Source organism: Nonomuraea sp. NPDC049624 (assembly GCF_040675255.1).
Lineage (GTDB): Bacteria > Actinomycetota > Actinomycetes > Streptosporangiales > Streptosporangiaceae > Nonomuraea.
In genome coordinates, this window is the sequence record NZ_JBFAOR010000007.1 from 243232 (window position 1) to 470333 (window position 227102).

At 72.0% G+C, this 227102-nt stretch carries 209 protein-coding genes, 1 tRNA gene and 2 pseudogenes (1 of these 212 running past the window's edge); 110 read left to right on the forward strand and 102 right to left on the reverse strand.

Translation table 11 applies throughout. From position 1 onward, the window contains the following. Positions 1 to 115 precede the first annotated feature (115 nt). Together AB0J76_RS29035 and AB0J76_RS29040 are read right to left on the reverse strand one after the other, a co-directional pair. Positions 116 to 967 (reverse strand): glutamate ABC transporter substrate-binding protein, encoded by an 852-nt coding sequence (locus AB0J76_RS29035; protein WP_364391053.1) that lies wholly within the window; start codon positions 965 to 967, stop codon positions 116 to 118. 25 nt (positions 968 to 992) lie between these two features. Next, positions 993 to 1748 carry an amino acid ABC transporter ATP-binding protein gene (locus AB0J76_RS29040; protein ID WP_352327726.1) on the reverse strand — a complete coding sequence of 252 codons (756 nt, stop codon included), beginning with the start codon at positions 1746 to 1748 and terminating at the stop codon, positions 993 to 995. A 137-nt stretch (positions 1749 to 1885) separates the two neighbouring features. On the opposite strand from AB0J76_RS29040, the gene miaB reads away from it, so the two are divergent. Then, positions 1886 to 3379, forward strand: coding sequence for a tRNA (N6-isopentenyl adenosine(37)-C2)-methylthiotransferase MiaB (gene miaB, locus AB0J76_RS29045; protein WP_352327725.1), 1494 nt, complete (start codon positions 1886 to 1888; stop codon positions 3377 to 3379). A 68-nt stretch (positions 3380 to 3447) separates the two neighbouring features. On the opposite strand, the gene AB0J76_RS29050 is transcribed toward miaB, so the two are convergent. Beyond that, positions 3448 to 3816: a hypothetical protein gene (locus AB0J76_RS29050; RefSeq protein WP_352327724.1), complete on the reverse strand. Its 369-nt coding sequence runs from the start codon at positions 3814 to 3816 to the stop codon at positions 3448 to 3450. 409 nt (positions 3817 to 4225) lie between these two features. Between AB0J76_RS29050 and AB0J76_RS29055 the strand changes: the two genes are divergently transcribed. From AB0J76_RS29055 to AB0J76_RS29065, 3 genes are all read left to right on the forward strand, one after another. Further along, positions 4226 to 4774: a hypothetical protein gene (locus AB0J76_RS29055; protein ID WP_352327723.1), complete on the forward strand. Its 549-nt coding sequence runs from the start codon at positions 4226 to 4228 to the stop codon at positions 4772 to 4774. A gap of 159 nt (positions 4775 to 4933) precedes the next feature. After that, positions 4934 to 5680: an isocitrate lyase/phosphoenolpyruvate mutase family protein gene (locus tag AB0J76_RS29060; protein WP_352327722.1), complete on the forward strand. Its 747-nt coding sequence runs from the start codon at positions 4934 to 4936 to the stop codon at positions 5678 to 5680. Positions 5681 to 5718: 38 nt separating this feature from the next. Next, the gene (locus tag AB0J76_RS29065) at positions 5719 to 6390 is read left to right on the forward strand and encodes a hypothetical protein (RefSeq protein ID WP_352327721.1); all 672 of its coding nucleotides are present in this window, start codon (positions 5719 to 5721) and stop codon (positions 6388 to 6390) included. 51 nt (positions 6391 to 6441) lie between these two features. On the opposite strand, the gene AB0J76_RS29070 is transcribed toward AB0J76_RS29065, so the two are convergent. Beyond that, positions 6442 to 7347 (reverse strand): ribonuclease Z, encoded by a 906-nt coding sequence (locus AB0J76_RS29070; protein WP_352327720.1) that lies wholly within the window; start codon positions 7345 to 7347, stop codon positions 6442 to 6444. Between AB0J76_RS29070 and AB0J76_RS29075 the strand changes: the two genes are divergently transcribed. From AB0J76_RS29075 to AB0J76_RS29130, 12 genes are all read left to right on the forward strand, one after another. Then, entirely contained in the window at positions 7346 to 7894 is a 549-nt protein-coding gene (locus AB0J76_RS29075; protein ID WP_352327719.1) for a methylated-DNA--[protein]-cysteine S-methyltransferase, read from the forward strand. The two genes, AB0J76_RS29070 and AB0J76_RS29075, sit on opposite strands and share 2 nt — an antisense overlap. A 40-nt stretch (positions 7895 to 7934) precedes the next feature. Continuing rightward, on the forward strand, positions 7935 to 8840 hold the full coding sequence (miaA, locus tag AB0J76_RS29080; protein WP_352327718.1) for a tRNA (adenosine(37)-N6)-dimethylallyltransferase MiaA: 906 nt from the start codon (positions 7935 to 7937) through the stop codon (positions 8838 to 8840). Positions 8841 to 8849: 9 nt separating this feature from the next. Further along, complete coding sequence (gene dapF, locus AB0J76_RS29085; RefSeq protein ID WP_352327717.1) at positions 8850 to 9662, forward strand: diaminopimelate epimerase; 813 nt, start codon at positions 8850 to 8852, stop codon at positions 9660 to 9662. A 52-nt stretch (positions 9663 to 9714) separates the two neighbouring features. Further along, positions 9715 to 10470 (forward strand): hypothetical protein, encoded by a 756-nt coding sequence (locus tag AB0J76_RS29090; RefSeq protein ID WP_352327716.1) that lies wholly within the window; start codon positions 9715 to 9717, stop codon positions 10468 to 10470. A gap of 19 nt (positions 10471 to 10489) precedes the next feature. Then, positions 10490 to 12769 (forward strand): tetratricopeptide repeat protein, encoded by a 2280-nt coding sequence (locus AB0J76_RS29095; protein ID WP_364391062.1) that lies wholly within the window; start codon positions 10490 to 10492, stop codon positions 12767 to 12769. 1 nt (position 12770) lies between these two features. Then, a complete protein-coding gene (locus AB0J76_RS29100; protein ID WP_352322761.1) occupies positions 12771 to 13529 on the forward strand; it encodes a glucose 1-dehydrogenase in 759 nt (252 codons plus the stop codon). Between the two features lie 26 nt (positions 13530 to 13555). Continuing rightward, a complete protein-coding gene (locus AB0J76_RS29105) occupies positions 13556 to 14179 on the forward strand; it encodes a GNAT family N-acetyltransferase (RefSeq protein WP_352322762.1) in 624 nt (207 codons plus the stop codon). Between the two features lie 82 nt (positions 14180 to 14261). Beyond that, positions 14262 to 16655, forward strand: a complete 2394-nt coding sequence (locus AB0J76_RS29110) for an FAD-dependent oxidoreductase (protein WP_352322790.1) — start codon at positions 14262 to 14264, stop codon at positions 16653 to 16655. Next, on the forward strand, positions 16652 to 17854 hold the full coding sequence (locus AB0J76_RS29115; protein ID WP_352322763.1) for a sarcosine oxidase subunit beta family protein: 1203 nt from the start codon (positions 16652 to 16654) through the stop codon (positions 17852 to 17854). Before AB0J76_RS29110 ends, AB0J76_RS29115 begins: the two co-directional genes overlap by 4 nt. Further along, positions 17854 to 18102 (forward strand): sarcosine oxidase subunit delta, encoded by a 249-nt coding sequence (locus AB0J76_RS29120; protein WP_352322764.1) that lies wholly within the window; start codon positions 17854 to 17856, stop codon positions 18100 to 18102. Before AB0J76_RS29115 ends, AB0J76_RS29120 begins: the two co-directional genes overlap by 1 nt. Then, the gene (locus AB0J76_RS29125; RefSeq protein ID WP_352322765.1) at positions 18099 to 21200 is read left to right on the forward strand and encodes a 2Fe-2S iron-sulfur cluster-binding protein; all 3102 of its coding nucleotides are present in this window, start codon (positions 18099 to 18101) and stop codon (positions 21198 to 21200) included. Before AB0J76_RS29120 ends, AB0J76_RS29125 begins: the two co-directional genes overlap by 4 nt. 60 nt (positions 21201 to 21260) lie before the next feature. Beyond that, on the forward strand, positions 21261 to 21932 hold the full coding sequence (locus tag AB0J76_RS29130; RefSeq protein WP_352322766.1) for an HNH endonuclease family protein: 672 nt from the start codon (positions 21261 to 21263) through the stop codon (positions 21930 to 21932). Here AB0J76_RS29130 and AB0J76_RS29135 read toward each other — a convergent pair. Both AB0J76_RS29135 and AB0J76_RS29140 read right to left on the reverse strand, forming a co-directional pair. Beyond that, positions 21919 to 23178, reverse strand: coding sequence for a HAMP domain-containing sensor histidine kinase (locus AB0J76_RS29135; protein ID WP_352322767.1), 1260 nt, complete (start codon positions 23176 to 23178; stop codon positions 21919 to 21921). The genes AB0J76_RS29130 and AB0J76_RS29135 overlap by 14 nt on opposite strands. Then, positions 23175 to 23852 carry a response regulator transcription factor gene (locus AB0J76_RS29140; protein ID WP_352322768.1) on the reverse strand — a complete coding sequence of 226 codons (678 nt, stop codon included), beginning with the start codon at positions 23850 to 23852 and terminating at the stop codon, positions 23175 to 23177. Before AB0J76_RS29140 ends, AB0J76_RS29135 begins: the two co-directional genes overlap by 4 nt. Positions 23853 to 23945: 93 nt before the next feature. Here AB0J76_RS29140 and AB0J76_RS29145 point away from each other — a divergent pair, with 93 nt between their 5' ends. Further along, positions 23946 to 24356, forward strand: coding sequence for a hypothetical protein (locus tag AB0J76_RS29145; RefSeq protein ID WP_352322769.1), 411 nt, complete (start codon positions 23946 to 23948; stop codon positions 24354 to 24356). Positions 24357 to 24380: 24 nt separating this feature from the next. Here AB0J76_RS29145 and AB0J76_RS29150 read toward each other — a convergent pair whose 3' ends face one another. The 7 genes from AB0J76_RS29150 to aceB form a co-directional block, all read right to left on the reverse strand. Then, a complete protein-coding gene (locus AB0J76_RS29150) occupies positions 24381 to 24593 on the reverse strand; it encodes a DUF2277 domain-containing protein (RefSeq protein ID WP_352322770.1) in 213 nt (70 codons plus the stop codon). A gap of 4 nt (positions 24594 to 24597) precedes the next feature. After that, the gene (locus AB0J76_RS29155) at positions 24598 to 25338 is read right to left on the reverse strand and encodes an IclR family transcriptional regulator (RefSeq protein WP_352322771.1); all 741 of its coding nucleotides are present in this window, start codon (positions 25336 to 25338) and stop codon (positions 24598 to 24600) included. A gap of 38 nt (positions 25339 to 25376) precedes the next feature. After that, positions 25377 to 26126: an IclR family transcriptional regulator gene (locus AB0J76_RS29160; RefSeq protein ID WP_352322772.1), complete on the reverse strand. Its 750-nt coding sequence runs from the start codon at positions 26124 to 26126 to the stop codon at positions 25377 to 25379. Further along, entirely contained in the window at positions 26123 to 27325 is a 1203-nt protein-coding gene (locus AB0J76_RS29165) for a heterodisulfide reductase-related iron-sulfur binding cluster (RefSeq protein WP_352322791.1), read from the reverse strand. Before AB0J76_RS29165 ends, AB0J76_RS29160 begins: the two co-directional genes overlap by 4 nt. A gap of 2 nt (positions 27326 to 27327) precedes the next feature. Further along, entirely contained in the window at positions 27328 to 28521 is a 1194-nt protein-coding gene (locus tag AB0J76_RS29170) for an FAD-binding oxidoreductase (RefSeq protein ID WP_352322773.1), read from the reverse strand. After that, positions 28521 to 29960, reverse strand: coding sequence for an FAD-linked oxidase C-terminal domain-containing protein (locus tag AB0J76_RS29175; protein WP_352322774.1), 1440 nt, complete (start codon positions 29958 to 29960; stop codon positions 28521 to 28523). Before AB0J76_RS29175 ends, AB0J76_RS29170 begins: the two co-directional genes overlap by 1 nt. Before the next feature lie 141 nt (positions 29961 to 30101). Beyond that, positions 30102 to 31679 carry a malate synthase A gene (gene aceB, locus AB0J76_RS29180; RefSeq protein WP_352322775.1) on the reverse strand — a complete coding sequence of 526 codons (1578 nt, stop codon included), beginning with the start codon at positions 31677 to 31679 and terminating at the stop codon, positions 30102 to 30104. Between the two features lie 157 nt (positions 31680 to 31836). Here aceB and AB0J76_RS29185 point away from each other — a divergent pair, with 157 nt between their 5' ends. The 8 genes from AB0J76_RS29185 to AB0J76_RS29220 all read left to right on the forward strand — a co-directional run bounded on the left by AB0J76_RS29185 (position 31837) and on the right by AB0J76_RS29220 (position 42657). Next, positions 31837 to 32529 (forward strand): DUF4097 family beta strand repeat-containing protein, encoded by a 693-nt coding sequence (locus AB0J76_RS29185; protein WP_352322776.1) that lies wholly within the window; start codon positions 31837 to 31839, stop codon positions 32527 to 32529. Positions 32530 to 32613: 84 nt separating this feature from the next. Further along, positions 32614 to 34026, forward strand: a complete 1413-nt coding sequence (gene hflX, locus AB0J76_RS29190) for a GTPase HflX (RefSeq protein WP_352322792.1) — start codon at positions 32614 to 32616, stop codon at positions 34024 to 34026. Between the two features lie 427 nt (positions 34027 to 34453). Further along, positions 34454 to 35662 carry an imidazolonepropionase gene (hutI, locus tag AB0J76_RS29195; RefSeq protein ID WP_125633626.1) on the forward strand — a complete coding sequence of 403 codons (1209 nt, stop codon included), beginning with the start codon at positions 34454 to 34456 and terminating at the stop codon, positions 35660 to 35662. A gap of 35 nt (positions 35663 to 35697) precedes the next feature. Then, on the forward strand, positions 35698 to 36513 hold the full coding sequence (locus tag AB0J76_RS29200; RefSeq protein ID WP_352322777.1) for a DegV family protein: 816 nt from the start codon (positions 35698 to 35700) through the stop codon (positions 36511 to 36513). Positions 36514 to 37205: 692 nt separating this feature from the next. Further along, a complete protein-coding gene (locus AB0J76_RS29205) occupies positions 37206 to 37847 on the forward strand; it encodes a ComEA family DNA-binding protein (RefSeq protein ID WP_352322778.1) in 642 nt (213 codons plus the stop codon). A 1-nt stretch (position 37848) separates the two neighbouring features. Beyond that, positions 37849 to 40755: a ComEC/Rec2 family competence protein gene (locus tag AB0J76_RS29210; RefSeq protein ID WP_352322779.1), complete on the forward strand. Its 2907-nt coding sequence runs from the start codon at positions 37849 to 37851 to the stop codon at positions 40753 to 40755. Between the two features lie 478 nt (positions 40756 to 41233). Continuing rightward, complete coding sequence (locus AB0J76_RS29215; RefSeq protein ID WP_352322780.1) at positions 41234 to 41779, forward strand: isochorismatase family protein; 546 nt, start codon at positions 41234 to 41236, stop codon at positions 41777 to 41779. Positions 41780 to 42171: 392 nt separating this feature from the next. Then, a complete protein-coding gene (locus tag AB0J76_RS29220) occupies positions 42172 to 42657 on the forward strand; it encodes a hypothetical protein (RefSeq protein ID WP_352322781.1) in 486 nt (161 codons plus the stop codon). A gap of 98 nt (positions 42658 to 42755) precedes the next feature. On the opposite strand, the gene AB0J76_RS29225 is transcribed toward AB0J76_RS29220, so the two are convergent. Both AB0J76_RS29225 and AB0J76_RS29230 read right to left on the reverse strand, forming a co-directional pair. Beyond that, positions 42756 to 43661 carry an LLM class flavin-dependent oxidoreductase gene (locus AB0J76_RS29225; RefSeq protein ID WP_352322782.1) on the reverse strand — a complete coding sequence of 302 codons (906 nt, stop codon included), beginning with the start codon at positions 43659 to 43661 and terminating at the stop codon, positions 42756 to 42758. A gap of 41 nt (positions 43662 to 43702) precedes the next feature. Next, complete coding sequence (locus AB0J76_RS29230; RefSeq protein ID WP_352322783.1) at positions 43703 to 44467, reverse strand: aldo/keto reductase; 765 nt, start codon at positions 44465 to 44467, stop codon at positions 43703 to 43705. Between the two features lie 204 nt (positions 44468 to 44671). Here AB0J76_RS29230 and holA point away from each other — a divergent pair, with 204 nt between their 5' ends. Beyond that, positions 44672 to 45643 carry a DNA polymerase III subunit delta gene (gene holA / locus AB0J76_RS29235; protein ID WP_352322784.1) on the forward strand — a complete coding sequence of 324 codons (972 nt, stop codon included), beginning with the start codon at positions 44672 to 44674 and terminating at the stop codon, positions 45641 to 45643. 30 nt (positions 45644 to 45673) lie between these two features. On the opposite strand, the gene AB0J76_RS29240 is transcribed toward holA, so the two are convergent. Both AB0J76_RS29240 and AB0J76_RS29245 read right to left on the reverse strand, forming a co-directional pair. Continuing rightward, positions 45674 to 46840, reverse strand: a complete 1167-nt coding sequence (locus AB0J76_RS29240) for an epoxide hydrolase family protein (RefSeq protein WP_352322785.1) — start codon at positions 46838 to 46840, stop codon at positions 45674 to 45676. A gap of 33 nt (positions 46841 to 46873) precedes the next feature. Beyond that, positions 46874 to 47371: a MarR family transcriptional regulator gene (locus AB0J76_RS29245; RefSeq protein ID WP_352322786.1), complete on the reverse strand. Its 498-nt coding sequence runs from the start codon at positions 47369 to 47371 to the stop codon at positions 46874 to 46876. A gap of 68 nt (positions 47372 to 47439) precedes the next feature. Between AB0J76_RS29245 and AB0J76_RS29250 the strand changes: the two genes are divergently transcribed. Next, on the forward strand, positions 47440 to 48744 hold the full coding sequence (locus tag AB0J76_RS29250; protein ID WP_352322787.1) for an MFS transporter: 1305 nt from the start codon (positions 47440 to 47442) through the stop codon (positions 48742 to 48744). On the opposite strand, the gene AB0J76_RS29255 is transcribed toward AB0J76_RS29250, so the two are convergent. The 6 genes from AB0J76_RS29255 to AB0J76_RS29280 all read right to left on the reverse strand — a co-directional run bounded on the left by AB0J76_RS29255 (position 48737) and on the right by AB0J76_RS29280 (position 57588). Beyond that, positions 48737 to 49429, reverse strand: coding sequence for an ABC transporter ATP-binding protein (locus AB0J76_RS29255; RefSeq protein ID WP_352322788.1), 693 nt, complete (start codon positions 49427 to 49429; stop codon positions 48737 to 48739). The two genes, AB0J76_RS29250 and AB0J76_RS29255, sit on opposite strands and share 8 nt — an antisense overlap. Next, entirely contained in the window at positions 49419 to 50348 is a 930-nt protein-coding gene (locus AB0J76_RS29260; RefSeq protein WP_364391079.1) for an ABC transporter ATP-binding protein, read from the reverse strand. The genes AB0J76_RS29255 and AB0J76_RS29260 overlap by 11 nt, the downstream gene beginning before the upstream one ends. Then, entirely contained in the window at positions 50345 to 52936 is a 2592-nt protein-coding gene (locus AB0J76_RS29265) for an FtsX-like permease family protein (protein WP_352324063.1), read from the reverse strand. The genes AB0J76_RS29260 and AB0J76_RS29265 overlap by 4 nt, the downstream gene beginning before the upstream one ends. Continuing rightward, positions 52933 to 55992, reverse strand: coding sequence for an ABC transporter permease (locus AB0J76_RS29270; RefSeq protein ID WP_352324064.1), 3060 nt, complete (start codon positions 55990 to 55992; stop codon positions 52933 to 52935). Before AB0J76_RS29270 ends, AB0J76_RS29265 begins: the two co-directional genes overlap by 4 nt. Before the next feature lie 205 nt (positions 55993 to 56197). Then, complete coding sequence (gene rpsT / locus AB0J76_RS29275) at positions 56198 to 56467, reverse strand: 30S ribosomal protein S20 (protein WP_106235424.1); 270 nt, start codon at positions 56465 to 56467, stop codon at positions 56198 to 56200. Positions 56468 to 56598: 131 nt separating this feature from the next. Then, positions 56599 to 57588 (reverse strand): hypothetical protein, encoded by a 990-nt coding sequence (locus AB0J76_RS29280; protein ID WP_352324065.1) that lies wholly within the window; start codon positions 57586 to 57588, stop codon positions 56599 to 56601. Between the two features lie 55 nt (positions 57589 to 57643). Here AB0J76_RS29280 and lepA point away from each other — a divergent pair, with 55 nt between their 5' ends. Continuing rightward, positions 57644 to 59479, forward strand: a complete 1836-nt coding sequence (gene lepA, locus AB0J76_RS29285) for a translation elongation factor 4 (protein ID WP_352324066.1) — start codon at positions 57644 to 57646, stop codon at positions 59477 to 59479. A gap of 3 nt (positions 59480 to 59482) precedes the next feature. Here the strand turns inward: lepA and AB0J76_RS29290 are convergent, their stop codons facing one another. Further along, the gene (locus tag AB0J76_RS29290; RefSeq protein ID WP_352324067.1) at positions 59483 to 59899 is read right to left on the reverse strand and encodes an acyl-CoA thioesterase; all 417 of its coding nucleotides are present in this window, start codon (positions 59897 to 59899) and stop codon (positions 59483 to 59485) included. Next, positions 59896 to 60189 carry a hypothetical protein gene (locus AB0J76_RS29295; RefSeq protein WP_352324068.1) on the reverse strand — a complete coding sequence of 98 codons (294 nt, stop codon included), beginning with the start codon at positions 60187 to 60189 and terminating at the stop codon, positions 59896 to 59898. Before AB0J76_RS29295 ends, AB0J76_RS29290 begins: the two co-directional genes overlap by 4 nt. 76 nt (positions 60190 to 60265) lie before the next feature. Between AB0J76_RS29295 and AB0J76_RS29300 the strand changes: the two genes are divergently transcribed. Continuing rightward, the gene (locus tag AB0J76_RS29300) at positions 60266 to 60748 is read left to right on the forward strand and encodes a GNAT family N-acetyltransferase (protein WP_352324069.1); all 483 of its coding nucleotides are present in this window, start codon (positions 60266 to 60268) and stop codon (positions 60746 to 60748) included. A gap of 84 nt (positions 60749 to 60832) precedes the next feature. Here AB0J76_RS29300 and AB0J76_RS29305 read toward each other — a convergent pair whose 3' ends face one another. Further along, positions 60833 to 62377: a DUF6297 family protein gene (locus AB0J76_RS29305; protein ID WP_352324070.1), complete on the reverse strand. Its 1545-nt coding sequence runs from the start codon at positions 62375 to 62377 to the stop codon at positions 60833 to 60835. Between the two features lie 55 nt (positions 62378 to 62432). Continuing rightward, positions 62433 to 63056: a heme ABC exporter ATP-binding protein CcmA gene (gene ccmA, locus AB0J76_RS29310; RefSeq protein ID WP_352324071.1), complete on the reverse strand. Its 624-nt coding sequence runs from the start codon at positions 63054 to 63056 to the stop codon at positions 62433 to 62435. Positions 63057 to 63306: 250 nt separating this feature from the next. On the opposite strand from ccmA, the gene AB0J76_RS29315 reads away from it, so the two are divergent. Then, positions 63307 to 63648, forward strand: coding sequence for a hypothetical protein (locus AB0J76_RS29315; protein ID WP_352324072.1), 342 nt, complete (start codon positions 63307 to 63309; stop codon positions 63646 to 63648). Positions 63649 to 63735: 87 nt separating this feature from the next. Beyond that, positions 63736 to 64368, forward strand: a complete 633-nt coding sequence (locus tag AB0J76_RS29320) for an MOSC domain-containing protein (protein ID WP_352324073.1) — start codon at positions 63736 to 63738, stop codon at positions 64366 to 64368. A gap of 71 nt (positions 64369 to 64439) precedes the next feature. Here the strand turns inward: AB0J76_RS29320 and AB0J76_RS29325 are convergent, their stop codons facing one another. Both AB0J76_RS29325 and AB0J76_RS29330 read right to left on the reverse strand, forming a co-directional pair. Beyond that, positions 64440 to 65684, reverse strand: coding sequence for a glycoside hydrolase family 18 protein (locus AB0J76_RS29325; RefSeq protein ID WP_352324074.1), 1245 nt, complete (start codon positions 65682 to 65684; stop codon positions 64440 to 64442). Positions 65685 to 65747: 63 nt separating this feature from the next. Further along, positions 65748 to 66953, reverse strand: coding sequence for a styrene monooxygenase/indole monooxygenase family protein (locus tag AB0J76_RS29330; protein WP_352324075.1), 1206 nt, complete (start codon positions 66951 to 66953; stop codon positions 65748 to 65750). Between the two features lie 55 nt (positions 66954 to 67008). Here AB0J76_RS29330 and hemW point away from each other — a divergent pair, with 55 nt between their 5' ends. Continuing rightward, complete coding sequence (gene hemW, locus AB0J76_RS29335) at positions 67009 to 68226, forward strand: radical SAM family heme chaperone HemW (RefSeq protein ID WP_352324076.1); 1218 nt, start codon at positions 67009 to 67011, stop codon at positions 68224 to 68226. On the opposite strand, the gene AB0J76_RS29340 is transcribed toward hemW, so the two are convergent. The 3 genes from AB0J76_RS29340 to AB0J76_RS29350 are packed head-to-tail and all read right to left on the reverse strand — an operon-like array spanning position 68219 to position 70547. Then, positions 68219 to 68875, reverse strand: a complete 657-nt coding sequence (locus AB0J76_RS29340) for a DUF4870 domain-containing protein (protein ID WP_352324077.1) — start codon at positions 68873 to 68875, stop codon at positions 68219 to 68221. The genes hemW and AB0J76_RS29340 overlap by 8 nt on opposite strands. Further along, positions 68872 to 69684: a DUF3097 domain-containing protein gene (locus tag AB0J76_RS29345; RefSeq protein ID WP_352324078.1), complete on the reverse strand. Its 813-nt coding sequence runs from the start codon at positions 69682 to 69684 to the stop codon at positions 68872 to 68874. The genes AB0J76_RS29340 and AB0J76_RS29345 overlap by 4 nt, the downstream gene beginning before the upstream one ends. A 17-nt stretch (positions 69685 to 69701) precedes the next feature. After that, positions 69702 to 70547 carry a DUF456 domain-containing protein gene (locus AB0J76_RS29350; RefSeq protein WP_352324079.1) on the reverse strand — a complete coding sequence of 282 codons (846 nt, stop codon included), beginning with the start codon at positions 70545 to 70547 and terminating at the stop codon, positions 69702 to 69704. Between the two features lie 156 nt (positions 70548 to 70703). Between AB0J76_RS29350 and hrcA the strand changes: the two genes are divergently transcribed. From hrcA to AB0J76_RS29365, 3 genes are read left to right on the forward strand one after another with little or no spacing between them, the layout of a single operon-like run. Next, the gene (gene hrcA, locus AB0J76_RS29355; protein WP_352324080.1) at positions 70704 to 71717 is read left to right on the forward strand and encodes a heat-inducible transcriptional repressor HrcA; all 1014 of its coding nucleotides are present in this window, start codon (positions 70704 to 70706) and stop codon (positions 71715 to 71717) included. Between the two features lie 11 nt (positions 71718 to 71728). Further along, the gene (gene dnaJ, locus AB0J76_RS29360; protein WP_352324081.1) at positions 71729 to 72871 is read left to right on the forward strand and encodes a molecular chaperone DnaJ; all 1143 of its coding nucleotides are present in this window, start codon (positions 71729 to 71731) and stop codon (positions 72869 to 72871) included. A 9-nt stretch (positions 72872 to 72880) separates the two neighbouring features. Further along, entirely contained in the window at positions 72881 to 73606 is a 726-nt protein-coding gene (locus AB0J76_RS29365) for a 16S rRNA (uracil(1498)-N(3))-methyltransferase (protein ID WP_352324082.1), read from the forward strand. Between the two features lie 7 nt (positions 73607 to 73613). Here the strand turns inward: AB0J76_RS29365 and AB0J76_RS29370 are convergent, their stop codons facing one another. Further along, positions 73614 to 74240, reverse strand: a complete 627-nt coding sequence (locus AB0J76_RS29370; RefSeq protein ID WP_352324083.1) for a hypothetical protein — start codon at positions 74238 to 74240, stop codon at positions 73614 to 73616. Next, on the reverse strand, positions 74237 to 74749 hold the full coding sequence (locus AB0J76_RS29375) for a SigE family RNA polymerase sigma factor (protein ID WP_049573205.1): 513 nt from the start codon (positions 74747 to 74749) through the stop codon (positions 74237 to 74239). The genes AB0J76_RS29370 and AB0J76_RS29375 overlap by 4 nt, the downstream gene beginning before the upstream one ends. Before the next feature lie 279 nt (positions 74750 to 75028). Between AB0J76_RS29375 and AB0J76_RS29380 the strand changes: the two genes are divergently transcribed. From AB0J76_RS29380 to era, 8 genes are all read left to right on the forward strand, one after another. Then, positions 75029 to 75373, forward strand: coding sequence for a histidine triad nucleotide-binding protein (locus tag AB0J76_RS29380; protein WP_352324084.1), 345 nt, complete (start codon positions 75029 to 75031; stop codon positions 75371 to 75373). Between the two features lie 90 nt (positions 75374 to 75463). After that, entirely contained in the window at positions 75464 to 76501 is a 1038-nt protein-coding gene (locus tag AB0J76_RS29385; protein WP_352352470.1) for a PhoH family protein, read from the forward strand. Continuing rightward, the gene (gene ybeY / locus AB0J76_RS29390) at positions 76498 to 76974 is read left to right on the forward strand and encodes an rRNA maturation RNase YbeY (protein ID WP_352329052.1); all 477 of its coding nucleotides are present in this window, start codon (positions 76498 to 76500) and stop codon (positions 76972 to 76974) included. The genes AB0J76_RS29385 and ybeY overlap by 4 nt, the downstream gene beginning before the upstream one ends. Further along, on the forward strand, positions 76971 to 78266 hold the full coding sequence (locus AB0J76_RS29395) for a hemolysin family protein (protein WP_352329050.1): 1296 nt from the start codon (positions 76971 to 76973) through the stop codon (positions 78264 to 78266). Before ybeY ends, AB0J76_RS29395 begins: the two co-directional genes overlap by 4 nt. Before the next feature lie 307 nt (positions 78267 to 78573). Continuing rightward, positions 78574 to 79224 carry a hypothetical protein gene (locus AB0J76_RS29400; RefSeq protein WP_352329049.1) on the forward strand — a complete coding sequence of 217 codons (651 nt, stop codon included), beginning with the start codon at positions 78574 to 78576 and terminating at the stop codon, positions 79222 to 79224. Position 79225: 1 nt separating this feature from the next. Further along, positions 79226 to 79552 (forward strand): cytidine deaminase, encoded by a 327-nt coding sequence (locus AB0J76_RS29405; protein ID WP_352329057.1) that lies wholly within the window; start codon positions 79226 to 79228, stop codon positions 79550 to 79552. A 7-nt stretch (positions 79553 to 79559) separates the two neighbouring features. Then, positions 79560 to 80030 carry an NUDIX domain-containing protein gene (locus AB0J76_RS29410; RefSeq protein ID WP_352329056.1) on the forward strand — a complete coding sequence of 157 codons (471 nt, stop codon included), beginning with the start codon at positions 79560 to 79562 and terminating at the stop codon, positions 80028 to 80030. A 9-nt stretch (positions 80031 to 80039) separates the two neighbouring features. Next, positions 80040 to 80957, forward strand: coding sequence for a GTPase Era (gene era, locus AB0J76_RS29415; protein WP_352329048.1), 918 nt, complete (start codon positions 80040 to 80042; stop codon positions 80955 to 80957). A 42-nt stretch (positions 80958 to 80999) separates the two neighbouring features. Here the strand turns inward: era and AB0J76_RS29420 are convergent, their stop codons facing one another. Both AB0J76_RS29420 and AB0J76_RS29425 read right to left on the reverse strand, forming a co-directional pair. Continuing rightward, the gene (locus tag AB0J76_RS29420) at positions 81000 to 81473 is read right to left on the reverse strand and encodes a hypothetical protein (protein ID WP_352329047.1); all 474 of its coding nucleotides are present in this window, start codon (positions 81471 to 81473) and stop codon (positions 81000 to 81002) included. A 224-nt stretch (positions 81474 to 81697) separates the two neighbouring features. Continuing rightward, positions 81698 to 84265, reverse strand: a complete 2568-nt coding sequence (locus tag AB0J76_RS29425) for a BTAD domain-containing putative transcriptional regulator (RefSeq protein ID WP_364391098.1) — start codon at positions 84263 to 84265, stop codon at positions 81698 to 81700. Positions 84266 to 84311: 46 nt separating this feature from the next. Here AB0J76_RS29425 and AB0J76_RS29430 point away from each other — a divergent pair. The 3 genes and pseudogenes from AB0J76_RS29430 to AB0J76_RS29440 all read left to right on the forward strand — a co-directional run. Further along, positions 84312 to 84737, forward strand: a pseudogene (locus AB0J76_RS29430) (protein kinase); the annotation flags it as partial. Between the two features lie 220 nt (positions 84738 to 84957). Continuing rightward, entirely contained in the window at positions 84958 to 87042 is a 2085-nt protein-coding gene (locus AB0J76_RS29435; protein WP_364391101.1) for a hypothetical protein, read from the forward strand. A 14-nt stretch (positions 87043 to 87056) separates the two neighbouring features. Continuing rightward, positions 87057 to 87626, forward strand: coding sequence for a WD40 repeat domain-containing protein (locus tag AB0J76_RS29440; RefSeq protein ID WP_352328732.1), 570 nt, complete (start codon positions 87057 to 87059; stop codon positions 87624 to 87626). On the opposite strand, the gene AB0J76_RS29445 is transcribed toward AB0J76_RS29440, so the two are convergent. Further along, positions 87623 to 88063: an ATP-binding protein gene (locus AB0J76_RS29445; protein WP_352328734.1), complete on the reverse strand. Its 441-nt coding sequence runs from the start codon at positions 88061 to 88063 to the stop codon at positions 87623 to 87625. The genes AB0J76_RS29440 and AB0J76_RS29445 overlap by 4 nt on opposite strands. A gap of 149 nt (positions 88064 to 88212) precedes the next feature. Here AB0J76_RS29445 and AB0J76_RS29450 point away from each other — a divergent pair, with 149 nt between their 5' ends. Then, a complete protein-coding gene (locus tag AB0J76_RS29450) occupies positions 88213 to 88944 on the forward strand; it encodes a helix-turn-helix transcriptional regulator (RefSeq protein ID WP_352328736.1) in 732 nt (243 codons plus the stop codon). Further along, positions 88935 to 89174, forward strand: a complete 240-nt coding sequence (locus tag AB0J76_RS29455; RefSeq protein ID WP_352328738.1) for a DUF397 domain-containing protein — start codon at positions 88935 to 88937, stop codon at positions 89172 to 89174. The genes AB0J76_RS29450 and AB0J76_RS29455 overlap by 10 nt, the downstream gene beginning before the upstream one ends. Before the next feature lie 29 nt (positions 89175 to 89203). Here the strand turns inward: AB0J76_RS29455 and AB0J76_RS29460 are convergent, their stop codons facing one another. Beyond that, a complete protein-coding gene (locus AB0J76_RS29460) occupies positions 89204 to 89683 on the reverse strand; it encodes a hypothetical protein (RefSeq protein ID WP_352328739.1) in 480 nt (159 codons plus the stop codon). 325 nt (positions 89684 to 90008) lie between these two features. Further along, positions 90009 to 90740, reverse strand: coding sequence for a Mut7-C RNAse domain-containing protein (locus AB0J76_RS29465; protein ID WP_352328740.1), 732 nt, complete (start codon positions 90738 to 90740; stop codon positions 90009 to 90011). Between the two features lie 26 nt (positions 90741 to 90766). Between AB0J76_RS29465 and AB0J76_RS29470 the strand changes: the two genes are divergently transcribed. Beyond that, entirely contained in the window at positions 90767 to 91666 is a 900-nt protein-coding gene (locus AB0J76_RS29470) for a TAXI family TRAP transporter solute-binding subunit (protein WP_352328741.1), read from the forward strand. Here the strand turns inward: AB0J76_RS29470 and AB0J76_RS29475 are convergent. The 6 genes from AB0J76_RS29475 to AB0J76_RS29500 all read right to left on the reverse strand — a co-directional run bounded on the left by AB0J76_RS29475 (position 91657) and on the right by AB0J76_RS29500 (position 98507). Then, positions 91657 to 92982, reverse strand: coding sequence for a HAMP domain-containing sensor histidine kinase (locus AB0J76_RS29475; protein WP_352328743.1), 1326 nt, complete (start codon positions 92980 to 92982; stop codon positions 91657 to 91659). The two genes, AB0J76_RS29470 and AB0J76_RS29475, sit on opposite strands and share 10 nt — an antisense overlap. Next, positions 92979 to 93644 carry a response regulator transcription factor gene (locus tag AB0J76_RS29480; protein WP_364391108.1) on the reverse strand — a complete coding sequence of 222 codons (666 nt, stop codon included), beginning with the start codon at positions 93642 to 93644 and terminating at the stop codon, positions 92979 to 92981. The genes AB0J76_RS29475 and AB0J76_RS29480 overlap by 4 nt, the downstream gene beginning before the upstream one ends. Before the next feature lie 9 nt (positions 93645 to 93653). Further along, on the reverse strand, positions 93654 to 94964 hold the full coding sequence (locus AB0J76_RS29485; protein WP_352327985.1) for an MFS transporter: 1311 nt from the start codon (positions 94962 to 94964) through the stop codon (positions 93654 to 93656). A 129-nt stretch (positions 94965 to 95093) separates the two neighbouring features. Beyond that, positions 95094 to 97202, reverse strand: a complete 2109-nt coding sequence (locus AB0J76_RS29490) for a glycoside hydrolase family 6 protein (protein WP_352327986.1) — start codon at positions 97200 to 97202, stop codon at positions 95094 to 95096. A gap of 26 nt (positions 97203 to 97228) precedes the next feature. Then, complete coding sequence (locus AB0J76_RS29495; protein ID WP_352327987.1) at positions 97229 to 98203, reverse strand: GNAT family N-acetyltransferase; 975 nt, start codon at positions 98201 to 98203, stop codon at positions 97229 to 97231. Between the two features lie 58 nt (positions 98204 to 98261). Further along, positions 98262 to 98507, reverse strand: a complete 246-nt coding sequence (locus tag AB0J76_RS29500; RefSeq protein WP_352327988.1) for a DUF2630 family protein — start codon at positions 98505 to 98507, stop codon at positions 98262 to 98264. A 38-nt stretch (positions 98508 to 98545) separates the two neighbouring features. Here AB0J76_RS29500 and ddaH (AB0J76_RS29505) point away from each other — a divergent pair, with 38 nt between their 5' ends. Continuing rightward, positions 98546 to 99295: a dimethylargininase gene (ddaH, locus tag AB0J76_RS29505; protein ID WP_352327989.1), complete on the forward strand. Its 750-nt coding sequence runs from the start codon at positions 98546 to 98548 to the stop codon at positions 99293 to 99295. Between the two features lie 258 nt (positions 99296 to 99553). Beyond that, complete coding sequence (gene leuA, locus AB0J76_RS29510) at positions 99554 to 101260, forward strand: 2-isopropylmalate synthase (protein WP_352327990.1); 1707 nt, start codon at positions 99554 to 99556, stop codon at positions 101258 to 101260. Positions 101261 to 101327: 67 nt separating this feature from the next. On the opposite strand, the gene AB0J76_RS29515 is transcribed toward leuA, so the two are convergent. Then, complete coding sequence (locus AB0J76_RS29515; protein WP_352327991.1) at positions 101328 to 102023, reverse strand: TetR/AcrR family transcriptional regulator; 696 nt, start codon at positions 102021 to 102023, stop codon at positions 101328 to 101330. A 117-nt stretch (positions 102024 to 102140) separates the two neighbouring features. On the opposite strand from AB0J76_RS29515, the gene AB0J76_RS29520 reads away from it, so the two are divergent. The 3 genes from AB0J76_RS29520 to AB0J76_RS29530 are packed head-to-tail and all read left to right on the forward strand — an operon-like array spanning position 102141 to position 104289. Continuing rightward, positions 102141 to 102494: a YrdB family protein gene (locus AB0J76_RS29520; RefSeq protein ID WP_352327992.1), complete on the forward strand. Its 354-nt coding sequence runs from the start codon at positions 102141 to 102143 to the stop codon at positions 102492 to 102494. Between the two features lie 2 nt (positions 102495 to 102496). Continuing rightward, positions 102497 to 103408 (forward strand): NAD-dependent epimerase/dehydratase family protein, encoded by a 912-nt coding sequence (locus tag AB0J76_RS29525; protein WP_352327993.1) that lies wholly within the window; start codon positions 102497 to 102499, stop codon positions 103406 to 103408. Further along, positions 103405 to 104289, forward strand: a complete 885-nt coding sequence (locus AB0J76_RS29530; protein ID WP_364391113.1) for a Gfo/Idh/MocA family oxidoreductase — start codon at positions 103405 to 103407, stop codon at positions 104287 to 104289. The genes AB0J76_RS29525 and AB0J76_RS29530 overlap by 4 nt, the downstream gene beginning before the upstream one ends. On the opposite strand, the gene AB0J76_RS29535 is transcribed toward AB0J76_RS29530, so the two are convergent. The 4 genes from AB0J76_RS29535 to AB0J76_RS29550 all read right to left on the reverse strand — a co-directional run bounded on the left by AB0J76_RS29535 (position 104273) and on the right by AB0J76_RS29550 (position 108676). Then, positions 104273 to 105097 carry a hypothetical protein gene (locus AB0J76_RS29535; protein ID WP_364391121.1) on the reverse strand — a complete coding sequence of 275 codons (825 nt, stop codon included), beginning with the start codon at positions 105095 to 105097 and terminating at the stop codon, positions 104273 to 104275. The two genes, AB0J76_RS29530 and AB0J76_RS29535, sit on opposite strands and share 17 nt — an antisense overlap. A gap of 71 nt (positions 105098 to 105168) precedes the next feature. Next, a complete protein-coding gene (locus tag AB0J76_RS29540) occupies positions 105169 to 106173 on the reverse strand; it encodes an acetamidase/formamidase family protein (protein ID WP_352323426.1) in 1005 nt (334 codons plus the stop codon). Beyond that, positions 106170 to 107537, reverse strand: coding sequence for an APC family permease (locus AB0J76_RS29545; RefSeq protein WP_352323425.1), 1368 nt, complete (start codon positions 107535 to 107537; stop codon positions 106170 to 106172). Before AB0J76_RS29545 ends, AB0J76_RS29540 begins: the two co-directional genes overlap by 4 nt. 59 nt (positions 107538 to 107596) lie before the next feature. After that, complete coding sequence (locus tag AB0J76_RS29550; RefSeq protein WP_352323424.1) at positions 107597 to 108676, reverse strand: substrate-binding domain-containing protein; 1080 nt, start codon at positions 108674 to 108676, stop codon at positions 107597 to 107599. Positions 108677 to 108727: 51 nt separating this feature from the next. Here AB0J76_RS29550 and AB0J76_RS29555 point away from each other — a divergent pair, with 51 nt between their 5' ends. After that, positions 108728 to 109213, forward strand: coding sequence for a MarR family transcriptional regulator (locus AB0J76_RS29555; protein ID WP_352323423.1), 486 nt, complete (start codon positions 108728 to 108730; stop codon positions 109211 to 109213). Here the strand turns inward: AB0J76_RS29555 and AB0J76_RS29560 are convergent. The 3 genes from AB0J76_RS29560 to AB0J76_RS29570 form a co-directional block, all read right to left on the reverse strand. Then, positions 109182 to 109664 carry a cupin domain-containing protein gene (locus AB0J76_RS29560; RefSeq protein ID WP_352323422.1) on the reverse strand — a complete coding sequence of 161 codons (483 nt, stop codon included), beginning with the start codon at positions 109662 to 109664 and terminating at the stop codon, positions 109182 to 109184. The two genes, AB0J76_RS29555 and AB0J76_RS29560, sit on opposite strands and share 32 nt — an antisense overlap. Before the next feature lie 28 nt (positions 109665 to 109692). Next, a complete protein-coding gene (locus AB0J76_RS29565) occupies positions 109693 to 109887 on the reverse strand; it encodes a hypothetical protein (protein WP_352323421.1) in 195 nt (64 codons plus the stop codon). A gap of 72 nt (positions 109888 to 109959) precedes the next feature. Next, positions 109960 to 111237, reverse strand: a complete 1278-nt coding sequence (locus AB0J76_RS29570; RefSeq protein WP_352323420.1) for a Glu/Leu/Phe/Val dehydrogenase — start codon at positions 111235 to 111237, stop codon at positions 109960 to 109962. Between the two features lie 240 nt (positions 111238 to 111477). On the opposite strand from AB0J76_RS29570, the gene AB0J76_RS29575 reads away from it, so the two are divergent. The 4 genes from AB0J76_RS29575 to AB0J76_RS29590 all read left to right on the forward strand — a co-directional run bounded on the left by AB0J76_RS29575 (position 111478) and on the right by AB0J76_RS29590 (position 115625). Further along, a complete protein-coding gene (locus AB0J76_RS29575; protein WP_364391128.1) occupies positions 111478 to 113007 on the forward strand; it encodes an alkaline phosphatase D family protein in 1530 nt (509 codons plus the stop codon). A gap of 9 nt (positions 113008 to 113016) precedes the next feature. Then, entirely contained in the window at positions 113017 to 113742 is a 726-nt protein-coding gene (locus AB0J76_RS29580) for a class I SAM-dependent methyltransferase (RefSeq protein ID WP_352323418.1), read from the forward strand. A gap of 73 nt (positions 113743 to 113815) precedes the next feature. Then, positions 113816 to 114406: an RNA polymerase sigma factor gene (locus AB0J76_RS29585; protein WP_352323417.1), complete on the forward strand. Its 591-nt coding sequence runs from the start codon at positions 113816 to 113818 to the stop codon at positions 114404 to 114406. Then, positions 114399 to 115625, forward strand: coding sequence for a CU044_5270 family protein (locus tag AB0J76_RS29590; RefSeq protein ID WP_352323416.1), 1227 nt, complete (start codon positions 114399 to 114401; stop codon positions 115623 to 115625). The genes AB0J76_RS29585 and AB0J76_RS29590 overlap by 8 nt, the downstream gene beginning before the upstream one ends. 139 nt (positions 115626 to 115764) lie before the next feature. Here AB0J76_RS29590 and rocD read toward each other — a convergent pair whose 3' ends face one another. The 3 genes from rocD to AB0J76_RS29605 all read right to left on the reverse strand — a co-directional run bounded on the left by rocD (position 115765) and on the right by AB0J76_RS29605 (position 118380). Further along, positions 115765 to 116970, reverse strand: coding sequence for an ornithine--oxo-acid transaminase (gene rocD / locus AB0J76_RS29595; RefSeq protein WP_352323415.1), 1206 nt, complete (start codon positions 116968 to 116970; stop codon positions 115765 to 115767). A 1-nt stretch (position 116971) separates the two neighbouring features. Then, positions 116972 to 117769: a dimethylargininase gene (gene ddaH, locus AB0J76_RS29600; protein WP_352323414.1), complete on the reverse strand. Its 798-nt coding sequence runs from the start codon at positions 117767 to 117769 to the stop codon at positions 116972 to 116974. A gap of 122 nt (positions 117770 to 117891) precedes the next feature. Next, entirely contained in the window at positions 117892 to 118380 is a 489-nt protein-coding gene (locus tag AB0J76_RS29605) for an Lrp/AsnC family transcriptional regulator (protein WP_352323413.1), read from the reverse strand. 91 nt (positions 118381 to 118471) lie between these two features. Here AB0J76_RS29605 and AB0J76_RS29610 point away from each other — a divergent pair, with 91 nt between their 5' ends. Then, on the forward strand, positions 118472 to 120820 hold the full coding sequence (locus tag AB0J76_RS29610; protein ID WP_352323412.1) for a GH1 family beta-glucosidase: 2349 nt from the start codon (positions 118472 to 118474) through the stop codon (positions 120818 to 120820). On the opposite strand, the gene AB0J76_RS29615 is transcribed toward AB0J76_RS29610, so the two are convergent. From AB0J76_RS29615 to AB0J76_RS29635, 5 genes are all read right to left on the reverse strand, one after another. Then, on the reverse strand, positions 120817 to 121764 hold the full coding sequence (locus AB0J76_RS29615) for a 2-oxoglutarate and iron-dependent oxygenase domain-containing protein (RefSeq protein ID WP_352323411.1): 948 nt from the start codon (positions 121762 to 121764) through the stop codon (positions 120817 to 120819). The two genes, AB0J76_RS29610 and AB0J76_RS29615, sit on opposite strands and share 4 nt — an antisense overlap. Before the next feature lie 127 nt (positions 121765 to 121891). Then, a complete protein-coding gene (locus AB0J76_RS29620; protein ID WP_352323410.1) occupies positions 121892 to 123289 on the reverse strand; it encodes a glycoside hydrolase family 16 protein in 1398 nt (465 codons plus the stop codon). Between the two features lie 96 nt (positions 123290 to 123385). After that, positions 123386 to 124096: a hypothetical protein gene (locus AB0J76_RS29625; protein ID WP_352323409.1), complete on the reverse strand. Its 711-nt coding sequence runs from the start codon at positions 124094 to 124096 to the stop codon at positions 123386 to 123388. A gap of 255 nt (positions 124097 to 124351) precedes the next feature. Continuing rightward, on the reverse strand, positions 124352 to 125071 hold the full coding sequence (locus tag AB0J76_RS29630) for a DUF5941 domain-containing protein (RefSeq protein WP_352323408.1): 720 nt from the start codon (positions 125069 to 125071) through the stop codon (positions 124352 to 124354). Then, the gene (locus AB0J76_RS29635) at positions 125068 to 126576 is read right to left on the reverse strand and encodes a CDP-alcohol phosphatidyltransferase family protein (RefSeq protein ID WP_352323407.1); all 1509 of its coding nucleotides are present in this window, start codon (positions 126574 to 126576) and stop codon (positions 125068 to 125070) included. Before AB0J76_RS29635 ends, AB0J76_RS29630 begins: the two co-directional genes overlap by 4 nt. Positions 126577 to 126716: 140 nt before the next feature. On the opposite strand from AB0J76_RS29635, the gene recO reads away from it, so the two are divergent. The 3 genes and pseudogenes from recO to AB0J76_RS29650 form a co-directional block, all read left to right on the forward strand. Continuing rightward, positions 126717 to 127451 carry a DNA repair protein RecO gene (gene recO, locus AB0J76_RS29640; RefSeq protein ID WP_352323406.1) on the forward strand — a complete coding sequence of 245 codons (735 nt, stop codon included), beginning with the start codon at positions 126717 to 126719 and terminating at the stop codon, positions 127449 to 127451. After that, the gene (locus AB0J76_RS29645) at positions 127448 to 128230 is read left to right on the forward strand and encodes an isoprenyl transferase (protein ID WP_352323405.1); all 783 of its coding nucleotides are present in this window, start codon (positions 127448 to 127450) and stop codon (positions 128228 to 128230) included. The genes recO and AB0J76_RS29645 overlap by 4 nt, the downstream gene beginning before the upstream one ends. A 22-nt stretch (positions 128231 to 128252) precedes the next feature. Next, positions 128253 to 128501 (forward strand): annotated as a pseudogene (locus AB0J76_RS29650) (ATP-binding cassette domain-containing protein); the annotation flags it as partial. A gap of 312 nt (positions 128502 to 128813) precedes the next feature. On the opposite strand, the gene AB0J76_RS29655 reads toward AB0J76_RS29650, so the two are convergent. Then, on the reverse strand, positions 128814 to 129341 hold the full coding sequence (locus AB0J76_RS29655) for a CGNR zinc finger domain-containing protein (protein ID WP_352323427.1): 528 nt from the start codon (positions 129339 to 129341) through the stop codon (positions 128814 to 128816). 91 nt (positions 129342 to 129432) lie between these two features. Here AB0J76_RS29655 and AB0J76_RS29660 point away from each other — a divergent pair, with 91 nt between their 5' ends. Further along, positions 129433 to 130350 carry a DMT family transporter gene (locus AB0J76_RS29660; protein ID WP_352323404.1) on the forward strand — a complete coding sequence of 306 codons (918 nt, stop codon included), beginning with the start codon at positions 129433 to 129435 and terminating at the stop codon, positions 130348 to 130350. Here the strand turns inward: AB0J76_RS29660 and AB0J76_RS29665 are convergent. From AB0J76_RS29665 to AB0J76_RS29685, 5 genes are all read right to left on the reverse strand, one after another. After that, entirely contained in the window at positions 130290 to 130679 is a 390-nt protein-coding gene (locus AB0J76_RS29665; RefSeq protein ID WP_352323403.1) for a transcriptional repressor, read from the reverse strand. The two genes, AB0J76_RS29660 and AB0J76_RS29665, sit on opposite strands and share 61 nt — an antisense overlap. Next, positions 130676 to 131548 carry a metal ABC transporter permease gene (locus AB0J76_RS29670; protein ID WP_352323402.1) on the reverse strand — a complete coding sequence of 291 codons (873 nt, stop codon included), beginning with the start codon at positions 131546 to 131548 and terminating at the stop codon, positions 130676 to 130678. Before AB0J76_RS29670 ends, AB0J76_RS29665 begins: the two co-directional genes overlap by 4 nt. Further along, the gene (locus AB0J76_RS29675; protein ID WP_352323401.1) at positions 131545 to 132324 is read right to left on the reverse strand and encodes a metal ABC transporter ATP-binding protein; all 780 of its coding nucleotides are present in this window, start codon (positions 132322 to 132324) and stop codon (positions 131545 to 131547) included. The genes AB0J76_RS29670 and AB0J76_RS29675 overlap by 4 nt, the downstream gene beginning before the upstream one ends. Continuing rightward, positions 132321 to 133226 carry a zinc ABC transporter substrate-binding protein gene (locus AB0J76_RS29680; RefSeq protein ID WP_352323400.1) on the reverse strand — a complete coding sequence of 302 codons (906 nt, stop codon included), beginning with the start codon at positions 133224 to 133226 and terminating at the stop codon, positions 132321 to 132323. The genes AB0J76_RS29675 and AB0J76_RS29680 overlap by 4 nt, the downstream gene beginning before the upstream one ends. 75 nt (positions 133227 to 133301) lie before the next feature. Further along, on the reverse strand, positions 133302 to 133646 hold the full coding sequence (locus AB0J76_RS29685; protein ID WP_352323399.1) for a DUF6703 family protein: 345 nt from the start codon (positions 133644 to 133646) through the stop codon (positions 133302 to 133304). A 57-nt stretch (positions 133647 to 133703) separates the two neighbouring features. On the opposite strand from AB0J76_RS29685, the gene AB0J76_RS29690 reads away from it, so the two are divergent. Continuing rightward, positions 133704 to 133991, forward strand: coding sequence for an antibiotic biosynthesis monooxygenase (locus tag AB0J76_RS29690; RefSeq protein ID WP_352323398.1), 288 nt, complete (start codon positions 133704 to 133706; stop codon positions 133989 to 133991). Between the two features lie 94 nt (positions 133992 to 134085). Continuing rightward, on the forward strand, positions 134086 to 135471 hold the full coding sequence (locus AB0J76_RS29695) for a glycine--tRNA ligase (RefSeq protein WP_352323397.1): 1386 nt from the start codon (positions 134086 to 134088) through the stop codon (positions 135469 to 135471). A 90-nt stretch (positions 135472 to 135561) separates the two neighbouring features. On the opposite strand, the gene AB0J76_RS29700 is transcribed toward AB0J76_RS29695, so the two are convergent. Continuing rightward, positions 135562 to 136491 carry a dienelactone hydrolase family protein gene (locus AB0J76_RS29700; protein WP_352323396.1) on the reverse strand — a complete coding sequence of 310 codons (930 nt, stop codon included), beginning with the start codon at positions 136489 to 136491 and terminating at the stop codon, positions 135562 to 135564. A 150-nt stretch (positions 136492 to 136641) separates the two neighbouring features. Between AB0J76_RS29700 and AB0J76_RS29705 the strand changes: the two genes are divergently transcribed. Next, positions 136642 to 137304 carry a response regulator transcription factor gene (locus AB0J76_RS29705; protein ID WP_352323395.1) on the forward strand — a complete coding sequence of 221 codons (663 nt, stop codon included), beginning with the start codon at positions 136642 to 136644 and terminating at the stop codon, positions 137302 to 137304. Further along, positions 137301 to 138473 (forward strand): HAMP domain-containing sensor histidine kinase, encoded by a 1173-nt coding sequence (locus AB0J76_RS29710; protein ID WP_352323394.1) that lies wholly within the window; start codon positions 137301 to 137303, stop codon positions 138471 to 138473. Before AB0J76_RS29705 ends, AB0J76_RS29710 begins: the two co-directional genes overlap by 4 nt. A gap of 59 nt (positions 138474 to 138532) precedes the next feature. Here the strand turns inward: AB0J76_RS29710 and AB0J76_RS29715 are convergent, their stop codons facing one another. Beyond that, positions 138533 to 138976, reverse strand: a complete 444-nt coding sequence (locus AB0J76_RS29715) for a hypothetical protein (protein WP_352331184.1) — start codon at positions 138974 to 138976, stop codon at positions 138533 to 138535. Between the two features lie 420 nt (positions 138977 to 139396). On the opposite strand from AB0J76_RS29715, the gene ppdK reads away from it, so the two are divergent. Beyond that, positions 139397 to 142033 carry a pyruvate, phosphate dikinase gene (gene ppdK / locus AB0J76_RS29720; RefSeq protein ID WP_364391143.1) on the forward strand — a complete coding sequence of 879 codons (2637 nt, stop codon included), beginning with the start codon at positions 139397 to 139399 and terminating at the stop codon, positions 142031 to 142033. 286 nt (positions 142034 to 142319) lie between these two features. Further along, the gene (locus tag AB0J76_RS29725) at positions 142320 to 142790 is read left to right on the forward strand and encodes a GNAT family N-acetyltransferase (RefSeq protein WP_352318925.1); all 471 of its coding nucleotides are present in this window, start codon (positions 142320 to 142322) and stop codon (positions 142788 to 142790) included. Here AB0J76_RS29725 and AB0J76_RS29730 read toward each other — a convergent pair. Then, a complete protein-coding gene (locus AB0J76_RS29730) occupies positions 142787 to 144277 on the reverse strand; it encodes a M48 family metallopeptidase (protein ID WP_352318923.1) in 1491 nt (496 codons plus the stop codon). The two genes, AB0J76_RS29725 and AB0J76_RS29730, sit on opposite strands and share 4 nt — an antisense overlap. Before the next feature lie 80 nt (positions 144278 to 144357). On the opposite strand from AB0J76_RS29730, the gene AB0J76_RS29735 reads away from it, so the two are divergent. Further along, positions 144358 to 145578 (forward strand): deoxyguanosinetriphosphate triphosphohydrolase, encoded by a 1221-nt coding sequence (locus AB0J76_RS29735; protein WP_352318921.1) that lies wholly within the window; start codon positions 144358 to 144360, stop codon positions 145576 to 145578. 77 nt (positions 145579 to 145655) lie between these two features. Next, a complete protein-coding gene (locus tag AB0J76_RS29740) occupies positions 145656 to 146819 on the forward strand; it encodes an FAD-dependent oxidoreductase (protein ID WP_352318919.1) in 1164 nt (387 codons plus the stop codon). Here the strand turns inward: AB0J76_RS29740 and AB0J76_RS29745 are convergent. Further along, the gene (locus tag AB0J76_RS29745) at positions 146782 to 147699 is read right to left on the reverse strand and encodes a M23 family metallopeptidase (protein ID WP_352318917.1); all 918 of its coding nucleotides are present in this window, start codon (positions 147697 to 147699) and stop codon (positions 146782 to 146784) included. The genes AB0J76_RS29740 and AB0J76_RS29745 overlap by 38 nt on opposite strands. 209 nt (positions 147700 to 147908) lie before the next feature. Between AB0J76_RS29745 and dnaG the strand changes: the two genes are divergently transcribed. Further along, positions 147909 to 149750, forward strand: a complete 1842-nt coding sequence (gene dnaG / locus AB0J76_RS29750) for a DNA primase (RefSeq protein WP_352318915.1) — start codon at positions 147909 to 147911, stop codon at positions 149748 to 149750. A 315-nt stretch (positions 149751 to 150065) separates the two neighbouring features. Beyond that, positions 150066 to 151202: an RNA polymerase sigma factor RpoD gene (rpoD, locus tag AB0J76_RS29755; protein ID WP_043627522.1), complete on the forward strand. Its 1137-nt coding sequence runs from the start codon at positions 150066 to 150068 to the stop codon at positions 151200 to 151202. 63 nt (positions 151203 to 151265) lie between these two features. Here the strand turns inward: rpoD and AB0J76_RS29760 are convergent, their stop codons facing one another. From AB0J76_RS29760 to AB0J76_RS29790, 7 genes are read right to left on the reverse strand one after another with little or no spacing between them, the layout of a single operon-like run. Then, the gene (locus AB0J76_RS29760) at positions 151266 to 152072 is read right to left on the reverse strand and encodes a transporter substrate-binding domain-containing protein (RefSeq protein ID WP_352318913.1); all 807 of its coding nucleotides are present in this window, start codon (positions 152070 to 152072) and stop codon (positions 151266 to 151268) included. Next, positions 152069 to 153448 carry a hypothetical protein gene (locus AB0J76_RS29765; RefSeq protein WP_352318911.1) on the reverse strand — a complete coding sequence of 460 codons (1380 nt, stop codon included), beginning with the start codon at positions 153446 to 153448 and terminating at the stop codon, positions 152069 to 152071. The genes AB0J76_RS29760 and AB0J76_RS29765 overlap by 4 nt, the downstream gene beginning before the upstream one ends. Then, entirely contained in the window at positions 153445 to 154083 is a 639-nt protein-coding gene (locus AB0J76_RS29770; protein ID WP_352318909.1) for an FHA domain-containing protein, read from the reverse strand. Before AB0J76_RS29770 ends, AB0J76_RS29765 begins: the two co-directional genes overlap by 4 nt. Next, positions 154083 to 155369 (reverse strand): VWA domain-containing protein, encoded by a 1287-nt coding sequence (locus AB0J76_RS29775; RefSeq protein WP_352318907.1) that lies wholly within the window; start codon positions 155367 to 155369, stop codon positions 154083 to 154085. The genes AB0J76_RS29770 and AB0J76_RS29775 overlap by 1 nt, the downstream gene beginning before the upstream one ends. Next, positions 155362 to 156219 (reverse strand): protein phosphatase 2C domain-containing protein, encoded by an 858-nt coding sequence (locus AB0J76_RS29780; RefSeq protein ID WP_352318905.1) that lies wholly within the window; start codon positions 156217 to 156219, stop codon positions 155362 to 155364. Before AB0J76_RS29780 ends, AB0J76_RS29775 begins: the two co-directional genes overlap by 8 nt. Next, positions 156216 to 158402, reverse strand: a complete 2187-nt coding sequence (locus AB0J76_RS29785; RefSeq protein ID WP_352318904.1) for a tetratricopeptide repeat protein — start codon at positions 158400 to 158402, stop codon at positions 156216 to 156218. Before AB0J76_RS29785 ends, AB0J76_RS29780 begins: the two co-directional genes overlap by 4 nt. Continuing rightward, complete coding sequence (locus tag AB0J76_RS29790; RefSeq protein WP_352318902.1) at positions 158399 to 159565, reverse strand: hypothetical protein; 1167 nt, start codon at positions 159563 to 159565, stop codon at positions 158399 to 158401. The genes AB0J76_RS29785 and AB0J76_RS29790 overlap by 4 nt, the downstream gene beginning before the upstream one ends. A gap of 176 nt (positions 159566 to 159741) precedes the next feature. Between AB0J76_RS29790 and AB0J76_RS29795 the strand changes: the two genes are divergently transcribed. Genes AB0J76_RS29795 through AB0J76_RS29805 form a run of 3 tightly spaced genes read left to right on the forward strand, consistent with a single transcriptional unit; the run spans position 159742 to position 161677 of the window. Further along, positions 159742 to 159900, forward strand: a complete 159-nt coding sequence (locus tag AB0J76_RS29795) for a hypothetical protein (protein ID WP_352318900.1) — start codon at positions 159742 to 159744, stop codon at positions 159898 to 159900. A gap of 32 nt (positions 159901 to 159932) precedes the next feature. After that, entirely contained in the window at positions 159933 to 161207 is a 1275-nt protein-coding gene (locus AB0J76_RS29800) for a hypothetical protein (RefSeq protein ID WP_352318898.1), read from the forward strand. Beyond that, positions 161204 to 161677 carry a hypothetical protein gene (locus tag AB0J76_RS29805; RefSeq protein WP_352318896.1) on the forward strand — a complete coding sequence of 158 codons (474 nt, stop codon included), beginning with the start codon at positions 161204 to 161206 and terminating at the stop codon, positions 161675 to 161677. The genes AB0J76_RS29800 and AB0J76_RS29805 overlap by 4 nt, the downstream gene beginning before the upstream one ends. A 69-nt stretch (positions 161678 to 161746) precedes the next feature. Here the strand turns inward: AB0J76_RS29805 and AB0J76_RS29810 are convergent, their stop codons facing one another. Beyond that, entirely contained in the window at positions 161747 to 162064 is a 318-nt protein-coding gene (locus AB0J76_RS29810) for a YtxH domain-containing protein (RefSeq protein WP_352318894.1), read from the reverse strand. A 126-nt stretch (positions 162065 to 162190) separates the two neighbouring features. Between AB0J76_RS29810 and AB0J76_RS29815 the strand changes: the two genes are divergently transcribed. The 5 genes from AB0J76_RS29815 (at position 162191) to AB0J76_RS29835 (ending at position 167641) form a co-directional block, all read left to right on the forward strand. Next, positions 162191 to 162262 (forward strand) — tRNA-Asn (locus AB0J76_RS29815). 422 nt (positions 162263 to 162684) lie between these two features. Then, a complete protein-coding gene (locus AB0J76_RS29820) occupies positions 162685 to 163782 on the forward strand; it encodes a nitric oxide synthase oxygenase (RefSeq protein ID WP_352318892.1) in 1098 nt (365 codons plus the stop codon). A 41-nt stretch (positions 163783 to 163823) separates the two neighbouring features. After that, positions 163824 to 164597: an enoyl-CoA hydratase-related protein gene (locus tag AB0J76_RS29825; protein ID WP_352318890.1), complete on the forward strand. Its 774-nt coding sequence runs from the start codon at positions 163824 to 163826 to the stop codon at positions 164595 to 164597. Positions 164598 to 164751: 154 nt separating this feature from the next. After that, positions 164752 to 165789: a zinc-binding dehydrogenase gene (locus AB0J76_RS29830; RefSeq protein WP_352318889.1), complete on the forward strand. Its 1038-nt coding sequence runs from the start codon at positions 164752 to 164754 to the stop codon at positions 165787 to 165789. A 22-nt stretch (positions 165790 to 165811) separates the two neighbouring features. Beyond that, positions 165812 to 167641 carry a glycoside hydrolase family 15 protein gene (locus AB0J76_RS29835; protein ID WP_352318887.1) on the forward strand — a complete coding sequence of 610 codons (1830 nt, stop codon included), beginning with the start codon at positions 165812 to 165814 and terminating at the stop codon, positions 167639 to 167641. A gap of 6 nt (positions 167642 to 167647) precedes the next feature. On the opposite strand, the gene galK is transcribed toward AB0J76_RS29835, so the two are convergent. Continuing rightward, positions 167648 to 168760 (reverse strand): galactokinase, encoded by a 1113-nt coding sequence (galK, locus tag AB0J76_RS29840; RefSeq protein ID WP_352318885.1) that lies wholly within the window; start codon positions 168758 to 168760, stop codon positions 167648 to 167650. Between the two features lie 43 nt (positions 168761 to 168803). Between galK and AB0J76_RS29845 the strand changes: the two genes are divergently transcribed. Beyond that, the gene (locus tag AB0J76_RS29845; RefSeq protein ID WP_352318883.1) at positions 168804 to 169640 is read left to right on the forward strand and encodes a pyridoxal-phosphate dependent enzyme; all 837 of its coding nucleotides are present in this window, start codon (positions 168804 to 168806) and stop codon (positions 169638 to 169640) included. Here the strand turns inward: AB0J76_RS29845 and AB0J76_RS29850 are convergent. The 3 genes from AB0J76_RS29850 to AB0J76_RS29860 all read right to left on the reverse strand — a co-directional run bounded on the left by AB0J76_RS29850 (position 169574) and on the right by AB0J76_RS29860 (position 171301). After that, positions 169574 to 170245, reverse strand: coding sequence for a DUF6766 family protein (locus AB0J76_RS29850; protein ID WP_352318881.1), 672 nt, complete (start codon positions 170243 to 170245; stop codon positions 169574 to 169576). The genes AB0J76_RS29845 and AB0J76_RS29850 overlap by 67 nt on opposite strands. A gap of 79 nt (positions 170246 to 170324) precedes the next feature. Then, the gene (locus AB0J76_RS29855) at positions 170325 to 170705 is read right to left on the reverse strand and encodes a hypothetical protein (RefSeq protein ID WP_352318879.1); all 381 of its coding nucleotides are present in this window, start codon (positions 170703 to 170705) and stop codon (positions 170325 to 170327) included. A 50-nt stretch (positions 170706 to 170755) separates the two neighbouring features. Beyond that, positions 170756 to 171301, reverse strand: a complete 546-nt coding sequence (locus tag AB0J76_RS29860; RefSeq protein WP_352318877.1) for a hypothetical protein — start codon at positions 171299 to 171301, stop codon at positions 170756 to 170758. A 113-nt stretch (positions 171302 to 171414) separates the two neighbouring features. On the opposite strand from AB0J76_RS29860, the gene AB0J76_RS29865 reads away from it, so the two are divergent. Genes AB0J76_RS29865 through AB0J76_RS29880 form a run of 4 tightly spaced genes read left to right on the forward strand, consistent with a single transcriptional unit; the run spans position 171415 to position 175735 of the window. Continuing rightward, positions 171415 to 172146 carry a helix-turn-helix domain-containing protein gene (locus AB0J76_RS29865; protein WP_352318876.1) on the forward strand — a complete coding sequence of 244 codons (732 nt, stop codon included), beginning with the start codon at positions 171415 to 171417 and terminating at the stop codon, positions 172144 to 172146. After that, complete coding sequence (locus AB0J76_RS29870) at positions 172143 to 174620, forward strand: PEP/pyruvate-binding domain-containing protein (RefSeq protein WP_352318874.1); 2478 nt, start codon at positions 172143 to 172145, stop codon at positions 174618 to 174620. The genes AB0J76_RS29865 and AB0J76_RS29870 overlap by 4 nt, the downstream gene beginning before the upstream one ends. A gap of 49 nt (positions 174621 to 174669) precedes the next feature. Further along, positions 174670 to 174816 (forward strand): hypothetical protein, encoded by a 147-nt coding sequence (locus AB0J76_RS29875; protein ID WP_352318872.1) that lies wholly within the window; start codon positions 174670 to 174672, stop codon positions 174814 to 174816. Continuing rightward, on the forward strand, positions 174803 to 175735 hold the full coding sequence (locus tag AB0J76_RS29880; RefSeq protein WP_352318870.1) for a phosphotransferase: 933 nt from the start codon (positions 174803 to 174805) through the stop codon (positions 175733 to 175735). The genes AB0J76_RS29875 and AB0J76_RS29880 overlap by 14 nt, the downstream gene beginning before the upstream one ends. A gap of 26 nt (positions 175736 to 175761) precedes the next feature. Here the strand turns inward: AB0J76_RS29880 and AB0J76_RS29885 are convergent, their stop codons facing one another. Beyond that, entirely contained in the window at positions 175762 to 177744 is a 1983-nt protein-coding gene (locus AB0J76_RS29885) for an amino acid transporter (protein ID WP_352318868.1), read from the reverse strand. Between the two features lie 82 nt (positions 177745 to 177826). Beyond that, positions 177827 to 178798 carry a PP2C family protein-serine/threonine phosphatase gene (locus AB0J76_RS29890; protein WP_352318866.1) on the reverse strand — a complete coding sequence of 324 codons (972 nt, stop codon included), beginning with the start codon at positions 178796 to 178798 and terminating at the stop codon, positions 177827 to 177829. Positions 178799 to 178924: 126 nt separating this feature from the next. Here AB0J76_RS29890 and AB0J76_RS29895 point away from each other — a divergent pair, with 126 nt between their 5' ends. The 5 genes from AB0J76_RS29895 (at position 178925) to AB0J76_RS29915 (ending at position 185924) form a co-directional block, all read left to right on the forward strand. Then, positions 178925 to 181042, forward strand: a complete 2118-nt coding sequence (locus tag AB0J76_RS29895) for an ATPase (RefSeq protein WP_352318864.1) — start codon at positions 178925 to 178927, stop codon at positions 181040 to 181042. A 131-nt stretch (positions 181043 to 181173) separates the two neighbouring features. Continuing rightward, complete coding sequence (locus tag AB0J76_RS29900; protein WP_352318863.1) at positions 181174 to 182388, forward strand: cytochrome P450; 1215 nt, start codon at positions 181174 to 181176, stop codon at positions 182386 to 182388. A gap of 240 nt (positions 182389 to 182628) precedes the next feature. Continuing rightward, positions 182629 to 183573, forward strand: a complete 945-nt coding sequence (locus AB0J76_RS29905; RefSeq protein ID WP_352318861.1) for an alcohol dehydrogenase catalytic domain-containing protein — start codon at positions 182629 to 182631, stop codon at positions 183571 to 183573. Positions 183574 to 183576: 3 nt separating this feature from the next. Continuing rightward, entirely contained in the window at positions 183577 to 184869 is a 1293-nt protein-coding gene (gene melA, locus AB0J76_RS29910; RefSeq protein ID WP_352318859.1) for an alpha-galactosidase, read from the forward strand. Continuing rightward, complete coding sequence (locus AB0J76_RS29915) at positions 184866 to 185924, forward strand: amidohydrolase family protein (RefSeq protein ID WP_352318857.1); 1059 nt, start codon at positions 184866 to 184868, stop codon at positions 185922 to 185924. Before melA ends, AB0J76_RS29915 begins: the two co-directional genes overlap by 4 nt. Positions 185925 to 185928: 4 nt before the next feature. Here the strand turns inward: AB0J76_RS29915 and AB0J76_RS29920 are convergent, their stop codons facing one another. Next, positions 185929 to 186792 carry a sigma-70 family RNA polymerase sigma factor gene (locus tag AB0J76_RS29920; RefSeq protein WP_352318855.1) on the reverse strand — a complete coding sequence of 288 codons (864 nt, stop codon included), beginning with the start codon at positions 186790 to 186792 and terminating at the stop codon, positions 185929 to 185931. A 217-nt stretch (positions 186793 to 187009) separates the two neighbouring features. Between AB0J76_RS29920 and AB0J76_RS29925 the strand changes: the two genes are divergently transcribed. Then, complete coding sequence (locus AB0J76_RS29925; protein ID WP_352318853.1) at positions 187010 to 188317, forward strand: FAD-binding oxidoreductase; 1308 nt, start codon at positions 187010 to 187012, stop codon at positions 188315 to 188317. Here the strand turns inward: AB0J76_RS29925 and AB0J76_RS29930 are convergent, their stop codons facing one another. Further along, positions 188318 to 189589 (reverse strand): C39 family peptidase, encoded by a 1272-nt coding sequence (locus tag AB0J76_RS29930; RefSeq protein ID WP_352318851.1) that lies wholly within the window; start codon positions 189587 to 189589, stop codon positions 188318 to 188320. A gap of 253 nt (positions 189590 to 189842) precedes the next feature. On the opposite strand from AB0J76_RS29930, the gene AB0J76_RS29935 reads away from it, so the two are divergent. Beyond that, the gene (locus AB0J76_RS29935; protein ID WP_352318850.1) at positions 189843 to 190826 is read left to right on the forward strand and encodes a polysaccharide deacetylase family protein; all 984 of its coding nucleotides are present in this window, start codon (positions 189843 to 189845) and stop codon (positions 190824 to 190826) included. A gap of 72 nt (positions 190827 to 190898) precedes the next feature. Further along, positions 190899 to 191357 carry a GNAT family N-acetyltransferase gene (locus AB0J76_RS29940; RefSeq protein WP_352318849.1) on the forward strand — a complete coding sequence of 153 codons (459 nt, stop codon included), beginning with the start codon at positions 190899 to 190901 and terminating at the stop codon, positions 191355 to 191357. A 27-nt stretch (positions 191358 to 191384) separates the two neighbouring features. Here the strand turns inward: AB0J76_RS29940 and AB0J76_RS29945 are convergent, their stop codons facing one another. Then, complete coding sequence (locus AB0J76_RS29945) at positions 191385 to 191831, reverse strand: Lrp/AsnC family transcriptional regulator (protein WP_352318847.1); 447 nt, start codon at positions 191829 to 191831, stop codon at positions 191385 to 191387. Between the two features lie 141 nt (positions 191832 to 191972). Between AB0J76_RS29945 and AB0J76_RS29950 the strand changes: the two genes are divergently transcribed. Together AB0J76_RS29950 and AB0J76_RS29955 are read left to right on the forward strand one after the other, a co-directional pair. Beyond that, a complete protein-coding gene (locus AB0J76_RS29950) occupies positions 191973 to 195407 on the forward strand; it encodes an indolepyruvate ferredoxin oxidoreductase family protein (protein WP_364391356.1) in 3435 nt (1144 codons plus the stop codon). Next, complete coding sequence (locus AB0J76_RS29955) at positions 195404 to 196537, forward strand: acyl-CoA dehydrogenase family protein (RefSeq protein ID WP_352318844.1); 1134 nt, start codon at positions 195404 to 195406, stop codon at positions 196535 to 196537. Before AB0J76_RS29950 ends, AB0J76_RS29955 begins: the two co-directional genes overlap by 4 nt. 76 nt (positions 196538 to 196613) lie before the next feature. On the opposite strand, the gene AB0J76_RS29960 is transcribed toward AB0J76_RS29955, so the two are convergent. Further along, positions 196614 to 196796 carry a hypothetical protein gene (locus AB0J76_RS29960; protein ID WP_352318842.1) on the reverse strand — a complete coding sequence of 61 codons (183 nt, stop codon included), beginning with the start codon at positions 196794 to 196796 and terminating at the stop codon, positions 196614 to 196616. A 23-nt stretch (positions 196797 to 196819) separates the two neighbouring features. Between AB0J76_RS29960 and AB0J76_RS29965 the strand changes: the two genes are divergently transcribed. After that, positions 196820 to 197548 carry an XRE family transcriptional regulator gene (locus tag AB0J76_RS29965; protein WP_352318840.1) on the forward strand — a complete coding sequence of 243 codons (729 nt, stop codon included), beginning with the start codon at positions 196820 to 196822 and terminating at the stop codon, positions 197546 to 197548. Between the two features lie 935 nt (positions 197549 to 198483). Here the strand turns inward: AB0J76_RS29965 and AB0J76_RS29970 are convergent. The 3 genes from AB0J76_RS29970 to AB0J76_RS29980 all read right to left on the reverse strand — a co-directional run bounded on the left by AB0J76_RS29970 (position 198484) and on the right by AB0J76_RS29980 (position 202225). Continuing rightward, positions 198484 to 199041: a hypothetical protein gene (locus AB0J76_RS29970; RefSeq protein ID WP_352318838.1), complete on the reverse strand. Its 558-nt coding sequence runs from the start codon at positions 199039 to 199041 to the stop codon at positions 198484 to 198486. A gap of 315 nt (positions 199042 to 199356) precedes the next feature. Continuing rightward, positions 199357 to 201402: a hypothetical protein gene (locus AB0J76_RS29975; RefSeq protein ID WP_352318836.1), complete on the reverse strand. Its 2046-nt coding sequence runs from the start codon at positions 201400 to 201402 to the stop codon at positions 199357 to 199359. Between the two features lie 451 nt (positions 201403 to 201853). Further along, positions 201854 to 202225 carry a hypothetical protein gene (locus AB0J76_RS29980; RefSeq protein WP_352318834.1) on the reverse strand — a complete coding sequence of 124 codons (372 nt, stop codon included), beginning with the start codon at positions 202223 to 202225 and terminating at the stop codon, positions 201854 to 201856. Positions 202226 to 202729: 504 nt separating this feature from the next. Here AB0J76_RS29980 and AB0J76_RS29985 point away from each other — a divergent pair. Beyond that, positions 202730 to 202903, forward strand: coding sequence for a hypothetical protein (locus tag AB0J76_RS29985; RefSeq protein WP_352318832.1), 174 nt, complete (start codon positions 202730 to 202732; stop codon positions 202901 to 202903). Between the two features lie 692 nt (positions 202904 to 203595). Here the strand turns inward: AB0J76_RS29985 and AB0J76_RS29990 are convergent. Further along, entirely contained in the window at positions 203596 to 204774 is a 1179-nt protein-coding gene (locus AB0J76_RS29990) for a winged helix-turn-helix domain-containing protein (protein WP_352318830.1), read from the reverse strand. 314 nt (positions 204775 to 205088) lie between these two features. Continuing rightward, on the reverse strand, positions 205089 to 205463 hold the full coding sequence (locus AB0J76_RS29995; RefSeq protein WP_352318828.1) for a hypothetical protein: 375 nt from the start codon (positions 205461 to 205463) through the stop codon (positions 205089 to 205091). 925 nt (positions 205464 to 206388) lie between these two features. Between AB0J76_RS29995 and AB0J76_RS30000 the strand changes: the two genes are divergently transcribed. Continuing rightward, on the forward strand, positions 206389 to 210192 hold the full coding sequence (locus AB0J76_RS30000) for an NB-ARC domain-containing protein (protein WP_352318826.1): 3804 nt from the start codon (positions 206389 to 206391) through the stop codon (positions 210190 to 210192). Positions 210193 to 210255: 63 nt separating this feature from the next. Here the strand turns inward: AB0J76_RS30000 and AB0J76_RS30005 are convergent, their stop codons facing one another. After that, positions 210256 to 210816, reverse strand: a complete 561-nt coding sequence (locus AB0J76_RS30005; protein WP_352318824.1) for a GNAT family protein — start codon at positions 210814 to 210816, stop codon at positions 210256 to 210258. A 193-nt stretch (positions 210817 to 211009) separates the two neighbouring features. Between AB0J76_RS30005 and AB0J76_RS30010 the strand changes: the two genes are divergently transcribed. From AB0J76_RS30010 to AB0J76_RS30040, 7 genes are all read left to right on the forward strand, one after another. Continuing rightward, a complete protein-coding gene (locus tag AB0J76_RS30010; protein WP_352318823.1) occupies positions 211010 to 211330 on the forward strand; it encodes a hypothetical protein in 321 nt (106 codons plus the stop codon). 501 nt (positions 211331 to 211831) lie between these two features. After that, the gene (locus AB0J76_RS30015; protein WP_352318821.1) at positions 211832 to 212731 is read left to right on the forward strand and encodes a lipase family protein; all 900 of its coding nucleotides are present in this window, start codon (positions 211832 to 211834) and stop codon (positions 212729 to 212731) included. Between the two features lie 252 nt (positions 212732 to 212983). Next, the gene (locus tag AB0J76_RS30020) at positions 212984 to 214741 is read left to right on the forward strand and encodes a protein kinase (protein ID WP_352318819.1); all 1758 of its coding nucleotides are present in this window, start codon (positions 212984 to 212986) and stop codon (positions 214739 to 214741) included. A gap of 157 nt (positions 214742 to 214898) precedes the next feature. Beyond that, a complete protein-coding gene (locus tag AB0J76_RS30025) occupies positions 214899 to 215072 on the forward strand; it encodes a hypothetical protein (RefSeq protein WP_352318817.1) in 174 nt (57 codons plus the stop codon). Between the two features lie 19 nt (positions 215073 to 215091). Further along, entirely contained in the window at positions 215092 to 215625 is a 534-nt protein-coding gene (locus AB0J76_RS30030; RefSeq protein ID WP_364391177.1) for a MauE/DoxX family redox-associated membrane protein, read from the forward strand. 9 nt (positions 215626 to 215634) lie between these two features. After that, entirely contained in the window at positions 215635 to 216162 is a 528-nt protein-coding gene (locus AB0J76_RS30035) for a TlpA disulfide reductase family protein (protein ID WP_352318813.1), read from the forward strand. Continuing rightward, positions 216159 to 218051 (forward strand): ABC transporter ATP-binding protein, encoded by a 1893-nt coding sequence (locus AB0J76_RS30040; RefSeq protein WP_352318811.1) that lies wholly within the window; start codon positions 216159 to 216161, stop codon positions 218049 to 218051. The genes AB0J76_RS30035 and AB0J76_RS30040 overlap by 4 nt, the downstream gene beginning before the upstream one ends. Here AB0J76_RS30040 and AB0J76_RS30045 read toward each other — a convergent pair. From AB0J76_RS30045 to AB0J76_RS30055, 3 genes are all read right to left on the reverse strand, one after another. Further along, entirely contained in the window at positions 217967 to 218467 is a 501-nt protein-coding gene (locus tag AB0J76_RS30045; RefSeq protein ID WP_352318810.1) for a S26 family signal peptidase, read from the reverse strand. The genes AB0J76_RS30040 and AB0J76_RS30045 overlap by 85 nt on opposite strands. Before the next feature lie 99 nt (positions 218468 to 218566). Beyond that, a complete protein-coding gene (locus AB0J76_RS30050; RefSeq protein ID WP_352318808.1) occupies positions 218567 to 219241 on the reverse strand; it encodes a helix-turn-helix domain-containing protein in 675 nt (224 codons plus the stop codon). A gap of 138 nt (positions 219242 to 219379) precedes the next feature. Continuing rightward, positions 219380 to 220669, reverse strand: coding sequence for a cytochrome P450 (locus AB0J76_RS30055; RefSeq protein WP_352318806.1), 1290 nt, complete (start codon positions 220667 to 220669; stop codon positions 219380 to 219382). Between the two features lie 221 nt (positions 220670 to 220890). Here AB0J76_RS30055 and AB0J76_RS30060 point away from each other — a divergent pair, with 221 nt between their 5' ends. Then, a complete protein-coding gene (locus AB0J76_RS30060; protein ID WP_352318804.1) occupies positions 220891 to 221787 on the forward strand; it encodes a cation diffusion facilitator family transporter in 897 nt (298 codons plus the stop codon). Here AB0J76_RS30060 and AB0J76_RS30065 read toward each other — a convergent pair. Together AB0J76_RS30065 and AB0J76_RS30070 are read right to left on the reverse strand one after the other, a co-directional pair. After that, the gene (locus AB0J76_RS30065) at positions 221766 to 223022 is read right to left on the reverse strand and encodes a DUF3500 domain-containing protein (RefSeq protein ID WP_352318803.1); all 1257 of its coding nucleotides are present in this window, start codon (positions 223020 to 223022) and stop codon (positions 221766 to 221768) included. The two genes, AB0J76_RS30060 and AB0J76_RS30065, sit on opposite strands and share 22 nt — an antisense overlap. A gap of 20 nt (positions 223023 to 223042) precedes the next feature. Then, positions 223043 to 223750 (reverse strand): FCD domain-containing protein, encoded by a 708-nt coding sequence (locus AB0J76_RS30070; RefSeq protein WP_352318802.1) that lies wholly within the window; start codon positions 223748 to 223750, stop codon positions 223043 to 223045. Between the two features lie 67 nt (positions 223751 to 223817). Between AB0J76_RS30070 and AB0J76_RS30075 the strand changes: the two genes are divergently transcribed. Beyond that, the gene (locus AB0J76_RS30075; protein ID WP_352318801.1) at positions 223818 to 224684 is read left to right on the forward strand and encodes a fumarylacetoacetate hydrolase family protein; all 867 of its coding nucleotides are present in this window, start codon (positions 223818 to 223820) and stop codon (positions 224682 to 224684) included. Positions 224685 to 224713: 29 nt separating this feature from the next. Continuing rightward, positions 224714 to 225544, forward strand: coding sequence for an AraC family transcriptional regulator (locus AB0J76_RS30080; protein WP_352318799.1), 831 nt, complete (start codon positions 224714 to 224716; stop codon positions 225542 to 225544). On the opposite strand, the gene AB0J76_RS30085 is transcribed toward AB0J76_RS30080, so the two are convergent. Both AB0J76_RS30085 and AB0J76_RS30090 read right to left on the reverse strand, forming a co-directional pair. Continuing rightward, positions 225537 to 226451, reverse strand: coding sequence for an NAD(P)-dependent oxidoreductase (locus tag AB0J76_RS30085; protein ID WP_352318797.1), 915 nt, complete (start codon positions 226449 to 226451; stop codon positions 225537 to 225539). The two genes, AB0J76_RS30080 and AB0J76_RS30085, sit on opposite strands and share 8 nt — an antisense overlap. An 89-nt stretch (positions 226452 to 226540) precedes the next feature. Continuing rightward, a protein-coding gene (locus AB0J76_RS30090; RefSeq protein WP_352318795.1) for an MgtC/SapB family protein crosses the window boundary here: on the reverse strand, positions 226541 to 227102 show its 3' portion. It continues 164 nt past the right edge of the window; only the last 562 of its 726 coding nucleotides appear in the window; its start codon lies off the right edge, out of view; its stop codon occupies positions 226541 to 226543.

Below are 227102 nucleotides of genomic sequence, written 5' to 3' on the forward strand. Positions count from 1 at the left end.
GTTGTCCCCCCCGCCCCCCTCGGGTTGTGGGTCTTTTTTTTTTTTTTTATACCCCTTGGCGCCCCCCCTCTTGTGGGGGGGGGCGCCGGGACCCCGCCCCCCGCCGCTGGCGTGACTAGCTGCAACCCTCGGCCGGGGGCGCGGTCTCCGACAGCTTCAGGCCCTGGATGCCGCCGAACCACTTCTCCAGCAGCTGCTTCATGGTGCCGTTGTCCCAGATCTTCTTCACCGCGGTGTTGACGGCCTCACACGTCTTGGTGTCGCCCTTCTTCAGGCCGATGCCGTACTTCTCGTCGGTGAAGCCCTGGCCGAGCACCTTGAAGTTGCCGCCGGCCTGCTTGGCGAAGCCCGCCAGGATCAGGTCGTCGGTGGTGACGGCGTCGAGGTTGCTGCCCGACAGCTTCTGCACGCACTCGGAGTAGTTGGCCGCGTCGACGGTCGTGGCGTCGATGTCGAGCTTGCCGTCCGGGGGCGGGTCGGTGACGCGCTTGTAGGAGTTGGAGCCGGCCGCCTTGCAGATCTTCTTGCCCTTGAGGTCCTGCGGGGCGTTGATCGCGGCGTCGTCCTTGCGGACCATGATGTCCTGGTGCGCGATCACGTACGGGCCGCCGAAGGACACCTTGGCCTTGCGCTCCTCGGTGATGGAGTACGTGGCGAAGATGATGTCGACGGTGCCGTTCTGGAGGAAGGGCTCGCGGTTGGAGGAGGCCGACTCCTTCCACTCGATCTGGGCGTCCTTGCCGCCGTTCATCTCCTTCAGCACGGCCTTGGCGACGTCGACGTCGAAGCCCTCCGGCTCCGACCCCTTCTTCAAGCCCAGGCTCGGCTGGTCCCACTTGGTGCCCACCACGACCTTGCCGCCGTCCTGCACCTTCTCCAGGACGCTGGCGTAGGTCTTGTCACCGCCGCAGGCGGCCAGGGCGGCGAGCATGCCCACTCCCGTGACCACCGCTCCCAAACGACGCATGTGCATGTATACCTGCCTCAAAATCTCAGTGCGTGAGGATCTTCGAAAGGAAATCACGCGCGCGGTCGGTCTGCGCGTTGGTGAAGAACTCGTCGGGGGTGTTCTCCTCCACGATCTGTCCGTCCGCCATGAAGACCACCCGGTTGGCGGCCCGGCGGGCGAATCCCATCTCGTGCGTGACGACCATCATCGTCATGCCGTCGCGGGCCAGCCCGATCATCACGTCGAGCACCTCCTGGACCATCTCCGGGTCCAGGGCCGAGGTGGGCTCGTCGAAGAGGATCATCTTCGGGTCCATGGCCAGCGCACGAGCGATCGCGACCCGCTGCTGCTGGCCGCCGGAGAGCTGGGCCGGGTACTTGTCCGCCTGCGCGGCGATGCCCACCCGTTCCAGCAGCTCCATGGCCCGCGCGTCGGCCGCCCTGCGGTCCTTGCGGCGCACCTTGATCGGGCCGAGCGTGACGTTCTCGCGGATGGTCTTGTGCGCGAACAGGTTGAAGGACTGGAACACCATGCCGACCTCGGACCGCAGCCTGGCCAGCCCCCTGCCCTCCTCGGGCAGCACCTGGCCGTCGAACACGATCCTGCCGTCGTCGATCGTCTCCAGGCGGTTGATCGTCCGGCACAGCGTGGACTTCCCGCCGCCCGAAGGGCCGATGACCACCAGAACCTCGCCACGAGAGACGGTCAAGTTGATGTCCTTCAGGACGTGCAACGCCCCGAAGCGCTTGTTGACGCCCTCCAACTGAACGAGTGGAGTGGCGTCGCCGTTCTCCGTCATGGACCAAAACGGTAGAGGTCATTAAGACGCTGGTCACTAACCAGGTGGTACCGATCCGGTCACATCGAGCCGTCAAGCTGGTGTTTTAGACGGGGGCGGCTGCCGCGAGCCGGACAACGACTACCCTTGAACCTGCCATGACTGTGACCCAGGAGAGCGCCCGCACGTACGAAGTGCGCACATACGGGTGCCAGATGAACGTGCACGACTCCGAGCGCCTTTCCGGCCTGCTGGAAGACGCCGGCTACGTGCCGGCCCCCGACGGCCAGACGGCCGACGTCGTCGTGTTCAACACGTGCGCCGTGCGGGAGAACGCCGACAACCGCCTCTACGGAAACCTCGGCCATCTGCGGCCGGCCAAGATGGACAACCCGCGCATGCAGATCGCGGTGGGCGGCTGCCTGGCCCAGAAGGACCAGGGCGACATCGTCCGCAAGGCGCCCTGGGTCGACGTCGTCTTCGGCACCCACAACATCGGCTCCTTGCCGGTGCTGCTGGAGCGGGCCCGGGTGGCCGGCGAGGCGCAGGTCGAGCTGAAGGAGTCGCTGGAGGTCTTCCCCTCCACGCTGCCCACCAAGCGCGAGTCGGCCTACGCGGCGTGGGTCGCGATCTCGGTCGGCTGCAACAACACCTGCACGTTCTGCATCGTGCCGTCGCTGCGCGGCAAGGAGAAGGACCGCCGTCCCGGCGACGTCCTGTCCGAGGTGCGCACGCTGGTCGGCCAGGGCGTCCTGGAGGTGACCCTGCTCGGCCAGAACGTCAACACCTACGGCGTCGAGTTCGGCGACCGGCTGGCCTTCGGCAAGCTGCTGCGCGCCTGCGGCGACGTCGAGGGCCTGGAGCGGGTGCGCTTCACCTCGCCCCACCCGGCCGCCTTCACCGACGACGTCATCGCCGCCATGGCCGAGACGCCCAACGTCATGCACCAGCTGCACATGCCGCTGCAGTCGGGCTCCGACCGCGTGCTGCGGGCCATGCGCCGCTCCTACCGCGCCGAGCGTTACCTGGGCATCATCGAGCGGGTGCGGGCCGCCATGCCCGACGCGGCCATCTCGACCGACATCATCGTCGGCTTCCCCGGCGAGACCGAGGACGACTTCCAGGCCACCCTCGACGTCGTCCGGCAGAGCCGCTTCGCCAACGCCTTCACCTTCCAGTACTCCATCCGTCCGGGCACCCCGGCGGCCACGATGGAGGACCAGATCCCGAAGGAGGTCGTCCAGGAGCGTTACGAGCGCCTGGTGGCCCTTCAGGAGGAGATCTCCTGGGAGGAGAACAAGAAGCAGGTCGGCCGCACGCTGGAGGTGCTGGTCGCCGAGGGCGAGGGCCGCAAGGACGACGCCACGCGCCGCCTGTCCGGCCGCGCCGCCGACAACCGGCTCGTGCACTTCGCGGTGGGCGAGGAGACCCCGAGGCCCGGTGACATGGTCACCGTCGAGGTCACCTACGCCGCCCCCCACCACCTGGTCGCCGACGGCGCGGTCCGGGCGGTGCGGCGCACGCGGGCCGGCGACGCCTGGGAGGCGCGCCAGGGCGCCCCGGCCAAGGGGCCCGGCGTGCTGCTCGGCATGCCGTCCGTCGGCCGCCCGGCGGCCCCCGCTCCGGCCGCCGGAGCCTGCTCGGCCCACTGAGCCGCCGCATCGTCACCGCGTTCCCGCACCCCGCCGCTCCTTCGGGACGGCGGGGAGTTCCGCGTGGGTCAGCGCCTGAGGCGGTCGAGGAAGCTGTAGCACGGCTGCCGGCGGAAGTCGTCGAACGTGGCGCACGGGTCGGGCCCGCCGGGCCGTACGGAGGGAGGCGGCGGCGGGGGAGGCGCCTGACGGTTCGGTTCGGGCACGACCCGCTCCCTGGGCGGCGCCTGCGGGGACGCGTGCGGAGCCGGACGGCGTACGGCGGCCCGCCGGGACGGACGCGGCGGCGCCACCAGCGGCGGACGCGTGGGAAGCGCCCTGGGGGAGAGCGGCGACGACAGCTCGCCCTTCACCGGCCTGCCCTTGCCCGGAGGGAGCGAGGGCTCGCCCAGCTCCGGCTCCGGCTGCGTCGCCGTGGGCCGGTCGGGTGCCGGCACGGCCTCCATCCAGCCCGGCGACCATGGGCCGGGCGACCAGGGGCCCGCCGACGGGGTGGCCGGCGCCGGGGACGGCTCGGCCACCGGTGAGCCGGCGATCTGCGAAGGAAAATACGATCTTGGGATAAGCGGCGTTTCCTGATCGAATTCACGGCGGTTTTGCGGGCGCGATTCCGGAGAACTGGTGAATGCGAGGAAAATCCCGAGGCCGGCCGTGACGAGTACCCCGGCCGCTCCCACCGCGGCGCCCAGCCGGGGACGGCCACCTGGGCAAACAGATCTTTGGGGGGACAAGTCGTGATTCCTTTGTGATTGGTGTGCGAGCATTCCGCTGTTGCGGCTAGTGTGGTCCATCACCCGCGGAAGCCGGCGAGCTTTCCCCGATACGACCGCAGGGAGCTGCACCACCATGCATGATCCGACCGAGCCGGATCGTCAGGAGATCCTCTCCGGGCCGGGCCCGTCCCCGAGGCCCCCCGGCAAGAGCAGGAAGACCGCCGTCATCGCCGCGTTCGCCCTCGTCGGCGTGCTCGCCGCGGGCGGCGCCGGCTACCTGCTGGCGGCCAAGCCCGGCCAGAGCGCCCAGCAGGAGCAGGGCTCCGGCCGCCCGTCCCCGGCCACGAGCGTCGGCGACGAGGTGTTCGAGGCCGACGAGGACGCCACCATGGGCGACGCCACCACCGACGCCCCCACCGACGCCCCCACCGCCACCGACGACGGCCTGCCCGCCGACGGTTCCGACGACTCCGCCATGGGCGACGCCGTCACGGACACGGGCGGCGGCCCCGACCCCGCCGACAAGGGATCGACCGGTTCCGACCGCGCCGGCGACACGACCCGGACGGGCACCGGCAAGAAGCCCGGCACGCCCACCATGGCCCCGCAGCCGGAGGGCGACCTTCCCGCCGACGGCCCCGCGGGTGAGCTGAGCGGCCAGTGCGCCAAGAACGGCTGCTGAGCCACCGCCTGAGCCACCGCCTGAGCCACCGCCTGTGAGCCACCGCCTGTGAGCCACCGCCTGAGACATCGCCTGTGAGCCACCGCCCCCAAGTGGTTCGCCCTTTCCGGCCGGTAATGGATCTGCTGGAGAGCCGGCCGTCCTCGTAGGGTGCCGGGCATGACGACTGACAGAGCGGCCACGTTGCGACGGCTGCACGTGCCCGGCAGCCCGCTGATCCTGCCCAACGTCTGGGACGCCGCCTCGGCGCGCGCGGTCCAGGAGGCCGGGTTCCCGGTGGTGGCCACCGGCAGCGCGGCCGTCTCCCGCGTGCTGGGGTACGCCGACGGCGAGAGCACGCCGGTCGGCGAGATGATGGCCGCCGTCGCCCGCATCGCCAGGGCCGTGGACGTGCCCGTGACCGCCGACGTCGAACGCGGTTACGGGCTCGCGCCGGGCGAGCTGGCCGAGCGGCTGGCCGAGGCGGGGGCGGTGGGCTGCAACGTGGAGGACTCCGACCCGCGTACCGGCGAGCTGGTCGACGCAGGGGCGCAGGCGGACTTCCTGGCCGGGATGCGGGCGGCCGCGGGCGACGCCCTGGTGATCAACGCGCGGGTCGACACCTACGTGCGGGGCGTGCGCGACCGGGCGGCGGCGGTGTCGCGCGCGCGGCGCTACCTGGAGGCGGGGGCCGACTGCGTGTACCCGATCACGCTGGAGGACGAGGGCGAGATCGCGGCCCTCGTCGCCGAGGTGGGCGGGCCGGTGAACATCCTGTTCCGGCCGAAGGCGCCGTCGTACGCGCGGCTGGCGGAGCTGGGGGTGGCCAGGATCAGCTTCGGCGGCGGCCTCCACCAGGCGGCCCACGCCTACACCCAGGGCCTGCTCGCCGCCGTCGCCCAAGGCCGCGACCCCTACACGACCTGACCGCCGGGTCGTGGCGGGTGGCGCGTACGCTTGCGCTCGTGCTTGTCGCCGCGGCCGTCTGCCCGCAAACCCCGCTGATCGTGACCGGGCTGCCCGAGCTGCGCGCGGCCTGTCGCATCGCGGTCGCCGCGCTCCGGGCCGCCCGTCCTGACGTGCTGGTCGTGGTGGGCGGCGCGGAGACGACCCGCTCCTACGACGGCGCCGCCGCGGGCACCCTGCGGCCCTGGGGCTTCGACGTCACGGTGGGCGAGGGCGTGCCCGTGCTGCCGCTGTCCCTGACCGTCGGCCGCCGGCTCCTGAACGACCCCGAACAGCCCCCCACGGCCGACGCCGACGGGGTTGCCGCGCAGGCGGTCGCCTTCGCCGCCACTCCGGCCGAGTGCCGGGCGATCGGCGCCGGGCTGGCCGCACTCGGACGGGTCGCGCTGCTGGTCATGGCCGACGGCTCGGCCTGCCTGACCCCGCGGGCCCCCGGCCGGTACGACGAGGCGGCGCAGCCGTACGACGACCTGATCGCCGAGGCGGTCGGCACGGCCGACGCGGCGGCGCTGGCCGCGCTCGACCCCGTCGAGGCAGACCGGCTCTGGGTGACCGGCCGCGCGGCCCTCCAGGTGCTGGCCGGCGCCGCCGAGGGCACGCCGCTGACGGGCACGCTGCTCATGCGGTCCTCGCCCTACGGCGTCGGCTACTTCGCGGCCGTGTGGAGCTGACGAGACGGCACCGGGAGGCGCGTCAACCTGAGGCCGGCATCGGAAGGCGTGTCAGGCCAGAGGGCGGCGGCGGGGGACCGGGATGCGCATCAGGTCGCGGGCCGTGATCACTTCGCCGTCGAAGCTCCGCCGTACCTCCGCCACGAACGACGGCTCCTCGGCGAACCCGTACCGCTCGGAGAAGTGCGTGAGCACCAGCCTGCGCACGCCCGCGTCGGCCGCCACCACGCCCGCCTCGAACGCCGTCAGGTGCCCGTACTCCTTGGCCAGCGCGCCCTCGGCGGACAGGAACGTCGACTCGATCACCAGCAGGTCGGCCCCGGAGGCCAGCTCGAACACGGCGTCGCACAGGCGGGTGTCCATGACGAACGCGGCGCTCTGCCCCGGCCGGGGCTCGCTGCACTCGGCGAGCGTGACGCCCCGGACCGAGCCGGTGCGCTGGAGCTCGCCGACCTCCGGGCCGCGGATGCCGTGGCGGGCCAGCCGGTCGGGAAGCATGCGGCGGCCGGGCGGCTCCTGGATGCGGTAGCCGTACGACTCGACGGGGTGGGACAGGCGGCGGGCGATCAGCGGCCCCACCCCGGCCAGCGCGCCGGAGACCGGATGCTCCTCGATCACCTTCGTGTCGGCGAACGCGGCCGCGTGCCGCAGCCTGCGCCAGTACGTCTCGCCGGCGGCGGGGAAGACCGCGCGCACCGGATGGCGCACCCGGTCGCGGGCGATGCGCTGCACGACCCCGGGCACGCCCAGGCAGTGGTCGCCGTGGAAGTGGGTCACGCACAGCCAGTGGACGTCGTTCGCGCTCAGCCCGGCGTGCAGCATCTGGCGCTGCGTGCCCTCGCCGGGGTCGAAAAGATAGCCTTGCCCGTCCCAGCGCAGAAAATACCCGTTGTGGTTACGGTGTCGGGTGGGCACCGCGCTGGAGGTGCCCAGCACCACGAGTTCACGTGAGGACATGATGACCACGCAGCCCACGCAGTCCGCGCTGTCCACGCTGTCCACGGTCGCGTTCGCCGAGGTGCCGACGCCGGTCGGCCCGTTCGTCGTGGCCGTCACCGAGCGGGGGCTGGTCGCCTCGGGATGGGGGTCGCCCGCCGGACTGGCGGACCGGCTCGGCCTGGCTGAGGTTCATGATGCGGATCGTACGGCCTGCGCCGTCGCCGAGCTGAACGCTTATTTCGCCGGCGAGCTGCGCACGTTCAGCATCCCCGTGGACTGGCGGCTGATGACGGGCTCCCGGCTGCAGGTGCTCCAGGCCCTGCACCGCGTCCCGTACGGCACCGCCGTCACCTACGGCGAGCTGGCCCGGCGCGCCGGGTCGAGCGTGCCGGCCCGCGGCATCGGCTCGATCATGGGCTCCAACCCGATCCCCATCTTCGTGCCCTGCCACCGGGTGGTCGCGGGCAACGGGCTGGGCGGGTTCAGCGGCGGCGTGGGGGTGGAGACCAAGCGCTGGCTGCTGACCCACGAGGGATACCTCCAGCAGACGCTCCTCGACCTGTAGGTGGTCCGTCCACACCCGGACAGTTGACACACTGGTCGGTGTGCGCCAGCAGCCAGTCATCGCCGTCGTGGGCCCCACGGCGGCCGGGAAGTCCGATCTCGCCGTCGACCTCGCGCTCCGGCTCGGGGGCGAGTGCGTCAACGCCGACTCCATGCAGCTCTACCGCGGCATGGACATCGGCACGGCCAAGCTCACCCCCGCCGAGCAGCGCGGCGTCCCCCACCATCTGCTGGACATCTGGGACGTCACGGTCACGGCCAGCGTCGCCGAGTACCAGCGGCTGGCCAGGGAGCTGTTCGCGAAGATCGACGTCCCGGTGCTGGTGGGCGGCAGCGGCCTCTACGTCCGGGCGGCCCTCGACGACCTGGAGTTCCCCGGCACCGACCCGGTGATCCGGGCCCGGCTGGAGGAGGAGCTGGCCGAGCGCGGCCCGGCCCCCCTGTACGAGCGGCTGCGCGAGCTCGACCCGGCCGCCGCCGAGGCGATCCTGCCGAGCAACGGCCGCCGCATCGTGCGCGCGCTGGAGGTGATCGAGCACTCCGGCCGGCCGTTCTCGGCCACCATGCCGTCCTACGACGCCGTCTACCCCAGCGTGCAGCTCGGCCTGGAGGTGCCGCGGCCCGAGCTCGACGAGCGCATCGAGCTGCGGGTCGAGCGCATGTGGGCGGCGGGCCTGGTCGAGGAGGTCCGCGCGCTGCTCGGGCAGGGCCTGGCCGAGGGGCGCACGGCGGGCCGCGCGCTCGGCTACGCCCAGGTCATCCGGTTCCTGGAGGGCGAATGGACCGAGGAGCAGGCGTTCGCCGAGACGGTCAGGGCCACCAGGCGCTTCGCCCGCCGCCAGGAGTCGTGGTTCCGCCGCGACCCGCGGGTGCGCTGGCTCCCGTACGACGCCCCCGACCTGCTTGAACGATCCCTGGCGCACATCGCCGACCCGGGTGCGGCATAAACTCAGGCAATGCGGTTTCTCAAGGGGCACGGCACCGAGAACGATTTCGTCATCCTGCCCGATCCCGACGACGGCGTGGAAGTGACGGCCGCGCTCGTGGCCAAGATCTGTGACCGGCGGGCCGGGATCGGCGCCGACGGCGTGCTCCGGGTCGCCAGGACCAAGCAGCACGCCGAGGTGGCCGAGCAGGCCGCGGTGGCCGACTGGTTCATGGACTATCGCAACGCCGACGGCAGCGTCGCGGAGATGTGCGGCAACGGCGTCCGCGTCTTCGCCCGCTACCTGGTGGACGCGGGGCTGGTGGAGGGCACGGAGTTCTGCCTGGCCACCAGGGGCGGCCCGCGCCGGGTCCGGGTCGAGCCCAACGGCGACATCACGGTGGACATGGGCAAGCCGGCGGTGCTGGGCGAGAGCGTGGCGGGCGTCGGCGGCCACGAGTACTCCGGCCTCCACGTCGACATGGGCAACCCCCACCTGGCCTGCGCGATCGGCGACCCGGTCGTCCAGCTCGACCTCAGCCACCAGCCCGGCTTCGACACCGGGGTGTTCCCGGCGGGCGTCAACATCGAGCTGTTCAACCCGGTCGGCGTCAGCCGCGTGGTGATGCGGGTCTACGAGCGCGGCTCGGGCGAGACGCGCTCCTGCGGCACCGGCGCCGTGGCGACCGCCGTGGCCGCCGCGCACATGTCCGGCGACACCACCGGCACCTGGACCGTCGAGGTCACCGGCGGCTCGCTGACCGTCATCCTCGACGAGGACACGAGCTACCTGTCCGGCCCGGCGGTGATCCTGGCGAGCGGCGAGCTGATGCTTGCAGAATGATGTTCTCCTGAGGGATTCTGGGTCCACTTTCCGAACCGAGGAGGGGTTGAGGATGGCGGACCCGCGTACCACGGCGGTCCAGGTCAAGGCGCCGATCGGCCAGTACGGCGGCGGCTTCATGGTCTCGCGCGAGGCCAAGGCCGTCTGCGAGGAGCACGGGCTCGGCCCGCGCGAGCTGTACTTCCGCGGGCGCTGCGGGGTGCTCGGCGAGTGCCACGCCGACGTCGTCACCTCGGTGGCGGTCTTCTTCCCTGCCGCCCACGTCGAGGAGAGCTGGAACGGCGGCAGGAAGATGCCCGTCGAGCAGGCCGTCGAGCTCTACACCGAGGCGTGCAGGCAGTGGGGCCGGCGCAAGCTGGGCGGTTACGACGGCTGCGCCCGCATCGCCGAGCTGCTCGAACCGGTCGTCGCGCAGGCCTCGCCGGTGGGCGCGCCGCTGTTCGCCGGCTGGCGGGCGGTGCCGCTGCCGGACGACCCGCCCGCGCGCGCCGTCCAGCTCATGCACGTCCTGCGCGAGCTGCGCGGGGGCCTGCACGCCGACGCCGTGCTCGCGGCCGGCCTGCACCCCCTGGAGGCCACGCTCGCCGCCGTCCACGACACCACCCCCTTCGGCTACGCCGACGGCGTGACGATCGCCAGGTTCTTCACCTGGCCCGAGCCCTACGCCACCCCCGGCCCCGACGTCGTGGCGCGGCGGGCCCAGGTCGAGGAGACCACCGATGACCTGATGGCCCCGGTCTTCTCGGTCCTGCGCGACAACGAATCGGACGAGCTGATCGAGCTTCTGCGTTTTGGGCACGCTCGTTGACCTGGCAGACTGACTGCCCATGGACGTGGACATCTGGGCCTGGGTCGGCGAAACCCAGCAGCAGCTTTCCGAGGCGGGCAACGTTGGCCTCGCCATGGCGCTGGGAGACCTTCCCGCACAGGCCTACGAGGGCCGGTATCCGCAGCTCGACGTGATGGCCCCGGCCATCGCCCAGCAGGCCGAGACGCTGGAGCTGCCCTGGCTGGAGTTCTACGCCCGCTACTGGCACCTCATGGGCCGCATCGGCGACCGGGCTCAGGGCGCGGTGGCCATCGACGACGCACGGCAGCTGCTCACGTTCGCCCAGCGCGAAGACGTGCGCGACTGCCCGGCCACCCCGGCCGCCGTCGAGGCGATGGCCATCGTGTGGGCCAACACCGACGGCCCTGGCTACGCCGGCGACCGCCTGGAGACGGTGGGCGCCTTCCTGGAGGGCATGAGCCCGGAGCGGCCCGCTTTCAGCGGGCTGGCCACCCAGTACGTCGCGGCGCTCGTCGACGCGGGCAAGGCCGGTGAGGCCGTCGCCTACGCCGAGTCCGCGGTCGAGCGGCTGCGCACGGCCGGTCGCGCGGCGAGCTGGGAGCTCGGCGCCGAGGGCGCCCGTGCCCTGCTGGCCGCCGGCCGGGCCGACGACGCGCTGGCCGCCCTGCAGGCCGCCGCCGACCTCGCCCCCGACGACCCGCCCGCCAAGGCCCATCGCGAGGGCGTGCGCCGCGCGCTCATCCTGGCCGAGCTCGGCCGCACGGCCGAGGCCGTCGACGCGCTGCCCGACCTCGACGTGGTCGGTGAGCACCCGCGCGTCTTCGTCGAGTGGTCGCGCGCGGTCGCCAAGCTGGCCGGGTCCTCCCAGATCACCAACACCTGGCAGCTCGGCCGGGTGCTGCGCCAGTGGATCGACTACTTCGGCATGATGGGCGGCTACCGCGCCCGCGTCGAGCTCGCGCTGGTCGCGGGCGACCTGGCCGTCGCCAGGAGCGGCGTGTGGCAGGCCCGGCTGCTGGCCGACCTGGCCGAGTCCGGCGCGGCGGAGCTGCGCGGCGAGACCGGCGACCTGACCGAGCGCGTCGCCGCGCTGCGGGCCGCCGCCGACGCCGCCGCCGAGCCCGCGGCCCCCGGGCCGCTGGCCGAGCGGGTCGGCCTGTTCGACGCCGCCGACGGCTTCAACGCCGACCCCGAGAAGTGGGTGGGCTGGCTCGCGCCGCTGTCCGGCGAGGACCTGGAGGCCACCCGCCGCCACACCACCACGCTCGGCTTCCTCGGCTTCCCCGCGGCGGGCGCCGACATCTACTGGAAGCTGCTGGTCGACTCCGGCGACATCGCCTCGGCCGACCCCGACGACGTGGCCTACCTGACCACCCTGCTCATCGAGGCCCGCCAGGACGAGCGGCTGGAGCAGATGGCCGCGCTGCTGCCGCACGCCGCCCAGTACCTCGCGCTGGCCAGGCTCCACAGCGCCCGCGAGCGCTGGCCGGAGACGCTCGACGCCGCCGAGCACGCCGTCGCGGCCGGGGCCGGCATCGAGGCCAGGCGCCTGCTGTCCGGCGCCGCCCAGCAGCTCGACCACAACGACAGGGCCGCCGGCGTGCTGGCGGAGGTGCTCGACGAGCTGACCGACGAGGACACCTGGCGCATGGTCGTCATGGCCACCTCGGCGGAAGACTGGGACACCGTGCGCAAGGGCGCGGCCAAGATCGGCATGCCGATCAAGTCCAAGCAGGGCCCGATCGAGGAGGAGATGGGCCTGATCCGGCTCATCCTCCCGGCGCCCGACGGCGGCCAGCGCCAGGTGTTGTCCATCCGCACCGGTCCGGCCACCGCCCGGCTGGCGCTGCCGCAGCCGCGCGGCATGGACTACAACGCCGGCGACCTGGTCGTGTTCGACCCGCAGCTGCTGGAGCCCGTCCCGGAAGACCCGCAGGAGCAGCAGAACTTCGTGCCGCCGTTCGCGGCCGTGCGCATCCTGCGTCCCGGCGGTTACACCAGCTACTTCTTCGACGGCGCCGCGCCGAGCGAGGAGGACTGGGCGGAGTTCACCGAGGTCATGGCCGAGCGCGGCTGGCCGATGTGGGTCTACAGCGACGAGAACTACACCGTCACCCACCCGACCAGCGGCGAGTCGCTGCCGGGCGTGTTCGGCTGGGTCGCGGTGCCGCCGGACGTGTCGGCCGCCGAGGTCGACGCCCTGCTCGACGACGCCACCGAGCGCTGGGTGCACCCGCTGGCCTGGCTCGACCTGGCCCGCGAGATCGACGTCGAGGTCGAGCGGCACGAGCGCATCGTCAAGGAATACGGGCTCTGACGTGCTGGAGCGCTTCAGCCTCGACGGCAAGGTCGCCATCGTCACGGGCGCGTCGTCGGGGCTGGGCGTGGCCTTCGCCCGCGGGCTGGCCGAGGCGGGCGCCGACGTCGTGATCGGCGCCCGGCGCGCGGACCGGCTGGCGGAGACCGGTCGCCTGGTCGAGGAGGCCGGGCGCCGCTGTCTTGCGGTCCCGACCGACGTGGCGGCGCCGGAGGAGTGCGACGCGCTGGTGGCCGCGGCCGTGGCCGAGTTCGGCGCGGTCGACGTGCTGATCAACAACGCGGGCGTCGGCACCGCCGTGCCCGCGCTGCGCGAGCGGCCCGAGGAGTTCCGCCGGGTGGTGGAGATCAACCTGCACGGCACGTACTGGATGGCGCAGGCGTGCGCGCGGGTGATGCGGCCGGGCTCGTCGATCGTGAACATCGGCAGCATCCTCGGCGCGACCACCGCCGGGCTGCCGCAGGCCGCCTACAGCGCCTCGAAGGCGGCCGTAGCCGGGCTCACCCGCGACCTGGCCCAGCAGTGGACGGCCCGGCGCGGCATCCGGGTCAACTGCCTGGAGCCGGGGTTCTTCGCCTCGGAGATGACCGAGCAGTATCCGCCCGGCTACCTGGAACGCATGCTGGAGCTGCGGGTGCCGATGAAGCGGCCCGGCGACCCGGCCGAGCTGGTGGCGGCGGCGGTCTTCCTGGCCTCCGACGCCTCGTCGTACGTCACCGGTGTCACGCTGCCCGTGGACGGCGGCATCCTGATCACCTAGACGGTTCTTCTAGTACGTTGTCGGGAATGACCGCCCCCTTCGTACGTTCCTACCGTCCGGCCGATCTGGCCGCCGTCTACGACATCTGCGTGCGCACCGCCGACGCCGGTGGCGACGCCCGCGGCCAGTACGCCTCCGACCTGCTCATGGGCGACATCTTCGCCGTCCCCTACGTGACCCTGGAGCCCGAGCACGCCCACGTCGTGGACGACGGCACCGGCCAGGCCGTCGGCTACGTCGTGGGCACCGCGGACACGGCGGCGTTCGTCCGCCGCTACCGCGAGGAGTGGATCCCGGCGTCCGCGGCCCGCTGCCCCCTTCCCGCCGACCCGCCGGTCACCGCGGACGACGTGATGCTCGCCCTGCACCACCGGCCCGAGCGCATGCTGATCCCCGAGCTGGCCGGCCACCCCGCCCACCTGCACATCGACCTGCTGCCCGACTGGCAGGGCAAGGGCTGGGGACGCCGGCTCATGAGCGCCCTGGTCGACGGCCTGCGCGCCGCCGGGGTGCCGCGGTTGCACCTGGGGATGGTCAGCACGAACGCGCCCGCGCGGGCCTTCTACGACCGGCTCGGCTTCGTGGAGCTGGCGGTGGCCGACGCCGGCCCGGTGACGTACCTGGGACGGGACACCTCGCCGCTCGGCTAGCTCTTGTCCGCGGGGATCCAGGGCCTTATGTTCGTTGCGTAGTCCGGTGCGTGTTGCGTATTAAGGAACAACCGGAGGCGTGATGGGTCGGCCGCGCGTGGTGATCATCGGAGCCGGGATCGTGGGGTGCGCGGTGGCCGACGAGCTCACCGAACGCGGCTGGAACGACGTCACCGTGGTGGAGCAGGGCCCGCTCTTCGCCGCCGGCGGCTCCAGCTCGCACGCCCCCGGCCTGGTCTTCCAGACGAACCCGTCCAAGACCATGACCGAGTTCGCCGCCTACACCGTGCGCAAGTACAGCGCGCTCGGCGCGCACTGCTTCCGGCAGGTCGGCGGGCTGGAGGTGGCCACCACCCCCGAGCGCTGGACCGACCTGCACCGCAAGCTCGGCTGGGCGCAGTCCTGGGGCGTCGAAGGCCGCCTGCTGGACGCCGCGCAGTGCGCCGAGCTGTGGCCGATGCTGGACCGCGGCCGGGTGCTGGGCGGCTTCCACGTGCCGAGCGACGGCCTGGCCGCCGCCGTGGCCTGCGGCGAGACGCAGGCGGCGCGGGCCACCGAACGGGGAGCGCGCTTCCTCGGCGGGCACACCGTGACCGGCGTCGAGCGCAAGGGCGGCCGGGTCACCGGCGTGTCCTGCCTGGCCGCGGGGGAGTACCGGACGATCCCGGCCGACGTGGTCGTCTGCGCGGCCGGATTCTGGGGCCCGTCGATCGGCGAGATGGCCGGGCTGACCGTGCCGCTGCTGCCGCTGGCCCACCAGTACGCGAAGTCCGGCCCCCTGCCCCCGCAGCCCGAGGGCCCCATCCTGCGCCACCAGGACCGCGACCTGTACGCCCGGCAGCACGGCGACCGCATCGGCATCGGCTCCTACGCCCACCGCCCCATGCCGGTCGCCCAGCACGAGATCGGCCCCAAGGGCACCACCATGCCCTCGGTCCAGGCGTTCACCGAGGAGGACTTCGAACCCGCCTGGCGCGACGCCGCCGAGCTGCTGCCCGCCCTGGCCGGCTCCAAGTACGAGGACGGCATCAACGGCGTCTTCTCCTTCACCGCCGACGGCTTCCCGCTGATCGGCGAGGCGCCGCACCTGGACGGGTTCTGGCTGGCCGAGGCCGTCTGGGTGACGCACTCGGCCGGGGTGGCCAGGGCGGTCGCCGAGCTGCTGGTGACCGGCCGGTCGCAGGTGGACCTGCACGAGTGCGAGCTGGCCAGGTTCGAGCAGGCGCAGCTGTCGCCCGCCTACGTCGAGGAGCGCGGCAGGCAGAACTTCGTCGAGGTCTACGACGTCATCCACCCGTTGCAGCCCATGGAGTCGCCGCGGCCGATGCGGACCAGCCCGTTCTACCCGCGCCAGGTGGAGCTGGGCGGGTACTTCCTGGAGTCGGCCGGATGGGAGCGGCCGCACTGGTTCGAGGCGAACGAGCCGCTGCTCGCCGGCCTCGAAGAGCCGCGGATCGGCGCCGACCGGCGGGACGCGTGGGCCGGCCGCCACTGGTCGCCCGTCGCCGCCACCGAGGCGTGGGCCACCCGCGAGCGGGTCGCGCTCTACGACATGACCTCGCTCAAGCGCATCGAGGTCAGCGGTCCGGGCGCGGCGGCCTTCCTCCAGCACATGACCACCAACAACGTGGACAAGAAGCCCGGCACGGTCACCTACACCCTGCTGCTGGACGCCGGCGGCGGCATCCGCTCCGACCTCACGGCCGCGCGGCTGGCCGAGGACAGGTTCCAGCTCGGCGCGAACGGCAACCTCGACCTCGACTGGCTGACCCGGCACGCCCCCCGCGGGGTGCACATCAGGGACATCACGCCCGGCACCTGCTGCGTCGGCGTGTGGGGGCCGCAGGCCAGGGAGCTGGTGCAGGGGCTCACGGACATGGACCTGTCCAACGACGGCTTCCGCTACTTCACCTGCCGCTCCGGGTACGTCGGGCAGGTCCCGGTGCTCGCGATGCGCGTCTCGTACGTCGGCGAGCTGGGCTGGGAGCTCTACACCGGCGCCGACATGGGGCTCAAGCTGTGGGACACGCTGCGGGCCACCGGGATGCCGGTCGCGGGCGGGCGGGCCGCGTTCAACAGCCTCCGGCTGGAGAAGGGGTACCGGCTCTGGGGCGTGGACATGACCACCGAGCACGACCCGTACGAGGCCGGGCTGGGGTTCGCGGTCAAGCGGGACAAGGACTTCTACGGCCGCGACGCGCTGCGCGCCGAGCCGTCCCGCAGGCTCGTGCCGCTGCTCAGCGCCGAGGTGGTGATGGGCAAGGAACCGGTCCGGCACGACGGCCGCGTCGCCGGGTACGTCACCAGCGCCGCGTACGGGCACACCATCGGCCGTCCGATCGCCTACGCCTGGCTGCCGGCCGAGCTGGCCGGACCGGGGACGCGGGTGGACATCTCCTACTTCGGCCGCCGCGTGCCCGCGGAGGTCGCCGCCGAGCCGCTGTTCGACCCCCGGATGGAGAAGATCAGACGTTGACCCACCCCGGCTTCCTCTGGCGCAACCCCGATCCGCGGCCCTCCTACGACGTGGTCGTCGTGGGCGGCGGCGGGCACGGCCTGGCCACCGCCTACTACCTGGCCAGGAACCACGGCCTGACGAACGTCGCCGTCCTGGAGAAGGGCTGGCTGGCCGGCGGCAACATGGCCCGCAACACCACCATCATCCGCTCCAACTACCTGTGGGACGAGAGCGCCGCACTCTACGAGCACTCGCTGAAGCTGTGGGAGGGCCTGAGCGCGGAACTGGACTACGACCTGCAGTTCAGCCAGCGCGGCGTGCTCAACCTGGCGCACAACCTGCACGACGTGCGCGAGGGCAGGCGGCGGGTCAACGCCAACCGGCTCAACGGCGTGGACGCCGAATGGCTGGACGCCGACGAGGTCAGGAAGTTCTGCCCCGTCGTCAACGTCTCCGACCGGGCCCGCTACCCCGTCCTGGGGGCCACGTTGCAGCGGCGCGGCGGCATCGCCAAGCACGACCACGTCGCCTGGGCGCTGGCCCGCCGGGCCGACGCGTACGGCGTCGACCTGATCCAGGGCTGCGAGGTGACCGGGTTCGAGATCACCGGCAACCGGGTGACCGGCGTGCGCACCTCGCGCGGGCCCATCGCGGCCGGCACGGTCGCGCTCGCCTCGGCCGGGCACACCTCGGTCCTGGCCGAGCGGGCCGGCGTCCGGCTGCCGTTGCAGTCGCACCCGCTGCAGGCGCTGGTGTCGGAGCTGCTGGAGCCGGTGCTGGACTGCGTCGTCATGTCCAACGCCGTCCACGTGTACGTCAGCCAGGCGCACAAGGGCGAGCTGGTCATGGGGGCGGGCATCGACGCGTACAACTCCTACGGGCAGCGCGGCGGGTGCCACGTGATCGAGGCGCAGATGGCGGCGGCCCTGGAGCTGTTCCCGCTGTTCAGCCGGGTCCGCGTGCTGCGGACGTGGGCCGGGATCGTGGACGTCTCGCCGGACGCCTCCCCGATCATCGGCGCCACCCCCGTGGACGGCCTCTACGTCAACGCCGGGTGGGGCACCGGCGGCTTCAAGGCGACCCCCGGCTCCGGCTGGGTGTACGCCGACACGATCGCCAACGGCCGCCCGCACCCGCTCGCCGAGCCGTTCGCGCTGGAGCGGTTCACCACGGGCGCGCTCATCGACGAGCACGGCGCGGCGGCGGTGGCCCACTGATGCTGCTCCTCGACTGCCCCCACTGCGGCCCCCGCGACGAGACCGAGTTCCACTACGGCGGCCAGGCCGGGATCGCCTACCCGCAGGCCCCCGGCGAGCTGTCCGACCAGGAGTGGGCCGCCTACGTCTTCCTGCGCGACAACCCCAAGGGCTGGTTCGGCGAACGCTGGTTCCACACGCACGGCTGCCGGACCTGGTTCACCGTCGAACGGCACACGGTCACGCACGAGATCAGGAAGGCGCCATGAGGTTCACCTTCGACGGCCGTCCCCTCCAGGGGGAGCCGGGCGACACGCTGGCCGCCGCGCTGCTGCGCAACGGGGTGCGGGTGGTGGGCCGGGGCGTGGAGTCCGGCCGCCCGCGCGGCGTCTTCTCGGCCGGCCCCGAGGAGCCGAACGCCCTGGTCCGCGTCGGCGCCGACCCGATGCTGGCGGCCACGACCGTGGAGCTGTACGACGGGCTGGCGGCGTGGAGCCTGCGCGGCAAGGGCCGGGTGGACCTCGACGCGGCCGACGACCGGCGCTGCGACAAGGCGTACCTGCACTGCGACGTGCTGGTGGTCGGCGGCGGCCCGGCCGGGCTCGCGGCGGCCGCCGCGGCGCGCGCGGCCCGGGTGATCCTGCTCGACGACCAGCCCCGCCTCGGCGGCGACCTGCTGAACAGCCGGGTGCTGCTCGACGGCGCGCCCGCGCTCGACTGGGTGGACTCGCTCGACCTGTCGGGCGTGCGGGTGCTGACCAGGACCACGGCCGTCGGCTACCACGACCACAACTACGTGGTGGCCGTCGAGCGGCGGGCGCGCGGCGAGCGGCTGTGGCACATCAGGGCCCGCCGGGTGATCCTGGCGACCGGCGCCCACGAGCGTTCGCTCGCCTTCCCCGGCAACGACCGGCCCGGCGTCATGCTGGCCTCGGCCGCCCGCGCCTACGTCAACCGGTATGGCGTGCTCCCCGGCCGCCGGGCAGTCGTCCTCGCCTGCGCGGACTCCGGCTACGAGGCCGCCGCGGACCTGCGCGCGGCCGGCGTGGAGATCGCCGCGATCGTCGATCCGCGCCCCGAGGGGCTCACCCCCGGCGCCCTGGCCGGGCAGGTGATCACCGGCACCACGGCCGGCGCGGACGGCGTGCTGACCGGCGTGCGGGTGGGGGAGCGGCACATCGAGGCCGACCTGCTGGCCGTGGCGGGCGGCTGGAACCCCGCCGTGCACCTGTTCAGCCAGTCGCAGGGGCGGGTGCGCTTCGACGAGGGGTTGCAGGCGTTCGTGCCGGACGTCTCGGCGCAGGCCGAATGCTCCGCCGGCGCCTGCCGCGGCCGGTACGGCACCCGCGAGGCCATCGCCGACGGCCACGCCGCCGGCCGGGAGGCCGCCGGGTCCGCCGCCCGCGAGCTCCGCGTGCCCGACTGCGACGAACGGCCCTCGCGGCCACCCGCCGCGCTGTGGCTGGTCGAGGGGGACGGCGACGAGCCCGCCTTCGCCGACCTGCACCGGGACGTGACCGTGGCCGACCTGGCCAGGGCGACCGGCGCCGGGATGCGCTCGGTCGAGCACGTCAAGCGCTACACCACCGCGGGCACCGGCGCCGACCAGGGCAAGACGTCGGGCACGGTCGTCGTGGGCGTGATGTCGGCGCTGCTCGGGACCGCGCCGGGCCAGGTGGGCACGACCACGTTCCGGCCGCCGTACACGCCGGTGTCGTTCGCGACGCTGGCCGGGCGCGACCGGGGCGCGCTCTCCGACCCGGTCAGGACCACCTCCATGCACGCCGCGCACGTCGCGGCGGGCGCCGTGTTCGAGGACGTCGGCCAGTGGAAACGCCCCCGCTACTTCCCGCTGGACGGCGAGACCATGCAGGCCGCCGTGGCGCGCGAATGCCGGGCCGCCCGCACCTCGGTCGCCGCCATGGACGCCTCCACCCTGGGCAAGATCGACATCCGGGGCGCGGACGCGGGCGAATTCCTGGACCGGATCTACACCAACATGTACTCCACGCTCGCCGTCGGCGCCTGCCGCTACGGGCTCATGTGCCGGGCCGACGGCATGGTGTTCGACGACGGCACCACGACCAGGCTCGCCGCCGACCACTACCTGACGACCACGACCACCGGCAACGCCGCCGCGGTGCTCGACTGGCTGGAGGAGTGGCGGCAGACCGAGTGGCCGCGGCTCGACGTCTCCTTCACCTCGGTGACCGACCACTGGGCGACGGTCGCCGTGGCCGGCCCCAAGGCGCGGCGGGTGATCGCCGCCGTCGCGCCCGGCGCGCTCGGCCTGCCCTTCATGCGGTACGTGGAGACGGACGTGCTCGGCGTGCCCGGCCGGGTGTTCCGGATCAGCTTCTCCGGCGAGCTGGCCTACGAGGTCAACGTGCCCTGGCCGTACGGCAGGGCGTTGTGGGAGGCGGTGCTGGAGCTGGGCGCGGTGCCGTACGGGACCGAGGCGATGCACGTGCTGCGGGCCGAGAAGGGGTTCGCCATCGTCGGCCAGGAGACCGACGGCACGGTCACGCCGCAGGACCTCGGCATGTCGTGGATCGTCTCCCCGCGCAAGCCGGACTTCGTGGGCAAACGCTCGCACGCCCGCCCCGACACCGCCCGCGAGGGCCGCAAACGCCTGGTCGGCCTGCTCGCCGAGGACCCGGCGGCGCCGATCGAGGAGGGCGCCCAGCTGGTCAGGGGCGGGCCGGGCGCGCCCATGCTGGGGCACGTCACCTCCGGCTACGTCAGTGCGGCGCTCGGCCGGACGTTCGGGCTGGCCATGGTCAGGGACGTCGTGCCGGGGGACCGGCTCACGGCGGTGTCGGGCGCGGCGGCCACCGGCGTGACGGTCGTCGACCCGGTCCTGTACGACCCGGACAACGCCCGCCGCGACGGCGACCCTCTGGAGGAGGACGCGCCCGCGGCGCTCGAAGGCGTTCCGGCGCGGGAGAGCCCGGCGGCGGCGTTCGCCGGGCGGTTCGCGGCGGCGAGCGGGCCCGCGGTGCGGCTGCGCGAGCTGCCGTTCGAGCCGATGTGGGAGGTCAGGGGCGCCGATCCCGGCGTGGGCCTGCGGCTCGGCCCGTCGTGGTGGCTGGTGACCGGGGACGCCGCGCCGGGGCCCGGCTGGGTGGACGTCTCGGGACAGCGGACGATCCTGGAGCTGTCCGGGCCGGGGGCGGACGACGTCCTGATCACCGGCTGTCCCGTGGACCTGCACCCCGACGTGTTCCCCGGGCACGCGCAGACGCTGCTGGGCAGGGCCGCGGTGATCCTGGAACGGCGGGCGCCCGGCGAGTACCGGATCCACGTCAGGTCGTCGTTCACCACCTACCTGGCAGAGTGGCTCTTGGACGCTGTTTTAGCGTTATAAGACCATTTAGGGGTACTTGCTATACCTAGACTTTACGAAAACCGAAGTCTGGGGGATCACGTGCGCATACGGGCGTTCACGGCCGGTCTGGCCATGGTGACGATGCTGGCCGGCTGCGGCGGCCTGGAGGCGCAGTCGGGCGGCGGCCCGGACCCGGCCAAACCGGACTCCGCGTCGGTCTCGGACGCCCGCAAGAAGCTGGCCAAGCTCAAGGTCAAGGGACGGGCCCCGCGCACCGGCTTCGACCGCGACCAGTTCGGCCCCGCCTGGGCCGACGTCGACCACAACGGCTGCGACACCCGCAACGACATCCTCAAGCGCGACCTGAAGGACGAGACGTTCAAGTCGGGCACCCACGACTGCATCGTGCTCACCGGCACCCTGGACGACCCCTACAGCGGCAAGACCATCACGTTCAAGCGCGGCCAGGACACCAGCACGGCCGTCCAGATCGACCACCTGGTGCCGCTGTCGGACGCCTGGCAGAAGGGCGCGCAGCAGTGGTCGCCCACCAAGCGCAAGGAGTTCGCCAACGACCCGCTGAACCTGCTGGCGGTGGACGGCCCGCTGAACAACCAGAAGAGCGACTCCGACGCGGCCACCTGGCTGCCGCCGCGCAAGGCGTACCGGTGCGCCTACATCGCCCGCCAGATCGACGTGAAGAGCAAGTACGACGTCTGGATCACCGACGGTGAGAAGAGCGCGATGGAGGGCATACTCAAGGACTGCTGAGGGCCTCGCCGGGGGCGGTCAGCGTCAGCTCCACGCGGGCCCCGCCGCCCTCGGGCGCCGCGACGGCCAGCGTGCCGCCGCACGACTCGGCGGTGCGCCGCGCGATGTCCAGCCCGAGGCCGGTCGAGCCGCCCCCGCTGATCCCCCGCTCCAGCGCCCCCGGGGCGAACCCCGGCCCCGAGTCCTCGACGACCAGCAGCGTCCCGCCCGGCCGGGACGACAGCCGCACGGCCATGGCGGTCCCCTCCGGGGTGTGCGCGAAGACGTTGCCGAGCAGCGCGTCCACGCACGCGGCCAGCTCCTCGCCGCCGACGGCGACCGGCGCGGGCGCGTCGGGCAGCGACACCGACACCGGCCGCCCCTGGTCCTCGGCCAGCACCGACCAGAACCGCACCCGCTCGCGCACCACCTCGGCCGCGTCGCAGGAGCCGCGCCCGGCCGAGCGCCGCCGCGCCTCGGTGATGACCGCGCTGACCGCCCGCTCCAGTGCGTCCACCCTGTTCTGGACCCGGGCGGCCTCCTCCGGGTCGCGCAGCGACTCGGCCTCCAGCCGCAGGCCGGTCAGCGGCGTGCGCAGCCGGTGGGACAGGTCGGCGACCGACTCGCGCTCGGCGGCCAGCAGGTCGCCGATGCGCCCGGCCAGATGGTTGAGCGCCAGCGCCACCGACCGCACCTCCGGCGGCCCGCCCGGCTCGGCCCGCGCGCTCAGGTCGCCGCCGGCCAGCCGGTGCGACACGCGGGCCAGCCCGACCACGGGCCTGGTCACGGCCAGCGCCAGCCGGTCGGCCAGCACGATGCCGAGCACCATGAGCCCCAGCCCGAGCACGAGCAGCGCCAGCCAGGCGGCCCGCACGCCGTGCGTCAGCTCGTCGTCCGGCACGAACACCCTGATCACGGCCGTGCCGTCGGGGGACTGCGCCGACACCAGCACCTCCCGGCCGCCGGGGGCGACGGCGGTCACGCTGCGGCCCGTCGCGGCCAGCCGCACGGCGTCGGAGCGGGCGGCCGGCGCGCCCATCGTGCCCCCGCCGGGCAGGAACACCGTCACCCGCCGCGGCACCTGCTCGACGGCCAGCGGCAGGTCGGGCGTGCCGACCGCGACCGCGACGGACTCGGCGGCGGCGGTGGCCCGGCTCATCGCGCCGTTCTCGGCCACCGTGCCGATCAGCAGCGCCATCGGCACCAGCAGCGCGATCAGCACGAGCGACGTCGTCGCCGCCACCAGCAGCGCCAGCCAGCGCCTCACGACGGCCCGACCAGCTTGACCCCGACGCCTCTGACGGTGTGCAGGTAACGGGGCTCGGCCGCGGTCTCGCCGAGCTTCCTGCGCAGCCACGACAGGTGCACGTCCACGGTCTTGTCGGCGCCGCCGTACGGCAGCCGCCACACCTCCGTCAGCAGCTCGCGCTTGGTGACCACCTCGCCGGGCCGGGCCGCGAGGAAGTGCAGCACGTCGAACTCGCGCGGCGTGAGGTCGAGTGACACGCCGTCGAGCGTGGCCGTGCGCGCCCGGGGATCGACCCGCAGCCCGCCCACGGCCAGCGGCTCCGGCGCGGCCTCGCCCGCGCGCCGCAGCACCGCCCGCACCCGGGCGTCGAGCTGCCGGGCGCTGTACGGCTTGACCACGTAGTCGTCGGCCCCCGCGTCCAGGACGGGCACCATCTCGGCGTCGCCGTCGCGGGCGGTCGCCACGATGACCGGCACCCGGCTCACCGCCCGCAACATGCGCAGCAGCTCCACGCCGTCGAGGTCGGGCAGGCCCAGGTCGAGCACGATCAGGTCGGGACGGTCCTGCACGGCCAGCCGCAACCCCTCCAGCGCGGTCGGGGAGGAGGAGACCGCGTGGCCGAGATCGCGCAGGCCCCGGCTCAACGACGTCCGGATGGTCACGTCGTCCTCGATGAGCAGGATGTCAGCCATATACCCAAACCGTAGACGGTCCGTGGTGATGCGCCGAGCATCGTTAGCGTCGCCTTAACCTGCGCTTAGCCGTACGTGGGGGAGGGTGGGAGCGTGAAGCGTCTCGTGCTGGCCTGGGCCGTCACCGCGGCCGCCGCTACCGGGGCGGCGGTGGCCGTGCTCGGCCTGCTCGGAACCGGGGTGACCGGCACGTCCAGCCGCGTGCTCAGCGGGCCGGAGGTGCGCGCCGCGCTCTCCACCGCCACCGCGCGCGCCGCCACGCCCATGCCGCGGACGTCCGCCCGCGCCCAGGACCGGCTCATGCGCACCGAGGCCGGCACGGTGATCGCCTCCTGCTCCGGCGGCCTGGTCACCCTGCGCTCCTGGAGCCCCGCCCAGGGCTACTCGGTGGACGGCGTCCAGCCCGGCCCGGCCCGCGAGGCGAAGGTCGAGTTCGAGCCGGAGGACGGCGAGGAGGTCGAACTCAAGATCTTCTGCACTCCCGACGGCCCCGCCACCCGCTGACCGGCCCGCCGGGGCGCTGACGGGTCACCGGCCTCCGCGAACTTCCAGCGCCCCCAGCAACTCCTCGGACGCCCTGGTGATCGCCTCCACGGCCCGGTCGAACGCCTCGGCGTTGTGGGCGGCCGGGGCCCGGAATCCGGAGATCTTCCTGACGTACTGGAGCGCGGCGGCCCGCACGTCGTCCTCGGTCACGCTCTCGGCGTACGGCGGCCGCAGGGTCTTGATGCTTCTGCACATGCTCTCAACGGTAATAGCCGATGCGCTGGCTTATCTCCCTCGCGCCCGCGGCCAGCAACTCGCCGACCTCGGGCAGCCGCTCGGGCGTGAGCCGGTAGGACGGCCCCGACGCGCTGACCGCGGCCACCACCGAGCCGTCGGCCCCCCTGATCGGCGCCGCCACCGCGTTCAGCCCGACCTCCAGCTCCTCCACCGTGGCCGCCCAGCCGCGCCGCCTGATCTCCTCCAGGCCCAGGCCGGCGGCCGAGGTGACGGTGCGCGGCGTGTAGCGCTCCAGCTCGCCGGCCAGGCGCAGGGCGCCGAAGGCGAGCAGCACCTTGCCGCTGGAGGTGGCGTGCGACGGGGTGCGCTGGCCGACCCAGTTGTGGCCGCTGATCGCCGCCGGGCCGCGCACCTGGCTGATGTTGACGGTGTCGCCGTCCTGGGGGACCGCGATGTTGACGGTCTCGCCGATCTCCTCGGCCAGCCGCAGGCACACCTCGCGGCCCTCCCTGGACAGGTCGAGCTGGGCCGTGGCCGCGCCGGCCAGCCGTACGACGCCGAACCCCAGCCGGTAGCGCCCCCGGTCGCCGCTCTGCTCCACCAGCCCGCCCTGCTCCAGGGCGGCCAGCAGCCGGAACGCGGTGGACTTGTGCACGTCGAGCTCGACCGCGAGGTCCGTCACCCGGGTGGCGCCCTCGCGGGCCAGGATCTCCAGGATCGCGATGGCCCGGTCGACGGACTGAACCGTCGTGCTGTTGCTCACAGCGCAACAGAATAGCCGCCGGAGCCGGCCCGCAGGCGCTACTTCGACGAGGCCGGGGCCAGCTCGCGGCCGAAGTCGGCGGCGATCCTCCGCATGCCCTCGGCCAGCTCGTCGCGGTCGAGGGCGTCGATGCGCTCGGCCGGCCCCGACACCGACATCGCGGCCACCACCCGCTCGCCGTCGCGGACGGGCACCGCCAGGCAGTGGACGCCCAGCTCCTCCTCACCCAGGTCCGTCGCGTAGCCCCGCTCCTTGACCCGGCCGAGCTCGGCCAGCATGCCCGCCGCGTCGGTGATCGTGTTCGGGGTGCGCCGCGGCATGCCCGTACGCTCGAACACCGCCATCGCCTCGGCGGCCGCCCGCCCGGCCAGCAGCGCCTTGCCCACGGCCGTGCTATGCGGCAGCACCCGCCTGCCGACCTCGGCGAACATGCGCAGCCTGCGCGGCGAGGGCACCTGCGCCACGTAGACGACGAAGTCGCCCTCGAGCACCGCCAGGTTCGCCGTCTCGCCGGACAGCTCCACCATCCGCGTCAGGTACGGCTGCGCCCACCCGCCCACCATGCTCTCCGCGATGCCGCCCAGGCGGACCAGCCCGCCGCCCAGCGCGTACCGGCGGTCGGACTCCTGGCGCACGTAACCGCGGGCGAGCAGCGTCTGCAGCAGCCGGTGGATGGTCCCGTACGGCAGGCCCGTCCGCGCCGCGATCTCCGACAGCCCGGCCTCGCCGCCGTGCTCGGCCAGCGCCTCCAGCACGTCGAGCGCCCGCTCGACCGACTGCACGCTCACAGCGACACCCCGCGCAAGGACGCGTCCAGCACCTCGGCGGTGTGGGCCACCCTGATCTCCTTCCCGGCCCGGCGCATCGCCGCGGCGATCTGCATCGTGCATCCCGGATTGGCCGAGACCAGCAGCTCGGCCCCGGTCGAGGCGACCGCCCCGGCCTTCCGGTCGCCGAGGTCGCGGGCCGCCTCCGGTTGCAGGATGTTGTACGTCCCCGCCGACCCGCAGCAGATCGCCGAGTCGGGCACCTCCCGCAGCTCCAGCCCGGGGATGCCGCGCAGCAGCTCGCGCGGCTGCGCCCGGACGCCCTGGGCGTGGGCCAGGTGACAGGCGTCGTGGTAGGCGACGGTGAGCGGCAGCGGATGCCGCCTGGCCGCCGGGCCCAGCTCGGCCAGGAACTCCGACAGGTCCCGCACCCGGAACCCGGGATCGGCGCCGAACAGCTCGCCGTACTCCTTCATGACCGAGCCGCAGCCGGCCGCGTTCACCACGACCGTCTCGACCCCCGCGCGCCGGAACGCCCTGACCGTCCGGCGGGCCAGCCGCCGGGCCTGATCGGCGCGCCCGGCGTGCACGCTGAGCGCCCCGCAACAGCCCTGCCCGGCCGGGACGAGCACGTCGCAGCCCTCCAGCGCCAGCACCCGCGCGGTGGCCGCGTTCACCTGCGGAAAGAACTCGCCCTGCACGCACCCGGTGAGCATCCCGACCACGGCCCTGCGCCTGCCCCTGGCCCTGACCAGGCGCGGCAGGCGCTGCCGGTGCTCCACGCGCGGCGCGAGCGCGGCCATGGCGCCCAGGCTCGGATGGGCCCGCGTCAGGAACGGCGCCATCCGCCCGGCCAGCCACATCGTCGGCCGCAGCAGCCGCAGCCGGCGCGGGTAGGGGAACAGGCTGAACACGATCTCGCGCACCGCCCGATCCCGCGGCTCGCGCACGTGCGTGCGCTCGACCTCGGCCCGGGTCTGCTCGATCAGCCGGTCGTAGCGCACGCCCGACGGGCACGCCGTGACGCACGCCATGCAGCCCAGGCAGGCGTCGAAGTGCCCGGCCATCTCCGGGGTGACCGGAGTGCCCTCGACGTGCTGCTTCATCAGGTGGATGCGCCCGCGCGGCGAGTCCATCTCCTCGCCCCACAACGCGTACGTCGGGCACGTCGGCAGGCAGAACCCGCAGTGCACGCAGTCGCCGATCAGCTCCGGGTCCATGGTCACAGGCCTCCCGCCAGCCGTCCGGGCGACATCGTGCGCCCGGGGTCGAACCGTTCCTTGACCCGCCGCATCAACGGCAGCGCGCTCACCCGCCCCCACCTGTCGACCCCGGCGTACGGCGCGGCCAGCACGTTCACCCGGCCGCCCGCGGCCTCGACCCGCTCCCGCAGCCCGCTCACCAGGCCCGGCAGCGCGTCCCCGGCGACGGGCGCGCCCGGCTCCAGCAGCACCCGGCCGGCGACCACCGACCCGCGCAGCGACAGGCCGCACCCGGCCGCCGCCCGCAGCACGGCGCCGGCCGCCGCGGCCGGAAAACGCACCTCGGCCAGCACCTCACCCCGCGGCACGACCCCCCACCAGGACGGCGGCTCACCGGTCACCGCCCCGCCGCCGGCCAGGTCGCGCAGCGCCTCGGCGCGTGCCCGCGCGGCCGTGCCCTCCACCAGCACCGCCAGCGTCACCGGCCCGCCCGGCTCCGGACGGTCCACCTCCACCGCGCTCGGCTCGGCCTGCGCGGCCGCCAGCGCCGCCGCGACGCCCGGCACGTCGTCCGCGGGCATCACGGCGACCACCCAGCGCCGCTCGCCGGGCAGCGGATGCAGCCGGAACGTGGCCTCCGCGATCACCCCGAGGGTGCCGTACGAGCCGGTGAACAGCTTGCCGAGGTCGTAGCCCGCGACGTTCTTGACCACCTTGCCGCCCGACCGGGCGATCGTGCCGTCGGCCAGCACCACCGTGACGCCGATGAGCAGGTCGCGGGCGGTGCCGTAACGGAAGGCGCGCGGGCCGGGCAGTGCGGCGGCGAGGGTGCCCCCGACGGTCGCCTCCCCGGCGAACGGCACGTCGAGCGCCAGCTCCTGGCCGCGCGCCGCGAGCGCCGCCGCCAGCGCCGCCGTCCGCACGCCGGCCTGCGCGCGCACCACCAGGTCGCCCGCCGCGTGCTCCAGGACCGCGTCCAGGCGGCCCAGGCCGAGCAGCACGTCGCACCGCTCCGGCGGCGGACCCCAGTGCAGCTTCGTGCCGCCTCCGGCGGGCACCACCGCCAGGCCGGCCGCGGCGCACGCGCGCAGCACGGCGGCGACCTGCTCGACGGTCTCCGGCAGTGCCACCCACCGGGCACCCCACCGGTGCGCCGGGTCTTCGGGCCCGGCCGCCCTGACCGTCACGCCGGTGCCCGAGAACGGATCCGCCATCAGAACTGCTCCGCCTCACCCGACTCGACCAGCGGGTGCGCGCCCTTGCGCACGCCCGGCACCTCGCCGCACAACCGCGGCGTGGGGAACACCTTGCCCGGGTTGGACAGGCCGCCCGGGTCGAACGCGCACCGGACGAGCTGCATGGTGTCCAGATCGGCGCCGGTGAACATCTTCGGCATGTAGCGGGCCTTGTCCACCCCGACGCCGTGCTCGCCGGTGATCGAGCCGCCGTGCTGGACGCACAGGTCGAGGATCGCGCCCGAGACCGCCTCGGCCCGCTCGCCCGCGCCCGGCTCGGCGTCGTCGAACAGCACCAGCGGGTGCAGGTTGCCGTCGCCGGCGTGGAAGACGTTGGCCACCCTGATGCCGTGCTCGCGCGAGAGCCGGTCGATGGCCGCCAGCACGCCGGGCAGCGACGTGCGCGGCACGACGCCGTCCTGGACGATGTAGGCCGCGCTGATCCGGCCGACTGCCGCGAAAGCCGACTTGCGCCCCTTCCAGATGGCCGCGCGCTCCTCGGGACCGGCCGCCACGCGCAGCTCGAACGCGTCCGAGCAGATCTCCGTCAGCCGCGCGAACTCCCGATCGACCGACTCGCGCGGCCCGTCCAGCTCCACGATCAGCACCGCGCCCGCTCCCCGCGGGTAGGAGCAGGCGACCGCCGCCTCGGCGGCCTCGATGGCCAGCGCGTCCATCATCTCGATCGCGGCCGGCACGATGCCCGCCCCGATGATCGCCGACACCGCCCGGCCGCCCTGCTCGATGTCCTCGAACGCGGCCAGCACCGTGGTCACCGCCTCCGGCGCCCGGCTCAGCCGCACGGTGATCCTGGTGGCGACGCCCAGCGTGCCCTCCGAGCCGACGAACGCGCCGAGCAGGTCGTAGCCCGGGTCCATGCGGTCGAGGACGACCAGGTCGCCGTCGGGGGTGACGATCTCGCACGCCTCGACGTGGTTGACGGTGAAGCCGTACTTGAGGCAGTGGGCGCCGCCGGAGTTCTCCGCCACGTTGCCGCCGATCGAGCAGACCTGCTGGCTGGAGGGGTCGGGGGCGTAGTAGTAGCCCGCGTCGCGCACGGCCTCGGTGATCGCCAGGTTCGTCACGCCCGGCTCGACCACAGCCCTGCGGTTGGGCAGGTCGATCTCCAGGATCCGGCGCATCTTCGAGGTGACGATGAGCACGCCGTCCTCGCGGGGGAGCGCGCCGCCGGACAGGCCCGTGCCCGACCCCCTGGCCACGAACGGCACCCCGAAGTCGTTGCACGTCCGGACCACCCCGGCGACCTGCTCGGCCGTCGCGGGCAGCACGACCACGCCCGGCGTCGCCCGGTGGCTGGTCAGCCCGTCGCACTCGTAGGTGCGCAGGCGCACCGGATCGGTGATCACCGAGTCGGGAGGCAGCAGCGAGCGCAGCGCCGCCGTCAGCGTGTCGAGCACCAGTCACTCTCCAGATCCGTCACCTCTAGTGTGCGACTGTTTCCACCGGTCTGGCCAGTTTTCGGAGGCAGTTTGGGTGGGTTTCGGGGGGCCGCTTATGTCCGGCGCTGGCGCGCCGGACATAAGCGGAAATTTCAACATCTACGGCATTTGGGCGTACGCCGGCAGCGTCAGGAACTCGGCGAAGTCGTCGTCCAGCGCCACCTCCTTGAACAGCGCGGTCGCTTGCCCGAACAGCCGCTCGTCGTAGCCGGGCTCGGCCGAGATCCGGGCCAGCTCCTCGGCGATGATCCGCTCGACCAGCTCCTTGGTCACCTGCTCACCGGTGTCGGCCAGCGTGATGTCGTTGTGGATCCACTGCCAGATCTGCGAACGGGAGATCTCGGCCGTCGCGGCGTCCTCCATGAGGTTGTGGATCGCGACCGCGCCCAGCCCGCCCATCCAGGCGGCCAGGTAGCGCAGGGCCACGTCGACGTTGTTGCGCAGGCCCGTCTCGGTGATCTCGCCGGGCGTCTCGGAGACCGACAGCAGGTCGGCGGCCGAGACGCGGACGTCCTCGCGCAGCCGGTCGAGCTGGTTGGGCCGCGCCCCCAGGACGCCGTCGAACACCTCCCGGCACACCGGCACCAGGTCGGGATGGGCCACCCACGAGCCGTCGAACCCGTCGCCCGACTCGCGCGTCTTGTCGGCCCGGACCTTCTCCAGCGCCACCGCGTTGACCTCGGGGTCGCGCCGGGAGGGGATGAACGCCGCCATCCCGCCGATGGCGTGCGCGCCGCGCTTGTGGCACGTACGCACCAGCAGTTCGGTGTAGGCCCGCATGAACGGCGCGGTCATCGTCACCGCGTTCCGCTCGGGCAGCAGGAACTCCCGCCCCCGCGTGCGGAACTTCTTGATCACGCTGAACAGGTAGTCCCAGCGGCCCGCGTTGAGCCCGGCCGAGTGGTCGCGCAGCTCGTAGAGGATCTCCTCCATCTCGAACGCCGCCGGATAGGTCTCGATGAGCACGGTCGCCCTGATGGTCCCGTACGGGATGCCCAGCAGCTCCTGGGCCCGGGTGAACACGTCGTTCCAGAGCCGCGCCTCCAGGTGCGACTCCATCTTCGGCAGGTAGAAGTAGGGCCCCTTGCCCTTGTCGAGCTGACGCTGGGCGCAGTGGAAGAAGTAGAGCCCGAAGTCGAACAGCGACGCCGACACCGGCCGCCCGTCCACCTGGGCGTGCTTCTCGTCCAGGTGCCAGCCGCGCGGGCGCACCACGATCGTGGCCAGCTCGTCGTCGGGCCGCAGCGCGTACGTCTTGCCGCCGGTCTCGAAGTCGATCGCCCGGTCGAGCGCCTCGCGCAGGTTGAGCTGCCCGGACACGCAGTTCTCCCACAGGGGCGAGTTGGCGTCCTCGAAGTCGGCCAGCCACACCTTGGCGCCGGAGTTGAGCGCGTTGATGGTCATCTTCCTGTCGACCGGCCCGGTGATCTCGACACGGCGGTCCTCCAGGCCCGGGGCCGGCGGCGCGACCTGCCAGTCGCCCTCCCTGACCTCCTTGGTCTCCGGAAGGAAGTCGAGCGTCCCGCCGGCCGACAACTCCGCCTGACGCGCCTGGCGGGCTTCGAGCAGCTCCAGCCGCCTGGCGCCGAACTCCCGCTGGAGAGCGGCCACGAAGCCGAGCGCCTCCGGCGTGAGGATCTCGTCGAACCGTTCGAGCATCGGGCCGGTGATCTCCATGTACCCCTCTTTTCCGTAGAGTGGAAAACCGATTCTGGATTGTGGAAGTGAAGCTACTCCGCCCGGGGTTCCCCGGTCAAAGGCTGGGGTACCCCTGGGTCGTCTTCGGGGGCATCCCCGATGCGCAGGGCGTCATGCCCGCGAAAGGATCGGGGGCATGAAGACGATTGCTGTGGCGGGCGGGCTGCTGGCCGCCGCGCTGGTGCTGACGGGTTGCCGGATCGAGAGCTTCGGCGGTTCCACGAACCAGGACACCGTGTCCTACCAGGTGTCGGACAAGGTTTCCAAGCTGCAGGTCAAGAGTGACGCCGGCGACACGGTGATCACCGAGACCGACGGCACCGCCGTCCGGGTGGTCGAGACGTTGCGCTGGCGGGGCGACGACAAGCCCAAGCCGCAGCACAAGGTCGAGGGCCAGGCGCTTTTCGTGACGTACGACTGCCCGTCCAACTGGGGGAGCTGCAGTGTCGACTACAAGATCGAGGTGCCCAGGGGGCTGGCCGTCGACCTCGACAGCGACTCGGGTGACATCACCCTGCGGGCGCTGAGCGGTGAGCTCGACGCCAAGCTCGACTCCGGCGACCTCGAAGGCTCCGGCATGACCGGCAAGAAGGTGCACGTCCAGGCCGACTCGGGCAACGTCGAGCTCAAGTACGCCACCGCGCCGGACAACGCGGAGCTGCGGGCCGACTCGGGCGACGTCGTCCTCAGGGTGCCCATGGGGTCCTACGACGTGAAGACCGACGTGGATTCCGGCGACGCCAACGTCTCGATCAAGTCCGACCCGAGCTCCCCCCGCAAGATCTCGCTGACCGCCAGTTCCGGCGACGTGACGCTCTCGGCGGGATAACCAGGTGATGACGCCGGGGATGTCGTGCCACCATCGTGGGAAGACACCGAGGTGTCCAGACGTTCCCTCATAGAGATGACACGAATGCACGAATACACCGCGCTCGACGAGTTCGAGACCGGCGACATGGACCTCGAGGAGCGCCAAGCGCTGCGCCGCGTGGCGGGCCTCTCCACCGAACTCCAGGATGTCTCCGAGGTCGAGTACCGGCAGCTGCGGCTCGAGCGGGTCGTCCTCGTCGGCGTCTGGACCTCCGGAACCGCCGAAGACGCCGAGAACTCCCTGCTGGAGCTCAAGCTCCTGGCCGAGACGGCCGGGTCCGAGGTGCTCGAAGGGCTCATCCAGCGGCGCCAGAAGCCCGACCCGGCCACCTACATCGGCTCGGGCAAGGCCCTGGAGCTGCGCGACGTGGTCGAGTCGACCGGCGCCGACACCGTGATCTGCGACGGCGAGCTGACCCCCGGCCAGCTCCGCCAGCTGGAGGAGACGGTCAAGGTCAAGGTCATCGACCGTACGGCGCTGATCCTCGACATCTTCGCCCAGCACGCCAAGAGCCGCGAGGGCAAGGCCCAGGTCGAGCTGGCGCAGCTGCAGTACCTGCTGCCGCGCCTGCGAGGCTGGGGTGGCAACCTGTCCCGCCAGGTCGGCGGTCGCGCCGCGGGCGGCGTGGGCATCGGCGGCCGCGGCCCCGGTGAGACCAAGATCGAGCTTGACCGGCGCCGCATCCGCGACCGCATGTCCAAGCTGCGCCGCCAGATCAGTGGCATGTCCACCTCGCGCGAGACCATGCGCCACCGGCGCCAGCGGCGCGAGGTCCCGGCCGTGGCCATCGCGGGCTACACCAACGCGGGCAAGTCCTCGCTGCTCAACCGCATCACCGGTGCGGGCGTGCTGGTCGAGGACGCGTTGTTCGCCACGCTCGACCCGACCGTGCGCCGCGCCCGCACGCCGGAGGGCCGGCTGTTCACGATCGCCGACACCGTCGGCTTCGTGCGCCACCTGCCCCACCAGCTCGTCGAGGCGTTCCGGTCCACGCTGGAGGAGGTCGCCGACGCCGACCTGATCCTGCACGTCGTCGACGGCTCGCACCCCGACCCCGAGGGGCAGCTCGCGGCCGTCCGCGAGGTGTTCGCCGACATCGAGGGCGCCTCCGAGGTGCCCGAGGTCGTGGTGATCAACAAGGCCGACGCGGCCGACCAGGAGGTGCTCGACCGCATCGCCAGGCGCGAGCGCGACAGCATCGTGGTCTCCGCCCGCACCGGCAAGGGCGTCCCCGAGCTCATGCGGCTCATCGAGGAGCGGCTGCCGCGCCTCGACCACGAGGTCCACCTGCTGGTGCCCTACGACCGGGGCGACCTGGTCTCGCGGGCCCACAAGGAGGGCGAGGTGCTGTCCGTGGAACACGTGCAGGACGGCACCGTCCTGCACGCCCGCGTGCTGCCGAGCCTGTTCCAGGAACTGGAGCGGGTGGGCAAGCCGGTCGAACGCGTCTCTTAGCGGGACGGCTGGGCAGCTCTCGCTCAAAGTAGCGCAGAGCTGCCCAAATAGTGCAGTGGTCCCGGAACCCTGGGGTTGCTAGGATGGCCAGACCTAACGTTGGTCTGGTTTTTTGGTTTCGGTTCTGGGTTTCGGATGATGACGTTGAGTGCGGCAGTCGTCAGCGGGGGCCAGGGGGGCAAGGCGTGGCTGGGTGACGGATGGGATGAGTGGTCTTTCTTCCGAATAACCCTGTACACCAAGCCCGGCTGTGAAATAACGTAACTGAACTGAAATCGCCGGGTCATGTCTCCGGCGATACGGTCACCGCACAACATCACGCGGATGAGAGCAGGAGACCCCCCATGTCGTCCGGACCCGGAGCGGACTCAGTGGGCGCGGCACAGGCCGTGCGCTGGGTGTTGCGCCTGCAGGGGGCGGTGGTGCGATGACCGTTCGGCTCTTGACCAACATCGGCCGCCTGTGGACGGGTAACGAGGTCCTCAGCAACGCGGCCATCCTCGTGCACAACGACCGCATCGCCTGGGTCGGGCGGGCGCCCGACCTCCCGCAGAGCGTGCCCGGCGTCGTCGACGACATCGTCGACGTCGACCACGTGGAGAACCTCGGCGGCGCGCTCGTCACGCCCGGCCTCATCGACGCCCACACGCATCCGGTCTACGCCGGCAACCGCTACGCCGAGCTGGCCATCCGCACCGGCGGCTCCAGCGCGGCCTCGATCACCGCGGCGGGCGGCGGCGTCGGCTCCACCGTCACCGTGACACGCGGCACCGACCCCTGGACGTTGTGCAACGGCGTGCGCGAACGGCTGCGGAGCTGGCTGCTCAGCGGCACCACCACCGTCGAGGCCAAGACCGGCTACCACCTCACCCGCGACGGCGAGCTGGCCGACGTGCGGCTCCTGCGCGAGCTGGAGAAGGAGCCGATGATGCCGCGGGTGCACGTCACCTTCCTCGCGGCGCACGTCGTGCCTCCCGAGTACTTCGGCCGTCAGCGCGAATACGTCGAGGCCGTGGGCGCCTGGTGCGCCGACGCGGCGGCGGCCGGCGCCGACAGCGTCGACGTCTACTGCGACGAGGGCCACTTCACCACCGAGGAGTCCCGCTGGGTCCTCGCCTCGGGCCGCAACGTGGGGCTGCTCCCGCGCATCCACGCCGGCCTGTTCAGCCGTCGCGGCGCCGTGCAGCTGGCCGCCGAGCTCGGCTGCGCCTCCGCCGACGGCCTGCACCACATGTCCGACGAGGACATCGCGATCATGTCCCGCTACGGCGTGCCCGCGGTGGTCTGCCCCGCCACGGCGCTCCAGCGCGGCCACGTGCCGCCGGTCCGCCAGATGATCAAGCACGGCGTGCAGATCGCCCTCGGCAGCGACCACAACCCCGGCTACTGCGGCATCACCTCGATGTCGCTGGTCATCGCCATGGCGGTGTCGGCGTTCGGCATGAGCGTCAACGACGCGCTGCGCGCGGCCACGCTGGGCGGCGCGACCGTCCTCGGGGCGCCCGACCGCGGGGTGCTGGCTCCCGGCCGGCTGGCCGACATCGTCCAGTGGGACGCCGACCACGAGGGCGCCTTCGCCTGGTCCTTCGGCCTCAAGCCGCGCCGGGTCTGGCGGGGCGGCACGCCGGTCCAGTAACCCCGGACCCGGGAGCGGGTGGCTAATCTCGGGATATGCCGCCCTCTGTCGCCGTTGTCACCGATTCCACCGCTTACCTGCCCGACGTGCCCGGTGTGACGGTGGTGCCGGTACAAGTGGTCGCCCGCGGCATCCCGCACGACGAGGACACCTTCACCGGCGACCTGGCCACCGCCACCACCTCGCGTCCGTCGCCCGCGCGCTTCGCGACCTGCTACGACGAACTGGCCGCCGCCGGCGCCACCGGCGTGGTCTCCATCCACCTGTCCGGCGAACTGTCCGGCACCGTCGAGTCCGCCCTCGCGGCGGCCAAGGACGCGCCGGTGCCGGTGGAGGTGATCGACAGCCGGTCCATCGCGATGGGCCTGGGCTATCCCGTGCTGGCGGCCGCGCGCTCGGCCGCCGCCGGCGCCCCCCTGGCCGACGTGGCCGACGCCGCCCGCCGCACCGCCGCCGTCACCCGGACCTTCTTCTACGTGGACACCCTGGAGTACCTGCGCCGGAGCGGCCGCATCGGCGCCGCCACGTCGTTGTTCGGATCGGCCCTCATGATCAAACCACTGCTGCACATCGTGGACGGGCGCATCTCCCTGCTGGAGAAGGTACGGACGTCGGGGCGGGCCATCGCGCGGCTGGAGGACCTGGCGGTGAAGGCGGCCGTGGAGCTGGGCGGGGCCGGGGTGGCGGTGCAGCACATGGGGGCCCGGGGACGGGCCGAGGCGTTGGGGGAGCGGTTGTCCAAGCGGGTGACGGGGGCTTGTGAGGTGCGGGTGGTGGAGGTGGGGGCGGTGATCGGGGCTCATGTGGGGCCGGGGATGCTGGGGGTGACGGTCACGGCGTACGAGGGGTGACCGGCTTCTCTTCTCCGTTTTTGTGAGGGCCTTCCTCCGGGTCGGTGCTGTGTTTTCCACAGTCGTCTCGTCTCTTGGCCTCGCTGTCCCCAGAACTCGGTTCGGTGGCTTGGGGGCGGCGTGGCATCCCTAAGTTCGTCGGCGTGCGATCTCAGGACCCGACGGCAGAGCGGACCATAGCCGAATCCAGGCTCCGGTCGATCACGAGCCCTGCCCGCCGGCCGCGTCCGGGACGACGCAACAGACATCCGTACGGCGACGAGGCCCACAACCTCCCGACCTCCCGGCTCAGCGCCGCCCCGCCATCTCCCGCGGCTACTTCTTCTGCGTCCGCTTCTTCCGTGCCCGAACGGTGGGATGGGCGTGGGGTTGCGCCTTCCTCCGAGCCGGGAAGTGACGGCGGGGGTGAGCTTGCGTCCGAGCTGTGGAGTGAGCCTTGGCCTGCATCGAGGGCCGGGCGTGCGGCGGGGCCTCAGGCGATGTCGCAGGCCGAGCATCAGGCAGAGCGACGGGGAGAACCGGAGGAGAACGTCCTCAGAGCCGAGCGCCGGGCTGGGCGCCGGGCCGAGCGTCGGGCCGAGCGTCGGGCCGAGCGCCGGGCCGAGCGCCGGAGCGGGCCGTTGAGTGAGCCCCAGGCCGCCACAGGGGCGTCCCCGCACATCCCTCGGCGGCTCACCGGCAGCCCCGCCCCCATGCCAGCGACCTTCCAAGCGTTCCGCGACGCCATCACCTCGGCCGAGCCTTCCACCGCCATCGACCTCAGCAAGCCTGGCCTGCGCGTGCTCGTCGCCGTCGGTGCCCTGGCCGTCGCGGTCGCCGTCTTCTTCGTCTGGCGCTCCCAGCCCACGCCGGAGCCCCTTCCGCCGCCACCTGCGACCCCCCTTCCATCCCCGTCACCCACCGCCGCCAAGGTGACCGTCCAGGTGGCGGGCAAGGTCCGCAACCCCGGCGTCTACCTGCTCCCTCAGGGCTCCCGTGTGACGGACGCGGTGACGGCGGCGGGCGGGCTCAAACACGGCGCCTCCACGGGCCCCCTCAACCTGGCCCGACGTCTGATCGACGGAGAGCAGATCATGGTCGGTGCTCCGTCTGCGGTCGTCGCCGCCGTACCTCCCGGATATCCGGGTGCGGACCCCGCCGCAGCGATTCTCGACCTCAACGCCGCCACCCCCGACCAACTCGAAGAGCTCCCGGGAGTGGGAGAGGTGCTGGCCGCCAGGATCGCCGAGTTCCGCACCGCCCACGGCGGCTTCACCAGCGTGGATCAGCTCCGCGAGGTGAGCGGCATCGGCCCGAGAAAGTACGAGGAAATCAAGCCGAAGGTCCGCGTCTGACATGCCGCCCTTCGACGCCCCCTCGAACCCCGGCCCTTCTTCAATCCCCACGCGCCCGGCCACCGTAGACCCTCTGCGTACCGTCACCACCGGCCGTCTGCGCCTTGCCAGCGCCGACGACGGCAAGCACAAGCGCTCGTGGACGCTCGTCCTCCCGGCGCTGTCTGCCTGGGCCAGCGCCCTGATCATGCTCGGCCAATCACCCGTCGTGGGCATGACGACAGCCGCCATCACCGCCCTGGCCGCAGGCGTCCTGACCTGGCGCACCCGCTCGCCGTTCCCCCGCTCGTCCCTCATCTGTTCGCTGATCAGCCGGTTCCTGCCGGCCTCGTTCGGATCTGTCTCCTCTCAGCCGCTCCTGCCGTTCAGCCGCCACCGGTCGCTACGTCCGTCGCCCTCTCCCTCAGGACGGATCCCTTCCGGTCAGCCTTCGCCCTTCTCGGGGGCTTGGCGGAACGTGGTGCTCGCGACACTCATCTGCGCCGCGGCGGCCTCCGCGTCTGTCGCCTTCCGCGTCCAGGCGCTGACCACCGGCCCGGTGGCCGAACTCGCCGTCAGGAACGCGACTGTGACCGCCCAGATCGTCCTGTCCGACGACCCGAAGCGCAGGCCACGCAGAAGCGGCCACTTCAACCGGGACAGCTACGTGATCCCGGCCACCCTCAAGATCATCGAGTCGGCGGCGCGGCAGACGGGCAGATCCACTACCGGTCGATCCGAAGAGGGCCGTCCTGGTGTCCCTGGAAGCAGGGACGGAGGCAGGGCGCAGGAATCCCCGCCACCGGAACGCCAAGCCGTCGATGTCCCCATCACGGTGTTCGCCGGCGGCAACGCCTGGAGCACCCTGCTGCCGAGCCAACGGCTGCAGGTCACCGGCCGCTTGGCGCAACCGACGCCTGGCGACCTGGTGGCAGCCGTCCTCCTGGTACGAGGCGAGCCTCGCGTCCTGACACCGCCCTCGTCCATGCACACCATGGCGGGCACCCTCAGAACCGGCCTCCGGACAGCCGCCGACCCCCTCCCGCCCGACCAGCGCGGCCTCCTGCCCGGCCTGGTCGTCGGAGACGTCTCCCGCATCGACCCTCAGGTGGCCGCCGACCTCAAAGAAGCGGGCCTGAGCCACCTGAACGCCGTAAGCGGCGCAAACCTCGCCATCGTCGCAGGCGCCGCCCTGGCGCTCTCCCGCCTGGTCGGCCTCTCCCTGCCCCTGAGAGCCGTGTTCGCGGCAGTCGCGATGCTCGCGTTCACCGTGGTGGCCAGGCCGTCCCCGAGCGTTCTGCGTGCCCTGCTGATGGGCCTGGCCGCCGCCCTCGCCTTGGGTACCGGACGAGCGAAGGACGGCCTCGCCGCTCTCTCGGCAACCGTCCTCTTGCTGGTCCTGTTCGCGCCGGAACTGGCGCGTTCGTACGGCTTCGCCCTCTCCGTCGCGGCCACCGCCGGCATCCTCCTCCTCGCACCCCGCTGGCGCGACAAACTCTCCACTCCACCACCGACGGCGAGTGGCGACTGCGACGCCACCAAAGCGTCCACGCCGACAGACCGGAATGCGGAAAAGACGAGGGAACGCGGCAGCGTATATGGGCATGCGGCGAACGCAGACGAAGAGGCCGGTGACAGCCGCGCGACCTCGCCCCCCGACGTCGCGGCCGCCGGTCGAGGAGGTGCCGTCGCAAGGATGTGCCGCTTGCCGAGATGGCTGGCGGAGGCGCTGGCCGTGTCGGCTGCCGCGCAAGCGGCCGTGACGCCCGTCCTGGTGCTGATGTCGGGTCAGTTGACGCTGGTGGCGGTGCCCGCCAACCTGCTCGTGGCCCCTGCCGTGGCTCCCGCGACCCTGCTCGGTTTCGCCGCCGCCCTGGTGGCCCCGATCTGGCCGGACGCCGCCGGCATGCTGGTCATCCCGGCCGGATACGCGGTGGGCTGGATCGTCACCGTGGCTCGCTGGGCAGTGAACGTCCCTCTCGCCACCCTGCCGTGGCCGGGCGGCCTCCCCGGCCTGGGGCTCCTCGCGCTCGCCGTGGCCGTCGCGATCCCGGTGCTCAGGCACCCTCGCTGGCGGACGATGGCGCTGCTGACCGCAGGGGCCGCTCTGGTCGCCGTACTGGTGATCCGTCCGCTGACGGGGGCTTGGCCGCCCAAGGGCTGGCTGATGGTGATGTGCGACGTCGGGCAGGGCGACGGGCTGGTGGTGGCGGCCGGACCTGGACGAGGCGTGGTCGTGGACACCGGCCCCGACCCGGTCGTCATGGATCGATGCCTGCGCAGGCTCGGAGTCGAGGACGTTCCCCTGCTCGTCCTGACCCATCCGCACGCCGACCACGTGGACGGCCTGCCAGGCGTGCTCAGGAACCGACGTGTGGGAGCCGTGATCGTCAGCCCTCGGCCGACGGCGGTGCAGTCCAGCGCGCGGATCTCGGCCGTACTGGCTCGACACCGGGTTCCGGAAGCGAACGCTGAACCTGGCACGCGATGGCGGTTCGGCCCGTCTGAGCTCACCGTCGTCGCCCCCGAGCCGGCGGGGGGCGGGAGGAACGGCCAAGGCGAAGGCAGCGTGATCAACAACTCCAGCGTCGTCATCCACGTACGCTGGCGCGCCGGTTCCGCCCTGCTCGCCGGAGACCTGGAGACCGAGGCGCAAGACGACCTCGCACGCCACCTCGCCTTGCGCGCCGACATCCTCAAGACCCCGCACCACGGCTCGAATCGCCAGTCCCCGGCGTTCCTCGGCTCGCTGGGTGCACGGGCCGCCCTGATCAGCGTGGGCACCGGCAACGACTACGGCCACCCGGCCACATCGACCCTCGCCCTCCTCCACCGTCTCGGCGCCGCCATCTACCGCACCGATCGATCGGGTGACCTGGCAGTCGTCGAACACGAAGGCAGCCTGGCCGTGGTCCCCCGTGGCCCGTGAGTGATCCGACACCGACCGATCAGGCCCCACATTCATTGACGCGGAAGGGGAGCAAAGGGACTGGCACCGGTGCGTCACCTGAACGGATCCAGAAACTGGCCGCAGGGGCCGTGGTCAAGGTTATGAGCGGTCGCGGGCTGGTGACGTCTCGCGCCTGTTGGCGAGCTGATCTTCTGGTCGGGGATGTCGGCGGTTCGTGGGGTGGCGGCGGCCGCCTTCGGGGGCCGGCCCCTGGCTTTCGGGAGACCGTGGCCTCGGCATTGGGGAGGCCATGGTCCCTAAAGGGGGGCGGCGGCGATGGCTGCTCGGGTCGTGGAGTCGTTCGAGGGCGCCCGGATGGGGTCGAGGTGTTCGGTCAGGAGGCGCGAGTCGGCCCGCTGGGCCGGAAGTCGGGGGTCAGAATCGCTTGCCATCGTTCACATGCGGCATGCTACTGTCCTCTTATCATTCAGCTTATGAACGATTTTGGGAGAGAATAATGATCGATCACAGCACCCTGCAGATCGTCTTCGCCGACCTGCAGGACAGCATCGTGGCTCTGAGCAGCACGAACAGCCCCGACGTCATCAGGCGGTCGGCCGGTGTGCTCGCCACCGTCGCGCAGGTGCTGGACATCCCCTTCACCGTGTCGGTCGCCCCGAGGCCCGGTGGGCCCGGTGTCATCTCCGAACTTCCCGAGACGTCCCCGTTCGTGCGCGGCGGACCGTGCTGCTGGGACGACCGGGCATGTCGTGAGGCGATCGCCGCCGTAGACCGCAAGACGCTGGTCGTGTGCGGCGTGACCTCGGAGATCGTCGTCCTGCACACCGCGCTCGACGCCCTGGCCGACGGCTATGACGTGATCGTGCTGGTCGACGCGAGCGGCGGTATGTCGGAGCGCACGGAGAACGCGGCCTTCCGCCAGATCGAAGCGGCGGGCGGCACGGTGACGTCCGTGGCGAGCTTCGTCACCAGCATGGTGCGTGACTTCACCACCCCCGTCGGCCGCGACGTCATCACGGCGCTGCACGGCCTCGCGGGCTAGCGCTCACGGCCACGGCGCTCGTGCTGGGCCCGCGGCGCTCGCGCTTGGCCCGTGGCCCCTCGCTCTCAGCCCGCGGCCCCTCGCTCTCAGCTCGTGGCCTTGGCGTTCAGGTTCCGTTCTCCGCCCTCCGCCCGCACCTCCGGAAGAAGTCCCATGAAACTGGCGCCCCATCTGCGCCGTCTCGGCAACGACCTCGTGGCCTGTTACCTCGTCGACGCCGCCGAGGGCATCACGCTCATCGACGCCGGGCTGCCCGGCCACTGGCGGGACCTGCAGCGCGAACTCCGCTCCCTCGGCAAGTCCGTGGACGACGTCCGCGGCCTCGTCCTGACCACGGCGACTCCGACCACCTCGGCTTCGCCGAATGCCTGCGCAGCTAGCACGGGGTGCCGGTGTTCGTGCACGCCGCCGACGCCGCCCGCGCCCGTACCGGAGAGAAGCCCAAGGTCGCCCTTGGGCCGGTACAGCTCGGTCCGGCGTTCGGCTTCCTCGGGTACTCCATCCGTAAGAACGGCCTGCGTACCCGCTACCTCGGCGAGGTCATCGAGATCGGCGACGGCGACGTCCTGGACCTGCCCGGGAGCCCGGTGATCGTGGGCATGCCGGGGCACTCCCCGGGGAGCGTGGCGGTGCACGTCCCGCTCGCCGACGCCGTCTTCGTTGCGCCAGGGCGCGCCGTGGCCGGGGAGCACCCAGGACGCCGGCAGCCGGGCGATCCGGTCGAGGGAGGCGAGCGCTTCGGCGGGGTCGTCGGTGAGGGGGGCCGGTCGGGGGCCTTCGCGTCCGGTGAGGACCTGCCGGGCGGTCAGGGCGTCCCCGCTTCACCGGCCCGAGTGGGGGAGGAGGTTCGGACGGCGTCGGCCGGTGCACGCGGATGACCCCGGTGCCCGCCTCCCTCGAGCCCGGTGCACGCGGATGACCCCGGTGCTCGCCTCCCTCAGGCCCGACGCCTTGCTGATGTCGGAGCGTCCGCGTGCTACTTCGCGATGGCCTCGCGGACGGACGGCACGATCTCCTGGGCCCAGCGGGCCAGCGTGGTGAGGTCGGGGGCGCCGTGGCCGGGGGAGAAGAGGACGAAGCCCGAGGCGTCGTGCTCCAGCACCGCTTCGGTCAGCTCCTCGACCCACTGCCCGACGGAGCCGCCGATCCAGCGTCCGTCGTGGTCGCGGGTGGCGGGCAGCGGACGGTCGGTGATGCGGCCCGGGAAGTTGTAGATGGTACGGATCTCGCGCGGGTCGCGGCCCACCGCTGCGGCCGCCTCGTTGATGACGGGCCGCGAGGCGCGATACCGCTCGCTGCGCCAGTCGGCCGCGTGGCCGGGGATCCAGCCGTCGGCCACCCTGCCCGTGGCGGCCAGGGATTTGGGACCGTTCGACCCGGTCCACACCGGGGGCGCGGCCACGGGGGCGGGCTCGATTGCGCGCACCCGGTAGTGGCGTCCCTCGTGGGTGACCGGCGCGCCGCCGCCCGACAGCTTCCGGATCAGGACGATCGCCTCCTCGAAGGCGTCCACGGCGTCGCCGGGGGTCTGCCGGGGCACGCCCATGTCGGTGATGCGGTCCCACAGGCCGCCCGCGCCCATGCCGAGCACGACGCGGCCGTTCGACAGCGCCGACAACGACGTCACCGTCCTGGCCAGCATGGGGGCGGGCCTGGTCGGCAGGTTGGTGACATTGGCGAGACCGGCGATGTGCCGCGTGCCGCCCAGCAGGAAGCCGATCGTGGCGTAGGCGTCCAGGCGTTCGCCGAGATAGGGATGGTCGGACAGCGAGAAGAGATCGAGCTCGTCCCGGTCGGCCTGCTGAACCATGCGCAACAGCTCGGGCAGGTCCTCGAAACCGGAATGCGCGCCGAAACCGAACACCACATCAGATGCAGACACAGTATTGCCTTTCATGCTTCAGACGGAGAAAGAAGGAGAGGTCACCAGGCGTACGCCTCTGGTGCGGGTTTGGGGCCGTGGGGGCCGGGCGGCGGGAACAACTCCTCCAGCCTGGCCAGGGTCCCTGCGTCGAGGGTGATCGCCGCGGCGTGGAGCGAGCCGTCGAGTTGCCCGGCCGTACGGGGCCCGACGATCGGCGCGGTCACCCCGTAGTGCCGCGCCGCGGGCAGCACCTCCAGCTCCGCCCAGCGGTTCATCAGGTTGTAGATCGACTGCTCGGCGACCAGCCCGAGCGCGTGTCGCGCCCGTGCCGCCTCCTGGGCCCGCGCGAGGTGCCAGCCGGCGAAGTTGGACGAGTCGAAGTAGAGCACCTTGCCCTGTTGCCGCAGGACGCCGAACGCCTCCCAGATCTCCTCCCACGGCGTTTTCCTGTCGATGTGGTGCATCTGGTACAGGTCGATGTGGTCGGTGCCCAGCCGCCTGAGTGAGGCGTCGCACGCGCGTCTGATGTGCAGCGCGGACAGGCGGCTCTCGTTGGGCCACCGCCCGGTCGGGAGGTAGAGCTTGGTGGCCAGGACGGTCCTGTCGCGCCGGCCGTCCCCTTGGGCGAACCAGCGGCCGATGATCTGCTCGGTGCGGCCGTCGGCGTAGACGTCGGCGGTGTCGAAGAAGTTGATGCCGTGCTCGTGGGCGCGATCCATGATCGCGTGGCTGTCTGGTTCGGACGTCTCCGTCCCGAAGTTCATCGTGCCCAGGGCCAGCCGGGACACCGACAGGCCGCTTCGGCCGAGCTGGACGTATTCCATCTCAGACCACCGGCGGCTGCTCGGCGAAGCGGTTGCCGACCAGGCCCTCGGCGGCCGACGCCGCGGGGTGGCCGCGACCCCCAATGATCAACACCATCGTGACTCCAACCAAAACCAGTTCGTGCCCCGAACTATAGTCGTTCGTATCGCGAACTGCAATGGCCGAGTACCAGGTTGTCGGTGCCGCATGGCATGCTGCCTGACATGGCGGGAACCGATCCAGCACTGGTCACCCTGGTCCTCGGCGACGAGGAGCTGCTTGCCGAGCGGGCGGTGGGTGCTGTCGTCGCGGCGGCGCGGGCCGGCGATCCGGGGGCCGAGGTGCATGACCTCGTCGGCGGAAAGGTCGCCACCGGCGAGCTGACCCACCTGACCTCGCCCTCGCTCTTCGGCGACCGTTCGGTGGTCGTCATCCGCTCGGCGCAGGACCTGCCGAAGGACGTCATCACCGAGGTGGTGTCCTACACGAAACAGCCCTCCGACGACACGGTTCTCGTGCTGGCGCACCCGGGTGGGGTGAAGGGGAAGGCGCTGGTCGACGGGGTGAAGAAGGCCGGGGCCAAGGTGGTGACGATCAACAAGGTCACCAAGGCCGGCGAGCGGCTGGAGTTCATCAAGGGCGAGGTCAAGCGCGCCGGGCGGAACATCGCGGGCGACGCGGCCCAGGCGCTGCTCGACGCGGTGGGCAACGACCTGCGGGAGCTGGCGGCGGCGTGCAGCCAGCTCGCGTTCGACACCGAGGACAAGACGATCAGCGCGGCGGCTGTGGCGCGCTACCACAAGGGGCGGGCCGAGGTCACCGGCTTCAACGTGGCCGACTCGGCGATCGAGGGGCGCCTGGCCGAGGCCCTGGAGCAGTTGCGCTGGGCTCTGGGCACCGGTGTCGCGCCGGTGCTGCTGGTGAGTGCGCTGGCCGGTGGGCTGAGGTCGCTGGCCAAGGTCGGGAGCGCCCCGCGCAACCTGCGCGGGGGGCAGCTCGCCGCCCATGTGGGCATGCCGCCCTGGAAGGTCGACCGGGTCAAGCGCCAGCTGAACGGCTGGGGGCCGGAGGGGTTGTCCCGGGCGATCCAGGCGGTGGCCACTGCCGACGAGCAGGTCAAGGGGGGCGGGGCAGACGCCGCGTACGCCCTGGAGCATGCCGTGCAGGTGATCGTCGCCAGCCGTACGGGCCGGTAGCGCACACCCGCGCAGCGGCGGTCGCGCTTCTCAGGGGAGGCGCAGGGGGCGGAAGAACGCGGTGATGTCGGTCGCCAGCAGGGCTGGTTCTTCCAGGGCCATGAAGTGGCCGCCTCGGGCCGGGGTGTTCCAGTGGCGCAGGTCGGTCAGGGCGCGTTCGGCGAGGCTGCGGGGGAAGCCGGCCACGGAGGGCTCGTGGCTGAGGGTCACGGCGGACGGCACGGTGATGGGCGGCCGGGGAGGGTTGCTCGGCCAGTCGTAGTACGACTTGAACGAGGTGCCGATCGAGCCGGTGGTCCAGTAGAGGGTCAGCATGGTGAGCAGGGTGTCGCGGTCGAACCGGGACTCCAGGTCGCCGTGGCAGTCGCTCCAGGCACGCAGCTTGTCCACGATCCACGCGGCCAGACCGGCCGGTGAGTCGAGCAGGGCGGCGGCGATCGTGTCCGGCCGGGTGAGCATGATCTCGCTGTAACCGCCGTCGCGCTCGTCGTAGGCCGCCTCGGCGTCCAGGAAGGCCTGTTCCTCGGGGGTCAGGGGCGGGACGTCCAGGGACGCGGGGGCGGGCGGGTGGATGAGGTGGATTCCGGTCACCTGGTCCGGATAGAGGGCGCCGAGCCAGCCGACGGCCGCGCCGCCGATGTCGCCGCCGAAGGCCCCGTAACGTTCGTGGCCGAGGACCTCGGTCATGAGCAGGTGCAGCGTGCGGGCCATCGCGGCCCGGGTGAGGGGCTCGTCCGGCAGGTCGGAGTAGAGGAAGCCGGGCATCGACGGGATCACGACGTCGAAGGAGTCGCCGGGGTCGCCGCCGTACCGGACGGGGTCGGCCAGGCGTGCTGCCAGGGGCAGCATCTCCAGGAAGCTGCTCGGCCAGCCGTGGCAGAGCAGGACGGGCAGCGGCGCGCGGCCGGTGCCGGGGATCCGGACGAAGTGGAGGTCTCGTCCCTGGACGGGGGCCGTGCAGTGGTCCAGCTCGTTGAGGCGGGCTTGCTGGGCGCGGAAGTCGAACCCGTCGGCCCAGTACGCCACCAGTTCCCGCAGGTAGGCCGGGTCGGTGCCGCCCTCCCAGGGGCGGGGGTCCAGCGAGCGGGTGAATCTGGTGTTGCGGAGACGGGAGCGCAGGTCGTCGAGTACGTCGTCGGGAACGTCTATGCGGAACGGCGTCACGGCCATGTGGTCTCCGATGTCGGAAGTGTCCATCCCAGCATGGGTATCACCGGACGCCTGCCGGCCTCAATGCAATTGATCGGAGTTCGTCTCCACGTAGAGCAGAAGCTGTTTGAGCAGGTTGTCCAGGGTGTCCTGGTCGGCGGGGGAGAGGGCGTTCACCATGGCCGTCTCCAGCACGGCCAGGACGGCCATGGCGTCCATCCAGCGGTCGTGACCCTTGGGGGTGAGCTCGACGTCCACCCGGCGGCGGTCTTCGACGCTGCGCACGCGGCGTACCAGACCGGCCTTCTCCAGCGTGTCGAGGCGGCCGGTCATGCCGGCGGGGGAGAGCAGCAGCTCGGCGGCCAGCTCGGTCGGGGTGGCCGTGCCGTTGTGGGCGGCGAGCCTGTGGAGCGTCTGGAACTCGAAGTCCTGGACGCCGGTCTGGGCCAGCGCGGCCGCCTTGGCGTGGCCAAGGTGTTTCACCAGCGCCTGCATGCGGGTGACGATGCCCTCCGTCCGCTCGTCGAAGGGCGCCTTGCCGCGCCAGCGGGCCAGATGACGATCGACGGAGTCCTCCACAGGACGGGATCATACGCCACCAAGTAATTTGTTGACGAAACATTCGCTGACGAAATACCTTCTGCGTCATGTCGTTCTCATCGATCGCCGCGCCCAGGAACCGGCTGCTGGCCGGACGCTGCATGTCCGCGCTGGCCACGGCCATGATCCCGACCACGCTGACCCTGGCCGTGCTGCGCGCCACGGGGTCGGGGGAGGCGCTCGGGCTGGTGCTGGCCTGCGAGATGGTGCCGTTGTTGTTGTTGCTGCCGGTCGGCGGCGTGCTGGCCGACCGCGTCAGGCCCGGACGGGTCGTGCTGCTCGCCGATCTCACGCGATGCCTGGCGCAGGGGCTCATGGCCGTCGAGCTGCTGGCGGGGGTGGATCGGGTTCCCGACCTCGCCGTGTTGTCGGCGGTCTCGGGGGCGGCGATCGCGTTCGGCAGCCCTGCCGTGCCGCGGCTGGTGGTGGCGGTGGTGCCGGGGCCGGAGCGGTTGCGGGTGAACGCCCGGATCGGGGTGGTGACCAGCCTGTCGGCGGTCCTGGGGCCGGCGCTCGCGGGGACGCTCACGCTGGCCGCCGGGCCCGGGTGGGCCGCGGGGGTCACGGCGACGTTGTTCGCCTGCTCGGCGCTGACTCTCGGCGGGGTCCGCACGGCTGCCGGGGCTGTGGGGCGCGAGCAGGTCGCGGGGGAGCCGAAGGCGGTCTCCGGCGGGGCGGCCGGACGGCGGTGGGGGGCCGGGTTCGGGCGGGAACTGGTCGAGGGGTTCGGGGAGGTCAGGAGGCGGCCGTGGTTCCTGGCCTGTGTGCTGTCCCACGGCGTGTGGCACTTCATGGCCGGGTTGTTCCTCACCCTGGGGCCGGTGGCGGCCGTGCAGCGGCTGGGCGGCGAGACCGGCTGGATGATCATCGTGCAGAGCGGCACGGTGGGGCTGCTGGCGGGGGTGCTGGTCGCGCCGCGGTTGCCGGTGCGCAGGCCGCTGGTCGCCGTTCAGGCGGGGGCCGCGCTCTATCTGCTGCCGATGGTGGCGTTGCCGGTGGCCGTGGGGTTCGGGCTGTCGGCCGTGGTGGTCGCGGTGGCGTACTTCGTGGCCATGGTGGGGCTCGGGGTGCTCAGCCCGTTGTGGGAGACGGTGGTGGCCGAGGAGATCCCGGAGGGGGCCTTGGGGCGGGTGCGTTCGTTCGACCAGCTCATCTCGTTCGCGGCGCGGCCGGTGGGGCTGGCCGTCGCGGCGCCGCTGGCGGGCCTGACCGGGATGGGGGTGCTGATGGTCACCGGTGGGATGGTGGTCGCCGTCGCCAACCTCGCCGCCGTGGCGCGCTCGCCCAGGCCCGCGACCCCTCCGCCCGCCGGTGAGCGGGCGGAGAGGGCGGAGGAGGGGCGGGTCAGGTGAGGGACGGTTCGCGGACGACGCCGTCGCTGATCTCCAGCACCCGGTCCGCCAGCGTGATCAGGCTGGGGTCGTGCGTGGCGACCAGCGCCGTCACCCCCTCGCTGCGCACCAGCGCGCGCAGCAGCTCCATGATCTGCCGCCCGGTCTGCGAGTCGAGCTGTCCCGTCGGCTCGTCGGCCACCAGCAGCCTGGGCCGGTTGCCCAGGGAGCGGGCGATCGCCACCCGCTGCCGCTGCCCGCCCGACAGCTCGTACGGCCGCTGGTTCATGTGCTTGTCCAGCCCCACCAGCGCCAGCAGCAGCCGCACCCGCTCCTCCCGCTCGGCGGACGGCACGCGGGCCAGCCGCATCGGCACCCCCACGTTCTCGGCCGCCGACAGCACGGGGATCAGGCCGAACGACTGGAACACGAAGCCCACCACGTCCCGGCGCAGCGCCAGCAGGGCGTCCTCGGACATGGACGTGACCTCGTGCCCGGCCACGACGACCCGTCCGGCGTCCGGCCGGTCCAGGCCGCCGATCTGGTTGAGCAGCGTGGTCTTGCCCGACCCCGAACGTCCGCGGACCGCCACCAGCTCGCCGGGGAACACCTCGAAGGACACCTCGCGCAGCGCGACGACCTCCTTGGGCCCGCTCCGGTAGACCTTGCGGACCCCCTCCACCACGACCAGGGGCTCATTGCTCATGGGAGGGCTCCTCTCGGGCGGGCCAGACGCCGATGTGGTCGGATTCGAGTTCGAGGCGCACCCGGCGTTCCATGTGCAGGGCGTTCATGAAGTCGCGGGGGAGCTGCAGGCGGCCCACCCGGTCCAGCACGGCGTACTCCTCGGCGACGATCTGCCCCTCGGCGCCCTCGCGCCGCAGCGTCTCGCTGCTGGTACGTCCGTCGCGGATGCCCACGGTGCGGTCCACCTGCTCCGACACCAGCGGGTCGTGGGTCACGATGACCACGGTCACGCCGAGCTCCCGGTTCGCCTTGCGCAGGGAGTCGAAGACCTGCTCGGACGTCTCGCTGTCCAGCTCGCCGGTGGGCTCGTCGGCCAGGATGAGCTGCGGCTCGTTGGCCAGGGCGACGGCGATGGCGACCCGCTGCTGCTCGCCGCCCGACATCTCGGGCGTGCGGCGGTCGGCGCAGTAGCCGACGCCGAGGAGCTCCAGCAGCTCGCCGGCGCGGGCGCGGCGCGCCCGGCCGCCGCCGGCCAGCTTCATGGGCAGCTCGACGTTCTCCCTGGCGGTCAGGTACGGCAGCAGGTTGCGCGCGGTCTGCTGCCAGATGAAGCCCACCACGGACCGCCGGTAGCGCAGCCGGTCCTTGGCGGTCATCGCCAGCAGGTCGGTGCCCGCGACCCTGGCCACCCCGGCGGTCGGCACGTCGAGCCCCGACAGCACGTTGAGCAGCGTGGACTTGCCCGACCCGGACGCGCCGACGATGGCCACCAGCTCGCCCTTGTCGATCACCAGGTCGAGGCCCTGCAGGGCGACGACCTCGACGCCCTCGGTCTTGTAGATGCGCACGAGGTTGTCGCAGACGATGTGCGCGTCGGCGCCGAACGCGGTCTTCTCCCGCGTGGCCTTGGCTTCCAGCTCTGACAGGGTCGGGTTCATGTGAGGTCCCCCACTCGAAGGACGGCGCCGATGCTGCGACGGCGGCTGATGGCGGTGTGCGTGTACGCGCCGAGCACGGCCACGACGGCCAGCCCGGCCGCCAGCGCGGTCGGCGTGATCAGGTCTAGGGAATAGTCGCCGACGGGCAGGTCGCCGGCGTAGGAGGACAGGTCGACGCCCGGCCCGAGCGCCGCGGGCAGCCCGAGGCCGAGCAGCAGGCCGGCCAGGGCGGTCAGCAGGATCATCGGCATGATCTCCAGGACGGTGAGCCGCTGCGCCTGCCGGTCCGACAGCCCCAGCGTGCGCAGGAACGACAGCGCCCTGGCCCGGTCGGCCGCGCCGATCACCAGCGAGAGGATGACGGCGACCAGCGCGTACGCGGCCAGCGCCACCGTGACCACGACCAGCGTGGTGCGCACGGTGCTGGTCAGCGGGTCGTCCTGGATGGCGGCCAGGGCCAGCGCCTGGGACTCCACGGTGCTGAGCGGGACCAGCCGGCGCAGCTCGTCGAGCGCGGGGTTGCCGCGGATGAGCACGGTGTTCACGGCTGGCCGCACGAGCGAGTCCATCGGCAGGATCATGAACTTGCCCTGGCTGTAGAAGCCGGGCACGGAGGTGATCAGACCGCCCTCGGGGACCTTGAGCCGCGACTGCCAGCCGATCTCGTACGTGCCCCGCCCCTTGAGGTCGGGCGAGACGAAGGCGCCGCTCCCGGTGGGCACGCCGATCGGCGCCCCCGCCAGCAGCCGCCGCCACTCGGGCAGGCTCACGGCGATGGCCTCGGCGCGCTCGGCGCCGTACCCGACCTGGACCCGGCCGGTCTGCGCGAGCACGACCTGCTCGACGCCGGCGACCTTGCGCACCCGCTCGATCGCGTCGGCCGGGATCTCGACCCGGGACGTGATCTTGACCGGTGCGCCCACCTGCTGCCAGGACGCCAGCCGCTGCGTGCTCACCAGCCCGTCGGAGATCACCGCGGCGAACACCGACACGCCGAGCGCGGGCAGCAGGATCAGCACCGGCAGCACCGACGCGGAGCGCGCCCTGGCCGCCCTGGTCAGCCCCAGGAACGGCACGGCTCCGGGCCGCCGCGCGGTCAGCCGGACGAGCAGCCGCAGCGGGTACGGGTAGCAGCGCAGGATGATCACCGCGGCGGCGAGCGTCAGCGCGATCGGCACCACCAGCAGGAACGGGTCGAACCCGGCCGAGGCCGTCAGCCCGCGGGTGCGCAGCAGGTACGCCCCGACCAGCGCGAGCACCACCACCAGCACCTCCAGCGTGAGCCGGCGGGCGGACGGGCGGGCGGTGCTGACGTCCGCACGCTGCTCGTGCAGCGGCACCCGGTGGGTGACCGCCAGCCCGGCGGCGGTGTACCCGACGGCGGCCAGCATCACCAGCAGCGGCCCGACGTGCACGATCGGCAACACGGGCCCGGGGACGAACCAGGACAGCCCGTACCCGGCGAGCCCGGCGGGCACGACGGCGAGCGCGGTCAGCGCCGCGCCGGTGCCCGCCACCTGCGCCAGCGACCCGCCACGCGCCCGCGTCAGCGCCAGCGTGTGGTCCAGCCGGCCGGAGAGCAGCTGCACCGCCAGCACGATCACCCCGACCGCGACCAGCAGCAGCCCGCCGAGCATCAGGTACATCACGGTCTGCGCGGTGGCCTGGCCGGCCAGGAAGTCCGTCAGCAGCTTGGACAGCGCGGTCAGCACCCGGTACGGGCTGTACGAGCCCGACGCCTGCAACCCGATGACCCGCTCGAAGTCGCTGAGGGCCGCCTGGAGGTCGGTCGCGGCCAGCGCGTCGGCCTTGTCCGGGGCGATGGGCAGCACCCAGTAGTAGGACAGGTTGCGCCCGTCGCCGCTGAGCGCGGTGAGCCCGTCGTCGGACATGATCGTCGTGATGTGCTTCTCGAACTCCAGCTTGCCCGGCGGCAACATCCTGGTGACGGTCAGGATGTCGCTGTTGTGGCTCCAGTAACGGTCGTCGGCCTTCTTGGCCCTGAACGCGCCGACCAGCTTCACCGCCACGTAGTGGCTCTCGCCGAGCACCTTGACCTGGCCGATCTTCAGGTCCATCGCGGTCAGCGCGGACTCGGTCAGGCCCACCTCGATCAGCGGGATCGTCTCGCCCTCGAAGCGCATGGTCGAGGGCTTGCCCGGGGCCTGCCCCTGGACCCAGTCCACCCGCCGGTCGGCGTCGGACAGCCAGCCGAGGTTCATGAACATGGTGCCGCCCGAGCCGTGGATCGGGGTGACCTCGGTCTTGGCGCTCATGTGGCTGTCGCCCGTGCCGGCGGGCACCACCAGCGACCGCAGCTCCGGGGGCAGGAGCTGGCGCCAGCGCCGGTCCCTGGACTCGAACTGGTCGCGCTCGTGCAGGTCCTCTTCCTTCGACATCGACCCGACGGTCACGGTCAGGTCGGCCTGCTCGGCGGACGCGGACCTGAGCGCCTGGCGCAGCGCCTGGTCGAACGACGCCTGCATCGCCCTGGGCAGCCCCGCGACGAGCAGGCAGGCGCTCAGCGTCAGCACGAAGAGCACGGCCACCGCGCCCAGGTGCGTACGGGCCAGCAGCGGGATCCTCACTGTTCCTCCCGAATGCCGAGACCCTGCCTGCGCAGGTTGCGCGCCAGTCCGGCGACGATGGCGAGCAGCACGGCGGCCACCCCGGCGAGCATGGCGCCCGTGGCGCCCCACGGGATGTCGAGCACCACGCCGGGGGTGACCGCCGACGCCTGCCCGGTCAGCACGATGTGCGGCACCACGAGCATGCCCACGACCACGGCCAGCCCGGTCCCGGCCGCCAGTGACAGCGCGATCACGAACGTCTGCTCGATCGCCAGCATCCCGAACACCTGCCGGGAGCTCACGCCGAGCGCCCGCAGGATCGCGAACTCGTTCATCCGCTCGCGGGCCGCGACCGCCGCGTTGACCAGGAAGCCGAGCGCCGCGAACACCAGCGCCGCGATGAAGCCCAGCATCAGCGCGCCCTGCAGGCCGCTGGCCAGCGGGTCGTCCTGCATCTTGGCGGCCAGGGCGCGCTGGTCGATCGCGGTGACGTCCCAGGCGGGACGGCTGCTGAGCGCCGCCGCCGCCCGGCCGTCGGGGGTGGCGAGCCACCATTCGGTGGCGGGCCTGGGCAGTTGTGCCGCCGCCAGATCCTGCGCCTGCATCGTCCCCCAGTCGGCCAGTACGGCGTGTTGCCCGGCGGTCGTCGTCGGCATCGTCTCCACGACGGCCACGACCTTGACGTCCATCACCCTGCGGTCGATGCTGGCCCGTCCCACCTGGCCGACGCCCAGCTTGAGCGACTCCGCCAGGCCGGCGGTGAGCACCACGGGCAGCGGCCCCTGGACGGGCGGCGACCCGAAGACGGCCGTCGCGGGCTGCCGCCCGGCCGCCTTCACCGACACGGCGGGCGCGGTCACCGGCCGCCCGTCGGCGCTGATCCCGGTCACCGTCAGACTCCCGCTGCCGGAGGCCGGCGCGCTCACGACCAGCCCGCGCAACGACAGCGGGTACGTGATCTTCCCGCTCCGCCCCGCCAGCGCCGCGAGGTCCACGTCGATGCTGTTCTCGCCCTTCTTCAGCACGCCCAGTGACACGTCGCGCCACACCCCGAGCGCGTCGGACAGGACCAGCCGCACCGGCAGGTCGTCGTCGGTCGTGGCGCGCAGGGTGAGCGCGGCCGGCTGTCCCGGCAGGTCCAGTTTGCCCGCCTGCGGCCCGGTCAGCGCCCGGGAGATCTCCGCGACGGGCCGGTCGGCCAGGTCGGGGCGGAGCTGGAACAGCGTGCCGAGCTTGGCCGCGTCGATCCCGATGAGGATGGCGTTCTCGCTGCTGACCTCGGTCTGGCCGCGGAAGACCGGCGAGGCGGCGGTCACGCCGGGCAGGGCGGTGAACGCCGTGCCGCGGCCCAGCGGGCCGAGCTCCGGGGCGTCCGGCGGGCCGGACAGGCGCAGGTCGGCCCCGGCCTGGTGGCGGGCCTGGTCGAGCTGGGAACCACGCCACGTGGCGGCGGTGGCCATGGACACGATGCCGATGGCGATGGCCATGGTGAGCAGCAGCGCGGGACCGGCGTACTTGAGCGGGCGCCTGCTGACCTGCCACGCGCCGAGCGCCGGGGCGAGGGACGGGCGCCTGGAGGTGATGCGCTCGGCCACCGCGGAGATGCGCGGGACCAGCCGCAGGCCGAGCATGCCGCCGGTGAGCAGGGCCAGCGCGGGACCGGAGATGATCAGCGGGTCGATGCCGAGCCCGCCGCCCGCGGTCGTGGTGACCGGCGCGCCGTAGTGCTGGAGCTGCCAGATCGCGAGGCCGGCCACGACCAGCAGCGCGACGTCGGCGCCCGCGCGCTGGATCAGCCCGCGCCCGCCGCCGCGCCCGCGCGCCGACTGCTCCTCCACGTACGTGCGCCGCGCGCCCGCCAGCGCGGGCAGCACCAGCAGCACCGCCGAGGCCAGCGCCACGGCCACCGACACGAGGAACGTGCCCAGGCCGACCGACGGGTCGAGCCGCACGCCCGACGCCCTGATCCAGGGCAGCCGGCTCACCAGCCCGAGCAGCGGCGGCCCGAGCAGCGGCGCGACGATCGCGCACGGGAGCGCGACCAGCATCGCCTCGCCCCCGGCCAGCGCGGTCAGCCGCATCGTGCCCGCGCCGCGCGAGCGCAGCAGCGCCACCTCCATGCGCCGGTGGTCGGCCAGCAGCCGCGCGGTGAGCATCAGCGCGTACGCCGCCAGCAGCAGCAGCTGCAACACCGGGATCAGCATGGTCGAGCGGGCCACCAGCGAGGCGGTGTCGAGCTGGGTGAGCATCTCGGGCAGGCGGCTGGTGGTCACGCAGCTCGGGCAGTCGCCGGCCTTCAGGTGCGCGCCGACCTCGCCGACCGCCGCGGCCAGCGGGCGCAGCTGGGCCGGCGTCAGCGAGCGCAGGTCGGGCTCGGCGGTCCAGGTGGCGTTCACGTTGGTGGCGAAGCGGCCGATGAACGTCTCACGGGAGACCATCAGCGGCCCGTACGTGGTGAAGTCGCCGCGTTCGACGCCTCTGCTGAGCAGTGTCTCCCCGGTCCAGCGCTCGCCGAAGGGGTCGTCGAGCTGGAACACGCCGGTGATGCGCACCTGGACGGGCTCCGGCGACAGCCGCCCCACGGTGGTCAGCTCCTGGCCGACCTTGAACCCGGCCGCCGAGGCCGCCGAGAGCGAGACCGCCGCCTCCACGCGGCCGTCGGCGGCCTTGGGCCAGGCGCCGGAGACGAGCTTGGCGTGCTGGTCGAGGCCGTCGTAGCTGCCGAACCTGAGCAGTTCGGGCCGCTCCTGCTTCTCCTGGCCGGGCATGGCGTAGGAGTCGGAGCGGAAGCTCGTGGTGAGCGCCGGCGCCTTGGTGTACGCCTTGGCCAGCTCGGCGCGGACCGCCCGGTCGTAGACGGGGAAGGTCTTGCCGGTGACCGGCGCGCTGATCGTCGCGGACGTCTGGCGCAGGGAGGCGGTCTCCATCGTCCTGCGCACGCCGGCGTCGGCGATGGAGGAGGCGTACATGGTGAGCGCCACCAGCGTGGTGGTGGCCAGCAGGATCGAGCCGAACGCGGCCAGGAGGAGCAACGGCTCGCTGAACGCCCGTTTGACGACCAACGGCCCCCGCATGTGTCCCCCTTCGTCCGTTTAGTGAACCCTCATGGAGAGGGCGGACGAGAGGCAAGTGATCTTGTCAAGGGATGCTCAGCCGATACGCGGCGGCGATGCCGATGTGATATCGAAACTGTGACAAAAAGCGCACAAAACCAAGAACGCCGCACCCCATGAAGGAGTGCGGCGTCAGCGCTCGCCCGGGTCGCCGGGCGGCAGGAGCTTACTTGGCGGCCAGCGCGGCAGCCTGCTTGGCGATCGCCGACTTGCGGTTGGCGGCCTGGTTCTTGTGGATGACGCCCTTGCTGACGGCCTTGTCGAGCTGGCGGGCGGCGACGCGCTGCAGCGCCGCGGCCTGCTCGACGTCGCCCTGCTCGGCGGCCTCGCGGAACTTGCGGACGGCCGTCTTCAGAGAGGACTTGACCGCCTTGTTGCGCAGACGCGCCTTCTCGTTCTGCTTGTTGCGCTTGATCTGGGACTTGATGTTCGCCACGAAGAAGCCTCGGTGAAAGTCTAAGGATGGATGGGGCGCGCGGGCTCGATGAGAGGGCGCGCCACACGCAAGTGAACAGGGTACCAATAACCCAGGTGGCTGCTCAAATCAACGCCCCGGGTGTTCTCAGTTTAGGCCAGCCAGCGGGTCATGTACTCCTTCCAGTCCTCTTCGGTGGCGGCGAAGTCGACGTACAGGGCCAGGCCGAAGCGTTCGCGGCGGCCGTGTTCGGACAGGGCCAGCCGGGCGCCCTCGGCGGCCATCGCCACGCTCTCGGCGGCGTCCAGCCAGGGCAGGCCGTGGTCGTGGTAGGCGGGGGCGCCGACGAACAGGGACTTGCCGTCCGGGACCAGGTCGAGGGCGAGCGCGGCCTGCCTGGCCACGTACCCGCCGTAGAGGGACTGGGCGGGCGCGCCCGAGTCGTACGTCATGATCGCGACCTGGTCCACCCGGTTCACGACCTCCTGGAAGTAGCCCTGCGACCAGTATTTGTCGTGGCCGAGCACGAGCCTGCCCACCGGGCGCATGAGGGGATAGGGCTCGATCTGCGGGGTCGAGGTGGACAGCAGCTTCGTGTACGTCCTCGTCCGCTCCAGCAGGTCGAGGAACTCCGTGTCGCCGTCGCCGATCGGCTCGAAGTTGTAGTGGACGCCGTCGTAGCCCGCCTTCATGACGGCGGCCACGCCGGCCAGGACGTTCGCGCGGGAGCGGGCGTCGTCGAGGTCGAGGCCGTTCTTGACGGACTGGCCCAGCCAGGCGGAGACGCGGACGCCGGGCAGGTGCCGATGCATCCAGGTCACGAGATCTGCGGCCTTGGGATGCTTGGCGGGGTCCAGGCGGCCGTCCCACTCGAACGGGCCGGAATGGACGTACACGTCCTTGATGCCGGTGGTGCGCAGGCGGACGGCGAGCCGCTCCACGTCCCGCTCCGTACGGCGGCCGTCGACCCAGGCGTGGCCGAGCCAGAGGGCGTCGTTGCCGGTGCTCTTCGCCCAGGCCGCCGGGGCACCGGTAAACTGGAGGCGGAGCGCGACGGCGAGCAGGCCGGCCAGCGCCACCACGACGGCCAAGGCCAGCGCGATCAGGCGCAGGCCGCGGCGGACGACGGTCCGGATCATCATCTGGGCATGTCACCATGAAAGACGCTTGACCTCAACCCTGTCGAAACGGACTTCGGTGCGCACTCAGCCTGGCCAGACCGACCCCGCGTTGATCCGCAACTTCTGCATCATCGCGCACATCGACCATGGCAAATCGACCCTTGCCGACCGGATGCTGCAGATCACCGGCGTGGTCGACGACCGCTCCATGCGCGCCCAGTACCTCGACCGGATGGACATCGAGCGCGAACGCGGCATCACGATCAAGTCGCAGGCCGTGCGGCTGCCCTGGGACGGCCACGTCCTCAACATGATCGACACCCCTGGGCACGTCGACTTCACCTACGAGGTGTCCCGGTCGCTGCAGGCGTGCGAGGGCGCGATCCTGCTGGTCGACGCCGCGCAGGGCATCGAGGCGCAGACCCTGGCCAACCTCTACCTGGCCATGAACGCCGACCTGCACATCATCCCGGTGCTCAACAAGATCGACCTGCCCGCGGCCCAGCCGGAGAAGTTCGCCGAGGAGCTGGCCGGCCTGATCGGCTGCGACCCCTCCGACGTGCTCAAGGTGTCGGGCAAGACCGGCGTGGGCGTGCGCGAGCTGCTCGACCACGTGGTGGCGACCGTCCCGGCGCCCGTGGGCCAGGCCGACGCCGCCGCGCGGGCGCTGATCTTCGACTCCGTCTACGACACCTACCGCGGCGTCGTGACGTACGTCAGGGTCATCGACGGCCATCTGAGCAAGCGCGAGCGCATCCTCATGATGTCCACCAACGCCACCCACGAGACGCTGGAGATCGGCGTCATCTCGCCCGAGCCCAAGCCCGCCGAGCGCGGCCTCGGCGTCGGCGAGGTGGGCTACCTGATCACCGGCGTGAAGGACGTGCGCCAGTCGCGCGTGGGTGACACCGTCACCTCCTCGGCCAAGCCCGCCAAGGAGATGCTGGCCGGCTACGAGCACCCCAAGCCGATGGTGTTCTCCGGGCTCTACCCGATCGACGGCGACGAGTACCCCGAGCTGCGCGAGGCGCTCGACAAGCTCCAGCTCAACGACGCCGCGCTGATCTACGAGCCGGAGACCTCGGCGGCGCTCGGCTTCGGCTTCCGCGTCGGCTTCCTCGGCCTGCTGCACATGGAGATCGTGCGCGAGCGCCTGGAGCGCGAGTTCGGCCTGTCGCTGATCTCCACCGCGCCCAACGTCGTCTACCGCGTGGTCATGGAGGACGGCAAGGAGCTCACGGTCACCAACCCGTCCGAGTTCCCGACGGGCGGCAAGATCGCGCAGGTCTTCGAGCCGGTCACCAAGTCCACGATCCTGGCGCCGGCCGAGTTCATCGGCGCGATCATGGAGATCTGCCAGGGGCGGCGCGGCCAGCTCCTCGGCATGGACTACCTGTCGGAGGACCGCGTCGAGATCCGCTACACGCTGCCGCTCGGCGAGATCATCTTCGACTTCTTCGACCAGCTCAAGTCGCGCACCCGCGGCTACGCCTCGCTCGACTACGAGCCGGCCGGCGAGCAGGAGGCCGAGCTGGTCAAGGTCGACATCCTGCTGCAGGGCGAGGCCGTCGACGCCTTCAGCGCGATCGTCCACAAGGACAAGGCCTACTCCTACGGCGTCGACATGGCCAAGAAGCTGCGCGAGCTGATCCCGCGGCAGCAGTTCGAGGTGCCGATCCAGGCCGCCATCGGCGCCCGGGTCATCGCTCGCGAGAACATCCGGGCCATCCGCAAGGACGTCCTGGCCAAGTGCTACGGCGGTGACATCTCCCGTAAGCGCAAGCTGCTGGAGAAGCAGAAGGAAGGCAAGAAGCGGATGAAGATGGTCGGCCGCGTCGAGGTGCCCCAGGAGGCCTTCGTCGCCGCGCTGTCCACCGACTCCGCCGCCGCCGCCGACAAGAGCAAGAAGTAGCCGCTACAGGCCCAGCACGGCGGGCGTTCGCGCGAGCGCCCGCCAGTGCCGGCCCGGGTCGGGGAGCAGGCGGCGGGCCCGCAGGTCCATCAGCCCGCCGACGCCGGTCAGCTCGGCGGCCGGCTCGCCGTCCGCGCCTCTGAACTCCTGCCTGATCCGGAACGTCTTCCCCGCGCCCCACTCGAACGCGCAGCTCACCTCCACCTCGTCGCCGGCGCGCAGCTCGCGGTGGAAGCGGATGGTGCTCTCCAGCGTCACCGGGCCGACGCCGGCCTCCCGCAGGTCGTCGATCGAGATGCCGGCCGCGCGCAGGCACTCCCAGCGGGCGTGGTCGCCGTACTGGTGGTAGACCACGTTGTTGAGGTGGCCCTGGGTGTCGAGCTCGTAGCCGCGTACGGCGATGCGGACCGAGAAGGTCATGATCGTTCCTCCAGCCAGGCGTGCGATTTGGCGGTGAGGTAGCGCAGGCCGTCGTCGCCGAGCTCCACCCAGTCGCCGCGGGCCCAGCCGCCCGTGGTCTGGGGGGCGAAGCCGTGCCGCTGGAACAGCGCCGACGCCTCCTTCTGGGTGAGACCGCGGCGGCCCCACTCCGCGATGACGCGGGCCGTGCGCTCGGCCTCGCTCAGTTCCTCGTCGCCGAGCGCGGCGGCCAGCTCCTCCAGGCCGCGCGCCATCAGACGCAGCGAGGCCTGCACGCGGGCGATGTCCATCGGCGTCCCCTCATCGCTGTTCGATTGCTACCGATAGCTTAGCGATGGCAGCGGATACCCTGAAAAGGTGGAAGTGGTGCGTACGGAACGAATGGTCCTGTCCCGGATCCGCCCGGAGGACCTCGAAGCCGTGCACGAGATCCACTCCGACCCGCGGACGAACGTCTACAGCTCCGCCGGGCCCACCGTCGACCTGGAGGCCAGCCGGGTCATGCTCGACCTGTGGCTGGCCGACTGGGAGGAACGGGGGATCGGCTACTGGGCCGCCCGGCTGACGGACGGCCCGCAGGTGCTGGGCGTCGGCGGCCTGCGGCACGCGGCCCTGGACGGCGAGGACGTGCTCCACCTGTACTACCGATTCCGCCCCACCGCCTGGGGCCACGGGTACGCGGTCGAGCTCGCCAGGGCGGCCCTGCGCGTCGGGCGCGACCTGGGCCCCGTGGTGGCCCTGATCGGGGACGGCAACGAGCCGTCCCGCCGGGTGGCGGAGAAGGCGGGCCTGCACAGGGAGCGCACGATCCCGTACGGCGGCGTGCCCAGCGACCTCTACGTCGCCTGACCGCCCAGAGCCGTGCCCTGACCGCTCTGAGCCGTCGCCTGAGCCGTGTCGGCTGAGTCGTCGCCTGAGTCGTCGGCTGGGCGCTCAGGGGCGGGGACGCCGGCCCGGACGGGGCCGCATCAGGACGCCCGCCAGCGCCACCAGGCCCGCCACCGCCTGGGCCGCCAGGAACCCGCCCGTCGCGGCCGGCCCGCCGGCCAGCGCGACCACCGCGGGCAGGCAGCCGAGCAGCGCCAGGTCGGCGCCCGTGGCCGCCCACAACAGCGGACCGGTCGGGACGGCGCCGCCAGGGGTGTCGATGACCGGCATCGAATGGTCGACCGGCCCCCTCCTGGCCATCCGCAACGCGCCGGCCGCCAGCGCAGGCGCGGTGAGCAGCCCGAACATCCACGTGCCGGACGGAAGGCCGCCCACCGCCGCGACGCCGGCCAGAGCCAGGCCCGCCCAGACGCCGCCCAGCAGGCCGGGCAGCAGCGCCCGAGCCGCCAGCGCCGGACGCGCGCCCACGCCGGTCAGCCGGGCGAGGGCGGGGTTGTCGGCGTCCCGGCGCGCCCCGGACGTGCCGGACGCCGCCACCGCCAGCGCGCCGCCGAGCACGACCAGCCCGAGAGCCGCCGGAGCGGCGCCCGCCTGGGCGAACACGGCGGGCAACGCCGCGCTCGCCGCCGTGGCCGCCAGCCGCCAGGGACGGCGGCCGAGCCGCACCCAGTCCTGCCAGGCCAGCGCGAGCGGCGCGGGCAGCCCCGGCCACGGCCGTGAGACGAGCTTCCTGGCCCGCCAGTGGTTGTCCTCGGCGATCCAGGTCAGCGCGCCGGGATCAAGGGTGACGGCGGCGTCGGTGACATGCCCGGCCCGGGTGGAGGCGGTCAGCAGCCGCCGGGTGGGGATGGCGGCCAGCGACCCCCACGCCCGGCGGGCCAGCACGGCGGCCAGCGCGGCCATGGCCGACGCCGTGGCGGCCAGCGCGGGCAGGGGCGCGTTCGCGGCGGCCGCGAGCGCCGTCCGGGCCTGGCCGCTGACGGCGACCACGGCCAGCACCAGGAGCGCGACCAGCACGCCGGTCAGCCACAGGTTCCAGGTGGGCGAGGACTGGGCGAGCATCGCCAGCGCCATGCCCGCCACGCTCGCCGCCGTGGCCACCGCCAGCGCGGCCAGCAGCCGCCACACCAGCGCGCCGGGCGCGCCGAGCGCCGCCAGCAGCCCGAGCCCGAGCAGCAGCCCCGCCACGAGCGCGACGACCATGAGCACCCGCCCGGAACGCCCGAGCAGCCGCCGCCGGTCCAGCGGCGAGGTCAGCAACCAGGACGCCTCCGCGGCGGGCACCATCACCGGCCCGGCCGCCCGCGCCAGCGCCAGGCAGCCCGCGAACCCCAGCAGCACCAGCGCGACCCCCGCGCCCGTCCGCCCCGGCTCGACCGTCCCGCCCAGGCCGGAGACCACCGAGGACAGCGGCTGCCCGACCACGGCGAGCAGCATGCACAGCCCGAACAGGCTGACGTACCGATCGACCAGCCCGGCCTGGGCCCGCCCGCGCGCCCGGACGAAGGCCCGCACCGACCGCACGCTCACCTCGCCCGCGCTCACCTCGCCCGCGCTCACCTCGCCCGGGCTCACCTCGCCCGGGCTCACCGTCCCGCCGCCTTCGCCGTCGGGCCGCTATCGCGGACGACGGCGTCGTGGCCCCTCATGCGGGCACCCCGGCGGGGGAGACCCGGCGGGCGGCGTCGGCCAGGGCCTGGTCGTGGGTGGCCATCACCACGGTGCCGCCCTCGTCGGCGTACTCCTCCAGGAGTTCCCCGAGCCGGACGCGGAAGGCCGCGTCGAGGCCGCGTTCCGGCTCGTCGAGCAGCAGCAGCGTGCTCGGCCTGAGCAGCGTGGCGGCCAGGCAGAGGCGCTGGCGCTGGCCGGTGGACAGGTTGAGCGGCGGCGCGTCGGCCCGTTCGGTCAGCGCGAACTCCTCCAGCGCCGAGTCCACCGTCATGCGCGCCTCGGCGTAGACGGCGCCCATGAGCTCCAGGTGCTCGCGCGCCGTCAGCCCCGGGTACCAGGCGGGCTCGTCGCCGAGCAGCGCCACCCGGCGCCAGAAGGGCGCGTCGTCGGCGGGCTCGGCGCCGAACACGCGGACCTCGCCCGAGGTGGCGGGCTGGAGGCCGGCCAGGCAGCGCAGCAACGTGGACTTGCCCGATCCGTTGGGCCCGACGACCGCCACGACCTCACCCGGCTCGACGGCCAGGTCGAGGCCCCGGAGCACCGGATTGCCCCCGAGCTCGACGGACAGGTCGGCGACTTCGATGATCAAACCGCTCACCGTTCGAGCGTAGCCACCCCGCCAGCCGCCCGCGCGACCGGTCGCCGGGGCCTTCCCACGGCTTCCCGCAGCCTTCCCGCAGCCTTCCCGCGGGTCTCCCACGGTTTCCCGCGGGTCTCCCACGGTTTCCCGCGGGTTTCCCACGGCTTCCCGCGCGCTTGTCCCACCTTCCCTGGGCGTAAGAGCCGATTCTGTCGGTGCCGGTCGCTACCTTTGCTGTTCCCGAACACCAGTGCTACTGGAGGGTGACGTGATTGCTTCTGAGCGATTCGAGCGTGCCGCTGTGCTGGGGGTGGCCGTGGCGGAGGAGACCCGGCGGCTGCTGCGGCTTCACCTGAGACCCGCCGAGGTGGGCGGCGACGGCAGGGTGGTGGTCGACGTGCCCTATCCCGACGCGGCGGTGGTGGCGGCGCTGCTCGACGTCGCGGCCGAGTGTTTCGGCGAACGCGGCGGCTCGGTCGAGGAGACCAGGCAGGCGGCCCTGGAGACCCTGTTACAACTGGCCGAGTTCGACGCCGACTCCCAGCTCGCCCGGGTGCCGCCGGAGCCCGGCGACAGGCGCGGGCGACGGCTCGACGAACAGGCCGAATAGGCACATGTCCGTTGTTCTCCGTAGATAGGCCGAGAAGGGCGGAAGAATCGGTGCGCTCTGTGCCCGTCTGTCCGCTACCGTCGCGGCATGCGCATCCTCTCCGTCAACGTCGGGCGGTCGTTCGACGCGGAATGGGCCGGCAAGCTCGGCCGTACGGCGATCGACAAGCGGGCCGTGCCCCACCGGGTGGCGGTGCTGCGCAACGGCCTGGCCGGCGACGAGCGGGCCGACACGCCCAACCACGGCGCCCCCACCCACGCCGTCTACGCCTACGCCCGCGAGGACTACGACTGGTGGCAGGGCGAGCTCGGCCGCGACCTGCGCGACGGCCGGTTCGGGGAGAACCTGACCACCGCCGGTCTCGACGTCAACGGCGCCCTCGTGGGCGAGCGGTGGCGCGTCGGCAGCGTCCTGCTGGAGGTCACCGGCCCGCGCATCCCCTGCGTGGTGTTCCGCAACTGGATGGACGAGCCGGGCTGGCTCAAGCGCTTCGCGAGGGCCGCGCGGCCGGGGGCCTACCTGGCCGTGGTCGAGCCGGGCGAGCTGGGCGCGGGCGACGAGGTGGAGATCGTCTCGCGTCCGGAGACCGGCATGACGGTGGCGGACGCCTTCCGCGCCCGCCACGGCGACGCCGACGCGCTGGCCCGGGTGCTCGCGGTCCCCGGCCACGCCCCGGAATGGGACGAACTGGCCGCACGGGCGGGCCGGGCGGACGGCTAGGGACCGCGCACCCGGCACGGATGGGCGGCTCTCCAGACGGGCGGAGACCGCGCACCCGGCCGGGCGCCCGTCTAGCGCAGGACGGTGTACAGGGCCGAGGTGAGGGAGGCGCGGGCGTCGTCCTGGTCGATCGACCACATCATCGAGCCGCCCAGGCCCTTGAGCCGGATGTAGGCCGCCTTCTCCAGCAGCGACGCCGGGTCGTCGTAGGACCAGAACTCGTTGCCGTCGTACAACCACATCGCGCCGGTGCGCACGTCCCGGTAGCGCTTGCCGGGCTTGGCCGCCAGGTCCTTGTAGTCCTCGCTGCCCGGCCCCCACTTGCCGGCGGCCGGTCCGGTCGCGGGCTGCCAGAGGCCGTCGCCGCCGCCTGTCACGCCGGTCCAGCCCTGCCCGTACGCGGGCACGCCCACGACGATCTTGCGGCCGGGCGCGCCGCGCGACAGGTAGTCGCGGACGGTCTGGTCCACGCTGTACTTGACGGGGTTGGGGTCGCGCCGGTCGTTGAACAGGTTCCCGTTGTGCCCCGTCCGCGATTCCCAGGTGCCGTGCAGGTCGTATCCCTGGACGGTGGCGAAGTCGAGCGACCGGAACACCCGACGCACCTCGAACCCGGCGTCGATCTTCGCGGCGGCGGCCGGGAGGAAGGCGGTGAGCTGCGAGCTCGCCGAGAAGGCCCGGAGCTGGGCGCGCAGTTCCTCGACGAAGAGGGGGAAGTTGCGCCGGTCCTCGGGCCTGATCACGTTGCCGTCGTTGCCCGCCGAGCCCGGCCACTCCCAGTCCAGGTCGACGCCGTCGAACACGCCGGCGCCCGCGCCCGGCTCCAGGCCCGGCAGGTTGCCGCGCAGCCACAGGTCGACGCACGACCGGGCCAGCGCGGACCGCGACTGGGCGGTGAGCACGGCGTCGGAGAAGTACTTGGACCCGGTCCAGCCGCCGAGCGAGATCAGCACCTTGAGGCCGGGGTGCTTGGCCTTGAGCTTGCGCAGCTGGTTGAGGTTGCCGTTGAGCGCCTGGCCCGGCTGGTCGGCGACGCCGTCCACGCTCTGCTCGGCCGGCACCGCACGTTGCCAGTCGGCCCAGGGGTCGGCCGAGTAGCAGGAACCCTCGGCGTTGACGAAGCCGAAGGCGTAGTTGAGGTGGGTGAGCTTGGCGGCGGCGCCGCTGGTGTCCACGTCCTTGACGTGGTAGTTGCGCCCGTACACGCCCCACTGGATGAAGTAGGCGACCCGCTTGAATCCGGGATGGGCCTCGGCGGGCACGGACACCGCCGTCAGCCCGAGTAAGAGCGAGAGTGCGAGGACGATCTTCTTCACGGGCGCTCCTGGGGGGTGAACTTATAAGAAACTTTCCTATAAGTTGACGCGATCGTAGAACCGTCACCCCGTGCCGTCAACGACGCGCGCCACCTCCTCCGCGCTGGAGAACAGCCGCCACGCGCGCGCCGGGTCGCCGAACAGCGACAGCACCAGATCGGCCAGCTCCTGCCTGGTCGCGGCCGCCGCGAGCAGGGTGAGGACGTGCTCCGCCGGCGGCCGGAGGAAGGCGTTCGTCCACGCGACGACCGGCTCGGCCGCCACCCACATGCGCCGGGTCGTCTCCCGCGCGAACGCCGCGTCGTACGGCCCGCCCGCCGCGATGGCCTCGGCCGCGATCCAGGCGCAGGCCGAGCCCAGGTTCGCCCCCTGCCCCGTGATCGGGTCGTTGGTGACCCAGGCGTCGACGATCGCCAGCGCCACGCCGCCGCCGGGCAACTCGGCCACCGCCTCGCGCACGACCGGCGTGATCGCGCCCTGCAGCAGGTCCTCCGGTCCGAGCAGCTCGAACGCGGCCGGATCGAGCTGCTCGGCCAGGCGCGGCGCGTGCTCGGGCAGCAGGGCGAGCAGCGTCTTGCAGAACTCGTCGGCCGGCACCCGGGCCAGCACGTCGAGCGGCCCGCCGGGGATCGCCTCGACCAGGACGCCGCCATGCACGCCAGACCGCGTCATCATCGCCATGGACAGGATCTCGCCGCAGCCGGGCGAGATGTTGAAGCCGAAGGCCGGCCCCGGGTCGAACCCGTGGAACAGCCCGGCGGCCAGGATCCGCTGCGGCGCCTCGTACGGCGACCACGCCGGAACGCGCGGGAACAGCTCGCGCACCGAGCGCCGCCCGGTGGCGACCACCATCAGCTCGTGGTCGCGCGACCAGCGGGCGACCTGGCCCGCGTCCGGCGGGAGGGGATCGACGACCAGCCGGCCGCCCCTGCCGGTGTAGTCGTCCATGAGCGCCGGCAGCAGCACCCGGAAGTCGACCCCGTGGAACGGCTCGCTCACGCGGCCGGTGAACTCCAGCGGCGGATCTCCCTTGATCGAGAGGCGGCCGCTGACCAGCAGGCAGCCCGGGTCGAGGAAGTGCAGGCTGCCCAGCTCCCGCTCGCGGTCCTGCGCGCGGCCCATCCTGCCGACCGTGTTCGGCAGCCGCCCGCGGCCCAGGTCGGCCGCGTCGCCCTCGCTGTAGAGCGTGGTCGCGACGCCGAGCTGCTGCAGCCGCAGGGCCAGCGTCAGCCCGGAGATCCCCGCGCCCACGATTCCGACGCCCGTCATGTGCCGCCTCCTTCGATGGCTCTGAGCACATCCGTGAGCAGGCACACTGGATGACGTGCCATCCACCCTGCCCGACGGCGATCCGGCGCCCGCCTCCGGCGAGCTGCCCGACAGCGCGCTGCGCGGGCTCGGCGAGCGCCCGTTCGGCTTCTACGTGCACGTGCCGTTCTGCGTCACCCGCTGCGGCTACTGCGATTTCAACACCTACACGGCCGCCGAGCTAGGGCCCGGCGCCTCCCACCGCGACTACGCCGACACCGTCGTGGCGGAGGTGCGGCTGGCCCGGCGCGTGCTCGGCGACGCCGACCTGCCCGTGGAGACGGTGTTCTTCGGCGGCGGCACGCCCACGCTGCTGCCTCCCGAGGACCTGGCGCGCGTCCTGGCCGCGATCGACGCCGAGTTCGGGCTGCGGCCGGGGGCGGAGGTCACCACCGAGGCCAACCCCGAGTCCGTCGACCCCGCCTACCTCGACAAACTCCGTCAGGGCGGCTTCAACCGGGTCAGCTTCGGCATGCAGAGCGCGCGTGAGCACGTGCTCCAGGTGCTCGACCGCAGGCACACGCCGGGGCGTCCGGCGAGGGCCGTCCAGGAGGCGCGGGCGGCCGGGTTCGAGCACGTCAACCTCGACCTGATCTACAGCACGCCGGGGGAGTCCGACGACGACTGGCGGGCCTCGCTGGCCGCCGCGATCGAGGCCGGCCCCGACCACGTGTCGGCGTACTCGCTGATCGTGGAGGAGGGCACCAGGCTGGCGGCCCGCATCCGGCGCGGCGAGCTGCCGATGCCCGACGACGACGTCGCCGCCGACCGTTACCTGATCGCCGAGGAGATGCTGGCCGAGGCCGGTTTCTCCTGGTACGAGGTGTCCAACTGGGCCACCTCCGAGCAGGCCCGCTGCCGGCACAACCTGCTCTACTGGACCGGCGGCGACTGGTGGGCCGCCGGCCCCGGCGCCCACAGCCACGTCGGCGGCACCCGCTGGTGGAACGTCAAGCACCCGGCCGCCTACGCCCAGCGCCTGGCGGCGGGCGCCTCGCCCGCGCACGCGCGCGAGGTGCTCACCGGCGACGACCGGGCCGCCGAGCGGCTGATGCTGGAGCTGCGGCTGGTCTCCGGCTACCCGCTCGCGGAGGTCGCGCCCGGCGCGCGCACGTCCGTGGCGAGCGCGCTGGCCCGCGGGCTGCTGGAGCCGGAGCCGTTCAGGGCGGGCCGGATGGTGCTCACCCTCAAGGGGCGGCTGCTGGCCGACGCCCTGATCACCGAGCTCATGTGACCAGGCGGATGGCGAACGGGTAGCGGTAGTTCTCGCCGCGGTTGGTGGCGATGGCCGCCTGGACGTGGAAGATCAGCGACACGATCCATATGATCGGGAACAGCAGCAGGCCGACCAGCACGATCGACAGCACCATCGCCACCGCGTAGCCGATGAACATCGTGATCTGGAAGTTCAGCGCCTCGGCCGCCTGGTCCCTGACATAGGGGGACTCGTCCTTCTTCATTAGGTAGATGACCAGCGGGCCGATCCACGAGACGAGCAGGCCCAGCAGGTGGGCGAGCATGGCCATCGTGGTGTCGTCGCTGCCGCGGCGCGGGCCGAACCGGCCGGGCACGTACGGCCCGGCGGGGTGGCCGTAGCCCTGCTGCCCGTGGCCCGGAGCTTGTCCGTAACCGGGGGGCTGGCCGTAGCCGGGCGGCGGGGGCACGTAGCGGGGCGGCGGAGGCATGGGGCCGGATTGCGGGCCGGGCCCGCTCGGCGGCTGCCGCCCGTAGTCCGGCTGGGAACCCGGCTGCTGCCCGTAGCCGAGCTGGGGGCCGGAGCCCTGGTCGCGGGGCGCGTCGTAAGGCGGCACGTCAGAACGCGGCACGTCAGAACGCGGGACGTCGGGGGTTGGGTCGTCGGCGGGCGGCGGGTCCTGGCTCATGATGCCTCCGTAACGAAGTCGATCAGTTCCTCGACCCGGCCGAGCAGCTCCGGCTCCAGGTCGGTGTAGGACGAGACGGCGCCCAGAATGCGCCGCCAGGCGTCCGCGGGCTCCATGCGCCAGCCCAGTGCGGCGAGCACGCCCTCCTTCCACGGCACCCCGCGCGGCACGTCGGGCCAGCCCGGGATGCGCAGCACGGACGGTTTGACCGCCTGCCAGATGTCGATGTACGGGTGACCCACGACGAGCACGTGCGGCGAGGTGATCCGGGCCGCGATCCGGCTCTCCTTCGATCCCGGCACCAGATGGTCGACCAGCACGCCGAGCCTGCGGCCCGGCTCGGGGGCGAACTCGGCCACGATGGCGGGCAGGTCGTCGACGCCCTCCAGGTACTCGACGACGACCCCCTCGACCCGCAGGTCGTGGCCCCAGATCTTCTCCACGAGCGCGGCGTCGTGCACGCCCTCGACGTAGATCCGGCTCTCCTTGGCGACCCGCGCCCGCAGCCCCTCCACGGCGATGGACCCGGACGCGCTGCGCCTGGGCCCCGCAGCCGCAACCGCGGCCGCCGGGCGCACCAGCGTCACGGGCCTGCCCTCCAGCAGGAACGCGGCCGGCGCCAGCGGGAACAGGCGGCGTTTGCCGAACCGGTCCTCAAGGGTGACGGCCTCCTTGTCGCAGGCCACCACGGCGCCGCAGAAGCCGCTGTCGGCGTCCTCCACGACCAGGTCGAGTTCGGCGGGCACCTTCGGGATCTTGCCCTTGCCCGGCCGCCGCCAATTACCCGCCAGCACATCACCCTCGTACACACGGGGACCGTAGCAAATCACCCGCTGACCGCAAGGCGCTTACGCGCGCCGCTGCGCCGGACGAGCACGACGACCGTGCCGATGATGCCGATGAGCAGGCCGGCGCCGGGGAACAGGAACAGCGCCGCCACCCCGCCGAACAGGCCGCCCGCCGCGGAGAGCACGTCCCGGCCCACGCCGAAGCGGGCCGACGACTCCTCCTGCGTGGCGCAGGTCAGCTGGTAGTCGCCCTTGGCGGGGGCGTTGACGGCGAGGATCTCCTGCCAGGTCGTGCCGCCGGCGCTGAGCGTCTGGGTGCCGGAGACCTTGACCAGCCTGGCCTGGGCCGGGCCGCCGGAGATCTCGCACTGGTAGTTGACCCGCGTGTCGGTGGCGATGTAGACGGCCGGGCGCTTGGCGGGGTCGATCGCGACCTTCACGCTTTCGCCCGACGCGAACGTGGTCGTCGGGGCCATGTCCGTGACGCTGCTCAGCACGCCGCCGGCGAACACGACCACGCCCACGACGCCCAGCACCACGGCGACCGCCCACACGACGGCGATCCACCACAGGCGCGGCTTGATCGCCTTGCCGTCGATCCTGGCCGGGAACTGCGGCTGCTGGCCGTACTGGTTGTGGGGGCCGTACTGGTTCGGCTGGGCGTACTGGTCGGACTGGGCGTACGGGTTCTGCTGGCCGTACTGGTTCTGCTGACCGTACTGGGGCGGGGGGCCGTACGGGGCGGACGGCTGTTGCTGCTGGTAGGGCGGCTGGCCGTGCTGCTGCGGCTGGTACGGCGGCTGGGCGTGCTGGTTCTGCTGACCGTAGTAGGGACCCTGCCCCTGGGGCGGTCCGTACTGCGGGGGCTGGGAATTGTCGGTCATGCGGCAAGTGTGAGGCCTGTCGCTTGTAAGTCGCTAGCAACAGGATGGGACCTGGTGTTATCGCACCTTGTGGGCGAGAGCCGTACACTTGGCACTCGGGAACACGGAGTGCTAGACCTGTCGTTTCCCTGTTAGGCAGAGGCAGGAGGTGAGCACGTGCTCGACGAACGGAAGCTTGCGGTGCTCCGCGCCATTGTCGAAGACTACGTGTCCACCAACGAACCGGTGGGCTCCAAGGCGCTGGCAGAGCGTCACAACCTCAAGGTCTCCCCGGCAACGGTCAGGAACGACATGGCCGCTCTGGAGGAGGAGGGCTACATCACCCAGCCGCACACCAGCGCGGGCCGCGTGCCGACGGACAAGGGCTACCGCCTGTTCGTCGACCGGCTCTCGCAGGTCAAGCCCCTGTCGGGGGCCGAGCGGCGGGCGATCGAGACCTTCCTCGCCGGCGCGGTCGACCTCGACGACGTGGTCTTCCGCACCGTGCGGCTGCTCGCGCAGCTCACCCGGCAGGTCGCGGTCGTGCAGTATCCGACGCTGACCCGTTCCACGGTCAGGCACGTCGAGCTGGTCCCGCTCAACGACCGGCGGGTCATGCTCGTGCTGATCACCAACACCGGGCGCGTCGAGCAGCGCGTGATCGAGCTGCCCGAGGTGGTGGAGGACGACCGCATCGCCCATCTGCGCGCGGTGCTCAACTCCTGCCTCGACGGCTGCGGGCTGAGCAACGTCCCCGAACTGGTCGCCGACCTGCCCGAGCGGCTGCCCGCCGAGGACCGGCCCGCCGTGGCCACGATCCTGTCGGTGCTGCTCGAAACCCTCGTCGAACGCCATGACGAGAAGATCGTGTTCGCCGGCGCGGCCAATCTCGCGGGCGCCGACTTCGCCACCGGCCTGCGCGACGTGCTGGAGGCGCTGGAGGAGCAGGTCGTGCTCATGCGGTTGCTCGGCGAGACATCCACAGACACCCCGTCCGCGCTCACCGTGCGCATCGGCTCGGAAAACCCCTACCTTCGCGGCACGTCCATCGTCGCAACCGGATACGGTTCTGGCGACAACCAACTGGCCCGGCTCGGCGTGCTGGGTCCCACGAGGATGGACTACCCCGTGACGATGGGCGCCGTACGCGCGGTGGCACGCTACGTCAGCCAGATCCTGGCTGCATCTTAAGAGGTCGATAAGTGGCAAACAGCGACTACTACGCCACCCTCGGGGTGCGCCGTGACGCCAGTCAGGACGAGATCAAGAAGGCCTACCGCCGCCTCGCCCGCGAGCTGCACCCCGACGTGAACCCCGATCCTGAGACCCAGGAGCGGTTCAAGGAGATCACGCAGGCCTACGAGGTGCTGTCCGACCCGAACAAGCGCCAGATGTACGACCTGGGCGGCGATCCCTTCGGCGGCGGCGCGGGTGCGGGAGCGGGCGCCGGCGGCTTCGGCGCGGGTTTCCCCTTCAGCGACATCATGGACGCCTTCTTCGGCACCGCGGGCGGCACCCGCGGGCCGCGCTCGCGCGCCAGGAGGGGCCGCAACGCCACCATCCGGGTCGAGCTCGACCTGCGCGAGACGGCGTTCGGCACCACCCGCGAGCTGGTCGTGGACACCGCCGTGCTGTGCGAGGTGTGCCACGGCGCCGGCGCGGCCCCCGGCACCCACCCCGACACCTGCGACATGTGCAACGGGCGCGGCGAGATCTCCCAGGTCACCCGCTCGTTCCTGGGCCAGGTCATGACCTCGCGGCCGTGCCCCCAGTGCGGCGGCTTCGGCAGCATCATCCGCCACCCCTGCCAGGAGTGCTCAGGCGACGGCCGGGTTCGCACCCGCCGTACGATCAAGGTTCGCATCCCCGCGGGCGTCGAGGACGGCACCCACATCCAGCTCGCCGGCGAGGGCGAGGTCGGCCCCGGCGGCGGCCCGCCCGGAGACCTCTTCCTGGAGATCGTCGAGCGCGCGCACGAGATCTTCGAGCGGCGCGGCGACGACCTCCACTGCACGGTCCAGATCCCGATGACGGCCGCCGCGCTCGGCACGATCCTCGCCGTCGAGACGCTCGACGGCTCCGAGGAGATCGACGTGCGCCCCGGCACCCAGTCCGGCCAGGTCATCACCATGTACGGGCGCGGCGTGCAGCGGCTCAACGAGTCCGGCAGGGGCGACCTGCTCATCCACGTCAACGTCGAGACCCCGATGCGGCTCGACCAGACGCAGGAGGACCTGCTGCGCGAGCTGTCCAGGCTGCGCGGCGAGGAGCGGCCGCCGGGCAAGTTCGCCCCCGGGCAGCAAGGTTTTTTCTCCCGCCTGCGTGACGCCTTCAACGGCAGGTGACGATCACCCGTGACCGTCCCCGTGTTCCTCGCCGAGGACCTCGTCGGCGCCGAGCTCACGCTCGACGGCCCTGAGGGGCGGCACGCGGCCTCCGTGCGGCGCCTGCGCGCCGGCGAGCGGGTCGACCTGACCAACGGCGCGGGCGACGTCGCCGAGTGCGTGGTGCGCGAGGTGTTCAAGGACGCGCTCGCGCTCGACGTGCTCGCCCGCTACACCGTCGAGCCGCCCGCGCGGCGGCTGGTGGTCGTCCAGGGGCTGCCCAAGGGCGACCGGGGCGAGCTTGCCGTCGAGATGATGACCGAGGTGGGGGTCGACGTGATCGTGCCCTGGGCCGCCTCGCGCAGCATCACGCAGTGGAAGGGCGACAAGATCGCCAAGGCGCTGGGCCGGTGGCGCTCGACGGCCCGCGAGGCCGGCAAGCAGGCGCGCCGGTTCCACCTGCCGCAGGTGGCCGACCTCGCCTCCACCGCCCAGGTCGAGGGGCTGCTGGCCGACGCGGCGCTGGGGCTCGTGCTGCACGAGGAGGCCGCCGAGCCGCTGTCGAAGGTGGCGCTGCCGCCCGGCGGCGACATCGTCGTCGTCGTGGGGCCCGAGGGCGGGGTCTCGGAGGAGGAGCTGCGCAGGTTCGCCGCGGCCAAGGCGGTGCCCGTGCTGCTCGGGCCCACCGTGCTGCGCACCTCCACGGCGGGGGTGGCGGCGGCGGCCGTGCTGCTCGCGCGCACCGAGCGCTGGTGATCCCGGCTCAGGGTGTGGTGTGCGGCACGTCCACCAGCGGGCTGCTCAGGTCGCTCGGGCCGGTGGGCGGGTCGTCCGGCGGGCACTCGTCGGAGGGGCACGACGTCGGCGTGTCGGTCGTCTCCGGCGGGGTCGGCGTGGGGGTCGGCGTGATCTCGGGGCACTCCTGGCCGACGGCGGGCTCGCCGCTCGGGCAGGGCGTCGAGGACGGCGTCGGCGACGGCGTGGGCTGCCTGGTCGACCTGGCCGTCTCCGAGGGCCGGTGGGTCTCGCTGTGGCTCGGCGGCACGACCACCGCGGGCGGCGGCTCGGCGCTGTGACTGCCGGGCCTGGGCGGCGTGGACAGCCTGGTCGAGGAGTTGCCGGGGGTGGTGGTCGAGTTGTCCACCACCTTGACGGGCGTCTCGAAGATCTGGGAGCGCAGCCCGGGAACGACCATCACGATCGTCCCCGCCACCAGCACGGCGCTGACCGCCGCCGCGCCCGCACGCCACCAGAACAGGTTACGGACGCCGCGCCGCTCGATGCGGGCGCGGATGATCTGCAGTCCTTCCGGCGAGGGCACGACCGCGTCCGCCTCCGCGCGGAGCGCACGGCGCAGGACGTCGCCGTACTCGTCGGGGGGCTGGGTCATGACATCTTCTCCAGGACGGACCGCAACGCGGCCATTCCACGGGCGGTGTGGCTCTTGACCGCGCCCTTGCTGATGCCCATGGCGTGGGCGATCTCAGCTTCGGACAGATCTCCGTAATAACGCAGAACCAGTGCTTCTCTCTGTCGGGTCGGCAGGGCGCGTAACGCCTCGATGACGGCGGAGCGTTCCAGCTCGCCGATCGCGCCGTTCTCGGCGCTCGGGGCGTCCGGCAGGCCCTTGGGTGCGTATTTCTCGACGACCGCGCGGTGACGCAGCACGGAACGGGACCGGTTGACGACAGACTGACGCAGGTAAGCGAGTGCCTTGTCGGGATCGCGCAGTCTGCGCCAGGCGCCGTGAATGGCGACGAACGCGTCCTGCACGACTTCCTCGGCGGTTGCCATGTCACGCACCAGCAACACCGCGAGACGCACCAATGACCGGAAGTGCGCGCTGTAGAGCGCGGTCACGGCCATGTCGGCATCCCACCCGACCGGCACCGCCCCCATCGACCTGTCGGCCAGCAGGGTTTCGGTGGTCACATCAGTGGGACGCGCGGCCTTCCCAGAGGGTTTACTCTCTTCCGGTTCTGAAGGTTTCCCCGGTTCCTTAGGGTGCATTACCCAGTCGTGTTCCTCGCCAGGTGGCGCTCGCCCGACCCTGAATCATCTTTTTTGCTCTGAAGTGTCGCATACTCACCCTAACCGCGCGGATCTTCGGGCGCACGACACCACGGATTACCGATTCGCAACGGACTGCCGAACGGTCGCTCTCGATAGGGTACTGCCGTGAGCGACTGCCTCTTCTGCAAAATCGTGGCCAAGGAAATTCCGGCCGACGTCGTCTACGAGAACGCCAGGGCGCTGGCGTTCCGCGACATCAATCCGCAGGCCCCGACGCACGTGCTGGTCATCCCGCGCGCGCACCACCCCGACGCGGCGTCCATGGCCGCCGCCGACGACGGGCTCGCCGACGACGTGCTCAAGGCCGCGCACGCCGTGGCCGTCCAGGACGGCGTGGCCGAGGGGGGCTACCGGGTCGTCTTCAACACCGGCCCCGGCGCCGGCCAGACCGTCTTCCACGTGCACGCCCATGTTCTCGGAGGGCGTGACCTCACGTGGCCGCCCGGCTGATATTGACGCGAGCAACCAGCCTGGTGCCGGATACGATGGGCGGAGAAGAACACCGAACAGACCGGGAGGCATCAGGCCGCTGGCCTGCCCATGTCCGAACTACATGAATCCCGACGCACGGCACCTCCCTCGCGCACTCAAGCCAAGGTGCTGATTCCGGACGAATACCCGATGGTCAGCCTCCTCGGCTCCCGTGACGAGCTGCTTCGCGTCATCGAGGGCGCCTTCAGGGCCGACATCCACGTGCGGGGCAACGAGATCACCGTCACCGGCAGCCCCGACGAGAGCGGCGCGGTCGTGCGCCTGTTCGAGGAGCTGGTCGAGGTGCTGCGCAGCGGGGGCGAGCTCACGCCCGACGCGGTCGAGCGGAGCATCGCCATGCTGCGCATGACCTCCGACCGTCCGGCCGAGGTGCTCTCGCTCGACATCCTGTCCTCCCGCGGCCGCACGATCAGGCCGAAGACCGTCAACCAGAAGCGGTACGTCGACGCGATCGACCAGCACACGATCGTGTTCGGCATCGGGCCCGCGGGCACCGGCAAGACGTACCTGGCGATGGCCAAGGCCGTGCGCGCGCTGCAGGAGAAGCGGGTCAACCGCATCATCCTGACCAGGCCGGCGGTCGAGGCGGGCGAGCGGCTCGGCTTCCTGCCCGGCACCCTCTACGAGAAGATCGACCCCTACCTGCGGCCGCTCTACGACGCGCTGCACGACATGGTCGACCCCGACTCGATCCCGAAGCTGATGGCCGCGGGCACGATCGAGGTCGCGCCGCTGGCGTACATGCGCGGCCGTACCCTCAACGACGCCTTCATCATCCTCGACGAGGCCCAGAACTCCTCGGCCGAGCAGATGAAGATGTTCCTGACCCGGCTGGGGTTCAACTCCAAGATCGTGGTGACCGGCGACGTGACCCAGGTCGACCTGCCCTCGGGCACGGTGAGCGGGCTGCGGGTCGTCCAGGACATCCTGGAGGGCATCCCCGACATCCACTTCGCCCGCCTGTCCAGCGCCGACGTGGTGCGCCACAAGCTGGTGAGCGACATCGTCGACGCCTACGGGCGCTACGACGCCACCCAGGCCGCCCAGGAGCCGAAGGCCATCCACCGGGGGAAACGACGCCCGTGAGCATCGAGATCAACAACGAGTCCGGCGTCGGCGTCGACGAGGAGAACCTCGTCGCGCTGGCCACCCACGTGCTCGGCGAGATGGGCATCAACCCGCTCGCCGAGCTGTCCATCGTGGTGGTCGACGAAGACGCCATGTCCGAGCTGCACGAGAAGTGGATGGGCGAGCCCGGCCCCACCGACGTGCTGGCCTTCCCGATGGACGAGCTGCGTCCCGGCGGCGGCGCGCGCGGCGACGGCGAGAGCCCGGCCGACCCGGCGCTGCTCGGCGACGTGGTGCTCTGTCCGCAGGTCGCGGCCAGGCAGGCCAAGGAGGCCGGGCACAGCGCCCAGGCCGAGCTGGAGCTGCTGTGCACCCACGGCATCCTGCACCTGCTCGGCTACGACCACGCCGAGCCCGAGGAGCACAAGGAGATGTTCGGGCTGCAGGCCCAGATGCTCGAGTCCTGGCAGGAGGTGCGCGACTCGCGGTGAACGCCTGGTTGCTGTGGGCCATCGCCCTTGTGATCATCGGTGGCCTGATCGCCAGTGCGGAAACGGCACTGACGCGCATCTCCAGGGTGCGCGCGGAGGAGTTCGCGCGCGAGGGCCGGCGCGGGGCCGATCGGCTCCAGGCCATCGTCACCGACCCGCCCCGCTACCTCAACCTGCTCCTGCTGCTGCGCCTGAGCTGCGAGCTGGTGGCGACGGTCATCGCCACGCTGCTGTTCATCGACCTCATGCACGACCAGGGCTGGGCCTACGTGGCCGCCGCGGCCGTCATGATCGTGGTCAGCTACGTCGTCGTCGGGGTCATGCCGCGGACGCTGGGGCGCCAGCACGCCGAGCCGGTCGCGCTGGCCGGGGCGCCGATCGTCTACGGCCTGACCCGCATCTTCGGCCCGCTGCCCAAGCTGCTCATCCTGCTCGGCAACGCCCTGACCCCCGGCAAGGGCTTCCGCGACGGCCCGTTCACCTCCGAGGCCGAGCTGCGCGACCTGGTCGACCTGGCCGAGGAGCGCCGGGTGATCGAGCCGGACGAGCGCGAGATGATCCACTCGGTCTTCGAGCTGGGCGACACGCTGGTCCGCGAGGTCATGGTGCCCCGCACCGACATGGTCTACATCGAGCGCGGCAAGACGATCAGCCAGGCGCTGTCGCTCGCGCTGCGCAGCGGCTTCTCCCGCATCCCGGTCGTGGGCGAGAACGAGGACGACGTCATCGGCATCGCCTACCTCAAGGACATCGCCCGCAAGATCCACGAGTCGGGCGAGGGCGGCGGCAAGGAGACGGTCGAGTCGATCATGCGGCGGGCCGCGTACGTGCCCGAGAGCAAGCCCATCGACCAGCTCATGCGCGAGATGCAGGCCCGGCAGATCCACATCGCGATCGTCATCGACGAGTACGGCGGCACCGCCGGCCTGGTCACCATCGAAGACGTCCTGGAGGAGATCGTCGGCGAGATCACCGACGAGTACGACCAGGAGGCCCCGCGGGTGGAGACCATGTCCGAGGGCGCGCTGCGGGTGACCGCCCGCATGCCCGTCGACGAGCTGGGCGAGCTGTTCGACACCGAGATCGAGGTCGACGACGTCGAGACCGTCGGCGGCCTGCTGGCCCACGCGCTCGGCCGGGTGCCGATCGCCGGGTCGCAGGCGGAGGTGGCGGGGCTGGAGCTGACGGCCGAGAGCCTGGCAGGGCGGCGCAACCGCATCAGCACGGTCGTCGTCCGCCGGGTCGCGCCGTCGGAGGAGGACGACGTCCAGGCTGCCGCCGAACGTGACTGACCACTTTGCGGGGAGATGTCGCAAGCGTTCTACAAGTCGTCTGCAAGCGGGCTCCGGCAGTCTCATCCCTGACACCCGGTGCGGTGGGTGTCACGAGGAAGCGTCCGAACGCCGGGTGGGGTTCGCGGCCGGAGGGCGCTCCTGGGGGGACGATGGCGTTCCGGCCAGCTAGCCGGCCAGGACGTCGATCGGCGTAAAGGGTGTTCTCGTCTGGAAACCAGGCGAGGGCACCCTTTTTGCGTTTGGTGGAAACTCTGCGGAGATTGCCGCATTCGTCGCCGGGGGAGGCTGCGGTCCAGGGGGAATCATGAAAGCGCGGATCATCGTGTACGGGCTGCTGGCCGCGACCCTGGCGGGCTGCGCGGGCGGCGGCGGGGCGGACGGGAAGATGGCGGCCGTCGTCGACGCCCAGGCCATGGCCCAGCTCCGTGAGGTGCTCAACAGGCGGCCGAGCCTGCCGGACGGCTTCGCGCAACGGCCTGAGCAGGCCTGGCGGGTGCCGTTCGGCCGGGTGGACCAGGCGTGCCGGGCCGCGCTCGACGTGGCGGCCGGGCATGCGCCCCCGGAGGGGCTCACCGGCCAGGCGGCGGTCAGCTACCAGGGGGACGGCCTGGGGGAGCGGGCGGCCGTCGGCCTGGCCCGGTACACCGGCGAGGAGGCCGAGGCGCGCTTCGACGACCTGAGCGAGGCCCTGGAGTCGTGCCGGGAGATCCGGACGGCGAACGGCACCGCCCTGCGGGCCCGCAGGCTCGACGTCGGCGACGCCGCCCGCTCCGGGGACGAGGCCGCCGCGGCGCGGTTGCGCGGACGGCTGAACGGCTACCCGTACGCCCTCGACGTCGTGCTGTCGCGGGACGGTGACACGCTGGTGTCGGTCGTGCACGCGGGCATGAGCGACGTCGACCGGGACCGGACGAGGAAGCTGGTCGCCGCCCTGCTGACGATGTCCACGGCCTAACCTGGTTCCCGTGACTCTCGATCCTGAAGACAGCAAGCTCATCACCCTGGCGCGGGCGGTCAGGGCACGCAACGAGGCCGCCGAGGGCGCCGCCGTGCGCGACGAGACCGGCCGCACGTACTCGGCGACCGGCGTCGCGTTGTCGTCGCTGACGCTGTCGGCCGTGCAGGTCGCGGTGGCCATGGCGGTCTCCGGCGGCGCGCGTTCGCTGGAGGCGGTCGCGCTGGTGACGGCGGGCGAGCCGGCCCCCGCCGACGAGGCGGTCGCGGCCGAGCTGGGCGTCAAATCCCTGCTCGTGGCCGGTCCCGACGGCACGCTGAGGTCCTGACGTGGCCATGTCGCCGTTCCTGGCCCGGTTGCGTGCCAAGATCGGCAACGACCTGCTCATGCTGCCGTCGGTCAACGGGTGCGTCTTCGACCGCGCCGGGCGGGTGCTGATGGCCCGGCACGGCGACGACGGCCTGTGGGCCACGCCCGGCGGCGGCGTCGACCCCGGCGAGCGGCCGCAGGACGCGGTGGTCAGGGAGCTGCGCGAAGAGCTGGCCATCGAGGTCGAGGTGCGCGGGCTGGTCGGCGTCTACGGCGGCCCCGAGTACCGCACGGTCTACCCCAACGGCCACGAGGTGGCGTACGTCATCGCCATGTACGCCTGCACCCTCGCCGCCGGCACGCCGACCCCCGACGGCGAGGAGATCAACGACTACCGGTGGGTGACCGAGCACGAGGCCGGCGGCCTGACGACGCCGGCCTGGACACCTCTGGCGCTGCCCGACGCGTTCGCCTGGTGGCGTGAACACGGCGGCTGATAAGCGACAATGCACAATGTGACTTCGCCAGACAATCATCGCGCCGGATTCGCCTGCTTCGTGGGAAGGCCGAACGTCGGCAAGTCCACATTGATGAACGCCCTGGTCGGCGCCAAGGTGGCGATCACCTCGTCCAAGCCGCAGACGACCAGGCGGGTCATCAGGGGCATCGTGCACCGCCCCGACGCCCAGATCGTCATCGTGGACACGCCGGGCCTGCACCGGCCGCGCACCCTCCTCGGCGAGCGGCTGGACAGCCTGGTGCTGTCCACGCTCACCGAGGTCGACGTGATCGGCTTCTGCGTGCCGGCCAACGAGCCGATCGGCAAGGGCGACCGCTTCATCGCCGACAAGCTCGCGGCGGTGAAGAAGACGCCCGTGGTCGCCGTGGTGACCAAGTGCGACCTGGCCAGCCGCGAGCAGGTCGCCCAGCAGTTGCTCGCGGTGTCGCAGGTGGCCGAGTTCGCGGCGGTCGTGCCGGTGTCGGCGCAGTCGGGCGAGCAGCTCGACGTGCTGGGCGACGTGCTGATCGAGCACCTGCCCGAGTCGCCGCCGCTGTACGAGGGCGGCCAGCTCACCGACGAGCCCGAGCAGGTGATGGTGGGCGAGCTGATCAGGGAGGCGGCCCTGGAGGGCGTGCGCGACGAGCTGCCGCACTCGATCGCCGTGGTCGTCGACGAGATGCTGCCCCGCGAGGGGCGCGACGACCTGCTCGACATCTACGCCCACATGTTCGTCGAGCGGCCCTCCCAGAAGGCCATCGTCATCGGGCACAAGGGCGAGCGGCTGCGCGACGTGGGCACCAAGGCCCGCAAGCAGATCGAGGCGCTGCTCGGCACGCGGGTCTACCTCGACCTGCGGATCAGCGTGGCCAAGGACTGGCAGCGCGACCCCAAACAGCTGCGCCGCCTCGGCTTCTTCGACTGACCCCGCCGATCACCCCGCCGGTGATCCAGCAGGGCCGGGCGGTCAGCGCGTGCGGCGCACCAGGGCCAGCACGGACAGCACGACGATCGCGACCGAGCAGGCCAGCGCGGCGAACCAGCCGTACCTGATGACCGGCTCGACCGACAGCAGCCCGCCCAGGTCGATGGAGAGCCGGTCGCCGACGCGCTGCGGGTCGGCGACGAACATCACCAGCAGCAGCGTGGCCGCCGCGCCCGGCAGCACCGCCAGCGCCGCCACGCGCGGCCGGGCGCCCAGCAGGCCCGTGACGCCGAGCGCCAGCGCGGCCAGCCCGGCGAGCAGCGTGTAGAGGCCCGTGCTGACGTCGACGCCGCGCACGTCGTCGGAGACGCCGGCGCCGATCAGGTCGCTGCGGGCCTCGATGCCGGCCCAGGGCATGATCGCGGTGAGCACCAGGAGGGCGGCCGCGACGGCGACGGCCAGCGCGGCGCCGCGGCGGGCGGACGTCGTCCGGGCGGGCTTGAGGTCATCGGCCACACGATCACTGTAGGCCGGGCCCCCGGCGCCCACCACCCGACGCGACGGACTCGTCACCAAGCCGGCCACCCGCCGCGACGGGCAGGGGGTTGAGGGAGAAGGGGCGCCGGGGCCCGCGTGATGGCCGGCAGGGTGCGGAGCAGCGGCCGGCGGGGTGCGGGGCGGCGGGTGGCGGGGTGCGGAGCAGCGGCCGGCGGGGTGCGGGGCGGCGGGTGGCGGGCGGGTCAGGGGGTGGAGAGGAAGGCGCGGGCGTTGGCGGCGGCCCGGCGGTCGCCGGTCTCGTCGAAGACCTCCAGGGCGGCCGTGGCCAGCTCCCTGGCGCGTCCGGCGGCCCCCTCGGCCCGGTTGACCCCGGCCAGGGCCAGCAGCGCGTACGCGTCCAGCAGGCGGTCGCCCAGCCGTACGGCGATGCCCCTGGCGCGTTCGGCGGCCGCCCTCGCGTCGGGTTTGGCGCCCTGCGCCAGCCGTACGGCCGACAGGTCGAGCAGGGCGTCGGCCTGCCGGTGGCGGTCGCCCAGCTCCGTCAGGTGATCGACGGCCGCCAGGAGGTGGACGGCGGCCTCCTCCAGCCGGCCCGCGCGGCGCAGCACCGCGCCGAGCACGCGCTCGGCGTCGGCGGCGTCCCGCTGGTGGTCGGCCGCCTCCAGGCAGGCCAGCAGCGCCCGCTCGGCCTCCTCCAGCCGGTCCCGCTCCAGGTGCACCCGGCCCAGGCGGCGCCGGGTGTGGTTGACGTCGCGGGTGCGGCCCTGCCGCAGGAACATGCCGAGCGCCAGCCGCAGCTTCTCGTGGGCCAGGTCCCACTCGCGCTCGGCCAGGTGCAGGTCGCCCTGGCCGAGCAGGACGAGCGCCTCACCCCGGTCGTCGCCGGCCCGCCGCGCGGACTCCAGGGCCCGCTGCGAGACCGCCCGCCAGTCGTCGAGGAACCGGTGCCGCTCCAGGTACGGCCCCAGCAGGTGCGCCAGCCGCCAGCACGGCTCGTCGAGCCCGGCGGCGTGCAGGTCGGCCACCAGGCTCACCAGGAACGGACGCTCGGCGTCCAGCCACTCGACCGACTCCCTGATGTCCCTGGTCGCCACGGCCGTGCCGGGGTCGCCCGACACCAGCGAGAAGCGCGAGGCCCGCACCCGGGCCAGAACGAGCTCCGACACCTCGGCCAGCACGCCCGGCAGCGGCTGTTCGCGCGCGAACAGCCGGGTCAGGTCGTGCATGCGGTAGCGGATCTGGCCGGCCGCGTCCACGCCGTGCGTCTCCAGCAGACCGGCGTCCACCAGGGCCTCGGCGCCGCCGCCGAGCCGGTCGGTGAGCCAGTCGGCGAAGTCGGGGGCCGACAGGGCGCCGAGGCCGCGTAACGTCCGCCTGGCCGGCTCGGGCAGCCCCTCGTAGCCGATGGCGAACACGCTGCGGACCGTCTGGTCGCCCGCGTGCAGCCGGTCGAGCCGCTTGTGCTCGTCCTCAAGGAGGCCCACCAGGTAGTCCACCGTCCAGTTCGGGCGGGCCGCCAGCCTGGACGCGGCGATGCGCAGCGCGATCGGCAGGCCGCCGCAGAAGCGGGCCAGCCGGTGCAGCGCCTCGTCCGCGGGCCGTCCGGAGCCGGCCACGAGCAGGGCCAGGGCGTCCTGCTGGTCGAGCACGCCGACCGACAGCCGGGTCGCGCCGGTCAGGCCGCCCAGCGACGAGCGGCTGGTCACGACCGTCGGGCAGGACGTCAGCAGCGGGCGCACCTGGGCCTCGCCGGCGGCGTTGTCCAGCAGGACCAGCAGGCGGCGGTTGGCCGTGTAGGTGCGGAACAGGCGCTCGCGCTGCTCCAGCCCGGCCGGGATGGCCTGGGCCGGGCAGCCGAGCCAGCGCAGGAAGTCCTCCAGGACGGCCGAGGGGGCCGTGGTCTCGCGCAGGTCGGCGTACAGGATGCCGTCGGGGAAGGACTCGCGGGCCCGCCAGGCGGCGTGCACGGCCAGGGCCGACTTGCCCGCGCCGGCCTGGCCGTGCACGACGACGTGGCCGCCGACCACCTGGTCGAGCAGGTCGGCGCGGCCGGTGAAGTTCGCGATGTCCGGCGGCAGCAGCACCGGGGGGCCCGCCGAGACGTGCAGCGACACGTCGTCGTGGAGCATGCGGTGGTAGAGCAGCTGCAGCTCGGGGTCGGGCTCGATCGCGTGGCCGCCGTCGAGCTGGTCGCGCAGCACCGCGTACGCGGCCAGCGCGTCGACCCGGCGGCCGCTGCGGTAGAGGGCCAGCATGTACTGGCCGCGGAAGCGCTGCCACAACGGGTGCTGCTGGGTCAGCCGCTTCAGCTCGGCCAGCAGCTCGCGGTGGCGGCCGGCGTCGAGGTCGGCCTGGACGCGGCGTTCCAGGGCGAGCAGGCGCAGCTCCTCCAGCTCCTCGCGCAGGCGCCGGGTCTCCTCCCACCGCTCGCCGTCGGGGTCGAGGTCCTCCAGGGCGGGGCCGCGCCACAGCGACAGCGCCTCCTCGTACGAGCCGCGCTCGATCAGCAGCCGGAACCGGTCGACGTCGAGCTGGTGCGCGCCGATCGCCAGCACGTACGAGCCGGACACGGTCGTGATCACGTCCTTGCCCAGGAGCTGGCGGAGCTGGCCCACGTACCCGCGGACGAGGGAGTCGGAGCGGTCGCCGCCCTCGCGTGGCCACAGCAGCCGGCGCAGCCGCTCCACGGTCAGCGGGCGGCCCGCGTTCAGCAGGAACATCGCCAGCAGGTCCCGGTGCTTCGGGGTCGTGGGGGTGCGATCCCGGCCGCCGTCGCGGACGTCGAGCGGCCCCATGATGCGGAATTCCACGCGACCTTCCTTTTCCGAGGAGATGTCGATCAGAATGGCACATCTGATGGCTCCCCTGATTTCGTCCGACCCGCACCGCCTGGGCCGTTACTGGCTGGCCGCACGGCTGGGCGCCGGTGGCCAGGGCGTGGTCTACGAGGCGTACGGCGAGGCCGGGGAGCGCGTCGCGGTCAAGGTGCCGAGGTCCGACAGCGCGGAGTCGCGGTCCAGGCTGGCCAAGGAGGCGGCGGCGGCCCAGCGGGTGGCCTCGTTCTGCACGGCCAGGGTGATCGAGGCGCAGGTGGACGACGCGCCGCGGTACATCGTCAGCGAGTACGTCCCCGGCCCGAGCCTGCGGGAGGTGGCCGCGGGGGCGGGGGCGTACGAGGGGGACGCGCTGCGCCGCCTGGCGATCGGCGTCGCCACCGCGCTGACGGCCATCCACCGGGCCGGGATCGTCCACCGTGACCTCAAGCCGGACAACATCATCCTGGGCCCGGACGGCCCCCGCGTGATCGACTTCGGCGTGGCCAGGGAGGTCGGGCAACCACGACCGGGCCGATCATGGGCACGCCGGGCTACATGGCGCCCGAGGTGCTCGCCGGGCGCGCCGCCACCGAGGCGGCCGACGTGTGGGCGTGGGGGATGGTGGTGCTGTTCGCGGCGCGGGGACGGGACGCGGTCGAGGCCGGCGAGCCGAGGCCGGCGAGCCGATGGCGGTCGTGGGCCGGGTGCTGGAGTTCGAGGCGGACGTCACCGGGCTGCCGGCGGAGCTGGCCCCGCTGGTGTCGGCCGCCACCGCCCGCGATCCCGCCGCCCGTCCGGCCGCCGGGGACCTGCTGCTCCGCCTGCTGGGCGAGGACGCCCGCCGGGACGCCGGCGACCCCCTGGCCCGTGGCGGGATGGTGGCGGGGGAGCTGAGGGGGCAGGCCGGGCCCGATCTGGGGGCGATCGCCGAAGAACTCTACGGCGAGCTGAGCGAGGACGAGCGGACGGCCGTGCCCGAGGTCTTCCTGCGGCTGCTCGACGGCGACGGCCTGCGTCCCGTGGAGCGCGAGGAGCTGCCCGAGGCCGAGGCGGTCGACTCGATGCTCGCCGTGTTCGTCTCGGCGGGCGTCCTGGCATCGAGCGGTGGCGCGTACGAGCTGGTCGCCCCCGGCCTGGTGCAGGCGTGGCCCCGGCTGCGCGACTGGCTGGCGGGCAACCGCGAGGGGCTGCCCGTGCACCGCCGCCTGGCCGAGGCCGCCGCTGAATGGGACGGCCACGGCCGCAAGCCCGCCGACCTGCTCCAGGGCACCCACCTGGACCGCACGCTGCAGTGGGCCGCCACCGAACGCAAGGACCTCACCCTGGCCGCACGCGAGCGCGACTTCCTGGACGCCGCCGCCGGGCAGGCCCGCAGGCGCACCCGGCGGCGCGGCCTGCTCGCCGCCGTGCTGGCGGTGCTGCTGGTGGCGGCGCTGGGCGGGCTCGGCGCGGCGGAGTATCTGCGCAGGGAGCCGGCCCGGCAACGGGACGAGGCGCTGGCCAGGGAACTGGCGCTGCGCGCCGCCGGGCTGCGCGAGCTGGAGCCCGCGCTGGCCGGCCTGCTCTCCGTGGCGGCCTGGCGGCTGGCCCCGGCGCTGGTCGAGACGGCGGGCGCGCTGTACGACGCGGGCTCCCAGCACGTCACCGGCATGTTCGTGGCGCCGTACGTGGAGACGGGCAGCGTGCAGGCACTCAGCACGGACGGCCACGTCCTGGCCTCCGTGACGGACGGCACCGCCCGCCTCTGGGACGTCCCGACCGGCCGGAAGCTGCACGAGCTGACCGGCCTCGGCGCGGGCGTGCGGAGCGTCGCCGTGAGCCTCGACGGCCGCCTGCTGGCCGTCCTGGACGACAAGGGCGTGCGGCTGTGGGACACCGTCACCGGCGGCCGCCTCGGCGGCCGGTTCGCGAGCAGGGCGAGCGGGTTCGGGGCGCTGGAGTTCGACCGCACCGGCCGCCGGCTCGCGGTGCCGTACGGCTCCGACGGCGAGCAGTGGTGGGACGTCGCCACCCGCAGGCCCCTGACCGCCCCCGGCGGCGCGATACTCAACGGCGTCAGCCCCGACGGCCGCTACGGCTTCGTCGCCGACGGCGAGGACCGGTCGCAGGTGTGGGACCTGGGCCGCCGCCGGCGACTGGACCTGCCGGCGCTGCCCGGCACCGGCACCTCCGTCGAGGCCAGGTTCAGCGACGGCCAGGCCCTCGTGGTCGTCGAGGACGTGGCCCGCCACGACAAACCCAGGGTCCACCTGTACGAGCTGCCCTCCGGCACCGCCGACTACGAGTTCGAAGGCGCGAACGGCCAGGCCGCGGACCTGGTCTTCGACGGCCGGTACATGGCCACGTGGCGTCCGGCGGACCTGCTCGTCCTGCGGCCGCGCGACAGCCTGGTGACCGCTCTGCTGCTCCCGGTGCCGGACGGCGTCACGCAGGTCCGCTTCGACCTGGCGGGCAAGGCCGTACGCCTGCTGAACGCGGCGGGCGGCGTCTCCACCGTCGACGTCTCCACGCTGTTCGATCCCCGGCTCGGCGATGGTCTTCAGCGCCGACGGCACGCGCCTGGCCTACGGCGACGGCGCCCGCGTCCGCGTGCTGGACGTCGCGAGCGGGCGGGAGACGCAGGCGTTCGAGCTGGCCGGGAAGGGGGCGGAGAAGGCCGACGCGCTCGCCTTCGACCCCGGCGGCCGTACCGTGGCCGTGCTGCCGTCCAGGTTCGAGGGGCAGCTGCCGCTGGAGCTGCACGACCTCGCGGGCGCGGACCACGAAGGTGACGGGCGCCGGGCCCATGAGCTTCGCGCCGGACGGTTCGCGGCTGCTCATGGGAGGCCCTGACCTGCGGCTCTACGATCCGGTGGGCGGGACCGTGGTGCCGGTGGGCGCCGAGGCCCGGCGGGTCGCCGACGCCTTCGCCTACAGCCCGGACGGCCGCCAGGTGGCCTCCTCGCATCCTGACCGGATCACGTTGTGGGACCGGGACCTGCGGACCATGCTGGGCGCCTTCCCCAGCGTGCCGGGCGCGGAGCAGTTCGAGCTGCCGGTCTGGTCGCCGGACGGGCGGCTGATCGCCACGTACGAGAAGGGCCCGCGGATCCGTCTGTGGGACGTGGCCTCGCGGCGGTACGTCGGGGTCGTGTTCGACGCGATGGCCGAGTCGACGGGCGACAACGTCTGGCTCGGGTTCTCGGCCGACGGGACCAAGCTGCACATCCTGGATGACGACGGCGCCTTCCGTACGCACGACCTCGACCGGCGGCATGTGGCCGCGACGGTGTGCGCCCGCGCCGGCCGCGTGCTCACGGCGGCGGAATGGCGGACGTACCTGCCGGGGGTCGAGCCGTTCGACGTGTGCCGCTAGGACCCCCAGGCGACGACCTGGAACCAGACCGCCTTGCCGGGCGGCACGGGGTTCCAGCCCCAGTCGTGGGACAGGCTGTGGACGATGGCCAGCCCCCGCCCCCGGCAGGCCAGCGGATCGGACTGGCCCATCCGGGGAAGGGCGGCGCACGAGTCGCGGACCTCCACGGTCAGCAGCCGCCCCTCCCTGACCACCACGACCCGGACGGGTTCCGCCGAGTGGGCGTGGGTGAGCGCGTTGGTGGCCAGCTCCGAGACGAGCAGTTGCGCGATCTCGACGGCGGCCTCCGCCGCTTCGTGATCCTTGGCGACGTCGCGGACGAACCGCCGCACGGAGGAGACGCAGCCGGGGTGCCGGGGCATCCGCCGTTCGCCGAGGACCGTGTCCGGCAGGGGCCGCCGGTCGGCGAGCGTCACGGCGGGACTTTCGGATTTCATGTGGCCAGCGTGACGCCATATGACTACGGTCGGTAGTGATCTGATTGCAAGGAGTGGACTTTGAAGTCCGTGCCGTTGGCGTTGAACCCGGGCGAGGGGAGGACAGGGTGGCCGACTTCTACGCGCCTCAGGCGATATGGGGCAGAGAGTTGCGGCACTACCGGAAGTCGGCGGGCCTGACGCAGGGGCAGCTCGCCGAGCGCATCCATTTCAGCGAGGGCCTGATCAGCGGTGTCGAGACCGGTCAGCTCCCGGCCAGCCCCGAGTTCGCCGAGGCCTGCGACAAAGCCCTCGGCACCGGCGGAGCCCTGTGCCGCCTGCTCGACTGGCGCAAGGGTCAGATCTTCCCCTCCTGGTTCGGCAAGTGGCACGAGAAGGAGCAGGCGGCGCTCACCCTGCGCACCTACGAGCCGCTCCTGGTGCCCGGCCTCCTGCAGACCGAGCAGTACGCCCGCGCCCTGCTGCGCGGCAACGAGGCCGCGGTGGCCGCGCGCATGGAGAGGCAGGCGATCCTTGCCCGCGACGACCCTCCGTCGCTGCGCTGCGTCATCGACGAGGCGGTGCTGTTCCGGCCCATCGGCGGGCAGGAGCTGATGAAGGGTCAACTCCGGCGGTTGCTCGACGCGGTCACCCCGCGGCTCAGCATCCAGGTCCTCCCGCACGGGCTGCACTCCGGCTTGACGGGCGGCTTCGTGATCGCGACCCTGGACGGAGGCTCCGAGGTGTTGTACGCGGAAACCGCGGTACGCGGCATCACCACGAGCGATCATGAGGACGTCTCGGCGGCCGTGGAGCGGTTCGAGGCCATCCGTACCGAGGCGTTGCCCTTGAGCATGTCCCTTGAAACGATAAAGAAAGCCATGGTGGAACGATGGACCTGAGCTGTGTCCAGTGGCAGAAGTCCAGCTTTTCCGGCGACAACGGCGGCAACTGCGTCGAGATCGCCGAGCTCAAGAACGTTCCTGGCGGCCCTGAGCACAAGGGCGGGCAGGCCGAGCTGGTCGTCGTGCGTGACTCCAAGGACCCCGACGGGCCCAAGCTGTTCTTCACGCCCGCCGAGTGGGACGCGTTCGTGGCGGGCGTGAAGGCGAGCGAGTTCGACCGCGCCTGACGGCGCCTGACGGCGCGGTCACGCAGGGTTCAGCAGGTGGCGGGGCCGGCGTCCCGCTGGACCTCTATGGAGGGCGTCTCGCCCACGTGCGGCGGCATCGCGGACGCGGACATCAGCGGATCGCCCGGGGTGCCGCCGACCTTCTCCAGGAAGTCGGCCCACTCGGTCGGCACGGTGAGGGCGGTGATCGAATACCACTCCCCGGCCATCGCGGGGTCGTCGCCTTCGAGCGAGACGGGCACGTCCCACTGGCCGGCGGCCCGCAGGGTGTCGACGCGGTAGAAGCGGGTGTGTCTGGTGCGCGGCGTGCCGGTCGTCCGGCGTACGCCGATCAGCAGGGTCGTGCCCTCGGGCAGCGTGGCGGTGCCTCTCACCAGCGGGCAGGGCGAGGCGGTGGCCCCGGGGCCGGTGACGGGCGCGGTGATGACGAGCCGGGGCGTCTCCCGCTCGCTCTGCGCCTGGCTGTACTTCACCACGACGCCGGGCAGGCCCACCAGCGTCGTGGCCATGCCGACAATGGCGGTGGCCCACTTCCTTCTGACGCTCCATACGCGTGGAGCGGGCCCGGCGCCGCGGCCGAGCTTTCGATTCTTGGCCATTTGCGGTATTTCCCCCGATCGTGCGCCGCGAGATGGATACGCGGAAACGCGACGAATCCGAATTTTTCCGGATAAACGTCGAATTGGAGTCTTTTGCTCAACGGGGTGGAAGGGTGTCAGCATGCACCCGATTTCGGGTGATGCCGTTTCCCCTGCTCATACCCTTGATCGTCCGCGTAACCCCTGGCCGAGGGTGTTTTTGAGATCGGCTTGACGGTCGTTCTCAAAGTGGGAATCAGCGGCTATTGGCCCAAATGCGTGCCGATTGCACGATCTCCTCAAGGGTGTCGCTGTGCGCGCCCTGCCAGTAGACCTGGCCGCAGTCGCCGCACCGGGCGTAGGCGTCGTAGCTGCGCCGGGTGCCGGCCTCCAGCAGCGGCCCGACCTCCTCCTTCGTCGCCGGCACGAGCACGCCGTTGCAGGCCGTGCAGCGCGTCCAGGGAGCCAGCGGCGGCTCGAAGCGTTCGAGCACGTCGCGGAGCTGGTCGGCGGGGCGCGAGCCGCGGACGTAGGCGCCCAGCCACAGCGCGCGGCGGCGCAGCAGGCCGCGGTCCTGGGTGAGCAGCACCCGCCGCTCCTCGTTGGCCTGGACCACCAGCGCCGGGTCGTCCATGTCGTTGTGGTACGCGGTGTCCACGCCGAGCAGGCGCAGCCGCCGGGCCAGCGTGCCGAGGTGCACGTCGAGCAGGAACCGCGGCTCGGCGGGCAGCGGCTGCGGCCGGGGCATCGGGTGCACCTCGACCGTCTCGCCCGGCGCGAGCAGGTGGGACGGGGCCACGCCGCGTCCGTCCGACAGCATCGGCCCCGCCTCGGTCAGCGGGATGCCCAGCGACTCCACGTGATGGCCGAGCGTCGAGGTGCCGTCGGTGGTCACCCGCTGCCACTCCCGCCGGCGGCTCACGGGCAGGAACATCCTCAGCTCGGCGGCGATGCGCAGGCGTGCGTCCCGTTCGGTCACACTGTCCATTCTGCGGGACCGGATACCGTGAATTCATGCCCATATCCCGCCGAGCCTTCCTCGGGCTCGCCGCGCTCGCGGCCGGCTGCTCCACGGCCGGGCCCGCCGAGCTGCGGCTGGTCACCGGGCTGGCGGGCGGCCCGTACGGCGCGCTCGGGCAGCGGCTGGCGGGCGAGCTGCGGCACGACGGGCTGACCGTGCGGGTGGTGGAGACCGCGGCCAGCGTCCAGAACCTCACCATGATGGCCGGCGGCCGGGCCGACGTCGGGTTCGCGCTGGCCGACAGCGCCGACGACGCGGTCAGGGTGCGCCACCAGCCGGTCTCCGCGCTGGCCCGGATGTACATGAACTACGTGCATCTGGTCGTGCGCGAGGGCGCCCGCATCACCGGCGTCGGCGACCTGGCCGGGCGTCCGGTGTCGATCGGGGCCGAGGGGTCGGGCACGGCGGTGACCGCCTCGCGCGTGTTGTCGGCCGCCGGGCTGCGCACGCCGCCGCAGATCACCAGGCTCGGCCTCGACGCCTCCGTCACCGAGCTGCGCGACGGCCGGATCGAGGCGTTCTTCTGGTCCGGCGGCGTGCCGACGCCTGCGCTCGCCGCGCTCGACGACATCGCGCTGGTGCCGCTGGAGTCGCTGGTGCCGGTGCTGCGCCGCCGCTACGGGCCGGTCTACGAGCACGCCGCCGTGCCGGCCGGCGCGTACGGCCTGGCCAGGCAGGTGCCGACCGTGGGCACGCCGAGCTATCTGATGTGCCGTACGACGCTCCCCGACGACCTGGCCTTCACCGTCACCGAGACGCTCTTCCGCGCCCGCGACCGCCTCCAGGCCCCCTCGGCCCCCGGCGGCCGCCTCGACAGGCGTTACGCCATCGGCACCGGCGTCGTGCCCCTGCACCCGGGCGCGGCCCGCTACTACCGCTCGGTCTACGGCTGAGCCAGGGCCAGCTCGACCACCAGCCCGTGCGGCACGGCGGGCAGCAGCCGCAGGGTGGCCCCGCACGCCTTGGCCAGCTCGGCCGCGATGGCCAGGCCGAGCCCGCTGCCCGGGACGTTCGCGTGCGCCCCCGACCGCCAGAACCGCCCCAGCGCCTCGGCCCGCTCCGCCGCGTCCAGCCCCGGCCCGTCGTCGGCGACGCGCAGCACCTCGCCGTCGAGCGTGACCGTCACCGTGCCGCCCGCGGGGACGAACTTCTGGGCGTTGTCGAGGGCGATGTCGGCGATCCTGGCCGCCGCCTCCGGCACCACCGCGCCCGCGGGGACGTCGGCCACCAGGCACACGCCCTTGGCCGCGTAGACCTCGCGCCACACCGCCAGCCGCTCGCCGAGCGCGGCCTGCTTGCCCGCCAGGCCCGCGCCCGCCTCGACCCTGGCCAGCGCCAGCAGGTCCTCCACCAGCAAGGCCAGCCGGTCGAGCTCGGACATCGCCTCGGCGTACTCGGCCGTGCCCTCCTCGCGCAGGTGCGGCTCCAGGTTCTCCAGCCGCAGCCCGAGCACGGTGAGCGGGGTGCGCAGCTCGTGCGAGGCGTCGGCCACGAACGCGCGCTGCCGTTCCATCGCCGCCGAGACCGCGTCGGCCATCGCGTTGAAGCGCTCCTCCAGCCGGCGCAGCTCCGACGGGCCCGCCCCGGGATGCGCCCGCGCGTCGAGCCGGCCCTGCGCGATGGCCCGCGTGGTGCGGTCGAGCTCGGTCACCGGCCGCAGGATCCAGCGGGCCAGCCGCCGGGCCGCCAGCGCCGACCAGGCCAGCGCGACCAGCGCCCCCGCCGCCAGCGCGCCCCAGACCAGTGACACGTCCAGCCGGGCCTGCCCGGTCGGGGCCTCCAGCAGCACCACGCCGGACAGCTGGGCGTCCCGCCCGGCGGGCTCGGCCAGCAGCACCGTGGCCGGGCCGAACGGGCTGACCGTGGGCAGGTCCTCGGTCGTGCGGCCGGACAGCGCGAGCCGGGTGGCCTCCCGGTCGTCGGCCTCGAACCGGCCGGCCGAGACCAGGATCGAGCCGTCGCGGTCGCGCACCCGGACGGCCGCGCCGTACAGGTCGGCGTACCGGGAGACCTCGGCGATCAGGCCCGTACGGTCGTCGTCGCGGGCCGCGGCGTCGGCCAGCTCGGCGAAGCGGGTGGCGTCGGCGCGCCGGTCGAGCAGCAGGCGGTTGGTCCGGTGGGAGGCGTAGGCCAGGCCGAGCGGCACGGCCAGCGCGGCGATCAGGAAGACGATCAGCGTGGTGAACGTGACCACCAGCCGCGCGTTCATCCCGCCGGGCCCAGCCGGTAGCCGGTGCCGCGCAACGTCTCCACCAGCCCGGGACGCCCGGTCTTGGACCGCAGCCCGGCCACGTGCACGTCGAGCGACCGGGACGCCGACAGCAGCGGGTCGCCCCAGACCTCGTCGAGGATCTCCTCCCGGCTGCGCACCACGCCCGGCTCGCGGGCCAGCAGCGCCAGCACGTCGAACTCGCGCCTGGTCAGCGCCACCGGCTGCCCGGCCACCGTGACCTGCCTGCACTCCAGGTCGATGCGCACGTCGCCGACGCACACCACGTGGTCGCGCGGCGGCATCGGACGCGTGCCGCGCCGCAGCACCGCCTCCATGCGGGCCATCAGCTCGACCGTGCGGAACGGCTTGACCAGGTAGTCGTCGGCTCCCGAGCGCAGGCCGCGCAGCACCTCGCGCTCCTGCGTGCGCGCGGTGACCACGATGAGCGGCACCGCCGAGACGCGGCGCAGCCGGCGCAGCACGTCGAGCCCGTCCATGTCGGGCAGGCCCAGGTCGAGCAGCACGAAGTCGACGCCCCCCGCCAGGCGGAGGGCGTCGACGGCCAGGCCGGCGCGGGTGACCGAATGGCCGTGCCGGGCCAGCGCCGTGGTGAGCGCGGAGGCGAGACGATCGTCGTCCTCGACCAGGAGAACCCGCATGGTGCCAGGTTAGACGCGGGCGGTGACCGGATCCGACGGCTCGGCGCCCTCGCTGCGCGACAGCGCCGCGTCGCGGGTCTCGCGCATGGTCAGGTAGACGACCAGGGAGACGGCGGCGCAGGCGGAGACGTACCAGAAGAAGCCGGACTCGATGCCCTTGTCCTTGAACCACAGGGCGACGTACTCGGCGGTGCCGCCGAACAGGGCGTTCGCGATCGCGTACGGCAGCGCCACCCCCAGCGCGCGCACGTGCGTCGGGAACAGCTCGGCCTTCACCACGGCGTTGATCGAGGTGTAACCGGTCACGATCACCAGGCCGACGAGCGACAGGACGAGCGCGCCCCCGAAGCCGCTCGCCCCGCCCAGCGCGGTCATCAGCGGCACGGTCCCCAGCATCGACCCGATCCCGAACGTGATCAGCAGCGGCCGCCGCCCGATGCGGTCCGACAGCGCCCCGGCCAGCGGCTGCAGGCACATGAAGATGAACAGCGCGCAGAAGCTGACCAGCGTGGCCGTCTCCTTCGCCAGGCCCGCGGTGTTCGACAGGTACTTGGTGAGGTACGTCGTGTAGGTGTAGTACGCGACCGTGCCGCCCATGGTCAGGGCGATGACCAGCAGCGCCTCCTTCCTGTGCGCCAGGAGCTGCCTGATGGTGCCCTTGTCCCGGCGCTCCTCTTCCTCCTCGCCGTACGCCTCGGTCTCCAGCAGGCTGCGGCGCAGGTAGAACACGACGGCGGCGGCCACGGCCCCGACCACGAACGGCACGCGCCAGCCGTAGGAGTTCAGGGCCTCCTTCGACATCGTGTTCTGCAGGATGATCTGCAGGCCGAGGCCGACGAGCTGGCCGGCGGTCATGGAGACGTACTGGAAGCTGGAGGCGAAGCCGCGCCGGCCGCGCGGGGTGGCCTCGGTCAGGTACGTGGCGCTGGCGGCGTACTCGCCGCCCACGGACAGGCCCTGGAGCAGCCGCGCGACCACCAGGACCAGCGCGCCGAAGTAGCCGACCGACTCGTACGTCGGCGCGATGGCGATCAGCAGCGCGCTGGCCGACATCAGCGTGACGGTGAGCGTGAGCGCCGCCTTGCGGCCCCGGCGGTCGGCGTAGCGGCCGAGCAGCCAGCCGCCGAGCGGGCGCATGAAGAAGCCGACGGCGAAGATGGCCGCGGTGTTGAGCAGCTTGGCCGTGTCGTCCCCGTCAGGGAAGAACGAAGCGGCGAAGTAGACGGCGAAGCTGCTGTAGACGAACCAGTCGTACCACTCGACCAGATTGCCGACGGAGCCGCCGATCACTGCCTTCCACGGCACGCGCGCTTTGTTCATGTGGGACCTCCTGGGGGGAGTGGATGCAGGCCAGAGCCTCTCCCCAGAAGGTTGTTCGGACAAGGTGCGGCGGCTCAGATCTAACGTGCGCTTAACATCGGGTTCTCCTCAGCGCAACGGGGGCGGGCGTCAGCGCAACGGGGGGCGGGCGTTCTTCGCGCGTTCGAGCGCCAGCTCGGCCCACCACTCGCCGCTCTCCGGCGCCACCACGCCGCGTTCGGGGTCCTTGTCGCCGTTCGTGCCGCGCCGGCACCGTCCGCCGGAGCTGCCGGCCCGCGTGATCCACAGGTAGGCGTCCGCCAGCTCCTCGCCCGTGTCGGTCGTGGGCCGCTCGCCGACGCCCCGGCCCGGCGGGTTGCACCACGTCTGCGGGTCTTTGTACTTCTTCGTCGGCGACCACGAGCCCTGGCCGTTCCTGGCCGTGTCCACCACGAAGTGCGGCAGGTCGCCGCCGGGGTCGGCGTCCTTCGGGCAGGTGGCGCCGCCCGTCCTGCGCATGACGGCGATGCAGGCCGACAGCGACTTGCCGTACTCGACGGCCTTGGGGGTGCGCTGGAAGGAGGCGGTGTTGACGAAGAACCCGTCGGCCTGGTCGATGCCCGCGCCGATCAGGCGCTGGGCCATGATCTCGGTGCCGGGGTAGAGGTCCTGGCTGCCGTCGAGGTAGACGGCCGTGCCGGGATGCCCGGTCTTGAGCGTGCGCACGGCCTCGCGCAGGTCGCGGTAGCGCTGCTCGGCCGTGCCGGCCAGCGTGCAGTCCTTGGTGCCGGGGAGGTTGACCAGGCTGGACGGCTCCAGGATGATCACGGCCTTGCGGTCCCCGATCTGGCGGGCGACGCCCTTGACCCACTGCTGGTAGACCGGCATCTCGCCCGCGCCGACGGCGGCGCAGTCGCCGCCGCCCGGCATGTAGTTGATCAGGAAGACGGGCACGCCGCCCGCCTCCTGCGCGGCGGTCACGGCGGTCTCGACCGTGGCCCTGACCTCGGGCTGGTTCAGGCGGATGGCATGAGGGACGGCGGCAAGCCGGTCCATGAGCGCGGCGTCGGCCGGGCGGTCCTTGCGCCACACGGCGGCCTGGCGGGCGGCGGCCTTCTCCTTCTCGGACCAGAAGGTGACGCCGTTCTCGCGCAGCGGGTTGCGGGGGGTCGCGGTGGAGGCCGGTTCCGTGGTGGCGGTGGCCGTGCGGGTGCTCGCGGGGGTGTCGCCGTGGGGCCACAGCAGGGCCGTGGTGGTGACGCCGGCGGCCGCCACCACGACCGCCGCGCCCGTGGCCAGCAGCCTCATGCGCCGCTTCCCCGCCGTCGTCGCACCGGTCCCTTCGAAGGGAGAAGGGGGGAGGGTGGCGGGCGTCCCGGCGGCGGGGGAGGGAGAAGGGGGGAGGGTGGCGGGCGTCCCGGCGGCGGGGGAGGGGGGTGGGGTGGGGAGGGCGGCTGAGGGGGTGGCGGTGCTGAGGGCGTCCATCAGGTCCTGAGCCGTGGGACGGGCGGCCGGGCTCTTGGACAGCGACGCGGTCACCAGGTCGAGTAGCGGCCCCGACAACCCGCGCAGCTCGGGAGCCTCGTTGACGATGCGTAACAGGATCGTCGGCACCGAACCCGACCCGAACGGCGGCCGCCCCCCGGCGGCGAAGGCGACCGTGCAGCCCCACGAGAAGATGTCCGAGGCCGGCCCGACCCGCGACCCCGCCACCTGCTCGGGCGACATGTACGACGGCGTCCCCACGATCGCGCTGCTCATCTCCGACTCCGCCAGCCGGGCGATGCCGAAGTCGATGACCTTGGGCCCCACCTGGGACAGCAGCACGTTCGACGGCTTGAGATCACGGTGCACGACCCCGGCCCCGTGGATGGCCCGCAACGCCATCGCCATGGCCGCGGCCAGCCCGTCGAGCGCGGAGCCCTTGAGCGGCCCGGAGTCGCGCACCGCGTCGTCCAGGCTGGGCCCCTCGACGTACTCGGTGACCAGGTACGCCACGTCCGCGTGCACGTCGGCGTCGAGCACCGGGGCGGTGCAGAAGCGGGCGACCCGCCGGGCCGCGGCCACCTCGCGGGCGAACCTGCGCCGGAAGTCGGGGTCGGCGTCCATCCTGGCGTGGATGAGCTTGACGGCCACCCGGGCGCCGCCGGGGTCCTCGCCCAGGTAGACGACGCCCATGCCGCCCTCGCCCAGCCGGCCCACGAGGGCGTAGCGCCCCACCTGCCGCGGATCCGCGTCCCTCAACGCCTCCAACGTCATGACGTGTCAGGTTAGCCGGGGAGAGGTCAGACCGTCAGCCGCCACTCGTCCCACTCGTCGAGCAGCTCGAACCCCATGGCCTCGTTGATGGCCAGCATGTGGGCGTTGGACGTGGCGTTCCAGGTGATGATCCGCTCCAGGTGGGGCTCGCGCTCGCGCAGCCACAGCAGGTTGGACAGCTTGAGCAGCAGGCCCAGCCGATGGCCGCGGTGCTCGCGCAGGACGGTGGTGTCCGCCTGGTGGCCCCAGCCGTCGGAGCGGTCGGCCGTGAGGTAGATCCGGGTGTAGCCGGCGGGCGCGCCGTCGGACTCGCGCCTGGCGATCATCGTGTAACAGGTCTCGCCGCCGAGCGTGACGCGCTCCTCGCGCAGACGCAGGCGGTCGAGGTCGAAGGTCATGTCCTCGACGTCGGCGTCGCGCGGGGCGTCGTTCATGCCGCTCATCAGCGTGGCCAGGTCGGCCAGCAGCTCCGGACCGGCCGGGCCGACGAACCGCTCGACGCGGTAGCCCGGCACCTCGGGCAGCATGCCGCGCAGCGCGGCCCAGTCGGCCGTGCGCAGGTCGAGCGTGCGGCGGGCCTCCTGGAGCGCGACCGTCATCCCGTGGGCGCGGGCGAAGCGGGCGCCGACGCCGGTGGTGGGCGTCTCGGTGAGCAGCAGGGTGCGGCCGTGGGCGCGCATCCGGCCGAGAGCGTGCTCGAACAGCTCGCTGCCGAGGCCGCGGCCGCGCAGCTCGGGCCGGACCACGAGCGGGAACAGCCAGCCCATGTGCCGGTTGTCGGACTGGGGCAGCGCCAGGCTGTAGCCGCCGGCGACCTTGCCGCCGTCGCTCAGGACCCAGGACTCGACCCGGTCACCGGGCGGGCCCAGGAGGGCGATGACGGACAGGCGGCTGAGCGACAACTTGGGGCCGGGCTCGTGCGCGTGGGCGGCCAGGTAGGCGTCGTGCAGGCCCGTCATCAGCTCGCCCGGCCGGTCGAGGTCGATTGGCTGGATGTGCATCCCTCCAGCCAATCGCATCGGCGCCGCCTCCTGCCAGCCGTTTTACCGCCGGCCGGTGCTACTGCCGGTAGTTCTCCACCTCGCCGGCCGGGCGGACGGCCGCGCCGTCGGGGTCCTCGCCCGCGCCGCGCCGGGCCCGGCGCTGCCGGAGCAGGTCCCAGCACTGGTCGAGGGCCACCTCCAGTTGCTTGACCCGCGCGTGCTCCTCGTCGGAGGTGACCTCGCCCGCCGACAGCCTGCCGCGCAGCTCGTGCTCCTCGGCGACCAGAGCGCTGATCCTGGTGAGAATCTCGTCGTCCCGCATGCCCAAGACTCTAACGACTGCGTGATAGAACACGCCCTATGTCTGGTATCGCGCTGGTAAGGAAGCCCGGGCCCCGGATCGCCGAGGGCATCGTCACGCACATCGAGCGCGAACCCGTGGACCACGAACGCGCACGTCACCAGCACGACGCCTACGTCGCGGCGCTGGCCGCGGCCGGATGGCGGCCGGTCTACGCCGAGGACGCCGACCACCTGCCCGACGCGCCCTTCGTGGAGGACGCCGTGGTGGTCTCGGGGCGGCTGGCCGTGCTCACCCGGCCGGGCGCGCCGGAGCGGCGTCCGGAGGTGGAGTCCGTGGAGCGGGCCGTACGGGAGCTCGGCCTGAAGGCGGTCCGGATCGCCCGCCCCGGCACCCTGGACGGCGGCGACGTGCTCCAGGTCGGCCCCACCGTGTACGTCGGCAGGTCGGCCCGCACCGACGACGAGGGCGTCAGCCAGCTCGCCGCCCTGCTGCCCGAGCGGCGGGTCGTGCCCGTGGGCCTGCGCGGCGTGCTGCACCTGAAGTCGGCGGTGACCGCCCTGCCCGACGGGACGCTCATCGGCGATCCCGATCGCGTCGAGCTGCCCGGCCTGCTGGAACCGCCGGAGGAGCCGGGCGCGCACGTGGTGCCGCTGGGCGGCGACCGGGTGCTGCTGGCCGCCTCCGCCCCGAGGACCGCGGCGATGCTGGAGCGGCGCGGGCTCGTCGTGACGAGGGTGGACATCTCGGAGTTCGAGCGCCTGGAGGGCTGCGTCACCTGCCTGAGCGTGCTCATCCCGGACGAGTGATGACCCGCTCCCGGACGAGTGATGACCCGCGCCGGAATTTCGCGGCCCTGACCAGGTGTTTCACCATCGGTGGACCGATCGGCTCTCATGATGTGAGATCTAGGGCAGCGAATCCCGAGACGTCTGGTAGCGTGCTTGGCATGCTGCGCGGGCTGCTTCTTAGCTGCCGCGGCGAGGGCCTGTAAGGCCGGCTCCCTCGTCGCGGAGCCAGTCATGCGCGTCGGCCGCTTTCGACTCGACCGACGAGGAGCAGCAGACATGAACGCCCAGCAGCCCAGTCCCATGCCGGCCCATCGTTATCAGCCGTTCGAACCGATCCGGCTGACCGATCGCACCTGGCCCGACCAGGTCATCACCAAGGCGCCCCGGTGGTGCGCGGTCGACCTGCGCGACGGCAACCAGGCCCTGATCGACCCGATGGACTCCCACCGCAAGCTCCAGATGTTCGAGCTGCTGGTACGCATGGGCTACAAGGAGATCGAGGTGGGCTTCCCGGCCGCCTCCCAGACCGACTTCGACTTCGTCCGGCAGATCATCGACGAGGGCCGCATCCCCGACGACGTCGTCATCCAGGTGCTGACCCAGGCCAGGCCCGAGCTGATCGAGCGCACCTTCGAGGCGATCGAGGGCGCCAAGCAGGCCATCGTCCACCTGTACAACTCGACCTCCACCCTGCAGCGCCGCGTCGTGTTCGGTCAGGACAAGGAGGGCATCACCGCCATCGCCGTCGAGGGCGCCAAGCTGGTCAGGAAGCTGGCCGAGGCCACCGACGTCGACGTCTTCTACCAGTACTCGCCCGAGTCGTTCACCGGCACCGAGCTGGAGTACGCCGTCGAGGTGTGCGACGCCGTCAACGAGGTGTGGCAGCCCACCCCCGACCGCAAGGTCATCATCAACCTGCCCGCCACGGTCGAGATGGCCACGCCCAACGTCTACGCCGACCAGATCGAGTGGATGCATCGCAACCTGCGGCACCGCGACTCGATCGTGTTGTCGCTGCACCCGCACAACGACCGGGGCAGCGCCGTGGCCGCCGCCGAGCTGGGCTACATGGCCGGCGCCGACCGCATCGAGGGCTGCCTGTTCGGCAACGGCGAGCGCACCGGCAACGTGTGCCTGGTGACCCTGGGCATGAACCTGTTCTCGCAGGGCGTCGACCCCGAGATCGACTTCAGTGACATCGACGAGATCCGCCGCGTCACCGAATACTGCAACCAGCTGCCGGTGCACCCGCGTCACCCGTGGGGCGGCGAGCTGGTCTACACCGCCTTCTCCGGCTCCCACCAGGACGCCATCAAGAAGGGCTTCGAGCACCTGGAGCGCGACGCCGCGGCGGCCGGCACGCCGGTGGCCGAGTTCACCTGGGCGGTGCCCTACCTGCCGATCGACCCCAAGGACATCGGCCGCACCTACGAGGCCGTCATCCGGGTCAACAGCCAGTCGGGCAAGGGCGGCGTGGCCTACATCATGAAGGCCGACCACCAGCTCGACCTGCCGCGCCGGCTGCAGATCGAGTTCTCCAAGGTCGTGCAGGCCCGCACCGACGAAGGCGGCGGCGAGATCAGCCCCACCGCCATGTACGAGATCTTCCGCGACGAGTACCTGCCCAACCCGGCCAACCGCTGGGGCCGGCTGAGCCTCATGGCCCACCGCCACGAGTCGACCGTCGACGACAAGGACCGCATCGGCGCCGACGTGCGCCTCGACGGCGAGATCCGGGAGATCTCGGGCGTGGGCAACGGCCCGATCTCGGCCTTCATCGACGCCATCGCCGGCGTCGGCATCAAGGTGCGGGTCCTCGACTACGTCGAGCACGCGATGAGCGCGGGCAGCGACGCCAAGGCCGCCTCCTACCTGGAGTGCGAGGTCGACGGGCAGGTGCTGTGGGGCGTGGGCATCGACGCCAACACCACCACGGCCTCGCTCAAGGCCATCATCTCGGCGGTCAACCGCGCCGCGCGCTGACATTCTGGCGCAAGGGGCAGGGGTGCACGTGCGCTCCTGCCCCTTTCGTCTTGCCGGGACGTTCCGGTCACGCGGCGAGGCCGAGCGCCGCGGCGGCCAGCCGCAACGCGTGGTCGAAGGCCGCCCGCCGGTTGTCGATCGTGTTGTTGAACTGGCCGAACACCTCGAAGTTGACCCAGCCGTAGAGCGTCGACCAGGACGCCATCGCCCGCCACACCACGTCGTCGGGCACGCCGGGCATCAGGGCGCGGATGTTCTCGGCGTCCGCGGCCACCTCGGCGGGCGGCTCGGGGGTGGCCGGCGGGTGCAGCTCGCCCGCGTCCCAGGCGTCGGTGACGATCGCGCCGAGCACGGTGACGTCGCGCAGCCGGGCCGCGACGGTGTCCTGCGGCGCCTGGTAGCCGGGCACGGGCGAGCCGTAGAGCAGGGCGTACTCGTGGGGGTGGGCCACCGCCCAGTCGCGTACGGCATGGCCGGCGGCCAGCCAGCGGCCGAGGTGGGCCGTGCGCGGGCAGGCGGCCTCGGCCTGCTCGACGGCCTGGCCCAGCGCGTTGTAGCCGTCGATGATCAGGGCGGTCAGCAGGTCGTCGCGGCTGGGGAAGTAGCGGTAGATGGCCGAGGAGACCATGCCCATCTCCCGCGCCACGGCCCGCAGCGACAGGCCGCCCGCGCCGTCGGTGGCCAGTTGGCGGCGGGCGATGTCGGTGATCTCCCTGGTGAGCTCGGCTCTCACGCGCTCTCGCGCGGTACGGCTGGCTGTCATGCACAGCAGGTTATCAGAGCACCGGCAAAAAACGAGAGCACCGCTCTTGACGAGTGCCGCTCTTTTGAGAGAGCATTGCTCTCGTAAGCGAACAGCGCACCCCCTCAGGAGATCCCCATGCTCGCCCTCGCCAAGAACGCCAACGCCGCCCTGATGTTCTTCCTGGAGCTCGGCGTGCTGGGCGCGGTGGCCTACTGGGGCTTCACGCTCAGTCCCAACTGGGTGATCAAGCTCCTGGCGGGGCTGGGCGGCCCGGCGCTGTTCATCGCCGTGTGGGCGCTGTTCGGCGCGGGAGGCGGCGCGAACGCCACCATCCCGCTCACCGGCCTGGCCCGCGTCGCGCTGGAGATCGTCTGGTTCGGCGGCGGCGCGCTCGCGCTCTACGCCGCGGGCCGGGTCACCCCGGCGATCGTCTTCGCCGCCGTCTTCGTCGTCAACGCGCTGCTGCGCGTCATCTGGAAGCAGGTCTGATCATGGGTAAGCACGTCGTCGTGGGGTCCGGCCAGGTCGGCACGCACGTGGCCGCCAAGCTCGCCGCGCAGGGGCACGAGGTCGTCGTCGTGACCCGCTCGGGCCGCGGGCCGCAGGGCACGGTCAGGGTGGCCGCCGACGTGGCCGACCAGGCCCGGCTGTCCGAGCTGGCCAAGGGGGCCGACGTCCTCTACAACTGCGTCAACCCGGCCTACCACCGGTGGCTGACCGACTGGCCGCCGATGGCCGCCTCGTTCCTGGCCGCCGCGGAGTCGAGCGGGGCCGTGCTCGCCATCCTGGGCAACCTCTACCCGTACGGGCCCGTGTCCGGCCCGATGACCGAGGACCTGCCGCTGGCCTCCACCACCCCCAAGGCCCGGGTGCGGGCGAAGATCTGGCAGGACGCGCTGGCCGCCCACCGCGAAGGGCGGATCAGGGTGACCGAGGTGCGCGGCTCGGACTTCTTCGGCCCCGGCGCCACCGACCAGTCCCACCTGGGCACCCGCTTCATCCCCCCGCTCAGGGCCGGCCGGACGATCCGGCTGGTCTTCCCCGCCGACGTCCCGCACAGCTGGACCTACCTGCCGGACGTGGCCGACGCCCTGATCACCGCCGGCGCCGACGAGCGGGCCTGGGGCCGGCCCTGGCACGTGCCCACGAACGACCCGATGACCTTCCGCGAGGTCGGCGCCCGGATGGCCGCCCTGCTGGACCTCCCGGCGCCCAGGATGACCACGCTGCCGTGGCCGCTGCTGCGGGCGTCCGGGCTGTTCTCGCCCATGATCGGCGAGCTGCGGCACGTGCGCTACCAGTTCACCGCGCCCTACGTGCTCGACTCGTCGGCGTTTCAGCAGGTCTTCGGCGTCGCGCCTACGCCGGTGGAGGCCGCGCTGAAGGCTACGCTCGACGGATGAAGATAGCCATGATCGGCCTGGGCGACATCGCGGAGAAGGCGTACCTGCCCGTGCTCGCCGCCCAGTCCCTCGACCTCCACCTGTGCACCCGCAACACCGCGCGGCTCGACCGGCTCGGCGACGCCTACCGCGTCGCCGACCGGTCCACCAGCGTCGACGAGGTGATCAAGGCGGGGGTCGACGCCGCGTTCGTGCACGCCGCGACCGAGGCGCACCCGGAGATCGTCGAGCCGCTGCTCAGCGCCGGGATCCACGTCTACGTCGACAAGCCGATCGCCTACAGCCTGGCCGAGTCCGAGCGCCTGGTGCGCCTGGCCGAGTCCGAGGGCAGGTCGCTGATGGTCGGGTTCAACCGCCGCCACGCCCCCGGCTACGCGGGGCTCATGGCCCTTCCCCGTCATCTCGTGCTGATGGAGAAGAACCGCGACAACTACCCCGACGCGCCCCGGCGGGCCATCTTCGAGGACTTCATCCACGTCGTGGACACGCTCAGGTTCCTCGCCCCCGGCCCGGTCACCGAGACCAGGATCCGCACCCGCGTCCGCCGCGACCTGCTCGAACACATCGTCCTTGAGCTGTCGGGCGCCGGGTTCACCGCGATCGGCGTCATGAACCGGGTCAGCGGCGCCGCCGAGGAGACCTGCGAGGTCATGGGCGACGGCATCAAGCGGCGGGTGGTCAACCTCGGCGACGTCCTCGACTACGAGGGCGGCGAGACGCTCACCAGGCGGCCCGACTGGGTGCCGGTCGCCCGGCAGCGCGGCATCGAGCAGATCTGCCAGGAGTTCCTGCTCGCGGTCCGCGAGGGCCGGGTGATCAGCGCCGACGACGCCCTGATCACCCATGCCATCTGCGAGGAGGCCGTCAGCCTGGCTTCCTGACCCGCATCGACTCGTCGGCCCTGGCGAACATGCGGTCGAACGTCGTCCCGCCCAGCCGGGCGAGCACCGTGTAGCCGTCGGTGTCGCTCAGCGGGCTGGAGGAGGAGACCACGCCCGCCACCGAGTCGCCGTACAGCACCGGGCCGCCGCTCCCTCCGGCGGCGGCATGGCAGTTGCGGGTGACCATGAGCCCGGGGCCCACCGTCGAGCCCTCGACCGCGTCGCCCAGGCACCGGTACATCTGCGTGCCCGGGTAGCGTTTGCCCGCCGGGTAGCCGAGCAGTTCGAGCCCGCGCAGCCCGGCGCCGCGGCTCGTGCGCAGGGGCGGCAGGCCCTGGCCGACCACGTCCTCCAGCGGGCGCCTGCCCTTGACGACCCCGACCAGGCCGACGTCGTACGGCAGCACGTCGGGGGAGTCGGGGTTCGCCCGCCAGCGGTCCGGCGCCCACGTGCGCACCGCGGACCAGACGCCGTGCCGCGGGTTGCCCCTGTCGAACCCGGGCATGAAGACCAGCCGCTTGAGCGGCCGGCCGTCGTGGTAGAGGCAGTGCGCGGCCGTCAGCACCAGGCTGCGGCTGCGTGAGCCGATGATCGCGCCGCCGCACCACACGTCGGTGCGGGTGACGGGGTCATGGCCGAGCAGCACGCCGGTCAGCCGCCGCGCCCCCGTGTAGGGGCGCGGGACCGGCGCGTAGCCCAGGCGGTCGCCGTCCGGGGTCAGCACCTGGGGGACGGGGACGCTGCGCTGCGCGACATCGGTGAGGCCAGCCGGATCGAGCAGGACCAGAGACAGTACCAACCTGAGCACTTTCCCACTCTACGGGGAAGATGATCAATGCTCTGACCTGCGACACCAAGGTTTACCTAAGTGGGGGATTGTCATGCGTCGTACTGGGCGCCCAGGGCGCGCAGACGGGCGTGGGCGTCCTCGTACACCGAGGGGGCGCCCAGGTAGGTCTTGGGCAGCTTGGCGACCATGGTGTAGTTGGTGTCGCACACGTTCCCGACCGGCGCCTGGCCGGCCTGGCTGACGAGCTGGTACGCGTCCAGCGTGTCGAGCCCGGTCAGCTCCGACGTCCAGGTCACCAGGTCGTGCTGGCTGATGCGGTAGGCGTCCTCCAGGGGCCTGGCCGAGCCGGTGGACATCAGGTGCAGGTCGTCCTCCAGCCGGGGCCACGGCGTGGCCACGCCCTTGATCAGCTCGACCGCGACCACGGTGTTCATGGCCGACTCGACGGCCGTGCCGCAGACCTCGCCGTGCCCCTGCAGGCCGTGGCCGTCGCCGATCGAGAACATGCCGCCCTCGACGTTGACGCCCAGGTAGACGGTGACGCCGGCGCGCAGCTCGGGGGTGTCCATGTTGCCGCCGTGCGCGTCGGGGGTGATGGTCATGCGGGCCTCGTTCGCGCCCGGGGCCACGCCCACCGTGCCGTGCATCGGGTCGAGCGGCAGCGCCACGCTGAAGTCGCTGTTGCGCGCGTGGTAGACGGCCACGCCCTTGTCCACGTCGATGTCGTAGCGCCAGACCCGCTCCTCCAGCGGCGGCTGGAGCGTCGCCGTGGTGTGGGTGCCGGTCAGCGCGCCGAAGTGCGGGAACGTGGTGGAGACCGCCCAGTCGCGGGCCGGGGTGATCCGGACGAAGTGCAGCGCCAGCGTGTCGCCCGGCTCGGCCCCCTCCACGTGGAAGGGGCCGGTGACGGGGTTCAGGTACGGGAACTCGCAGACCCGCGACGGCAGGTCGTCCACGGTCCGCACCCGGCCGCCGAAGCAGTCCTCGGTGTACAGCTCCAGCACCGTCCCGGGCCGCACCCTGCCCAGGGCGGCACGGCCGCCGAAGGTGTAGCTGAGCTCCTCCGGCGTGGGGTGGTAGGAGACGACGTTCACTTGACCTCCGAGGGAAGAACGGGCCTGCGGCCGATGCGGTAGGTGACGACGAGGACGACGAGCCCGATCCCCAGCCAGACCAGGCCGACCGTCTGGGTCACCAGCTTGGTGTTGTACACCACGGCGGCCAGGACGAGGAAGCCTATCGCCGGCGCGATCACGTGGGCCCACACGTTCCTGCTGCCCCTGCGGAACCGGTAGTGGACGACGACGGCCACGTGCAGGATCAGGAAGGCGGTCATCGCGCCGAAGTTCACGAGCTGGCTGAGCAGGGCGATGCCGTCCTCGCGGCTGTTCATGTAGAGGCCGATGCCCAGCGACAGCACGGCGACCGCCAGCGTGGCGTTGACCGGCACCTGGTGCTTGGGGTGCACCTTGGCCAGGAACGAGGGGAGCATGCGGTCGCGGGCCATCGCGAACAGCAGCCGCGAGGTGGCCGCCTGCGCGACCAGCGAGTTGGCGAAGCCCCATGCGATGGCGGTGGCGACCGCGGTCAGCACGCTCAGCCAGTGGCCGCCGGCGAACTCCGCCATGCGGTAGAAGGCGTCACCGTTGGGGTCGCCCTTGGTGATCAGCTCGGCGCGGTCCGGCATGAGCAGCGCCGCGACCCACGTCTGCGCCACGAACAGCACCGCGGCCAGTCCGAGCGCGGCCACCATCGAACGGCCGAGCCGCCTGCCGTCCTCCTTGTTCTCCTCGGCCAGGGTGGAGATGCCGTCGAAGCCGAGGAAGGACAGCACCGCCGTGGCCGCCGCGCCGAACACCAGCGTCCAGCTGAACGTGGAGGACTCGAAGATCGGCGTGAACGCGCCCGCCTGGGCCTTGCCCTGCGCCAGCGCGATGCCGCCGACCACCAGGAAGATCGCCAGCACGGCCAGCTCGGCGACCAGCATCACCCGCGTGATGCGCGCGGTCATCTGGATGCCCATGTAGTTGACCGCGGTGTTGAGCAGCACGAAGATGATCAGCCAGCCCCACACCGGGATGCCCGGCACGAACGAGTTCATGGCCAGACTGGCGATGAGGTAGAGCAGCGACGGCACCAGGATGTAGTCGAGCAGGATCGCCCATCCGGCGATGAACCCGACCGGCGCCGAGATGCCGCGCCCGGCGTAGGTGTAGACGGAGCCGGCCATGGGGAACGCCTGGGCCATCTGCGAGTACGACAGCGCCGTGAACGCCATGGCGACCAGGCCGATGATGTAGGCCAGCGCGACCATGCCGCCGGACGACTGGAACACGCCGCCGAAGATGCCGAACGGTGCGATCGGCACCATGAAGATCAGGCCATAGATCATCAGGTCGGCGAAGCCAAGAGAGCGTTTGAGCTCTTGGCGGTAGCCGAACTGCTCAACGGTGCTCATAAGTGCGCGGCTCCTTGTCGAAGGTTGGGGGGCGATTGGCACCTTAGAGCCAAAGCTTTCTAGTGAAAAGGTTTCTCAAGCAAGAAATCCAGGCCGTCCGCCCTGCCGAGGTGCACCGTGCGCCGCACCTGCCGGTTCAGCAGCGTGAGCGGGCCGCGCGCGCTGACGATCGTGGTGCCGTCGGCGACCGCGTCGAGGGCGGGCACGGCCAGGCTGCCCGCCCGTGCCGACAGGGCGGCGAGCATCGCGACGGCCTCGTAGCAGCCGTGGCCGTGGGCGTTGAGCATGGGGGCGTGCGGGCCGAAGCGTTTGGCGTACCGCTCGGCGAAGTGCAGGCTGGCCTCGGTCGGCAGGTCGCGGAAGTAGCCCATCGACGCGTAGAGCTCGCCGGTGCCGTCGCCGCCGATGCCGAGCAGGCCGTGCTCCTCCAGCGCCCCGCACAGCCGGGCCGCGCCGAGGCCGGCGGCCGCGTAGGCCCGGTTGAAGGCGACCAGGTCGCTGCCGATCAGCGTGAGCAGGATCGCGTCGGGGCGGGCCTCGGCGATCCGGCCGAGCCAGGAGGCCGCCTCGCCGTACCGGACGAACGTCTCGCCGACGACGGTCGCGCCGCGCGCCCGCAACCGGCGCCGGGCGCCCGCGTGCACCAGGCGCGGCCAGACGTAGTCGTTGCCCAGCAGGTACCAGCGGCGCGCCCGGTGGACGCTGACCAGCCATTCGATGCCCGGTTCGAGCTGCCTGCCGGGGGTCTCGCCGAGGAAGTAGACGCCCGGCGCGTGCCCCCCGCCCTCGTACGGCGGCGCGTACACGAACGGGACCCGCCCGCCGAGGGCCGCGACCACGTCGATCCGCACGTCGCTCGCGTGCGTGCCCACCACCGCCTCGACCGTGCCGGACGCGACCAGGCCGGCCACCTCGGCGGCCACCTCGCGCCCCGGCCGCCCGCCGTCGACCAGCACCAGCTCGACCTGCCTGCCGAGCACGCCGCCCCGGGCGTTGACCTCCTCGGCGGCCAGCAGCGCGCAGTTGATCGCGCACGGCCCCACCAGCCCGAGCACCCCCGACACGGGCACGACCAGGCCGATCCGGACCGCGTCCGAGGGGATGAGCCGGGCCTCGAAAGGATCGACGATCGCCGCCACGCCGACGAGTATCCTCCGAACTAGCTCTCTGGTGAAAGGACCTGATCTGTCATGGCTAAATCCGGGCTGGGGTCCTCACTCGCGTACGTGCTCAGCCGCGCCGAACGCGAGGTCACGCGCGGCCTGGCGGCGACCCTGGCCGGCGAGGACGTCACCGTCGAGCAGTGGCGCATCCTGCGCGCGCTGGCCGACGGGCGCGGCCACTCGATGGGGGAGCTGGCCGAGGCGGTGCTCATGCCGCACCCGACGCTCACCAAGGCGGTCGACCGGCTGATCGACCGGGCACTGGTCCACCGGGGCGCGTCGGCGGGCGACCGGCGGCGGGTGGCGGTGTTCCTGGCCGACCGGGGGCGCGACCTGCTGGCCCGCGTGGACGGCGCGGTGGCCGAGCACCACCGGGCCATCGCCGCCGCGTTCGGCCAGGAGCGCACCGAGCGGCTGATGCGCGAGCTGGAAGAGCTGGCCGCGGCCCTCGACCGGGCCTCGGCGCAGGAGCCGGGCCCCGTCAGTCCAGCCAGTACGTGTCGTGGCGGATGAAGAACTCGGCCTTCTCCTCCTCGCTCTTGCCGGCCAGGTCGAGCAGCCCCTCGAAGTAGCCCTCGCGAGGGGCGCCGGGGGCGAAGTGCAGCAGCATGGTCGCGGGCTCGCCGGACTCGTTGCGGAAGGCGTGCACGCCGCCCTCGGGCACGTGCACCCAGTCGCCGGGGCGGGTGTCGATCCAGCGGCTGCCGTCGTAGATCCGCACCGATCCGTCGAGGACGTAGAACGACTCGGAGATCGACTTGTGGAAGTGGGGGCTCGGGCCGGACGGCTCGGGCCCCATCACCCAGCGGTAGAGCCCGAACTGGCCGTTGGTGGTGGCCCCGGTGGCCAGGTAGTGGACGGTGTTGCCGGTCGGGTAGGTCAGCTCGGGGCCGTGCTCGTAGGGCCGGTACGTGGCCGACAGCTCGCCGGTGTCGCCCGAATAGCGTGGTTCCGGATAGGTCATGAGGCCATCCTGCCCGACCCGCCCGCGATCAGCTCTCGCGGTTCTTCCCGTCGTGGCCGGACCACAGCAGCAACGCCAGGCCCGCGACCGCGAGCCCCAGGTAGGCCGCCAGCGGCAGCTCCACGAACCGCCCCACGAACCCCCACTCCGTGTCGAACCAGACGCGCCCGGCGAACCCGCCGAGCCCCTGGATGATGGCCATGACCCCGATGAAACCCCTCATGACCCCGACCGTCGCAGAACGGGACCCGCCCCGGCATCCGACCTTGGGCGGGTCACGTGCGACCAAAGTAGGTCAGGGGTAGAGGCCCCGCATGCTGTGGGCCTCGGCGACCCGGCCCACGCCGATCACGTGCGCCGCCTCCCGCAGCGTCAGCCCGCGTTCGGCGGACATCGACTTGACCTCGGCGAAGGCGCCCTCCATCAGGTCGCGCAGCTTCACCTCGACCTCGCGGGAGCTCCAGGAGAAGGCCTGCATGTTCTGCACCCACTCCAGGTAGGACACGATCACCCCGCCCGCGTTGGCCAGGATGTCCGGCACGACGGTGGTGCCGTTCGCGGCCAGGATCTCGTCGGCCTCCGGCGTGGTGGGGCCGTTGGCGCCCTCCACGATCAGCCGGGCGCGCACGCGGGGCGCGTTGGCCTCGGTGATCACGCCTTCGAGCGCGGCCGGGACGAGGACGTCCACGTCCAGCTCGAACAGGTCGTCGTGGGCCATCGCGTCGGCGTGCGGGTAGCCGGCCACGCCGCCGGTCTCGGCCACCCAGGCGCGCACGCGGGCGACGTCGAGGCCGCCGGGCGCGTAGAGCGCGCCGGTGACGTCGGAGACGGCGACGACCTTGCAGCCCTCGTCGGACAGGTACTGCGCGGCCAGCGCGCCCACCTTGCCGAAGCCCTGCACGGCCACCGTGACGCCCTCCGGCGAGCCCCCGAGCGCGGCCAGGGCGGCGATCTGCACGCCGCGCGAGGTCGAGCCGGTGCGGCCGAGCGAGCCGCCGAGCGTCATCGGCTTGCCGGTGACCACGCCGGGCACCGAGTAGCCGGCGTTGACGCTGTAGGTGTCCATGATCCAGGCCATGGTCTGCTCGTCGGTGCCGACGTCGGGGGCCGGGATGTCCTTCTCCGGGCCGATCAGCGGCAGGATCTCGTTGACGTAGCGGCGGGTGAGCCGTTCGAGCTCGATGGTGGTCAGCGCGCCCGGGTCCACGGCCACGCCGCCCTTGGCGCCGCCGTACGGGATGCCGACCAGCGCGCACTTCCACGTCATCCACATCGCCAGGGCGGTGACCTCGTGGATGTCGGTGCTGGGATGAAAGCGGATGCCGCCCTTGGCCGGGCCGCGCGAGACGTTGTGCTGGACGCGGTAGCCCTGGACGACGTCCATGCGTCCGTCCTCGCGGCGCACCGGGACCGAGACGGTCAGCGAGCGGCGGGGCGTGGCCAGCATCGTGCGGAGGCCGTCGTCGAGCCCGAGGTGGGCGGCGGCCTGGTTGAGTTGGTGGAGAGCGGAGTCGAGCGCTTGTTGACCAGGTGTGATCAGCGCCGGCGTCTTTGACGGCACCATGATGCTCATGGTCGGGTTTCCTCCTGTATGCGCGCCCATTTTGCGGGAGAAGGCGCCGTTGCCTTCCCTCTTGGGCGTGTTGTCTCGATCATCCTAGGCCGGGCAGTTTGACCTTGCCTAGGTTATGAAGGCCTATCCAAGCCGTTGATCAACGTGCTGGGAACGTGCCACTCTGGCAGGCTATCGAGCGAGAGTGTGCCGAATCGTCGAAAACCGGAGGGTTGGATGCCCGAACTCGTGGTTGGGCCGATGTTGCGTCACGTCGACTCGGTCAGCGCCTCGATCTGGGTGGAGACCAGCGAGCCCTGCACGGTCACCGTCGAGACGGCAGACGGGGCTTATCGGTCGCCCACCTTCACCGTGCACGGTCACCACTACGCGATCGTGGATCTCGTTGACCTGTCCCAGGATATCGCCTCCTATTCCGTCAGCCTCGACGGGGACCAGGTCTGGCCGCTGACGGGTCGCCCGGCCAGCCGGGTGCGGCTGCTGCCCGCCGAAGGGCCCCGCAGGCTGGCGTTCGGGTCGTGCCGCACCAGCGTGCCGCACGACTCGGCGCACGTCCGCACCCACGGCGACGACGTGCTGCGCGCCTACGGCGTGAGCCTCATGCGCGCCGACGAGGAGGAGTGGCCCGACCTGCTGCTGCTTCTCGGCGACCAGGTCTACGCCGACAGCCCCTCGCCCCAGATGCTCGACTACATCCACGCGCGCAGGACCACCGAGCCGCAGGGCGAGATCGCCGACTACGAGGAGTACGCCGAGCTCTACCGCCAGGCGTGGACCGACCCGGAGATCCGCTGGCTGCTGTCCACCGTGCCCACCGCCATGATCTTCGACGACCACGACCTGCGCGACGACTGGAACACCTCCCAGCCCTGGCGGGAGAAGATGGCCCTGACGAGCTGGTGGCCGCGCCGCGTGGTGGCCGGGCTCGGCGCCTACTTCGTCTACCAGCACCTCGGCAACCTGACCCCGGCCGAGCGCGCGGCCGACCCGCTGGTGCGCGAGCTCACCGAGGGCGGCGGCGACGGCGGCCCGGCCCTCGACGCCTTCGCCGCCAAGGCCGACGCCGAGCCGAGCAGCAACCGCTGGAGCTACACCCGCGACCTTGGGCACACCCGGCTCATCATGATCGACACCCGGTGCGCCAGGCAGCTCACCCCCGGCGACCGGCGCATGCTCGACCCCGAGGAGTGGGCCTGGCTCCAGGAGCAGGCCGCCGCCCCGGCCGAGCGGCTGGTCATCGGCTCCTCGATCCCGTTCCTGCTGCCCGAGGGCGTGCACGGCGTCCAGAACTGGAACGAGGCGCTGTGCGACGGCAAGTGGGGCCGTACGGTGCAGCGGTGGTCGGAGCAGCTGCGCCAGGCCGTCGACCTGGAGCACTGGGCGGCCTTCCGGCGCTCGTTCGAGGACCTGGGCAGGCTGCTGGTCCGGCTCGGCAAGCCGGCGGTGATCCTGTCCGGCGACGTCCACTACTCCTACCTGGCCAAGGCCTCGGCCGGGCAGATCTACCAGGTCGTCTGCTCGCCGATCCGCAACCCGCTCAGCCGGCTGCTGCGCTGGGCCAACGTGCTCACCCAGTTCGGGCTGGCGACGCTGGTGGGCAGCCTGCTGGCGCGGCTGGCGGGCATCCCGCGGCCGCCGTTCCGCTGGCGGGTGACCAAGGGCCCGCTGTTCCAGAACGCGCTGGCCACGCTGACCTTCCCCGACACCATCACCTGGTACGAGTCGGTGGGCGACGGTGTCCGGCCGATCGACTCGGCCCGGCTGGCGTAGAAATGACCTATGAATGACGACCAGTACTCCAGGGCCGTGCCGTTCTACGACCTGTGGCACGAGGACGGGCACGTCCCCGAGATCCGCGAGCTGCTCCCGCCCCTGCTGAAGGGGGTGCGGGGTGGCGTCATGGAGATCGGCGCGGGCACCGGCCTGATCACCGAGGTGATCGTGCGGGCGACGGAGGGCGAGGTGTTCGCCGTCGAGCCGGCGCTGGCCATGCGGTCGGTGCTGCTGTCGCGGCTGGCCGCCGACGAGGAGGCCCGGCGCCGGGTCACCGTGCTCGCCTGCGGGGCGCTCGACGTCGACGTCGACGAGCCGGTGGCGGCCGTCGTGATGATCTCGGTGCTGCAGGCGTTCCCGGCCGGGCGGCGGGAGGAGTTGTGGCGGGTGCTGGCCAGGCAGCTCGAACCGGGCGGGCTGCTGCTGTTCAACTGGCGCGAGCGGCCCGCGCCCACGCCCGGTGAGCTGGAGCTCATGGGCTCCTACCAGGTCGGGCGGCACGCCTACGAGGTCTGGGGCCAGGTGCTCGACGTCACCGGCGAGACCGTGCGCTCCCGCTTCCTCTACCGGGTCAGGCAGCGCGGCGTGGTGATCGGCGAGGACGAGGTGACCAGCGAGGCCCACCGGCCCGGCGGCGACCGGCTCGCCGCGGAGCTGACGGCGGCCGGGTTCACCAGGGACGAGGCCCCCGACGGCCTGGCCGCCTGGCGAAAGCAGGGAAAGGCGGCATAACCCGAAAAAGGTGGAACCGGGCTTCCGGGTGCGGCCAACAACAGGGTGACCGCATGAGAGAGGACCGGATGTGGTGAGTGTCGAGGACACAACCGCAACGCTGGATGACTCGACCCTGATCGGGCATTCGCTGAGCGATCCTGAGCGTTTCGCCGCGCTGTTCGACCGGCACGCCGACGAGATCCACAGGTACGCCGCCCGCCGCCTGGGCGCCGAGCTGGCCGACGACGTGACGGGGGAGGTGTTCCTCGTCGCCTTCCGCGGCCGCGGCCGCTACGACCGCACCCTGCCCGACGCCCGTCCCTGGCTGTACGGCATCGCCACCAAGGTCGTGTCCCAGCACCGCAGGGCCGAACGGCGGCGCACCGCGGCCATGGCCAGGGTCGGCGCCGAGCGTCCGGGCACGTTCGACGAGCGCAGCGCCGACCGGGTCACCGCCGCGCAGCTCCAGCCCCGCCTGGCCAGGGCGCTGACCAGGCTCAGCGCGGGCGAGCGCGACCTGCTGCTGCTCGTGGCGTGGGCCGACCTGACCTACGAGGACGCCGCGCGCGCCCTCGGGGTGCCCGTCGGCACCGTCCGGTCCAGGCTGCACCGGCTCCGCGTCAAGGTACGCAGGGCGCTCGGCGGCATCGATCCCTTCGCAGAGGAGCCCCAGCATGGATGACGAGATCCGGACGTTCGCCGACGGCAGGCCGCCGGCGCCGCCGTACGAGCCGCAGGCCCGCGCGCGGGCCAGGGAACGGCTGCTGGCCGAGGCGCGCGGCGGGCGGCGCCTGCGGCTGCCGAGGCTGGGCTGGCAGACGGCCGCGGCCTTCGGCGTCACGGTCGTCCTGGTCGGCGGCGTGGCGGTGGCGCTGTCCGGCCAGGGCGGGACGGACGCCCGCCCGGCCACCTCCGTGCTGCTCACGGCCGGCGAGCTGAACCCCCGGCCGGACCAGTTCATCCTGATCGAGTCCGACACCATGTACGGCTCGCGCTCGGTCGACGCCTCCGGCGGGCAGAGCCGCTACCTCTACCGCCAGCACCGCAGGATCTGGAAGTCCGTGGACGGCAGCAAGGACGGCCTGCTGCAGATCGAGGGCCGCGAGCCGCGCCCCTGGCCGGGCCAGTCGCTGCCGGCGAACGCCACGAGCTGGCGGGGCAGCGAGTGGAACCGGCTGGCCGCCTGCCCCGACCGGCGCGGCCCCTACCGCGACGACTACGCCTACCTGAGCACGCTCCCTGCCGAGGCTACGGCCATGCGCGAGCGCCTGTACCAGCCGGCCCCCCAGGGCGGCAAGGACGCCGATCCCGACGCCGTCGCCTTCACCCGCGCCGGCGACCTCGTCAGGGAGAACTACCTGCCCAAGGCGCAGCGCGACGCCCTGTTCGAGGCGGTCAAGTCGATCCCCGGCGTCGAGGCGGCCGAGGGCGTCGCCGACTCCTCGGGACGCGTGGGCGTGGCGCTGGGCCGGGTCGCCGACTGGGGCGTGCGCGAGGAGCTGATCTTCGATCCGGCCGGGCACACGTTCCTGGGCGAGCGGCAGGTCGTGGTCGACGCCAAGGCGGGCGCGCCGAAGGACAGCGTCCTGGCGTTGACGGCCCAGCTCGACGTCTCCGTGGTGGACGCCCCGCCGCAGGCCCCCGACGCCGCCTCCGACGCGAGCTGCATGCCGGAGAGCGTGGCCCCCACACCCGTTCCGTCGGAGTCCGGCTCGACGGCGACGGAGCTGCCGACGGCCGAGGCGACGATCACCTTCACCCCGGAGCCGACCAGCGAGCCCGCGGCCGAGTCGACCGGCGAGCCGGAGACCGAGCCGACCGAGCCGACCGGCACGCCGCGGCCGACGGTGACGCGTACCGTCACCCCTACCCCGATGGAGAGCGCCCCCGCCGGCTCATGACCCCGGGCCGGCCGACCAGCCGGCAGGCCCACCGGGCGCGCCGTCACGGCGGCGCGCCCTTGGGGGGCAGCGGCCGTTTCCTGGAGGGCCGCCGGCCGAAGTACGGCGGGCGGCGTTACCAGGGGAAGCCGTGAAAGACCTAGAGGTCTTCGAGGACGGCGGCGAGCTGGTCGACCGCCCAGACCAGGTCCTCCTCGGAGATCACGATCGGCGGCGCGAGCCGGATCGTGGACCCGTGGGTGTCCTTGGCGAGCACGCCGCGCGCCATCAGCGCCTTGGAGACCTCGCGCCCGGTGCCGAGGGCAGGGTCGATGTCCACGCCCGCCCACAACCCGCGCCCGCGCACCGCCACCACGCCCTTGCCGGCCAGCTCGCGCAGCCGCGCGTGCAGCACCTCGCCGAGCCGGGCGGCCCTGGCCTGGAACTCGCCGGTGTTCAGGATGTCGATGACGGCGATGCCGACCGCGCAGGCCAGCGGGTTGCCGCCGAAGGTGGACCCGTGCTGGCCCGGCTTGATGACCCCGAGGACGTCCTCGTCCGCGGCGATGGCCGAGACCGGCACCACGCCGCCGCCGAGCGCCTTGCCCAGGATGTAGACGTCGGGGACGACGTTCTCGTGGTCGCAGGCGAACGTGCGGCCGGTGCGCCCGAGGCCCGACTGGATCTCGTCGGCGATCATCAGCACGTTGTTCTCGGTGCAGATGCGCCGGACCTCGGTCAGGTAGCCGTCCGGCGGCACCAGCACGCCCGCCTCGCCCTGGATCGGCTCGACGAGCACGGCCACCGTGTTGTCGTCGATGGCCTCCCTGATCGCCTCGGCCGAGCCGTAACGCACGATCCTGAACCCGGGCGTGTACGGCCCGAACCCGTCGTGCGCGTCGGGGTCGGTGGAGAAGCTGATGATCGTGGTGGTGCGGCCGTGGAAGTTGTCCTCCATCACGATGATGTTGGCCTGCTCCGGCGCGACGCCCTTGACCTCGTAGCCCCACTTGCGGGCCACCTTGATCGCGGTCTCGACGGCCTCGGCGCCGGTGTTCATCGGCAGGATCATGTCCTTGCCGGTGAGGTCGCCGAGCCCGGCGCAGAACTGGGCGAACTGGTCGTGGTAGAAGGCCCGGCTGGTCAGCGTGAGGTTCTTCAGCTGCTCCTGGGCGGCCTCGATGATCTTCGGGTTGCCGTGGCCGAAGTTCAGTGACGAGTAGCCCGACAGGCAGTCGAGATAACGCTTGCCCTCGACGTCGGTGACCCACGCGCCGTGCGCCTCGTGGATGACCACGGGCAGCGGATGGTAGTTGTGCGCGCTGCGGCGCTCGCTTACTTCGATCAGCTCTGCGCTGGTGCTCATGTTACTTCTCCCCCCTGATCTCCAGTGTGCAGCACTTGGGACCGCCGCCCGCCTTGCGCAGCTCCGACAGCTCGACCGGGATCACCTCGTAGCCGTGCCGCTTGAGCTCCAGCTGGAGCCCGGACGCCTCGGAGTTGATCACCACGTTCCGGCCGTCGCTGACCGCGTTGAGGCCGAGCACCTCGGCGTCCTCGGCGGTCGCGATCACCGCGTCCGGGAACATCGCGCGCAGCACCTCCTGGCTGCCCTGGGAGAAGGCGCCGGGGTAGTAGGCGACGTTGCGGCCGTCGAGCGGGAACAGCGCGGTGTCCAGGTGGTAGAAGCGCGGGTCGACCAGCTTCAGCGAGACGACCGGGCGGCCCAGGTACTCCTGCGCCTCCTGGTGGGCGACCACGTCGGTGCGGAAGCCGGTGCCGGCCAGGATGACGTCGTCGAGGGTGAGGAAGTCGCCCTCGCCCTCGTTGACGTGCGTGGGCTCCAGCGTCGGGTAGCCGCGCTCGACGAACCAGCGCAGGTAGGCCGGGCCCTCGGGGCCGCGCTCGGGGAAGGTGAAGCGGGCGCCGTAGACCCGGCCGCCGACGACCAGCGCGCCGTTGGCGGCGAACACCATGTCGGGCAGACCCTCGATCGGGTCGATGAGGCTGACCTGGTGCCCGAGCTCCTCGTACGCCGACTTCAGCCCTTCCCACTGCCGGATCGCCACCTCACGGTCGGCGCCGGCCTCGGGGTCCATCCACGGGTTGATGGCGTACTCGACCGCGAAGTAGTCCGGGCGGCACATGAGGAAGTGTTTGGGCATGCAGGGCTCCGTCGTCGTCAGTTCAGGGGAAGTCCCGTATCGGGGAGACGGGGACAGCCTAAGAATTGACGTTTGCGCAGGCCAAGCGGTCCGCATTGCGCGTTGGCGCAGGTCTGTTGCGTCTATCGCCCGACGACGTGCGATCCGTTGCGCGACTCCGTCAGGGCGGCTCCCGGAGGGATGTCCACCAGCCGTGACAGCACGATCGAGCTCTTGGTCCGCACCACGAAAGCCTCCGCCGCGATGCGCTCGATGACCCGCTCGACGTGCCGCACGTCGGTGGCCCTGATGTGCAGCAGCGCGTCGGCCTCGCCGGTGATCGTGGCCGCCGCCACCACCTCGGGGAACTTGGCCACCGCCAGCGCGATGTCCGACGGCTTGGTCTTGCCCTGGCAGAACAGCTCGACGTACGCCTCGGTGGTCCAGCCGAGCGCCTGCGGCGCGACCCGCGCGCTGAAACCGGTGATCGCCCCGCTCTTCTGCAGCCGGTCGACCCGCCGCTTGACGGCCGACGCGCTCAGCCCCACCTGCTGGCCGATGTCCGCGTAGGTCGCGCGGGCGTCGTCGACGAGCGCCGCGATGATGTCACGATCGAGCCGGTCCAGTTCCACGGGCTCTGTATACCGCCTGGCCAGGCTGGCGCGCGACGAGCGCCGCGCGGGAGACTGGGCGTTCGGTCCACTGCCGGAGGATTGCCGCCACATGAATATCGCACGTTTTCCCGAGGGTTTCGTCTGGGGGGTCTCGACGTCGGCCTTCCAGATCGAGGGCGGCACGGCCGCCGACGGCCGCGGGCCGTCCATTTGGGACGCCTTCGCCGGTGGCCCGGCCGACGCCTGCGACCATTACCACCGATATCGCGAGGACGTCTCGCTGATGAAAGAGCTGGGAATGGCCGCGTACCGGTTCTCGGTGAGCTGGCCGCGCATTCTTCCGGACGGGTCGGGAAAGGTGAACCCGGCCGGTCTCGACTTTTACCAGCGGCTGGTCGACGCCCTGCTGGAGGCGGGCATCACGCCGTTGGCCACCCTTTATCACTGGGATCTGCCGCAGGCGCTGCAGGAGCGCGGGGGATGGCCGTCCCGCGACACCGCCCGCTGTTTCGCGGACTACGCGGCGATCGTGGCCGAGCGGCTCGGCGACCGGGTCGCCACCTGGTTCACCGTGAACGAGCCGTGGGTGGCGGCCTTCGTCGGCCACGGCTCGGGGGTGCACGCGCCGGGCCGGCGGTCGGCCGCCGAGGCGTTCAGGAGCGCTCACCACCTGCTGCTCGCCCACGGCCTGGGCGCCCAGGCCCTGCGCGCCGCCGGGGCCGCCGAGGTGGGGGCCGTGCTCAACTTCTCGCCCGTGCTGACGCCGGCCCAGGTCGGCGACTTCGACCGGCCGCTGTCGCAGGAGGACGCCGAGGCCGTGGCCAGGATCGACGCGCTCGTCCACCGGCAGTTCCTCGACCCGATGCTGCGCGGCGCCTACCCCGCCGACCTGCTGCCGGTCATCGAGGAGCACGCCGGGCTCGGGCACGTCCACGACGGCGACCTGGCCGACATCGCGCAGCCGCTCGACCTGCTCGGCGTCAACTACTACGCGCCGGCGGTCGTCCAGGCGCAGCCCGGCGAACCGGCCGACCCGGCTTATCCGGGAAGCGCGGGCGTGCTTTTCAGCACCATTCCCACGGCGGTCACCGCGATGGGCTGGCCGATCGTCCCGAACGCCCTTTCCCGGTTACTGCGGCGGCTCGCCGGCGAACATCCCGACCTTGAACTGATGATCACCGAGAATGGCGCCGACTTCGTCGACACGGTCACTCCCGACGGCATTCACGACGTCGATCGCGTGCAATTCATCGAGGAACATCTACGGGCCCTGCGGACCGCCCTCGAGGAGGGCGCGAAGGTCCGCGGATATCTCGCCTGGACGCTGCTCGACAATCTCGAATGGGCCGAGGGGTACCGGCGCAAGTTCGGCCTCGTGCACGTCGACTTCGACACCCAGCGCAGGCGGCCCAAGGACAGCGCGCTGTGGTACCGCGACGTGATCAGGCGCAACGGCCTGACCGAGGCCCCGCCCAGGCGTCCGACGCTGGAGACGGTGGCCGCCCGCGCCCGCGTCTCCCGGGCCACGGTCTCCCGCGTCGTCAACGGCGAGGCGTCGGTCAGCCCCGAGGTGCGCTCCACGGTCCTGCAGGCCGTCAAGGAGCTCGGTTACGTGCCCAACGCCGCCGCGCGCAGCCTGGTGACCCGGCGCACCGACACCGTGGCGCTCGTGTTGTCGGCGCCCAGGCGCGCCGCCGACCCGATGGTCGCGGCCGTCGTCCAGTACGTGACGAGCCTGCTGGAGGGCGCGGGCAAGCAGATCACCCTCATGCTCGCCGACACCGCCGAGAGCCGGCGCCGCATCGTCCGGCACGCCGAGGCGCGCCAGGTGGACGGCGTCGTCCTGCTGCCGCCCGAGCGGGGCGACACCCTGGCGGAACGGCTCTCGCGCACCGGCGTGCCGCTCGTGCTGCTGGGCCGGCCGCCGGTCGCCTCGCTGGTGCCGTACGTGGACGCCGACAACGCCGGGGGCGCGGCGGCGGCCACCGAGCACCTGCTGGCCACCGGCCGCCGCCGGATCGGCGTGATCTGCGGCCCGATGGACCTGGTCGCCACCCAGGACCGGCTCGCCGGCCACCGCGCGGCCCTCGACCGCGCCGGGCTGCGGCCCAGACTGGCGATCGGCGACCTGACCCGGGCCTCCGGCACGGCGGCGGCCGAGCAGCTCCTCGGCGACGCCCCCGACCTGGACGCGATCTTCGCCGCCGACGACCAGATGGCGATCGGCGCCCTGCTGGCCGCCCGCGCCGCGGGCCGGCGGGTGCCCGGCGACCTGGCGATCGTGGGCTTCGACGACATCGACGCCGCCTCGGCCACCACCCCGGCACTCACCACCGTCCGGGCGCCCGTCACCGAGCAGGCGCTGGCGCTGGCTCGGCTGCTGCTGTCGCGGCTGGAGGGCCGGAGCACCACGCCGGTCGTCCTGCCCACCCGGCTGGTCGTGCGGGAGTCGGCCTAGATCTGCCGCTCGAACAGGCGCGGGAAGACCTTGGACACCTTCGACAGCAGGTACTCGCCGTAGGTGCCGGTGAAGTCGACCTGGCCGTCCCAGCGCTCGCCGGCGGCGTAGGGGAGGGGCGGCACCACGCTGTCCCAGCCGGGGTCGAAGAAGAACGGGTAGCTCAGGCGCTCGTTGCCGCTGAGATTGCGCACGCGGTGCGGGGTCGAGCGGTAGCGGCCGCCGGTGAGCTTGTCGAGCATGTCGCCGATGTTGCAGACGAACGTGCCCGGCAGCGGCGGCGCCTCGATCCAGCCGTCCGCCGTGCGGACCTGGAGGCCGCCGTTGGCGTCCTGGAGGAGGAGGGTGAGCAGGCCGTAGTCGGTGTGCTCGCCCACGCCCCAGGTCTCGTCGTCGTCCGGGGGCGCGGGCGGGTAGTGGAAGATGCGGAACAGGATGGTCGGGTCCGCGGTGTAGCCGGTGCGGAAGTAGCTCTCGTCCAGGCCCAGGCTGAGCGCGATCCCCGACATGACCGCCTGCGCGACCTCCGTCATCGTGTCCAGGTAGGCGAGCACGGCCTCGCGCAGCTCGGGCACCTGGACGGGGAACTGGTTGGGGCCGTGCAGCGGGAGCGGGCCGGGCGGCTGCTCGGCGCCGAAGTAGACGCCCTCCTTCAGGTCCGGCCGCCCGGAGGTCAGCTCGCCGCCCACCGGGAAGAAGCCGCGCCAGGCCGGGCCGCCGCGGTCCATCGAGATCTCGTCCTTGACCTCTGCGGGCAGCGCGAAGAAGCGCCTGGCGGCGGCGTCGAGCCGGTCGAGTAGCTGCTGCGGCACGCCGTGCCCGCGGACGTAGAAGAAGCCGCTGTCCCGGCAGGCCGCGCCGATCGCCGCGCCGACGGCCTGCCTGTCACCGCCCGGGGTGTCGCCGATCAGCGGGGAGATGTCGATCACCGGCAATTCGCGCACCGTCTCATTGTTCCCCATCTCCCGCCGTCACCACCGAACGCCGTCACCACCGAACGCCGTCACCACCGAACGCCGTCACCACCGAACGCCGTCACCACCGAAGCGGACGCCGCCGTCGCGCGGGCGGTCAGGTCGTCGAGAAGGTGAACCAGTTGACGTTGACGAAGTCGGCGGGCTGGCCGCTGCTGAAGGTCAGGTAGACCGTGTGCGTGCCGGTCACCCCGCTGATGTTGGCCGGGACCGTGCGCCAGCTCTGCCAGCCGCCCGTATTGGCCAGCGCGAAGTCGCCGACGGGCGGGGCGGACGGGCTGTCCAGCCGCACCTGCACCAGCCCGCTCACGCCGGCCGCCGCCCCCGAGGCCACCCTGGCCTTGAACTGGCGGGCGGGCTCGGAGCCGAAGTTCACCCCGTCGTAGCGCAGCCAGTCGCCGCCCGCGATGGCGCCGACGTTCTGGCCGCCGCCGGTGTCGGTGGTGGCCTCGACGATGGTGCCCGACTGGGCCTGGTAGCGCTCGGCCTGGATGGTGGAGCGCGCGTCCACGCCGCCCGGGACGGTCGGTGTCGCCGTCGGGGTGGAGACCGTGCCGCTCTGCCAGACGGCCACGTAGTCCACCAGCAGCGGGTGCCCGGGGACGGTCGCCGCCGTCGGGGTGCCCGTGCCGGCCAGGGCGTTGGGGAACGCGCCGCCCATGGCCAGGTTGAGCAGCAGGAAGTAGCCGCCGTGTCCGGTCATGTTGGTCCAGGTGGCGGCGTCGAGCTGGTTCTGGCTCACGCTGTGGAACTGCTGGCCGTCGACGTACCAGCGGAGCTGGTTCGGGCTGGCGGCGCGGTCCCACTCGAAGCGGTAGGTGTGGAAGGCCGACTGGCAGGACGATCCGGGGCAGGCCCGGCTCGCGCCCAGGCCGGTCGTCTCGTTGCAGGGCCCGCCGGGGCTGACGCCGCAGTGGAGCACGCCCCACACCGAATTGATGCCGTTGACGTTCTCCATGATGTCGAACTCGCCGATGCCCGGCCAGTTCCAGTAGTTCCCCCGGTACGGCGCCCCGAGCGCCCAGAACGCCGGCCAGTAGCCGAGCGCCGCCTGACCGGTCACGTCCGGCATCTGGATCCGGCCCTCGATCCGCAGGACCCGCCCGTCGGCCGGCTTGAAGTCGGCCCGCCTGGTCTCGATGCGGGCCGAGGTCCACTCGCCCGAGCCGCTGCGCAGGGGCGTGATGCGCAGGTTGCCCGAGCCGTCGAGGCTGACGTTGGAGGTGCTGGAGGTGTAGTTCTGGATCTCGCCGGTGCCCCAGTCGCCCGGTCCGCCGGGGTAGCCGTGCCCGGTGTCGATGATCCACTCGGCGGACGAGGGCGGCGTGCCCGCCGCGCCGTTGAAGTCGTCGGACCAGACCAGCGACCAGCCGGACGGCGTGGACGGCACGGACGCCGAGGCGCTGACGGCCACTTTGACGAGCAGGCCGGTGAGTGCCACGAGCACCACCGCCACGGCCACCAGGCGGCGCCTGTGCCGGATCTCTGTTGTCATCCCTGCTCCATGGGGGGTGATGGAGTCGACTGAGAGAGCGCTCTCTTGACGCGACGTAAACACGCTGCTGACCGCGTGTCAATATGGGAGAGCGCTCTAGAGCAGATCGACGGACGACGCCCCGGCGGCCTCGAACGCCGCCCGCCAGAAGCTCTCCAGCAGCGGGAACCGGCCGGGGGCGGACTTCTTCGCCCGCAGGAACCCGTGCACCACCACCGCGTACCCGGACAGGTCGGGCAGCAGCCGCGCGTCCCGCAGCTCCTCGATCTTCCGGCCGCGGGCGGCCTCGTTCGGGTCCAGCTCGCCGACGTCCAGGTCGCCGTGGTCGTTGAGCAGGTCGCTGAACACGATGAGCCGGTGCTCCCGGTCCGGCTGCCGCAGCGCGCTGAGCTGCTTGGCCGCGTACCGCAGGGCGCCCAGGACGTCCGAGCCCCGGCCCTCCTTCGGGCAGTCGAGCAGCTCGACCGCCCGGGGCAGCACCTGCGTGATCCGGCGGGCCCTGACCCGGTCCTCGACCGCCGGGTCGTCGTCGGGGTTCTCGGTGCGGGTGGCGGCGATGGGCACCGGGTCCCTGCGGCACGCGCCGCTCTCCGAGCCGCCGGTCACCGCCGCGAAGCCGATCCAGTCGCAGCCCTTGGCGAAGCCCGGCAGCTCGGACTCGACGTCGTTCCTGGCGGTCACCGGGTCGGCGTAGCCCGTCGCGTCGACGACCGCGCCGCACACCGGGCCCGGATCCGTGCCGCACCCGCTCACCGGGACCGCGGCCAGCGCCAGCACCACCACGACCCGCCCGGACCGGCTGGTCATCGGCGCCCTCCGGCCGGGGAGGTTCGCGCGCCCGTCCGGCGGGTCCCCTCGTCCGAACGGCCGCGACAAGAACGCCATCCGCGTCTCCTGGCTCCGGCCGGACGCGACCCCGGCTCGAATGTCACTGAATTTCAGACTAGTTCGTCATGTCCTTTTCCGGCGGGGTGATCCGGCGTCCGCACGCGAAACGGCGGCCACCGGCGCCCTGGTCGGGAGCCCGTGACCGCCGTCGTGTCCGGAGGGGGAGGTGGCCGCTCAGCCCTTCTCCGCCTCGCCGGTGGCCTGCTCGAGCGCGTCCTCGGGCGAGGCCTCGAGGTCCTGCTCGGCGTCGGCGCCGGCCTGCGCGGAGGCCTTGTCCAGGCGCACCCAGCTCGTCACGCTCTCCACCGCGAACAGCACGAACAGGTACGCCGTCAGCACCGCGAGCACCGGCGTCAGCCAGCCCAGCGCCGCACCGGCACCGATGATCAGCAGGCGCAGCTCCCAGCCGAGCCCCGCGTGGAACACCCACGCGGGCGGCCAGATGCTCTGCCGGGTGCGGTAGACGGTGTCGTAGGTGTGGTAGCCCACGACGTAGACCAGCACGAACAGCAGCCACTTCGGCGCGCCGGCGGCCAGGCCGATCGCGATCATGGCGAGGAACTCGGTGCCGCGCAGCAGCGGCGGGGTGAGCCAGTCGAAGCGGCCCAGGTGGTCGCGCGGCGCGGTCGGCAGCACGAGCAGCAGCGTGATGGCCACCGGCACGAGCAGCAGCGGCCCCTTGTCGGGCAGCCCGACGACGGTGACGGCGACGACGGCGAGCAGCGCCACGAGCGTGGCGGGCACGGGCGGCAGGCCCTTGCCCAGCTTGCCCGCGAGGGCGTGCACGAGCGGGCCGTCGTCGCGGTAGGCGAGCAGGCGGGCGGTCTGGATGCGGCGGCGTTCCTCGTCGGGGTCCGGCGTGGGGGTGGCCATGGCCTGCGGTTGAGTGATCATACGAGCGACCTCATGAGGCGTCCGGTGAGGGTGTAGGCGGCGGCGACGGAGCCCCAGATCACGAGGGTGAGGAAAGTGATCCGGGCGTCGAAGAGGGCGGCGGTGATCGCGATGGCCGCGAACCGCTCGCCGATGGGGAACACGATCATCTTCCGCGCCCAGTGGACCGCGCGGAACTTGCCCGCCCTGGTCCACATCTTGAGCACGCCGCGCAGGCCCTGGCTGCGCTCGGCCTTGCGCCGCTCCAGCGCCCTGCGCAGGTCGCGGTCGTCGGGGGCGTCGAGCGGGAGGGTGGGCAGCTGCGCGGGCGGCTTGCGCCGGTTGGAGATGCCGAAGGAGAAGTCGAGCAGGTGGCGTACGGACTGGAGCCCGATGGCGGCCAGCGCCAGGATCCAGATGTCGTCGCCGTTGCCCGAGACGACCCAGCCGACGGCCAGGCCGGCGAAGACCACGTATTCCTTGAAGCGGTCGAAGGTGGCGTCGAGCCAGGCCCCCAGCACGCCGAACTTGCGGGCGTACCGGGCCACCTGCCCGTCGACGCAGTCGAAGACGAAGGCGAAGTAGATCAGCAGGCCGCCGGCGACCATCCACGGCCGCTCGCCGGTGGCGAAGCAGGCGGCGGCGGCCACGCCGAGCGTGATCGAGATCAGCGTCACCTGGTTGGGCGTGAGCCCGCGCCGCGCCGCCCAGCGGGCGATGAAGCGCGAGTAGGTGGAGACGAAGTAGGTGGTGAAGAAGCCGTCGGCGCCCTTGACCGCGTTGTTGAGCCGGGCGCGGTCCTCGTTCATGCCGGCCATCTCGGCGCCGGCCTCGTTGACCTCCTCCGGCGTGGTCACCCGGCGGTAGAACAGGTCGCGGCGGCCGCGCACGCCGACCGACACGCCGTTGCGCACCAGGCCGAACACCACGAGCTGGACGAGGTCGTCGTCCGCGCCGAAGCGGTCGGCCATGAGGGCCAGTTCGCGGCAGGTCTGCGCGAGCACGGGGGCGTTGCGGGCGCTGATGTGCAGCGGGCCGAGCACCACCGCGTTGGGCCTGGTCACCGCGTGGTTGGCGGTGCCGACCGACACGACGCGCGACTTGCCGACGCGCGCGCGCACCGGCAGCCCTTCGAGCCGGCCGTAGCCGATCTCCGGGTCGGCCTCGTCGATCGGTACGGTGTCCTCCTGCGCCTCCTCGGCCACCTCCAGACGCGGCTCCTTGGCCACGAGCGCCAGCGCGCCGCGCTTGGCCTTGGTGATCTGGTAGATCAGCTCGTCGTGGACGACCGAGTTCTGGGGGATGATGAAGAGGCTCTCCGTTGCCGATTCTGCGACGTCGGCCAGGGCGCGCAGGGCGGCGGCCACGTCGCCGGTCTCGATCGTGGCGGGCCGCGGGTCATAGGAGACGAGCTGGCTGCGCAGCCGCTCGGCCACGGTGGGATTGCCGGGCAGCGCGGCCAGCCTCAGGCCGGTCGGAGAGGTGTCGGGGCCGGGCGAAGAGCCCAGCAGGACCACGCGGGTCATGACTCCCTTTCGAGGCAGTAGCGGGGGGTTGAACAACGGGTGATGCGGGGACAGACGTCAAAGTCTAGTGACGGCAGGGCAAACTCGCGTCACCAGAGCATGCCCGGAACATGCCGCGCGGGCGGCCGTAAGATGGGCAAGTGAGTCTCTACCGCGACGAAGGCGTCGTCCTGCGGACGCAGAAACTCGGTGAGGCCGATCGCATCGTCACCGTTCTGGCCAAGCGCACCGGCAAGATCCGGGCGGTGGCCAGAGGCGTGCGCCGCACCAAGTCACGCTTCGGCGCGCGGCTGGAGCCGTTCACGCACGTCGACCTCCAGCTCCACACCGGCCGCACGCTCGACGTGATCACCCAGGCGGAGACCATCAGGCCCTACGGCGAGGCGCTGGCCGTCGACTACCCCCGCTACACCGCCGGCAGCGCCATGCTGGAGACGGCCGACCGGCTGACCCACGGCGAGAAGGAGCCGGCGCTGCGGCAGTTCCTGCTGCTGGTCGGCGGCCTGCGCACGCTGTCCGAACGCGCCCACGAGGCCAGGCTGGTCCTCGACGCGTACTTCCTGCGCTCGCTGGCGGTGGCCGGTTACGCGCCCGCGCTGGAGGCGTGCGCCAAGTGCCAGGCCCCGGCGGTCAGGGCCTTCGCCATCGTCGCGGGCGGCGTGGTGTGCGGGGCGTGCCGTCCGGCGGGCTCGGCGGTGCCGGCGGGGGAGACGATCGGGCTCATGACGGCGCTGCTGCGCGGCGACTGGGTCACCGCCGACGCCTCGGAGTCGCGCCACCGCAGCGAGTGCAGCGGTCTGGTGGCCGCATATCTGCAATGGCATCTGGAACACGGAATACGCTCTCTGCGACACGTCGAAAGGGAGCATGCGTGAACGTCCGGCCTCCGACCCCTCATCCGTCAGGCGCCACCCCGCCGCCGATCCCGCGTGACCTCGTGCCCCGGCACGTCGCCATCGTGATGGACGGCAACGGCCGCTGGGCCAAGGCACGCGGCCTGCCGCGCACCGAAGGGCACAAGGCGGGCGAGTCCTCGCTGTTCGACGTCATCGAGGGGGCCCTTGAGCTGGGCGTCCCCTACCTGAGCGCCTACGCCTTCTCCACGGAGAACTGGAAGCGCTCGCCCGACGAGGTGCGCTTCCTGATGGGCTTCAACCGCGACGTCATCAGGCGGCGGCGCGACGAGCTCAACGCCATGGGCGTGCGGGTGCGCTGGGCGGGCCGGCCGGGCCGGCTGTGGAAGAGCGTGATCTCCGAGCTGCAGGCCGCCGAGCAGATGACGCTCGGCAACAACAAGCTGACGTTGCAGTTCTGCGTCAACTACGGCGGTCAGGCCGAGATCGTCGACGCGGCGGTGAAGCTGGCGGCCGACATCGCGGCCGGGCGGGTCAAGCCGTCGAAGGTGAGCGAGAAGGTGTTCGCCCGCTACCTCGACGAGCCGGAGATCCCGCCGGTCGACCTGTTCCTGCGCTCCTCGGGCGAGCAGCGCTTCTCGAACTTCCTGCTGTGGCAGTCGGCCTACGCCGAGATGGTCTTCCTCGACCGGCTCTGGCCCGACTTCGACCGCCGCGACCTGTGGGCGGCGTGCGAGATCTACGCCAAGCGCGACCGCCGCTACGGCGGCGCGATCCCCAACGAGGTCGCCGGCGCCTAGGGACACCCCGGGTTCACCCCCGCTGAGCTGCCGCGCTGGGGCCCTCGACGGGCTCGACCTGAGCGTGCGCACCGGCGAGGTGCACGGCTTCCTCGGCCCCGACGGCGCGGGCAAGAGCACGACCTTCCGGATCCTGCTCGGCCTCGCGCGGGCCGACGCGGGCAGCGTGCGCCTGCTCGGCGGCGACCCCTGGCGCGAGGCCGCCGAGCTGCACCGCCGCCTGGCGTACGTGCCGGGCGACGTCACGCTGTGGCCCGACCTGTCCGGCGGCGGCCGGGCTCACGGCCGGCGGGCTGCTGGCCCTGCGGCGGCGCGACGCCGGCTGAGAGGACGTGGCGTCGCGGCGGTATCCGGAATTCTGGCACGAGGGTCAGGCTGAGAGCCGGTGAAGGCGGGTACAACCCGTTCCCCCACGATGAAGGAGGGCCGATGATCCCAGGTTGCGGCTCGTGCAACTGTTCCGACGTCTTCGCCACCGCCAAGCCGCCGTGGTGGCAGACGTCCAGCGAAGCACCCTGAACCACCCGCAGCTGCCGCCCGTCCCCCGATCGTCGCGGGGACGGGCGGTTCGCGTGCGGGGCGGTCAGGCGCGGCGGCGGGCCCGGTAGGCGGCGACGTGCATGCGGTTGCCGCAGGTGCGGCTGTCGCAGTAGACCCGCGAGCGGTTGCGGGACTCGTCGACGAACACGCGGTCGCAGTCGGGGGCCGAACAGGTGCGCAGACGCTCCATCTCGCCCTCCACCAGCAGGTGCGCCAGCGCCACGCCGCAGTCGGCGGCCACGTGCTCGGCCAGGGAGGCGTCGGTGGCGAAGTAGTGCACGTGCAGCGGGTGGCCGTCGTGCTCGGTCAGCCTGGGCGTGATGCGCGTCTCGGCGAGCAACGCGTTGAGCGTGCGCACGGCGCTGGCCACGTCGGAGGCCGTGAACACCCGGTGGAACGCCTCGCGCACCATGCGCACCTGGCCGAGGTCGCGGGCCGTCAGCGCGCCGATGCCGCTGATCTGCCGGGACTCCACGAAGGCTTGCAGCTCGGCCAGGCTGGCCAGACCGTCGTCGCCGCCGGTGGACGGCGAGGTGTTGACCAGGTCGACAACGGTCGCCAAAGAATGCACCATGTCATGGCCAAACGGCATGTTGACTCCTGTCGGGGCCGGTTCTAGCGTGGTCGCAGCGTATCTCTCCCATGGGGCTCCGGGGGTTTCCGTGAGTGCATATCGGCGTATCGTCCTGATCGCGATCGCCGGAGCACTGATCATCTCCACCTCCGCGCCCCTGGTGCGGTTGTCCGGGGCGTCGCCCGCGACGTCGGCGTTGTTCCGCTGCGCGTACGCGGCGCCGCCCATGGTGCTGCTCGCCTGGCTCGAACGGCGGAAGCTGGGGCCCCTGCCCTGGCGGAACGCGCTGCCGGCCTGGGCGGCGGGCGTGCTGTTCTCGCTCGACCTGCTGTTCTGGCACCAGTCGATCAAGCTGGTCGGCGCGGGCCTGGCGACCGTGCTGGGCAACCTGCAGGTGTTCATCGTGGCCTTCGCCGCCTGGGGCCTCTTCCGCGAGCGCCCCGCCAACCGGCTCATGGCGAGCACGCCGATCGTCTTCGGCGGGGTCGTGCTGATCTCCGGGGTGTTCGACGGCGCGGCCTACGGGCTCGACCCCGTCATGGGCGCCGTCACCGGGCTGGCGACCTCGGTCGTGTACGCGGCCTACCTGCTGCTCATGAAGGCCGGGCCGGGGCGCACGGCGGGGCCGCTGGCGCACGCGACCGTCGTGGCCACCGTGCTGATCGCGGCGCTCAGCCCGCTGTTCGGCGGGGCCGACCTGGCCCCGGAATGGCCGGCGCACGGATGGCTGCTGCTGCTCGCGCTGGGGCCGCAGGTGGCCGGATGGCTGCTGATCACGTACTCGCTGCCCAGGCAGCCCGCGGCGCTCACGGCGCTGCTGCTGCTCGTGCAGCCGATGACCACGGTCGCCATCTCCACGCTCACGCTGGGGGAGCGGCCCTCCGCGCTGCAGCTCGCCGGGTGCGCCGCCGTCGTGCTCGGCGTGCTGTACGGCTCCCGCGGCCCTCAGCCCACGCGGGCCGGCGCCGAGCAGGACGAGCAGGTGCCGAAGACCTCGACCGTGTGAGTGATCTCGGTGAAGCCGTGGTCGCTGCCGACCGCCTCCGCCCAGCGCTCGACGGCCGGGCCGGCCACCTCGACCGTGTGCCCGCAGCGGCGGCAGACCAGGTGGTGGTGATGGTCGTCGCTGGCGCACGCCCGGTAGACCGACTCGCCCTCGTCGGTGCGCAGCACGTCGACCTGGCCGCAGTCGGCCAGCGCCTGCAACGCCCGGTAGACGGTGGTCAACCCGATCTTGGCGCCGTGCAGGCGCATCTCTGCATAGACGTCCTGGGCGCTGCGGAACCCCTCGCTGCGGCGAAGGGTGTCGTGCACGGCATCGCGCCTCGTCGTCATGCGACCTCCTCGACACGGACATGTGGTCGCCGGCTCACTGGGGACTCCTGGATACGGCCTCGCCGTACGAATTTACCGACAGCCAGGGCCAGGACGAAGCCGGCGAGGGCGAGAAGCACGATCGCCGCGCCCGGAGGCACCCGCGACGACATCGTCGAGGCCAGCAGACCGCCCACCGAGGCGAGCACGCCGAACAGCATCGCCAGGCCCATCGTCGCCCGAAAGCCCCTGGTGAGCTGCTGGCTCGTGGCCACCGGGATCACCATCAGGGCGCTGACCAGCAGCAGGCCGACCACGCGCATGGCGATGACCACGGTGAGCGCGGCGGTGACCGCGATCAGCAGGCTGAGGAAGCGCACCGGCAGGCCGCTGGCCTTGGCCATCTCCTCGTCCTGGCACAGCACGAACAGCTCCCTGCCGAAGACGACGACCACGCCGATCACCGCCACGGCCAGCGCGCCGATGATCCAGATGTCCTCCCGCGTGACGCTGGCGATGGCGCCGAACAGGTAGGAGTTCAGCTTGGCGTTGCTGCCGCCGGGGGCGATGCCCATGAGCATGACGCCGCCCGCGATGCCGCCGTAGAACAGCAGGGCGAGCGCGACGTCGCCGCTGGTCCGGCCCCGGGCCCTGACCAGCTCGATCGCCACCGCGCCCAGCACCGAGACGACCACGGCCGTCAGCACCGGCGCCGTGCCGGTCAGGAAGCCCAGCGCCACGCCGGTCAGGGCGACGTGCCCGATGCCGTCGCCGAGCAGCGACAGCCTGCGCTGCACGATGAACGTGCCCACCGCGGGCGCGCACAGCCCCACCAGCAGCGCGGCGATCAGCGCGAGCTGGAAGAGGTTCTCCTGCAGAAGGTCGATCATCGCGGTTCTCCCTGCCAGCCGGTCAGCGGGCCGGCGGCCGGCTCCTCGGCGTGCGGATGCTGGTGCTCGTGTCCCGGCCTGGCGCACTCGCCCTCGGGCCGCGGCGGCTCGCCGTCGTGCGCGACGCGGCCCTCGCGGACCACGACGCCGCGGGTGATCAGCGGCTCCAGCGGGCCCAGCTCGTGGGCGACCAGGACGATCGTCTTGCCGTCGCGGACCAGGCCGCTCAGCGTGTCGGCCAGGAGCTGCTGGGTCTCGGCGTCGACGCCCGCCGTGGGCTCGTCCATCACGTACGTGTCGGGCTCCCCGGCCAGGGCGCGGGCGATGAGCACGCGCTGCTGCTGGCCGCCCGAGAGCGACTGCACGGGGTCGCCGGCCCGGCCGGTCAGGTCGACCGCGTCGAGGGCGTGCGCGACCGCCGCCCGGTCGGCCGCGCTGGTCCTGCGCAGCCGGCTCTGCCTGGCGACGCGGCCCGAGGCCACGACCTCGCGGACGGTGGCGGGCACGCCGCCGCCGACCTGGAGGCGCTGGGGCACGTAGCCGATGCGCCACCAGTCGCGGAACCGGGCGGGCGGGGAGCCGTACAGGAGGGTCTGGCCGCCGGACAGCGGGGTGAGGCCGAGCAGGGCGCGGACCAGGGTGGACTTGCCCGAGCCGTTGGCCCCCAGGAGGGCCACGACCTCGCCGGGGCAGACGGTCAGGTCGACGCCGCGCAGGATCTGCCGGCCGTCGAAGCTGACCCGGCCGCCGGTCATCGCGAACGCCGTCTCGCTCATGCCGCACACCCCAGAGCCGTCCGCAGGGTCTTGAGGTTGTCGCGCATGGCCGTCAGGTAGTCGCCGGCGGGCTTGCTCTCCAGCGGGTCGAGCACGGCCGTCTTCGCGCCGACCTCGCCGGCCAGCACCTCGGCCACCTTCGGGCTCACCAGGGACTCGGTGAAGATCGTGGTGGCGCCCTCGGCCCTGGCCAGCGCGGCCACCTCCGACAGGCGCTTGGGCGACGGCTCGGTCTCGGGGTCGAGCGTGATGCCCACCTGCTTGAGCTTGTAGCGGTCGGCCAGGTAGCCGAACGCCTCGTGCGCGGTGACCAGCGTCTTGCCGGCGCAACCGGCCAGGCCCTTGGCGAACTCCTGGTCGAGGCCGCCCAGCACGCCCGCCGCCGTGGCGGCGCGGTCCTTGTAGGCCTGCGCGTGGGCGGGGTCGGCGGCGGCCAGGCGCTCGCCCAGCTTCCCGGCGACCGTGGCCAGCCGGGACGGGTCGAGCCAGATGTGCGGGTCGTAGGAGACGCCGTGCTCCTCGGCGTGGCCCTCCTCGCCGGCGTGCCCGTCCGCCGGGATCGTGGTGACGACGGCGGCGGCGTCGAAGGCGGTGTCGGCGGAGACGGCGTCGTCGACGGCCGGCTGCACGCCCTTGACGTAGACCGTGAGCGCGGCGTCCTGGAGCTTGGTCATCTGCTGGATGCCCAGCTCCAGGTCGTGCGGCTCGACGCCGGGCGCGGTCAGGACGGTCACGTCGGCGTCGGGCCCGGCCACCTGCTCCGTGAGCCACTGGAGCGGGTAGAAGGCGGCGATCACCGCGGGCCTGCCGCCCGCGGCGGTCTCGGTGCTCTCCGCGGCCCCGGCGCCACAGGCGGACGTGGCCAGCAGGGCTGCTCCGGCGAGGAAGGTTACGGCGCGCATTGGGGGCGTACGGGACATCACGCCCTCAAGTATGGAGAAAATGAAAATGATTGTCAAAATCCCCGGCGGGCCGGCCTAGAACGCCCCAAACCGGTCAGCGGCCAGGAGCGCCAGGAAGACCAGCATCACGACCCGCAGCAGCCGCCCGCCGACGCCCAGCGACGGCCACGACAGGTACGCCAGCCACCCGACGAACGCCAGCACCGCCAGCGCCGCCACGCCGCCCAGCCAGTTGGCCAGCGCGAAGGCGGCCAGCAGCAGGATCACCAGCACGGCGGGGGCCACCCACCTGGGCACCTGCGTGAACAGAAACGTCATCGGGACCGCGCTGCGCCGCTCGACGGCCCTGCGCGCGCCGCCCGCGCCCGGCGTGAAGAACTGCTCGCCCCGGGGCAGCGGGCGCTTGTTTTTGGAGGCCACGTCGAGAGCCTATGGGAGTTCGCGTGACAGCAGGGTGCGCACCTCTAGGCTGGGCTGGTGCTCGCCGTGATCCGATACACCGTGCCAGAGTCCCAGTCCCAGGACTTCCTCAAGCAGGGCCACGCCATCCTCGACACCTTCGCCGCCCAGCCGGGGTTCCACCGCGGGCGGCTGGCCCGTTCGGTCGACGAGCCCAACCTGTGGGCGCTGGTCAGCGAATGGGAGGGCGCCGGGTTCTACCGCAGGGCGCTGTCGGCCTCCAGGATGGTCATGTACCCGTTGATGATCCTCATGGTCAACGAACCCAGCGCGTTCGAGGACGTGTACACGCAAGAGGGCGCGTAGCATCACTCGCGCGCGGGACCGGGTGGGCGTCCCCTAAGCTGGGATCTCACCGAATTCACTCGCCGACCTCCAGCCGGAAAGAGACGCAACCAAAATGGCACGACGCACCGACGTCATGGACACCATCGTCAGCCTCGCCAAGCGCCGCGGGCTCGTTTACCCGTCGAGCGAGATCTACGGCGGACTTCGCGCGTCGTGGGACTACGGTCCTCTGGGTGTCGAGCTGAAGAACAACGTCAAGCGGCAGTGGTGGCTGTCGATGGTCCAGTCGCGCGACGACGTGGTGGGCCTCGACTCCTGCGTCATCCTGGCGCCGGAGGTCTGGCGGGCCAGCGGCCACGTCGAGACCTTCACCGACCCGCTGACCGAGTGCCAGTCGTGCCACAAGCGCTTCCGCGCCGACCACCTCGTCGAGGCCTACGAGGAGAAGAACGGCAAGGAGCCCGAGAACGGCCTGGCCGACATCACCTGCCCCAACTGCGGCAACAAGGGCACCTTCACCGAGCCCCGGCAGTTCAGCGGCCTGCTCAAGACCTTCCTCGGCCCGGTGGAGGACGAGTCGGGCCTGGCCTACCTGCGTCCCGAGACCGCCCAGGGCATCTTCATCAACTACCTCAACGTGCAGCAGTCGGCGCGCAAGAAGGTCCCGTTCGGCATCGGCCAGGTCGGCAAGTCCTTCCGCAACGAGATCACCCCGGGCAACTTCATCTTCCGCACCCGCGAGTTCGAGCAGATGGAGATGGAGTTCTTCGTCAAGCCCGGCACCGACGAGGAGTGGCACCAGTACTGGATCGACGAGCGGTTCCGCTGGTACTCCGACCTGGGCATCAACAAGGACAACCTGCGCCTCTACGAGCACCCGCAGGAGAAGCTGTCCCACTACTCCAAGCGCACCGTCGACGTCGAGTACCGCTTCAACTTCCAGGGCTCGGAGTGGGGCGAGCTCGAAGGCATCGCCAACCGCACCGACTTCGACCTCACCGCCCACTCCAAGGCCTCGGGCGTCGACCTGAGCTTCTTCGAGCAGGACACCGGTGAGCGTTACGTCCCCTACGTCATCGAGCCGGCCGCCGGCGTCGACCGGGCCACGCTGACCTTCCTGCTCGACGCCTACACCGAGGACGAGGCGCCCAACGCCAAGGGCGTCCTGGAGAAGCGCACGGTGCTGCGGCTCGACCACCGGCTCGCGCCGGTCAAGGCCGCGGTGCTGCCGCTGTCGCGCAACGCCGACCTGTCGCCGAAGGCGCGCGACCTGGCCGCGCAGCTGCGCAGGCGGTGGAACGTCGAGTTCGACGACGCGGGCGCGATCGGCCGCCGCTACCGTCGCCAGGACGAGATCGGCACCCCGTTCTGCATCACCGTCGACTTCGACACCCTCGAAGACCACGCGGTGACGATCCGCGAGCGCGACAGCATGGCCCAGGAGCGCATCGCCATCGACCAGGTCGACTCCTACCTGCGCCAGCGCCTCAACGACTGACCCCGGCACCACCTCACCGGCGCCGCCCCGGCTCTCCGCCGCGGGCGGCGCTCGCGTTTTCCAGCCAGGCCGCAGGACAGGCCGGGTCGGTCAGGACAGGTGGCGGCCGAACCAGGTCAGCACGTAGTCGTAGGCCTGCGAGGCGGCCCGCTCGTCGTAGCGGGCGCCCGTGTCGTTGAAGAAGGCGTGGCCGACGCCGGGGACGGTCACCAGCTCGTGGGTGAGCCCGGCCTTCGTCAGCGCCGCCTCGGCCGCGTCCCTGGTGGCGTTGACGCGGTCGTCCTGCTCGGCGTAGATCGCCAGCACGGACGCCTTGGTGCCGGTCAGGTCGGCGTCGTCGGGCAGCGGGCCGTAGAAGGGCGCGGCGGCGGCCAGCCGGGTCTCCCCGGACGCCAGCAGCAGCCACGTCATCCCGCCGCCGAAGCAGAACCCGATCATGCCCAGCCCGGCGCCCTCGGCCCGCTGCTCCAGCTCGCCGACCGCCGCCTTCATGTCGGCCACGAACCGCTCCTGAGGGATCTCGCCCAGCTTCGCCGTGACCTGTGCGGGGTCGGCGAACGCGGCCGTGCCGCCGTCCCGGGAGAGCAGGTCGGGCGCCAGGGCCGAGTAGCCGCTCGCGGCCAGCCGGCCGGTGACCGACCGGATGTGGTCGGTCAGCCCGCGGTTCTCGTGCATGACCAGCACCGCGCCCTTGGGGACGGCGGCGGCGGCCCAGGCGGCCCGCAGGGTGGTCCCGTCCGGACCGGGGAACGTGATCTCCTGCGTGGGCAGCGGGGCCGGGCCCGCGGGGGAGGCCGTGCCGGACGGCGCGGCGGCAGGCGGCGTGCTCGCCGCGTCGGTGTCGGGGTCGGCGCCCGGGTCGGTGTCAGGGGTGGCGCCGCAGGCGGCGAGGAGGGCAGTGGCGGCGGGGAGGGTGAGCCCGAGGAGGCCCAGGCGGCGCAGGGCCTCCCGCCGCGAGATCAGGCCCTCTACGTGGTCGAGTGCCACTTCTTCTGCCAAATATCGCTGGAAGGGCGTCATGGTCGAAAGATCTAACGGTGAGCACCGAAAAATCGTGTAAAGGCGATAGTTATGTGGTCTTTCGCTGGCGTTTGGTGAGGTGGTGCTGAATCCGGGAACGCCGCTCCGGACCCATGGCGTGCCCCCTCATCCGGAACTATGGTCAAGATCATGCGACTGCTGGTGGTCGAGGACGAGGAAGACCTGGTCGACGCGTTACGGGTGGGTCTGGTCCGGGCGGGCTACGCGGTGGACGTGGCCTACGACGCGCCGTCGGCGCACGAGAAGCTGGAGGTCAACACCTATGACCTGGTCCTGCTCGACCTGAACCTGCCCGGCGGCGACGGCTTCGAGCTCTGCCGCTCGGTACGGGCCGCCGGCCGCGGGGTGCGGATCATCATGGTCACCGCCCGCGACCGCCTCGACGACCGGGTGCGCGGCCTCGACGAGGGCGCCGACGACTACCTGGTCAAGCCGTTCGCCTTCCCCGAGCTGCTGGCCAGGGTGCGGGCGCTGCTGCGCAGGGACACCGGCGGCACCGCCGTCCTCCAGGTGGGCGGGCTGCGCATCGACACCGCCCGGATGGAGGTCTCCCTCGACGGCCGCTCCCTGGCCCTGACCCCCAAGGAGTACGGCGTGCTGCACTATCTGATGACCCGTCCCGGCCATGTGGTCTCCACCGAGGAGCTGCTCGAACACGTCTGGGACGAGCACGCCGACCCCTTCACCAACACCGTCCGGGTCACCGTCGGCAACCTGCGCCGCAAGCTCCAGGAGGACGGTCTCATCGAGACGGTGATCAGCCGCGGCTACCGGCTCAGGGAGCCGGCGTGATCCACACCATCCGCTTCCGGCTGACCGTGCTCTACTCGGGGCTGCTGTTCGTGCTGGCCGCGCTGGTGCTGGGCGGCATCTACGTCGCGGTCTCCAAGACCACCGAGGAACGCCCGTACTCGACCGAGTACGCCAAGGCGTACCGCGGCAACCAGTACGTGGGCAAGCAGGAGGTCGTCTTCATCGAGGAGGTCGAGAACGAGGTCAACATCAGGACGCTGGCCACGTTGCGCGACTATTCGCTGGCCACCCTGGCCGGGCTCTACCTGGCGTCCCTGGGCATCGGCTGGGTGTTGTCGGGGCGGGTGCTGCGTCCGGTGCGGTCGATCACCCGGACGACGGAGGAGATCCAGGCGACCGACCTGACGCGGCGGATCCGGCTGGGCGGCTCGCGCGACGAGCTGAAGGACCTGGCCGACACCATCGACACCATGCTCGACCGGCTGGAGGAGGCGTTCAGCGCGCAGCGCCGGCTGATCGACGACGCCTCGCACGAGCTGCGCAGCCCCCTGACGATCATCCGGGCCAACGTGGACGCCGTGCTCGCCTCGCCCGAGGCCAGCGAGGCGGAGCGGGCCAGGGCCGTGCAGATCGTGGACCGGGCGACCACCCGCATGACCAGGCTCGTGGAGGACCTGCTGGCCAGCGCTCGGCGGCAGGCGACCGCGTTCGCCGACACCGACCTCGACCTGAGCAGGGTGGCGCGGGAGGCGTGCGAGGAGTACGCGGCGCCGGCCGCCGCCCGCGGCCTGACGATCACCCGCGGGCTGGTCCCGAACCTGGAGATGACCGGCGACCAGGACGCGCTGCGCCGGGCCGTGGCCAACCTGCTGTCCAACGCGGTGCGCCTGACCCCGCCGGGCGGGAGCGTCCGGGTGGGGGCCGGCCGGTCGGGCGGCTGGTTGTGGGTCGCGGTCAGGGACGACGGCCCCGGCCTCGGCGTGGCGGAGCAGGAGCGGGTCTTCGATCGGTTCTGGCGCGGCGAGGCCAGCCGGCGCGACCGGCACACGGGCCTCGGCCTGGCCATCGTCCGGCAGATCGTGGAGTCGCACGGGGGACGGGTGGCGGTGTTCTCCAGCCTCGGGCAGGGGGCCACGTTCGTGTTGTGGCTGCCGCCGCGCGACGGCGCCCCGGGCCCGGCCCCCGAGACCAACCCCCTCCCCACCTGACCCCGCGCCCCCGCCTGACCGCGCCGCGAGGTTCGCGCCGACGCGGGCCTGTGCGGGCCCTACTCCAGTACGCGCCCGACGAGCTGCCCGTCCCGCGCCACCGCCACGCAGTACGCCGTGCGGTGGCGCGGCCACTCCTCCTCCAGCGGCGGTAACGCGGTCACCTCCACCTCGCTCCGCCTGCCCGGCGCGATCCGCAGCCGCGGCGCGCAGAAGTCCGTGGCCTGCCGCCTGGCCCGCTCGGCGCCCGGCCATGCCCCCTCCGGCACGACGTAGATCATGCCGAACTCGGCCGCGTGCGGGTTCCCGCACGGCACGAGCGTCGCGATCAGGTCGTCGGGGATGGACACGAGGCAGTCGCCCGGCCGCAGCTGGGTCGCGTGCCGCTGTTCCGCGCCCGGCACCGACGACCCCGCGGACGGCTCGGGCGTTCCCGAGCCGCAGGCGGACAGCGCCAGGACCAGGCAGGCGGCCATCAGACCTCGGGACGTCGTGCGGGGCATGCGAGCAGAGTGTCATGCCTCGATCACGTCCATATCGCGGAACGACCCGAGCTGGGTCACGTTGAGCGATCACGACGGCCGCCGCCCGGGCGCGGAGCCCGGAGGTCCAGGTAGATCACCGTGTCCGCGGGGGACTTGGCCGACCCCGCGACGAAGCCTGCACGACGCTTTGGCATGGCGGCAGCGGCCATGGGCGTCTCCTGGCGGGACCCGATCCGATTCCCCACCTCTCGCTCCTCTTTCTCAAGAATTGGTGTAAACCAATTGGTATAAACCAATTTATCGGGCAGCGGTCCTATAATTGGATTAGACCTGTCATGGGCGGTTGACCTGCAAAAACGATGACTTAACCGAGGAGTGCAGTTTCATCATCAATTTCGCCGGTAGAGTCCCGGGCAGAAGCGTTGGATTGGAGCTGTGGTGGCCAAGTACGTTTACGACTTCACCGAGGGCAACAGGAATCTCAAGGATCTTCTCGGTGGAAAGGGCGCGAATCTCGCCGAGATGACGAATCTCGGGCTGCCCGTACCCCCCGGATTCACGATCACCACTGAAGCCTGCCGTCACTACCTGACGGAAGGCGCTCTTCCCGACGGCCTGGAGCGCGAGGTCGCCGAGCACCTGGACGCCCTGGAGGCCCAGATGGGCCGCCGGCTCGGACAGGCCGACGACCCGCTCCTGGTCAGCGTACGGTCGGGCGCGAAGTTCTCCATGCCGGGCATGATGGAGACGGTCCTCAACATCGGCCTCAACGACGAGTCGGTGCACGGCCTGGCCAAGCAGGCGGGCGGCAACGACCGCTTCGCCTGGGACTCCTACCGCCGGCTGATCCAGATGTTCGGCAAGACCGTGCTCGGCCTCGACGGCGACCTGTTCGAGCACGCGCTCGACGAGCTGAAGGGCCGCCGCCAGGACACCGACCTCGACGCGGGCGAGCTGCAGGGTCTCGTCGAGACCTACAAGGGCATCGTCCGGGAGCAGACCGGCAAGGACTTCCCCGCCGACCCCCGCGAGCAGATGCGGCTGGCCGTCATGGCGGTCTTCGACTCCTGGAACGCCCCGCGCGCCATCCTCTACCGCCGCCAGGAGCGCATCCCGGCCGACCTCGGCACCGCCGTCAACATCGTGGCCATGGTCTTCGGCAACGTCGGCAACGACTCGGGCACCGGCGTCGCCTTCACCCGCGACCCCGGCTCCGGCCAGCAGGGCATCTACGGCGACTACCTGCAGAACGCCCAGGGCGAGGACGTCGTCGCCGGCATCCGCAACACCATCCCCCTCCAGGAACTCGAACGCCTCGACAAGCGCTCCTACGACGAGCTGCTGCAGATCATGGAGACGCTGGAGAACCACTACAAGGACCTGTGCGACATCGAGTTCACGATCGAGCGCGGCAAGTTGTGGATGCTCCAGACGCGGGTCGGCAAGCGCACCGCCGCGGCCGCCTTCTGCATCGCCACCCAGCTCGTCGACCAGGGCCTGATCACCCTCGACGAGGCCGTCACCCGCGTCACCGGCGACCAGCTCGCCCAGCTCATGTTCCCCCGCTTCGACGGCGGCGCCGAGAAGAAGAAGATCGCCAAGGGCATGAACGCCTCGCCGGGCGCCGCCGTCGGCAAGGTCGTCTTCTCCTCCGAGCGCGCCGTCGAGCTGGCCGGGCAGGGCGAGGACGTCATCCTCATCCGCCGCGAGACCAACCCCGACGACCTGGCCGGCATGATCGCCGCCAAGGGCATCCTGACCAGCCGCGGCGGCAAGACCTCGCACGCCGCCGTGGTCGCCCGCGGCATGGGCAAGACGTGCGTGTGCGGCGCCGAGGAGCTGGAGGTCTCCACCGGCGAGCGCAGGTTCACCGCGCCCGGCGGCGAGGTCGTCTCCGAAGGCGACGTGATCTCCATCGACGGCACCACCGGCGAGGTCTACCTCGGCGAGGTGCCGGTCGTGGACTCGGCCGTCGTCGAGTACTTCGAGGGCGCGCAGCCGGACGACGACCTGGTCAGGGCCGTGGACCGGATCATGGGCCACGCCGACTCCGTGCGCCGGCTCCGGGTCCGCGCCAACGCCGACACCCCCGAGGACGCCGCGCGGGCCCGCCGCTTCGGCGCCCAGGGCATCGGCCTGTGCCGCACCGAGCACATGTTCCTCGGCGAGCGCCGCCAGCTCGTCGAGGACCTCGTCCTGGCCGACGGCGACGAGGAGCGGCAGGCCGCGCTCGACGCCCTCGAACCCCTCCAGAAGGCCGACTTCATCGGCATCTTCAAGGCCATGGGCGGCGACCCGGTCACCATCCGGCTCATCGACCCGCCGCTGCACGAGTTCCTGCCCGACCTGGTGGACCTGTCGGTCAAGGTCGCCACCTCGCCCGACGTGACCGACAAGGACCGCAGGCTGCTGGCCGCCGTCAAGAGGCTGCACGAGCAGAACCCGATGCTGGGCCTGCGCGGCGTGCGTCTCGGCCTGGTGATCCCCGGGCTGTTCGCCATGCAGGTGCGGGCGATCGCCCAGGCCGCGGCGGAGGTCCCGGGCGCGCGGCCGGAGATCATGATCCCGCTGGTGGCGTCGGTCCAGGAGCTGGAGTCCGTACGCGAGGAGGCGACCAGGATCCTCGCGGAGAACGGCGTCGAGGCGCTGATCGGCACCATGATCGAGGTGCCGAGGGCGGCGCTGACGGCGGGCCAGATCGCCGAGGCGGCCGAGTTCTTCTCCTTCGGCACGAACGACCTGACCCAGATGACCTGGGGCTTCAGCCGCGACGACGTCGAGGCCGCCTTCTTCTCGCGCTACCTGGAGCTCGGCATCTTCGGCGTCAGCCCGTTCGAGACCCTGGACCGCGACGGCGTCGGACGGCTGGTCAGGATCGCCGTCGAGGAGGGCCGCGCGGCCCGCCCCGACCTGCACGTCGGCATCTGCGGCGAGCACGGCGGCGACCCCGACTCGGTGCACTTCTGCCACGAGGTCGGCCTCGACTACGTCTCCTGCTCCCCGTTCCGCATCCCGGTGGCCCGGCTGGAGGCCGGCCGCGCCGCCCTGACCGACACCGACTCCGACACCCGCTGACGAGCGCGGCGGCCGGGGCCCCGGGCCCCGGCCGCCCCTAGCCGCGGCGCCGGTTGGCCAGCGACACGGCGGTGAACACCACGATCCCGATCAGGAGGAAGAAGAGCACGAAACCGATGATGATCTCCGAGACGCCTAAGTTCACGGGGGTTCCCTCCCTGCCGGCGCTCCCTGGAGGAGCGCTCCTTGCGACGGATCGTAGGAGCGCCCGGTTGAAGATCTGTTGATTTCCTGTCCATGAACCCCGGAGATCGCGGGAAAAGCGGCTTTTGGGATACTTTCCGCCATGAAAGATCTCCTGGAATGGGAGCTGCGGCCCGCCGGGCCGGACGAGGTGGAGGCGATCGCGGAGCTGCGGGCCACGGTGATGCGCCCCGACCTGGAACGGCTGGGCCGCTTCGACGAGCACCGGGTACGGCAGCGCTTCCGCGACAGCTTCGCCCCCGGCCACACCTCCGTCATCCTGGCCGGCGGCGCCTTCGCCGGCTGCGTCACCCTGCGCCCCGCCGAGGACGGGCGCTGGCTGGAGCACTTCTACCTCGCCCCCGCCGTCCAGGGACGCGGGCTCGGCTCGGCCGTGCTGCGGGCGCTGCTGGACCGCGCCGACGCCGAGCGCGCGACCGTGCGCCTGGTCGTTCTGCGGGGCAGCGCCGCCCAGCGGCTCTACGAGCGGCACGGCTTCACCGTCGAGGGCGCGGACCAGGTCGACGTCCTCATGGTCCGCCGGCCGGACGCCGGGCGGCCCGCGGCCGGCTAACGGGGCACAGGCTCCTCGGCCGGCACGTAGTCGTGCCGCATCCCGTGGTCGCCCAGCCACTGCCGCAGCCCGGCCACGGCCTCCGGATCACCGGCGACCCGGGCCGCGTACTCGGCCAGGGCCACCTCCTCGCCGTCGTCGTACAGCAGCCGGGCGGGGCCCGACCAGGACAGCGTCCACCTGGCCTCGCCGAGCTGGATCAGCACCGCCTCCAGCGCCTGCCCCAGCACCCCGGCGAGCAGCGTCTCCGACGGTTTCCAGCCCAGCTCGCGCAGCCGTTCGGCCAGCTCGGCCTGGCGGCCCCTGGCGATCGCCTCGAAGGCCGCGTCGAGGTAGGGCCGCGTCGCCCCCATCACCCGCTGTCCCGCCACCGCCAGGTCGTGCAGGGCCTCGGCGTTGCGGCCGGCGTACATGCCCTGGGCCACCAGCTCGTCCCACGGCACCGGGCGCAGCCCGGCCAGCGCCTCCGGCGTCCACATCGACCGCTCGACCGCCTCGGCCGCGACGTCGGGGTCGCGCAGCAGCGTCAGCGCCGGCCGCGGATCGGGGACGTGCTCCGGCTCCGGCAGCACCGCGATGGCGGCCAGCCGGTCGGCCAGGCTGGGATGGGAGTCGTACGGCGAGACCTCCTCGGGCCGCTCGCCCAGCCGGGCGATCTCGGCCTGCCGCCCGGGGTCGTTCATCAGCGCGTGGAAGCCGCCGAACACCGAGGCAGGCCGGGTGCCGCCCACGCCGGTCAGCGACAGGTAGTCGCCGGCGTACAGGTCCCAGCCCAGGGAGGTGTCGTGGATCTTGCGGAGCGCGCCCGACATGGCCTGGCGGCCGCCGATCGCCACCGCGAACGCGTCGGCCTCCAGCTCCTGGCGGCGCGACACGGCCTGCGAAACCCGCAGGTAGAGCTTGGCGTACCAGGCGAAGAGCCGTTGAATGATCGGATGGTTGCCCAGCCCCTGCACGGTCGCGATCAGCGAGACCCGCCCCCGGTAGACGGGCGCGCCCAGCCGCGTGTGCGCCCCGCTGTAGTGGCCCAGCTCGTGCCCGAGCACGGCGCGCAGCTCGTCGACGGTGAGCGTCTGGAGCAGCGGCAGCCCGATGAACATCCGCCGCCGCGTCGCGCGCAGCCCCAGGAACCGGGTGTCCTCCGACACTGCCGCGTTCACCTCGGGGACGAGCCGGATCTCGTCGGGCGGCGCGGTGCGCACCCGCCGGGCCAGGTCCTCCACCGCCTGCCAGAGCGCGGGCTCGTGCTCGCGCCCCACCGGCACGCCCGGCAGCTCGCCCCCCTGGTTCCGGCCCACCATGAACAGCGCCCGCACCAGCGCGCCCGCCGCCAGCGTGAGCACGATCGCGACCTTCAGCGCCGCGACGCGGAAGTCCACCAGCAGCAGGACGTCGAAGAACACGGCGGCCACCAGGATGACGCCGACCAGCACGTAGAAGCCGGCGAGCAGACTGAAGGCCAGCACCGCTCGGAACGCTGTCGTCATGGGGGAGGGCTCCCGGGGAAGGGGTTCTCGCGAGGCTCGACACTAGCGGAGACAGGAAACTGGATAAAATCACTGCACCAATGTCGTACTACGACGAGCACGACCAGGAACGATGGGTCCCGGAACCACCCGGCAACCCCGGCCGCGGTGCGTTCGAACGCGACCGCGCCCGCGTCCTGCACAGCGCCGCGCTGCGCAGGCTGGCGGCCAAGACCCAGGTCGTGGGCCCAGGCGAGACGCTCGGCGGCGGCCAGCACATCCCGCGCACCCGGCTGACCCACTCCCTCGAATGCGCCCAGGTCGGCAGGGAGATGGGCGCCACGCTCGGCGTCGACCCCGACCTGGTCGAGACCGCCTGCCTGGCCCACGACCTCGGCCATCCGCCGTTCGGGCACAACGGCGAGGTGGCGCTCAACGCGCTGGCCACCTCGTGCGGCGGCTTCGAGGGCAACGCCCAGAGCCTGCGCCTGCTCACCAGGCTGGAGGCCAAGGTCCTCACCGACGACGGCCGCAGCGCCGGCCTCAACCTCACCCGGGCCGCGCTCGACGCCGCCGTCAAATACCCCTGGACGTGCGAGAAGTCCCCCAAGTTCGGCGTCTACCACGACGACCTGCCGGTCTTCGAGTGGATCAGGGACGGCGCCCCCGAGGGCCGCGTGAGCTTCGAGGCCCAGATCATGGACTGGGCCGACGACGTCGCCTACTCCGTCCACGACCTGGAGGACGCCCTCCACTCCGGCCACGTCACCCCGGAGGCGCTCCAGTCGCCCGTGGAGCGCGGCGCCGTGGCCCGCGTCACCCGCGCCTGGTACGCGCCCGGCGCCGACTTCAACGAGCTGGAGGAGGTCTTCGCCAAGCTGATCGCCGACCCGCTGTGGCCGCGCCGCTTCGAGGCCACGCTCGCCGACCTGGCCGGCCTCAAGGCGCTCACCAGCGGCCTGATCGGCCGGTTCTGCCGCTCGGCCCAGACCGCCACCAAGGAGGTCCACGGCGCCCGCCACCGCGCCGACCTCGTCGTGCCGCGCGCCACGCTGCTGGAGTGCGCCCTGCTCAAGGGCGTCACCGCCCACTACGTGATGACCACCGAGGGCCACCACGCCAACCAGGCCAGACAGCGCGAGCTGATCACCGAGCTGGCCTCGCTGATCACCCTCGGCGCCCCCGCCACCCTCGAACCCGCCTTCCGCCCCGCCTTCCTGGACGCCCCCGACGACGCCGCCCGGGTGCGCGTCGTGATCGACCAGATCGCCTCGCTCACCGACACCTCGGCCGTGGCCTGGCACCGGCGCCTGTCGAAGTGACGGCAGGCCGCCGGGGCCGGTGAAACCGCCCCCACGAGCGGCTTTGCGGACCTGCCTCGTCGGCGGATACTGCGCGCATGGCTACATATGTCATCGTCGGCGCGGGCCTTGCGGGAGCCAAGGCCGCGCAGACGTTGCGCGAGGAGGGCTTCGCCGGCGAGGTCGTGCTCGCCGGCGCGGAGAGCGAACGCCCGTACGAACGGCCCCCCCTGTCCAAGGAGTACCTGCGGGGCGGCGGCGAGCGGGAGAAGATCTACGTCCACGCCCCCGGCTGGTACGCCGACAACGACGTGGAGCTGCGGCTCGGCCTGCCCGTCACCCGCATCGAGCCCCGCAACCACGTCGTCAGGTTCGCCAACGGGTCCCGGCGGGCCTACGACAAGCTGCTGATCGCGACCGGGGCGACGCCGAGACGCCTGCCCGGCCCGGCCTACTACCTGCGCACCGTCGAGGACTGCGAGGCGCTCAGGCGGCGCTTCGCCGAGGGCGGCAGCGTCATCGTGGTCGGGGCGTCCTGGATCGGGCTGGAGAGCGCGGCGGCGGCCCGCGCGGCGGGCTGCCCGGTCACCGTCCTCGAGCCCGAGCCCACCGCGCTCAACCGGGCGCTCGGCCCCGAGCTGGGCGCGGTGTTCGCCCGCCTGCACGCCCGCAACGGCGTTGACCTGCGCTTCGGCACCGCGGTCGCCGAGGTCACCGGCACCGGCGTGCGGCTCAGCACGGGGGAGCGGCTGACGGCCGACCTCGTGGTGGCCGGCATCGGCGTCGCGCCCGAGGTGGAACTGGCCCGCGACGCGGGCCTGGAGGTCCGGCACGGCATCCGCACCGACGCCTCCCTGCGCACCTCGCACCCCGACGTCTACGCCGCCGGCGACGCCGCCGAGCCCTTCCACCCCCTGTACGGCCGGCACGTCCGCGTCGAGCACCGGTCGGGCGCGCTCAAGGGCGGTCCGGCCGCCGCCCGCGCCATGCTCGGCCAGGACGTCGTCCACGACGACATCCCCTACCTCTACACCGACCAGTACGACCTGAGCATGGAGTTCACCGGCGACACCGGCGGCCACGACGAGATCGTCTGCCGAGGGTCGCTGGAGGACCTGCGGTTCGTCGCCTTCTGGCTGCGCGAGGGCCGGGTGGTCGCCGGCATGGGCGTCAACACCCGGGACGCCGTGCCGGAGATCCAGGAGCTGATCAGGTCGGGCGCCGTCATTGACCGAAAGGAGTTGACGACGGGTCCGCCGTGATCGGGTTGTCGTCCTTGGGCTGGGCGGTCCTGCGCGGCTTCCTGGGCTGCTTGGTGGCCTGCGGCACCTTCTTCGACGTGCACTGGACCGCGCACCGCGGCGTCTCGCCGAGTTTGCCGCGCAGCGCCAGCGTCTCCTTGCGGGGGGAGAGCGTGCGGTTGCCGGAGCGCCAGGCGTCCAGGTAGTCCCACGGCTCGACCATGCCCCGGCGCACCCACCAGTAGGCCGGGCCGGTCTTCCAGGAGATCGCGAAGTAGAGGTTGGAGCCGGCGTCGCGGGCGTTGCCCGACCTGCCCACCCGGCCGAGCAGCTGCCCGGCCTTCACCCGCACGCCGGGCCGTACCCCCTCGGCGACGGAGTCGAGGTGGCCGCCGAGGTAACGCACGCCGTCGTCGCCGATGATCGTGACGAACCGGCCCTCGCGGTCGGCGCCCTTGTCGGTGGAGGGCGCCCACCGGTTCTTGACGTTGACCTCGTCCACCACGCCGTCCACCGGCGCGACGAACGAGCAGCCCTGCGGGGCCCAGATCGTCGTCTTGGGCAGCACCAGCAGGCTGCGCTGGTAGGTCGTGCCGCAGCCCTTGACCGGGAACGTGTAGGTGAACTTCGACAGCTTGGGCGGCGGCACCTTGACCGGGTCGTCCCCCTTGGGCGGCCGCTCGGCCTGCTGCTCGCCCTCCTGGCCGGACGGGCCGGGCGAGGGGATGGTGGCGGTGACCGCCGGGGTGCCAGTGGGCGTCCCAGTGGACGTGCCCGTGGGCGGGGCCGTGGAGGGCGACTGGGCGCTGACGCCCGCCACCCCGGTCGCCTGGGCGCAGGCGCCGGTGAGCAGCACGGCGCCGGCCACAACCGCCCACCGCACGATATGCCCGGAATGCATAGTCTTCCTCACCCGTGTCACCGTTTCCACCGACAACCCTCACCTTTGTAGCCGACCACGGGACTCCGCATCACCAGTTTCCCGCTTTAGCAACCCAGAGGTGACGCGCGTCTTCCCCGGCCGTCGACAGCCCGTGCCACGCCGTTCACCGGCCGCGGCACACCCCGCGAGGGGCGGAACCGTCGGTGGGGCGGAATAGACTCACCGGCGTGGCTGGCCGGATCCGTGATGTCGACATCGCGCTCGTACGCGAGCGTTCCCCCATCGCCGACGTGATCGGCGAGCACATCCAGTTGCGCAACGCCGGAGGGGGCAACCTCAAGGGCCTGTGCCCCTTCCACGACGAGAAGAGCCCGTCCTTCAACGTCACCCCTGAGCGCGGAATGTACTTCTGCTTCGGGTGCTCAGAAGGCGGTGACGTGATCACGTTCGTGGAGAAGATCGAGCACCTGCCGTTCGGTGAGGCGGTCGAGCGGCTGGCCCAGCGGGCCGGCATCCAGCTCCAGTACGAGCAGGGCGGCTACGTCCCCAAGCGCGACCACGGCGAGCGGGCCCGGCTGATCGAGGCCCATCGGGTGGCTGCCGAGTTCTACGCCGAGAAGTTGTTCGGGCCCGACGCGGCCCCGGGGCGGCGGTTCCTGTCCGAGCGCGGGTTCGAGCGCGCCGACGCCGAGACGTTCGGCGTCGGCTACGCGCCGGCCGAGTGGGAGGCGCTGGCGCGCCACCTGATGGGGCGCGGGTTCACCGCCGACGAGCTGGTCAAGGGCGGCCTGGCCAAGGAGGGCAGGCGGGGGCCGATCGACCGGTTCCGAGGGCGGCTGATCTGGCCGATCAGGGACGCCACGGGTGACGTGATCGGATTCGGCGCCCGCAAGTTGCTCGATTCCGATGATGGTCCGAAATATCTGAATACGCCTGACTCGCCGCTTTACAAGAAGAGCCAGGTCCTTTATGGCATTGATCTCGCCAAACGAGAGATCAGCAAGCGCGCCCAGGCGGTGATCGTCGAGGGATACACCGACGTGATGGCCTGCCATCTGGCCGGAGTTCCGACCGCGGTGGCCACCTGCGGCACGTCGTTCGGCGAGGAGCACATCAAGATCCTGCGCCGGTTCCTGCTCGACCAGGCCGAGTTCCGCGGCGAGGTCATCTTCACCTTCGACGGCGACGCGGCCGGCCAGAAGGCGGCGCTGCGGGCCTTCGCCGACGAGCAGAAGTTCGTCACGCAGACCTACGTCGCGGTGCAGAGCGACGGCCTCGACCCGTGCGATCTGCGGATCAAGCAGGGCGACGCGGCGGTGCGCGACCTCATCGCGAGCCGCGAGCCGCTGTTCCAGTTCGCCATCAGGAGCACCATCTCCCGCTACGACCTGCGCAGCAACGAGGGCAAGATCGCCGCCCTCGACGCGGCGGCGCCCATCGTGGCCGGGATCAAGGACGTCGGCCTGCGCAAGCGCTACGCCATCGACCTCGACCGCTGGCTCGGCTTCATGGACGAGCGCTTCGTCATGCAGCGCATCGGCGAGGTGGCCAACACCCAGCAGGGCCGCCCCCAGCGCGCCCCCAAGGCGGCCCCGGTCGATCCGAGCGTGCGGGTGGAGGGCGAGCTGCTCAAGCTGGCCGTCCAGCGGCCGGCGCTGCTCGGGCCGCGCTTCGACGCCCTCGACCCGCAGGCGTTCACCGCGCCCGACCACGTCGCGCTGCACAAGGTCATCCAGGCCGCCGGCGGCGCCGGCTCGGCCGGTCACGGCGGCCGCGAGTGGGTCGACCGGCTGCTGGAGCACGCCCACGACGAGGCCACCAGGGCGCTCGTGACGAGGTTCGCGGTGGAGCCCGTCCAGGCCGACGCGCACGCCGAGGAGCGTTACGCGGGAGCCATGCTGGCGGCCATCGAGGCGATCGCGGTCGACCGGGCCATCGCCCAGGCCAAGTCCCGCATGCAGCGTCTCAACCCGGTGGAGCAGCAGCAGGAGTACAACAGGCTGTTCGGCGAGCTGGTGGCGCTGGAGCAGCAGCGCCGGGTGCTGCGCGAGCGCGCCGCGGGAAGCTGACCCCATTTGATAACAGTTCGGCAGCGGGGGCCGGCGGTGAACCAGGGGGTGTGCGGGGAATCGCGGCCGGTCCGCGCTGCCGTCATGGGCCGGCTCGGGCGTCTTCCGGGCAGCGGAAGAGAAACGTCCGGCAGGCGGACGTCGCCGGACGTGGGTTTCCAGACCGCGTAATTGACTTTTCTTTCCTGATCAAACTCGGGCCAAACCTTTACTCGATCTCAATTCGGTAATGCTGATCGTCTTACCTTCCGCAACAAAAATGGGTCTGCCATTTGATGGAACCAATACTGCAGACTGTCTCCCGTGGGTGCATCGGTGCTGCCAAGCGGGCCGCCATCGGTAGATCAGGTGGCGGACCTCGTCGCGAAGGGAAGGGAGCGCGGAAGCGTAACCGTCGATGACGTCGCCGCCGCGCTTGACCGATCCGAGCTGCCGTCCGACGCGCTGGAACGCGTCGTGCGGATGCTCGCAGAGAACGGCGTGGAGGTCCTCGAGCCCCAGGGCGACGAGGAGTCCACCCGCGCCGATGAGGAGGACGTAGGCAAGCGGGCGCCGACCAGCGATCTCGTCCGTATCTATCTGCGGGAGATCGGCCGCGTCCCCCTGCTGACCGCCGAGGAGGAGGTGGAGCTCGCCAAGTCGATCGAAGCCGGCCTGTTCGCCGAGGACAAGCTGGCCAACGGGGTCTCGCGTCTGGCCTTCCCGGAGTTCAGGGAGCTCGTCTGGCAGGGCACCAGGGCCAAGCAGCGGCTGATCGAGGCCAACCTCAGGCTCGTGGTGTCGATCGCCAAGCGGTACGTGGGCCGCGGCATGTTGTTCCTCGACCTGATCCAGGAAGGCAACCTGGGGCTCATCCGGGCGGTCGAGAAGTTCGACTATACGAAGGGCTACAAGTTCTCCACCTACGCCACCTGGTGGATCAGGCAGGCGATCACCCGGGCGATCGCCGACCAGGCGCGCACCATCCGCATTCCGGTGCACATGGTGGAGACCATCAACAAGCTCGTCAGAGTGCAGCGTCAGCTCCACCAGGACCTCGGCCGCGAGCCCATCCCCGAGGAGATCGCCAAGGAGATGGACCTCCCGGTCGACCGCGTGGTGGAGATCCAGCGCATCGCCCAGGAGCCGGTGTCCCTGCAGTCGCCGATCGGCGAGGAGGACTCCGACCTCGGTGACTTCATCGAGGACGCCGACGCCGTCGTGCCCATGGAGGCGGCCGCCTTCATCATGCTGCAGGACCAGCTCGACGACATCCTGGCCACGCTGTCCGACCGCGAGCAGCGCATCATCCAGCTCCGCTTCGGCCTGGCCGACGGGCATCCGCGCACGCTGGAGGAGGTGGGCAGGGAGTTCGGCGTGACGCGCGAGCGCATCCGGCAGATCGAGTCGAAGACCCTGGCCAAGCTCCGCCACCCGACGCGCGCGCAGATGCTCAGGGACTACCTGGACTGACCCTTCGACCCCGCGACGGGCCCGGCGAGCGTGCCGGGCCCGTCCGCATGCCGGGCGGCGGGCTCAGGAGCAGCCCTCGAACTGCGGCACGGCGATGTTGGTCAGGTTCAGGCCCGCCTTGCTGAACCACTTGTGCAGCAGCTGGCTCGCGGTGCCGTCCTGGTACATGTCGATGATCGCGCGGTTCACCGCCTCGCAGCCCGGCACGTCGTCCTTGTGCAGGCCCACCCCGCTTCGCTGCTCGTTGAACTGGGCGTTGGCCAGCCGCAGCCCCGAGCCGTCCTGGTCGGCCAGGCCGGCCAGGATCACGTCGTTGGTGGTGACGGCGTCCACCTGCCGGCTCTTCAGCGCGCTCAGGCACGACGCGTAGTCCTTGAACGGCACCAGCTTGGCCGCCACGCTGCGTTCCTCCACGACCCGCTCGGCGGCGTTCGAGCCCTCCACCGCGCAGATCCGGCGGCCCTTCAGCTGCCGGACGTTGTCCACCTTGTCGTCCGGCCGCGTCAGGATGTCCTGGTAGGAGATGTGGTACGGCCCCGCGAACAGCACCTTCGCCTTACGGTCCATGCTGATCGTGTACGTCGCCACCACCATGTCGGCCCGCCCCTGGATCAGCACCTTCTCCCGGTCGCCCGCCAGCACGGGGATCAGCTTGAACTTCTTGCCCAGCCGCTTGGCCACGTAGCGTGCGACGTCGACGTCGAAGCCCGCGAAGGTGCCGTCCGGCCGGCGGAAGCCCACCGACGGCAGGTCGGAGCGGACGGCGATGACGATGGTGTCCTTGTCGAGGATCGACTCCCGGCCCCCGGTGCCGCAGGCCGCGGCGGCCACCGCGGTCAGGGCCAGGGCCGCTACCAGCGTGCGCTTCAACGGTACTCCTTGAGTCTCGGCCACACCCCGGCGATCATCAGCAGCCCGATCCCGGCGATCGCGAACGGCAGCAGCCGCCACAGGTTGTCCAGCGCGTTCCGGCCGGCGTCGATGGACTGGTCGAAGGTGCGCTCGTGCCGTTCGGCCAGGGCCACCAGGGCCCGGTCGTAGGCGTCGAACGCGGCGGTGACCGGCCCGAGCTTGGCGGTCACGGCCTCGGCGGTCCTGCCGTCCAGCGCCAGTGCCCGGAAAGAGGTGTCGGCCTGCTGGAAGGCCCGGTAGGCGTCCAGCACGCGGGTGCCCTCCGGGCCGGTCAGCTCGGGCCCCAGCATGCCGCGGGCCGCTCCGGCGTCGGCGGCCACCTTCGCGTGGTACTGCGTGAGGTTGCCGGACTCGAAGTAGACGACCGACTGCGACTTGTCCAGGAACGTGTGCTCGTAGGTGTCGGCGCGGTCCTTGTCGAGCAGGTACCGGCTCTGGTCGCCCTGCATGCTGTTGCTGATCGCGCGGGCCTTGGCCAGCGTCAGGACCGAGTCGAAGCCCTGTGTCTTGGCCGTGCGCAGGTCCGTCTGGTCCTGGCCGAGCACGTTCACGCCGAGGATCAGCGAGACCGCGGTGGCCAGCGTGGCGACCAGCAGCGCCGGGCCGAACACCCGGCGGAACCGCCGGGCCAGGTAGATCTGGAGCCAGATCAGGCAGCCCAGCGCGAGCAGCCCGGCCAGCAGCACCGCGGAGCGCAGCAGCGGGACCATGGCGTTCTTGTCGTCGTAGGTGCGGCGGACGATCGTGCCGCTCTCCAGGGTCAGGTTGTAGGCCTGCGGCAGCAGCACCAGCCGCATCAGGTCGGTGGCCTGCCGGTAGGTGCCCACGACGTTGTCCGGCGGCGCGCCGGGCGCGTGCCGGGACTGCTCGTTCAGCAGCAGCGCCTGCCCGGCGAGCCGTTCGTAGCGGCCGAGGCCGTCGAGCACCGACTGCACGGTCCGCCGCTCGGCGGCGTTGTCGCCGGCCAGCTCGAACGCCTTCAGCAGCGCCTGGTCGGCCTCCGTGCGCCGCCGCTCGTACCGGTCGACGGCCTCGCGGCGCTGCTGGCCGTACTGGTCGCCCATGACCAGCGCGTTGGCCACCTGGGCGTCCATGTCGCTGAGCGCCAGGTAGAGCCCGGCGGTTGCGACGACCTGCGGGCCGGCGTCGCGGCCGATGACCTGCAGCCCGTCGCCGGCGGTCAGGCTGCCCACCCCGAGTGCCGCGAACAGCAGCGCGAGGGCCGCCACGGTGACGCCGGAGATGACGCGGATGCGGCCGGGCACGCTGTGGCGCGGCAGGGGGGCGGGGGCGCCCGCCGGGACGAGGGCGCCCGGGTTCTGCACCAGGGTCACGGTGTGCCCTCCCTGATGGTGATGACGGTCCAGGCGCCCAGGTGGATCCGGTCGCCGGGACCGACCCGGACGGGCGTGTTGATCTCCACGGTCCTGCCGTTGACCTGGGTGCCGTTGGCCGAGCCCGGGTCCACCAGCGTCCAGGTGCCGTCGGGCTGGGCCAGCAGCACGGCGTGCAGGTGCGACACGCCCGGGTCCTCGGGCGGGCCGGTCAGGTCGATCTCCGGCGCCAGGTTCCTGGCCCTGCTGCGCCGTCCGATGCGCACCTGCTCGCCGACCAGCCCGAACGAGCGCTCGGGACAGTACGGCGGGAAGGCCATGCGCGCCGCGTCCGGACCGCCCTCGGCGACCACCTTCTCGTAGTAGGTGCGGTCGGCGGCGGCGACGGCCTCCCACCGCGCCCCCCGCACCGGGAGCGGCACGCCGCCCCCGCTGCCGGTGAAGTCGTGCCCGCACACCTCGCAGAACTGCCCGGCGCGCGGCGTCTGGCAGACCGGGCAGGCGTCGTCGCCTCCGGCGGCGGTGGCCGCCGCCGGCTGGGGCTGGGGCGCGGCGGGCGTCCCGCTCATCTGCGCGCCGCAGACGTCGCAGTAGTCGTCGGAGCCGGAGTCGTGCCCCTGCGGACAGGTCGCCATCAGCCCTCGCCCTTACGCAGCCGGCTGGTGCGGACGGAACCGGTGTCCAGTTCGATCTCGTCGGCCTTGTCCACGTTCCTGCGCAGCCGGGCCGTGCCGGTCGCGGGATCGACCTCCACGACCTTCTCCAGCAGCCGGGCGGTGTCCTCGCGGCCCGACTCCGCGGCCAGTTCCCTGGCCTTGGCCAGGCGGGCGGTCGCGGCCTCCACGTCCCCGGCGGCGCGGGCGCTGAGGCCGTCCTGGATGAGCTCGTGCAGCTCGGCCTGGCCGGTGTAGTGGGCGACCTTCCGGTTGATCTGGGTGGACTGCGCCAGGTCGTCGGTCCACTGGGCCAGCACGTTGCCGCTGGCCACGACGTCCCCCGTGTCGGGGCGCACCAGCTTCACCCAGCCCGCCCTGATCTCCTGGCCGATCTGGCCCGGCGGCACCTCGACGCACAGGTGGTACTCGCGTTCCTCCTGGCCCCACGAGCCGGTCGGGTAGTCGCCGGTCAGCGGGTTGACGTCGGTGCGCTTGCCGGTCAGGTCGAGCAGCGTGGGGGAGACCTGCTTGACGAACTTCAGCTTGGCCGTCTGCGGCACCCACACCCGCAGCGACAGGTCCGCCACGGTCTTGCTCATCGACGTCTGCGTCACCCGGCGGAAGAACTCGGCCAGATCGCTCTGGTTCCGTACGAACTCGAACGAGCCGAGCATCGCCTCGGCGACCTTCCGCAGCTCGGCGGGCACCCAGTCGTCGCCCACGCCCAGGCTGTCGCAGACGAACTTGCCGCTCCACCCCTGCAGCACGGCCCCGAACACCTCGGGACGCTCGTTGTTCTGCCCGTCGGTCATCAGCAGCGCGTGCCTGATCGCGTTCGGGTAGCCGCTCAGCAGATGCCCGGCCAGCTTCAGCCACTCGCCGATGGCCGTGCCGCCGTGCGCGAGCAGCCTGCTGATCGCCCGCTCGGCCTCGGCGCGGGTGGCGGGCGTGGCCCTGACCAGGTTGGCGTTGCCGCCGGGGTAGACGACCCTGGCCCTCTCGGTCCCGGCGATCACCGCGAAGTGCACGCCGTCGCGCAGCGCGTGCACGGCCGCCGCCGCGGCCTGCCGGGCCTCGCGGATCTTGCCGCCGCTCATCGAGCCGGAGGTGTCGACGATGATGACCTCGGCCGCCTCGGTGGGCGCGGCCTGGGCGAAGCCGCCGCCGGAGGAGGCCACGGTGAGGATCGCGTGCACCTCCCGGGCGTCGGTGGACAGGTACTTGTTCTGGTCGATGTTCAGCGTGAACGTGGGCTGGTCACCCATGCGTTTCTCCTAGGGGGATGAGAACGATCGTCACGTTGTCCTGGCCGCCGGAGGCCAGGGCGTGGCGCAGCATCTCGCGGGCCATGTCGAGGGGGGTTCCCGTCTGCGGGAACCGGTAGCCGTCCAGGTAGCGCCACAGCCCGTCGCTGCACACCAGCAGCAGGCCGGGCGCCCCCGGGGCGAGCGTGCGCACATGCAGCGACACCTCGCCGGAATCCGCGCCGAGCCACGCGGTGATCTCGCCGGTCGGGACCACGTCGTCCTCGGTCAGCAGCACGCCCTGCCCGGGGGCCTCGCCGGGCAGCCAGTACGCCCGCGTGTCGCCCGCCCAGCTCAGCGTGATCCCGCCGGGGCCGGCGACCGCGGCGACGTAGGTGCAGGCGGGGGCGTCGTCCACGGAGGTCGCCAGGGCGGTCACCGCCTTTCCGGCCAGCTCGAACGCCTCCTGCGCGGAGGCCCCCCTGGCCAGGGCGGCGCCCGCGGTCTCCACCGCCGCGGCCGAGGCCGCGTCGGCCCGCGGCGAGCTGCCCACGCCGTCGCACACCACCGTGATCACGGCGTCGCCGGTGGTCAGCAGCGCCATGGCGTCCTCGTTGCGGGCGCGTCGCAGCCCCTTGTCGGTCACGGCGGCGGCACCGCCGTCCAGGACGATCTCGGCGTGGTCGCGGCCGGTGGGCTGGCGGGCGCCGCACCGTTCGCAGTAGCCCTCCGCGTCCACCGCGGCCGCGCCGCAGGAGGTGCAGACCGGCGCGCCGAGCGCGTGCCCGCACCGCTCGCAGTAGACGTCCCCCTGGACGACGGGGGACGCGCACATCGGGCAGCTCTGGGAGGTCGGTACGGGTTCGGTCACAGCCACGTCCTCGGTCGTACGGCGTTCGCCTGGTCGATGAGCGCGTGGCGTTCATGGCGGGAGCCGGCCGCCACCGCGAGCTTCCGGTAGATCGACTCCAGCCGCCTGCGCAGCCCCGGTTCGGTGAAGTCGGCCTCGGCCAACTTCGTCCGGGGCGGCGCGGGGTTGTGGTCCAGCCAGACCAGCGCGCAGCGCAGCAGCTCGGCGGTGAGCAGGTCGCGGCGGCGCGGGTCGAGGTCGGCCAGGCTGGCCAGCCGTCCGGCCGCGCCGACCAGGTCGGCGGCGGACACCGTGCTCAGGTCGGTCCGGCGGAACACCGAGGCGGCCAGCGCCACCTGCGCCGCCACCCGGTAGCTGGAGGTGGGCGGCACCTCGTCCAGCACGTCGACGCGGCCCGTCCTGGCCAGCCCGAACGCGGCGCTGACGTAGGAGTGGTCGGTCTGCCAGACGGCGTTGTACCAGTGGGCCGACTGCCGGCCGGCGCACTCCAGCGCGAACGCCAGCGCCAGCTTGGGCGCGAGCTCGCCGGGCAGCGCCGACACGCACGCGTCGAACATCGTCATCGCGGTGTCCGGCTGGCGCCCGGCCAGCGCGTGCACCCCGCGGTACCAGGTCGTCCGCCAGTCGCCGGGGAGCGACCGGTCCAGCTCCGTCAGCGCGTGCGGCGTCTCGGCCGCGCCCGCCTCGGCCAGCAGCCTGGCCCGCATGAGCCGGGTCTCGGGCGTCGGCGGCATCGCCGAGAGCTGGTCGAACAGCTCCTTGCCGTCGAACCCGAGCAGGCCCGCCAGCGCGCCCGCCGCCGGGTCGAGCGGATCGACGTGCGGCACCGGCAGCTCGACCGCGACCACGGCCGGGTCGAGCGGCCCGAACACCTCCTGGCGCGATGCCGACAATGCCGTCCCCACGGCGGAGCGCTCGGGCCCGAACAGGGTCGAGGGCGCCGGGAACGGCACGCCCTCCTCGGCCGCGCTGATCTCCCGCAGCACCCCGACGAGCTGCTCCTCCATCTCCCACGCGCTCTGGAACCGGTCGGCGGGGTCGGGCGCGGTGGCCCTGCGCAGCAGCCGCGCGAACGACTCGTGCCCGCAGTCCTGCGGCAGCGGGCTGGCCACGCCGCCCTTGGCCGGGCTCCAGGACGGGATCGTCAGCACCGCCAGGGTCCTGGCCACGGTGTAGAGGTCGGAGGCCACGGACGAGGGATGGGTGTCCAGCTCGGGCGCGTGGTAGCCGACCGTCGCCCAGGACGTGCCGGGCGGCGAGCCGACCGGCTGGACGGCGCCCAGGTCGATCAGCTTGAGCCGCCGGCCGACCCGGATCACGTTGGCCGGCTTGAGGTCGCAGTAGACCAGGCCGTTCTCGTGCAGGTAGCCGAACGCGTGCAGGATCTCGCGGCCGTAGATCAGCGCCTCGCGCAGCGGCAGCGGGCCCTGGCGGCGCAGCTCGTGCAGGGACTGGCCGCCGACGTACTCCATGACGATGTAGCCGAGGCCGCCGGAGAGCTGGAAGTTGAGGATCTTGACGATGTTCGGGTGGTCGACCGTGGTGAGGAACTTGCGTTCGGCCTCGGCGGCCGCCAGCGCCTCGGCGTCGTTGGTGTTGAGCAGGCCCTTGAGCACGACCCAGCGGCCGTCCAGGTTCTCGTCGGCGGCCAGGTAGATCCAGCCGAGACCGCCGTGCGCCAGGCAGCCGAGCACCCGGTACTGCCCGGCCACCATGTCGTCCTTGGCCAGCTTCGGGGTGAAGGAGTACGGCGTGCGGCAGTGCGGGCAGAACCCCTCCGTCAGCCCGGGACGGCCCTGCCGGGACCGGCCCACCGGCTCCCCGCAGGCCGGGTTGGCGCAGAACCGCTTCTCCTCCGGCACCTGCGGATCGGCCATCACGGCCGTCGCCGGATCCCGGTACGGCACGGACGGCAGGTCGGCGATGCCGCCCAGCACCCCGGCCCGCGACCTGCCGCTGCTGCTCACCGGCGAGGTCAGCGACCGGCTCACCGGCTGGGTGTTCACCGGCCCCGAGAGCGGCCCCGAAAGCGGGCCCGAGGCCGACGCCGGGGCCGACGCCGGGGCCGACGCCTGCTGGGGGACGGACACCGCCGGGGGCGCCGCGCCCGCCGCGTTGCCGCACAGGTCGCAGTAGCCGTCCTCGATGGTGCCGGTGCAGCCCGGCTGCGCGCAGCGGGTCATGGCTTACCTCCGTGTATCGCGCGCTGGTAGGTCTCGACCGCGGCCGCCGCCTCGGTCAGGTCGCAGGGAGCGCTCCACAGCAGGGATCGGGCCCGCTCGAAGCACGCGGCGGCGTGGGGGTCCTCGGCCATGCCCTTGCGCACCGCCATGGCCTGGCAGGCGCCGAGCCGGCCGCGTAACTCGTCACGCCTGCCGACCAGGCCGTACAGGGCCTTGGCGGTGGCCCGCGCCCGGTCGGCCGCCTTCTCCGCCTCGCTCTCCACGTTCGCCAGCCGCCTGGCCCGCACCACCCAGGTGTCGGCCGAGGCGTCGAGCGCGGCCAGCTCGCCGGTCAGCTCCTCGACCCGGCTGCGCGGGCGGGCCTGCGGCGGCAGGGCGATCTTGACCACGACCGCGCCGTGGGCCAGCCTGGCCTCGCTCTCGGCCGCGCGTACCCGGTCGAGGGCGGCCACCAGGTCCTCGCGGCGCCTGGCGTACTCGCGCTTGACCACGATCGCCTGGTCGACCTCCGCGCGGGCCTCGGCCAGCGCGCGGGCGACCCCGCCGAGGTCGGGGCCCACGCCCGCGCCGAGCGGGTCGGCGAGCAGGGCCGCGCGCATCCGCCGCAGCTCCGCCTCCTGTGCCTCCAGGCCGACGCCCTCGCCCAGCTCCCGCTCCAGGTCGCGGATCTCGCGCAGGGCGCGGTCGGCGTCGTCGAGCCGGGGCAGGACGGCGTTCCACACGGCGTCGATGTCGTTGAGCGCCGAGGTGACCTCGCGGAAGGCGCCGTCCATGCGGGCGACCGTCTCGTCGAGGGTCAGCCGCTCGTCGGCCTCCGGCAGCAGCGAGCGCTGCTCGACGGGCTTGGCCGCGGCCCGCAGCACGACGGACGTGCCCGACAGCAGCCGGGTCAGCTCGTCGAGCTGCTCGGCGCCGAGCTTCGCGCGCGCGGCCCTGACCTGCTCGGCGTCGCGCAGCACGGCCCGGTAGGCGTCGTTCAGCAGCCACAGCCGGGTCAGCGCGGCCTGGACGGCGGCCCAGCGCCGCGCCGTCACCCCGTCCAGCGTGGCGCCCTTGAGCAGCTGGTACGTGGTGTGGGATTCGAGATCGAGCAGGTCGCCGGAGATCCGGTCGCGTTCGTCGGCCCGAGCGCGCAGCGCGTACTCGGCGCCTTCCCTGCTCATGGGTGGTCCCAGACTCATCACGCTCCCCGTGAAGAGGGCCCCCGATGCCCCGTGTCCTACCGGCTCAACGGGAGTCTTGACCGGTTGGTTCCAAAGGGTAGGGGTGACCCTGACTTGTCCCTGATTCAACCCTCGGTCACCTGCAAACGGCTTAAAGGATCTCCTACGGTGGAGACATGGCACGCATCCTTCTGATCATCGCCGCGATCATCGTCGCACTGCTTCTCGTCGGCCCGCTCGTGGGTTTCGTCTTCACGCTTCTCAAGTGGGCTCTCATCATCGGCGCCGTCGTCCTCGGTGTCACGTTCGTCGCGAAGTGGGCCAAGAGGCCGTAGCTTCCGACCGCTTCCCAAGGCATAGTGAGTGAATGGAGGCGCGGCCGGCGGTTGACGATGCCGCGCTCGGGCGCGAGGCGCTGGCCGTGCTCGAGGCGAACTGGACGGGCAGCGGCACCGTGCCCGCGCCGGGTCTCTACCCGCACCAGTGGAGCTGGGACTCCGCGTTCGTCGTCATCGGCCTGGCCAGGCACCGCCCGGAGCGCGCCCGGGAAGAGCTGCTCAGCCTGCTGAGCGGCCAGTGGGCGACCGGCATGGTGCCCCACATCGTCTTCCACACCCGCGAGGCCTACTTCCCCGGGCCGTCGGTCTGGCGCTCGCAGGAGCACGCCTCCGCGCCCAGGGTCTACACCTCCGGGCTCACCTCCCCGCCGTTGCAGGCGCTGGCGCTGCGGTGGCTCTACCGGCACACCGGCGACGTGGCCTTCGTCCGGCGCACGTTCCCGCTGCTCGTCGCCCAGCACCACTACCTCGCCTCGGCCCGCGACCTCGGCGGCGCCGGGCTGGCGGCGATCGTCCATCCCTGGGAGTCGGGCATGGACGACAGCCCGGCCTGGGACCAGCCGCTCGCCGCGCTGCCCGCCATCGGCTACGGCTACCGCAACGTCGAGCTGGCCGAACGCCACCCCGACAGCGACCACGACCGCTACGTCTGGCTGGCCATGCGTTACCGCGACGCCGGCTACCGCGCCGAGTACCTGCGCGACGAGCACCCGTTCGCGGTCGAGGATCCGATGTTCAACGGGATCTGGCTCGCCTCCTGCCAGGCGCTGGCCGAGCTGGCGCCGGTGGCGGGGGCCGACCCCGCCCCCCACGCCGAACAGGCCGAACGCATCAGGCAGGCCATGCTCGACCGGCTGTGGGACGGCTGCTTCTACCCCCTCGACCTGCGCTCCGGCCGGCTGATCAAGGTCTGCACGGTGGGCGCGTTCGGGCCGCTGCTCGATCCCGGGCTGCCCAGCGACCACCTGCACGCCTGCGTCGAGGTGCTGGAGTCGGCCCGGTTCATGGGCGCGACCGGCTACCCGGTGCCGAGCTGCGAGATCCGCGCCGCCCAGTTCGACCGCACCCGCTACTGGCGCGGGCCGTCCTGGGTGAACACCAACTGGCTGTTACGCCGGGCCGCCGCCGTCCACTCGCTCGACCAGCTCGGCCGGCAGCTCGCCAACGGCACCCTGCGGCTCGTCCGGCAGGCCGGGTTCCGCGAGTGCTTCGACCCGTTCGACGGCAGCGGGCGCGGGTGCAGGGACTTCTCCTGGAGCGCGGCGCTCACCCTCGACCTGCTCGCCGATACCGTGGAGATATGAGCATTCTTCGCCGCCTGCCCGCCGACGTGCGCCGATCCCTGGACACCCGGCCGGGGGAGCGGGTGCTGACGTTCACCGAGACCTCCGACGGTCACCTGGTGGCCACCAACCTCGCCCTGTTCCTGTCCGACGGGACGCGGGTGCCGTACGAGGAGATCGACAAGGCGTCCTGGGACGACGAGGGGCTGCGGGTCGTCACCACCGGCGGCGCCCGCCACTTCGAGCGCGTCGCCGAACCGCGGGTGCTGCCCGAGACCGTGCGCGAGCGGGTGAACTCCACCATCGTGGTCAACAAGCGGGTCAGCCTGCCGGGGCGCGGCGGCGTCCGGCTGGTGGCCAGGCGTCCGCCGGGCGGCGAGGTGCTGGGCTGGACGCTCGTCTTCGACGACGGGCTCGATCCGACGGACCCGGGCCTGCGCGCCCAGGCCGAACAGGCCCTGGAAGGCGTCCGGCGCAGCATGGGCGTGTGAGGGATCACACGTCCGTGCCGCGCCGGATCTCGGGGCTGGATCTTCAGGGCCGGATCTCGGACCGGGCCGTCAGTAGGGAATGCCGGTCTCGCGGGACTTCCGTTCCGCGAGATCCTCCTCCTCGGGCCAGCCGCTGCCGGACCTGTGGTGACCGTCGGAGCCGAGGAACGGGATCTTCTCCTGAAGCGTCCCGCCCACCTTCTCCCTGGCCGCCCCGGCCAGCCTCGACGCCTGCGCGCCGACCACCCCCGCGGCCTCCTGGACCCTCGGGCTGTCGGCCACACGCTGGGCCGCCCGCTTGATCTGTTCGTACCGCTCGCGGCCCGCCCTGCTGCCGAGCACGTAACCGACAGCCAGACCGACTGCAAATGTCATTCGATAACGCATCTTGCACCTCCGCTGTCTCCCGGCCTACCCCAGTTGCGATGCGACACGCACTCCAGGAGTGCGCTAATCTATTCCTGCGCACGACGGAAGGGCCCAACAAGCCCGACCAGCAGGGCGAACGTTCGATCCCGCGTAGCTCAACGGCAGAGCAGCCGGCTGTTAACCGGCAGGTTATAGGTTCGAGTCCTATCGCGGGAGCTGCAGCCAGACAAGAGTTTGGCAGATCAGGCCCTCTCACCGAGACCGGTGGGAGGGCCTGATGCGTTCTCCGGGGGCGCTCGAAGAGTCGCGGATCGCCGAGGATCCGAAGCCCTGAGCGATCAGGGTGCATCGCCGCGAGGTCGACGCGGGCATGTCGTGAAAAGAGAGGGATTCACGCGTTGTAGTGGGTGAGTTACTGATTCTGGCGTTACGGGGACAACAGGCGTTCGCGGGGGGAAGATGGGCGAGTCGGCCGGGTGCGGCCGGCAGCCGCGGGAAGTCGTGACGGGGGCGTGGAGAGGGCGCCGCCGGCAGGACGTGCCGCCGACCCGGAATCGGCGGGGCGCTCCGCTGAGCGAAATGTTGGTTGCCGCGTGCGTACCTGGATCAGGTCACTGCGTCCCTTCGATGTGCAAGCCGTGCACGCGCTGTTCGAGCGCACCACGGACCTCCGCGAGGCGGAGCGTTTCATCAGGCTCTTCCACGCCGAGAACCCCGCCGCCGGCGGCCTGGCCGCCCGGCTGCGCGACGTCGCCAGAGACGTCGCCCGCCACGGCACCTACGTCCACACCTTCGAGGAGCTGGAGTTCGGCGCCCGGGTCGCCTGGCGCAACAGCGGCCGGTGCATCGGACGCCTGTACTGGCGTTCGCTGAAGGTGCGCGACCGGCGGGAGGTGACGACGGCCGAGGGCGTCGCGGTGGAGTGCGTGGCGCACCTGCGCGAGGCGACGGGGGAGGGGCGCATCAGGCCCACCGTCACCGTCTTCGCCCCGGACACCCCGGCCATGCCGGGCCCGCGGGTGCTCAACGACCAGCTCGTCCGCTACGCCGGGCACCGGCTGAACGGCGGCGGCGTCCTCGGCGACCCGCGCAACGCCGAGCTCACCGAGCTGGCCAAGGAACTGGGCTGGCGCGGCGGGCCGGGCCGGTTCGACGTGCTGCCGCTGGTCGTCCGGGCCGGGCTCGGCGACCCGCTGTTGTGCAACCTGCCGGGCGACGCCGTGCTGGAGGTGCCGCTGCTGCATCCCGAGTACGCGTGGTTCGCGGAGCTGGGGCTGCGCTGGCACGCCGTGCCGGTCATCTCGGACATGTGCCTGGAGATCGGGGGCGTCTGCTACCCGTGCGCGCCGTTCAACGGCTGGTACATGGGCACCGAGATCGGGGTGCGCAACCTGGCCGACGCCGACCGGTACGACCTGCTTCCCGAAGTGGCCGAGCACCTCGGCCTGGACACCTCCACCGAGCGCTCGCTCTGGCGCGACCACGCGCTGGTCGAGCTCAACGTGGCGGTGCTGCACTCGTTCGAACGGGCGGGGGTGACGATCACCGACCACCACACCGAGTCCCGGCGCTTCCTGACCCACCTGGAACGCGAGGAGCGCGCCGGACGGCGCTGCCCGGCCGACTGGTCGTGGATCGTGCCGCCGCTGTCGGGCGGCGCGACCCCGGTCTTCCACCGCTACTACGACACCTGCGAGCTGACCCCCGCATACGTGCACCGCCACCCCGCCCGCTGATGCGCTTGCCAGCCCCGCCCAGAACATGGTTCGGTTAGCGCATGGCGGAACTCGTGCTCTCATCGTCGGACCGGGGCGTGCTCACGCTGACCTTCAACCGTCCCGACACGCTCAACGCCTGGACGGACGCCATGGGCAGGCGCTACTTCGACCTGCTGGCCGAGGCCGAGAAGGACCCCGACGTCCGGGCGATCGTGGTGACCGGCGCCGGCAAGGGCTTCTGCGCCGGGGCCGACTTCAAGACGCTCGCCGCCATCCAGACCGGCTCCTACGACGAGACCCCCGACCCCCGACCCAACACCTTCCCCACGACCATCGGCAAGCCGATCATCGCCGCGGTCAACGGCGCCTGCGCCGGGCTCGGCATGGTGCACGCGCTCGTCTGCGACCTGGTCTTCACGGCCGAGGAGGCCAAGTGGACGACCGCCTTCCCGCGCCGCGGCCTGGTCGCCGAGTACGGCCTGTCCTGGGTGCTGCCGCGGGTCATGGGCCAGCAGCGGGCCATGGACGTCCTGCTGTCCGGCCGGGTGTTCAACGGGCGGGAGGCGTACGAGCTGGGGCTGGCCAACCGCGCGGTGCCGGGGGAGTCGCTGCTGGCGCAGGCCCAGGAGTACGCCAGGGAACTGGCCGTGCACAGCTCGCCGGCGTCCATGGCGGTGATCAAGCGGCAGGTGTGGCAGGACTGGGACGTCACCCTGGAGGAGTCGGCCAGGAAGGCCGTCCACGAGATGCTGGCCTCCTTCGGGCGGCCCGACTTCGCCGAGGGCGTCGCCAGCTTCCTGGAGCGCCGCCCGCCGGACTTCCCGGCGCTGTGAAACCGCAGGCCGGAGGGGGTACGGGCGGAGCGCGCCGAGGTTAGACGGCGATCGCGGCCGGGTAGGGCTGGACGTGTCCGAAGGGTCCCAGGCCGGGGCGTGGGGGGACGTCCAGCGGGGGGCACGGTCGGGGGGCGCGGTGCAGGCTTTCGTCATGAGGGAGATCGGCCGGGTCGGTTTCATGGACAAACCGGTGCCGCGGCCGGGGCCGCGCGACGCCGTCGTCCGCACCACCACCGCCCTCATCTGCACCTCCGACTCCCACACCGTCCAGGGCGGCATCGGGCCGCGCACCGACCTCACGCTCGGGCACGAGGGCGTCGGCGTGGTGCACGAGGTGGGCGAGGAGGTGCGGGACTTCCGGCCGGGCGACCGCGTCCTGGTGGGGGCCATCACCCCCGACTGGGGCGACCTCGCCTGCCAGGACGGCCACCCGTCGCAGTCGGGCGGCCCGCTCGGCGGGTTCAAGTTCGCCAACTCCAAGGACGGCGTCTTCGCCGAGTACTTCCACGTCAACGAGGCCGACGCCAACATGGCGAAGATCCCCGCCGGGGTGCCGGACGAGACGGCCGTCTACTGCGCGGACATGCTCTCGACCGGCTTCATGGGCGCCGAGAACGGCGACATCCCCATCGGCGGGACGGTCGCCGTGCTGGCCCAGGGCCCGGTGGGCCTGATGGCCACCGCGGGCGCCCGGCTGCGCGGCGCCGGCCTGGTCATCGGGGTCGAGTCGGTGCCCCGCCGCCAGCGACTGGCCCGCGACTTCGGCGCCGACGAGATCGTCGACTTCAGCGCCGAGGACGTCGTCGAGGGCGTGCTCCGCCGGACCGGCGGACAGGGCGTGGACACCGCCATCGAGGCGCTCGGCGCGGACGCCACCTTCCAGACCGCGATCAGAATCATCAAGCCGGGCGGGACGGTCTCCAACACCGGCTACTACGGCCAGGGCGAGTTCGTCCGCATCCCGCGCGTCGAGTGGGGCGTCGGCATGGCCGAGAAGAAGATCACGACCGGTCTGTGCCCGGGCGGGCGGCTGCGCATGGAACGCCTGCTGCGCCTCCTGGAGGGCGGCCGGGTCGATCCCACGCCGCTGACCACCCACACGTTCCCGTTCGCGGAGATGGAACGCGCCTTCGAGATCTCGGACAAGAAGCTCGATGACGTGGTGAAGGTGATGATCACCTTCCGGTGAGTACCTCGGAGGAGAACGCCGGATGCTCGACCTCGATCCACCCTTCCGCCCGGTCCGCCACCGGGAGGGCTACCCGCCCCTGGAGGACCTCGGGCTCATCGGCGACGGCACGACGGCGGCGCTGGTCGCCCTCGACGGTTCGATCCCGTGGTTGTGCCTGCCGCGCTTCGACAGCGACCCGCTGCTGTGCGGCCTGCTCGACCGCGAGCGCGGCGGCCGCTTCACGCTGACGACCGACGACCTGCGCGAGGCCAGGCAGTACTACGTGCCGGACACCGCCGTGCTGGTCACCGAGCTGCGCGGCCCGTCCGGCGTGGTGCGGATCACCGACGCGCTGGTCCTGCGCGCCGGCGCCGACCTCAGCGACGACGCCGGCGGCGGAAGGGGCGAGCTGGTCAGGTCCGCGGTCGTCCTGGCGGGGGACGTGCGCCTGCGGGCGGAGCTGGCGCCGCGCGGCGGCGGGCAGGTCCGGGTGCTCGGCAGCGGCCTGGAGGTGCGCGCGTCCCGCCGTCCTGACCTGCGGCTGCACCTGCGGTCCGACCGGCCGCTGACGGGGCTGCGCACCGTGCACGACCTCCGGGAGGGCGAGCGCCTCGACCTGGTGTTGTCGTGGGGGCGCATCCACCGTCACCACCGGTTCGACCCCGAGGCGATGGTGCGGCAGACCGCCGACGCCTGGCGGCGCTGGATGGGCGCGTGCACCTACCGGGGCCCGCAGGAGGCGCTGGTCCGGCGTTCGGTGATCACGCTGAAGCTGTGCGACGACTGGGTGAACGGCTCGCTGGTCGCGGCGCCGACGTCCTCGTTGCCCGCGCCCGTCGGCGGGGTGCGCAACTGGGACTACCGCTACACCTGGATCCGCGACGCCGCCTACGCCGTCTTCGCGCTGCGCCGCGTCGGCTTCGCGGAGGAGGCCGACGGCTTCCTCGGCTGGGTGCTCGACGCCTTCGAGCAGAGCGGCCAGCCGCGGATCATGTACACGCTGCGCGGCGACCCCGTACCTGAGGAGGTCGTCGACGCCGACCTGGAGGGCTACCGGCGCTCGGCGCCGGTGCGGTGGGGCAACGGCGCGGCCGACCAGCGCCAGCACGACGTCTACGGCGAGGTGCTCGACTGCGCCGACCAGTGGCTGCTGCCCGGCCGCGACCTGCAGCCCGCGCTGTGGTCGGGGCTGTCGGCGCTGGCCGAGGCCGCCGCGAACACCTGGCGGCAGCCCGACCAGGGCATCTGGGAGGTACGCAGCCAGGGCCGGGTCTTCACCTACTCGGCGGGCATGTGCCAGGTGGCGCTCGACCGGGCCGCGGCCATCGGCGAACGGCTGGGCCTGGACGGTCCGATCGCCAGGTGGCGCGCCACCGCCGAGGAGCTGCGCCGGCTGATCCTGGAGCAGGCGTGGGACGAGGAGGCGCAGTGCCTGAGCGAGCACCTCGACGGCGGCGGCGGCCTGGACGCCAGCCTGCTCGCGCTGCCGCTGCGCAAGGTCGTGCCGGCCGACGACCCGCGGATGACGGCGACCACCGCCGCCGTCGCCGAACGCCTGTCCGCCGGTGACGGCCTGCTCTACCGCTACCTGCACGACCAGTCGCCGGACGGCCTGCCCGGCGACGAGGGCGCCTTCCTGCTGTGCAGCTTCTGGCTGGTGGACAACCTCGTCCTACAGGGTCACCGGGCCCGCGCCGAGGAGCTGTACGCCTCCCTGTGCGCCCGCGCCAGCCCGCTCGGCCTGCTCCCGGAGCAGATCGACCCGGCCACGGGCGCGTTCGCGGGCAACTACCCGCAGGCGTTCAGCCACATCGGGGTGATCGCCAGCGGGGTCAACCTGGCGCGGGCGGGAGCGGCCCGCACGCCCTGACCGGCGTCAGGCCAGGCGGTGGGCGCCCTTGGCGGCGGTGGCGGCCAGGAAGCGGGGGGCCTGGAAGCCGCGCTCGGCGTAGGCGGCCGTGACCGACTCGCGCACGCCGTCGAGGCGGTCGTCCGGGACGAGGGCGATGGCCGAGCCGCCGAAGCCGCCGCCCGTCATCCTGGCGCCGCGGGCCCCGCCGCGGAAGGCGGCCTCCACGGCCACGTCGAGCTCCGGCGAGGAGACCTCGTACTGGTCGCGCAGCGACAGGTGGGAGGCATTGAGCAGGGCGCCGATCTCGGTGACCTTGCCCGCGCGCAGCAGGCCGACCAGGGCCTCGACGCGGTGGTTCTCGGTGACGACGTGCATGACGCGCTTGCGCTCGTCGCCCTGGAGCCGGTCGAGGGCCGCGGCCAGGTCGGTGACGTCGCGCAGGGACGCCACTCCCAGCTTGCGGGCCGCGGACTCGCACTCGGCGCGGCGCTTGGCGTACTCGCCGCCGGCGTGCTCGTGGTGGACCTGGGTGTCGATGATGAGGATGCTCAGGCCCTCGGCGGCCAGGTCGAGGGGGATCCTCCTGGAGCCGAGCGAGCGGCAGTCGAGGAACAGCGCGTGGCCCTCCTCGCACAGCGCCGAGGCGGCCTGGTCCATGATGCCGCACGGCATGCCGACGAAGTCGTTCTCGGCCCGCTGGCTGAGCAGCGCGATCTCCATCGGCGTCAGGCCGAGCCCGTGGACGTCGTTCAGCGCGGAGGCGACGGCCACCTCCAGCGCGGCGCTGGAGCTGAGGCCCGCGCCCTGGGGCACGTCGCCGTCGATCGCGATGTCCGCGCCGGCGACCCGGTCGCCGAGCATGGCCAGCACGCCCACGGCGTAGCGGGCCCAGCCGGTGGCATCCTCCCTGGCCGGCAGCTCGATCGGGCCGCCGGAGGACTGGAGGGACAGCAGCCGGATGGTCTGGTCGGCGCGCGGGGTGACGGCGGCGCTCACGCCCCACGGCACCGCGAAGGGCAGGACGAAACCGTCGTTGTAGTCGGTGTGCTCGCCGATCAGGTTGACCCGGCCGGGCGCGCGCCAGACCGTGCGGGGATCGGCACCGAAGGCGGCACGAAAAGCTTCAGCAACGCGCATAATCCAACACTCCTCAACAAAGGCCCGACCGTAGACTAGCGCCATGGAGGAGCTCCTGGATCCAGCGCTCGGCCAGGTCCGGGTGTTCCTGATGCACGACGACAACAAGCGGCGCAAGCTCAAGTACAACCTGGGCCATCGGCGGCTGCTCACCTTCGGCGGGGCGTACTCCCATCACATCAGGGCCGTGGCCGAGGCCGGAAGGCTGCACGGCATCGAGACGATCGGGGTGATCAGGGGCGAGGAGCACCTGCCGCTCAACCCCACGCTCGCCTTCGCCGCCTCCTGCGGGATGACCCTCACCTACCTCGACCGCGCCACCTACCGGCTCAAGCACACGCCCGAGGTGCAGGCGCGGCTGCGGGAGCGGTGGGGCGACGTCGCGATCCTGCCCGAGGGCGGCAGCAACGCCGCGGCCGTGCGCGGCTGCGCCGAGCTCCCGCCCGAGATCGACGTCGACTACGACGTCGTCTGCTGCCCGGTCGGCACCGGCGGCACGCTGGCCGGCATCTCGGCCGGGCTGCCCGAGGGCAGGCGGGCGCTGGGCTTCGCGGTGCTCAAGGGGGCCGGCTTCCTGGCCGGCGAGGTGGCCCGGCTCCAGCGGGAGGCCTACGGCCGCACCTGGACGAACTGGTCGCTCGACCTCGACCACCACTTCGGCGGCTACGCCCGCTCGACCCCCGACCTCGACCGGTTCGCCGCCGAGCACCGGGTCGAGGGCGTCTACGTGGCCAAGATGCTCTACGGCGTGCTCGACCTGGCCCGGCGGGGGGCGTTCGCGCCGGGCACCCGCGTCGTGGCCGTGCTGACCGGTCAGCCCTCGACGTCCGTGGCCGCGTGCGGGGCGCCGACCGGCTTCGACTCGGGCGAGCCGCGCTGACGCAGGTAGACCGACAGCACCACCATCGACAACACGGCCAGCAGCTCCGACTGCCAGTTCTGCAGGCTGCGGTTCCAGAACTCGGCGGAGGTCACGTACTGGCCCCACGAGACGGGGTCGCGCAGGTCGGCGAGCCGTCCGGAGTTGTAGGCCGCCTGGCCCGCCACCGACTGGGCCAGCCACGACAACACGAAGATGGCCCCCATCACCAGCCCGAGCGAGTTGCTGAACAGCCACAGCCGGGCGCCGCGGGCCCTGGCCCAGGCGGGGGACTGGCTGCCGGCGTGCGCGCCGACCTGCTGCTCCTCGTCGGACTCGGCCCCGGCGTCCTCCACCTTCTTGGACTCGGGGGAGCCCTTCTGGACGAGCCAGACGGTCAGCATGATGTACAGGAAGAACTGCAGGTACTCCGACTGCCAGTTCTCGGCCACGTCCACGGCGAAGTCGGAGGAGGTGACGTACTCGGCGAACGACACCGGGTCGGCGCCCTGAACCAGCTGCAGGTCGTTGAACTGCAGCATGCCCGCCACCGCCTGGCCGCCGAGCGCCAGCAGGAACATGACCAGGAAGGCCAGCGAGAGGGAGTTCTCCTTCAACCACTTCACAACCGCGCCCACCCTATGGCCAGGAACCAGGCCAGCCCCGCCACGATGACGAGCAGGGTCAGCGTGAACATCACCCGCATCAGTCCTCCACCTCGCATTCGTAGGGCAGGTCGTGCACGGGCCGGCAGCCCGCGGCCTTGACCCGCCAGCCGTCGTCGAAGCGGTGCAGGAACAGGGTGTCGCCGGCCAGCCGCACCTGGGCCTCCTTGCCCCACACGCTCACCTCGGTGACCGCGCCGCCGGGCCCCAGCTTGAGGTCGCCCAGCGCCTGGGCGCAGGTCTGGCCGCGGTCGGGCAGCTTCTCGGCGGTGCTCCGGGCCAGCAGCCCGCACGCGGCGTCCTCCTGGTGAGCCTCCAGGGCCGCATGGAAACGCTCGGCCGCGCGGGCGGGGGACATCGTGTCCACGGCGCAGCCGGTGGCCGCCAGGACGAGCGCCGTCACGACGAACGGAAATCTCATGCGCCTCCCGCTACCCACCGGGGCGGCGGGCATGCTGGCCCGCGGGCGGGCTACCCGAGCTGGTCGAGCACCGGGGCGACCAGCGCGTTGAGCTCGCGGACCAGGACGAGCACGGCCCGGTGGGCACGCTGCTCGACCTCGTCGTGCGGGCCCTCGGGCTCCGGCGGGAGGTCGCCGAGCGGCACGGGCGCCTCGACGAGCAGCGTGGCGCGCAGGAACGGGATGCGGGCGAGGTCCTGCTGGCTCGGCTCGACGTACTGGCCGAAGGTCTCCTGCCAGCCAAGCCAGCCGCGGTCGCGCCACCAGGCGCGCGACCTGGTCAGCTCGGCGGGAAGCGGCGAGACGATCCGGACGCGCGCGAACAGGGTGCCGTCCCAGGTGTTGCGGTGGCAGGTGGCCTCCAGGACGCGGCGGTCCCAGCGCACGTAGCCGGGGGTGAGGGCGGGCGGGGTGGCCAGCCGCCAGGCCGCGCAGGCGAACCTGACCGGCGCGATGTCACCCCACTCGAACTCGTCGAGGTTCTTGCGCACGTGCACGGCGTAGCGCCCGTCACGGTCCCTGTCGAACTCCTGGTCGATCCAGAACGCCTTGCCCATGCCCCCTACGCTACGGCCCGGCGGCGCCTTCCCGGCGGCGTACGGGAGATCCGGCCTTGCCATCAATTGTGTGACCGTTTAAGCTCATCCGGTCAAACAATTGGAGGCAAGGCATGGCCAGAGCGGGCAGGCCGCCGCAGGACCCCGCGCGGCAGGCCGAGCGCGCCCACCGGATCCTCGACGCCGCCGCCGAGCTGATCCTGCGCTGGGGCTACGACAAGACCACCGTCGAGGACGTCGCCAGGCGGGCCGGGGTCGCCAAGGGCACGATCTACCTGCACTGGAAGACGCGCGAGGAGCTGTTCGCCGCGCTGCTGCGGCGCGAGCGGGTGCTCATGCTGGACCGGGTGCGCGACGGCGCGCCCGCCACCCTCGGCGAGCTGTTCGGGACCCTGGCCTCGGCGCTGCTGCACCGGCCGCTGCTGCACGCGGTGCTGCTCGACGACTCCGAGGTGCTCGGCAAGCTCACCCGGCTCAAGCGGCAGCGACCGGCGGCCGGCGGCCTCGAACTCGGCGGCCCCTTCGAGGCGTACCTGCGCGAGCTGGTCCGGCTGGGCGCCGTGCGCGCGGAGCCGGCCGAGCACGTCACGGTGATCGGCTCGATCTTCTACGGCTTCATGTTCCTGCCCGGCGCGCGCCCGGAGTCCGAGCGGCTGCCCGACGACCGCGTCGCCGAGCTGCTGGCCGAGACCGTCGAACGCGCGGTGGGCACCGGACGCGCGCTGCCGCCCGACGACGCCGCCGCCGTCGCGCGGGCCACGCTCGACCTCCTCGACGCCCTCGCCGACGTCGCCCGGCGCAAACTGGCGACATCCATGAGCCCGGCCAAGGAGCGCGTGAAATGAAGGCAGTCATCCCCCTCGACGACGAAGCCGCCGCCGACCTCGGCACCGCGGGCGGCAAGGGCGCCTCGCTGGCCCGGCTGGCCAGGGCGGGGCTGCCGGTGCCCGGCGGGTTCGTCGTCACGACGCAGGCGTACCGGTCGTTCGTGGCGGCGTTCGGCGACGAGATCGCCTCCAGCGGCGGCCCCGGCGCGCTGTTCGCCGCGCACGAGATCCCGGCCGGTCTGGCCGAGGAGATCCGGGCCGCGCACGCCGCGCTCGGCGACGACGTCGCGGTGGCCGTGCGCTCCTCGGCCACCGCCGAGGACCTGCCCGAGCTGTCGTTCGCCGGGCAGCAGGACACCTTTCTCAACGTCAGGGCCGACGGCCTGCTGGAGGCGGTCCGCCGCTGCTGGGCCTCGCTGTGGAACCCGCGCGCCGTCGCCTACCGCGAGCGCAACGGCGTCCCGCACGACGACGTGGCCCTGGCGGTGGTCGTCCAGGAACTGGTGGACGCCGACGCGGCCGGGATCATGTTCACCGCCGACCCGGTCACCGGCGCGCGCGACGAGATCGTGGTCAACGCCTCCTGGGGGCTCGGCGAGGCCGTCGTCGGCGGGCAGGTCACGCCGGACACGATCACCCTGTCGGGCGGCCGGGTCACCGGCTCGCGGGTCGCCGACAAGACCGTCATGACCGTGCGCACCGCGAGCGGCACCGGCGAGGAGCCCGTGCCCGAGGACCTGCGCCGCGCTCCCGTGCTCGACCCGGCGCAGGCGGTGGAGCTGGCCGCGCTCGGCGAACGGATCCAGGCCCTGTACGGCATGCCCATGGACGTCGAGTGGGCCAGGCGCGACGGCACGTTCGCGATCCTCCAGGCCCGCCCGATCACCGGCCTGAAACCGCAGGTCGAGGAGTGGAACGACAGCCTCAAGGGCGACTACCTGTGGACCGCGGGCAACCTGGGCGAGGCCATCCCCGACGTGATGACGCCGGCGACCTGGTCGTTCGTCCAGATCTTCATCCGCGAGGCCATGTCGGCCTCGGCGCTGCCCGGGTTCGACCTGGTGGGCAACATCGGCGGCCGCTTCTACATGAACCTCAGCGTCGTCCACTCCATCGCCGCCGCCCTGGGCATGCGGAGCAGGCTGGGCGCGGTCGAGCAGGTCTTCGGCAGGCTGCCGGCCGGCCTGGAGGTGCCGCCGGTGCGGCTGGCCCGCTGGGAGATCGTCCGGCGCGTGCTGCCGATGGCCGTCACCCTCCAGCGGCGGGTGCGCCGGAACATCAAGGACATGCCCGCCTTCCTCGCCGCCTCCCGGCAGCGCTGCGAGGAACTGCGCGAACGCGTCGCCGCCACGTCCTCCGGCGCCGAGCTGGCCGACCTGTGGACGTCCGCCATCGAGCCCCACCTGGTCACCTCCAGCCGCATGCTGGAGGCCGCCGGCCGCCAGGGCGGCGCCACGCTGGTCTGGACCCGCGACCGGCTGCGCAGGCTGATGGGCGAGGCGGACGCCGAGGCCATGCTCACCGGCGTCAACGCCGACGGCGAGCTGGCCAGCCTCGGGCCCGTCCTGGGCCTGGGCAGGCTGGCCAGGGGCGAGATCAGCAGGGAGGAGTTCGCGCTGGCCTACGGGCACCGCGGCCCCCACGAGTTCGAGGTCTCAAGGCCCCGGCCCGGCGAGGACCCGACCTGGATCGACGCCCAGCTCGCCGGCCTGCGCGACCTGCGGGCCGGCACCGAGGCGCTGCTGGCCCGGCAAGAGAAGGCCAGGGCGGAGGCGTGGGCGCGGTTCGCCGCCCGCTACCCCGGCAAGGAGGCCCGGATGCGCGCCCGGGTACGGCGGTGGAACGCGGTCGTCCGCGACCGGGAGAGCGCCCGTTCGGAGAACATCCGGGCCTTCTGGGTGCTGCGGGCGTTCGTGGTGCGCGCCGGGGAGCTGACCGGGCACGGCGACGACCTGTTCCACCTCTACCTGGAGGAGATCCTCGACGTGCTGCGCGGCGACGCCTCGGCCCTGGCCCGGGTCCCGGTCCGGCGGGCGACCCACGAGCGGTACGCCGCGCTGCCGCCGTACCCGACGGTGATCGTCGGCCGGTTCGACCCCGTCCGGTGGGCCGCCGACCCGGGCCGCCGGGCCGACGTCTACGACGCCCGCGGCTTCGACGTCCCGGTCAGCGACACCGTGACCGGATTCCCCGGCGCGCCGGGCGTGGTCGAGGGCGTGGTCAGGGTCATCGCCGGCCCCGAGGACGGCGACCGGCTGGGGCCCGGCGAGATCCTGGTGACGACCCTGACGAACGTCGGCTGGACCCCGATGTTCCCGCGCGCGGCCGCCGTCGTCACCGACATGGGCGCGCCGCTGTCGCACGCCTCGATCGTGGCCCGCGAGCTGGGCATCCCGGCCGTGGTCGGCACCGGCAACGCCACCATGCGGCTGCGCGACGGCGACCGCGTCCGCGTGGACGGCGAGCGCGGCACGGTCGAGTTGCTCCAGTGAAAAGAGTGCGCCAAGTCGGCCGTCCTGCGGCTGCTGGTGTGTTCACTGGATGACCATGATCGAACAGTGGATCCTCGACGACGAGCGCGAGCTCGAAGCGCGCTGCGCCCGCTTCCGCCTCGCCCTGCTGGGCCTCGACCGCGACACCGCCCAGCCCGACCTCCAGGAGGCCCGGCAACCGGATGACCCCACCTGAACGGCACGACCCGCCTGACCTCCCGACCGGTCCGCCCGGGTGGGACGACCTGCCCGGTGCTCTCGTCCGGGAGGTCGAGCGGCGGCTCGGCCGGGCGGCGGCCGGCTTCGCGGGGCGGCACGGCGGCTTCACCGGCGGCGTGCGCGGCGTGCTCACGCTGACCGGCGGCGACGAGGTCTTCGTCAAGGCCGTGCCCGCCGGTTCGCCGCACGCGGCCGACTACCGGGCGGAGGCCGTGGTGGGCGCGGCCCTGCCGCCGGGCGTGCCCGCCCCCCGGTTCCTGTTCTCCTGCCAGGCGGCGGGGTGGGTGCTGCTCTGCTCGCGGGTCGCGCCCGGCCGGATCCCGCACGAGCCGTGGCACGACGACGAGCTGGCCGCCGCCCTCGCCCTGCTCACCGCGTGTGCCCGCGAGCTGACCCCGTCCCCGCTGGGCGGCCTGCCCACGCTGGCCGGGCGCATGTCGGGACGCTGCGAGCTGTGGAACACCCTCGACCCCGCCCGCGCCGGAGCATGGGAACGCGCCCGCCTGCCCCGCCTGGCCGCGGTCGAACGCCGCTGGACCGCCCTGGTCACCGGCGGCACGCTGCTGCACTTCGACCCGCGGTTCGACAACATCCTCATCGACCGCGACGGGACCGCCCGCCTGGTGGACTGGGGGCGGGCCTGCACCGGCCCGGCCTGGGCCGACCTGGTCTGCCTGCTGCTGCAGTCGGACCTCGGGCCGCGCGACCCCGAGCGCCTGCTCACCACGCACCCGCTCGGCCGCCGGGCGCCCGCCGACCAGGTGGACGCCCTCCTGGTCGCCCTGCTCGGCTACTGGACGCGCTCGGCCACCGCGCCCGCGCCGCCGGCGCTGCGCGACCGCCGCGAACGCTCCCGCCGCGCCACCCTCGCCTGGCTGCGCACCCGCTGGCTCTGAACGGGCCGCCGCCCGTCAGCGGCCGGTCAGCCGCCGACGTGGATGCCGGGCCGCCGCTGCGGCTCGGGCTCGACCTTGCGGATGATCTCGCGGACGACCGGCGCGGTGTCGCCGCGGCCCAGGATGAGGTAACGCAGCAGGTGGACCATCGGCGAGCCCTCGGCCCATTCGAAGTAGCAGTGGGGACGCACCCCGGTGCCGTCGCGCAGCGCCAGCAGCACGGCCGCGATCGCGTTGGGCGCGGCCGGGCTCTCCGCGCGCAGCACGCGGTGGCCGCCGACCTCGACGCCGCGCACCCGCAGCACGTCGCTGAAGCTGGAGGGGTCGATGACGTCGATCTCCAGGAACAGCACGTCGGCCCGGCCCGGCACCGGGTTCATGGACCGCTGCTCGCTCTCCTTGGCCAGGTACTCGGCCGCGTCGCCGGGGCCGCGCCGGTTGGCGATGATGTTGAGCGCGCCGTCGTGATTCAGCGAGTCGGTGACGAACCGGCGGGCCGCCTCGTCGAACTCGATCCGGTCGGCCCGCAGCTCGGTCGTGCGCGACACCCGCGAGATCAGCGAGATCGCGACGATGCCGAGGATGAAGAACGCCGAGATGGTGATGCCGTCGGGCTTCTCCCTGATGTTCTCCACCAGCGCGTAGACCAGCACCAGGGTCAGCACGGCGAAGCCGGCGACGGCCGGGGTCTGGCGGTGGCGGACGGCCGAGATGGTCACCGCCACCGCGCCGGAGACCATCATGGCCAGGATGCCGGTGGCGTACGCGCCGGCCTGGGCGTCGACGTCGGCGTTGAAGGCCAGCGTGAGCAGCACGCAGATGGCCGTGTAGACCAGCACGACGGGCCGGACGGCCTTGCCCCACTCGGGCGCCATGCCGTACGAGGGCAGGTAGCGCGGCACGATGTTGATCAGGCCGGCCATGGCCGAGGCGCCGGCGAACCAGAGGATGAGGATGGTGCTGACGTCGTAGACCGTGCCGAAGCCCTCGCCGAGCCGTTCGTGCGCCAGGTACGCCAGCGCCCTGCCGTTGGCCTGCCCGCCCGGCGCGAACTGCTCGGCCGGGATGAGCACGGTCGTGACGAAGCTGGTGGCGATCAGGTAGACGCTCATGATGAGCGCGGCCACGGTCAGCAGCTTGCGGGTGTTGCCGATGCGCGAGCGCAGCCGCTGCTCGGGGTCGTCGCCCTGGGCGGCCACGAGCGGCATCATGCTGACGCCCGTCTCGAACCCGGACAGGCCCAGCACCAGCAGCGGGAAGGCCAGCACCGCCGGGCCGAGCAGCCCGGTGAGGCCGCCGCGCCCGTCGAGCAGCGCGTCCGTCCAGTGCGACAGGGCCTGCGGGTCGGCCGCCACGTCGGCGAACCCGACGGCGACGACGACCGCGTTGAGCAGCAGGAACAGCGCCACCAGCGGGATCGCGACGCCGACCGCCTCGGTGAAGCCCATCAGGAACACGCCGCCGAGCACCACCAGCAGCACGACGGTGATGATCACCGCGTGCCCGTGCAGGAAGCTCGGGAAGTACGGGTTCTCCAGGATGTGCACCGAGGCGTCGGCGGCCGACAGCGTGATCGTGATGATCCACGACGTGGCCACGAACCCCAGCAGAACCAGCACGAACAGCTTACCCCGCCAGAACGGCAGCAGGCGTTCGAGCATGGCGACCGACCCCTGCCCGTGCGGGCTCTCCTTGGCCACCCGCCGGTACATCGGCAGCATGCCCAGCAGCGTCAGCGCCACGATGAGCAGCGTGGCCAGCGGCGACAGCGCGCCGGCCGCGAGCGCGGCGATGCCGGGCAGGTAGGCCAGGGTGGAGAAGTAGTCGACGCCGGTCAGGCACATGACCTTCCACCACGGCTGCGGCTCGCCGTGGCCCTCGGCCGACTCCGGGCCGACGGGCTGGACCTGGTGCCGCAGCAACCATCGCGCCGTCCGGCTCGACGGCGGCCCGGTACGGCCCGCGCTCTCGACCGCTTCGGGTATGGCAAGCTCACCGGTACCGCTCACCGGAACTTCCTCTCGGGGACGCCGCCAACGAACGTCCCCACCTTAGGGGGTCGGATCTCGGCGGCGACCGGTGCGGTCCCGCCTAGAAGCCGTCCTTGCGGGAGTCGGCCGGAAGGGCGGCGGCGGCCGGGCCGTCCGGCGCGGCACCGGCCGCGCGCTCGGCCGGGTCCGGCACGGGCACCGGCTGCACCAGCACCAGCGTCAGGTCGTCACGCAGGTCGCCGGCGTGCTCGTCCAGCAGGTCGAGCAGGTTGGGCAGCGCGTGGTCGAGGCCGGGCGCGGCCAGGGCGTGCCGGACGTGCCGGTCGAGCGGGAACTCCACGCCGTCGGCGTCCCTGGCCTCGCTCAGGCCGTCGGTGTAGAGCAGCAGCCGCTGGGACAGGCCGAGCCCGGCGCGCCGCATCCGCGGCTCGGGGCCCAGGCCGAGCGGCGGCGAGGGCTCGGGCGGCTCCAATGCCTCCAGGCGGTGGCCGATGCGCAGGGGAGCCGGATGGCCGCAGTTGACCAGCCGCACCTCACCGGGCACGAACTCGGCCAGCAGGACGGTCACGAAGTCCTCCTCGCCGAGGTGCGGGACGAGGTCGGCGTCGAGCGCCGTGGCCAGCGCCACCAGGTCGGGCGCGTCGGGCGCGTGCCGCCGGAAGGAGGCCAGCACGACGGCGCTCAGCCGGACGGCCTCCATGCCCTTGCCCTTGACGTCGCCGACGATCAGCCGCACCCCCGAGGGCGCGACCAGCGCGTCGTGCAGGTCGCCGCCGATCAGCGCCTGGTCGGTGGCCGACCGGGTGTGGACGGCCAGGCTCATGCCGCCGAGCCGGGGCGGCAGCGGCCGGACGATCGCCTGCTGGGCCAGCTCGGCGATCTGCCGCACCCGGGACAACTCGCGCTCCTGGTCGCCCTGGAACCGGTGGGCGACGGACGCCAGCCCCATCGCGGGGGCGAGGACGAGCAGCCCCGTCAGCGGGTCGAAACCGGCGCGCCCGAAGGTGACATAGAGCGCGACAACCCCTTCGACCAGCAGGAACAGCAGGAACCAGCCTCGCTGTGAACGCATGGTGTGTCTCCGGTTATCGGCTTCTTCTTTCCGGACGCGGCGAACAGGGTGAGTAGCTACTTTCTCACTTTTAGTCACGCAGTGCATCAGGTTCCGGCAAGCTGCTGTCACAACTTCATCCGATAGGTGGCGATCACGATGGCAGGTAAGTGGCAGGCGGGCAACCTTCCAGCGGAACTCACGAGCCTGATCGGCCGCGGCGCGGAGCTGGAGCAGGTGCGCAAGGCGTGCCGGCGGTCGCGGCTGGTGACCCTGACCGGGGTGGGCGGCGTCGGCAAGACCCGCCTGGCCCTGCGCGCCGCCGCCGACCTGCGGCCCGACTTCGCCGGCGGGTGCTGGCTGGTCGAGTTGTCGCCGCTGGACGACGGGACCCTGCTGCCGCACGCCATCGCCGAGGCGCTCCGGCTCACCGACCAGACCACCAGGCCCATGTCCGAGGTGCTGGCCGAGCACCTGTTCGGGCGCGAGCTGCTGCTCGTGCTCGACACCTGCGAGCACCTGGTCGCGGCCTGCGCGGCGACCGTCGAGGGGCTGCTCGCGGCGGTGCCCGGGCTGCACGTGCTGGCCACCAGCCGCCGTCCGCTGGAGGTGGACCCCGAGCTGGTGATCGTGGTCGACCCGCTGCCGGTGCCGGCCGCGGGCGCCACCGCGCCGCTCGGCCACGACGCCGTGACCCTGCTCGTCGAGCGCGCCGCCGAGACGATGCCGACCTTCGAGATCACCGACACCAACCGCGACGACGTCGTGCGGCTGTGCCGCAGGCTCGAAGGCATCCCGCTGGCCATCGAGCTGGCCGCGGCCCGGCTGCGCGACCTGCCCTTGAGCCATCTGGCCGACCGGCTGGAGGACCGCTTCGCCACGCTGGAGGACGACCTCGCGCTCACCCAGGAGGCCGACCCGCCCTGGCACCAGGCATTGCGTACCGCCGTCGGGTGGAGCCACGAGCTGTGCGAGCCCGCCGAGCGGCTGCTGTGGGCGCGGGTGTCGGTGTTCGCCGGCGACTTCGACGCCGAGGCGGCGCGCCAGGTGTGCGCCGACGAGCGGCTGCCCGAGGCCGACATCGGGCTGCTGCTCGACGCCCTGGCCGACGAGTCGATCCTGACCTGGCTGCCGACCGGCTCCGGCGAGCGCTACCGCATGCTCGACACGCTGCGCGAGTACGGCGCCGGCTGGCTGCGCGGCCTCGGCGAGGAGGCGGAGCTGCGCCGCCGGCACCGCGCCCACTACCAGGACCTGGCCGTGCGCGGCGCGGCCGGCTGGCTCGGCGCCGGCCAGGTCGCCTGGTACGACCGGATGGTCGGCGAGCACGACAACCTGCGCGCCGCGCTGGAGACCGCGCTCGGCGAGCGGGACGGCCAAGCCGCCCTCGACCTGGCCGGCACGCTGGCCTTCTTCTGGTACGGCTGCGGCTACGCCAAGGAGGGCCGCCACTACCTGGGCCAGGCCCTGGCGCTCGACCAGGCCCCCGGCCCGGTCCGCGCCCGCGCCCTGTGGGCCGATGGCCTGCTCGCCGCCACCCAGGGGGACGCCGCCGCGGTCGAGGCGCGGGCCGAGGAGTGCGAGGCCGCCGCGGCCGACGACGACGCCTTCGCCGCGCTGTGCGTCAAGGCGCTGCGCTCGTCGGCCGGCGTGATCCGCGGCGACCTGGAGCAGGCGATGGCGGAGTCGGAGCCGGCGTACGCGATGCGCTGGAGCGGCGAGGAGCTGACGATCGCCGGGCTGCTGGCGCTGATGTGCCGGGCGGTCGCGCACACCGTCGCCGGCCGGATCGAGGAGGCGATCGCGGTGCTGGAGGACCTGCGCGCCCTGTGCGACCAGCAGGGCGAGCAGGCGATGCGCTCGCACGGCGACCTGCTGCGCGGCCAGGCCGAGCTGGCCCGCGGGCGGGTGGCGGCGGCCGTCGCCTACGGGCAGGCGGCGTTGCGCACCAAGCGGAGGCTGCACGACGACTTCGGCATCGGGCTGACCGTCGACCTGCTGGCGCTCGGCGCGGGGGCCGCGGGCCGGCCGGAGCGGGCGGCCCGGCTGCTGGGGCTGGCGCAGCGGATCTGGAGCAGCCACGGGCAGGCGCAGGCCAGCGTCCCGGCCTGGGTGGCGGCCCGGCAGGAGTGCGAGCGGCAGGCGCGCGAGGCCCTGGGCGACGACGCGTACGGGTCGGCGTTCCGCGCCGGGTACGACGGCGAGGTCGACGCCGGGATCGCGTACGCGCTCGAACCCGAGGGGGAGGGGCTGCCGAACGTGTGAGACCGCCGATCCTGGGGCTCCGACGTGGCGGAGGAGGCAGATGTTGCCTGCCTGGCGGTGACAACCTCACCCCTTGGATCCCTCGGCGTTACCACGGAGAGTAGGGAGACATCCGTACATGGGAGGCTGCATTGGACACCGCGCCACTTCCGTTCCCGGTTCCCGGCGAGCGGACGTCCGACACGATCCGCCGCCTGCGGGACGAGCACGGACCGGTCCTGCCCGTCCTGCTGCCGGGGGAGGTGAACGGCTGGCTGGTGACCTCCTACGAGGCGACGGACGAGGTGCTGGCCAACGACGAGGCGCTCTACAGCAAGGACGCCAGGAACTTCACCGGCCTTCATGACGGCACCGTCCCCGCCGACTGGCCGCTGCGCCAGGTCATCGAGGGCGACCACCTGCTGACCAAGGACGGCGCCGACCACCGGCGGCTGCGCAGCCTGATCAACCGCGCCTTCACCCCGGCCCGGGTGGCCGCCCTCGCGCCGCGCGTGCAGGAGATGACCGACGAGCTGCTCGACCGCATGGCCGGGCGGGACGGCGAGGTCGACCTCGTGGCCGCCTTCACCGAGCCGCTGCCGGTCGCCGTGATCTGCGAGCTGTTCGGCGTCCCGGGGGAGGAGCGGGCGCAGATCCGCGAGTGGACGGGGGTGATGTTGTCGCACGCCGCCGCCCCCGACGAGGTGAACGCGGCGGCCGGGTCGCTGCTCGGCTACCTGGCGGCCTTCATCGCGCGCCGCCGCCGTGAGCCGGCCGACGACCTGACCACCGGCCTGATCCGCGCCAACGAGGATGACGGCGGCCGCCTGTCCGACAACGAGCTGCTGTGGATCCTGTGGGTCGTGCTCGTCGCCGGCCACGAGACGACCGTGCACCTGATCGCCAAGGCGGTGGTGGCCCTGTGCGCCGACCCCGTCCAGCTCGACCGCGCCCGTACGGAGAACGCCTGGGAGCAGGTGGTGGAGGAGGCGCTGCGCAGCCGTAACTCGGTCGTCGGCCTGGTCTTCCGCTACCCGCTCAAGGACGTCACGGTCGCCGGCACGACCATCCCGGCGGGCCGGCCCATCGTCGTCGGGCTCACCGGCGCGGGCACCGACCCCGCCCGCTACGGTCCGGACGCCGGCCGCTTCGACCTGGGCAAGGCCAAGGAGGGGCATCTGGGCTTCGGCCGGGGCCCGCACTTCTGCCTGGGGGCGCCGCTGGCCCGGCTGGAGGCCAGGATCGCGTTGTCGTCGTTGTTCGGCAGGTTCCCGGGGCTGCGCCTGGCGGTGCGCCCCGAGGAGATCGCCTACACGGCGTCGATCATCACCGAGGGGCCGCTGGCGGTGCCCGTGCTGCTGCGCTGATTCTGCCTGTCAAACCGGCTTTCCGCGATTCGGAACAGGACGGCCGGGCCGAGGGTGACGTCCTTGGCCCGGCCGTTCCTGGCGTGCGGGATGCGGTGACGCCGCCTCGCTTCCCGTCGGCCTCTTGACATGATCTTCGCCGCAGTGGTCTCCTAGCGCCAGTTCGGAATAGCATTCCTCATGACGGAATAGGATGGGGATCTCCATGGTACGCGCGCATTCGACCGCCGGCCGGCCCTCGTGAGGGCTCTCGTCTTCACCGCCCCCGGCGTCGTGCAGCAGCGGGACGTGCCCGAGCCGGTGGCCGGGCCGGAGGAGGTGCTGGTGCACGTGGTCGCCGCCGGCATCTGCGGCAGCGAGCTGCACGGCGTGCAGACCCCCGGGTTCCGGGTGCCGCCGCTGGTCATGGGGCACGAGTTCGCCGGGCGCACTGACGACGGGCGGCCGGTGACGGTCAACCCGATCCTGTCGTGCGGCGCCTGCGACGTGTGCCTGATCGGCCGGCCCAACGTGTGCAGGAAACGGCAGATCATCGGCGTGCACCGGCCGGGGGCCTTCGCCGAGCGCGTCGCGGTGCCGGCCGCGTCCGTGGTGCCGCTGCCCGACGGGCTCGGCTGGACCGCCGCGGGCGTGGTGGAGCCGGCCGCGAACGCCGTGCACGCCTGGGGGCTGGCCGGGCGGCCGGCCGGGGCGCGCGTGGGCGTGATCGGCGCCGGGGCCATCGGCCTGACCTGCCTGCTGACCGCCCTGTCCGGCGGCGCGGCGAGCGTGGACGTGGCCGACCGCTCGCCCGAGCGGCTGGCCGTCGCCGCCGGGCTCGGCGGCGTGGCGGCGGGCGCCGAGCTGACCGGCGAGTACGACGTGATCTTCGACGCCGTCGGCGCCGCCGCCACCCACGAGCAGTCCCTGTCCCGGCTGCGCCCCGGCGGCGTGGCCGTCTGGCTCGGCCTGGCCGACCACGTCGCCGGGTACGACGCCGCCGACCTGGTGCGCGGCGAGAAGCGCGTGCTGGGCTCGTTCGCCTACGACGCGGCCGACTTCGCCGCGGCCGTCGACCTGGTCGGCCGCTGGGACCTGAGCTGGGTCCGGACCTTCCCCCTCGAAGAGGGCGCCGAGGTCTTCACCCGGCTGATGAACGGCCAGGCCACCCCCGTCAAAGCCCTGCTGACCCCGGAATCGAGGTAACCCATGGCCCGCATCGTCCTGGTGGGCGCCGGCAGCATCACGTTCGCCAAGAACCTCCTCTCAGACATCCTGACATTTCCGGAACTGTCGGAGTCCACGATCGTGCTCCACGACATCGACCGGGCCCGGCTCGACACCGCCGCGGCGATGGCCCGCTGGATGGTCGCCGAGCTGGGCATCGGCGCCCGGATCGAGGCGTACGCCGACCGCCGGCCCGCCGTCGAGGGCGCCGACTACGTGATCAACGAGATCGCGGTGGGCGGCCTGGAGGCGGTCAGGCGCGACCTGGAGATCCCCGCCGCGTACGGCGTGCGCCAGACGATCGGCGACACCCTGGGCATCGGCGGCATCTTCCGCGCCCTGCGCACGATCCCCGTGATGGTCGGCATCGGCGACGACCTGGCCGAGCTCGCCCCCGACTCGGTGTTGTTCAGCTACACCAACCCGATGTCGATGATCCCCTGGTCGGTCTACGCCGGCACCCCGTTCAAGAACGTCGTGGGCGTCTGCCACGCCGCCCGCGACACGCAGAGCACGCTGGCCGCCATGGTCGGCGTCCCGGAGGAGGAGATCTCCTTCCTCACCGCGGGCGTCAACCACCAGGCGTTCGTGCTGCGCTTCGAGCGCGACGGCGAGAACCTCTACCGGCGGCTCGACGAGCTGATCGACCAGGACCCCGAGCTGCGGCGGCGGGTGCGCGTGGAGGTCTACCGCAACTTCGGCTACTTCCCGACCGAGTCCTCCGAGCACGGCTCGGAGTACCTGCCGTGGTTCCTGCCGCACGCCGAGGAGGTCGAGCGGTACCGCATCCCGATCAACGTCTACCTGGAGTGGCTGGCCGAGGGCTACGAGGAGTACGAGCAGTACAAGAGCTCGCTGGAGGCCGGCCGGGGCGTGCCGATCGAACGCGGCGACGAGCTGGCCTCGCTGGCCATCCACTCGATGGAGACCGGCACCCGCAGGCTGATCCACGGCAACGTGCGCAACGGCGGCCTGATCTCCAACCTGCCGCCGGAGGCCACCGTCGAGGTGCCCTGCCACGTCGACCGGTCCGGCGTGCGGCCGCTGCCCGTCGGCGAGCTGCCCGCCCAGGTCGCCGCGCTCAACCGGGCCTTCCTCAGCGTCGGCGAGCTGACCGTCAAGGCCGCCCTGGAAGGGCGGCGCGACCACGTCTACCAGGCCGCGCTGCTCGACCCCAACACCGCCGCCACCCTGCCGGTCCGCAAGGTCCGCGAGCTGGTGGACGCCCTCATCGAGGCCCACGGCGACCTGCTGCCCGAAGGCATCAGGAAGTGACCCTGCCCGACGCCGGCCTGCCGCTGTCCCGCTACCGTCCGGTGTCGCAGCTCCGGGTGGCCGTGCACGAGGTCGGCCGGGCCCGGCTGCCCGCCGTGGACGCCCACCTCCACCTCGGCCGCTGGCTGACCGAGGACGGCGGCTGGATGGTCGAGGACGTCCCCGCCCTGATCGGCATGATGGACGAGCTCAACCTGCGCGGCATGGTCAACCTCGACGGCCGCTGGGGCCGGGAGCTGGCCGAGAACCTCGAACGCTACGACGCCGCCCATCCGGGCCGGTTCGCCACGTTCTGCCACGTCGACTGGTCGCAGACCGCCACCCCCGGATTCGGCGAGCGGCTGGCCGCCCAGCTGCGCCGCTCGGTCGCCGAGGGCGCGGCCGGGCTGAAGGTGTGGAAGGACGTCGGGCTGCGGGTGCGCGACCACCGGGACGAGCTGGTCCTGCTCGACGACCCCCGGCTGGACCCGCTGTGGGCCGCCGTGGGGGAGGCGGGCGTGCCCGTCGCCCTGCACACCGCCGACCCGGTCGCCTTCTTCCAGCCCGCGGACGAGCGCAACGAACGCCTCGAACTGCTGGCCGCCCGGCCCGACTGGAACTTCTCCGGGCCGGGGTTCCCGCCGTTCGAGCGGCTCATGGAGGCCATGGAGTCGATGGTCGCCCGGCATCCGGCCACGACCGTGATCGGCGTGCACGCCGGGTGCTGGCCGGAGAACCTGGGGTTCGCCGGCCGGATGCTGGACGCGTACCCGAACTTCCACATCGACATCGCGGCGCGCGTCGCCGAGCTGGGACGCCAGCCGCGCGCCACGCGGGCGCTCATGCTCCGCCACCCCGGCCGGGTGCTGTTCGGCACCGACGAGATCCCGCCGCACCCGGACGTCTACCGGATCCACTTCCGGTTCATGGAGACCGACGACGAGGCGTTCGCGCACTCCCTCGACGACCCGCCGCTGATGGGCCGGTGGACGATCTCCGGGCTCGACCTGCCCGACGACGTCCTGGAGCAGGTGTACGCGCGCAACGCGCTGCGGCTCGTGCCCCGGCTGGCCTGACCGGTCAGGGCGCGAGGGCGACGTCGAGGGCGGCCAGGCGGGCCGGGTCGGAGACGATGTCGATCTCGGTGATGCGCTCGCCGGACGTCGTGACGCGCAGCACCAGGAACAGCCGGCCGCCGCGCAGCACGCCGATGCCCGGCCTGCCGTCGACGAGCACGAGGTCGGCGAAGCGCGCGCCGCCGGAGTCGGTGAGCGTGCCCTGGGCCACCGGACGGGCGCCGCGCCGCTCGCCGCCCGACCCCGGCACGTCCGACCGGTGCAGCACGTCGGGGTCGAGGACCGCGAGCAGGGCGTCCAGGTCGCCGGCGCGGGCCGCGGCGAGGAAGGCGGCCACGAGCCTGCGCTGCCGGGCGTGGTCGGCGGCGGGCAGGACGGGCGTGCCGTGCACCCGCTGCCGCGCCCGGCTGGCCAGCTTCTTGGCCGTGGCGGGGGAGCGCGCCACGATCCGCGCGATCTCCCCGAACGGCACCGCGAACAGGTCGTGCAGCACGAACGCGACCCGCTCGGCCGGGCTCAGCGTGTCGAGGACGACCAGCAGGGCGAGCCCGACCGAGTCGGCCAGCACCGCCGCGTCGGCCGGATCGCCGTCATGGACGCTCACCTGGTCGAACCGCTCGCCCTCGACGAGCTGCTCGTCCCTGCGCCGGCGGGCGCGCAGCATGTCGAGGCAGACCCGGCCGACGATCGTGGTCAGCCAGCCGGGCACGTTCGCGACGCCGTCCGTGCCGGCGCGGGCGGCCCGCAGCCAGGTCTCCTGGACGGCGTCGTCGGCCTCGTCGGCCGAGCCGAGCATGCGGTACGCCACCGCCCGCAGATGGCTGCTGGCCAGGTCGAAATGGCCGGCCAGGTCGGCTTGCGCGTTCATCGGTCACCTTTCGTCGCGCCGGGTCGTCATACAGGCGGCTGGGCGACGACGGGGGGCGACCATGGCGGCATCCTAAGCCGTCCGGACGCGGTGAGGGGCCCCGGCGCACGAGCGCGCAGGGGCCTGCCGGCATGTCCCCGGGCGATCTTTCCGGTGACCGGTCACCTTTCCCGGGCCCGCGTCGTCAAGGTGGTGAGTCTTCATGAAGGAGTGGACGATGACGTACGACAAGCTGCGCACCGCGGTCGAGGGACGCGTGTGGCTGCCCGGCGACGAGGGGTTCGAGGCGGCGGCCAGGGCGTGGAACCTGACCGTGGCCCAGCCGGTGGCCGCCGTGGTCGAGGCGGCCGACGCCGGCGACGTGGCCGCCCTGGTCCGCCATGCCCGCGAGGAGGGGCTGACCGTCTCCGCCCAGCCGCGCGGCCACGGCGCGAGCGGCACCGCCGACGGCGTGATCCTGCTGCGCACCAGCCGGCTGGACGAGCTGGAGATCCACCCGGCCGAGCGGCGCGCCCGCGCAGGGGCTGGCGTGACCTGGGGGGCGGTGCAGACCGAGGCGGGCAGGCACGGCCTGACCGGCCTGGCCGGCAGCAACCCCGCCGTCACCGTCACCGGCTACACCCTGGGCGGCGGCCTGAGCTGGTTCGGCCGCAGGTACGGCTGGGCGGCCGACAGCGTGCGCGCCTTCGACGTCGTGGACGCCGAGGGCCGGCCCGCCCGGGTGACGGAGGAGAGCGACCCCGACCTGTTCTGGGCGCTGCGCGGCGGCGGCGGCGACTTCGCGCTGGTGACCGCCGTCGAGTTCGACCTGTACGCCGAGCGCGCCCTGTACGGCGGCCGTCTGATGTGGCCCGGCCAGAAGGAGGCCGAGGTGTTCGCGGCCTTCCGCGAGCTGACCGCCGACGCGCCGCCCGAGCTGTCGTTGTGGGTGAACCGGGTCCAGTTCCCCGAGGCGCCCCCGATGGTGACCGTGGACCTGGCCTACCTGGGCGAGGCGGCCGAGGCCGAGGACCTGCTGGGCCGGCTCGCCAAGATCGACGGCGTGCTGAGCGACACGCGGGCCGCCATGGCCACGGCCGACCTCGGCGCGATCACCGCCGAGCCGACCGACCCGGCGCCCGCGGTGTCCCGTACCGAGCTGCTGACCGGGCTGGACGCCGGCGCCGTGGAGATCCTGCTGGCCGAGCCGGTCGGGCCGCTGGTCGCCATGCAGGTCAGGCACCTGGGCGGCGCGCTGGCCCGGCCGGGCGGCGGGGCCGGGGGAGCGCTGGCCGAGCCGTACCTGCTCTACCTGCTCGGCGCCGGGATCAGCCCCGAGCTCGGCCAGGCCGTGCGGGCCAAGCAGGACGCGGTCGTCGCCGCCCTGGGCGACCGGGTCAGCGGGCGCAAGCCGTACACGTTCCTGTCGCCGGGCGAGCGGGCGGCTCAGGCGTTCCCCGAGCCGGCGCTCGCCCGGCTGCGCGAGATCAAGCGGTCGCGCGACCCGCAGGGCGTGTTCCGCGCCAACTACCCGGTGCTGGACTGATCACCAGTTGGCGGGCAGGCCCGGCGTCGTGGCGGGCAGCGCGTGGCCGGCCGGGCGGATGACGTAGACGACGCCGCCGCTGCTCGAACTGCGCAGCCACACGTTCTCGAAGTCGGCGCGCGGATAGACGTGGCGGACGGCGTCGTTGCCGGACGAGGCGGGGTCGTTGGCGATCACGTCGCCCGTCGCGGTGAAGCCGACGATCACCATGAGGTGGCCGTCGGTGCCGTAACCGGCGCCGGGCAGCTCGCCCTTCTTGAACGACTGCGAGGTGATCACCGGGATGCCCGCCTTGATCAGCCGCTCCAGCTCGGTCAGCGTGCGCAGGCGGGTGACGAAGCCGTCCAGGCCGTAGCGGCCGGCGTAGGCGGTGTTGAACGGCCAGTTGCCGGCGCCCTGGTAGGCGTGGTCGTAGGTGTAGCGGGCCGCGTGGTCCACCTCGGGGTTCGGGTCGGACGGGTCCACCCAGGAGGTGTCCTGTGCGCTCGGCCACTTGTCCCAGTAGCCGAGCACCATCGTGGTCGAGGTCGGGCTGCACCACGCCTCGCCGCCGCCGTCCCACTCGGGGTAGTGGCCCGCGTGCACGTTCTGGGAGCGGCGCGGGACGTTCAGCTCGACGCCCCACGCCCCGCCGCCGGGGCTGACCGGGACGGTCTTGCGCTCGGGCACGTTCGAGGCCATCGCGCCGAACGTGCGCACCCGGGGCGTCACGGCCGTGCCCGGCCTGCGGTAGAGGGTCAGGCGGAGCTGGTACGCCGACAGCTGCCGCCCGGACGCCGCCACCAGCGTGTCCACGGCGACGGACCCGTCCGCGTCGCCCTGACCGGCCACGGAGGTGCGCAGGATGTCGCCCTCGGCGTAGGACCAGCGGCCGAGGACGTACCACTTGCTCAGCCCGGCGGTGTTCCTGGCCCTGGCCTCGACCTGCAGCCAGCTTCCCTGGGGCACGTCGGCCGTCCAGGAGGCGATCAGCTGGGTGGCGGGGAAGCCGACCGTGCGCTCGGGGCCGGTCCAGCGGGCGTACTCCCACGTGCTGGTGCCCAGGGCGTCGGTGTAGGAGGTGGTGCCGGCGGCCGCGGCGAACGACAGCCCGTCGGCGGCGGATGTGCCCTCGCCGGTGCCGGTGGCGAAGTCGGCCCGCTGGTAGACGACGTCGGGGACGACCGGCCCCGGCTTCGTCCCGGCGACGTCCTTCCCGGCGACGGCGACGGCGGGCGGTTGGAGGGTGGTGGCCAGCAGGAGTCCGGACAGGAGGACGGTCAGCGCGCGCATGAACCCACCTTGCTCGGAAGGCTTCGGATGCGCCCGACAGTAGGGACATCCGGCGGGCAAGACATCGGGAAATCTACGTATGGGTCATGAAGCTTTCCAGGCGCCGAAACTTTCTCTCCCGATCGGCGCAGCTCGTCGCGGTGTGTGCGGTGGCCGGTGGCGAAAGTTTCTGCATTCGATTGACATGTTTCGGCAGGGTCATCACACTCGCGATCGAGCTTCCCCTTACCGCCGCCCGCTTCGGAGGCAGAACATGATCAGGAAATTGCTCGTCCTGGGCGCCGCCTGCACGCTCGCCGCGGGCATCGCGGTGACCTGGGCCAACACCCCCTCCAACGCCGCCGACTGCAGCGGCGGCTACGTCGGCCTCACCTACGACGACGGCCCCAACCCGGCCACCACCTCCAGCCTGCTCAACGCGCTGACCTCCAACGGCCTGCGGGCCACGATGTTCAACGTCGGCCAGAACGCGCAGAACAACCAGGCCCTGGTCCGCGCCCAGCAGAACGCGGGCATGTGGATCGGCAACCACAGTTGGACCCACCCGCACCTGACGCAGCTGAGCGCCGCCCAGATCCAGTCCGAGCTGCAACGCACCCAGCAGGCGATCCAGCAGGCCACGGGCGCCGCGCCGAGGCTGTTCCGGCCGCCGTACGGGGAGACCAACGCCACCCTCCGGACGGTCGAGCAGCAACTCGGACTCACCGAGGTCCTCTGGGACGTCGACTCCCAGGACTGGAACGGCGCGAGCACCGCCCAGATCGTCCAGGCCGCCGGCCGGTTGCAGAACGGCCAGGTCATCCTCATGCACGACAACTACGCCACGACCATCGCCGCGATCCCGCAGATCGCCGCGAACCTGCGCGCCCGCAACATGTGCGCGGGCATGATCTCGCCGGCGACCGGCCGGGCCGTCGCGCCCGACGGGAGCGGCCCGACCAGCCCGCCGTCGTCCCCGCCGCCCGGCGGCACCTGCACGGTGACCGTCTCCGCGGGCCAGCAGTGGGCCGACCGCTTCAACCTGTCGGTCACGGTCTCCGGCACGGACTCCTGGATCGTCACCGTCACCATGCGCAGCCCGCAGAAGATCATCGCCACCTGGAACGGCACCCCGGCCTGGGACGGCACCGGCAACGTCATGACGATGCGGCCGAACGGCAACGGCAACACCTTCGGGTTCACCGTCCAGCACAACGGCAACTGGACCTGGCCCGCGGTCTCCTGCCGGGTGGGGTGAGGCCGGTCCCGGTATGGAATGCTCTCCGCCATGCTGATAAGGAACGGGACAATTGATGACATTTCCCCGATCGTGGCGTTGCACGTGGAGAGCTGGCGTACGGCCTACGCGGGCATCATGCCCGACGGTTTCCTGAACGGCCCCCTGGACGACGACCGGCTCGCGCTCTGGCGGGAGCGGCTGGACCCGCCCGTCCGGGGAGCGGGCCTGTTCGTCGGTCACGACGACGAAGGAAAGCTGCTCGGCTTCGCCTACCTGCTGCCGGCCCAGGACGGCCGCATCCTGCTCGACAACCTGCACGTGCGGCCGGGGAGCACGGGCTCGGGCGCCGGATCGCGGCTGCTGCGGCACGGGCTGGCCTGGGCGGCGGACGAGCATCCCGGCCGGGAGGTCTACCTGGAGGTGCTCAGCGCGAACACCCGGGCCATCGGCTTCTACGAACGGCACGGCGCACGCCGCACCGACGAGCGGATGTGCCGTTTCCCGCAGGGGTTCGAGCTGCCCGAGCTGGAGTACGCCTGGCTGAACTGACCCTCCGGCGACGCGCGCCGCAGGCGGTCAGGTGAGGGCGTCGCGCGTCCAGGAGCCCAGGACCAGCAGGGATTTGGTGCCGGTGACGTTGCCGGCCCGGCGCAGCCGGTCGATGACCTGCTGGAGGTGCCCGAGGTCGCGCACCCGTACGTGGATCAGGGCGTCGGGGTCGCCGGCGATGGTGAAGACGGCCTGCACCTCGGGCACGTCCGTCGCGGTGCGGACGATCTCGCCCACCGGCGTGGTCCCCGGGTACCGCAGCTCGGTGAACGCCTCGATGCCCCAGCCGAGCTTGGCGTAGTCGATCTGGACGGTGAACCCGGTGATCACCCCGATCTCCCTGAGCCGGTCGACCCGCCGCTTGACCGCCGCCACCGACAGTCCGACCTGGTCGGCCATCTCGGAGAAGGTGCGGCGGCCGTCCTCGCGCAGCAGCCGGAGCACCTGATGGTCGATGTCGTCGATGTCCGGCATGTGAGAATCCTCCTTGGTGACGCAAAGATCTTCTGCGCCAGAATCGCCCAGCTCACATTATTTGCGTCTTCGTTGTGGTTTCACGTCTGATACTTGCGCACAGTAGCTCTCCGTTGCTGTGCTGGGAAACCCCACATACGCATTGCCCGCCAGGAGGTTCGCGTGAGCGTGAACAGCGCGACCGTGTCGCTCGACGACAAGTACGCCGCGCCGGACGGCCGGGTGCTGATCTCCGGCATCCAGGCCCTCGTCCGGCTGACCCTCGAACAGCGGCGCCTGGACCGGGAGCGCGGCCTGAACACCAGGGCCTTCGTCTCCGGCTACCAGGGCTCCCCGCTAGGCGGCCTGGACCTGGAGATGGGCCGCGCGGCCCGTTTCCTGGACGAGGCCGGCGTCGTCTTCAAGCCCGGACTCAACGAGGAGCTGGCCGCGACGGCCGTGGCCGGCACGCAGCTCCTCGGCCAGGTCCCCGGCCGCAGCCACGACGGCGTCACCGCCTTCTGGTACGGCAAGAACCCCGGCCTCGACCGCGCCGCCGACGCCATCAGGCACGGCAACATGGCCGGCACCGCCGCGCTCGGCGGCGCGGTGGCCTGGATCGGCGACGACCCCGGCTGCAAGTCCTCCACCGTGCCCAGCTCGTGCGAGCCGATGTGCCAGAGCCTGTCGATGCCGCTGCTCGCGCCCGGCTCGGTCGCCGAGATCATCGAGTTCGGCCTGCACGCCGTCGCGCTGTCCCGCGCCACCGGCCTGTGGACCGGGCTGAAGATCGTCGCCGACATCGCCGACGCCTCGGCCACCGTCGAGCTGGGCGCGCCGTACGACATCCCCTTCCCCGACCACGCCGACCGCGGGAAGTCGCCGATCCTGGTCGGCCCCTCCGCCCTGGACGCCGAGTACGACCTGCTCACCCGCAGGCTGGAGCTGGCCCGCGACTACGGCCGAAGGCACGGGCTCAACCGCGTCATGCGCGACGCCCCCCGCGCCACGCTCGGCATCCTGGCCTCCGGCACCACGTACGCCGTGGTCCTGCGCGCCCTGGCCGACCTCGGCCTGGACGAGAACGCCACCGAGGACCTCGGGCTGCGCCTGATCCGGCTCGGCATGCCGTTCCCGCTGGCCGAGGCCGACCTGGCCGCCATGACCTCCGACCTCGACCGGGTGCTGGTGGTCGAGGACAAGGTGCCGTTCCTGGAAGGGCAGCTCAAGCAGGCCCTCTACGGCGGCGAGCGCGCCCCCGTCGTGTCGGGCCGGGACCTGCTGACCGCCCGCGGCACCCTCGGCGCCGAGGACGTCGCCAAGGCGCTGGCCGCCTGCCTCGGCCCCGACCGGCTCCCGCGCGGGACGGTCCACCTGTCCCGGCCCGCGTCCGCCGCGCGCCGCCTGCTGCCGATGGTCGCCGCGCGCACGCCGTACTTCTGCTCCGGCTGCCCGCACAACTCCTCCACCCGCACGTCCGACGACACGCTGGTCGGCGTCGGCATCGGCTGCCACGCCATGATCGCCCTCGACGGGCACGGCCGCGGCACCCAGATCGGCATCACCCAGATGGGCGGCGAGGGCGCCCAGTGGATCGGGCTCGCGCCGTTCACCCGGGACCGGCACTTCGTGCAGAACCTCGGCGACGGCACCTTCCACCACTCCGGCTCCCTGGCCGTGCGGGCCGCGGTGGCCGCCGGGGTGACGATGACCTACAAACTGCTCTACAACGACGCTGTCGCCATGACCGGCGGCCAGCGCGCCGAAGGGCGGCTCGACGTGCCCGCGCTCACCCGCTCGCTGGCCGAGGAGGGCGTGCGCAGGATCGTCATCACCACGCCGGAGCCGGAGACGTACCGCGGGGTGCGGCTCGCGCCGATCGCCTCCGTGCGGCACCGCGACGACCTCGCCGACGTCGAGCGGGAGCTGGCCGCGCTCGACGGCGTGACCGTCCTGCTGCACGACGACAAGTGCGCGGCCGAGGAACGGCGGCTGCGCAAGCGCGGCAAGCTGCCCACCCCGACGGCGAAGGTCGTGGTCAACGAGCGCGTCTGCGAGGGCTGCGGCGACTGCGGCGACGTCTCGACGTGCCTGTCCGTCCAGCCCGTCGAGACCGAGTACGGCCGCAAGACCCGCATCCACCAGCCGTCGTGCAACTCCGACCTGAGCTGCCTCAAGGGCGACTGCCCGTCGTTCCTGCTGGTCGAGCCCGGCACCAGGGCGCCGCGCGAGCTGCCGCCGCTCCCGGTGCGGCTGCCGGAGCCGGTCGTCCGGCTCGACGGCGACGCCGAGACGCTGATCCGGATGCCCGGCATCGGCGGCACCGGCGTCGTCACCGTCTCGCAGATCCTGCAGATGGCCGCCCACCTCGACGGCCTGCACGCCGCCGGCATCGAGCAGACCGGCCTCGCGCAGAAGGGCGGCCCGGTCGTCAGCGACGTGCGCATCGCCAAGCGGCCGGTGGACGGCTCGGTGCGCGCCTCCCGCGGCACGGCCGACGTGCTGATCGGGTTCGACCTGCTCGGGGCCGCCGCCGACGCCAACCTCGCCGTCGCCGCCCCCGGCCGGACGGTCGCCGTGGTGAACACCTCCATCGTGCCCACCGCCGCCATGGTCACCGGACGGGCGACCGTGCCCGGCTCCTCGGCCGACGCCGTGGTCAGGCTGGAGTCCGCCACGGAGGGTGCGGACAACCTGTACCTCGACGCGCACGAGCTGTCCGAGGCGCTGTTCGGCGACCACATGCCGGCCAACATGCTGCTGGTCGGCGCGGCGTACCAGCACGGCTGCCTGCCCGTCTCGGCCGCCTCGATCGAGGCGGCGATCAGGCTCAACAAGGCCGCCGTCGAGCAGAACCTCGCGGCCTTCCGCTGGGGCCGGGCCGCCGTCGCCGACCGTGAGGCGGTACGCCGGGCCGCGCTCGCCGAGCCCGCCGAGCGGCCCGAGACCGGCCTGGAGGAGACGCTGGCCCTGCGGGTGGCGGACCTGACCGGCTACCAGAACCAGACCTACGCCCGTACCTACGAGAGCGACGTCAGGCGCGTGATCGCCGAGGCGGCCAGGCGGGCGGGGGAGGAGGCCGGCGCGCGCGTCGGGCTCGCCTACGCCCGCTCCCTGCACAAGCTCATGGCCTACAAGGACGAGTACGAGGTCGCCCGCCTGCACCTCGACCCCGAGGAGCAGGCCAGGCGCGAGCGCGAGTACGGCGCCGACGCGGTCGTGTCCGTGCTGCTGCACCCGCCGCTGCTGCGCGCGATGGGCATGAAGCGCAAGATCCGGCTGCGCCGCTCCGCGCCGGTGCTGTTCCGCGGTCTGCGGGCCGCCCGCGTGCTGCGCGGGACCGCCCTCGACGTGTTCGGCCAGGCCGAGGTCCGCCGGGTCGAAAGGGAACTGATCACCGAATATCGTGATCTCATGCGTGCCGCCCTCGCCCGGCTGACCCCCGGCACGATCGACGCCGTCGCCGAGATCGCCGGCCTTCCCGAGTCGATCCGCGGGTACGAGGACATCAAGCTCGCCCGCGTCGCCGAGTTCCGTGAGCGGGCCGCGGCCGCCCTGGCCCGCCTCGCCGAAGCCGCACCCAAGGAGTCGTCGTGACCGTTGACCGCCTGCTCCCCGACCAGGACGCCAAGGACCTGATCGAGCTGACCCGCGACATCGCCGACAAGGAGCTCGCGCGCCGGGTCGACGAGCACGAGCGCGCGGAGACGTACCCGGAGGGGCTGTTCGCCACCCTCGGCGCGGCCGGGCTGCTCGGCCTGCCCTACCCCGAGGAGTTCGGCGGGGGCGGCCAGCCGTACGAGGTGTACCTCCAGGTGATCGAGGAGCTGGCGGCCCGCTGGGCGGCGGTCGCGGTGGCGACCAGCGTGCACACGCTGGCCTGCTTCCCCGTGGCCGCGTACGGCACCCCCGAGCAGCGCGAACGCTGGCTGCCCGACATGCTGGCCGGACGGATCGTCGGCGGCTACAGCCTGTCGGAGCCGCAGGCGGGCTCGGACGCGGGCGCGCTCACCTGCCGCGCCGAGCGCACCAAGAGCGGCGACTACCGCATCACCGGCAACAAGGCCTGGATCACCCATGGCGGCATCGCCGACTTCTACGCCCTGTTCGCCCGTACCGGCGAGCGCATCTCCTGCTTCGTCGCGCCCGGCGCGGCCGAAGGGCTGACGTTCGGCCGCCCCGAGGAGAAGATGGGCCTGCACGCCGTGCCCACCACCAGCGCCCACTGGGACGGCGCCGTCATCGACGGCGACCGGCTGATCGGCGAGGAGGGCCAGGGCCTGCAGATCGCCTTCAGCGCCCTCGACTCCGGCCGGCTCGGCATCGCCGCCTGCGCCGTCGGCCTGGCCCAGGCGGCCCTGGACGAGGCCGTCGCCTACGCCAAGGAACGGCAGACCTTCGGCAAGCGCATCATCGACCACCAGGGCCTCGGCTTCCTGCTGGCCGACATGGCGGCGGGGGTGGACAGCGCGCGGGCGACGTACCTGGACGCCGCCCGCCGCCGCGACGCCGGCCTCGACTACAGCCGCCAGGCCAGCGTGGCCAAACTGGTCGCCACGGACACCGCCATGAAGGTCACGACGGACGCAGTCCAGGTGTTCGGCGGCTACGGGTACACCAGGGAGTTCCGGGTGGAGCGCTACATGCGCGAAGCCAAGATCATGCAAATCTTTGAGGGGACGAACCAGATCCAGCGACTGGTGATCAGTCGTCATCTGGCCAAGTAGCCTTTGACGTGCGGAAACCCCGCTTCCCTGTGGTGGGAGGCGGGGTTCACTGTGTGGGGATCGGGCGTCTAGATGATCACTGTTCCGTGCCTGTTCCGTGAGAGACCTCGCGTGGACGGAACAGGCGGTTGTCGATGGCCTTGCGGGCTCGGTCGTGGGAGCCGGGCATCAGGTGGGCGTAGACGCGGAGGGTGAACCCGGGGTCGGCGTGGCCGAGGTACTCCGCGAGTTCCCTGACCGAGACGCCGCCAGCCAGCATGACGCTCGCGTAGTAGGCCGGTCATGAACAACAACCTCCGCTACGCACTGGCCGCAGCCCGCCTCAACACCACCGACGTCGCCGCCGCCCTGGCCGTCGACCCCAAAACCGTCAGCAGATGGCTCAACGGCCGCATCCCCTACCCCCGCCACCGCTGGGCCGTCGCCGACCTCCTCAACGTCGACGAAGCCGCCCTATGGCCAGAAACCGCGCCGAGACACCCGGCACTCGCCGACGGGATACACGCCGTCTATCCCCACCGCTGGGCCATCCCCCAAACGACCTGGCGCACCCACTTCAACAACGCCACCAGGGACATCGACATCCTCGCCTACAGCGCGTTGTTCCTCGCTGAGGATCCAGCCATCCAGCGCGTCCTCGCTGAGAGGGCCGGGGCCGGCGTCCAGGTCCGCATCCTCCTCGGCGACCCCGAAGGCCCGGAAGTCGCTGCGAGGGGAGTCGACGAAGGGATCGGCGCCGAGGTGATGGCAGCCCGAATCAAGAACGCCCTCACGCTGTACCGCCCGCTGCTCGACGCGCATGGAGTCGAGATCCGGCTCCACCGCACCGTCCTCTACAACTCCCTCTACCGCGCAGACACCCAGCTCCTGGTTAACACTCACGCCTACGGCACCCCCGCAGCCAACGCCCCCGTCATGCACCTCACCCCGACCGACGACGAGGGGCCGGCGAACACCTACCTCACCAGCTTCAACCGCATCTGGACCACGGCCCAGCCCCACAACCACTAGCTCAAACCTCAGCAGGAACAGCTACGGTCAGACCAGAAAGCAACTTCTCTCCACGTCATCAAGGGCAGCCCGCCTGCGGCGGCCTGCCGCGCGTTTGGTGGTCGCTGGCCGCGCTGCGGCTCTTCGGCCGGTCGCGGCCAGCACCACCCACGCGCTGTCAGACAAGCTCGGCGACGAAGAACTCAACGATGGCTGCTCCTACCGAGATTATGGCTCCCAGGCAAGAGATGTGGCGAGGGCGTCCTTAGGCAATGGCCAGAGGCCGCGATTGATCTGCCCCCATCGCTCGGCGCCTAACTTCCCTTTGAAGTTTTGGCGTTTGTGCTCGCATACCTGATTGCATCCGAAGAGAAGCCCGCTGACGTTGTACCAGCAACGTTGGCCCTCTGTTCGGTTCTTAGCACCACACTGTTCTTGTAGAGATCAAGCGGCGGCGCGGCGCGCCGCCGTACCCTCGACCCTCGCCCGCCCGCCATCCGTGCGTGCGGCCTGGGGGTCGGTCCCGGACGGCAGCGGGACCCGGGCCGGGCACCGCGCGCCGGCCCCGCCGTAGCAACCGAACGCCCCGGCCAGGGTTGCCGCGCCGCCGCACAGATGCAGCCCTACGATCGCCACGGTATGGCTGAACGCCGTACGTGCTTGGGGGCGATCGACGAGCCAGGGCTCGTTCCTCACCCTGGCTCACCGAGTAACGTGGCTGATCTTCGGACTGCGGACAGGTTAACCAACTAGGCTCCGCCCATGCCCAAAGGCAAGGCTTTCTTAGCTCTGGTGTGGCGGATATCTTCACCGACCATGAATGCCCAGTACGCGTGGTCTGATCTCTTCCGGCAGCCGCCCTCGTGACCGTCATGCCACTCCTGCGTCGCTTCTGATAGTGAGCCTGGCGAGCACGGAACAGACAAAGGGGGACGATGTCACCCTGCTCTCGCCAGTCACTTCACGAGCCGGCCGTTGCTTTTGCTGGTCTTATCGCTGTCTCTCCCTAGATCGGGGTCAGCATGAGAACGCGTAGATGGACGTGGCGCAGCACTCGTCTGTGGAGGGTATTGGGCTGCCATCAAATGCTCAATGCTGGCTGCCATATTTGGGCGCCCTGCCTTATCGAATCCCAATGCCATCAGCGTCATAAGCATGCGTTTTTGATGGTCCTGAGGAAAGCTTGAGACGAAGCCTCTTAGAAGCTCGAGCAGCTGATACTCAACGGGGACATCAGTGAGCGGCACCAGCTTGCGGATCGCACTGGTCACCTCAGTGAGGGAGCTGAGCACGTTCATCAACTGGTCGGCCGACAGCGTGGCACTTAGGGCTTTTGTCTGTGGATCGAGCCACCATGGCACGGCGGTGGCTGGATCGCTGAGAATCCGACGGAGATGCTCAGCGCGTTGTGCTTCTACAGTGTCGTCAATACCTTGTGCACGCCGCCGAGCCAGAAGTTGTCGAACCGCGTCTCCGTCTTCTGCCGACAACCCCAAGGAGATCGAAGCTGACACGTAGACATCCGGGTACCTGGAAAGGGTCCGCCTCGCCTGAAGGTGCAGTGCGCAGACATCATGAGCAGCGGCTATATCGGCGGGATCACATCGACGGGTGACATCGGCCGCTGCATGACGCACTAGGTTACGGATGACCGTCGAGCTTTCGTGAGGAGCGTGCATGAGGGCCTTGAGGTCGCCAGTGGGCAAGGCGCTCATGCGTGCGTGAAACGCGATGCCCGGGCAGGACGAGGGCAGACGCGCAGGGAAGTTCGTGATGCCCTGCCGCAGCTGGCGCTCGGCTCGGCGGCGTGTCAACCAAGTTTCCACCGGCTAGCTTTCTGCAAGGGTGGCTGAAGGGCTGGGAGCGTGGACTCGCTGCCAGAGCAGGCGGCGCACGCGAGCGAGCCCGCCGGGATGAGGCTCCGGCTCAACGGTGGTGTCGTACAGGAGTGCGGAGACCGGGCTGGCGGTCAAGTGGTGCTGGACAATTTGATCCAGCAGGTCCAACGTCGTTGATTCGGGCAAGGTGCCTGCGACGATGCCGTATGCCCAGGCCGTGAGCACCGCTCGGGCCGCTCCGTCGAGCGTTTCGTCAAACAGCGTGGCCCGCCAGGCGTCCAGGAGGGTTCCTCTGACTTCCGGTTTCTCGTCGGCGACGACCAGCAGTTCCTTCAAATTTGAGTACGAGGGTCGCGGGTCCACCATGGCGAGGAAGGCACGTCGGCCCGACAGCAACCCATCCTTGACTGCCCATCTAGTGATGGTCGGCCAGACGTCCTTGACCAGCAAGGTGGGGTGAGCTGCCATGAGCCTAACGGCCTTTTCTGCAGCCCTTACAGCTTCATCGTCTTGAGGACGCCGGAGAATCCATTGCAGCCGTACCAGCGCCTGCCGGGGGTAGTGTTCAGCGAAGGTCATCTGGCACACCAAGGCCACGGTAGTCGCGAGGTCGAGCGATGCCTGGGCCCACGTGAGCAACTGATCCCGTACCACCGGTCCCAGGGCGGCGTCCTGGGCGGCCTCGTTCAGAATCGCGGCCACAAGGGGTCGGCGGTCGGTTGCCGCACCTTCGGCCTCCACCCATTTTTGGACGAGTCGCAGCAGCCGTACATCTGTGTGAGCGGCGGCAAGACGTACCAGCATCCTGCCGATGTGCTGCAGATGTTCTTCGGCTTCGGCCTTAGGAGCGGTGATCCTAGTGATCCACTCCAACAATGGCTGGTGAAGATCGGGGCGCTGCGTCCAGACCCGTTCGATAGTGGCCTTGTCGAGTCCCGGCTTGCCCGCCAGAGAGACGTTCTGTCCCTTCTTGGTCGCACCGATCGCCTCGAACCTCGTCTTAAGCTCTTCCCCTGCCAGAATGCGACGAACACTGCTGGTGTCGCTGTTGCCGGTGGACGCCGGCACGCCCACTAGATCGCGAGCCACGGATTGAATGCGCAGCATCGGCGCCTCACCGACAAACGCAGCAGAGATCAACAGGGCACGATTGTCAACGTTCTTGTCTCCCTCGCCTCCGAAGACTTTGGTCAGGTGCGTGTCCCATTGCTGGAATGCATCGATCGCAGCTTTGATGCCATCCTTGTCATCCGTCGCGCCGGCCAAAAGCGTAGCGAGATATGCAGCGTCGGCCGGTGCAGTGTCGTCCGTGATCAGGTGAGCGCACGAACCTGGCTGTGCTCCATCGTGAGGCAGCCTCAGCCAGGCCGCGCGAGCGGACTTCCCATGGATCTTTTCCAGATGAGCTATGGCTATCTCGCGGGGCTCCGGCCGCTCCAACGCCGGAACGAACGGCGCCGCCACTGTCCCAGTGCCGTGCGGCCAGCCGGACTGGTTGGAGATCAGAATGAGACAAGATCCCTCCTCGCGCAGACGAGCGGCGCGCGCCACCAAGGCGGAGGCTGTTTCCAGGGGATTGGACCATTCGGAGATCTCGGCGCTGACGTCGAGCAGATAACCGCGATTCGCCTCGACGGGAAGCACGCTCGCTTGCGGGGTCTTCCTCTCCCAGTCAGGGGTGAGCTGCTGCAGCTTCAGGGGCTTTCCCCCAGCAGCTACTCTCTCATCGGAATACTCGATGAGCGCGCGAATGGCACTGGACCGCTTGCCCATGCCGGGGGCACCACCGATCACTGCCAGCCCGCCCGATTGAAGCCGTTCGACTAGGCTGGAGACCACGTCAACCTGCACCCATGCTGCGCGCAGCGTCGCGAGCTCCTCCTCTGGAATGTCATCCTCTGGCAGCGTTTCACCGAAGTAGATGGAGCCGAGTGCTTGGAAGATCTTGGCGCTGTCCCTTGCTACAGCGCTCATCTCAATGGGCCGATCTACGTCACCATGCGGCAGATCCCCAGACGGATAGCTCTCGTCGATCACGGCACTCCCAATAGTGGTCGTCAGACACCATGGCCATTATCCAGATGATCTGGCTGCCGGTCATGGAGTAAAGCAGACGTGTGTGTACGCGGTTATCTATACACGTGTTTTAGCAGCCAAAAGGGCTCCACCGCGTGCTCATGGCACCCAGCAAGACGATACGAGGGTGAGAGATAGCGGAAACAGTTAGGCCTCACTCCTTAAACAGAGACGAACCAATATCCACGCGTCGAAGGTGATCTCCATGGCGCTGAACGAACATGACGTCGGCCATCTCCTTCAAGCGCCCGACGAACAGCACGGCCTGCACGGGGAAGGATCATGTTCAGAGGAGAGTGGCCACCTGTTCGACCAGCCCCATAGCTGGCGTCGCCCCGTGGATAGTTCGGCCGCGCCTGGCGTGATATGTCCGATCATGCATAGCAGCGTGGACCTTCCTCGACGGCCTGGGTCACCGCTCATGGATGGTCTGGTCACGGCCGGCCTGATAGACGCGCCCGCGCCCGCTGGCCTGCGCCTTCATGACCAGCGAGCCGATCCGCTCCCGCTCGACCGGTTGCAGTGCTGGGGTGAGCACCTCGTCCAGCACTCGCTGGATTTCGCCTGCCAGAGATGGATCGACGCGCAGCAGCTGCTGCAGCCGCACCTGCCAGGCCCCGGCCAGGGCTTGCTCGGTGTCGGCGTCGCCCTCGCGGCGAGCCTCGATCACCTGCTCGCGGACCTCGACCAGCTCCGCCTCGACGACCTGGACCTGCTCGGGGCGAGCCTTGCGCCACAACGCGACCGCGCCGTCGCGAGCAGACTGCCAGGCGTCGGTGGCCATTGCCGTCACCAACGCGGTACCCGCCGCCAATACAATTGGATCCACATTGACCCCCTCACATGCGAAGATCGACCCTCACGGTAGGTGAAACACATGGGCCATCGATCAAGCAGCATGACTCATCCGGGGTATCGTCGACGATCATGCATGCGTTACCGCAGCTAGTGGCTCACTAGCTGCAGTAACGTTCCCAGGATCAACCTGATCGGTAATCCCTACCACTTGCAAGCGCCCCATAGCGCTCCTGACATCGTCACGAGCGGAACAGTCTTGCACCGCCAAGCTGCGGGCCCTTGAGGGTCTCTCACGTAGTCTGATCGTTTCGTACGACGTCACCCGGTTGAGCAGCGGCGTCGGCCCTGGGTCACGCTCCTACGCTTCACTCGTAATGATGGACAGGGCGACCACGACGCCGGCGACGTTCGCGGGGACTTACTGAACTTGATTGGGCGACGTCGGATGATTGCCTGACAGTTGAGAGGTGGGTCCGGTAGGTCTGTGCGGGTGAACGCCTCCATGCCCAACCAGACCATCTCTCAGGACGACGAGACCACCTCCGTCACCGAGAGATTGAAGAACCTGTTTAAGAAGAACAGGAAGATCGTCATCATCATCGGTGGCACGGCCCTCGTCGTCGCCACCGGCGTGCTCATCAGTCGCACCGGGGGCAGGTCGTGACCGAGGACACCGAGGGCCTCGAGTTGTACCTGGACCCCGTAGCCGAGGACCCGAAACGCAAGTCCCCTTCCAGACACGAGGTAGCGCAATACCAGAGGACGACTAAATTCGGGATTCAGACTGTTCGGCCTCATGAGCGGGGCGGCTCCATGGCGGCCTGAAGCCGACAGCGCTCCCGCCTCGCCCTCCCGGCGTCGGTCAGCCGGCGCCCGCGTATCTCTCGCCCAACCAGAACTACAGGAACCGACACACTACTGTCAGACCGATACCCTCGACATCACCCAATCAAAATCAGTAACCACAAGCTGAGCCTTACGCAGGTGTGACGGAACTTCGCAGAGTTCGGTGCGAATCGGAAACAGGCCCTACCTCACGCCAGAGCTCCTCGTCCGGACGAGTATCCCGATAGGCAATTTTTCTAACGCTGCTGCTAACAATAGCCCTGAACGATCATGAACGAGTGTGGAATCCCTGAGACCAAACGTCCCTTCCGAACTGGTGCTCATGCCGATAATGAGCACCTAGGACGTCTCCGATCTTGCTACGGATCAGATGCTAAAGCACGATCGCACGTTGCATGCTGTACAGCAACACCAACGTACATGAGCACACGCCCGAAGGGTCCCGAAGCACTAATGACCGTATATCGACCGCCCAAATGATCGGGGTCCCGATTATCGCATAGAGTAGAATTACGACTTTACTTTCGGCACTCCACCCTTGCGTCCAATGGAGAAGGCGATCCGATAGACGTCGGGTAGGTCAATGCGGCCATCCTTACGTCGTCGCATCACACCAAGTTCGATGAGTTCCTCAATGAGTCCGGAGTATCGGTCAGGGTACCGCGGACCAGTCCTTACTTTCTCGCCCTCGACAACATATGCTGCCTGCCGTTGCAGAGCTTCAGTCAGCCCATGTTCGGACCACAGATCGATCACGGCGCCCTCATCGATCGGTACTTGCTGCCCGGCCAAGGGATCGATGGCCACTTGCACCCACGGTAGGTCTTCCTTAATTTCCCCCACACGGGTTGCCGATGCAGCTTGCACTCCACGTCGAATGCCTTCATGGTGAATAGCGTACTCATGCGCAGCGTACTGAGCAGTGGTCTCCTCCACAGCTTTGGTCAGCGCACTAAGAAAACTGCGAGGACTGACCTGTTCGGCGCCGTCCATCAAGTGATTGGGAAGCCATGTATAGGTATGACCCTTGCGAAAGTTCGCACCCATATATGGGCCAGCGATCGCTGTGAACAACTCAGCCTGTTGTTGTTCGTCGCCGAGAAGATGTGGAGGCGGAAGGTGTCGTCCGGGAGTAGCTTCGATCCAGCCCGGGATCTCCGCACGGAATCGTTCCGCCGAAGGAGAGTCATTATTCCCAAGATAGTGAAAAAGCAATCCAAGTCTCTCGACCAGTTCGTCGGCCAGTGCCGTATGCGCCTCGGTGATGAGCTGAGGGATCAACTCCAGCGGCGGCGCATCCGCCGCGGACAGCTCCGACTCCTCCGCAGCCTTGTCGGCCTTGCGGCGGCGGGTACGGAACTCCTGGTATTCCGCGAACCGGTTCAGCACCTTCATGTCCACCCGGTTCGGGTGCTCGGCCAAGACCTTCCGGCCTCGGTCGGTGATCCGGGTGACGCCTCGACGAGGCCGCTCCAACAAGCCGGCTTGGGCCATGTGAGTGACGGACCATGCGATCCGATTGTTGAAGAGCTTCTGTCCGCCCGACGGCAGCATCTCCGCGCGCTCGTCCGCGCTCAACTCGAAGCGGTCGGCCATGGATGCGATCACCTCAGCGGACTCATGGTCACCGCCGTCGAAGTGCATCTCCAGAACGGGCCGCATCAAGGCTTGAAAGTCGGGGATCGGCACGGCACTCCTCCGGTTACCGGCAACGTCAATCAGGGCCGCCATGACGATGGACGGGTTGGGAACCTCCTCGGTCAGGCGGCGTGATCCATCTTCAAGCCTGTGCCACGCCGCTGGACAGCGATTGCCTCAATCGACATCTGGAATCTGACGGAGGAGAGCCGAGGCGGGAGGTGACAGTAGCGCTGACAGCAACGTCAGCCACCAGAGGCATCTGACGACAGCCGTACACGTCGCTCCGAGCTCGGTCTCCATTGGAGGAGCAGGGTGGTTGCTCCGCCTGAAAATCGGACAGTCGTGCTGGCCGCCCGAGGAAGCTATCTCCGCATGAAAGGGACGCCGTAAACAGGCGGTTGGCCGTTCATCAGCCCGGTCAGGTCCTCATCAGTGAGGGCAAGCTCGTGGGCGTTGCCTGCTTGTCGCGGATCCCAGCCGTGAGTGAGCGCCGTGCGTATGGTCGCCGTCACGAGCGCCGGCCGTATGGCCATCGTCTGTTCTCCCCACCAGGCGTCCGGGCGTGAGCAGGGAAGCGACACCAGAAGGACGCGACCCGACGCACCGGCCACTTCCACTGCGAACGTCATTGGGCCCCAGCTGTTCCCCTGGCAATACGTGGGCTTATGACGGATGCGCCAGCGGAAGGCGGTGCCATCAACGGTGATGAGCCGCGAGCCCTTCTTCGGGATCGCCATGAGAGACCTCCTGCTCTGTTCCGTCGCTGTTCCGTGGGAGGGTCTAGAACAGTGAGAAACGACGAGAGCCGGTCGCAACAGTAACCCCTGGTCAGGCTTCTGATCGACAGATTTTCGCTGGTGGCTGCGTAGGGCATCGGAGAACATGCAGATCTTCGAGGGCACCAACCAGATCCAACGCCTGGTCATCGCCCGCCAACTCGCCAAGTAGCCCCTGACGTACGAGAACCCCGCCTACCGGTCCCTGGGAGGCGGGGTTCTCTGCATGGGGACTCAGCTCTGGATGATCACTGTTCCGTGAGAGACCTCGCGTTGCTGATCCAGGCCTGAACGTGCGACGGTTTGATGCTCTTCGCCTGGCGCCTGGCGCCTGGCGCTTGGCGAAGGCCGGCGCGACGTGGAATTAGTGTATGTGTACCTTCGTCGCCAGGGCGACGATGCGCGAAGCGAGCCGGGCATGCGGCCCAGATCGTCCAGGTGTACCTTGCTGGCGTCCGGGTCGATGGAGTCGCCGCGGGCGATGTCGGCGGCCATGGCGGAATCTTTCGTTCGCCGTCGGCCTTGCGGTCCAAGCACTTCGTCCCCGACCACGCTCCTCGAAATACGACCAATGGTTGAATTTGTCATGGTTTGTCATGCCGCTCCCATGCTGTGTACCGGTCGACCGTGTGCACGTTCTCCTCCGCAAATCCGAAAACCTGCGAACATCCAGCCGAAAGGTGAAAGAATCGCCGCGTCGGGCAGGCGCGCAAAAGCATGAATAAGATTCATGATGCACGGCGGAGAGATTGGGACATAGTGCACATATGACTCAATGTCTTATATAAGTCTATACGTTCGAGATTCACCACAATTTTCGATTCCCTCGCCGGAAAACCTCGCCTCCTGGGGTCACACCCCCTTGATCTGCAGCTCAGGAGCCGTCATGTCGAACCCCTGTTTCCAGCAGCCCGGAAACCTTGCTCCCGAACCCGCTGATTTCGTCGGTCGGGGCCGGTTGCTCGCCACCCTCGAAAAGCGGCTCGGCGAGTCGCGGCTGGTGACCGTGACCGGTGTTGGCGGGGTAGGCAAGTCGCGCACAGCGTTCCGGCTAGCGAACATGGTGCGCTCCCGGTATCGAGACGGGGTGTGGTGGGTCGACCTGGGCTGGCTGAAGGACGCGGGCCTGATCAAGCACGTCATCGCCACGGCACTGAGCCTCCCCGAGCAGTCTTCACAGTTCGAGCCGCAGAGTCTGTCGGAGTGGGTGCGCGAGCGCGACATGCTGCTGGTCATCGACACGTGTGAGCACCTGGTGCAGGGCTGCGCCGAGGTGGTGCACGAACTGCTGAAGGCGGCGCCCGGTCTCAAGGTGCTCACCACCTCGCGACAGCGGCTGGATCTGCCGTACGAGCACGTCGTGCCGGTGCCCCCCTTGGAGGTCCCGGGCGACGACGCGCTGGAGAGCTTGTCGCGCAACGAATCCATGCAGCTCATCAAGGCCCGGGCCGGCGTCAGCGTGCCTGATCTGGCACTCGACCACGGCAAGGTCGTCAAGGGCCTGGCGCAGCTGTGCCGTCGACTCGACGGTCTCCCGCTGGCCATCGAGGTGGCGGCGGCCCGATTGCGATGGTTGTCGATAGAGCAGATGCTGACCGATCAGTTCGACCTGCTGGACAGTACGGGCAACGGCAAGCTGCTGCGCCACCGGACGCTGCGCGCCGTGATCAGCCGGAGCCACGGGCTGTGTGAGCCCGCCGAGCAGCTGCTGTGGGCGCGACTGTCTGTGTTCGCCCGTGACTTCGACCTCGACGCGGTCAGAGCCGTCTGCTCCGACGAAGGATTGCCGGCGGACACCGTTTCCGGACTGCTGAGCAAGCTGGTCGACAAGTCAATCGTGCTCTTCAGGAACGACCAGGGAAGCGGACGCTATGAGTTGATCAACGCCCTGGCCGTATATGCCGAGGAGCGGCTCGACGAACTCGGCCAGACGGAGCAGATCCGCCAGCGGCACCTGGAGTACTACCTGCGCCTGGCGCAGCGCAGCGAGGACGCCTGGTCAGGGCCACGCCAAATCTACTGGCACGTGCGCCTGCGCCAGGAGTACGGCAACGTGCAAAAGGCCCTCGAACATGCGCTGAAGTCGAGCGAAAAGGGAGCACTGGCGCTACGACTGCTGTCGTCACTGTGGTTCATGTGGGTCTGCTGCGGATTCACCCAAGACGGACAGCGGTATCTCGAACAGGCGCTGAAGGCCAACGTCATGCCCAGCAAGGATCGGTGCAAGGCGTTGTGGGTCTTGTCCTACGTCCTCAGCGCCCAGGGCGACAGCATGGGCGCGCAGGCGATGGCCGAGTCCTGCCTCGAGGAGGCGGCCATGGTCGGTGACTCGCGGGCGGCGATGCTCGCCTCCAAGATGCAGGGAACCGCGGCGTTGCTCCAAGGAGACTTGAACAAGGCCGGCGCGCTGCTGGGCATGGCGCTCGAGTTCAACACCGACAGCATGGAGCTCAATCCCGGCCTGCTGCCGGCCGTCATCGAGTCGGCGCTGCTGCTGACGGCGCAGGGTGCAACCTCCGACGCCGAGGCGTTGCTCCAGGACTGCCTGCGGATGTGCAAGGAGCGCGGCGAGCAGTGGGTCAGCTCTCACGCGTACTGGGCGTTGGCGGGCAGCATGCTCACCGCCGGCCGCATCGACGAGGCTCTGCTGAACGTCAGAGAGAGCCTGCGTATCAAACGGCGCTTCCACGACACGCTCGGCACCCTGCTGGCTCTGGAGACCGCCATGCGGATCTTCGTAAAGCTCGGACGGTTGCCGCTGGCCGCCCAACTCCTCGGGACGTTGCAGCACAACTGGCACATGGCAGGGGAACCTCAGATGGGCGCGCCATGGATGACGGAGCACCACAAGGAATGCCTGCGGGATTGCCGGCGACAGCTGGACGATCCGGCCTACAGGAGCGCCTTCGAGGAGGGGGCGCGACTCGACCTCGACGAGGCCTCCGCTCTCGCGCTCGATGAGGGGGACGTCCCCCCGTCCACCGCGCTGGAAATCAGAGTCACGGACGACGACGACAAGGCCTTCGCCAAAGTGGAGGATGCTGTCGTGCAGGTCGCGGGGGCCTTCGGGTTCGAGGTGCCCACCGCGCAGGGATCCCGCCACGAGCGTTATGTCATGAAATTTCGAGAGGCCACGTCGGACGGAACGGCCGACGAGCAACTCGAGGAGATGGATCGGGCCCTGCGTGACAAGACCCGTCGCGGCGAAACGGCCCAATCAGACGCGGTGGGCTCCCTCATCACCGTGCTGGAGGATGTGAATCGCGCAGTGGTGCTGGTCGAGCAGACGCTTCTCGTCAAGATGAACGGCCGGATCGTCACCAGGCGACTGTCCACGGCCGAGCAGGCGTACCTGGACAATCATCGCCGCCTCTTCAACGAGCCAGCCGATCTGCTGCATGAGCTCGACCAACTGGAGCCGGACAGTGGACCGGACTCCCGTCGTAGAGTCAAGCGCGGTGATCGCGAGATCATCGTCGAACATCTGGGGGAGCCTGCTGCGCGGGCTCTGGACGCGTGGGCCGATGCTGCAAACTATGAAATATCGGTCAATTTGCCACTCTGGGTGAAAAGTGGGCACACGGAAAGCTGCCTGCTGGCCCTGATCGTCAAAACGCCTCGCGACAGCGGCCGGCGTACGAGCAAAGTCATCGCAAAAGTGTGTCCTCCTGGACCGTCATCACGTGAACCCTCCCAGCATCAACGGGCGTGGGATGCTAGTTCCAGGGCATTCCGCAGAGAGCATCTGGTCGCGGTCAAGCCGCATTCGCCAGCCATCGGCAATGCAGGAGGCTATGTGCTCCTGCAAGAGATCGCCGGAGGCAGTTTCGCCGGCATGTGCCAGATGGCGGAACTGGAGTCCCCGCCGGAGATCATCGACGCTTTCTCCGCGGTGTTGGACGGGTTGCTCTGCAAGTGGAACGGTAAGCGGGCTGATCCCTTTTCGCACATGGACTCAGGCGAGTACATACGCGGCGAGTTGCGCCGCAAATTCGAGCCGAGCGGCAAGCTGTACGCCTGGGCGGAGAAGAACGGGCTCCTCTCTCCGGACCGTCGTTGGATCATGTTCGAGGACGAGAGCAATGCCCGTCTTCTGCCGAACCCCCTAGCCATGGCCGCGGGAACCATCGTCGCCCGGGACAATGTTCAGCATCTGCGCGGGCTGGCTCACGGCGATCTGCATACAGGCAATGTCCTCCTGGAACGTACGCGGCAAGGGGAGCTCCCGTCGCAGCGGTTCAGGTTCGTCGACCTGACCACCTTCGACATCAGCGCACCACTGACCCGAGATCCGGCTATGCTTCTGCTCTCCATCATCGCCGGACGTATACCCCTCGACAAACGCGCTCAGGACAGATTGTCCGACCAAATCGCGCAAGGTGAGGGACGCCACGAACTCTTCGGACCGCTGATGCGCTTGATCCGCGACACCGACCGCAAACTGATACGTGACGATTTCCGCGAGGACTGGATCAATCAGCTGCCTTTGTCGCTGCTGGCCACCGCGCTCCTCCACTGCACGTTCAGTAACTTGGATGAGCGTACACGGTGGTGGTTCTTCCGTCTGGCTGCTCGATGTGGGGCGGAATATCTTCAAGCTACCGATTCATGGCCGTCCTCCAATGAAAGGCCCCATGTGGTTGGGCTGAAGGACATGGGAGGGTTCCTCATGTCTCCGCCGCGTCCGTGACGGTACGGGCGAGTTCACGTTGACACGACTGCGGGCCAGGTGCGGCCGGAGGATGGTTCGCGTCTAGCGGATGTGGTTGGCAGGGGCTTCGAAGATGAGGCCGCGGCCGTCCTCTTCGTCCCAGTCCTCTCCGACCTGGACGAAGCCGAAGCCCGCGATCGTGGCCAGGGACGCCACGTTGTCGGGGCTGATCGTCGCCCGTACGCTCTTGACTGCTGGATCGGCCGCGGCTCGGCGCAGCAACTCGATCAGGATGGCTCGGCCGTACCCCTGGCGACGGAACTCCGGGGCGACCGCGTAGCCGATCTCCACCATGCCCGTCTCGTCGGGCGGTCCGTGAAAGCCGGCATGACCGACGACTACGCCTTCGGGCCCGGTCACCGCCTGCCGCACCATCCACGGTGCGTGGTCAGGGTCGGCGGCCATCTGGTCGATCCGGATCCGCCACAGCCATCGTGCTCTGTCTGTCAGGAAGTAATCGGTCAGAGCGACCCCGGCCGTATCGCTGGCTGTGGCCAGATCCCCGTCGAGCAGAGCGGACATCGCGGTGCTCGACAACTCGACGAAGCGCACCTGCTTCCGACTGGTGGGGTACGAGGTCTGGCGATCGGCTTCATCTGTCACCGTGCGATGGTCGCAAGGTGTCCGACAGACGTCCACGAGTTTTTGGCCGGCGTGTGGCGCTCACAGTAGGGGCAGCTGCATGCGCGCCGGATGACGGGCCTTGGCCGTAACAGATAGTAGTTGACTTATTACTCTATGCTTATGGTGAGGATTGGGTGGCATCCGCCGCTCCTGTCCCGAAGGGAAACCGATCATGCGACGCATCCCGATCGCATTGGCCGCGCTCGCCGCCGCCGGCGCCGTGGCGATGGCCCCGTTCGCCACCGCCCAGGCAGCCACCGCTGTTTCGCTCAACGCGCCGATGGCGCGGGCGGGCGAGGTCATCACGTGTCAGGAGGTGGACGTGCAACTGCCGGACATCTTCGCCCGCGCCTGCGACACCGGCCATTGGGGGCCTCTGTCCGACTTCGTCATCAATTCCAGAGACCGGGCCGTCTATCGCTGCGCCACCGGCTGGGCCGAAGGCAGCCTGTGGGTCCGTGGCCAAGGATGCCGGCGGCTCCAGACCTCCTGACCGGCCGACGGTTCAGGCCGGTGGCTCAGGCCGCTGGCTTAGGTCGGTGGCCCGAGCCGTCGTGGGGGCGTGGGGGAGTCCGTCCGGGAAGTGTGCGAAACGCCGGGACTGGTGACTGCATCGTGAGCGCCGTCGGTCCGGCGGCGGCCGGGAGCGGCCGGAGGGCCGCTCACCCGGCGGGCCGATCCGCTAGGCGGCGCCGAGCGTTCCCGCCGGCCCTCCGCCCGCACCCCGCCCAGGCGCCCCGCCCAGGCGCCCGGCCCAGGCGCCCGGCCCAGGCGCCCTGCCCAGGCACGCCGGCCGCGAGCGGCCTGACCGGCAACCCGTCGCGACCGGGCGACCGGGCGGCCGCGCGGGTGCGCGGCAGGTCCTGGCCGGTGCCCGCCGGACGCCGGAGCGCCCCGACATGGAGAGCGGCATACCTGCCCAGCGCGGACGCTTGGTCGAACCCCGGGTACGGACGGTGACGACAGTTCGGAGCGCTTCGCACGGGGGACGTCCATGACCGCGATCACCTTCGACCACGCCGCCACCGGCTACACCCTGGCCCAGGCCCGCCGCCTGGCTCACGCCGCCGCCCTCGCCTACAAGGACGAACCCGTGGTCCGGGCCACCGCCAGCAGCTGGGGCTTCGACCGCGTCAGGTGCTTCCGCGTGCCGCACGCCGCGCCTTTCCCGCTGGAGGACACCCAGGCGTACGCCGCGGCCAGCGACCACATGATCGTCGTCGCCTTCCGCGGCACCCAGCCCGAGGAGCTGCGCGACTGGCTCTCGGACGCCGACACCCTGCTCACCCCCTTTGCCGCCGCCGACGGCAACATCCACGCCGGCTTCTACCGTGCCCTGGACGTCGTGCACCCCGCCCTGCTGCACACCCTGGAGGAGTGGCACACCTCGCGCCAGTCGTTGTGGTTCACCGGGCACAGCCTCGGCGGCGCGCTGGCCATGCTCGCCGCCGCCCGTACCCACTTCGAGGATCCGACGTTGCTCGCCGACGGCGTCTACACCTACGGCCAGCCCCGCACCTGCTGCCCCAAGCTGGCCGCCGCCTACGATCAGGCCTTCGGCGGACGCACCTTCCGGTTCGTCAACAACAACGACATCGTCGCCCAGCTCCCGCCCGCCCCGCTGTTCCACCACGTCGCCGAAGAACGGTACTTCGACACCCACGGCAAGCTGCACGACAGGATGCAGACCGTGACCGGCCTGATCGACCGGCTCGCCGGCGCCACCGCCGACCCGCTGGCCCCCGGCACCGACGGCATTCGCGACCACTTCATCGACGCCTACCTGGCCAGGTTCGACGCCGCCGAGCAGGAAGGGGCCTCTCCGGCCGCCGGCCGGAAGGCGCAGTCCGGCCGCGGCGGCGCCAGTGCGCTGAACGGCGTGCTGCCCAAGTAGGCCCGGCGCCCTGGCCGGACGGTGACGACCACCAGGCGCCGCCGAATCTGCGGCACCAGGCCCCGACGCCGCCGGACCTGCGACGCCGCCGAACCTGCGACGCCTGGCCCCCCGACGCCGCCGGGAGGCCGCTCCGACGCCGTCCGGGCAGCGCGGTGGTGACGCGGCTCCCGAGGGGGTGCTCCGCAGCGACTTGACCGGCTGTGTGTGACATTGAGGAGATCTTGTCGGGGCGCGCTAGGGTGAGATCTCGTGCAGTCGCTCACGCCGGAGGACTTATCCCGGATCGGCCCCCATCGGTTGGTCGGGGTGCTGGGGCGAGGCGGTCAGGGAACGGTTTACCTGGCGCAGGGGCCGTCCGGCGAGCAGGTCGCGGTCAAGGTGCTGCACGCCGATGCCGCGGCGGACGAGCACGCACGCCGCCGCTTCCTGCGCGAGGCCGAGGCGGCCCGCCGGGTGGCCGCGTTCTGTACCGCGCGGGTGCTGGACACGGGCCTGGTGGGCGGCAGGCCGTACATCGTCAGCGAGCACATTCCGGGGCCGTCGCTCGACCTGCTGGTCAGGACGGAGGGGCCGCGTTCGGGCAGCGGGCTGGAGCGGCTCGCGGTGGCCACGCTCACTGCGCTGGCGGCCATCCACCGGGCCGGAATCGTCCACCGCGACTTCAAGCCGCACAATGTGATCATGGGTCCGGAGGGGCCCGTGGTGATCGACTTCGGGATCGCCAGGGTGACCGCCCAGACGGCCACGCACAGCGTGGTGGGCACCCCCGTCTACATGGCGCCGGAGCAGTTCGGCGGAGCGCCGATCACCCCGGCGGCCGACCTGTTCAGCTGGGCGGCCACCATGATCTACGCGGCCACCGGGCAGCAGGCCTTCCGTGGCGACGCCCTTCCCGCGATCATGCACGCCATTCTGACCCGCGAACCCGACCTGTCGTCCGTGCCGCCGGAACTGCGTCCGGTGCTGGCGGCGTGCCTGGTCAAGGAGCCCACCGCCCGTCCGGACGCCGCGGCCCTGGTACGCCGCCTGACCGGCGACGAACCCCCGGCCCCACCCGCGCCGCGCGGGCCGTCCGGATGGGCTGTCCCTCCCCAGCCGCACGGGCCGTCCGGATGGGACGTCTCTCCCCAGCCTGCACCCGGCGACGGCGGCGGACGGTCGAAGAGGACCGCCCTGGCCGTCGGCGCTGGAGCGGTCGCTCTGGTGCTGGCAGTGGTGGGCGTAGGAGTCGTGGTCAAGGGCGCGGTACGGGGAGCGCCGTCGATCGGCCCGCTCTCCACCGCCGCTTCCACCCTCCAGCCAAGCCCCTCCGACACACCGATGCCATCACAGACACCAGCCCAGACACCAGCCCAGACACCAGCCCAGACACCAGCCCAGACACCAGCCCAGACACCAGCCCAAACACCAGCGCAGACGCCCTCGGAAAAGCCGCGCGAGGACCCGTTCACCCCCGCCGACCTCGACAAGGAGAGCACGGACCCGACCCCGATCACGGCCGACGCCCTGCTCCCGCAGTCCTTCACGAGTGCCATGGGGATACGTTTCAGCCGTAAGGCGGCCGGGGTGGAGGACTGCCCGAGCCCGTGGCCCGTCGCCAGGGTCAAGTCCGCCCTGCGCAAGGCGCGCTGCGACGACATGGCCGTGGGCGTCTACGTCGGCTCGGGCGCCCCGAAGGGACGTGTCATGGTGACCGTCTGGGTCGTCCCGCTGAAGGACTCGGGCCGGGCCCGCGCCGCGTACGCGAGGCTCAAGGACGTCCAGGCGCAGGAGTGGGGCATCCGCTGCCCGCAGACCGGTCCGGGGTCGACCGGAATCTGCTACACGTCCAACTGGTGGGACGTGCAGCTGTCCCCGTGGACCGGGCGGCGCGGCCGGTACGTGATCCGCACCCTGGCCGTCCACACGAACCTCACCAGAGCCGCCGCCGCGGCCGAGTGGCTCAAGGACGCCTCGCGCGCGGCGTTCGAGAAGTCAGGCCCCCTGGCCCACCAGAACGGACAGTGAACAATCCGGCGGCCTACGTGCGCATAAAGGTCAGATCCGAAATGTCAAGATCACTTGCTGCTCAAAGCCGTCTCCAGTCTCAGCCGATCTCTCCGTTAACTCCGGTCCCTTGCTGGGCGACGTTGATCGCGTAAAGATCCCCACGCAAGGAGCTGCCATGATCCGCGCACTCAACCAGCTGGGAGACCGCCTCCTCGACAAACTCCTCCCCTCGGCGAACGCCTCGGCCGCGTGCTGGACCGACTGGTGCTGCCAGGGCAAGTTCTGCCGGACCTGCTGCTACCACGACTCCAGCGGCACGGTCAGCTGCGGCAGCTTCGACTACTGCTGACGACTCCTCCCGATCTCCCATGACAGCCATGCAGTACGTCGCGCTGGCCTGCCGGGTGGCGCTGGGCGTCGTCTTCCTGGTCGCGGTGGCCGGCAAGGTGCGCGGCAGGTCCGCGTTCGCCGGGTTCCGCGGGTCCGTGCGCGGTCTGGTCCCTCTGGGGCCGCGGGCCGTCACGGCGCTGAGCGGCGCCGTCGTCCTGGCCGAGGGGTGCGTCGTCGTGCTGCTGGCGGTCCCCGGGACAGTGCGGGCCGGCATGGTGCTGGCCGGCACCGTCCTGGTGGGGTTCTGCGCCGGCATCGTCAGGGCGGTGCGTTCGGGCGCCACGACGCCGTGCCGGTGCTTCGGCGCCGCCGGGACGCCGCTCGGCCGCCGCCACCTCGTCCGCAACGCCGGGCTGCTCGCGCTGGTCGCCGCCGGGCTCGTGCCGGGGCACGCCGCACCGCATCCGGCGGGCGTCGCCCTGAGCGTGCTGGCCGGCGGCGTCCTCGCCGTCATCGTGATCTTCTTCGACGACCTCGCCGACCTGTTCGCCGCACAACCGCGTCACCCCTGAGGAGCTCGCATGCCCTATCTCGTCGCCGCCGTCGTCATCGTCGGACTGTTGTGCCTGGTCAACCTGGTGCTGACGCTGGCGGTGATCCGCCGCCTGCGCGCGCACACGCTGCGGCTGTCGGAGCTGGGGCCGACGCGTCCCCCGACGGTGCAGCCGGGCACGACGATCGGCGAGTTCAGCGCGGCCACCGCCGACGGCGGGACCGTGTCGCGCGCGTTCTTCTCGGGGATCTCCGTGGTGGCGGTGTTCTCCACCGAGTGCGCGTCCTGCCACGAGCTGCTGCCGGAGTTCACGTCCTACCTCGCCGACACGCGTCCGGAGCGGGTGCTGGCCGTGGTCACGGGCGACCCGGACGAGGCCCGGCGGTTCACCCGCGAGCTGACCTCGGCCACCGTCGTCGTGGAGCCGATGGGCGGCCCGGTGAGCAGGGCGTTGCAGGTCTCGCAGTTCCCGAGCTTCCTCCTGGTCGACGGTGACGCGGTGGTCGTGGCGGCCGACGGCGCACCGGGCAGGCTGCCGGCGGTCACCCGCCGATGACCCCTCCGGCCGGGCCCGGCGGCGCCGCCCGGGGACGGCGTGCGCGCGCGGCCGTGGGGCTCGCCTGGCGGGCGCACCCGGCCGCCGTCCTTGGGTCGGGGATCGCGGTGCTGCTCATGGGGCTGGTGCCGGTGGCCGCCGCGTGGCTGACCAAGCTCGTCCTGGACGGCCTGGCCGCCGGGGCGGGGCCCGCCGAGCTGCTGCCCCCGGGGGTGGCCCTCGGCGTGACCGGCCTGGCCGGCGCCGCCCTGCCCGCGGTCGCGGAGTACGCCCAGGAGCAGCTCCGCCGCGCGCTCCAGGTGCTGATCCAGGACCGGCTGTTCCAGGCCGTCAACGCCCATCCGGGGCTGAGCCGGTTCGAGAACCCGGCCTTCCACGACCGCATGCGGCTGGCGCAGGAGGCCGGGCAGAACGCGCCGCAGCGGATCGTCCGCTCGACCCTGGGGATCGCCCAGGGGGCCGTCACCCTCGCCGGGTTCACCGCGGCGCTGGCGGTGCTCGCGCCGGGGATGATCGTCGTGGTGGCGCTCTCCGCGATCCCCTCGGTCCGCGCCCAGCTCGACCTGTCCCGGCGTCGCGCGGGCATGATGTGGGGCGTCAGCTCCAGGGCCCGGCGGCAGATCTTCTTCGCCGGCCTGCTCACCAGCCCCGACGCGGCCAAGGAGATCCGCCTGTTCGGCCTCGGCGACCTGCTGCGCGGCCGGATGCTGGCCGAGCTGCGCGCGGTCAACGCCGCCGAGCAGGGGCTGGCCCGCCGGACCCTGCGCACTCAGGGCGCGTTGTCGCTGGTGGGGGCGGCCGTCGCGGCGGCCGGCCTGCTGTGGGCGATCATCGCCGCCGCGTCGGGCGCGCTGAGCGTCGGCGACGTCGCCGTGTTCGTCGCGGCCGTGGCCGGGGTGCAGTCGGCGCTGGCGTCGATCGTCGGCCAGTCGGCGGACGCGCACAACGCGCTGCTGATGTTCGGGCACTACCTCGACGTGGTGGCCGACCCGCCCGACCTGCCCGTGCCGCGGCGGCCGCGGCCCGTCCCGGCGCTGCGCGAGGGCATCGAGGTGCGCGACGTCTGGTTCCGCTACGACGACGCCCATCCGTGGGTGCTGCGCGGGGTCGACCTCTTCGTCCCGCGCGGCGGCTCGCTCGCGCTCGTCGGCCTGAACGGCGCGGGCAAGAGCACCCTGGTCAAGCTGATCTGCCGGCTGTACGACCCGGTGCGCGGGTCCATCCTGTGGGACGGCGTCGACCTGCGCGAGACGGACCCGGCCGAGCTGCGCGGCCGCATCGGCGCGGTCTTCCAGGACTACATGTCCTACGACCTGACCGCGGCCGAGAACATCGGGCTCGGCGACGTCACGGCGATCGGCGACCGGGAGCGGGTCGAGGACGCCGCCCGGCTGGCCGGCGTCCACGAGACGGTCGCCGGGCTGCCGCGGGGCTACGACACGCTGCTGAGCCGCATCTTCTTCGGCGACCGGGACGACCCCCAGGCCGGAGTCGTGCTGTCCGGCGGTCAGTGGCAGCGTCTGGCGCTGGCCCGCGCCCTGATGCGGAAGGGACGCGACCTGCTGGTGCTGGACGAGCCGAGCTCCGGCCTGGACGCGCAGGCCGAGCACGCCATCCACCAGAGCCTGCGCCGCCACCGCGCCGGACGCACCAGCCTGCTGATCTCCCACCGGCTGGGCGCGGTCCGGGAGGCGGACACGATCGTCGTGCTCGCCGAGGGCCGGGTCGCGGAGCAGGGCTCGCACGCCCAGCTGATGGCGCTCGGCGGGGAGTACGCGAGCCTGTTCACCCTCCAGGCCCAGGGCTACGAGCCGACGCCCCCGCCGGGCTCGCGGACGGGCGACATCGCCCGGACGACGACGCCGAGCACCCGGTCGAACGGCACGTAACCCCACACCCGCGAGTCCTCGCTGACCGGCCCGTCACCCAGGACCACCAGCCGCCCGGCCGGGACGGTGTCGCCCGGCGACGCCCCCACCCGGCCCGCGACCTCGGGCGGAACCGGGTCGCCCGGCACGGCCACCGCCCGCTTGATGAACCACGTGGCCGCCCCCGGCGCCGGCAGCGGCCCGGTGCGCCACTCGCCCCCGGGCGGCAGCGTCTGCAGCACCACGACCTGGCCGCGCCGGACGCCCGCCCCCGTCGTCCTGCGGACGAGCACCCGGTCGCCGGTGCGGTAGGTCGGCAGCATGCTCGCCCCGCTGATCCGGACGACGACCAGACGCCGCCGGGCGACGGCCAGCCCGGCGGCCAGCCCGGTGGCCAGGGCCGCGATCGGGGCCAGCAGGATCAGGACACGCCGCACGACGCCCTCCCAAGTCGATCATCACCCGGTGACTGCCGACACTAGCGGCGGATCTCCGCGCCGGACAGCCCGTACGGCCAGCCGAAGGGGCCGCGCACCTCACGGCCCGGGCCGGCCAGGGTGGTCGAGGCCGGCGGTGAGCTGGTCGATCGCCGTGTCGATCCGCCGTCCGAGCAGGGCGGTGTCCGGCGGCCCCGCGGCGGCCGCGGTCTGCCGGAGCCACTGGTCGAGGACGACGCGCAGCGCCGTCAGGGCCGCGGCCGCGCACAGCAGCGGGTAGCCGGTGTCACCGGGACGCCCGGGGGCTGGGTGGCCGACGCGCTCGGCGATCGCCTCGGCCAGGGCCTGCTCCTGTGCGGCGAGCACGGCCAGTTGCTGCGGCACCAGCGTGGGCGCCGACCGGACGAGCTGCAACGCCCGGACGTGGTCGCGGCCGGCCGCGTCGCTCTCGTTCATGACCGTCAGCACGGCCTCGCGGAAGGCGCGCAGGACCGGCTCGGTGCGCGGCCGGGCCCTGAAGCGGGCGACGAGCTCCTGCGCGGCGGCGGCCAGCGAGGCCACGACCGCCTCCTCCTTGCTGGAGAAGTAGTTGAAGAACGTGCGCAGCGCGATGTCGGCCTCGCCGGCGATCTGCTCGACGGTCACGTTCTCGACGCCGTGGCGCAGGGCGAGCCGGAGCGCCGCCTCGCGGAGGGCGGCGCGGGTGGCCTGCTTCTTGCGTTCGCGGCGGCCGGGCGACGCGGGCCCCCCGCCGCCCGATGCGAGCTGAACCACCCCGGCCTCCTCTGCCACGGTCCTCATTATGGGCTCCGGCGGGGTGACGGGGCTCCGGCGGGCATCGCGCCCGCTCAGGGCCAGGCGACGTCAGGGCCAGGCGACGTCAGGGCCAGGCGACGTCAGGGCCAGACGACGTCAGGACCAGGCGACGGGCAGGGAGTGCACGCCGAAGATGAGCATCTCGTCGCGCACCGGCACCTGGCCGGCCGGCACGGCCAGCCGCAGGCCCGGCAGACGCGTGATCAGCTCCTTCAGGCCGATGCGCATCTCCACCCGGGCGAGCTGCTGGCCCAGGCACTGGTGCACGCCGTGCCCGAAGGCCAGGTGCGGGACGCGCGCGCGGTTGACGTCGAAGCGGTCGGCGTCGGGCCAGTGGCGGGGGTCGCGGTTGACCTCGGGCGTGGCGATCACGACGGTCGCGCCGGCGGGGAGGTCGGCGCCGCCCAGCGTGACGGGCTCGGTGGTGACGCGGCTGACGCCGAGCTGGATGATGCTCAGGAAGCGCAGCAGCTCCTCGACCGCGTTGTCGACGAGGGAGGGGTCCGCCCGCAGGGCGGCGAGCTGGTCGGGGTGCTCCAGCAGGGCGAACGCGCCCAGTCCGAGCATGTTGGCGGTGGTCTCGTGGCCCGCGCCGAGCAGGACGAGGGCGACGTCCACGAGCTGGGCGTCGGTCAGCGGCGGGTCGGCGTCGTGGACGAGCCCCGACAGCAGGTCGTCGGCCGGCTCGGCGCGCTTGGCGGCCACCAGCCGCTGCATGAACGCGTACAGCTCGGCGCCCGCCACGGCCCGCTCCTCGTCGGTGGAGTCGGCGTTCAGCCCGACGGAGGTGCGTTCCTGGAACTCGGCGCGGTCGGCGTAGTCGACGCCGAGCAGCTCGCAGATGACCAGCGACGGCAGCGGCAGCGCGAACGACGGCACGAGGTCGGCCTCCGTGCCGGCCGCCTTCATCGCCTCGATGTGCTCGACCGCGATCTCGGTGACCCGGGCCTCCAGCTGCCGCATGCGCCGGACGGTGAACTGGCCGGTCAGCAGCCGGCGGATGCGCGTGTGCTCGGGCGGGTCCATGAACACGAAGAAGCCGTCCTCGCGGCTCTCGACGGACGGGCCCGCCGGAAGGACGCCGGCCGCCTGCTCGGCCACCTCGTGCGGCTGCAGCGACGTGGCCTCGCGGTGGCGGACCCGGTCGGCGCTGAAGCGGGCGTCGGACAGGACGGTGCGGGCCTCGTCGAAGCCGGTGACCAGCCACGCCCGCGCGCCGTTGAGCAGCTCGACCGGCCGGACCCGGTCCTGGCCGCGCCGCTCCCGCAGGCCCGGCGGCGGGTCGAACGGGCACCCGCCGCGCTCGACCAGGTCGGCGGGCAGGATCCGGCGCATCGCCGCGGGGCTCGCGCCGGGGGAGTCGCCGGTCAGGCTGCGGTCGCTCATCGGCACGTCCTGTTCTCTCGGGGGTGCGGGCCGTTCCAGCGTACGAAGATGCACGACGCGCATCAATGCACGTTGTGCATATCCATTCGGACGCCGGACCGAGGTGTGTTCGCCGGCCCACGGGGCAAAGGCACGCATCCGACAGCTCACCCGCACGGGAGGAACGTGATGACGCGACAGCCTGTACGAGCACCGGTTGCGGCACCGGGTGCGGGGGCGGCGTGAGCGGTAAGGGCTCGCAGGAGGCGACCTACGCGGCGCTGGCCGCCAACCTGGGGATCGCCGTCACCAAGTTCGTGGCGTTCTTCTTCACCGGCTCGTCCTCGATGCTCGCCGAGGGCATCCATTCCTTCGCCGACTCGGGCAACCAGGGGCTGCTGCTGCTCGGCCAGTCCCGCGCCAAGCGCGGGCCCACCCCGTCCCATCCCTTCGGCCACGGGCGCGAGCGGTACTTCTACGCCTTCCTGGTCTCGGTCGTGCTGTTCTTCGGCGGCGGCCTGTTCGCCCTGTACGAGGGTTACGAGAAGATCAGCCACCCGAAGCCCCTGGAGAGCTGGCCGTGGGCGATCGGGGTGCTCGTGGGCGCGATCGTCATGGAGGGGCTGTCCCTGCGCACGGCGGTGCGCAACGCCAACCGCGCCCGCGGGGGCCGGTCGTGGCTGCGCTACATCCGCGAGGCCAAGGCCCCCGAGCTGCCCGTGGTCCTGCTGGAGGACACCGCCGCCCTGCTCGGGCTGGCCTTCGCTCTCATCGGGGTCACGCTCACGCTGGTCGTCGGCGACCCGGTCTACGACGGCATCGGCTCGATCGCCATCGGCGTGCTCCTGATCATCGTGGCCGTCACCCTGGCCACCGAGACCAAGAGCATGATCATCGGCGAGGCGGCGTCGCCGGAGGTCCAGCGGGCCATCGAGGAGGCCCTGCGCGAGGACGACGCCGTCGCCTCCTTCACCCGCCTGCGCACCCTGCACCTGGGCCCGGAGGAACTGCTCGTCGCCGCCCGCGTCACCGTCGCCGAGCAGGGGGACGCCGTGGCCGAGGCGCTGGCCAAGGCGGAGCAGCGCATCCGCGAACGCGTCCCGATGGATACGGTCGTCTACCTGCAGCCCGAGGCCTGATCCTGCCACTGCCGGACCCACGAGCGGCCGTAGTCGTTGCCGTGCGGCGTGCGCAGCACGGTGTGGACGTGGAACGGCTTGGGCGTGTCGTAGTCGAGGAAGACGCCGCGGTGGTGGTCCAGCTCGGCGACGATCACCGGTGACTGCAGCCGGTAGTAGAAGACGTCGCCCGGCCGGTGGCCGCCGATCCAGCAGAACCAGGTCTCGTCGAGGTGCGCGGCGATCTCGCGCAGCCGGGCGGCGCGCGGCCCCGCCGGGAGCAGGCCGACGAACGACTCCGCGACGGCCAGCGCGTGCTCCCGGGCCGCCGCGGGCATGGCGGCGACCCGCACGCCCTCGAACGGGATCACGCGGTTGTCCTGGAACGCCCCGGCCAGATGGCGTTCGTCCCCCGGATGCACCCGTCCCTCGGGCATCGCCGGGTCGACCATGTGCTCGTAGACGACGGCCTGCCGGCGCTGCTCCTCGGGCAGGGCGGCCATCAGCCGCAGGCCGCGGGCGACCCGGTCGGCGAACAGGTCGCGCAGGCCGGCGTGCGGACCGGCGTCGATCTCGTCCGGCTCGGCGCCGAGGAACACCGGCGACAGCGCCATGCGGCCCTCGACGACCAGGCAGTTGAGCGCGCAGTGGTGGCCGTAGAGCTGCCAGCCCCAGGGGGCCCGCGGGCCGGGCGTGCCGTAGAGGGCGAAGTTGTAGCTGAACTCGTTGAGTATCGTCTCCAGGCCGACGACCTCGCCCAGGAAGCCGTTGACCCGCATCACCGCGCGGACGAGCCGGCCGCCCTCGGGCGAGAGCGAGGCGGCCACCAGCGCCAGCGCCTTCTCCCTGACGACCGGCGGTCGCAGGTCCAGCCGCAGACCGGTGTCGAACTGCAGGAACTCCGGGTTGGCCCAGGTCTGCCACGCCGCGGCGTCGGCCTCGTGCGAGAGGCGTTCGCGGCCCTCATCGTCGAGGCAGGCCAGCAGGTCGCGGGCAGCCGACACCATCGCGGCGACCGGCGCCTCCTCGCCGGGGACGGCCGGGGTCAGCGGGTACAGGCCGTCCCGCAGGACGCCGTCCTCGGTGACGCCGCGGAAGTCGCTCCCGTACAGCGGGGTCCAGCCCTCGATCAGGCCGCCGGTGAACGTCCCCGGTCTCCTGGCCAGCTCGCGGTAGGCGTAGGGGTCGAGGCCGCGCACGCCGGCCAGCCGCGGGTGGTCGTGCGGGAACAGGTACTGGCGGAACTCGCCGGGCATGAGGGGCTCTCCGGTCTGTCTCAGACGGTGGTGTTGTGCCGGGCGACGGCGGCCCGCACGGCGCTCTCGTCGCCGGCCGCGATCGCCTCGACCAGGTCGGCGTGGATCTGGTGGCGCAGCTCGCGGTAGCCGGCGCCGGCCGCGTCGTCGGGACGCGGGGACGCGGCGCCCAGATGGCCGAGCGTGCCGATGTAGACGGCTCGGGCCATGGCGTTCGGGCTGATGGCGGCGATGCGCTCGTGCAGGGCCCAGTTGGCGCGCATGAAGGCGTCCCAGCCGGGCGCGGCGCGCAGCCACCGCAGCAGGCGGCGCAGGTCGGCGACGTCCCGGCGGGTGCGGTGGCGGGCGGCGCCGACGTCGATCAGCTCCTCCAGGTGGTCGCGCAGCTCGACGGCGTCGGCCACCGTGCCCGGCTCCTCGGCGACGCCGAGCAGGGTGTGCCGCAGCCGCACCACCGGGCCCGGGTCGGCGACGAACAGCCCGCCGCCGCGGCCCGGCCGGATCTCCAGCACGCCCCGGTCGCGCAGCAGCCGGACGGCCTCGCTGACCGTGGCGTAACCGAGGCCCGTCTCCGCGCGCAGCGACTCCAGTGTGCCGACCGGCTCCCCGGGCCCCAGCCCGCGTGACCTGATCCGCTCGTCGAGCGCGGCGGCCAGCCGCTCGGCCCGCGTGCTCGCGCCCTGCCCGAGCGCGGCGGCCGGTTGTCCGGGCGAGGAGGAGTAGGGCATAGTCCGGATCCAACCACAAAACCTGCGAATCTTTAGCAGGTTTTTCGCCGCCTTGAGGAGATGAGCGATGAGGATCGTCGGGATCCGCAGGAACGCCGCCGGAGGCGTCGAGGCGGGCGCGCTGTCGGACGACGGGGCCGAGGTCACCGTCCTCGCCCCGCTGGAGCGGTTCTGGGCCGGCGCGGCCGGCTTCCTGGCCCGCGAGCCGGCCGGCGAGCGGCTCCCGGTCGCGTCGGTCACCCTCGTGCCGCCGGTGCTGCCGCAGGCGCGGGTGATCTGCATCGGGCTGAACTACCTCAGGCACGTCGCCGAGGGCTCCTACGCGGGGGACGGCGTGCCGCCGCACCCGACGCTGTTCGCCCGCTGGACGCGGTCGCTGACCGTGGGCGGCGTCCCGGTGCCGGTGCCCTCGGGCGAGGACGGCCTGGACTGGGAGGGCGAGGTCGTCGCGTACGTCGGCGCGCCGCTGGTGGACGCGGACCCGGAGGAGGCGCTGGCCGCGGTCGCCGGCTACTCGGTCTTCAACGACCTCACCGCGCGCAGGGCGCAGAAGCTCACCAGCCAGTGGATCCTGGGCAAGAACGCCGACCGTTCCGGCCCGCTCGGCCCGCTGGTGCCCGCGTCCGAGGTCGGTGACCTGCGCGACGGGCTGCGGCTGCGGACCCGGGTGAACGGCGAGGTCGTCCAGGACGGGCGTACCGACGAGATGGTCTACGGCGTCGGCGACACGCTCGCCCTCATCTCGCGCACGTTCACGCTGCGGCCCGGCGACCTGCTGGCCACCGGCACGCCCGCCGGGGTCGGTTACGCGCGCACCCCTCCGTGGCTGCTGCGGCCCGGCGACGTCGTCGAGGTCGAGGCCGAACGCCTCGGCAGCGTGCGCAACCCGATCGTCGGCAACGACGCGCGGGCGCTGACCGAGCCGGAGGGGTGAACCGCGGCCCGATGGCCGACACTGGGGTGGTGGAGACACGACCTGTCCGCGGCGGGGCGGGGCGGCCGGGGCACCGGCTGCGCTTCGGCCCGGCCGCCGAGGGCATCGAGCGGCTGGCGGCCTCGCTCGTCGGCGAGGCGTTCGCGCCCCACCGGCACGACACGTACGCGATCGGCGTCACGCTCGCCGGCGTGCAGACCTTCCGCTACCGGGGCGAGCTGCGGCGATGCCTGCCGGGGGAGTGGCACGTCCTGCACCCCGACGAGCTGCACGACGGGGCCGCGGGCACCGACGCGGGCTTCGGCTACCGGATCTTCTACGTCGACCCGTACCTGATCCAGGAGGCCCTGGGCGGCCGGCCGCTGCCGTTCGTCGCCGACCCGGTCGTGCGGCCCGATGGCATGTCGCCGGCGCTGCTCGCCTGGCTGCGGCACCTGGACGAGCCCCTGGAGGAGCTGGCCCGGCTGGAGGTCGCGCTGCTGGTCGCGGCTGCCCTGGAGCGCCACGCCGACGTCCCCGTCCGGCGGCGGCGCGACCCGCTCGCGGTCGAGGCGCTGGCACGGGTGCGCGAGCTCATCGCCGCCGACCCGGCGACCCGGCACCCGGTGGCCGAGTTCGAACGCGTCTCGGGGCTCGACCGCTGGACGATCGCCCGCCAGTTCCGCGCCGCCTTCGGCACCAGCCCGACCCGGTACCGGACGATGCGGCAACTGGACGTGGCCCGGCACGCGATGCGCGGCGGCCTGCCGCTGCGGGAGGCCGCGCTGCGGGCGGGCTTCGCCGACCAGAGCCACCTGACCCGCATGTTCAAGCGCGCCTACGGGCTCACCCCCGGCGAATGGACCACGGCCCTCACCTGACCCCCGGCGCGTCGAGCGCGTCGCTCACCTGGCTGCCGTCGGTCCTGGCCTCGATCGCGCGGATCACGGCCACCATGTCGAGCGTGCCGTGCCCGAGTGCCAGGGTCTCGGCGAACAGGGCGTGGCAGACGTCGATCAGCGGCGAGGCCACGCCCGACGCCCGCGCCGCCCCGGCGATGAGCCGGTTGTTCTTCAGCACGTCGGCGATGGCCGCCTGGGCGGCGAAGTCGCCGTCCAGCAGCTTGCGGACCTTCCCCCGCGACACGTCGCTGGCCATCGGGCCCGAGTCGAGCACTTGGGCGAAGCGGTCGAGGTCCAGGCCGTGCCGGGCGGCGAAGTGCGCGGCCTCGGCCAGGCCGCTGACCATGGTGATCAGGAAGATGTTCACCGCCAGCTTCATCAGCAGCCCGCCGGGCACCGGGCCGCACGCGATCGTCCCGGCGCACATCGGCGCGAGCAGGGGGGCCACCTCCTCGACCGCCGCGGGCTCGCCGGCCAGCATCGCCACCAGCCGTCCGGCCTCGGCCGGGCCGCGCGAGCCCGACACGGGCGCCTCGACGTAGTCGCCGCCGGCCGCCCGCACCGCCGCGCCCAGGTCCGCCGACCACGCCGGGGACGTCGTGCCCATGTGCACCACGATCCGCCCGGCGACCAGGGAAGCGAAGCGCGGCGTGCCGCGCCCGAGCACCGCGTCCACGGCGGCCTCGTCGGCCAGCATGAGCAGCACGACCCTGGCCCGCGCGAACACCTCGTCCGGGCTCGCCGCCACCTGCGCGCCGGCCGCCCGCAGCGGCTCGCACCCGGCCGTCGTACGGTTCCAGACCACGACCGGCGTGCCCGCCCGCACCAGGTTGAGCGCCATGGGCCGGCCCATGATCCCCAGTCCGATGAATCCCGTTCCGGCCATCCGCCCTCCCGCTCTCCGTGTCCCGCCGCCACCGTTGTAGCGGCAGGGACGGGCTGCGGTCTTGAACGGTTGTGCGGCCCCGGCCGGCGTCAGGGAGTGGTGACGTCGAGGTCGACGCTGGAGACGCCGAGCACGCCGTCGATCTCCAGCAGCTCGGTGATCAGTACCCCGACCGGCCCCGAGCCCTGGACGACGAGCCAGATCGAGATCGACTCCCGGTCCTCGCGCGGCCGGTCGCGTTCCAGGGAGAGCTCGGCGATGACGAAGCCCCTGTCGCTGCACAGCGCCAGCACCCGCCGCAGCGCGCCGTGACGGTCGAGGTAGGTCAGGTGCAGGCGCGACTGGGCGTACTTCGAGCGGGGCAGCCGGGCGCTGAGCGGGGTGAAGACGAGCAGGACCAGGAAGTGGCCGGCGGTGACGGCGACCGCCAGCAGCCACAGCCCGGCCCCGGCGGCCATGCCGACCGCGCAGGTCAGCCAGACCACCGCGGCGGTGGTCAGGCCGCGCACCGCGTCCCGGCGGACGAAGATCAGGCCGCCGCCGATGAACCCGATGCCCGACACGATCTGCGCGGCCACCCGGGACGGGTCGAGCGTGACGTGCTCGCCCAGGACGTCGGCGAAGCCGTACTTGGACACCAGCATGATCAGG

Coding starts and splice junctions, on each gene's coding strand:
- AB0J76_RS29035 (WP_364391053.1), bottom strand. CDS start 967: ATGCGTCGTTTGGGAGCGGTGGTCACGGGAGTGGGCATGCTCGCCGCC.
- AB0J76_RS29040 (WP_352327726.1), bottom strand. CDS start 1,748: ATGACGGAGAACGGCGACGCCACTCCACTCGTTCAGTTGGAGGGCGTC.
- miaB (WP_352327725.1), top strand. CDS start 1,886: ATGACTGTGACCCAGGAGAGCGCCCGCACGTACGAAGTGCGCACATAC.
- AB0J76_RS29055 (WP_352327723.1), top strand. CDS start 4,226: ATGCATGATCCGACCGAGCCGGATCGTCAGGAGATCCTCTCCGGGCCG.
- AB0J76_RS29060 (WP_352327722.1), top strand. CDS start 4,934: ATGACGACTGACAGAGCGGCCACGTTGCGACGGCTGCACGTGCCCGGC.
- AB0J76_RS29075 (WP_352327719.1), top strand. CDS start 7,346: ATGATGACCACGCAGCCCACGCAGTCCGCGCTGTCCACGCTGTCCACG.
- AB0J76_RS29070 (WP_352327720.1), bottom strand. CDS start 7,347: ATGTCCTCACGTGAACTCGTGGTGCTGGGCACCTCCAGCGCGGTGCCC.
- dapF (WP_352327717.1), top strand. CDS start 8,850: ATGCGGTTTCTCAAGGGGCACGGCACCGAGAACGATTTCGTCATCCTG.
- AB0J76_RS29090 (WP_352327716.1), top strand. CDS start 9,715: ATGGCGGACCCGCGTACCACGGCGGTCCAGGTCAAGGCGCCGATCGGC.
- AB0J76_RS29095 (WP_364391062.1), top strand. CDS start 10,490: ATGGACGTGGACATCTGGGCCTGGGTCGGCGAAACCCAGCAGCAGCTT.
- AB0J76_RS29105 (WP_352322762.1), top strand. CDS start 13,556: ATGACCGCCCCCTTCGTACGTTCCTACCGTCCGGCCGATCTGGCCGCC.
- AB0J76_RS29110 (WP_352322790.1), top strand. CDS start 14,262: ATGGGTCGGCCGCGCGTGGTGATCATCGGAGCCGGGATCGTGGGGTGC.
- AB0J76_RS29120 (WP_352322764.1), top strand. CDS start 17,854: ATGCTGCTCCTCGACTGCCCCCACTGCGGCCCCCGCGACGAGACCGAG.
- AB0J76_RS29125 (WP_352322765.1), top strand. CDS start 18,099: ATGAGGTTCACCTTCGACGGCCGTCCCCTCCAGGGGGAGCCGGGCGAC.
- AB0J76_RS29140 (WP_352322768.1), bottom strand. CDS start 23,852: ATGGCTGACATCCTGCTCATCGAGGACGACGTGACCATCCGGACGTCG.
- AB0J76_RS29150 (WP_352322770.1), bottom strand. CDS start 24,593: ATGTGCAGAAGCATCAAGACCCTGCGGCCGCCGTACGCCGAGAGCGTG.
- AB0J76_RS29165 (WP_352322791.1), bottom strand. CDS start 27,325: ATGGACCCGGAGCTGATCGGCGACTGCGTGCACTGCGGGTTCTGCCTG.
- AB0J76_RS29170 (WP_352322773.1), bottom strand. CDS start 28,521: ATGGCGGATCCGTTCTCGGGCACCGGCGTGACGGTCAGGGCGGCCGGG.
- aceB (WP_352322775.1), bottom strand. CDS start 31,679: ATGGAGATCACCGGCCCGATGCTCGAACGGTTCGACGAGATCCTCACG.
- AB0J76_RS29185 (WP_352322776.1), top strand. CDS start 31,837: ATGAAGACGATTGCTGTGGCGGGCGGGCTGCTGGCCGCCGCGCTGGTG.
- hflX (WP_352322792.1), top strand. CDS start 32,614: ATGCACGAATACACCGCGCTCGACGAGTTCGAGACCGGCGACATGGAC.
- hutI (WP_125633626.1), top strand. CDS start 34,454: ATGACCGTTCGGCTCTTGACCAACATCGGCCGCCTGTGGACGGGTAAC.
- AB0J76_RS29200 (WP_352322777.1), top strand. CDS start 35,698: ATGCCGCCCTCTGTCGCCGTTGTCACCGATTCCACCGCTTACCTGCCC.
- AB0J76_RS29205 (WP_352322778.1), top strand. CDS start 37,206: ATGCCAGCGACCTTCCAAGCGTTCCGCGACGCCATCACCTCGGCCGAG.
- AB0J76_RS29210 (WP_352322779.1), top strand. CDS start 37,849: ATGCCGCCCTTCGACGCCCCCTCGAACCCCGGCCCTTCTTCAATCCCC.
- AB0J76_RS29215 (WP_352322780.1), top strand. CDS start 41,234: ATGATCGATCACAGCACCCTGCAGATCGTCTTCGCCGACCTGCAGGAC.
- AB0J76_RS29230 (WP_352322783.1), bottom strand. CDS start 44,467: ATGGAATACGTCCAGCTCGGCCGAAGCGGCCTGTCGGTGTCCCGGCTG.
- holA (WP_352322784.1), top strand. CDS start 44,672: ATGGCGGGAACCGATCCAGCACTGGTCACCCTGGTCCTCGGCGACGAG.
- AB0J76_RS29240 (WP_352322785.1), bottom strand. CDS start 46,840: ATGGACACTTCCGACATCGGAGACCACATGGCCGTGACGCCGTTCCGC.
- AB0J76_RS29250 (WP_352322787.1), top strand. CDS start 47,440: ATGTCGTTCTCATCGATCGCCGCGCCCAGGAACCGGCTGCTGGCCGGA.
- AB0J76_RS29255 (WP_352322788.1), bottom strand. CDS start 49,429: ATGAGCAATGAGCCCCTGGTCGTGGTGGAGGGGGTCCGCAAGGTCTAC.
- AB0J76_RS29260 (WP_364391079.1), bottom strand. CDS start 50,348: ATGAACCCGACCCTGTCAGAGCTGGAAGCCAAGGCCACGCGGGAGAAG.
- AB0J76_RS29270 (WP_352324064.1), bottom strand. CDS start 55,992: ATGCGGGGGCCGTTGGTCGTCAAACGGGCGTTCAGCGAGCCGTTGCTC.
- AB0J76_RS29280 (WP_352324065.1), bottom strand. CDS start 57,588: ATGATGATCCGGACCGTCGTCCGCCGCGGCCTGCGCCTGATCGCGCTG.
- AB0J76_RS29290 (WP_352324067.1), bottom strand. CDS start 59,899: ATGACCTTCTCGGTCCGCATCGCCGTACGCGGCTACGAGCTCGACACC.
- AB0J76_RS29295 (WP_352324068.1), bottom strand. CDS start 60,189: ATGGACATCGCCCGCGTGCAGGCCTCGCTGCGTCTGATGGCGCGCGGC.
- AB0J76_RS29320 (WP_352324073.1), top strand. CDS start 63,736: ATGCGCATCCTCTCCGTCAACGTCGGGCGGTCGTTCGACGCGGAATGG.
- AB0J76_RS29330 (WP_352324075.1), bottom strand. CDS start 66,953: ATGACGGGCGTCGGAATCGTGGGCGCGGGGATCTCCGGGCTGACGCTG.
- AB0J76_RS29340 (WP_352324077.1), bottom strand. CDS start 68,875: ATGAGCCAGGACCCGCCGCCCGCCGACGACCCAACCCCCGACGTCCCG.
- AB0J76_RS29350 (WP_352324079.1), bottom strand. CDS start 70,547: ATGACCGACAATTCCCAGCCCCCGCAGTACGGACCGCCCCAGGGGCAG.
- AB0J76_RS29370 (WP_352324083.1), bottom strand. CDS start 74,240: ATGACCCAGCCCCCCGACGAGTACGGCGACGTCCTGCGCCGTGCGCTC.
- AB0J76_RS29375 (WP_049573205.1), bottom strand. CDS start 74,749: ATGGGGGCGGTGCCGGTCGGGTGGGATGCCGACATGGCCGTGACCGCG.
- AB0J76_RS29385 (WP_352352470.1), top strand. CDS start 75,464: ATGTCCGAACTACATGAATCCCGACGCACGGCACCTCCCTCGCGCACT.
- AB0J76_RS29400 (WP_352329049.1), top strand. CDS start 78,574: ATGAAAGCGCGGATCATCGTGTACGGGCTGCTGGCCGCGACCCTGGCG.
- AB0J76_RS29410 (WP_352329056.1), top strand. CDS start 79,560: ATGTCGCCGTTCCTGGCCCGGTTGCGTGCCAAGATCGGCAACGACCTG.
- era (WP_352329048.1), top strand. CDS start 80,040: ATGCACAATGTGACTTCGCCAGACAATCATCGCGCCGGATTCGCCTGC.
- AB0J76_RS29435 (WP_364391101.1), top strand. CDS start 84,958: ATGGCGGTCGTGGGCCGGGTGCTGGAGTTCGAGGCGGACGTCACCGGG.
- AB0J76_RS29440 (WP_352328732.1), top strand. CDS start 87,057: ATGAGCTTCGCGCCGGACGGTTCGCGGCTGCTCATGGGAGGCCCTGAC.
- AB0J76_RS29445 (WP_352328734.1), bottom strand. CDS start 88,063: ATGAAATCCGAAAGTCCCGCCGTGACGCTCGCCGACCGGCGGCCCCTG.
- AB0J76_RS29455 (WP_352328738.1), top strand. CDS start 88,935: ATGGACCTGAGCTGTGTCCAGTGGCAGAAGTCCAGCTTTTCCGGCGAC.
- AB0J76_RS29460 (WP_352328739.1), bottom strand. CDS start 89,683: ATGGCCACGACGCTGGTGGGCCTGCCCGGCGTCGTGGTGAAGTACAGC.
- AB0J76_RS29465 (WP_352328740.1), bottom strand. CDS start 90,740: ATGGACAGTGTGACCGAACGGGACGCACGCCTGCGCATCGCCGCCGAG.
- AB0J76_RS29470 (WP_352328741.1), top strand. CDS start 90,767: ATGCCCATATCCCGCCGAGCCTTCCTCGGGCTCGCCGCGCTCGCGGCC.
- AB0J76_RS29475 (WP_352328743.1), bottom strand. CDS start 92,982: ATGAACGCGCGGCTGGTGGTCACGTTCACCACGCTGATCGTCTTCCTG.
- AB0J76_RS29480 (WP_364391108.1), bottom strand. CDS start 93,644: ATGCGGGTTCTCCTGGTCGAGGACGACGATCGTCTCGCCTCCGCGCTC.
- AB0J76_RS29485 (WP_352327985.1), bottom strand. CDS start 94,964: ATGAACAAAGCGCGCGTGCCGTGGAAGGCAGTGATCGGCGGCTCCGTC.
- AB0J76_RS29490 (WP_352327986.1), bottom strand. CDS start 97,202: ATGACGTTGGAGGCGTTGAGGGACGCGGATCCGCGGCAGGTGGGGCGC.
- AB0J76_RS29495 (WP_352327987.1), bottom strand. CDS start 98,203: ATGCACATCCAGCCAATCGACCTCGACCGGCCGGGCGAGCTGATGACG.
- AB0J76_RS29500 (WP_352327988.1), bottom strand. CDS start 98,507: ATGCGGGACGACGAGATTCTCACCAGGATCAGCGCTCTGGTCGCCGAG.
- ddaH (WP_352327989.1), top strand. CDS start 98,546: ATGTCTGGTATCGCGCTGGTAAGGAAGCCCGGGCCCCGGATCGCCGAG.
- leuA (WP_352327990.1), top strand. CDS start 99,554: ATGAACGCCCAGCAGCCCAGTCCCATGCCGGCCCATCGTTATCAGCCG.
- AB0J76_RS29515 (WP_352327991.1), bottom strand. CDS start 102,023: ATGACAGCCAGCCGTACCGCGCGAGAGCGCGTGAGAGCCGAGCTCACC.
- AB0J76_RS29520 (WP_352327992.1), top strand. CDS start 102,141: ATGCTCGCCCTCGCCAAGAACGCCAACGCCGCCCTGATGTTCTTCCTG.
- AB0J76_RS29525 (WP_352327993.1), top strand. CDS start 102,497: ATGGGTAAGCACGTCGTCGTGGGGTCCGGCCAGGTCGGCACGCACGTG.
- AB0J76_RS29530 (WP_364391113.1), top strand. CDS start 103,405: ATGAAGATAGCCATGATCGGCCTGGGCGACATCGCGGAGAAGGCGTAC.
- AB0J76_RS29545 (WP_352323425.1), bottom strand. CDS start 107,537: ATGAGCACCGTTGAGCAGTTCGGCTACCGCCAAGAGCTCAAACGCTCT.
- AB0J76_RS29555 (WP_352323423.1), top strand. CDS start 108,728: ATGGCTAAATCCGGGCTGGGGTCCTCACTCGCGTACGTGCTCAGCCGC.
- AB0J76_RS29560 (WP_352323422.1), bottom strand. CDS start 109,664: ATGACCTATCCGGAACCACGCTATTCGGGCGACACCGGCGAGCTGTCG.
- AB0J76_RS29565 (WP_352323421.1), bottom strand. CDS start 109,887: ATGAGGGGTTTCATCGGGGTCATGGCCATCATCCAGGGGCTCGGCGGG.
- AB0J76_RS29570 (WP_352323420.1), bottom strand. CDS start 111,237: ATGAGCATCATGGTGCCGTCAAAGACGCCGGCGCTGATCACACCTGGT.
- AB0J76_RS29575 (WP_364391128.1), top strand. CDS start 111,478: ATGTTGCGTCACGTCGACTCGGTCAGCGCCTCGATCTGGGTGGAGACC.
- AB0J76_RS29580 (WP_352323418.1), top strand. CDS start 113,017: ATGAATGACGACCAGTACTCCAGGGCCGTGCCGTTCTACGACCTGTGG.
- AB0J76_RS29590 (WP_352323416.1), top strand. CDS start 114,399: ATGGATGACGAGATCCGGACGTTCGCCGACGGCAGGCCGCCGGCGCCG.
- rocD (WP_352323415.1), bottom strand. CDS start 116,970: ATGAGCACCAGCGCAGAGCTGATCGAAGTAAGCGAGCGCCGCAGCGCG.
- ddaH (WP_352323414.1), bottom strand. CDS start 117,769: ATGCCCAAACACTTCCTCATGTGCCGCCCGGACTACTTCGCGGTCGAG.
- AB0J76_RS29610 (WP_352323412.1), top strand. CDS start 118,472: ATGAATATCGCACGTTTTCCCGAGGGTTTCGTCTGGGGGGTCTCGACG.
- AB0J76_RS29620 (WP_352323410.1), bottom strand. CDS start 123,289: ATGACAACAGAGATCCGGCACAGGCGCCGCCTGGTGGCCGTGGCGGTG.
- AB0J76_RS29625 (WP_352323409.1), bottom strand. CDS start 124,096: ATGACCAGCCGGTCCGGGCGGGTCGTGGTGGTGCTGGCGCTGGCCGCG.
- AB0J76_RS29630 (WP_352323408.1), bottom strand. CDS start 125,071: ATGATCACTCAACCGCAGGCCATGGCCACCCCCACGCCGGACCCCGAC.
- AB0J76_RS29635 (WP_352323407.1), bottom strand. CDS start 126,576: ATGACCCGCGTGGTCCTGCTGGGCTCTTCGCCCGGCCCCGACACCTCT.
- AB0J76_RS29665 (WP_352323403.1), bottom strand. CDS start 130,679: ATGACGACGAGGCGCGATGCCGTGCACGACACCCTTCGCCGCAGCGAG.
- AB0J76_RS29670 (WP_352323402.1), bottom strand. CDS start 131,548: ATGATCGACCTTCTGCAGGAGAACCTCTTCCAGCTCGCGCTGATCGCC.
- AB0J76_RS29675 (WP_352323401.1), bottom strand. CDS start 132,324: ATGAGCGAGACGGCGTTCGCGATGACCGGCGGCCGGGTCAGCTTCGAC.
- AB0J76_RS29680 (WP_352323400.1), bottom strand. CDS start 133,226: ATGCGCGCCGTAACCTTCCTCGCCGGAGCAGCCCTGCTGGCCACGTCC.
- AB0J76_RS29695 (WP_352323397.1), top strand. CDS start 134,086: ATGGCACGACGCACCGACGTCATGGACACCATCGTCAGCCTCGCCAAG.
- AB0J76_RS29700 (WP_352323396.1), bottom strand. CDS start 136,491: ATGACGCCCTTCCAGCGATATTTGGCAGAAGAAGTGGCACTCGACCAC.
- AB0J76_RS29705 (WP_352323395.1), top strand. CDS start 136,642: ATGCGACTGCTGGTGGTCGAGGACGAGGAAGACCTGGTCGACGCGTTA.
- AB0J76_RS29715 (WP_352331184.1), bottom strand. CDS start 138,976: ATGCCCCGCACGACGTCCCGAGGTCTGATGGCCGCCTGCCTGGTCCTG.
- AB0J76_RS29725 (WP_352318925.1), top strand. CDS start 142,320: ATGAAAGATCTCCTGGAATGGGAGCTGCGGCCCGCCGGGCCGGACGAG.
- AB0J76_RS29730 (WP_352318923.1), bottom strand. CDS start 144,277: ATGACGACAGCGTTCCGAGCGGTGCTGGCCTTCAGTCTGCTCGCCGGC.
- AB0J76_RS29735 (WP_352318921.1), top strand. CDS start 144,358: ATGTCGTACTACGACGAGCACGACCAGGAACGATGGGTCCCGGAACCA.
- AB0J76_RS29740 (WP_352318919.1), top strand. CDS start 145,656: ATGGCTACATATGTCATCGTCGGCGCGGGCCTTGCGGGAGCCAAGGCC.
- AB0J76_RS29745 (WP_352318917.1), bottom strand. CDS start 147,699: ATGCATTCCGGGCATATCGTGCGGTGGGCGGTTGTGGCCGGCGCCGTG.
- AB0J76_RS29770 (WP_352318909.1), bottom strand. CDS start 154,083: ATGGCGACCTGTCCGCAGGGGCACGACTCCGGCTCCGACGACTACTGC.
- AB0J76_RS29775 (WP_352318907.1), bottom strand. CDS start 155,369: ATGGGTGACCAGCCCACGTTCACGCTGAACATCGACCAGAACAAGTAC.
- AB0J76_RS29785 (WP_352318904.1), bottom strand. CDS start 158,402: ATGACCCGCTGCGCGCAGCCGGGCTGCACCGGCACCATCGAGGACGGC.
- AB0J76_RS29790 (WP_352318902.1), bottom strand. CDS start 159,565: ATGAGCAGGGAAGGCGCCGAGTACGCGCTGCGCGCTCGGGCCGACGAA.
- AB0J76_RS29795 (WP_352318900.1), top strand. CDS start 159,742: ATGGCACGCATCCTTCTGATCATCGCCGCGATCATCGTCGCACTGCTT.
- AB0J76_RS29800 (WP_352318898.1), top strand. CDS start 159,933: ATGGAGGCGCGGCCGGCGGTTGACGATGCCGCGCTCGGGCGCGAGGCG.
- AB0J76_RS29805 (WP_352318896.1), top strand. CDS start 161,204: ATGAGCATTCTTCGCCGCCTGCCCGCCGACGTGCGCCGATCCCTGGAC.
- AB0J76_RS29810 (WP_352318894.1), bottom strand. CDS start 162,064: ATGCGTTATCGAATGACATTTGCAGTCGGTCTGGCTGTCGGTTACGTG.
- AB0J76_RS29825 (WP_352318890.1), top strand. CDS start 163,824: ATGGCGGAACTCGTGCTCTCATCGTCGGACCGGGGCGTGCTCACGCTG.
- AB0J76_RS29830 (WP_352318889.1), top strand. CDS start 164,752: ATGAGGGAGATCGGCCGGGTCGGTTTCATGGACAAACCGGTGCCGCGG.
- AB0J76_RS29835 (WP_352318887.1), top strand. CDS start 165,812: ATGCTCGACCTCGATCCACCCTTCCGCCCGGTCCGCCACCGGGAGGGC.
- galK (WP_352318885.1), bottom strand. CDS start 168,760: ATGCGCGTTGCTGAAGCTTTTCGTGCCGCCTTCGGTGCCGATCCCCGC.
- AB0J76_RS29845 (WP_352318883.1), top strand. CDS start 168,804: ATGGAGGAGCTCCTGGATCCAGCGCTCGGCCAGGTCCGGGTGTTCCTG.
- AB0J76_RS29855 (WP_352318879.1), bottom strand. CDS start 170,705: ATGAGATTTCCGTTCGTCGTGACGGCGCTCGTCCTGGCGGCCACCGGC.
- AB0J76_RS29860 (WP_352318877.1), bottom strand. CDS start 171,301: ATGGGCAAGGCGTTCTGGATCGACCAGGAGTTCGACAGGGACCGTGAC.
- AB0J76_RS29865 (WP_352318876.1), top strand. CDS start 171,415: ATGGCCAGAGCGGGCAGGCCGCCGCAGGACCCCGCGCGGCAGGCCGAG.
- AB0J76_RS29870 (WP_352318874.1), top strand. CDS start 172,143: ATGAAGGCAGTCATCCCCCTCGACGACGAAGCCGCCGCCGACCTCGGC.
- AB0J76_RS29875 (WP_352318872.1), top strand. CDS start 174,670: ATGACCATGATCGAACAGTGGATCCTCGACGACGAGCGCGAGCTCGAA.
- AB0J76_RS29880 (WP_352318870.1), top strand. CDS start 174,803: ATGACCCCACCTGAACGGCACGACCCGCCTGACCTCCCGACCGGTCCG.
- AB0J76_RS29890 (WP_352318866.1), bottom strand. CDS start 178,798: ATGCGTTCACAGCGAGGCTGGTTCCTGCTGTTCCTGCTGGTCGAAGGG.
- melA (WP_352318859.1), top strand. CDS start 183,577: ATGGCCCGCATCGTCCTGGTGGGCGCCGGCAGCATCACGTTCGCCAAG.
- AB0J76_RS29920 (WP_352318855.1), bottom strand. CDS start 186,792: ATGAACGCGCAAGCCGACCTGGCCGGCCATTTCGACCTGGCCAGCAGC.
- AB0J76_RS29925 (WP_352318853.1), top strand. CDS start 187,010: ATGACGTACGACAAGCTGCGCACCGCGGTCGAGGGACGCGTGTGGCTG.
- AB0J76_RS29930 (WP_352318851.1), bottom strand. CDS start 189,589: ATGCGCGCGCTGACCGTCCTCCTGTCCGGACTCCTGCTGGCCACCACC.
- AB0J76_RS29935 (WP_352318850.1), top strand. CDS start 189,843: ATGATCAGGAAATTGCTCGTCCTGGGCGCCGCCTGCACGCTCGCCGCG.
- AB0J76_RS29945 (WP_352318847.1), bottom strand. CDS start 191,831: ATGCCGGACATCGACGACATCGACCATCAGGTGCTCCGGCTGCTGCGC.
- AB0J76_RS29960 (WP_352318842.1), bottom strand. CDS start 196,796: ATGCTGGCTGGCGGCGTCTCGGTCAGGGAACTCGCGGAGTACCTCGGC.
- AB0J76_RS29965 (WP_352318840.1), top strand. CDS start 196,820: ATGAACAACAACCTCCGCTACGCACTGGCCGCAGCCCGCCTCAACACC.
- AB0J76_RS29980 (WP_352318834.1), bottom strand. CDS start 202,225: ATGGCCACCGACGCCTGGCAGTCTGCTCGCGACGGCGCGGTCGCGTTG.
- AB0J76_RS29995 (WP_352318828.1), bottom strand. CDS start 205,463: ATGGCGATCCCGAAGAAGGGCTCGCGGCTCATCACCGTTGATGGCACC.
- AB0J76_RS30000 (WP_352318826.1), top strand. CDS start 206,389: ATGTCGAACCCCTGTTTCCAGCAGCCCGGAAACCTTGCTCCCGAACCC.
- AB0J76_RS30010 (WP_352318823.1), top strand. CDS start 211,010: ATGCGACGCATCCCGATCGCATTGGCCGCGCTCGCCGCCGCCGGCGCC.
- AB0J76_RS30015 (WP_352318821.1), top strand. CDS start 211,832: ATGACCGCGATCACCTTCGACCACGCCGCCACCGGCTACACCCTGGCC.
- AB0J76_RS30025 (WP_352318817.1), top strand. CDS start 214,899: ATGATCCGCGCACTCAACCAGCTGGGAGACCGCCTCCTCGACAAACTC.
- AB0J76_RS30030 (WP_364391177.1), top strand. CDS start 215,092: ATGACAGCCATGCAGTACGTCGCGCTGGCCTGCCGGGTGGCGCTGGGC.
- AB0J76_RS30035 (WP_352318813.1), top strand. CDS start 215,635: ATGCCCTATCTCGTCGCCGCCGTCGTCATCGTCGGACTGTTGTGCCTG.
- AB0J76_RS30040 (WP_352318811.1), top strand. CDS start 216,159: ATGACCCCTCCGGCCGGGCCCGGCGGCGCCGCCCGGGGACGGCGTGCG.
- AB0J76_RS30055 (WP_352318806.1), bottom strand. CDS start 220,669: ATGAGCGACCGCAGCCTGACCGGCGACTCCCCCGGCGCGAGCCCCGCG.
- AB0J76_RS30065 (WP_352318803.1), bottom strand. CDS start 223,022: ATGCCCGGCGAGTTCCGCCAGTACCTGTTCCCGCACGACCACCCGCGG.
- AB0J76_RS30070 (WP_352318802.1), bottom strand. CDS start 223,750: ATGCCCTACTCCTCCTCGCCCGGACAACCGGCCGCCGCGCTCGGGCAG.
- AB0J76_RS30075 (WP_352318801.1), top strand. CDS start 223,818: ATGAGGATCGTCGGGATCCGCAGGAACGCCGCCGGAGGCGTCGAGGCG.
- AB0J76_RS30085 (WP_352318797.1), bottom strand. CDS start 226,451: ATGGCCGGAACGGGATTCATCGGACTGGGGATCATGGGCCGGCCCATG.